The 230,686-nt window shown below is 32.6% G+C and carries 216 protein-coding genes, 11 tRNA genes, 2 other RNA genes, 13 pseudogenes, 2 CRISPR repeat arrays and 2 riboswitches (2 of these 246 running past the window's edge); of the genes and pseudogenes, 33 read left to right on the top strand and 209 right to left on the bottom strand.

Annotation, left to right across the window (positions count from 1 at the left end):
* From CPG45_RS13615 to CPG45_RS17705, 3 genes are all read right to left on the bottom strand, one after another.
* On the bottom strand, positions 1-2,379 hold the 5' portion of the coding sequence (locus CPG45_RS13615; protein ID WP_096232409.1) for a BglG family transcription antiterminator. The gene continues 12 nt to the left of window position 1, outside the view; only the first 2,379 of its 2,391 coding nucleotides appear in the window; it begins with the start codon at positions 2,377-2,379; its stop codon lies beyond the left edge, outside the window.
* Positions 2,380-2,881: 502 nt separating this feature from the next.
* Positions 2,882-3,382 (bottom strand): DUF1648 domain-containing protein, encoded by a 501-nt coding sequence (locus CPG45_RS13610; RefSeq protein ID WP_096232408.1) that lies wholly within the window; start codon positions 3,380-3,382, stop codon positions 2,882-2,884.
* A gap of 216 nt (positions 3,383-3,598) precedes the next feature.
* Positions 3,599-3,763 (bottom strand): helix-turn-helix transcriptional regulator, encoded by a 165-nt coding sequence (locus CPG45_RS17705; RefSeq protein ID WP_231968792.1) that lies wholly within the window; start codon positions 3,761-3,763, stop codon positions 3,599-3,601.
* Between the two features lie 602 nt (positions 3,764-4,365).
* Between CPG45_RS17705 and istA (CPG45_RS13600) the strand changes: the two genes are divergently transcribed.
* Both istA (CPG45_RS13600) and istB (CPG45_RS13595) read left to right on the top strand, forming a co-directional pair.
* The gene (istA, locus tag CPG45_RS13600) at positions 4,366-5,964 is read left to right on the top strand and encodes an IS21 family transposase (RefSeq protein ID WP_096230064.1); all 1,599 of its coding nucleotides are present in this window, start codon (positions 4,366-4,368) and stop codon (positions 5,962-5,964) included.
* Between the two features lies 1 nt (position 5,965).
* A complete protein-coding gene (gene istB, locus CPG45_RS13595; protein WP_096230063.1) occupies positions 5,966-6,736 on the top strand; it encodes an IS21-like element helper ATPase IstB in 771 nt (256 codons plus the stop codon).
* Positions 6,737-6,786: 50 nt separating this feature from the next.
* On the opposite strand, the gene CPG45_RS17980 is transcribed toward istB (CPG45_RS13595), so the two are convergent.
* The 28 genes and pseudogenes from CPG45_RS17980 to CPG45_RS13465 all read right to left on the bottom strand — a co-directional run bounded on the left by CPG45_RS17980 (position 6,787) and on the right by CPG45_RS13465 (position 29,785).
* A complete protein-coding gene (locus tag CPG45_RS17980) occupies positions 6,787-6,921 on the bottom strand; it encodes a hypothetical protein (RefSeq protein WP_255405069.1) in 135 nt (44 codons plus the stop codon).
* 340 nt (positions 6,922-7,261) lie between these two features.
* Positions 7,262-8,412, bottom strand: a pseudogene (locus CPG45_RS13590) (IS3 family transposase).
* A gap of 141 nt (positions 8,413-8,553) precedes the next feature.
* A complete protein-coding gene (locus CPG45_RS13585) occupies positions 8,554-9,156 on the bottom strand; it encodes an SdpI family protein (RefSeq protein WP_096232407.1) in 603 nt (200 codons plus the stop codon).
* A 26-nt stretch (positions 9,157-9,182) separates the two neighbouring features.
* Entirely contained in the window at positions 9,183-9,662 is a 480-nt protein-coding gene (locus CPG45_RS13580; RefSeq protein WP_096232406.1) for a hypothetical protein, read from the bottom strand.
* Between the two features lie 158 nt (positions 9,663-9,820).
* A complete protein-coding gene (locus tag CPG45_RS13575) occupies positions 9,821-10,027 on the bottom strand; it encodes a hypothetical protein (protein WP_045412721.1) in 207 nt (68 codons plus the stop codon).
* Between the two features lie 70 nt (positions 10,028-10,097).
* A complete protein-coding gene (locus CPG45_RS13570; RefSeq protein ID WP_157732420.1) occupies positions 10,098-10,940 on the bottom strand; it encodes a PqqD family protein in 843 nt (280 codons plus the stop codon).
* A 19-nt stretch (positions 10,941-10,959) separates the two neighbouring features.
* A complete protein-coding gene (locus CPG45_RS13565) occupies positions 10,960-11,190 on the bottom strand; it encodes a hypothetical protein (RefSeq protein ID WP_096232404.1) in 231 nt (76 codons plus the stop codon).
* A gap of 38 nt (positions 11,191-11,228) precedes the next feature.
* Entirely contained in the window at positions 11,229-11,951 is a 723-nt protein-coding gene (locus CPG45_RS13560) for a hypothetical protein (RefSeq protein ID WP_096232403.1), read from the bottom strand.
* Between the two features lie 257 nt (positions 11,952-12,208).
* Positions 12,209-12,415, bottom strand: a complete 207-nt coding sequence (locus tag CPG45_RS13555) for a hypothetical protein (protein ID WP_096232402.1) — start codon at positions 12,413-12,415, stop codon at positions 12,209-12,211.
* A gap of 174 nt (positions 12,416-12,589) precedes the next feature.
* Positions 12,590-13,375: pseudogene (locus tag CPG45_RS13550) on the bottom strand (helix-turn-helix domain-containing protein).
* A 377-nt stretch (positions 13,376-13,752) separates the two neighbouring features.
* Positions 13,753-14,655, bottom strand: a complete 903-nt coding sequence (locus tag CPG45_RS17975; RefSeq protein WP_255405179.1) for a putative ABC exporter domain-containing protein — start codon at positions 14,653-14,655, stop codon at positions 13,753-13,755.
* A gap of 44 nt (positions 14,656-14,699) precedes the next feature.
* Positions 14,700-15,350 carry a putative ABC exporter domain-containing protein gene (locus CPG45_RS17970; protein ID WP_255405068.1) on the bottom strand — a complete coding sequence of 217 codons (651 nt, stop codon included), beginning with the start codon at positions 15,348-15,350 and terminating at the stop codon, positions 14,700-14,702.
* A complete protein-coding gene (locus CPG45_RS13540; protein ID WP_096232401.1) occupies positions 15,347-16,060 on the bottom strand; it encodes an ABC transporter ATP-binding protein in 714 nt (237 codons plus the stop codon). The genes CPG45_RS17970 and CPG45_RS13540 overlap by 4 nt, the downstream gene beginning before the upstream one ends.
* 242 nt (positions 16,061-16,302) lie before the next feature.
* A pseudogene (locus CPG45_RS16930) lies at positions 16,303-16,541 on the bottom strand (DDE-type integrase/transposase/recombinase); the annotation flags it as partial.
* Entirely contained in the window at positions 16,538-16,885 is a 348-nt protein-coding gene (locus CPG45_RS13535; protein ID WP_502695822.1) for a phage lytic cycle repressor MrpR family protein, read from the bottom strand. The pseudogene CPG45_RS16930 and the gene CPG45_RS13535, both read right to left, overlap by 4 nt.
* Positions 16,886-17,510: 625 nt before the next feature.
* Positions 17,511-17,855, bottom strand: coding sequence for a hypothetical protein (locus CPG45_RS13525; RefSeq protein WP_231968790.1), 345 nt, complete (start codon positions 17,853-17,855; stop codon positions 17,511-17,513).
* 65 nt (positions 17,856-17,920) lie between these two features.
* Positions 17,921-18,823 carry a DMT family transporter gene (locus CPG45_RS13520; RefSeq protein WP_096232399.1) on the bottom strand — a complete coding sequence of 301 codons (903 nt, stop codon included), beginning with the start codon at positions 18,821-18,823 and terminating at the stop codon, positions 17,921-17,923.
* 54 nt (positions 18,824-18,877) lie between these two features.
* Positions 18,878-19,663 (bottom strand): lysine 5,6-aminomutase subunit beta, encoded by a 786-nt coding sequence (gene kamE, locus CPG45_RS13515; RefSeq protein WP_231968783.1) that lies wholly within the window; start codon positions 19,661-19,663, stop codon positions 18,878-18,880.
* A gap of 22 nt (positions 19,664-19,685) precedes the next feature.
* Entirely contained in the window at positions 19,686-21,239 is a 1,554-nt protein-coding gene (gene kamD, locus CPG45_RS13510) for a lysine 5,6-aminomutase subunit alpha (RefSeq protein ID WP_096232397.1), read from the bottom strand.
* The gene (kamC, locus tag CPG45_RS13505; RefSeq protein WP_096232396.1) at positions 21,236-22,696 is read right to left on the bottom strand and encodes a lysine 5,6-aminomutase reactivase ATPase KamC; all 1,461 of its coding nucleotides are present in this window, start codon (positions 22,694-22,696) and stop codon (positions 21,236-21,238) included. Before kamC ends, kamD begins: the two co-directional genes overlap by 4 nt.
* Entirely contained in the window at positions 22,693-23,745 is a 1,053-nt protein-coding gene (gene kamB, locus CPG45_RS13500; RefSeq protein WP_157732418.1) for a lysine 5,6-aminomutase reactivase subunit KamB, read from the bottom strand. The genes kamC and kamB overlap by 4 nt, the downstream gene beginning before the upstream one ends.
* Positions 23,746-23,759: 14 nt before the next feature.
* Positions 23,760-25,046, bottom strand: coding sequence for a lysine 2,3-aminomutase (kamA, locus tag CPG45_RS13495; RefSeq protein ID WP_096232394.1), 1,287 nt, complete (start codon positions 25,044-25,046; stop codon positions 23,760-23,762).
* A gap of 26 nt (positions 25,047-25,072) precedes the next feature.
* The gene (kdd, locus tag CPG45_RS13490; RefSeq protein WP_096232393.1) at positions 25,073-26,107 is read right to left on the bottom strand and encodes an L-erythro-3,5-diaminohexanoate dehydrogenase; all 1,035 of its coding nucleotides are present in this window, start codon (positions 26,105-26,107) and stop codon (positions 25,073-25,075) included.
* Between the two features lie 32 nt (positions 26,108-26,139).
* Positions 26,140-26,958 (bottom strand): 3-keto-5-aminohexanoate cleavage enzyme, encoded by an 819-nt coding sequence (gene kce, locus CPG45_RS13485; protein ID WP_096232392.1) that lies wholly within the window; start codon positions 26,956-26,958, stop codon positions 26,140-26,142.
* A 32-nt stretch (positions 26,959-26,990) separates the two neighbouring features.
* Positions 26,991-27,392, bottom strand: a complete 402-nt coding sequence (gene kal, locus CPG45_RS13480) for a 3-aminobutyryl-CoA ammonia lyase (RefSeq protein WP_172856579.1) — start codon at positions 27,390-27,392, stop codon at positions 26,991-26,993.
* Positions 27,393-27,419: 27 nt separating this feature from the next.
* The gene (locus tag CPG45_RS13475) at positions 27,420-28,145 is read right to left on the bottom strand and encodes an amino acid ABC transporter ATP-binding protein (RefSeq protein ID WP_172856656.1); all 726 of its coding nucleotides are present in this window, start codon (positions 28,143-28,145) and stop codon (positions 27,420-27,422) included.
* 27 nt (positions 28,146-28,172) lie between these two features.
* The gene (locus tag CPG45_RS13470; RefSeq protein ID WP_096232391.1) at positions 28,173-28,820 is read right to left on the bottom strand and encodes an amino acid ABC transporter permease; all 648 of its coding nucleotides are present in this window, start codon (positions 28,818-28,820) and stop codon (positions 28,173-28,175) included.
* 155 nt (positions 28,821-28,975) lie between these two features.
* Positions 28,976-29,785 carry an ABC transporter substrate-binding protein gene (locus CPG45_RS13465; protein ID WP_096232390.1) on the bottom strand — a complete coding sequence of 270 codons (810 nt, stop codon included), beginning with the start codon at positions 29,783-29,785 and terminating at the stop codon, positions 28,976-28,978.
* 817 nt (positions 29,786-30,602) lie between these two features.
* On the opposite strand from CPG45_RS13465, the gene CPG45_RS13460 reads away from it, so the two are divergent.
* Entirely contained in the window at positions 30,603-32,321 is a 1,719-nt protein-coding gene (locus tag CPG45_RS13460) for an IS1634 family transposase (protein ID WP_096230283.1), read from the top strand.
* 128 nt (positions 32,322-32,449) lie between these two features.
* On the opposite strand, the gene CPG45_RS13455 is transcribed toward CPG45_RS13460, so the two are convergent.
* From CPG45_RS13455 to eutH, 7 genes are all read right to left on the bottom strand, one after another.
* Positions 32,450-33,049: a DUF445 domain-containing protein gene (locus tag CPG45_RS13455; RefSeq protein WP_096232389.1), complete on the bottom strand. Its 600-nt coding sequence runs from the start codon at positions 33,047-33,049 to the stop codon at positions 32,450-32,452.
* A gap of 78 nt (positions 33,050-33,127) precedes the next feature.
* Positions 33,128-34,006, bottom strand: coding sequence for a putative sporulation protein YtxC (ytxC, locus tag CPG45_RS13450; protein WP_096232388.1), 879 nt, complete (start codon positions 34,004-34,006; stop codon positions 33,128-33,130).
* 55 nt (positions 34,007-34,061) lie between these two features.
* Positions 34,062-34,811, bottom strand: coding sequence for a DUF6873 family GME fold protein (locus CPG45_RS13445; protein WP_172856576.1), 750 nt, complete (start codon positions 34,809-34,811; stop codon positions 34,062-34,064).
* Between the two features lie 47 nt (positions 34,812-34,858).
* Positions 34,859-35,821 (bottom strand): GGDEF domain-containing response regulator, encoded by a 963-nt coding sequence (locus tag CPG45_RS13440; protein ID WP_502695790.1) that lies wholly within the window; start codon positions 35,819-35,821, stop codon positions 34,859-34,861.
* A 204-nt stretch (positions 35,822-36,025) separates the two neighbouring features.
* Complete coding sequence (locus CPG45_RS13435) at positions 36,026-37,366, bottom strand: GH1 family beta-glucosidase (RefSeq protein ID WP_096232385.1); 1,341 nt, start codon at positions 37,364-37,366, stop codon at positions 36,026-36,028.
* Between the two features lie 330 nt (positions 37,367-37,696).
* Positions 37,697-38,410 (bottom strand): HD-GYP domain-containing protein, encoded by a 714-nt coding sequence (locus CPG45_RS13430; protein ID WP_172856574.1) that lies wholly within the window; start codon positions 38,408-38,410, stop codon positions 37,697-37,699.
* 1,052 nt (positions 38,411-39,462) lie between these two features.
* The gene (gene eutH / locus CPG45_RS13425; protein ID WP_096232383.1) at positions 39,463-40,527 is read right to left on the bottom strand and encodes an ethanolamine utilization protein EutH; all 1,065 of its coding nucleotides are present in this window, start codon (positions 40,525-40,527) and stop codon (positions 39,463-39,465) included.
* A 154-nt stretch (positions 40,528-40,681) separates the two neighbouring features.
* Here eutH and CPG45_RS13420 point away from each other — a divergent pair, with 154 nt between their 5' ends.
* The gene (locus CPG45_RS13420; protein WP_096232382.1) at positions 40,682-40,897 is read left to right on the top strand and encodes a hypothetical protein; all 216 of its coding nucleotides are present in this window, start codon (positions 40,682-40,684) and stop codon (positions 40,895-40,897) included.
* A gap of 180 nt (positions 40,898-41,077) precedes the next feature.
* Here CPG45_RS13420 and yfcE read toward each other — a convergent pair whose 3' ends face one another.
* The 10 genes from yfcE to CPG45_RS13375 all read right to left on the bottom strand — a co-directional run bounded on the left by yfcE (position 41,078) and on the right by CPG45_RS13375 (position 52,266).
* Entirely contained in the window at positions 41,078-41,629 is a 552-nt protein-coding gene (gene yfcE, locus CPG45_RS13415; protein WP_096232381.1) for a phosphodiesterase, read from the bottom strand.
* Between the two features lie 392 nt (positions 41,630-42,021).
* Entirely contained in the window at positions 42,022-43,602 is a 1,581-nt protein-coding gene (locus CPG45_RS13410) for an oleate hydratase (RefSeq protein ID WP_096232380.1), read from the bottom strand.
* Positions 43,603-43,780: 178 nt separating this feature from the next.
* Positions 43,781-44,101 (bottom strand): TetR-like C-terminal domain-containing protein, encoded by a 321-nt coding sequence (locus CPG45_RS18555; RefSeq protein WP_231969132.1) that lies wholly within the window; start codon positions 44,099-44,101, stop codon positions 43,781-43,783.
* Positions 44,074-44,358, bottom strand: coding sequence for a TetR family transcriptional regulator (locus CPG45_RS18550; RefSeq protein ID WP_231968781.1), 285 nt, complete (start codon positions 44,356-44,358; stop codon positions 44,074-44,076). Before CPG45_RS18550 ends, CPG45_RS18555 begins: the two co-directional genes overlap by 28 nt.
* A 711-nt stretch (positions 44,359-45,069) precedes the next feature.
* Positions 45,070-46,407, bottom strand: coding sequence for an FAD-dependent oxidoreductase (locus tag CPG45_RS13400; protein WP_096233620.1), 1,338 nt, complete (start codon positions 46,405-46,407; stop codon positions 45,070-45,072).
* 5 nt (positions 46,408-46,412) lie between these two features.
* Positions 46,413-46,943, bottom strand: a complete 531-nt coding sequence (locus CPG45_RS13395; RefSeq protein WP_096232379.1) for a hypothetical protein — start codon at positions 46,941-46,943, stop codon at positions 46,413-46,415.
* A 5-nt stretch (positions 46,944-46,948) separates the two neighbouring features.
* Positions 46,949-49,090 carry a hydantoinase/oxoprolinase family protein gene (locus tag CPG45_RS13390; protein WP_096232378.1) on the bottom strand — a complete coding sequence of 714 codons (2,142 nt, stop codon included), beginning with the start codon at positions 49,088-49,090 and terminating at the stop codon, positions 46,949-46,951.
* Positions 49,091-49,147: 57 nt separating this feature from the next.
* Complete coding sequence (locus tag CPG45_RS13385; protein ID WP_096232377.1) at positions 49,148-50,431, bottom strand: C4-dicarboxylate ABC transporter; 1,284 nt, start codon at positions 50,429-50,431, stop codon at positions 49,148-49,150.
* A 12-nt stretch (positions 50,432-50,443) separates the two neighbouring features.
* Positions 50,444-51,121: a hypothetical protein gene (locus CPG45_RS13380; protein ID WP_096232376.1), complete on the bottom strand. Its 678-nt coding sequence runs from the start codon at positions 51,119-51,121 to the stop codon at positions 50,444-50,446.
* A gap of 2 nt (positions 51,122-51,123) precedes the next feature.
* Positions 51,124-52,266 carry an ROK family transcriptional regulator gene (locus CPG45_RS13375; protein WP_096232375.1) on the bottom strand — a complete coding sequence of 381 codons (1,143 nt, stop codon included), beginning with the start codon at positions 52,264-52,266 and terminating at the stop codon, positions 51,124-51,126.
* Between the two features lie 385 nt (positions 52,267-52,651).
* Between CPG45_RS13375 and CPG45_RS18310 the strand changes: the two genes are divergently transcribed.
* Positions 52,652-52,744, top strand: coding sequence for a transposase family protein (locus tag CPG45_RS18310; RefSeq protein ID WP_157732415.1), 93 nt, complete (start codon positions 52,652-52,654; stop codon positions 52,742-52,744).
* Positions 52,745-53,135: 391 nt separating this feature from the next.
* Here CPG45_RS18310 and CPG45_RS16920 read toward each other — a convergent pair whose 3' ends face one another.
* The 13 genes and pseudogenes from CPG45_RS16920 to CPG45_RS13310 all read right to left on the bottom strand — a co-directional run bounded on the left by CPG45_RS16920 (position 53,136) and on the right by CPG45_RS13310 (position 57,905).
* Positions 53,136-53,279 (bottom strand): hypothetical protein, encoded by a 144-nt coding sequence (locus CPG45_RS16920; RefSeq protein ID WP_157732414.1) that lies wholly within the window; start codon positions 53,277-53,279, stop codon positions 53,136-53,138.
* Positions 53,280-54,194: 915 nt separating this feature from the next.
* A pseudogene (locus tag CPG45_RS13365) lies at positions 54,195-54,668 on the bottom strand (iron-containing alcohol dehydrogenase); the annotation flags it as partial.
* Positions 54,669-54,711: 43 nt separating this feature from the next.
* Entirely contained in the window at positions 54,712-55,047 is a 336-nt protein-coding gene (locus CPG45_RS13360) for a thioredoxin family protein (protein WP_502695789.1), read from the bottom strand.
* A gap of 85 nt (positions 55,048-55,132) precedes the next feature.
* Positions 55,133-55,206: transfer RNA gene (locus CPG45_RS13355), tRNA-Cys, on the bottom strand.
* Between the two features lie 6 nt (positions 55,207-55,212).
* Positions 55,213-55,288: transfer RNA gene (locus tag CPG45_RS13350), tRNA-Gly, on the bottom strand.
* A gap of 11 nt (positions 55,289-55,299) precedes the next feature.
* Positions 55,300-55,375 (bottom strand) — tRNA-Phe (locus CPG45_RS13345).
* A 4-nt stretch (positions 55,376-55,379) separates the two neighbouring features.
* Positions 55,380-55,456 (bottom strand) — tRNA-Asp (locus CPG45_RS13340).
* A 4-nt stretch (positions 55,457-55,460) separates the two neighbouring features.
* A tRNA-Val gene (locus tag CPG45_RS13335) sits at positions 55,461-55,536 on the bottom strand.
* A gap of 252 nt (positions 55,537-55,788) precedes the next feature.
* Positions 55,789-55,989 (bottom strand): cold-shock protein, encoded by a 201-nt coding sequence (locus tag CPG45_RS13330; protein ID WP_096232373.1) that lies wholly within the window; start codon positions 55,987-55,989, stop codon positions 55,789-55,791.
* A gap of 78 nt (positions 55,990-56,067) precedes the next feature.
* Complete coding sequence (locus CPG45_RS13325) at positions 56,068-56,823, bottom strand: SIR2 family NAD-dependent protein deacylase (RefSeq protein ID WP_096232372.1); 756 nt, start codon at positions 56,821-56,823, stop codon at positions 56,068-56,070.
* Positions 56,824-56,871: 48 nt separating this feature from the next.
* Entirely contained in the window at positions 56,872-57,018 is a 147-nt protein-coding gene (locus CPG45_RS13320) for an alpha/beta-type small acid-soluble spore protein (RefSeq protein WP_096232371.1), read from the bottom strand.
* A gap of 380 nt (positions 57,019-57,398) precedes the next feature.
* Positions 57,399-57,578, bottom strand: coding sequence for a hypothetical protein (locus CPG45_RS13315; protein ID WP_096232370.1), 180 nt, complete (start codon positions 57,576-57,578; stop codon positions 57,399-57,401).
* Between the two features lie 105 nt (positions 57,579-57,683).
* A complete protein-coding gene (locus CPG45_RS13310; protein ID WP_096232369.1) occupies positions 57,684-57,905 on the bottom strand; it encodes a NifU family protein in 222 nt (73 codons plus the stop codon).
* Positions 57,906-58,076: 171 nt separating this feature from the next.
* Here CPG45_RS13310 and namA point away from each other — a divergent pair, with 171 nt between their 5' ends.
* Positions 58,077-59,099: an NADPH dehydrogenase NamA gene (gene namA, locus CPG45_RS13305; protein WP_096232368.1), complete on the top strand. Its 1,023-nt coding sequence runs from the start codon at positions 58,077-58,079 to the stop codon at positions 59,097-59,099.
* Here namA and CPG45_RS13300 read toward each other — a convergent pair.
* The 5 genes from CPG45_RS13300 to CPG45_RS13280 all read right to left on the bottom strand — a co-directional run bounded on the left by CPG45_RS13300 (position 59,096) and on the right by CPG45_RS13280 (position 63,286).
* Positions 59,096-59,899, bottom strand: coding sequence for a TPM domain-containing protein (locus CPG45_RS13300; RefSeq protein WP_096232367.1), 804 nt, complete (start codon positions 59,897-59,899; stop codon positions 59,096-59,098). The genes namA and CPG45_RS13300 overlap by 4 nt on opposite strands.
* Before the next feature lie 12 nt (positions 59,900-59,911).
* Entirely contained in the window at positions 59,912-60,487 is a 576-nt protein-coding gene (locus CPG45_RS13295; protein WP_502695788.1) for a LemA family protein, read from the bottom strand.
* A 72-nt stretch (positions 60,488-60,559) separates the two neighbouring features.
* Positions 60,560-61,039 carry a GAF domain-containing protein gene (locus CPG45_RS13290; protein ID WP_096232365.1) on the bottom strand — a complete coding sequence of 160 codons (480 nt, stop codon included), beginning with the start codon at positions 61,037-61,039 and terminating at the stop codon, positions 60,560-60,562.
* A gap of 80 nt (positions 61,040-61,119) precedes the next feature.
* Entirely contained in the window at positions 61,120-62,412 is a 1,293-nt protein-coding gene (locus CPG45_RS13285; protein WP_172856572.1) for a [Fe-Fe] hydrogenase large subunit C-terminal domain-containing protein, read from the bottom strand.
* Positions 62,413-62,509: 97 nt separating this feature from the next.
* On the bottom strand, positions 62,510-63,286 hold the full coding sequence (locus CPG45_RS13280) for a prolipoprotein diacylglyceryl transferase (RefSeq protein WP_096232363.1): 777 nt from the start codon (positions 63,284-63,286) through the stop codon (positions 62,510-62,512).
* Between the two features lie 213 nt (positions 63,287-63,499).
* On the opposite strand from CPG45_RS13280, the gene CPG45_RS13275 reads away from it, so the two are divergent.
* Positions 63,500-63,922 carry a hypothetical protein gene (locus CPG45_RS13275; protein ID WP_096232362.1) on the top strand — a complete coding sequence of 141 codons (423 nt, stop codon included), beginning with the start codon at positions 63,500-63,502 and terminating at the stop codon, positions 63,920-63,922.
* A gap of 70 nt (positions 63,923-63,992) precedes the next feature.
* Here the strand turns inward: CPG45_RS13275 and CPG45_RS13270 are convergent, their stop codons facing one another.
* Both CPG45_RS13270 and CPG45_RS13260 read right to left on the bottom strand, forming a co-directional pair.
* A complete protein-coding gene (locus CPG45_RS13270) occupies positions 63,993-65,063 on the bottom strand; it encodes a glycosyl hydrolase family 18 protein (RefSeq protein ID WP_096232361.1) in 1,071 nt (356 codons plus the stop codon).
* A 511-nt stretch (positions 65,064-65,574) separates the two neighbouring features.
* A tRNA-Ala gene (locus CPG45_RS13260) sits at positions 65,575-65,650 on the bottom strand.
* Positions 65,651-66,012: 362 nt separating this feature from the next.
* Here CPG45_RS13260 and CPG45_RS13255 point away from each other — a divergent pair.
* A pseudogene (locus CPG45_RS13255) lies at positions 66,013-67,724 on the top strand (IS1634 family transposase).
* Positions 67,725-68,232: 508 nt separating this feature from the next.
* On the opposite strand, the gene CPG45_RS13250 reads toward CPG45_RS13255, so the two are convergent.
* Positions 68,233-68,778: a restriction endonuclease gene (locus tag CPG45_RS13250; protein WP_197702819.1), complete on the bottom strand. Its 546-nt coding sequence runs from the start codon at positions 68,776-68,778 to the stop codon at positions 68,233-68,235.
* Between the two features lie 101 nt (positions 68,779-68,879).
* Between CPG45_RS13250 and CPG45_RS16915 the strand changes: the two genes are divergently transcribed.
* On the top strand, positions 68,880-69,068 hold the full coding sequence (locus CPG45_RS16915) for a hypothetical protein (protein ID WP_157732413.1): 189 nt from the start codon (positions 68,880-68,882) through the stop codon (positions 69,066-69,068).
* 6 nt (positions 69,069-69,074) lie between these two features.
* On the opposite strand, the gene CPG45_RS13245 is transcribed toward CPG45_RS16915, so the two are convergent.
* From CPG45_RS13245 to CPG45_RS18305, 13 genes are all read right to left on the bottom strand, one after another.
* Complete coding sequence (locus CPG45_RS13245; protein ID WP_157732412.1) at positions 69,075-69,929, bottom strand: polysaccharide deacetylase family protein; 855 nt, start codon at positions 69,927-69,929, stop codon at positions 69,075-69,077.
* Between the two features lie 43 nt (positions 69,930-69,972).
* Positions 69,973-71,223, bottom strand: a complete 1,251-nt coding sequence (locus tag CPG45_RS13240) for a glycosyltransferase (RefSeq protein WP_096232358.1) — start codon at positions 71,221-71,223, stop codon at positions 69,973-69,975.
* Positions 71,220-71,900 carry a hypothetical protein gene (locus tag CPG45_RS13235; protein ID WP_096232357.1) on the bottom strand — a complete coding sequence of 227 codons (681 nt, stop codon included), beginning with the start codon at positions 71,898-71,900 and terminating at the stop codon, positions 71,220-71,222. The genes CPG45_RS13240 and CPG45_RS13235 overlap by 4 nt, the downstream gene beginning before the upstream one ends.
* Positions 71,901-72,167: 267 nt before the next feature.
* A complete protein-coding gene (locus tag CPG45_RS13230) occupies positions 72,168-73,148 on the bottom strand; it encodes a TolB family protein (RefSeq protein ID WP_096232356.1) in 981 nt (326 codons plus the stop codon).
* Positions 73,149-73,194: 46 nt separating this feature from the next.
* Positions 73,195-73,281: riboswitch (cyclic di-GMP riboswitch) on the bottom strand.
* Positions 73,282-73,646: 365 nt separating this feature from the next.
* Positions 73,647-73,817 carry an ATP-binding protein gene (locus CPG45_RS13225; protein ID WP_255405178.1) on the bottom strand — a complete coding sequence of 57 codons (171 nt, stop codon included), beginning with the start codon at positions 73,815-73,817 and terminating at the stop codon, positions 73,647-73,649.
* 656 nt (positions 73,818-74,473) lie between these two features.
* Positions 74,474-74,791 (bottom strand): hypothetical protein, encoded by a 318-nt coding sequence (locus CPG45_RS13220; RefSeq protein ID WP_096232354.1) that lies wholly within the window; start codon positions 74,789-74,791, stop codon positions 74,474-74,476.
* Positions 74,792-74,793: 2 nt separating this feature from the next.
* On the bottom strand, positions 74,794-76,740 hold the full coding sequence (locus CPG45_RS13215; RefSeq protein ID WP_096232353.1) for a TIGR03986 family type III CRISPR-associated RAMP protein: 1,947 nt from the start codon (positions 76,738-76,740) through the stop codon (positions 74,794-74,796).
* Positions 76,737-77,297, bottom strand: coding sequence for a type III-D CRISPR-associated protein Csx19 (csx19, locus tag CPG45_RS13210; protein WP_096232352.1), 561 nt, complete (start codon positions 77,295-77,297; stop codon positions 76,737-76,739). The genes CPG45_RS13215 and csx19 overlap by 4 nt, the downstream gene beginning before the upstream one ends.
* Positions 77,294-78,670, bottom strand: coding sequence for an RAMP superfamily CRISPR-associated protein (locus CPG45_RS13205; RefSeq protein WP_096232351.1), 1,377 nt, complete (start codon positions 78,668-78,670; stop codon positions 77,294-77,296). Before CPG45_RS13205 ends, csx19 begins: the two co-directional genes overlap by 4 nt.
* Positions 78,663-80,825, bottom strand: a complete 2,163-nt coding sequence (locus CPG45_RS13200; protein ID WP_096232350.1) for an RAMP superfamily CRISPR-associated protein — start codon at positions 80,823-80,825, stop codon at positions 78,663-78,665. The genes CPG45_RS13205 and CPG45_RS13200 overlap by 8 nt, the downstream gene beginning before the upstream one ends.
* 15 nt (positions 80,826-80,840) lie before the next feature.
* Entirely contained in the window at positions 80,841-82,403 is a 1,563-nt protein-coding gene (locus CPG45_RS13195) for a Cas10/Cmr2 second palm domain-containing protein (protein ID WP_096232349.1), read from the bottom strand.
* A complete protein-coding gene (locus CPG45_RS13190; protein ID WP_096232348.1) occupies positions 82,400-83,641 on the bottom strand; it encodes a PDDEXK family nuclease in 1,242 nt (413 codons plus the stop codon). Before CPG45_RS13190 ends, CPG45_RS13195 begins: the two co-directional genes overlap by 4 nt.
* Before the next feature lie 159 nt (positions 83,642-83,800).
* Positions 83,801-84,363: a CRISPR direct-repeat array (repeat unit 30 nt; unit sequence GTTTCAATTCCTAATAGGTAGGCTAAATAT).
* Between the two features lie 520 nt (positions 84,364-84,883).
* Positions 84,884-85,078, bottom strand: a complete 195-nt coding sequence (locus CPG45_RS18305; RefSeq protein ID WP_350354086.1) for an Rpn/YhgA-type helix-turn-helix domain-containing protein — start codon at positions 85,076-85,078, stop codon at positions 84,884-84,886.
* 47 nt (positions 85,079-85,125) lie between these two features.
* Between CPG45_RS18305 and istA (CPG45_RS13185) the strand changes: the two are divergent.
* Positions 85,126-86,313, top strand: a pseudogene (istA, locus tag CPG45_RS13185) (IS21 family transposase).
* Positions 86,314-86,405: 92 nt separating this feature from the next.
* Positions 86,406-87,085 (top strand): annotated as a pseudogene (istB, locus tag CPG45_RS18300) (IS21-like element helper ATPase IstB).
* Between the two features lie 74 nt (positions 87,086-87,159).
* Here the strand turns inward: istB (CPG45_RS18300) and CPG45_RS13175 are convergent.
* The 9 genes and pseudogenes from CPG45_RS13175 to CPG45_RS13135 form a co-directional block, all read right to left on the bottom strand.
* On the bottom strand, positions 87,160-89,136 hold the full coding sequence (locus CPG45_RS13175; protein ID WP_096232347.1) for a glycosyltransferase: 1,977 nt from the start codon (positions 89,134-89,136) through the stop codon (positions 87,160-87,162).
* 188 nt (positions 89,137-89,324) lie between these two features.
* Positions 89,325-90,257 carry a hypothetical protein gene (locus CPG45_RS13170; protein WP_096232346.1) on the bottom strand — a complete coding sequence of 311 codons (933 nt, stop codon included), beginning with the start codon at positions 90,255-90,257 and terminating at the stop codon, positions 89,325-89,327.
* A complete protein-coding gene (locus tag CPG45_RS13165; RefSeq protein WP_197702818.1) occupies positions 90,250-90,618 on the bottom strand; it encodes a hypothetical protein in 369 nt (122 codons plus the stop codon). The genes CPG45_RS13170 and CPG45_RS13165 overlap by 8 nt, the downstream gene beginning before the upstream one ends.
* 40 nt (positions 90,619-90,658) lie before the next feature.
* Positions 90,659-91,513 (bottom strand): type III-B CRISPR module RAMP protein Cmr4, encoded by an 855-nt coding sequence (gene cmr4, locus CPG45_RS13160; RefSeq protein WP_096232345.1) that lies wholly within the window; start codon positions 91,511-91,513, stop codon positions 90,659-90,661.
* Positions 91,506-94,445, bottom strand: a complete 2,940-nt coding sequence (locus CPG45_RS13155) for a CRISPR-associated protein Csx11 (protein WP_096232344.1) — start codon at positions 94,443-94,445, stop codon at positions 91,506-91,508. The genes cmr4 and CPG45_RS13155 overlap by 8 nt, the downstream gene beginning before the upstream one ends.
* Positions 94,442-95,302 carry an RAMP superfamily CRISPR-associated protein gene (locus CPG45_RS13150; RefSeq protein WP_096232343.1) on the bottom strand — a complete coding sequence of 287 codons (861 nt, stop codon included), beginning with the start codon at positions 95,300-95,302 and terminating at the stop codon, positions 94,442-94,444. Before CPG45_RS13150 ends, CPG45_RS13155 begins: the two co-directional genes overlap by 4 nt.
* Positions 95,292-96,392, bottom strand: a complete 1,101-nt coding sequence (cmr1, locus tag CPG45_RS13145; protein WP_096232342.1) for a type III-B CRISPR module RAMP protein Cmr1 — start codon at positions 96,390-96,392, stop codon at positions 95,292-95,294. Before cmr1 ends, CPG45_RS13150 begins: the two co-directional genes overlap by 11 nt.
* A 304-nt stretch (positions 96,393-96,696) precedes the next feature.
* Positions 96,697-100,077: a CRISPR direct-repeat array (repeat unit 30 nt; unit sequence GTTTCAATTCCTGATAGGTAGGCTAAAAAC).
* Positions 100,078-100,371: 294 nt separating this feature from the next.
* Positions 100,372-100,641 carry a hypothetical protein gene (locus CPG45_RS17685; protein ID WP_231968773.1) on the bottom strand — a complete coding sequence of 90 codons (270 nt, stop codon included), beginning with the start codon at positions 100,639-100,641 and terminating at the stop codon, positions 100,372-100,374.
* 306 nt (positions 100,642-100,947) lie between these two features.
* Positions 100,948-102,253 (bottom strand): annotated as a pseudogene (locus CPG45_RS13135) (IS1380 family transposase).
* Between the two features lie 220 nt (positions 102,254-102,473).
* Here CPG45_RS13135 and CPG45_RS18295 point away from each other — a divergent pair.
* A pseudogene (locus CPG45_RS18295) lies at positions 102,474-102,674 on the top strand (ATP-binding protein); the annotation flags it as partial.
* Between the two features lie 1,375 nt (positions 102,675-104,049).
* On the opposite strand, the gene CPG45_RS13125 reads toward CPG45_RS18295, so the two are convergent.
* Both CPG45_RS13125 and CPG45_RS13120 read right to left on the bottom strand, forming a co-directional pair.
* Positions 104,050-105,825 (bottom strand): radical SAM protein, encoded by a 1,776-nt coding sequence (locus CPG45_RS13125; protein WP_096232340.1) that lies wholly within the window; start codon positions 105,823-105,825, stop codon positions 104,050-104,052.
* Positions 105,815-106,447 carry a class I SAM-dependent methyltransferase gene (locus CPG45_RS13120; protein WP_096232339.1) on the bottom strand — a complete coding sequence of 211 codons (633 nt, stop codon included), beginning with the start codon at positions 106,445-106,447 and terminating at the stop codon, positions 105,815-105,817. Before CPG45_RS13120 ends, CPG45_RS13125 begins: the two co-directional genes overlap by 11 nt.
* Positions 106,448-106,871: 424 nt before the next feature.
* Here CPG45_RS13120 and CPG45_RS13115 point away from each other — a divergent pair, with 424 nt between their 5' ends.
* Complete coding sequence (locus CPG45_RS13115) at positions 106,872-107,300, top strand: IS110 family transposase (protein WP_096232338.1); 429 nt, start codon at positions 106,872-106,874, stop codon at positions 107,298-107,300.
* A 311-nt stretch (positions 107,301-107,611) separates the two neighbouring features.
* Here CPG45_RS13115 and CPG45_RS13110 read toward each other — a convergent pair whose 3' ends face one another.
* From CPG45_RS13110 to CPG45_RS13045, 15 genes are all read right to left on the bottom strand, one after another.
* Positions 107,612-108,736 carry an ABC transporter substrate-binding protein gene (locus CPG45_RS13110; protein ID WP_096232337.1) on the bottom strand — a complete coding sequence of 375 codons (1,125 nt, stop codon included), beginning with the start codon at positions 108,734-108,736 and terminating at the stop codon, positions 107,612-107,614.
* A 121-nt stretch (positions 108,737-108,857) separates the two neighbouring features.
* Positions 108,858-109,640 carry an ABC transporter ATP-binding protein gene (locus tag CPG45_RS13105; RefSeq protein ID WP_096232336.1) on the bottom strand — a complete coding sequence of 261 codons (783 nt, stop codon included), beginning with the start codon at positions 109,638-109,640 and terminating at the stop codon, positions 108,858-108,860.
* Entirely contained in the window at positions 109,637-110,746 is a 1,110-nt protein-coding gene (locus CPG45_RS13100) for a FecCD family ABC transporter permease (protein WP_231968771.1), read from the bottom strand. Before CPG45_RS13100 ends, CPG45_RS13105 begins: the two co-directional genes overlap by 4 nt.
* A 112-nt stretch (positions 110,747-110,858) precedes the next feature.
* Positions 110,859-111,071 (bottom strand): GNAT family N-acetyltransferase, encoded by a 213-nt coding sequence (locus CPG45_RS13095; RefSeq protein WP_157732410.1) that lies wholly within the window; start codon positions 111,069-111,071, stop codon positions 110,859-110,861.
* A 35-nt stretch (positions 111,072-111,106) separates the two neighbouring features.
* Positions 111,107-111,229: a hypothetical protein gene (locus tag CPG45_RS17965; RefSeq protein ID WP_255405064.1), complete on the bottom strand. Its 123-nt coding sequence runs from the start codon at positions 111,227-111,229 to the stop codon at positions 111,107-111,109.
* Positions 111,230-111,282: 53 nt separating this feature from the next.
* Positions 111,283-111,948 carry an ATP-binding cassette domain-containing protein gene (locus CPG45_RS13090; protein ID WP_096232334.1) on the bottom strand — a complete coding sequence of 222 codons (666 nt, stop codon included), beginning with the start codon at positions 111,946-111,948 and terminating at the stop codon, positions 111,283-111,285.
* A gap of 40 nt (positions 111,949-111,988) precedes the next feature.
* Positions 111,989-112,717, bottom strand: a complete 729-nt coding sequence (locus CPG45_RS13085) for a Rossmann-like domain-containing protein (protein WP_096232333.1) — start codon at positions 112,715-112,717, stop codon at positions 111,989-111,991.
* Between the two features lie 53 nt (positions 112,718-112,770).
* Positions 112,771-113,382, bottom strand: a complete 612-nt coding sequence (gene modB, locus CPG45_RS13080) for a molybdate ABC transporter permease subunit (protein ID WP_231969129.1) — start codon at positions 113,380-113,382, stop codon at positions 112,771-112,773.
* Positions 113,383-113,686: 304 nt separating this feature from the next.
* The gene (locus CPG45_RS13075; protein ID WP_096232331.1) at positions 113,687-114,820 is read right to left on the bottom strand and encodes a homocitrate synthase family protein; all 1,134 of its coding nucleotides are present in this window, start codon (positions 114,818-114,820) and stop codon (positions 113,687-113,689) included.
* Positions 114,821-114,844: 24 nt separating this feature from the next.
* Positions 114,845-116,506, bottom strand: coding sequence for a nitrogenase component 1 (locus CPG45_RS13070; protein WP_231968769.1), 1,662 nt, complete (start codon positions 116,504-116,506; stop codon positions 114,845-114,847).
* 104 nt (positions 116,507-116,610) lie between these two features.
* Entirely contained in the window at positions 116,611-118,077 is a 1,467-nt protein-coding gene (locus tag CPG45_RS13065; RefSeq protein ID WP_096232329.1) for a nitrogenase component 1, read from the bottom strand.
* A 21-nt stretch (positions 118,078-118,098) separates the two neighbouring features.
* Positions 118,099-119,514, bottom strand: coding sequence for a nitrogenase component I subunit alpha (locus CPG45_RS13060; RefSeq protein WP_096232328.1), 1,416 nt, complete (start codon positions 119,512-119,514; stop codon positions 118,099-118,101).
* Positions 119,515-119,535: 21 nt separating this feature from the next.
* Entirely contained in the window at positions 119,536-120,378 is an 843-nt protein-coding gene (locus CPG45_RS13055; protein ID WP_096232327.1) for a radical SAM protein, read from the bottom strand.
* 74 nt (positions 120,379-120,452) lie between these two features.
* On the bottom strand, positions 120,453-120,824 hold the full coding sequence (locus CPG45_RS13050; RefSeq protein ID WP_096232326.1) for a P-II family nitrogen regulator: 372 nt from the start codon (positions 120,822-120,824) through the stop codon (positions 120,453-120,455).
* A gap of 24 nt (positions 120,825-120,848) precedes the next feature.
* Positions 120,849-121,166 (bottom strand): P-II family nitrogen regulator, encoded by a 318-nt coding sequence (locus CPG45_RS13045; RefSeq protein ID WP_096232325.1) that lies wholly within the window; start codon positions 121,164-121,166, stop codon positions 120,849-120,851.
* Positions 121,167-121,458: 292 nt separating this feature from the next.
* On the opposite strand from CPG45_RS13045, the gene CPG45_RS13040 reads away from it, so the two are divergent.
* On the top strand, positions 121,459-122,652 hold the full coding sequence (locus tag CPG45_RS13040; RefSeq protein ID WP_096230805.1) for an IS110 family RNA-guided transposase: 1,194 nt from the start codon (positions 121,459-121,461) through the stop codon (positions 122,650-122,652).
* A 131-nt stretch (positions 122,653-122,783) separates the two neighbouring features.
* On the opposite strand, the gene nifH is transcribed toward CPG45_RS13040, so the two are convergent.
* From nifH to CPG45_RS12855, 37 genes are all read right to left on the bottom strand, one after another.
* Complete coding sequence (gene nifH / locus CPG45_RS13035) at positions 122,784-123,611, bottom strand: nitrogenase iron protein (protein ID WP_096232324.1); 828 nt, start codon at positions 123,609-123,611, stop codon at positions 122,784-122,786.
* A gap of 189 nt (positions 123,612-123,800) precedes the next feature.
* A complete protein-coding gene (locus tag CPG45_RS13030) occupies positions 123,801-124,037 on the bottom strand; it encodes a hypothetical protein (RefSeq protein WP_096232323.1) in 237 nt (78 codons plus the stop codon).
* 31 nt (positions 124,038-124,068) lie between these two features.
* Positions 124,069-124,815, bottom strand: a complete 747-nt coding sequence (gene modA, locus CPG45_RS13025) for a molybdate ABC transporter substrate-binding protein (protein WP_096232322.1) — start codon at positions 124,813-124,815, stop codon at positions 124,069-124,071.
* Positions 124,816-126,411: 1,596 nt separating this feature from the next.
* Positions 126,412-126,488, bottom strand: a tRNA-Val gene (locus CPG45_RS13020).
* Positions 126,489-126,510: 22 nt separating this feature from the next.
* A tRNA-Val gene (locus tag CPG45_RS13015) sits at positions 126,511-126,587 on the bottom strand.
* Between the two features lie 65 nt (positions 126,588-126,652).
* Positions 126,653-127,609: a type I phosphomannose isomerase catalytic subunit gene (locus CPG45_RS13010; protein WP_096232321.1), complete on the bottom strand. Its 957-nt coding sequence runs from the start codon at positions 127,607-127,609 to the stop codon at positions 126,653-126,655.
* 20 nt (positions 127,610-127,629) lie between these two features.
* Positions 127,630-128,331 (bottom strand): purine-nucleoside phosphorylase, encoded by a 702-nt coding sequence (deoD, locus tag CPG45_RS13005; protein ID WP_096233612.1) that lies wholly within the window; start codon positions 128,329-128,331, stop codon positions 127,630-127,632.
* A 63-nt stretch (positions 128,332-128,394) separates the two neighbouring features.
* Positions 128,395-129,513 carry a tRNA 2-thiouridine(34) synthase MnmA gene (mnmA, locus tag CPG45_RS13000; RefSeq protein WP_096232320.1) on the bottom strand — a complete coding sequence of 373 codons (1,119 nt, stop codon included), beginning with the start codon at positions 129,511-129,513 and terminating at the stop codon, positions 128,395-128,397.
* A 72-nt stretch (positions 129,514-129,585) separates the two neighbouring features.
* The gene (locus CPG45_RS12995) at positions 129,586-130,098 is read right to left on the bottom strand and encodes a GNAT family N-acetyltransferase (RefSeq protein WP_096232319.1); all 513 of its coding nucleotides are present in this window, start codon (positions 130,096-130,098) and stop codon (positions 129,586-129,588) included.
* Between the two features lie 85 nt (positions 130,099-130,183).
* Positions 130,184-130,580, bottom strand: an RNA gene (rnpB, locus tag CPG45_RS12990) — RNase P RNA component class A.
* 67 nt (positions 130,581-130,647) lie between these two features.
* On the bottom strand, positions 130,648-131,763 hold the full coding sequence (locus CPG45_RS12985) for a Nif3-like dinuclear metal center hexameric protein (RefSeq protein ID WP_096232318.1): 1,116 nt from the start codon (positions 131,761-131,763) through the stop codon (positions 130,648-130,650).
* Positions 131,726-132,436, bottom strand: a complete 711-nt coding sequence (locus tag CPG45_RS12980; RefSeq protein WP_096232317.1) for a tRNA (adenine(22)-N(1))-methyltransferase — start codon at positions 132,434-132,436, stop codon at positions 131,726-131,728. Before CPG45_RS12980 ends, CPG45_RS12985 begins: the two co-directional genes overlap by 38 nt.
* Before the next feature lie 53 nt (positions 132,437-132,489).
* Positions 132,490-132,565 (bottom strand) — tRNA-Ile (locus CPG45_RS12975).
* Between the two features lie 5 nt (positions 132,566-132,570).
* Positions 132,571-132,645, bottom strand: a tRNA-Asn gene (locus CPG45_RS12970).
* A 69-nt stretch (positions 132,646-132,714) separates the two neighbouring features.
* The gene (gene rpoD, locus CPG45_RS12965) at positions 132,715-133,785 is read right to left on the bottom strand and encodes an RNA polymerase sigma factor RpoD (protein ID WP_096232316.1); all 1,071 of its coding nucleotides are present in this window, start codon (positions 133,783-133,785) and stop codon (positions 132,715-132,717) included.
* Positions 133,786-133,816: 31 nt separating this feature from the next.
* Positions 133,817-135,613: a DNA primase gene (gene dnaG, locus CPG45_RS12960; RefSeq protein WP_096232315.1), complete on the bottom strand. Its 1,797-nt coding sequence runs from the start codon at positions 135,611-135,613 to the stop codon at positions 133,817-133,819.
* Positions 135,614-135,742: 129 nt separating this feature from the next.
* A complete protein-coding gene (locus tag CPG45_RS12955) occupies positions 135,743-136,756 on the bottom strand; it encodes a deoxyguanosinetriphosphate triphosphohydrolase (protein WP_096232314.1) in 1,014 nt (337 codons plus the stop codon).
* 72 nt (positions 136,757-136,828) lie between these two features.
* Positions 136,829-137,068, bottom strand: coding sequence for a preprotein translocase subunit SecG (secG, locus tag CPG45_RS12950; protein ID WP_096232313.1), 240 nt, complete (start codon positions 137,066-137,068; stop codon positions 136,829-136,831).
* Between the two features lie 146 nt (positions 137,069-137,214).
* Positions 137,215-138,501, bottom strand: coding sequence for a phosphopyruvate hydratase (gene eno / locus CPG45_RS12945; protein WP_096232312.1), 1,287 nt, complete (start codon positions 138,499-138,501; stop codon positions 137,215-137,217).
* 21 nt (positions 138,502-138,522) lie between these two features.
* Positions 138,523-140,064 (bottom strand): 2,3-bisphosphoglycerate-independent phosphoglycerate mutase, encoded by a 1,542-nt coding sequence (gpmI, locus tag CPG45_RS12940; protein ID WP_096232311.1) that lies wholly within the window; start codon positions 140,062-140,064, stop codon positions 138,523-138,525.
* Between the two features lie 12 nt (positions 140,065-140,076).
* Entirely contained in the window at positions 140,077-140,823 is a 747-nt protein-coding gene (tpiA, locus tag CPG45_RS12935) for a triose-phosphate isomerase (RefSeq protein ID WP_096232310.1), read from the bottom strand.
* 13 nt (positions 140,824-140,836) lie between these two features.
* Positions 140,837-142,018 (bottom strand): phosphoglycerate kinase, encoded by a 1,182-nt coding sequence (locus CPG45_RS12930; protein WP_096232309.1) that lies wholly within the window; start codon positions 142,016-142,018, stop codon positions 140,837-140,839.
* 62 nt (positions 142,019-142,080) lie between these two features.
* Positions 142,081-143,088, bottom strand: a complete 1,008-nt coding sequence (gene gap / locus CPG45_RS12925; protein ID WP_096232308.1) for a type I glyceraldehyde-3-phosphate dehydrogenase — start codon at positions 143,086-143,088, stop codon at positions 142,081-142,083.
* A gap of 51 nt (positions 143,089-143,139) precedes the next feature.
* On the bottom strand, positions 143,140-144,162 hold the full coding sequence (locus tag CPG45_RS12920; protein ID WP_096232307.1) for a sugar-binding transcriptional regulator: 1,023 nt from the start codon (positions 144,160-144,162) through the stop codon (positions 143,140-143,142).
* A 167-nt stretch (positions 144,163-144,329) separates the two neighbouring features.
* The gene (gene rpoN / locus CPG45_RS12915) at positions 144,330-145,682 is read right to left on the bottom strand and encodes an RNA polymerase factor sigma-54 (RefSeq protein WP_096232306.1); all 1,353 of its coding nucleotides are present in this window, start codon (positions 145,680-145,682) and stop codon (positions 144,330-144,332) included.
* A gap of 97 nt (positions 145,683-145,779) precedes the next feature.
* Positions 145,780-147,156 carry a CehA/McbA family metallohydrolase gene (locus CPG45_RS12910; RefSeq protein ID WP_096232305.1) on the bottom strand — a complete coding sequence of 459 codons (1,377 nt, stop codon included), beginning with the start codon at positions 147,154-147,156 and terminating at the stop codon, positions 145,780-145,782.
* 106 nt (positions 147,157-147,262) lie between these two features.
* The gene (locus tag CPG45_RS12905; RefSeq protein WP_096233610.1) at positions 147,263-147,535 is read right to left on the bottom strand and encodes an acylphosphatase; all 273 of its coding nucleotides are present in this window, start codon (positions 147,533-147,535) and stop codon (positions 147,263-147,265) included.
* A gap of 83 nt (positions 147,536-147,618) precedes the next feature.
* Entirely contained in the window at positions 147,619-148,257 is a 639-nt protein-coding gene (locus tag CPG45_RS12900; RefSeq protein WP_096232304.1) for a V-type ATP synthase subunit D, read from the bottom strand.
* A 2-nt stretch (positions 148,258-148,259) separates the two neighbouring features.
* On the bottom strand, positions 148,260-149,657 hold the full coding sequence (locus CPG45_RS12895) for a V-type ATP synthase subunit B (protein WP_096232303.1): 1,398 nt from the start codon (positions 149,655-149,657) through the stop codon (positions 148,260-148,262).
* On the bottom strand, positions 149,650-151,419 hold the full coding sequence (locus CPG45_RS12890; protein ID WP_096232302.1) for a V-type ATP synthase subunit A: 1,770 nt from the start codon (positions 151,417-151,419) through the stop codon (positions 149,650-149,652). Before CPG45_RS12890 ends, CPG45_RS12895 begins: the two co-directional genes overlap by 8 nt.
* Positions 151,406-151,747 carry a V-type ATP synthase subunit F gene (locus CPG45_RS12885; protein WP_096232301.1) on the bottom strand — a complete coding sequence of 114 codons (342 nt, stop codon included), beginning with the start codon at positions 151,745-151,747 and terminating at the stop codon, positions 151,406-151,408. Before CPG45_RS12885 ends, CPG45_RS12890 begins: the two co-directional genes overlap by 14 nt.
* Positions 151,740-152,738, bottom strand: coding sequence for a V-type ATP synthase subunit C (locus tag CPG45_RS12880; RefSeq protein ID WP_096232300.1), 999 nt, complete (start codon positions 152,736-152,738; stop codon positions 151,740-151,742). The genes CPG45_RS12885 and CPG45_RS12880 overlap by 8 nt, the downstream gene beginning before the upstream one ends.
* Positions 152,739-152,750: 12 nt before the next feature.
* Positions 152,751-153,353, bottom strand: coding sequence for a V-type ATP synthase subunit E (locus CPG45_RS12875; RefSeq protein ID WP_096232299.1), 603 nt, complete (start codon positions 153,351-153,353; stop codon positions 152,751-152,753).
* 10 nt (positions 153,354-153,363) lie between these two features.
* Positions 153,364-153,843: a V-type ATP synthase subunit K gene (locus CPG45_RS12870; RefSeq protein ID WP_096232298.1), complete on the bottom strand. Its 480-nt coding sequence runs from the start codon at positions 153,841-153,843 to the stop codon at positions 153,364-153,366.
* Between the two features lie 2 nt (positions 153,844-153,845).
* Positions 153,846-155,753 (bottom strand): V-type ATP synthase subunit I, encoded by a 1,908-nt coding sequence (locus CPG45_RS12865; RefSeq protein ID WP_096232297.1) that lies wholly within the window; start codon positions 155,751-155,753, stop codon positions 153,846-153,848.
* A complete protein-coding gene (locus tag CPG45_RS12860; protein WP_157732408.1) occupies positions 155,740-156,066 on the bottom strand; it encodes a hypothetical protein in 327 nt (108 codons plus the stop codon). The genes CPG45_RS12865 and CPG45_RS12860 overlap by 14 nt, the downstream gene beginning before the upstream one ends.
* A 79-nt stretch (positions 156,067-156,145) precedes the next feature.
* On the bottom strand, positions 156,146-156,970 hold the full coding sequence (locus tag CPG45_RS12855) for a Cof-type HAD-IIB family hydrolase (protein WP_096232295.1): 825 nt from the start codon (positions 156,968-156,970) through the stop codon (positions 156,146-156,148).
* A 209-nt stretch (positions 156,971-157,179) separates the two neighbouring features.
* On the opposite strand from CPG45_RS12855, the gene perR reads away from it, so the two are divergent.
* Positions 157,180-157,596: a transcriptional regulator PerR gene (perR, locus tag CPG45_RS12850; RefSeq protein WP_096232294.1), complete on the top strand. Its 417-nt coding sequence runs from the start codon at positions 157,180-157,182 to the stop codon at positions 157,594-157,596.
* A gap of 27 nt (positions 157,597-157,623) precedes the next feature.
* Here the strand turns inward: perR and CPG45_RS12845 are convergent, their stop codons facing one another.
* From CPG45_RS12845 to CPG45_RS12790, 13 genes and pseudogenes are all read right to left on the bottom strand, one after another.
* Complete coding sequence (locus tag CPG45_RS12845) at positions 157,624-159,114, bottom strand: VanW family protein (protein ID WP_096232293.1); 1,491 nt, start codon at positions 159,112-159,114, stop codon at positions 157,624-157,626.
* 79 nt (positions 159,115-159,193) lie between these two features.
* Complete coding sequence (gene nth, locus CPG45_RS12840) at positions 159,194-159,841, bottom strand: endonuclease III (protein ID WP_096232292.1); 648 nt, start codon at positions 159,839-159,841, stop codon at positions 159,194-159,196.
* The gene (queG, locus tag CPG45_RS12835) at positions 159,822-160,964 is read right to left on the bottom strand and encodes a tRNA epoxyqueuosine(34) reductase QueG (RefSeq protein ID WP_096233608.1); all 1,143 of its coding nucleotides are present in this window, start codon (positions 160,962-160,964) and stop codon (positions 159,822-159,824) included. The genes nth and queG overlap by 20 nt, the downstream gene beginning before the upstream one ends.
* Before the next feature lie 18 nt (positions 160,965-160,982).
* Positions 160,983-163,343: a Lon protease family protein gene (locus tag CPG45_RS12830; protein WP_096232291.1), complete on the bottom strand. Its 2,361-nt coding sequence runs from the start codon at positions 163,341-163,343 to the stop codon at positions 160,983-160,985.
* A 265-nt stretch (positions 163,344-163,608) separates the two neighbouring features.
* Positions 163,609-163,671 carry a small, acid-soluble spore protein, alpha/beta type gene (locus tag CPG45_RS18545; protein ID WP_231969123.1) on the bottom strand — a complete coding sequence of 21 codons (63 nt, stop codon included), beginning with the start codon at positions 163,669-163,671 and terminating at the stop codon, positions 163,609-163,611.
* Between the two features lie 192 nt (positions 163,672-163,863).
* Positions 163,864-164,052 (bottom strand): ferredoxin, encoded by a 189-nt coding sequence (locus CPG45_RS12820; protein WP_096232290.1) that lies wholly within the window; start codon positions 164,050-164,052, stop codon positions 163,864-163,866.
* 62 nt (positions 164,053-164,114) lie between these two features.
* Complete coding sequence (locus CPG45_RS12815; protein WP_096232289.1) at positions 164,115-164,315, bottom strand: hypothetical protein; 201 nt, start codon at positions 164,313-164,315, stop codon at positions 164,115-164,117.
* 71 nt (positions 164,316-164,386) lie between these two features.
* Positions 164,387-165,046, bottom strand: a complete 660-nt coding sequence (locus CPG45_RS12810; protein ID WP_096232288.1) for a helix-turn-helix domain-containing protein — start codon at positions 165,044-165,046, stop codon at positions 164,387-164,389.
* Positions 165,047-165,100: 54 nt separating this feature from the next.
* Complete coding sequence (locus tag CPG45_RS12805; protein WP_096232287.1) at positions 165,101-166,441, bottom strand: radical SAM protein; 1,341 nt, start codon at positions 166,439-166,441, stop codon at positions 165,101-165,103.
* Positions 166,442-166,556: 115 nt separating this feature from the next.
* A pseudogene (locus CPG45_RS18285) lies at positions 166,557-167,371 on the bottom strand (nucleoside kinase); the annotation flags it as partial.
* Entirely contained in the window at positions 167,359-167,508 is a 150-nt protein-coding gene (locus CPG45_RS16900) for a hypothetical protein (protein ID WP_157732407.1), read from the bottom strand. The pseudogene CPG45_RS18285 and the gene CPG45_RS16900, both read right to left, overlap by 13 nt.
* Before the next feature lie 109 nt (positions 167,509-167,617).
* Positions 167,618-167,795, bottom strand: a non-coding RNA gene (gene ssrS, locus CPG45_RS12795) — 6S RNA.
* Between the two features lie 58 nt (positions 167,796-167,853).
* Positions 167,854-168,402 carry a rubrerythrin family protein gene (locus CPG45_RS12790; RefSeq protein ID WP_096232286.1) on the bottom strand — a complete coding sequence of 183 codons (549 nt, stop codon included), beginning with the start codon at positions 168,400-168,402 and terminating at the stop codon, positions 167,854-167,856.
* A gap of 165 nt (positions 168,403-168,567) precedes the next feature.
* Between CPG45_RS12790 and CPG45_RS12785 the strand changes: the two genes are divergently transcribed.
* Positions 168,568-168,864 (top strand): hypothetical protein, encoded by a 297-nt coding sequence (locus tag CPG45_RS12785; protein WP_096233607.1) that lies wholly within the window; start codon positions 168,568-168,570, stop codon positions 168,862-168,864.
* Here CPG45_RS12785 and CPG45_RS12780 read toward each other — a convergent pair whose 3' ends face one another.
* Positions 168,865-169,230: a 4Fe-4S binding protein gene (locus CPG45_RS12780; protein ID WP_096232285.1), complete on the bottom strand. Its 366-nt coding sequence runs from the start codon at positions 169,228-169,230 to the stop codon at positions 168,865-168,867.
* Positions 169,231-169,358: 128 nt separating this feature from the next.
* Between CPG45_RS12780 and CPG45_RS12775 the strand changes: the two genes are divergently transcribed.
* Complete coding sequence (locus CPG45_RS12775; RefSeq protein WP_096232284.1) at positions 169,359-170,252, top strand: radical SAM protein; 894 nt, start codon at positions 169,359-169,361, stop codon at positions 170,250-170,252.
* Here CPG45_RS12775 and CPG45_RS12770 read toward each other — a convergent pair.
* Both CPG45_RS12770 and CPG45_RS12765 read right to left on the bottom strand, forming a co-directional pair.
* Positions 170,235-171,095, bottom strand: coding sequence for an RluA family pseudouridine synthase (locus CPG45_RS12770; RefSeq protein ID WP_096232283.1), 861 nt, complete (start codon positions 171,093-171,095; stop codon positions 170,235-170,237). The two genes, CPG45_RS12775 and CPG45_RS12770, sit on opposite strands and share 18 nt — an antisense overlap.
* A gap of 39 nt (positions 171,096-171,134) precedes the next feature.
* Positions 171,135-171,341: a YgiT-type zinc finger protein gene (locus CPG45_RS12765; protein WP_096232282.1), complete on the bottom strand. Its 207-nt coding sequence runs from the start codon at positions 171,339-171,341 to the stop codon at positions 171,135-171,137.
* A 485-nt stretch (positions 171,342-171,826) separates the two neighbouring features.
* Here CPG45_RS12765 and CPG45_RS17960 point away from each other — a divergent pair, with 485 nt between their 5' ends.
* A complete protein-coding gene (locus CPG45_RS17960) occupies positions 171,827-171,958 on the top strand; it encodes a hypothetical protein (protein ID WP_255405188.1) in 132 nt (43 codons plus the stop codon).
* Between the two features lie 100 nt (positions 171,959-172,058).
* Here CPG45_RS17960 and CPG45_RS12760 read toward each other — a convergent pair whose 3' ends face one another.
* The 28 genes and pseudogenes from CPG45_RS12760 to CPG45_RS12640 all read right to left on the bottom strand — a co-directional run bounded on the left by CPG45_RS12760 (position 172,059) and on the right by CPG45_RS12640 (position 196,964).
* Positions 172,059-173,171, bottom strand: coding sequence for an aminopeptidase (locus CPG45_RS12760; RefSeq protein ID WP_096232281.1), 1,113 nt, complete (start codon positions 173,169-173,171; stop codon positions 172,059-172,061).
* Positions 173,172-173,237: 66 nt separating this feature from the next.
* On the bottom strand, positions 173,238-176,540 hold the full coding sequence (locus tag CPG45_RS12755) for a UvrD-helicase domain-containing protein (protein ID WP_096232280.1): 3,303 nt from the start codon (positions 176,538-176,540) through the stop codon (positions 173,238-173,240).
* Positions 176,533-179,712 (bottom strand): PD-(D/E)XK nuclease family protein, encoded by a 3,180-nt coding sequence (locus CPG45_RS12750; RefSeq protein WP_231968766.1) that lies wholly within the window; start codon positions 179,710-179,712, stop codon positions 176,533-176,535. Before CPG45_RS12750 ends, CPG45_RS12755 begins: the two co-directional genes overlap by 8 nt.
* Before the next feature lie 28 nt (positions 179,713-179,740).
* On the bottom strand, positions 179,741-181,333 hold the full coding sequence (cimA, locus tag CPG45_RS12745; protein ID WP_096232278.1) for a citramalate synthase: 1,593 nt from the start codon (positions 181,331-181,333) through the stop codon (positions 179,741-179,743).
* Between the two features lie 163 nt (positions 181,334-181,496).
* Positions 181,497-182,513: an alpha-hydroxy-acid oxidizing protein gene (locus CPG45_RS12740; RefSeq protein ID WP_096232277.1), complete on the bottom strand. Its 1,017-nt coding sequence runs from the start codon at positions 182,511-182,513 to the stop codon at positions 181,497-181,499.
* A gap of 178 nt (positions 182,514-182,691) precedes the next feature.
* On the bottom strand, positions 182,692-184,791 hold the full coding sequence (locus tag CPG45_RS12735; protein ID WP_096232276.1) for a sodium-translocating pyrophosphatase: 2,100 nt from the start codon (positions 184,789-184,791) through the stop codon (positions 182,692-182,694).
* Positions 184,792-185,107: 316 nt separating this feature from the next.
* Positions 185,108-185,181: transfer RNA gene (locus tag CPG45_RS12730), tRNA-Leu, on the bottom strand.
* Positions 185,182-185,686: 505 nt separating this feature from the next.
* Positions 185,687-186,322 (bottom strand): thiamine phosphate synthase, encoded by a 636-nt coding sequence (gene thiE, locus CPG45_RS12725; RefSeq protein WP_096232275.1) that lies wholly within the window; start codon positions 186,320-186,322, stop codon positions 185,687-185,689.
* 15 nt (positions 186,323-186,337) lie between these two features.
* Positions 186,338-187,450, bottom strand: coding sequence for a 2-iminoacetate synthase ThiH (gene thiH / locus CPG45_RS12720; protein ID WP_096232274.1), 1,113 nt, complete (start codon positions 187,448-187,450; stop codon positions 186,338-186,340).
* A gap of 15 nt (positions 187,451-187,465) precedes the next feature.
* Positions 187,466-188,236, bottom strand: a complete 771-nt coding sequence (locus CPG45_RS12715) for a thiazole synthase (RefSeq protein ID WP_096232273.1) — start codon at positions 188,234-188,236, stop codon at positions 187,466-187,468.
* A gap of 1 nt (position 188,237) precedes the next feature.
* Positions 188,238-188,438, bottom strand: coding sequence for a sulfur carrier protein ThiS (thiS, locus tag CPG45_RS12710; protein WP_096232272.1), 201 nt, complete (start codon positions 188,436-188,438; stop codon positions 188,238-188,240).
* A 43-nt stretch (positions 188,439-188,481) separates the two neighbouring features.
* Positions 188,482-188,584, bottom strand: a riboswitch (TPP riboswitch).
* 652 nt (positions 188,585-189,236) lie between these two features.
* Positions 189,237-189,728 carry a transposase gene (locus CPG45_RS12705; protein WP_255405177.1) on the bottom strand — a complete coding sequence of 164 codons (492 nt, stop codon included), beginning with the start codon at positions 189,726-189,728 and terminating at the stop codon, positions 189,237-189,239.
* Positions 189,724-190,305, bottom strand: a complete 582-nt coding sequence (locus CPG45_RS12700) for a hypothetical protein (RefSeq protein ID WP_096232270.1) — start codon at positions 190,303-190,305, stop codon at positions 189,724-189,726. Before CPG45_RS12700 ends, CPG45_RS12705 begins: the two co-directional genes overlap by 5 nt.
* Before the next feature lie 22 nt (positions 190,306-190,327).
* A pseudogene (locus CPG45_RS12695) lies at positions 190,328-190,552 on the bottom strand (transposase family protein); the annotation flags it as partial.
* Positions 190,553-190,835: 283 nt separating this feature from the next.
* Entirely contained in the window at positions 190,836-191,240 is a 405-nt protein-coding gene (gene gp17 / locus CPG45_RS12690; RefSeq protein WP_096232269.1) for a tail completion protein gp17, read from the bottom strand.
* Positions 191,241-191,345 (bottom strand): HK97-gp10 family putative phage morphogenesis protein, encoded by a 105-nt coding sequence (locus tag CPG45_RS18280; RefSeq protein WP_350354073.1) that lies wholly within the window; start codon positions 191,343-191,345, stop codon positions 191,241-191,243.
* Positions 191,312-191,575 (bottom strand): HK97 gp10 family phage protein, encoded by a 264-nt coding sequence (locus CPG45_RS16895; protein ID WP_157732404.1) that lies wholly within the window; start codon positions 191,573-191,575, stop codon positions 191,312-191,314. Before CPG45_RS16895 ends, CPG45_RS18280 begins: the two co-directional genes overlap by 34 nt.
* A 70-nt stretch (positions 191,576-191,645) precedes the next feature.
* Positions 191,646-191,963, bottom strand: a pseudogene (locus CPG45_RS18275) (phage head closure protein).
* 5 nt (positions 191,964-191,968) lie between these two features.
* The gene (locus tag CPG45_RS18270; RefSeq protein ID WP_350354072.1) at positions 191,969-192,373 is read right to left on the bottom strand and encodes a head-tail connector protein; all 405 of its coding nucleotides are present in this window, start codon (positions 192,371-192,373) and stop codon (positions 191,969-191,971) included.
* Positions 192,261-192,545 carry a head-tail connector protein gene (locus CPG45_RS12675; RefSeq protein WP_096232267.1) on the bottom strand — a complete coding sequence of 95 codons (285 nt, stop codon included), beginning with the start codon at positions 192,543-192,545 and terminating at the stop codon, positions 192,261-192,263. Before CPG45_RS12675 ends, CPG45_RS18270 begins: the two co-directional genes overlap by 113 nt.
* Positions 192,546-192,563: 18 nt before the next feature.
* Positions 192,564-192,779 (bottom strand): hypothetical protein, encoded by a 216-nt coding sequence (locus tag CPG45_RS12670; protein WP_096232266.1) that lies wholly within the window; start codon positions 192,777-192,779, stop codon positions 192,564-192,566.
* Between the two features lie 30 nt (positions 192,780-192,809).
* Entirely contained in the window at positions 192,810-193,025 is a 216-nt protein-coding gene (locus CPG45_RS12665; RefSeq protein ID WP_096232265.1) for a hypothetical protein, read from the bottom strand.
* 71 nt (positions 193,026-193,096) lie between these two features.
* Positions 193,097-193,513, bottom strand: a complete 417-nt coding sequence (locus CPG45_RS17955) for a phage major capsid protein (RefSeq protein ID WP_255405062.1) — start codon at positions 193,511-193,513, stop codon at positions 193,097-193,099.
* A 26-nt stretch (positions 193,514-193,539) separates the two neighbouring features.
* On the bottom strand, positions 193,540-194,382 hold the full coding sequence (locus CPG45_RS17950; protein WP_197702815.1) for a phage major capsid protein: 843 nt from the start codon (positions 194,380-194,382) through the stop codon (positions 193,540-193,542).
* Between the two features lie 17 nt (positions 194,383-194,399).
* The gene (locus tag CPG45_RS12655) at positions 194,400-194,879 is read right to left on the bottom strand and encodes an HK97 family phage prohead protease (protein ID WP_197702814.1); all 480 of its coding nucleotides are present in this window, start codon (positions 194,877-194,879) and stop codon (positions 194,400-194,402) included.
* A 302-nt stretch (positions 194,880-195,181) separates the two neighbouring features.
* Positions 195,182-196,303: a phage portal protein gene (locus tag CPG45_RS12650; protein ID WP_231968764.1), complete on the bottom strand. Its 1,122-nt coding sequence runs from the start codon at positions 196,301-196,303 to the stop codon at positions 195,182-195,184.
* Between the two features lie 81 nt (positions 196,304-196,384).
* Complete coding sequence (locus tag CPG45_RS12645; RefSeq protein WP_096232264.1) at positions 196,385-196,717, bottom strand: type II toxin-antitoxin system RelE/ParE family toxin; 333 nt, start codon at positions 196,715-196,717, stop codon at positions 196,385-196,387.
* The gene (locus tag CPG45_RS12640) at positions 196,710-196,964 is read right to left on the bottom strand and encodes a type II toxin-antitoxin system prevent-host-death family antitoxin (protein ID WP_094550259.1); all 255 of its coding nucleotides are present in this window, start codon (positions 196,962-196,964) and stop codon (positions 196,710-196,712) included. The genes CPG45_RS12645 and CPG45_RS12640 overlap by 8 nt, the downstream gene beginning before the upstream one ends.
* A gap of 206 nt (positions 196,965-197,170) precedes the next feature.
* Between CPG45_RS12640 and CPG45_RS12635 the strand changes: the two genes are divergently transcribed.
* Positions 197,171-197,584: a hypothetical protein gene (locus tag CPG45_RS12635; protein ID WP_094550260.1), complete on the top strand. Its 414-nt coding sequence runs from the start codon at positions 197,171-197,173 to the stop codon at positions 197,582-197,584.
* A gap of 5 nt (positions 197,585-197,589) precedes the next feature.
* Here CPG45_RS12635 and CPG45_RS12630 read toward each other — a convergent pair whose 3' ends face one another.
* From CPG45_RS12630 to CPG45_RS12620, 4 genes are all read right to left on the bottom strand, one after another.
* Positions 197,590-198,591 (bottom strand): terminase large subunit, encoded by a 1,002-nt coding sequence (locus CPG45_RS12630; RefSeq protein ID WP_231968762.1) that lies wholly within the window; start codon positions 198,589-198,591, stop codon positions 197,590-197,592.
* Entirely contained in the window at positions 198,567-198,932 is a 366-nt protein-coding gene (locus tag CPG45_RS18540; RefSeq protein WP_231968760.1) for a hypothetical protein, read from the bottom strand. The genes CPG45_RS12630 and CPG45_RS18540 overlap by 25 nt, the downstream gene beginning before the upstream one ends.
* Positions 198,933-199,122: 190 nt before the next feature.
* On the bottom strand, positions 199,123-199,602 hold the full coding sequence (locus tag CPG45_RS12625) for a phage terminase small subunit P27 family (protein ID WP_096232263.1): 480 nt from the start codon (positions 199,600-199,602) through the stop codon (positions 199,123-199,125).
* A gap of 92 nt (positions 199,603-199,694) precedes the next feature.
* On the bottom strand, positions 199,695-199,892 hold the full coding sequence (locus CPG45_RS12620) for a hypothetical protein (RefSeq protein ID WP_157732403.1): 198 nt from the start codon (positions 199,890-199,892) through the stop codon (positions 199,695-199,697).
* A 194-nt stretch (positions 199,893-200,086) separates the two neighbouring features.
* Between CPG45_RS12620 and istA (CPG45_RS12615) the strand changes: the two are divergent.
* Positions 200,087-201,273: pseudogene (gene istA, locus CPG45_RS12615) on the top strand (IS21 family transposase).
* Between the two features lie 8 nt (positions 201,274-201,281).
* The gene (gene istB / locus CPG45_RS12610; RefSeq protein WP_096232261.1) at positions 201,282-202,046 is read left to right on the top strand and encodes an IS21-like element helper ATPase IstB; all 765 of its coding nucleotides are present in this window, start codon (positions 201,282-201,284) and stop codon (positions 202,044-202,046) included.
* A gap of 54 nt (positions 202,047-202,100) precedes the next feature.
* Here istB (CPG45_RS12610) and CPG45_RS12605 read toward each other — a convergent pair whose 3' ends face one another.
* From CPG45_RS12605 to acgM, 4 genes are read right to left on the bottom strand one after another with little or no spacing between them, the layout of a single operon-like run.
* Positions 202,101-202,613 carry a Sir2 family NAD-dependent protein deacetylase gene (locus tag CPG45_RS12605; RefSeq protein WP_096232260.1) on the bottom strand — a complete coding sequence of 171 codons (513 nt, stop codon included), beginning with the start codon at positions 202,611-202,613 and terminating at the stop codon, positions 202,101-202,103.
* 15 nt (positions 202,614-202,628) lie between these two features.
* Positions 202,629-203,243, bottom strand: coding sequence for a nitroreductase family protein (locus CPG45_RS12600; RefSeq protein ID WP_096232259.1), 615 nt, complete (start codon positions 203,241-203,243; stop codon positions 202,629-202,631).
* A gap of 20 nt (positions 203,244-203,263) precedes the next feature.
* Positions 203,264-203,842, bottom strand: a complete 579-nt coding sequence (locus tag CPG45_RS12595; protein WP_096232258.1) for a nitroreductase family protein — start codon at positions 203,840-203,842, stop codon at positions 203,264-203,266.
* On the bottom strand, positions 203,842-204,879 hold the full coding sequence (gene acgM, locus CPG45_RS12590) for a radical SAM/SPASM domain protein, ACGX system (protein WP_197702813.1): 1,038 nt from the start codon (positions 204,877-204,879) through the stop codon (positions 203,842-203,844). Before acgM ends, CPG45_RS12595 begins: the two co-directional genes overlap by 1 nt.
* 39 nt (positions 204,880-204,918) lie before the next feature.
* Between acgM and CPG45_RS18535 the strand changes: the two genes are divergently transcribed.
* Both CPG45_RS18535 and CPG45_RS12580 read left to right on the top strand, forming a co-directional pair.
* Positions 204,919-205,245: a hypothetical protein gene (locus CPG45_RS18535; protein WP_231968759.1), complete on the top strand. Its 327-nt coding sequence runs from the start codon at positions 204,919-204,921 to the stop codon at positions 205,243-205,245.
* Positions 205,246-205,382: 137 nt separating this feature from the next.
* Positions 205,383-205,718 (top strand): winged helix-turn-helix transcriptional regulator, encoded by a 336-nt coding sequence (locus CPG45_RS12580; protein WP_096232256.1) that lies wholly within the window; start codon positions 205,383-205,385, stop codon positions 205,716-205,718.
* Positions 205,719-205,987: 269 nt separating this feature from the next.
* Here CPG45_RS12580 and rlmD read toward each other — a convergent pair whose 3' ends face one another.
* Positions 205,988-207,349: a 23S rRNA (uracil(1939)-C(5))-methyltransferase RlmD gene (gene rlmD / locus CPG45_RS12575; RefSeq protein ID WP_096232255.1), complete on the bottom strand. Its 1,362-nt coding sequence runs from the start codon at positions 207,347-207,349 to the stop codon at positions 205,988-205,990.
* 151 nt (positions 207,350-207,500) lie between these two features.
* Between rlmD and CPG45_RS12570 the strand changes: the two genes are divergently transcribed.
* The 4 genes from CPG45_RS12570 (at position 207,501) to CPG45_RS12555 (ending at position 209,546) form a co-directional block, all read left to right on the top strand.
* Positions 207,501-207,683, top strand: coding sequence for a spore coat associated protein CotJA (locus tag CPG45_RS12570; RefSeq protein ID WP_096232254.1), 183 nt, complete (start codon positions 207,501-207,503; stop codon positions 207,681-207,683).
* Positions 207,684-207,685: 2 nt separating this feature from the next.
* On the top strand, positions 207,686-207,946 hold the full coding sequence (locus CPG45_RS12565; protein ID WP_096232253.1) for a spore coat protein CotJB: 261 nt from the start codon (positions 207,686-207,688) through the stop codon (positions 207,944-207,946).
* A gap of 12 nt (positions 207,947-207,958) precedes the next feature.
* Positions 207,959-208,531: a manganese catalase family protein gene (locus tag CPG45_RS12560; RefSeq protein ID WP_096232252.1), complete on the top strand. Its 573-nt coding sequence runs from the start codon at positions 207,959-207,961 to the stop codon at positions 208,529-208,531.
* A gap of 70 nt (positions 208,532-208,601) precedes the next feature.
* The gene (locus tag CPG45_RS12555) at positions 208,602-209,546 is read left to right on the top strand and encodes a DUF362 domain-containing protein (protein WP_096232251.1); all 945 of its coding nucleotides are present in this window, start codon (positions 208,602-208,604) and stop codon (positions 209,544-209,546) included.
* A gap of 11 nt (positions 209,547-209,557) precedes the next feature.
* Here CPG45_RS12555 and CPG45_RS12550 read toward each other — a convergent pair whose 3' ends face one another.
* Complete coding sequence (locus tag CPG45_RS12550) at positions 209,558-210,019, bottom strand: YbaK/EbsC family protein (protein WP_096232250.1); 462 nt, start codon at positions 210,017-210,019, stop codon at positions 209,558-209,560.
* 180 nt (positions 210,020-210,199) lie between these two features.
* A complete protein-coding gene (locus CPG45_RS17945) occupies positions 210,200-210,322 on the bottom strand; it encodes a hypothetical protein (RefSeq protein WP_255405061.1) in 123 nt (40 codons plus the stop codon).
* 361 nt (positions 210,323-210,683) lie between these two features.
* Here CPG45_RS17945 and CPG45_RS12545 point away from each other — a divergent pair, with 361 nt between their 5' ends.
* Complete coding sequence (locus CPG45_RS12545) at positions 210,684-210,884, top strand: hypothetical protein (RefSeq protein ID WP_096232249.1); 201 nt, start codon at positions 210,684-210,686, stop codon at positions 210,882-210,884.
* 42 nt (positions 210,885-210,926) lie between these two features.
* Here the strand turns inward: CPG45_RS12545 and CPG45_RS12540 are convergent, their stop codons facing one another.
* Entirely contained in the window at positions 210,927-211,724 is a 798-nt protein-coding gene (locus CPG45_RS12540) for a sugar phosphate isomerase/epimerase family protein (protein ID WP_096232248.1), read from the bottom strand.
* A 391-nt stretch (positions 211,725-212,115) separates the two neighbouring features.
* Between CPG45_RS12540 and glgP the strand changes: the two genes are divergently transcribed.
* The gene (gene glgP / locus CPG45_RS12535) at positions 212,116-213,759 is read left to right on the top strand and encodes an alpha-glucan family phosphorylase (RefSeq protein ID WP_096232247.1); all 1,644 of its coding nucleotides are present in this window, start codon (positions 212,116-212,118) and stop codon (positions 213,757-213,759) included.
* 54 nt (positions 213,760-213,813) lie between these two features.
* On the opposite strand, the gene CPG45_RS12530 is transcribed toward glgP, so the two are convergent.
* A complete protein-coding gene (locus CPG45_RS12530) occupies positions 213,814-215,169 on the bottom strand; it encodes a glucose-6-phosphate isomerase (RefSeq protein WP_096232246.1) in 1,356 nt (451 codons plus the stop codon).
* Between the two features lie 65 nt (positions 215,170-215,234).
* Complete coding sequence (locus tag CPG45_RS12525; RefSeq protein WP_096232245.1) at positions 215,235-215,732, bottom strand: HD domain-containing protein; 498 nt, start codon at positions 215,730-215,732, stop codon at positions 215,235-215,237.
* Positions 215,733-215,844: 112 nt separating this feature from the next.
* Here CPG45_RS12525 and CPG45_RS12520 point away from each other — a divergent pair, with 112 nt between their 5' ends.
* The 3 genes from CPG45_RS12520 to CPG45_RS12510 all read left to right on the top strand — a co-directional run bounded on the left by CPG45_RS12520 (position 215,845) and on the right by CPG45_RS12510 (position 218,591).
* Positions 215,845-216,342: a nitroreductase family protein gene (locus tag CPG45_RS12520; RefSeq protein WP_096232244.1), complete on the top strand. Its 498-nt coding sequence runs from the start codon at positions 215,845-215,847 to the stop codon at positions 216,340-216,342.
* Positions 216,343-216,437: 95 nt separating this feature from the next.
* Complete coding sequence (gene pepT / locus CPG45_RS12515; protein ID WP_096232243.1) at positions 216,438-217,661, top strand: peptidase T; 1,224 nt, start codon at positions 216,438-216,440, stop codon at positions 217,659-217,661.
* A 156-nt stretch (positions 217,662-217,817) separates the two neighbouring features.
* Positions 217,818-218,591, top strand: a complete 774-nt coding sequence (locus tag CPG45_RS12510; RefSeq protein WP_096232242.1) for an alpha/beta hydrolase — start codon at positions 217,818-217,820, stop codon at positions 218,589-218,591.
* 236 nt (positions 218,592-218,827) lie between these two features.
* Here CPG45_RS12510 and CPG45_RS12505 read toward each other — a convergent pair whose 3' ends face one another.
* Both CPG45_RS12505 and CPG45_RS12500 read right to left on the bottom strand, forming a co-directional pair.
* Positions 218,828-219,517, bottom strand: coding sequence for a 4'-phosphopantetheinyl transferase family protein (locus CPG45_RS12505; protein ID WP_096232241.1), 690 nt, complete (start codon positions 219,515-219,517; stop codon positions 218,828-218,830).
* Positions 219,518-219,541: 24 nt separating this feature from the next.
* The gene (locus CPG45_RS12500; protein ID WP_096232240.1) at positions 219,542-221,884 is read right to left on the bottom strand and encodes an ATP-dependent DNA helicase; all 2,343 of its coding nucleotides are present in this window, start codon (positions 221,882-221,884) and stop codon (positions 219,542-219,544) included.
* A 173-nt stretch (positions 221,885-222,057) separates the two neighbouring features.
* Between CPG45_RS12500 and CPG45_RS12495 the strand changes: the two genes are divergently transcribed.
* Positions 222,058-223,029, top strand: coding sequence for a small ribosomal subunit Rsm22 family protein (locus CPG45_RS12495; RefSeq protein ID WP_096232239.1), 972 nt, complete (start codon positions 222,058-222,060; stop codon positions 223,027-223,029).
* 198 nt (positions 223,030-223,227) lie between these two features.
* On the opposite strand, the gene CPG45_RS12490 is transcribed toward CPG45_RS12495, so the two are convergent.
* The 4 genes from CPG45_RS12490 to CPG45_RS12475 all read right to left on the bottom strand — a co-directional run.
* Positions 223,228-224,670: a hypothetical protein gene (locus tag CPG45_RS12490; RefSeq protein WP_096232238.1), complete on the bottom strand. Its 1,443-nt coding sequence runs from the start codon at positions 224,668-224,670 to the stop codon at positions 223,228-223,230.
* A gap of 47 nt (positions 224,671-224,717) precedes the next feature.
* Positions 224,718-227,096 carry a glycoside hydrolase family 31 protein gene (locus CPG45_RS12485; protein WP_096232237.1) on the bottom strand — a complete coding sequence of 793 codons (2,379 nt, stop codon included), beginning with the start codon at positions 227,094-227,096 and terminating at the stop codon, positions 224,718-224,720.
* A gap of 390 nt (positions 227,097-227,486) precedes the next feature.
* Positions 227,487-228,395 (bottom strand): MerR family transcriptional regulator, encoded by a 909-nt coding sequence (locus CPG45_RS12480; RefSeq protein WP_157732402.1) that lies wholly within the window; start codon positions 228,393-228,395, stop codon positions 227,487-227,489.
* Between the two features lie 424 nt (positions 228,396-228,819).
* A protein-coding gene (locus tag CPG45_RS12475) for a homocysteine S-methyltransferase family protein (protein ID WP_096232235.1) crosses the window boundary here: on the bottom strand, positions 228,820-230,686 show its 3' portion. The gene runs 548 nt beyond the window's last position; the window shows 1,867 of its 2,415 coding nt (coding positions 549-2,415); its start codon lies off the right edge, out of view — the gene reads right to left on this strand; it ends in the stop codon at positions 228,820-228,822.

The following is a 230,686-nucleotide window of genomic DNA, read 5'->3' as shown; positions in this document are numbered from 1 at the left end:
AAATATTTGATAAATCTCTTCAGGTGTTTTCACTTTTTGTAGCCTTTCACATACTTCATCATCTGCTAATTTTGTCGCCACTTGTGAAAGTAAACGAATATGAGCACTATCCCTGTTCTCCTCTTTCACAGCAAACAAAATAATAAAGCGTACCGGTTTATTATCTAATGTTTCCCATTCAATGTCTGTTTTAGTTCTACCTATAGCTAATGATGTTTTACTAACAAATTTTGATTTTCCATGAGGAATTGCTATCCCATTGCCAATACCTGTAGAACCCAAACGTTCTCTGTAGTATACATCATCCAAGAAAGCTTCCTTGTCTGATAAAGCTCCTGCATTATATAGTAATGTCGTTAATTCCCGTAATACTTCGTCTTTTGTTTTTGCTTCCATATCAAGTTTGATTGTTTCAATTTTAATTACTTTTGCTAAATCAGTTGCCATAATCTTCATTTCTCCTTCATTCAATTCAAAATAACTCTTCACATCTTTTCTATTCACACATTTTTTTAAATAGTACATGGACCCTTCAAAGGTATGAAGATGATATATTTCTGATAATAAATGAGTTATTATATCAGTATTATCCATTGCTATATAAAATACGATTTGCTTCTTCAGTTTCCTGATATCATTCAATGCAATTGCTAAAATAGGTTGCTTGCTATAGAATCCCATTTCCACTTTTATGTCATCACCAAGTGAAATTTCGTGAAAATTGATATTGGTCTGGTATTTTTTATTTAATTGTTCAACAACCTCATCATACTGCTTATTGAAATAAATATTTTCCTCTGTTAGATATTGGTTAATATATAATGTACCTATTTGTTTTCTATCAGTTTTCACTGGTTTTTCTACTAAAAGTTTGTATATATTTTGAATATCCTGATCATTTAAAAACGTAGATACAAGGATATAAGGTTTTTCTCTAATATCTATTGGTACTGTTGATACAATAAAATCAATATCATCCATGTTACGTTCTTTTAACATGCTAACTGATAAAATATCTACAATTTCCCAATCCGGAAAAGCCCTCCGGATCCTTGTACTTAACAATTGTGATGTTCCATAACCACTTTGGCATACAACCAGGATACGTCTTTTAACAATTGATCGTTCTAATGCTAGTTGATAATATAATGCCAAATATCCTATCTCATCCATCGGAATCGTTTTTAGCTTTAAATCATATGTTGCCATTAATACAGCTGCTTTACATATATTCAAAATGTCCGGATATTCTTCTATAATGTCTCCTATTACTGGATTTGATATTTGAATATCGTAGTCGAGTCGGTTCAGCATAGGACGTATATGCATCAATAACCCTTCCATTACGATTTCATCATTTAAAATATTTATATTCATAATTTTTTCCATAAAAGATGTCACTTTTTTTGCAAAAATATTCGCCCTTTGATTTAATTCATTTAAAACCTCATTAGCATTCTCACTCATATTTTTCACTAATCCAGAAGAGATAAAATATTGATATAAATAGTAAATTTCTGATTCTCCTAATTGTGTCTGAAAATCTTTGTTAATTTGATTAACAATATTTTTCGCCTCTTCATAAGCTTTTTCATATTTCAAATTATCGGACCTTTTTGCAATATCTACCTCTATTTGCTTTCCTTCCAACCCCCTGGTCAATGAAATCAAAATATGAGTCAAAATGTTGATGTAATAAGGATCATTCAAGAGACAATTATATTTCTTTTCCAATTTAACAAGAAGTTCATTAACATAAATAATCTTATCTTTTTCAAAAATTTCTAATAATGCATTTAATGTAGATGCATCAATGCGCGTTGACAGCTCTTCAATAGTCCAATCTTTATCCACTTCCTTCGAGTATTCAATTAGGAGAGATTCAATAGCTCTTCGAATATCATTTTCTGTTCCTACTATCCTAGTCCCTTTTATGTTTTTCTCCAGTTTGAGGTTAAATTGTGATATCCATTTTTCAATATAACTCAAATCATTTACTATGCTCGTCTTACTAACGTAATACATATCGGAAAGTTTTTGTATAGAAGTACTCATATGTGAACTAATCAACAAGTTTTTAATAATTTCAATCCTGCGTTCTTTGATTGAAATATTTTCATGCTTTCTTTCTTGTCTCTCAAGATCGTTAAGTAAAAGCCATTTGGCATTTTTTGCATTTACAATCATAATGCCTGTACCTCGTTTACGGTCTAACATAATATTAAATTTATTCAGATATTTCTCTATCACCCTTAGATCCTTTTGAATGGTTTTATTGGAAGCATTTAATAAATCAGCAAAGCTTTTAATTGTTTTATAATTTGTTTCTTCCAATAATAATTTTATAAATTCTATCTGGCGTTTAGTAAGACTAATCAACGTTTACCTCCTTTCTTTTATTCTCCCTCTGCCCCACAAGTATAGGATATCATATTGTTCAAATATGTAAAATAACAAATAAGTTCCTTTAAAAAAGGAACTTATATAACAACTCTCTATTAAATGCAACTGCGTGTTTTTTTATTTATAAAAAATAAGCCACTGTGCAATTTACACAGTACTTTTTGTTTAATTATAGTTTATTATTTTGATTTTTATAAAACATTCAAAATGAAATTATGGCATCTTATTAAAAGAGAGGCAATTGTTTAATTTTATTTTCTTTTGTATTTTATCGTTTCTCACATCAATAATTAGTATTTCTGCATTTTTTGTAAACGGCAAATACTTTCAGATAAATTTCGGAAAATAATTTTCCTGAATTTTTTTCCATATGTCCATTAAAAAATGATTACCTATACTCAAGCCTATAACTTTTACCTGTTATTTTAAAAAGTCACATCTGTATGTTAAACTTCTGTATCCTTTTTATCTACAATTTTCACCTTAGTTCTATTGATTTTATAATAAAATATACTATTGTAACAAAAATTATTATCAATAAAATAGCAATAGACCCGATTCCAAGTTCTTTAAACTTCCCTAAAGCTATATATATATCTTTATATAAGATAAACGAAAGCAAAAAAATAACCTCTACCTTTAAACAAGTCATAAGCGTACGCGCATTTCTATATTGGCGCTCTGCATTTTCCTCAGTAATTTCAGGAATATAATTAAATATATGAGGAAATCTACTTATATATGAAAACATAAAATATAATAAAATGCTCACTATAGGTATTAAAAAAAGAGTTCCTTTGCTACCCCAAGAATATGGATTACCAGATAAACTATAATGTATTGGAACTTTATTTGGAAGATATGGCCAATACCTAATAAATAGTAATAATTCTAAAATGAGATTAATTATTACTATTATTTCGATAACTTTTTCAAATGTTGAAAATTTTAACTTTAAAACAGGCCTATTTTTATACATTTAATTTTCATTCCTTTCATAAATTTTTAGTTAATCTGAGCCGTTGTTAATGTTCTTTTCTCTATTCAATACCTTTTTATTATTCCTATCTATTTAATAAACTGTAATGCCCTTGTACATCTTCATTTTATAGCGCTGTTTTTCCAATGTCTACTATATCTTTGTATAGTTTTGACATAAAAAGCAAAAAACTATACAAAAGTATAATCTTAAAATTTAATCTATATCTATTAAATTTAATTTAACCGCTTTTGTAACTGCTTTCTGAATGCTTTTTACGCATAGCTTCTCAATTATTTTCCTCTTATGATATTTTACAGTAACTGGTTTAATTCCAATCTCTCTTGATATGGCCAATTCTTTATAACCCTTTGCAAGCATTAGCAATATCTCTATCTGATTATCAGTTAAATTTATATTGCAGTTATTTAGTTATTGCTCTTTTATATTGGTTTTATATTCATCGGCAATTTTATCTGCAAGCAATTCTAAAACTATAGTCATTTCATCTGCCATGACATATTCTATCGTCGATACATCAAAATATCCTATTATCTTTTCATCTACAATGATAGGCGCTCAATACAATACCATTTTTTCAAAATGTCACAGAAATGATGCTGAGGTTCTAAATAAACTAATCTTCTTAATTGCATCGCCATTGAAATAGCATTTGTTCCTACGGCTTCTTCTTTAAAAGACATACCTATTCTAAAACCTGATTTATCTATGCAACTGTGTGTTTTCTTATTCATCTTATATTTAAAAGATAACCATTGTCATCAGTTAATAAAAATATGTATTCTCCTTTAGTCTGATTTAAAAAATTATCAACACAATTGTGAAATACATTAATAAGTCCTATGTTTTTATTTAATCTAATTTGTGTCTATGTTACACTAAAAGTACCCCAGTATTTCAGTTGAAAAATCCCCCACTTTAAGATAAAATTTCTCTCATGTAATAAAATACATGAGGGAGTGATGGAGTTGATTTCTTTGAAAGACAAACAGGAAATAATATTATCATATATAAGAGATGGTAAATCTCAAAGACAGATATCTAGAGAAACTGGTATTGATAGAAAAGTTATTAGAAAATATATTAAAAAATATGAAGAAAAGAGAAGGGACTTGATAAATGAATGGAAAATAGATGTAAATACAGATATTCAAGAGATTATTGATGATATAGTTGAAAAACCTAAGTACAACATTGAAAACAGGCATAAGATAAAGTTAACTGAGGAAGTGATAAATCGCATAAAATTTTATCTTAGAGAAAATGAGCAAAAAAGGTATTTAGGACAGTCCAAACAACAAAAAAAGAAAATTGATATATATAATGCCTTAAGAGAAGAAGGCTATGACATAGGTTATACATCCGTTTGCCAAGCAATAAATAAGATATTAAATGAGCAAAAAGAAGCATATATAAAGGCGGAATATCAACTTGGAGATGTGTGTGAATTCGACTGGGGTGAAGTCAAATTATTTATAAAAAGCGAGTTAAAAACATTTCAGATGGCGGTATTTACAAGTGCCAAAGGCAATTACAGATTTGCAAAACTTTTTCCAAAACAAGATACTTCATGCTTTCAAGAAGCACATGTATCATTCTTTGAAGATATAAAAGGCGTTTATCATACTGTAGTATATGACAATGCAAAAGTTATGGTTAAAAAATTTGTAGGAAGGAGTGAAAAAGAACCAACAAAAGGACTTTTAAAACTATCAATATATTACTGCTTTAAATTTAGATTTTGCAATACATATCGAGGCAATGAAAAAGGACACGTTGAAAGAAGCGTAGAATTTATAAGAAGAAAGGCATTTTCTAATAAAGACTACTTTGACTCATTGGAAGAAGCTAATAACTATCTTTATGAAGTATGTAAAAAGCTGAATAATACAAAAAATCATTTAAAAGACAATAAGTCACCTGCAGAGATACTTGAAGAAGAGAGACCGTATTTGCTGCCGCAATTACCACCATTTGATGCAGCAAGATGTGAAGACTTGCGGGCAGATAAATATTCAACAATAGTTATAGACTCATGTCATTATTCTGTACCGGATGCTTATGTCGGTAAAATCATATTTACAAAAATATATTCGCATAAAATACTTTGCTATTATGACAATGTAAAAATTGCCGAACATGAGCGAATATACGGATTTAACGAATGGTCAATAAAAATAGAGCACTACTTGAATACACTAAAGAAAAAACCTGGGGCCCTGCCTTCAAGCACAGCGCTTAAACAGGCAGACCCAAGGTTGCAAAATATCTACCATACCTATTATACCACCAGGGAGAAAGAATTCATAGATCTCTTGCAATATGTAGGTATAGTAGGTATGCAAAAAATACTTGATGCTATTGAGAAATTGAGAAAAATAGATCCAATTGATATTACAACAGATAAAATAAAAATAATATGCGAAAGAAAGGTTGATGAATATATAGAAAAGACAAAAACAAATAATGAAATAGAAGATAAATCAAAAGAAATGCTGAAAGAATTCGGCAATTTAATACCTAAAGAGGCCGAAAATTTCAAAGAGGAGGCCGTCATTTAAAATGAATAAAAAAGAAATATCAAAAGAAATAGAACAATTTGCAACAAGCTTAAAACTACCAGGGATAAAGAAATATTTTAGAGAAGATACAAAAGATGCTGCAGCAAGAGATATAAGCTATGAAGAATACTTATACGGATTGCTCCAGAAAGAATATGATCTAAGACAGGAACATGCGAAAGAAAATCGTATAAGACTAGCTAATTTTCCATACAAAAAATATCTAGAAGACCTAAAAGTAGAGTATCTACCAGATGATGCGAATAGAAAATTAAAGATATTAAGTTCACTTGAATTTATTAAGAATGGACAAAATGTAATACTTGCAGGAAATCCAGGTACAGGCAAAACACATATAGCAATAGGACTAGGCATAAAAGCTTGTTTGGCAGGATATAGAGTACTATTCACAACAATTCCAACTTTAATAAATCAATTAAAAGAAAGTAGATCAGAAAGAACATTACACACTTTTGAAAACAAATTTGCGAAATACGATCTAGTAATAGCAGACGAACTTGGCTATATCTCTTTTGACAAAGAGGGATCTGAGCTTTTATTTACAAACTTATCATTAAGAGCAGGAAGAAAATCAACGATAATAACAACAAACTTATCATTTGAAAGGTGGGCTGAAATATTTCAAGATCCAGTGATGACAGCAGCGATGGTAGATAGACTAACACATAAAGCCTATTTAGTAAATATGAATGGAAATTCATATAGACTTAAAGAAACGGAGGAATGGATAAAGAGTCAGAATATTGCTTAATTTTTTACACACTAAGTGGAGGAAAATTCGATTGAAATTTGGCGCATCTTTCACTTGACAAATGCAATTTGTAAATCTTCTTCTTTTAAAGTTATAACAGGAGACAGTAATGAGCTAATAAGACCTATCTCCATACATCTTTTATATGAATAAAGTATCTCATTATATATTTGTAATTCTTCCACAAAAACTCACCTCATTAATTACTCACAGACACGTTCTATAATGCCCCCATCTGTCAAGACAATTTTTTTTAAAAATCTAAGTTAGATTTTTGCACCTCCTTTATTTTGATAATTTTATATAAAATGTAAGTTAGATACATGAACTGAAGTTATTTAAGTGTTTAGCCTCATTACAATGAGTGCATACCATTTTAGATATTTAGACAGCTATATTATCATCAACATTTTGGTGTTCCACAATGTTGCATACTACTGATGCATCAAGACATGGAATGAGAAGCTCACCCCAAGGACATGGTATAAGTGTGACAGATTTAACCTGTTCAGTAGATTAATAACTTTACACAGCTTGCACAAGAATGCTAGATTTGCCGTAATAATATTCAGCAAGCGTTCTATTCCCTAACGACTGGTGTGGTCTCTTGTTGTTGTAGTATTCAATATACTCTTGTGTTATTTTTCTTAATTGATGCCCAGTCTCGCAATCCTCCAGGTATAACTTCTCCCATTTGTAGCTTCTGAAAAACCGCTCTATACGGTGATTGTCCAATGCTCTTCCTTTACTATCCATAGATATTTTTATATTATTTTCTTTCAGCAAGTTTATATAGTCTTCACATGTAAACTGTGAACCTTGGTCACTGTTCATGATTTCTGGCACTCCATGCTGTTTTATGGCCTTTTTGAGTGTATCAATAACGAATGTATGTTCAAGTGTATTAGACAAAGTATATCCTAGAATATACCTGGAATACCAGTCTATAATGGCTACTAGATACATAAAGCCTCGCTTCATCCGGCAATATGTTATATCTATTGACCACACCTGATTAGGATGATCAATGTTTAACCCTTTTAATAAGTATGGATAGAGGTATTTGTTATGCAATCTCTTACTAAGATTTGGTCCAGGGTAGAATCCGTGTATGCCCATTTCCCGCATATAGCGGCGAGTCCTTTTACGGTTTAATGATTCCATAATCCCTCCTTAGTATAGTTGTCATTCTGCAATAGCCATATTCAGGATGGTCTGTATAGACTTCATCGATAATACACTTACTTAATCATGTATTCTTCATCGCTTATTTGCACAGGCTTGTAATAAAGGTTTGTGCGATTAATGCTTAGGAGCTTAGCCTGCCTGCTAATACTAAGCTTTTTATCAACCCTATCAATCATTTTCATGTGTTCCTCACGAGATTTAGAATTGGTAAGTTTTTTTGAGCCAGGCGTTCTCATAAGAGAGCTGCCCTATTTGTTTCAATAATTCTTCCTTCTCCTTTTCATATGATTTTTTGACCTTTTCTAAATCGTCGGTTTCTTTGCTAAATACCTTTGCTGCATTATTGACAAATTCTGTATTAAGCGGCTAATCATATTCGGATGTATTTCATATTCAGCAGCGATTTCATTAAACGTTTTTTCTTCTCGCAATACCTCTAATACAATTTTTGCTTTTTGTTCTGGTGTAAAATTTCTTCTCTTATTCATAACTATATTCTAACTTATTTTTGCCTTTTTGTCTGTCTAGTTTTCTGGTATCATTATATGGAAAAAGACTGTTCTATTCTACTTGCACATCCTAAGTATGTTATGGCTATTCATTGTAAAAAATGTCTTGATAAATTGGCATTATAGTTTTTTTGCCAGATAATAAGAATATAATATTGGAACAAAAATTACTAGAATCAATCCTATAATTATTGCAATTAAATACATAGTTTGTGATTTTGCAAAAATATTAGCTATAAAAATACTACCTCCTAGCATCCAGGAAACTGCACCTACCCTATGAGTTTTATTCCATACTTCATCACTTTTTAAAGTCCATTTTGTTTTTATACCTATAACCTCATTACGCTCTAACTTAGTAAACGTAAATGAAAACCCTAAAAATATCAATCCACATATTACTGAAACCACTTTTGGAAAATTCAAACTAAGATTTATATTTGTTGAATATAAAATCAAGACGCATGGGAAAATACTTATAACCATTACAAATAGCCAATCTATTTTATTTAATAATTTCTGATTCTGTTCACTAGAAATCTTTTTTGCCCTGTAATTAGTAAATAGCAATGTTATTAGATTAACTACGAAATAGTAAACAATAAATGATACTTTATTAATTCCAAATATTGAATCTTGGATATCTTGGTACAAGAAAAATATAACGATGAATGGTATAAAAAAGCATGCCCAATATAAAATCTTCTTATATCCTTTAAACATATTATCCCTCCTCGTATAATTAAATATTAAATTCTTTCAACGGTTAAACTTTGTTCAAAGTTCTCATAATAATACAAAGAACCTTTTTCATACGTTATATAAGAATATTCTGGTAGAATCACATTATATCTATTTTCATCTTTTTGTATGATTTTCATAAATCCAAACTGAAATTGGTTACTTGACAACACAAAATAGTTGTTAATGCCTCTTTGGTATATATGAGGTAATAAGAATATTAGTATATCATCAAAGTAATATTTCTCATTAATAATTATTTTTTTGTCTTCATTAAAAATAATCATCTTTTTACCTAACAAATTTTGTATTGTATACTCTAAGTTTTTAACAAAATAATTTTCATCCATACATACATTAAAAATGGTTTTATTATCAATATGTTGCAATTCTGTTTTATAACTATATCCACTGGAGTTCTTTGTAAGAATAATACTCTTTTCCCCAATAATACTTCCTCTTAATTTTAATTGATACAAATATTCCATTACAACCCCGTCCTTAGCGTATTCTTATAAAATTCTATAGTTAGTATTAATATCGATTTATGTCTATATTAATAGAGTATTTCTAAAAACAAAACAACGTAAATAGAAATAACAAGTTTAATAACTCGTTACTTCCATTTACAAATTCATATATATCTTTATGATGGCCAACAACCAGTACCTTTCCAAACGAAAGCTACTGCTGCAACAACTGCTGCTACTGCAACTGCGGCATAACTGTATACACCTCCAACATTCCACACTACTCCTGCTACTGCAACAGCAATTGCTAATCCTGGAGTGCATTCTGGAGTAATTGTACCATTGTTTTCTCCAATCTTTACTACTGGTTTTTCATATGTCATTTTTATCCCTCCTTCTTTTTAATTTTTATATTAAACTAAGATTTCACAAAACTTTAGTTTAATAACAACTTTAGGATACCTTTCTTCTAAATAAATACATAACAGTGTCACCATCAATCGTTTCATCAGTTAATAAAAATCTCTTATCTGGGTTCATATTATCTAAGTATTGATTGAATAGTTGATTATTATGTTCTAATAAAATCAGCCAATTGATTGCCTTGTTCCTTTTCTTTGAAAATCCTGCATTTTTATGCGTAATTCTATTTTCAATCCAACTTAAAAATAAGGACATTTTTTTGTTGTCAATTTCTTTTGCAAGTTCAATTTTAGTTACTGCAAGATAATCTAAAGTTAATGCAAAATCCTGATAATCAAAACTAACTATTCCCAAAAACACAATTTCCTCTTGTTTTCTTATGATAAAGCTATATGCAAAATTATTAACAATCGCCTGTTCTAAAAAACTCCTCTGAATAATATTCTTTCTATATCTATAAGGATTACAATACTCGTACTCACATTTACTACTTTGAACTAAAAATTCAGATACAGTCTCTAATAAAGTAAATTCGATAGTGTGTTCACCAAAGGATTTAAAATATTGATATTTATATGGATTTTTATTATCTACCCAACCAACAATTCCAAATCTCCATAACATAAATAAAACTTGCTCTACATCTTCTTGCACTACTTCCAATGATATAACCTTATAACGTTGATAGAATAAACTAATAATTTCTTTAATACATCTCTCACCATTAATAGAATCATAAATAAACTTTGCAGTTTTATTTAGCTCAATCTTCTCATTATTAAAAAGCAATTTGGGTATAATTATTTGAGAATCATTATCGGTATATTCTTTAATAATATTATTTTTATTAATTAAGGGAATATACTTGTCCACATTTATCTCCTCTTTCTTTTTAAATAATTTTAAAAACTAATGCATCATTAAATAAGAGATTTTCTAAATCACACTCTATTTCATCTCTACCAACACAGTTATCAAATGATACAAATTTATTATCAACATATATTTTCTCAAAATACTCTTTAGCAAATAAAGTTTTTATAACTGTATCTCTTCTTTCATTTGTATAATAATATCTTCTAACAATCAAGTTATCTTCTTGTTTTTCTAAATAAGTCATCATTTTAAATTTGAATACAATCTTACCAGCAAATATATCTTCTAAAACCTTTTAAGCTTTTGATAAGCTACCTTGCACTTTTGATCAAATGCTAATTCTCCATCTTCATCAATAAGTAGACATAGATTACATTTTTCTGTGTATCTGCATTCATTACAAAATCCTAATTTTATTGGTTTTATAGTATCATTTTCTTTTAAACTTGGATCAAATGTAGCTGTTTCTAAAATATTATGGGAATATAAATCATATTTTGTTGCATCTTTTATTCCCTTTAATGCAACACATTTACACAGCGTCGAATCTAGTAAAATAGAATAATAACCATGATAAGCTGCACAACTTGGCAATACCAAATCTAATGAAATGTCAAGTATTGAATTATAATAAATAGTTTCATATATGTTTAATCCTTTTAAATGCAAATTATACTTAGGATTTTTAGACATTGAATAATCCTTTAAAAGATCAAAAATTAAAGAATCATATTCATTTTCAGGCACTTTTATAGTCTGGTTATCTCTCGCATTACCAACTAAAGTAATATCTCCAATATTTACAGACAGAAAAGGACTCTTCGAAAAGAATTCATGCATATCCTTGATTTCATCTTTATTAATAGCAGTTAATGAAATTTGCAAGGCCAAAGGAATTGTCTTTTTTGTATTAACAGTTCTTTTTATAAGTTCATTTGCTGCAGACATAACCTTTTCAAATACTCCATCACCTCTTATCATATCATTACTGTAAGGTGTTATTCCCAAGCATTTTCCTTCAAATACCTTGCTGCTTTATATATTGCTTCCTTTTTTAATAAAGGTTCTCCTCCACAGAAACAAAGAGATTCTAACTCAAATTCGCTAAGCTGATTAGCGATACCTAATATTTCTCCTCTGATAGTTCCTCTTTTTCAAAACAATGTTCCCCACTTGAGTTAAAACAATGCAGACACCTAAAATTACATTTATATGTAACATCAATTGATGCTGATTTAATCCTATTGTCCTTCATTTTCTCACCTCTAATATATTTTCTCAATATGATTAGTGGCTCTCCACCGCAAATTTATAACTTCCTCATCTGTTAATTCATTATCCACTACTATATTTTCACCAATTGAACCCATATTTTCTTCTCGATAGAAACTCAAATTTGATTTGGCAAAAATAGGTTTTACATTTATTTCCTCAATAAAGTATGGATCTATCCTTTCTTTAATTAAAAACATTATTCTTCCCTCCAGTTAAGATAAGTCAATGTTCAATTTTGAATCTTACATTATTTTAAATTTTCACTAAATCTTTATTCCCATTTTACAACGATATATTTCCAATGTCTACTATATCTTTGTATAGTTTTGACATAAAAAGCAAAAAACTATACAAAAGTATAATCTTAAAATTTAATCTATATCTATTAAATTTAATTTAACCGCTTTTGTAACTGCTTTCTGAATGCTTTTTACGCATAGCTTCTCAATTATTTTCCTCTTATGATATTTTACAGTAACTGGTTTAATTCCAATCTCTCTTGATATGGTCAATTCTTTATAACCCTTTGCAAGCATTAGCAATATCTCTATCTGATTATCAGTTAAATTTATATTGCAGTTATTTAGTTATTGCTCTTTTATATTGGTTTTATATTCATCGGCAATTTTATCTGCAAGCAATTCTAAAACTATAGTCATTTCATTCACCATGCCATATTCTATCGTCGATACATCAAGATATCCTATTATCTTTTCATCTATAATGATAGGCGCTGCAATACAATACCACTTTTTCAAAATGTCACAGTAATGTTGCTGAGGTTCTAAATATACTAATCTTTTTAATTGCATCGCCATTGATATGGCATTTGTCCCTACGGCTTCTTCTTTAAAAGACATACCTATTCTAAAACCTGATTTATCTATGCAACTGTGTGTTTTCTTATTACATCTTATATTTAAAAGATAACCATCGTCATCAGTTAATAAAAATATGTATTCTCCTTTAGTCTGATTTAAAAAATTATCAACACAATTATGAAATACATTGATAAGTCCTATGTTTTTATTTAATCTGATTTGTAAATCTTCTTCTTTTAAAGTTATAACAGGACACGGTATTGAGCTTATAAGGCCTATCTCCATACATCTTTTATATGAAGAAAGCATTTCATTATACATTTGTAATTCTTCCACAAAAACTCACCTCATTAAATACTTAGACACGTCACAATACAATTTATTATTTCTACAAAATATTTCATATTCCTTCTATGTATTTGAAAAAATTAGTATTATTTACAAAGTCTTTTATTTGTAAAAAAATAAGCTACTGTACAATCTATACAGTGCTTTTTGTTTAGTTATAGTTTATTATTCTTGTTTCAAAAATTGTCGACCCGTTGCCCACAATCTTAATTCTGCTTGTACCGTTTCTGGCTTCTATCGTCTTTGTTCCTTTTTCACTTTGTTCAAGTTTTGCAAGCGTCACAAATTATTTCAGATCTTGGTCTCTGGAAATTGGATATACCAATTAAGATTATTTGTTAAAACTCTCATAATTATTATAGTCATCACTTTAGCTCCAAACGTTCAAACGCAAAATTAGCAAATAGCAGGAATACTCCCGACATCAAAAGCATTGCAATATCTGCTGATAAAACTCCTATCGTCATACTCTTAGTTACAATGCCTAATGGAACAGATATAGCACCTACAGGTACAAGAACAATAACAAAAGCAAATAATTTGAAAAGCGACAATACCGCTTTTAAATCAGCTTTTGAAGGTAAAAGCGTATTTAAAAACGAACTCGAAAAATTAGCTAAAGTTGTAAAACCTAATATAAAGAGTATTGCTGTTAAAGCATTTAATATACCACATTTTATAAGTATTGAAGCAGGTGCTATAAGAAGCAATGCTGTTATAAATGACTTTAATATTGGTACAGCATTTACAGCTATCAATTTCTCTATTCCCTCTCCCGGAATTATGTAAATGTACATTTTATTTAATTCTCCACTTATAGCAGATATAAAACTTGTCAGCCAGCCAATGTATGCATGAATAAAAGCTAATGCAAATATTATCGTAGGTTCATTTTTGGGAAGGAAATATCCAAAAGCAATTGATATAACTAAAATTGCAAGATTATAATAATTAAAGTAAATAGATCCCATTTCTCTCTTATTTTCAATCATCTTAAGCCATACATAAGCCCATGGGCCTTTTGGTGCAAAATTCACGTCAACTTTTTTCTTTTTCTTTACAAGCTGCTTTTCTGTATAATCCGCTTGATAATTTCCTCTTTTAGTCTTATTTTTGATCGATATAAACTTCTCTGTATAGAATATCACTTCTTCATAATAATCTGTTGCAAAAAACACCGAAATTAAAGTAATAACAGCTATTGCAACTATTTGTATAACTATAAATTCAATATTATATTGGGTAACTCCAGTAAAATAAGAGAGTATTAACTGCTTCGAAGGTCCTATAATCGGAACATAATTCCATGTATTTAAATTAAATAATTAAATAAACCAAATATCGATTTCTCTTTATACATAAAGTACATGCCAAATCCAGCAATTACAGCAACTAACCCATTTAAAAAATATTTTATCTTTTCCTTTGCATTAAACTTCATTGAAATTGAGTATGCCAAAAAGCCTATCGGTGTTAATGTAAGATAATATGTAAATATTCCTATATATCCAAAAATCAAATTATTTGAATGTTTATTGACTTCCATAGAAACACTTAAAAAGGGAATAAAAAGACTAAATAAAAGCGCATAGAATAAATTCTTAAAGCTTGCTCTTATTATATACCAAAAAAATATGCCCCTCTCTTTTATAGGTGATGACAAAAGTAATGCAATGTCACCTTCTCCCAAAATGATACCCGGTTGCTTTAATGAACTATATAATGTTAAAAGCACAGTCAAAAGCATAAAAGCGATTATACCACCATTAAGATACGAAAATTTTATTGAGTTTATTTCACTAAATGTTTTACCTCTGTTTGTAAAAACAGGTATCAGTATAAAGAAAAACCACACAAACTGCAGTAAATATATAAAAATTTTTGTAGGCTTTTTTATTATATCTTTTATAAAGTTTTTTAATTTTAACATATCAAGTACAAGCAATGCTTTTATATCACTCATTTTGTAACCTCCAAAAACACATCTTCAAGTGTACCGCCAGGGCCGGCTTTTTCCATCAATTCATCAAGAATACCTTCGTAGATAAGCTTTCCCGTTTTTAAAATAAGCACTCTATCGCCAAGATTTTGTACAGAATCTAACATATGTGTACTTAAAAGGACAGCCTTTCCTTCTTTTTTTAGTTCAACAATAGTATCCTTAAGTTCTCTTATAGCTTTAGGGTCAAGTCCTACAAAAGGTTCGTCAAACAACATGACTTCCGGCCTATGTAAAAGACCGCATATAACCATAACCTTTTGCCTCATCCCTTTTGATAAACTGCCGCCTAGTTCATCCTTTTTATCAAGAAGGTCATATGCCTCAAGATACTTCAATGCATCATTTTCCCAATTATCAATATTATATGCAAGCCCTATAAATTTAAGGTGTTCCCACACCGTAAGCAAAGGATATATGTCTGGCGTTTCAGGTATGTATGCAAGTTTTCTTTTAGCCTGCGGGTCTCTATTGTCATATCCACAAACATTTATATCTCCCTCGGTTTTTCTCAAAAGCCCCATTATAGTCTTTAATGTTGTACTTTTGCCGGCGCCATTTGGACCTATCAACCCTACAACTTCTCCGGGGTATATTTCAAAGGATATACCGTCTACAGCCTTAACTTTGCCATAATATTTTTTTACATTTTTAAGAGATAAAACACTTTTCATCATGAACCTCCATTATCATTTTCTCTTAATTTTTAATATTACTATAAATTTTTTTAAATTTCCACTATACTTTTGTATAGGGTTTATGTTAAATGCTGCTATGGCTGCACCTCTTGCGCCATCTTCTACCTTCTCATATAGTTCTATTATACATCATAAGCAAAATCCTTTTATAAATTATTTCTACAAAGAATTTTAAATACCTTTGCGAATGTCAATACAAAATTTTATTTTAACATTTATATATAATCTTCACTCGTAAATTGTAAACCTTGATCACTATTAATAATCTCTGGAATTCCATATTTATTAATAGCTCTTTTTGTTGTATCTAGAACAAAAGCTTTTCCAAGCGTATTTGATAATGAAAAATCAATAATATAGCATGAATACCAATCTATAATGGCTACCATATACGTAAATCATATCTCATCGGGCAGTATGTAATATCTATAGACCAGACTTGATTTGGATGCTCTATATATAATAGATAATAGTAATATAATTTGATTTTTTTGATATTATTTTAAATGGGGTAATAAGTGGAAGCATCTTTGATTCAGTACCAACCTGACTTTTACGTATATAAAATATCTCTTTTATGGCATTATAAATAGACGTAATGGTTTCTATTATTCTTTTATGATAACCAGAAACATAAATTGTATTATAATAAAAATTAATATCTTCTATTTTTAGGTTTACCAATTCATCTAAATTTCCCCCCATAATACCTTCCCACAATAATGAAGATACTACTTTATCTTGCTCATTATCATACTTATTTTTTATAATTTGTAATTCATGTTTATCTTTTAAATACATTCTATCTATCGCAAATTTATTAAGATATTTTTCCAATAAAGATATATCCGTAAATAACTTATAATATTTATATTTGTAGGGACATATCCTTCCATGATGCAAAAATTTGTATAATTTGACAAAACAGAAACTGTTCAAAAATCGCAAATACGGGTTTGAGATAACCGGAATACGATACATATAACTTTTCTCCTTATAGTTTTCCATGCGTAATTAATATTCCAAACTCCCTAACTTAAAAATTTGCCAAATGTCTTTCTATGGCAATGTGTAAAGCTTAAATTAATAAATATTAGTAACGGTACCACTATAACCCTTTTGAGTAACAGCGAGTATAAATTCAACAATTTGTTAAAAAACAGGTTTAGTAAATTATAGTGTAAAATTTAGTTTCAATAAGTACTGGATTATTGTTGAATTATCAATTATTCTTTTTATATGAGATATCTGCTCCACTCCTGTTGTTAATATTGTTATAGGGTAACAATATATTAATAACACAAAAATGGGCATTTGTCTCTACTTTTAGGCAAATTTATTATTTAAAAATCTATTATAGTAATTTATGTAAGTGTATTTTCTCATTTATAGTTAATTAATATTATTTGTTATTGAAATATTTTCTTTAAAAAAATGATACTATAGGAATTAATAATAATGTAGCAGAAACATTTGAAACTATTGCACCTAAACTTACATCCCATCCAACCCTATAAGCAAGAAAAAATACTAATTCTAATAAAATTATAGATAATCCTAGTGCACAACTTGTCCAATACAATCCTTTAAATGAGTTAATAAAACTAGCATTTTTATGATAATAAATAAATATTATTAAAGAGCCTATTAATGCAGTACTATATGTTAAAATTAGTGATGAAATTGGATTTGAATTATCTGGTATTAGTTTTTGAAAAACATGATAAAAGATGTTCGCAATAATAGTAAGTAGAATTGGTACATAATACAAAAGATATCAATCCTTATTATAGTATTTTATATAAAAATATTCTAATACTTGTCAAATATTATCACTTATGATATCGCTGCACTTTCTTTTTGTACATCGTTCTTTAACTGTGACAAAAACATTCCAAGAAACATAAGTAAACATCCTAATATATTTTTTATTGTCAAATTTTCATTTAAAATTAAGAATCCACCTATTGTTGCAAATACTGATTCCATGCTTAGAATAATCGCTGCATAAAATGGTTTTGCATTTTTTTGACCAACAATTTGTAGTGTGTATGCAATACCAACCGAACATATACCAGCATATAAAATAGGAATTATAGCCTGAAATATTACATAAATAATTATTTTTTCGGTAAATACTGAAACAAAAAAACTTAAAATTGAGCATGTCAAGTATTGATAAAAAGCCAATTTTATCGCATCTATTTTGTTAGAAAAATAATCAATTAAAAGAATATGTAATGCATAAAACAAAGCACCTCCAAATTCTAATAAATCATAAGTTGATATGTAAAATCGATCTGTTATACTAATGAAATACAAACCAACAATAGAAGAAATAGCCCCCAACCAGGCATTTATAGATAGCTTTTGATTCAAAAACACACTTAAGAATGGTACTATTATAACATATAAACCTGTTATAAATGCTGCCTTTCCAACTGAAGTCCCTATAATTCCTATCTGCTGAAATGAAGAAGCTAAAAAAAGAACTGTTCCGAGAAGTAAACCCACTACTAACATATTTTTCTTATTATTACCCTCTATTTTTAAACTCTGTTTTCTGTTATTTATAATGATTAACGGAATTAATGAAAAACCTCCAAGCATAAACCTTACAAAATTAAATGTAAATGGTCCTAAATATTGCATTCCAACTCTTTGTGCTACAAAAGCAAATCCCCAGATAGCTGCTGCTGCTAATAGCATAATGTTTGATTTTATAGTCTTTTCGGTCATTAATATCCCTCCCGTTTATTATAGTTTTAAAACACATGCAAAAATCTGAATAAGTTATAATATTTTTCTTTTACTCATTTCAATCACTGCAAAAGTAGCAACATCTTCTGCAAATGTTCCAGGTCCGAACCCCGCATCATAGCCAAGCTCCTTTGCAAGTTCATTGTTTATTCTTGGACCACCACAAATCAGTATTATTTTATCCCTAATTCCATCAGCCTCAAGTATTTCTACAAGATTTGTAAGATTTTTAATATGAATATTTTTCTGTGTTATTGTCTGTGAAACCAAAAGTACATCGGCTTTAAGCTCAATGGCCTTCCTAACAAACTCTTCATTTTCCACTTGACTGCCAAGGTTATATGCATCTATCATTTTATATCTTTCAAGCCCATAATGTCCAGCATATCCTTTCATATTCATTATTGCATCTATACCAACCGTATGAGCATCTGTACCCGTACTTGCACCTACTACTACAATTTTTCTTTTGATATTTTTTCTTATATACTCATCAACTTCATCCATTGTCATTACAACTTGATTTATAGGCTCTACATGTATGTTACTATAATCTACCGAATATTTTAGACTTCCATAAATAATATAAAAAGTAAAGTCCTTATCAAGCTTTTTATGAAATACTACGTCAGGATTATTAACTCCCATCATTTCTGAAAGTATCTTTGCGGCTGCCAAAGATTTTTCGTTATCCTCTAACGGAAGTGTAAAACTTATCTGAACTTTGCCATCATTCATTGTATCACCGAATGGTTTTACTTTTTTAATATCAAATGTTTTATCAAAATCTTTTTTCTCTATGGAATACAAACTACTCATTAGCATATCCCCTCTTTTATATTTAATAACTCTTAAGCATTAGATTTAAAAATGGGTTAAAGTACATTTCATCCTTTTCTATTACGCCTTCAAGCCCCTTACCTCCATCCCTTGACCTTTTAATCCCTGCAAAAGTTCCTTTTTCAATTGTTGTAAAAAGTCCGTCTCTTTCAATTTCTTTTAAAAGTTCATATGCTTTTTCAAGGACATGTGAAGCTCGTTTTTGAATTATTCCATTCTCTTTGAATTCTATTTCATCCCCAAGTGATTTCATTGAATTAAATATATAAGAAGCATTTTCTATTGAAAGAGCTCTATCTGACATAAAGGGTGTATGAATTGCCTCTGTCATCATACCTAAAAGATGAATTTTTTGACCCGTCATTATTGTTACCATATTAAACAATGCATCTTGAACATGTCCTTTGAAAATATTTCCTGTCATATACTTTGTAGGTGGCATGTATTTTAATGGTGCTTCAGGAAATATTTCCCTTGCCATCTGGGCCTGGGCAAGTTCATATACAAAAGAATTTTCCATATCAGGATCCATTTCAAAAGCATGCCCAAGCCCGATTTGTTCTTCTTTTAGCCCCGCTATAAGCGCAAATTGCTCATTAATAAATTGAGATGCTAAAACTGTATGTGCTTCTTCATAAGCATTAGCGGTTGTAAGGTAATTGTCTTCACCAGTATTTATAATAACGCCAGCAAATCCATTTATAACTCTTGAAAAATACTGATCCACCAATGTTCTCTTCATATTTATATCCCTGAATAATATACCATAGAGAGCATCATTTAGCATTACATCAACTCTCTCAAGAGCTCCAATTGTAGCAATTTCAGGCATACATAATCCAGAACAATAATTACAGAGCCTTATATACCTTTTAAGTTCAAGACTTACATTATCAAGAGCTTTCCTCATTAATCTAAAATTTTCCTGAGTTGCATAAGTACCTCCATAGCCCTCAGTTGTCACTCCATAAGGTACATAGTCAAGTAAGCTTTGTCCAGTAGATCTTATAACTGCAATAATATCCGCCCCTTGTTTCGCCGCTGCTACTGCCTGAGTTATGTCCTCATATATATTTCCCGTTGCAACAATTACATAAAGATAAGGCCCATTCTTATCTTTGTACATGGAAATTAATCTTTCCCTTTCTTCTTTATTTTTCTCTATTTTTTTTATGCTTTCTCTTGCTATATTAATAGAATTTTGCATGGTTTTATATTCATCCTTTGATTTAAATTCCGTAAGATCCATCATACCCTTTGAAACCTCGTTTGCTATTTCTTGAGGAGAAAGCCCCGTCATAAGCATTGCATTACTTAGGTAATAAGCTATACCTTTTGACAAATAATTGCCTTTATTAACATTGTCTACTATTATATTAGGAAGAGGTACTCCATTTTCATCAACGCCATCAATTCCCATTAATCTACATATAGCTCTTTCAACTGAGACAGTAGTATGCTTATCAATAAACTTTTGGACATCCATAGATATATTTTTTGCACAATCTCTTGCTTTCTTAACTATTTCAAAATCTAAATTGAGTTTATGTTTCATGTTTCAACCTCCTGATCATATAATGTTTTAGCAATATTTATAATTTCTTCATCAATACCAATTAACAAACATATGTTGATAGCATCTCTGGGAATCGGAGTATTTTTGTCTACTTTTTCCAGAGTATAATCCATATAATCATTTATTAATTTGAGATATTCTTCTTGTTTTGTGGCTTTTTTTAATAATTTAAAATCAATATGTTTAAGTCCTCTTACCTGGTAATGAAGTTTTGCAAAAGAACAAACATCATCGTAATGCGTGGACAATATAGATATTGAATCAAACTTATTCAAATAGCTTATTAACGCTTTTGTAATGTTGCTTCCCTCAATAGGATTAGTTCCTCTCGCAAATTCATCAAGAATTATAAGTCCATTTTCATTTTTAATTTTCTCTAATATTTTTTTTAGTTTAAATACTTCCCCACCAAAGGTACTAAGCCCATTTTCTAATGACTGATAATCTTCCCATAGAAAATATATAAAATCCAACGAGCCAAATTCAAAAGCTTCAGCAAATACATAAAAACCCATGGATGCCATAATATAATTAAGAGTTATCGTACTTAAAACTACAGTTTTACCTCCCATATTTGCTCCAGTTATTACACAGGTTCCCTTCGAAACTTCAATTGATATAGGAGAAAATTTGCCACCTCTTTTTTCTACATCTGCTTTCACCATGGGGTTAATTCCCATATTCATTTTTATCTTTATTTCACTTGATATCTTAGGACAGCACATATTATAATTTAATGCAAGTTTTGCTTTTGCAAAGACAACATCCATTTTTCCTATAGATAAAGTTTCCTCTATTAATTTATCTACATATTTTGAAATATATAATGATAGAGCCTTTCTTATCTCTAGTATTTCGGCTTTCTCTTCATTTATTATTTGTTGTCTTTTCTCAAATAACTTCTTTTGTTTTTCAATATCTTTTTCTTTAAAAATTATATTATCGAATTCCTTTTTTTTGCGACGTATTTCCTTAAGTTTTAATGAATATTCATCATATATATAAAAATAAGATTCTTTGGAACGCAGCGGATTTAGTAATTCATATATATTTGAAAAATCATATAAAATTATTCCTTGAATCTGAAGATTACTTTTTTCACAAAGTTCTTTAAGCTCTATGGAAAGTTTTACAAAACATTTTATCTCATATAATTCCACTTCATCAAGAATTTGTTTGTCTCTGCATCTTATGAAAGTATTTCTTATATCTCTAAATCTCCTAAACAAATTCTCAAAATCATTGATTAGTTTGCTATTATTGATTATTGAAAAACATCTTTGGATATTTTTATATTCTGACATAAGTTTTTGTTTTTCTTTTATGGGCTTCAAATTATAAATTATATCACGGCCATAAGGACATAATATAGAAAGCTTATCAATTACATAGTAATAACCTATTTTTTCCAGTATATTTTTATCTATATAATTCATTCCATCACATCCAAATCATAATCCATAACATTAAAAACAGGAATATCTATTTTTCTTTTTAGCTTTCTCCAAAGTTCGTTATAATCTAAAACGCAGCCTGAAGGCGATACTGGATTTACACTTACGCCTATGATATTTATATTGTTAACCACTCGTATCTTCCCTCCTTTGGCCATAAATGTTTCAAAGTTATTTTTATCGATAAACAGTTTAGTTCCATCTTCTACAACAAACGTTACAGATTTTAAGTTTAACTTAGCATTTAACATATCACGAATAAGATTATCTGTTAAAATTCCCTTTATAAAAACAAATTTTAAATAATCGTTAAAATTTAATATAATTTCCTTTGAAGCATTTATAGAAGTCTTTAAGTTACTCTTCTTAACTTCATTACCATATAGAAAAGCTATCTTACAATCCTTCATATTTTCTTTATAAAGCTGAACAATATCTTTTTCAGCCTTATCAATAGAAAGTAATTTTAATGTATTATATGTTTCTTCTGTCAACATATCTATATCTTCTGAAAAAGCTGCTCCTGTACACAATATAGAAGCTTCTGTAATTTTAGGATCAGCAAATGTTTTTCTTGATAAAGCTCCATCAATAATTATAAATTCACAGCCGTATTCGCTTAGTTTATTTATCACTTTAATAGTTTGACTTTTAGTAGATGTTCCTGCAATTTCAACAAATCCCGGATGTACACTTCGCCCAATTATTATATTTCCAAGGGGAGTATTTATATCCATTACATCAAGTATTTCAAAGGTTGCATCACTTTTTAAAAAACTAGATTTAGAAGTTGCAACTACTGTATTTTCATTAACATAAATTTTAGGCTTATTTGTATAAGTGACTACATCCCTTTCCTCTCCATCTCTTCCTATAGAAGTAATACCCAATTTTTTATTTTTAAATTTATTAATTAGAAAATTCAATGTAGTAGTTTTACCTGTATTTTTTTCAAGACCTATTATTGACAAGCTTTTATATTTGTACAAATTATTTATAAATTTTCTAAAATCCATTAATTTTTCCATCATAATTTCCATCATAATTATGCATTTTTTGATATAATTTCGTGTTGCTGTGCAAATTTTTTTATTCTCATTTTTCTTTCAGAGCCACCACATTCTATTGTAATATTTTCACCATTTAATAAACCTGAAACACCAATTCTATGAACCTTTTTCTTTCCCATGCACACCTCACAGTGACAATCGGGAACATAATTTTCAGGTTCCTGATAAGTAGTTATTATGCCTTCAAAATTTCTCAATATTATTTTATCATTACTCTGACTTATAACGTAATTAGGCATTATAGGTATTTTACCCCCTCCACCAGGGGCATCTACCACAAAAGTAGGAACGCAAAAACCTGACGTATGACCTCTAAGTCCTTCTATTATCTCAACACCCTTAGAAACTGATGTTCTAAAATGGCTAAGCCCTATAGATAGATCACATTGATAAATATAATAAGGTCTTACTCTGATTTTAACTAATTCATTTACAAGTTTTCTCATCACATGAACACAATCATTGACTCCCCTTAAAAGCACTGATTGATTTCCAAGAGGAATACCTGCATTTGCCAGCATTTCACAAGCTTTTTTAGATTCTTCAGTAATTTCATTTGGATGATTGAAATGCGTATTAAGCCATATTGGATGATATTTTTTAAGCATATTTACCAAGTCTTCTGTTATTCTTTGAGGCATAACTACAGGAACTCTTGAACCTATTCTTATTATTTCAACATGTGGTATCTCTCTTAATTTCCTTATTATATATTCAAGCTTATCATCACTTACTAATAGTGCATCTCCTCCTGACAAAAGCACATCTCTTATAGCTGGGTTTGAAGCAACATACTCTATGCACTTTTCAATTTGTTTCATGGGCAGAGAGTGATCTTTATGTCCCGCAAATCTTCTTCTTGTGCAGTGTCTACAATACATAGCACATTGATCCGTTATAAGCATCAATACTCTATCAGGATATCTATGAATAAGTCCAGCTACAGGTGAGTCCCCATCCTCATGCAGTGGATCTATAAGATCTGCACTCGAAATATAAGTCTCATCTATAGTTGGAATTGCCTGCTTTCTTATTGGATCAAATTTATCTTCGGGATCTATTAAGGATAAATAATAAGGTGTTATAGCCATTCTAAATTTTTCTAAGCACTCTTTTATGTCATTTTCCTCTTTTGGAGTAAGTTTAATATATTTTTTCAATGCATCTACTGTCTTTATTCTATTTGCAACTTGCCATTTCCAATCATTCCATTCGCTATCTTTAACGTCCTTAAAAAGTTCATATCTTCTACTTTTTACCATTATTATGTCTCCTTTCCTAAGAACAATTAAGCATATCTTTTTTCAAAAATTTCTCTAAGAATCTTTGATTCTCTTATTTCCTGAAGAGCTATTTCTGCATGACCTTTGGTATATCCATTCCCCATATAAAGCTTCACATCTTTTCCTACTCCTTCTGCACCAAGTGTAGCTTTTGTAAAACTTGTAGCCATAGAAAAGAAGTAAGCTATACCTTCATCCCTTAGAGGAAGTATTGTAGACATTTCTGTATTTTCTACATTTACACAATTAATAGATATATCAAATTCTTTTCCATTATTTGCCTCGAGTGCCTTACTTAAAACTTCCAAAGGCTTTACTGCATTTGCTAAAATAACTTCATTGCAAAATCCAGTCTTAATAAGAGATTCTTTATCTTTCTCTGAGGCCACCAAGCCAACTACTTTTCCTGTAGGTCCAACTCTTTTTTTTGCTTCATAGGCACAAAGCACTCCTGATTTACCAAAAGCTCCTAAGATAAGTACACTATCACCAGGTTTTACAAGTTTTGAAGTCTGAGCTGGAGCACCAGCTACATCAAGCACTGCCAAAGCAAGATTTTCACTCAAATCAGAAGGAAGTTTTACATATAATCCACTTTCAAAAAGAACAGCCTTTCCATCAATTTCAACTCTATCTATGTCCTTATATATTTTCTTTATTCTATATATTTTTAGAGGGGTAAGTGTTAAGGACACAAGAGTGGCAATTTTATCTCCAATATTAATATTAGTTTTTTTAAGAAGATTTTTCCCTATTTTTTCCACAGTACCTATAAGCATTCCTCCAGATCCAGTAACAGGATTATGCATTTTACCCCTCAGTTCTACTATATCCATTATATATTTTTTAATTTTTTCAACATCACCATTCTGAGCTTTTTCAATCTGAGTAAAACTTGCAGAGTCTATATTTAGAGCCTGAACATCTATAAGAATTTCATTATCAGATATATTTGTATCATTGGATATTTTAAAAGCTGTCTGAGGCAAAACACCTTCAGGTTCTATAACTCTATTAGCACCATATTTGTAACCTATCATTTATCTACCTCCCAAACTGATTAAGTTTTAGTTTATCTAATGTGAAGAATTTCTCTTGCTTCTTCTGGTGTAGCAACATCTCTTCCTATTTGCTTTGCCATAGCAACTACCTTTTCTACCAATTCCCCATTTGACTTTGCAAGAATTCCACGTTTAATATAAATATTGTCTTCAAATCCAACACGTACATTCCCACCAGCTGCTATAGCCATTGCGGCCATATTAAATTGCGATTGTCCAACTCCAGTTACAGTATAGGTCGAATCTTCTGGTATACTACCTATCATAAAATCCAAATCCCTTAAAGTTGCTCCAATACCTCCTTTTAACCCCATTACAAAATTAAAATGAAGAGGTGCTATTAAATAACCTTTTTTATAAACTCTTAAAGCAGTATCTATCATACCTTTATCAAAAACTTCAATTTCAGGTTTTATATTTAATTCCTTCATCTTTTTAGCAAAATATATTATAGTTTTTTCTGTATTGACGAATATATCATCATATCCAAAATTTAAAGTACCACAATCAAGGCTTGCCATTTCAGGTTTTAACTTAATAGGAGTTAATCTTTCCTCGTTACTCATTCCTACAGCGCCACCTGTAGTTGGTTGAATTATAACATTTGGACATCTCGCTTTGATTTCTTTAATGCACTGACTAAACACCTCATAATCCTGTGTTGGAGTGCCATCCTCTTTTCTTACATGAAGGTGTATTATACTAGCTCCAGCTTTATATGCTCTCTCAGCTTCGCTTGCAATTTCTTGAACAGAGTATGGAACATTAGGATTTTGCTCTTTCGTGACTTCCGCACCACATATAGCAGCAGTAATTATCAACTTTTCCATATAATGCCCCCTACCTTAGTCTTATTGTTATGTTATCCATTCCCATTACAATTTTTTCTTTGTTTATCCTTTGTGACAACACAGGTTCCTATAGCCTTGCAAACAACAATGGGCTCTTTTAAAAAATCCGCAGCAGATTCATTTATATCTTTTCTTTGAATAATAACTTTTCTTGCTTCAAAAACCATCTTTCTCGAAGTATTACCAATACTTACTATTTTACCTGTTGCTTCGATATAATCACCTGCAAAAACAGGTGCTAGGAATTCTACTTTTTCATATGCTTTGAGTAGTCCTTCATCTCCATCATGCCTTATTAATAATTCAGTAGCAACATCTCCAAATAAAGCAAGTATTTTAGCCCCATCAACAAGATTTCCTCCATAATGGGCATCCTGCGCACACATTCTCATCCTTATTGTTGCTTCTTCCAAGTTTAATTCCTCCCAATTCTCTTGGTACTATATAACCTTCTCAAGAAAAGTTTTCGTTCTTGATTCCTTAGGGTTTAGAAATATTTCTTCAGGACTACCTTCTTCTACTATTTTTCCACCATCCATAAATATAACTTTGTCGGCTACTTCTTTTGCAAATCCCATCTCATGGGTTACAACTATCATTGTCATACCTTCCTTTGCAAGATTCTTCATAACATTCAATACTTCTCCTACAAGTTCAGGATCAAGTGCAGAGGTCGGTTCGTCAAATAGCATTATGTCAGGTTCCATGCATAAAGCTCTTGCGATCGCTACTCTTTGCTTCTGACCGCCAGATAACTTTGATGGATATTCATTAAGTTTATTATTTAATCCCACTTTGTCTAAAAGATTTTTTGCTCTTTCCATTACTACCTCTCTTTTTTCTCTTTTTACTGTAATAGGAGCCTCCATTACATTTTGTAGCACCGTCATATGTGGAAATAGATTAAAGTTTTGAAAAACCATCCCCATTTTTTCGACTACTCTTCTAATATGATTTTTATTTTTCGTATCGAGAATTTCCCCTTCAATCACAACAGTACCACTATCAGGTACTTCTAAGTGGTTAAGGCATCTTAAAAATGTACTTTTCCCTGAACCAGAAGGACCAATAATAACTAATACTTCACCCTTTTTGACTTTGACATTTATGTTTTCAAAGACTTTAAGCTTCCCAAATGATTTAGTTAGCCCTTTCGTCTCTATCATTGTAATATTCATAATTAAATATACCTCCTAATAAATTGACAACTTCTTTTCAGTATAGGTAAATAAAGATGTAAAGAATGTCGTCATAAATAGATACAAACAAGCTGCAACAAAATAAGGACCTAAAGGATTACCTGATGCCGATACCAAAAGGCTCGCTTTTCTCATAAGTTCTTCCATTGTAATAGCAGAAACAAGAGAAGTATCCTTTATCATTGCAATAATCTCATTTCCAACAGGTGGAATTACTATTCTTGTAGCCTGTGGGAGTATAATTCTTTTCATTGTTTGAAAATAGGTAAAGCCAAGTGCTCTTGCAGCTTCTGTCTGACCTTTGTCTATAGCAAGAATACCACTTCTTATTATCTCAGCCATATATGCACCTGAATTAAGGCTAAGTCCTATAATAGCTGCTTGAAAAGAACTCAATCTTATACCAATTGCGGGTAATCCATAGTATAAAACAAATAGCTGTAGCAAGAGCGGAGTTCCTCTGAATATCCATGTATAAAAGTTTCCAATTGAGGAAATTATCCTGTTAGAAGATATTTTTACCATTGCAATTATAACACCTATAATCACTCCAAATGTTATGGAAATCAATGTAAGCTGTAATGTTATAGCACTTCCTAAAAGTAAAACTGGTATTATGCTTTTTAATGTGTCAATATCCATTCATCTTCTCCTTCCAGATAATACAATTAATGTGATAAATTAATATCACAAATGCTTAATTAAAAATTATCTGTCTTTTATCAATTAATAAAATAATATATATTAATCAGCCCACTTTTTAAAGTGGGCGAATTTTAACACTCTAATAAACATTTTTAGTTATTGTTACTATAAACATCATATCCAAACCATTTTTTTGAAATATCTGATAATGTTCCATCCTTTTTTAAATCATCCAAAGCTTTTTGATAAGCATCTCTTAATTCCTTGTCTTCTTTTCTAAAAGCAACTCCAATTGGTTCTTGATTTAACATCGACTTTATTCTTTTAATTTTGTCTTTTTTTGATGCAATGTAATAATCACCAACTTGAGGATCTGAAACAACCGCTTCAATTCTTCTGTTATTAAGATCTAAAAAAGCTTCCGTCATTCCATTATACTTTTTAACTTCTTTAATACCATTCATTTTGCTTAATACTTCTTCTGCGGTTGTACTTACCTGGCAGCCAATGATTTTACCCTTTAGATCATCTTGATTTTGTATGGTTGTATTATCAGCATTTACAAATATAGCATTTCCTCCATAAATGTATGGCTTTGTAAAAATCATGGTTTTCTTTCTATCATCTGTAATGCTCACACTAGAATGAATTAAATCGAATTTTTTAGACTGAAGTGCTACAAATATTCCATCCCATGATGTTGGCTTAAATTCTACTTTTACGCCTAGTTTCTTAGCAACTGCATTAGCAATATCGATATCGAAACCAACTAAATTATTGTCCTTATCTCTAAATTCCATTGGAGGATATGTATCGTCTACGCCTATAACTATCTTACCAGCCTTCTTTACCCTTTCTAATGAGTTATCACCGCTGCTTGCTGTTGTTTTGGATTTACTGCAGCCAGATATAACAGTCATGATTAAAGCTATGATAACAAAAATAGAAATTACCCTCTTCATTTAAGACACCTCTCTTATAACTTATTAACAATCTAAAAGTAAATAAACCAGTGTGAAGTTAATACCATCTAATGAATACTTTTCTCAACTTCGTTTTATCACCAATTTTTGTTATTTAGATCACCCCCCAACTTTAATTGGACTTTTCAAATTCCCCTTTATAAAAAAGAAGTACAATTTTTCTTCAAGCACTAATATCACTATTTTAAAAAAAAGCAAAGGCACTTTACAACGAATCGTCATAAAGCACCTTTGCTTTCTTGCTTTATTAATATAAAAAACTAAAACTTAATTGTATAAAAAAATTCACTATTAATGCCGGAACATCATTACATCCTTTTATAATTTTAATTTACCTAATTCTATTTTTATTATAATATTTTATCATAATAAAGTCAATAAAATTTTAAAGAGAGTTTGTGTCAAGTAGTTGTTGGCAAATTTTTTTCTTCAAATTTTATCCGCATAATGTTTAATGTATTGTGAATTTTCGTGCAATTGTTTTTACTCCATTCTTATCTTCATATTGCGCCTTTTATATGACTTTTAATTCACTTAAACATTTGTATCTGAGTATTTCTCTTATTGCTTTTCGACTGTTTGTCATTGCACAACCTTCAAACGGCATACCGCCTCTTTGTATGCGATATGTTTTTGCTTTTCCCTAGTTTTGCAGCAAATTCTTATATAACGTAACCCGAAACCATTAATTTTACTAATGATTTCGGGTAAATTTATTTTAAAATTTTGTCATTTTTATATGGATTTTTCTGGATTATTGTGTTATAATTAGTATTAAAGGGGGAGCGATGCTACTATGTATCTTAGAAAAGCTACAAATAAAAAAACTGGCCGTACATACTTATCTATTGTTCATAATTATTGGGATAAAAATACCAAAACCACAAGATCTGTAACCATTGAATCTCTTGGTTACCTTGATGAATTGGAAAAAAAGTATGAGAATCCTATTGAATTTTTTACTCACGAAGCGAAAAAGTTAGAGGAACAAAGATTATCTGAAAATGCTCATCTTACGTTTACTATTGCTAAAAATGAGTTGATACCTTCTAACTCTGTTAATCGTAAAAACTTTGGCTATGCAGCTTTTAGTAAAATTTATCATGAGCTTGAAATAGATAAATTTCTAAAAAACAGACAACGTCACTCAAAAGAAGAATATGATGCTAATGCTATCATGAAACTTCTTGTATTCTCACGCTTATTGTATCCTGCTTCAAAGAAAAAGACTTATGAGAATAAAGATATATTCTTTGAGAAATTTGATTTTTCTTTGGATGATGTTTATAGATGTCTTACTTTTTTCAACAAGCATAGTGAAGCTTTACAACTTTGGATTCATGAGCACATTAAATCTTTGTATGATCGTAATACAGATTTGGTTTACTATGATGTTACTAACTATTATTTTGAAATTGATGAGCAGGATGAATTGCGTAAAAAAGGAGTTTCTAAAGAACACAGACCGGATCCGATTGTACAGATGGGATTATTTATGGATACCAATGGTATCCCCATTACATATAAGCTTTTTCCTGGTAATGTGCCTGATAAAACTACTTTGATTCCAGCTTTAAGCAGGATCCAACGAGAATATTCTTTAGGTAGAATAATTATTGTAGCAGATAGAGGATTAACTACTGGTGATAATATCTGGTATATTCTATCAGCTAAGAACGGCTATGTATTAAGTTATTCTATTCGTAGTGCAGACAAAGATTTTCAGGATTATGTTCTTGATGAAAGCGGATATATTAATAAGGGTAATGGCTTTAAAATCAAATCAAGACTTTACCCTAGGGAAATTCAAGTAACTGCAACGAATGGCAAAAAAATAAAAAAGGTAGTAGATGAGAAACAAGTTATTTTCTATAGTCCTGAATATGCAGCTAAAGCCAAGATAGATCATGCAGCTTCAATAGCTAAAGCAATGGATATGATTAAAAATCCTGGGAAGTACAATAAATCTATATCATATGGTGCAGCTAAATATGTAAAGAATCTTGTTTTTGATGCTGATACAGGGGAAATATCCGAGAGTGTGCGTCAGCATTTGGCTTTTGACGAAGAAAAATTACGTGAAGAAGAAAAATTTGATGGCTATTATGCTATAGTGACCAGTGAATACAAAGAGACGCCTGAAAAAATAATTGACATGTATCGTGGGCTTTGGAAGATAGAAGAATCCTTCAAAGTAACGAAAAGTGATTTTGAAAGTAGACCTGTCTATTTGTCGCTAAAAGAGCATATTGATGCTCACTTTTTGATATGCTTTATAGCACTTGTAATTGTAAGGATATTAGAATATAGATTGAAAGGCAAATATTCGGTAACAGAAATACTTGAAAGTCTTGGTAAGGCATGCTGCAGTCATATCAAAGAGAATTATTATTTATTTGATTTTTGTAATAATGCTCTTGAAGATATTGGAAAAGAGTTAAACATTGATTTTAGAAAAAAAATTATGAGTCTTGGGGAAATAAAAAAATCTTTAGCACAGACAAAAAAGTTCTGATCTCACCATGAATCTTTGACAAAAGCAAAAAGCCCAAAACCCTTTATTTTAAAGAGGTTATGGGCATTTTTTGTCCTTTTTTACTGCAAAAGTCAGGTTATATAATTGATATCGAAATTTGTCAATATCTATAAAAGTCGTACAATAAAAGCTTGAAATATACCTATAATAAATCCTAATATTCCTCCTAAAATTACAATCATTTTTAGTTCTTTATTTGAAATGTCTATGACTATCTTTTCAAGCTTCTCAAGCTCAAATAACTTTATCTTCTCTTCAACTATACCGGCTATGTTAATTTTCTTCGATATGTCGCTTAACATAGATGTTGCAGATTGTTCCATAAATTTGTCTACTTCTTTATCAATAATGTCACCTACATAGTTTGTCAATATTCTTTTAAATGATTTAGGAATAAAAGTAGGAAGATTATTATCAACAATGCTACCAACTCTTAGCTTTATACTTGATATAATATATCTTCGGTTGTCATCGTTCATCAATTTATCCCATATATCGTTTATTGAAACCAATTCATTTTCAACGATTTTCCCAACTGATATAGCAATCTCATCTTTTCTCTTAGGAATTAACCCTTGTATCTCATAACCCAAAAAATTATATGGACGGATCGGCCTAAAAAGCATAATAACAGCAATATAATTTGTTATCCACCCTATAATACCGCCAACAAGTCCTAATAGCATCATTTGTGTAAAAAGAACCATTTAACCACCCCAATTAAAAAAATACATATATATAATACCAGATTTTTTATAATATTAAAACCCAGCGTTTGCTGGGCATTATTTTCGTATTTCGTGTGCAAGGCATAATTCACATCCATGGCATATAAAAACCCTTCCAGAAAAAACTTTTTTCATAGTCTCCAATATCTCCTTATTTTTTATATTATTTGCCGAATGAATGTATATCTTAGCTGGTGCCACTGTGATAAGAGTGCTAATTAGCATGTCATCATCGCTAAGTTCTCCACCACTAAACTCTATTGAAATGTCGCTTAAAAACTCTCCGGTTATAGGCTTATTATTACTATCATAAAACCCAAACTTTCCATCTTCATTAACTAAAATGTTTAAAATATTTATTTTCGAATCTTGAAGCTCTACAAAATATTTTAATAGCCCAATGAACTCATTATATTCTTTCTGCATCATATATTCGTCAACAGCACGATCAACAACTTCACTTAATTCACCGATAAAATCTCGAAGCCTAAAATTTACAAATCCTTCTATATCTATTCTTTCATTATCACTTAAAAAATCCTTTAATGCAGTATAAATCTGCTCTTTCTTAATCAGTTTAAATGTTTCCCTATTTACTTCATTATCTAAAATTCCATTAGCGATTTTGGCAATCTCTAATTTTTCCTCCTGATTAAAATAATAATAGTATTTACCAATTATCTTTTTGATTAATTTCTTATCTATTTGATTTACTATTATATCCGAAATAATCTCAGCAATATAATTTTTTATTTTGTTGATGTTTTTACAGGATGCTTTGTCTTCAACATTAAGATTAAAAAATGTAACATGTCCGCAATCATTTAAATTAACTGCAACATTAATTCCTTCAATATTTAATTCTCTTATTCCATGCTTTAAACTATCACTTCCGTTGGATAAGGCATTTGGGATTCCGATAGATAAGAGCTGCATTTTTTCTCACTCCCTTCGTTAGTAGTATGTGCTCAAATGTTTTTTCTTTGCATCATTAGTAGAGTGGAATAATGGAACCGATGTCTTTTATTTGGTTTGATGTTAAAAAAATTAATTCTTTGTTTTTATATTTTAAAAAGTCAATTATTTTCCTATGATTTCTGTGATATTTTATATCACCTGTAATACAAAAAACATCCTTAGATATTAGTCCTGAAGCACCACCAATAAAACCATAGTCAAAACCTTCAAGTCTTATATCACCTTGTTCAATTAAAAGGCAATCAAATCCATTTTTTGTAGCAATTTTGTATATTCCCATATCAGATGTTATAAAACTATACTCATCAATTATGGCGATGTTGCATTTTGTATAGCCTTGTCTAACATCTATAAATTTAACTCCTTTTTTCTCCAATATATTTCTTAATACAGGATCAGTATATCTTAAATTGTGAAAAGCGTAATTACCCAGTCTTGCTACATTATATGCTATATTTCCTGGATAGTTTCTACATAATATATTATGTCCAAAGACAACGTTTAAATTTAAACTTTTTAAATTGGATATAAAGTTAGAACTTAAACCAGGTGCGACGACTATATCACCATCACCAGCATTATGTAAAATAATATCAGGATGATATGAAATTGCTTCGTACAAAAAATTGTGTTTTTCAGTTAAAACTGTTTTAATGCCTAATCTATTTAGTATATTGCTCAACTTTTTTTCACGCCCATCAATTACAGCAACATTTATTTTACGATCTGGTAAATATGGATATTTTAAATACAATTTAATCATTTCCTTTCAAAATTTCACATAAAAAATTAGCATACATTCAGTATGCTTTAATCCTTTCTTCTATCCTTCAAATATTTACTTCCATTCATAGATTTTAATTTTCTCTTTATCTCAGCAGCAACTTCACTTATTTCAAGCTCATTCTCGAATTTTCTATGTTCATTTGTAATTACCGCAATAGATATAGATATTAATGGAAATCTTTGAACTTCTCCGCGTCTATTTAAAATCTCAATATATCCTCTTGCCATATCATCATCGTCATATAATCTTTTTATATCTTCATCAAACTTCTTTATTATATAATTACACATAACATCTATTTTATCAGGTGTTGTAACAATAATAAAATCGTCGCCGCCAATATGACCTAAGAAATCTTTAGTGTTGCCACATTTATCAAGCGCATCAGTTAAAATTCTTGATGTTTGTTTAATAACTTTGTCGCCACGTGAAAATCCATAATAGTCATTATATGATTTAAAATGGTCTAAATCAATATACAATACAGCATAAAGATTTCCTGACTTAATACGCCTTCTTATTTCGTATTTTATATCTATATTTCCCCTCAATCCTGTTAATGGATTTGCCATCCTATTGTGCTCTATTCGTTGAAATAAATTTTTTACTTGTATTAATAATTCTTTCTCATTGAAAGGCTTTGTTATGTATGCATCAGCTCCGAGTTCAAGTCCACGTAATTTCTCTTCAAAATCGTTTTTTGACGTTAATAGTATTACAGGTACCAATAAATTTTCTTCATCGTCTCTTAGAATCTTTAATAAATCAAAACCGCTTAAGCCCGGCATAACAACATCAAGTATAACCATGTCAGGATAATTGCTTTTATATATTTTAAGTGCTTCTTCTCCATTTTGTGCTTCATAGATATTATATCCCGCATCAATTAGTATATCTCTCAATACGGTTCTACTTAGTCTATTATCATCCACAATCAATATACTCTTTTTATTCACGATACATCCCCCAAAAATATATTCACCCATATAAATTATATTAATAATTGAAAATAAAAATACTACATTATGATAATATAAACCCAATAAATTACATTACATCACCAATAAATTATAATATTAGTAATATTAATAGTCAATAATTAAGTAAAAAAGGCAGAATTACTTGCTCTGCCATAGTAAATAACAGAATCTTTTTAGCATGATTTGGTTAAAACTCCCATTAAAAATCAATTATTCTATTCTTCTTGTCGCAATAACGTCTTTATACCAAATAGCACTATCTTTTAAAATTCTCTTCTGGGTTTTGTAATCGACATAGATAATTCCAAATCTTTTCGAATATCCATATGCCCATTCAAAATTATCCATCAAAGACCAGACAAAATAGCCTTTCAAGTTTCCACCATTTTTGATAAAACGGTACGCTTCATTAAGATGAAGTTTTAAATATTCTATTCTCTCATCATCATGTATATGCCCATCGTCGGAAATTATATCTTTTAAAGCTGCACCATTTTCTGTAATATATATTGGAAGCTCTTTCGTATATTCATTTTTAAGTCTTGTTAATAAATTGTATAGGGATTCAGGACTAATCTCCCATCCCATATCTGTTTTTTTGTTTGGACCATCTACATATTTTACATTAAACAATTCGCCGACACATTTCCTGACAATTGCTCTCGTATAATAATTAACACCAAGAAAGTCAACTTTTTGGGAAATGTCATTAAAATCTTCATTCCTGATAAAATCAAGACTTCCAAATATGCTACTAAAAAGTTTTACCATATCATCAGGATAGCTTCCTTTAAAAATTGGATCTAAAAACCATCTATTTGAATAACCGTCAATTATCGATGCAGCAATTTTATCATCTAAACTATCTGTTTCGGGATAAACCTCATTTAAATTTAGTGTAATGCCGATTTTAGAATCTTTCAGATTAAAATCTCTAAATATTCTAACTGCATTGCCATGCGATAATAAAAGATGATGTGCAGCAGTTAAAGCTTCCCCAAAGTTTTTATGACCAGGTGCATGATCGCCTGTACCATATCCGAGGATTGATGAACACCATGGTTCGTTTAAAGTTATCCACATTGGAACATATGTACCAAGTTCTTTAAATATTTTTTCTACATATTCTCCATACCAATGTACGACATCTCTATTAAGCCAGCCTCCTAAATCATCAGCCCACTGTGGTAAATCCCAGTGATATATCGTTGCGCATGGTATAATATTATTAATCAGCAGTTCATCTATAAGCCTTTTATAAAAGTCTAATCCCATTTGATTAAATTTACCTTTCTCAGGAAATATCCTCGGCCAAGCAATAGAAAATCTATATGCTTTAATGCCAATCTTTTTCATTAAAGCTATATCATCTTTATAGCGATGGTAATGATCACATGCAACATCTCCTGTATCTCCATTAAAAACTTTACCGTTCTTTCTGCAAAATGTATCCCATATTGACATACCTCTTCCATCTTCATTGTATGCTCCTTCTACCTGATATGAAGCCGTAGCAGTACCAAATAAAAAATCATTATCAAATTCAACCATTTTATTTCCTCCCAAAAATTTATCCCATATTGAAATCATACCATATATTTACTAAATAATAAAGTTTATAAAGTCAAATATACATCGCTTCAAAAATTTTCTTTATTAATCATTGTTCTTTATCGGATACCATTTTCATTCAATGATAATACATAATTTCTTAATTTTGCCTCATTTCTTTAGAAAAACCTTAGATACACATCTACATATTCAAAGAATTCTTTGTCTTTATCTGTCAAACTTATTGATGGCATTCCATTAACAATTATATAATTTATTTGATTTTAAAATTTAAAACACATATACTTATGTTAATAATTACGGCTATAATCAATAATCAATTCCAACATCTGATAATGCTGATATGAAGGCATCTACAACGCCAGCATCAAACTGTATATTTGTATTTTTTCTCAGTTCTTCTATAGCCTCAGATATCAAAAATGGATCCCTATAAGACCTTTTAGATGTCATTGCATCAAAAGCATCTGCTACAGCAATAATACGCGAACCTAATGGTATTTCTTCTCCTTTCAACCCGTCTGGGTATCCGCTGCCATCATATTTCTCATGGTGATGCCGTATAATATTTGATATATTATACATTGACCTAACTTTTTTTACAATTTCTGATCCCATAACAGGATGATCCATAATTTGTGCATATTCTTCTTCCGTAAGCCTTCCAGGCTTATTTAAAACCGAATCATTTATCCCTATTTTACCAATGTCATGAAGTCTTGCAGCTGTAATTATATCTTCAGCTTCTTCACTCTTTAATTTCATTTTTGAGACAATCAAACTGACTAATTTATGTACTCTCTCAGAATGTCCCTGAATATACACATCCTTTGCCTCTAATGCAGATATTAATGCGTCTTCCATATCTAAGTAATTTTGTTTAATTTCCTCAATTAATTTCTTTAATTTATCTGTTTGTATTTTTAGAAAACTAACTAAAATTGATACAAAAAAGTATATAGGTATGGACATGATAAAAGTAAATCCCAAAATATTGGATTTATCATTAAAATATATATTCAAAAGTTCTCCAGTACTTATTAAAGTAGGTATTATTAGGCTAAACTTCAAATCATATCTTAAAGCTGAAATTAAAATAGGGATGTAAAAAAAACTTGTATATGCATAAAAGTATATCGTGTTTATTTTTATTGTTAAATAAAATGTAAAGATTAGAATTATAAGCATGAACAAAAAAATTAGTGTATCAATAATTTTATTTTTTTTTTAATCCACTTTATCTCTTTAACTAATTGTTGCATAACACACCTTCCTCCCCATAATTTTCTGATTTTTTTTTTTTTTTTTTTTTTTTTTTTTTTTTTTTTTTTTTTTTTTTTTTTTTTTTTTTTTTTTTTTTTTTTGAATTATTTTTAAATTATTTTGTATTTATCAAATTTTCGCTCTTTTATAATTAATATTGTATAATTGCAATTTTTATTTGTCAATAATTGATCTTTTGTAAATTTTAATAATAATTTTGTAATGTTTTGATACAATATATACAAATATATACTAGAAATGAATTTTATGAGAATACTCGTTGCAGACGACGAACCTTATTTAACAGATATTTTATATAAATCTTTAAAACAGAAAAATACAGCATAGATATAGCTAAATATAGTTTAGAATGTATTGAATATTCCATAATTAATATTTATGATATCATAATCAAAGACATAATGTAACTTGAATATATCTTGAACTTAATGAGAAAATTATATTTCCCTTTAAACCTTTAAAATTGAAATTGACAATATTGAATGTACTGCTTTTGTTTATCGTAATAGCTGTATTCAGCACAATAATATATTTAAGCTTTAAAAAATGATAATTATTAATGATGATGCATTGATACTATGAGACGCCTGCAAAACCATGCTAAAGCACCACGAGATCATAAAAGAATTCTCAAGCCTCATAGACATAACCGATGGCATCCTTGAAGAAACCAAAAAAATAGAACATACAATGAACGATAAAGCATCGATAAACTAAATGAATTCGTATCCTTCTTTAAAAACACCCCCATATCATAGTTATATTCCACAATTATAAAAAACCATGAAATACTATCTGTCCCATAGCCGCAGCGCCAGCATAAGTCCAAATAGCCCTGCAACAAATTTGGATACCATAAACGGTACCAGCATACCTGGCGCTACTCCTGACACAAACCCCATCTGGCCCCCGAATACAAAAGCACCACTTATAGCAAAAGCCGAGCAGACTACTTTCCCTTTGGTATTCATGCTTTTAAAATTGCCAAATACCAGTAAATTAGTAGCAAGATTACCAAGTAAGCTGATAACAGAGACGCTATCTATGTCGCACCTATTTCCAATCTTTTTTAAAAAATTGCTAAAAAGCCTTTCCAGCATAGCCAGCATTGGGTATGCACCAGCCAGTATAAAGGCAATTTTTCCTACCACAGACATAACTTGTTGCAGCGGAATAATTTCAAAACCAAGGTTGATGCCAAAAACAGAGTAACTTCCTTGTGCCAGCAATCCTGCAGCACTTAACCCTATTATCACCTTTCCAAAGGCATCAAAGCAACCCAGTAAAATATCAGGTATCAGCGATAATCCTATTCCTATAAAAGCTGAAATAACCAATATAGGCAGCATATCCTTCAGCAATTTAAGAGGATTTAGGCCAAACCACAATCCGGCGGCAAAACAACCTATGGGTATCGCTATTACTCCTATCATCACGCCTTTAGAAAAATACTTTTGCTCATCTCTGGATATCATCCCCATAGCTATGGGGATGGAAAAACTTATGGCTGCGCCCAGATTAGAAGCCACTACAATACCAGAAAACAGCCCCATTTTTTCATCAAGTGCCAGATCCCGGGCTATCTGATATCCACCCATATCCACTGCTAAAAAACTAGCGGCAATCGTAGAAGGATCTACGCCAAAGACCTTAGATACATGAATTATCCCTATTGATAAGGCTCGAGATATGGCAGGTGATATAGAGTAAATACCTATCATGCCAAGACCTACCGCTCCCATTGCCCTGATCCCTTCTTCAAACTTTTTGCCCAATCCTAAAGGAGAACCTATGGCGTAATCAAATCCACCTATTGCAAAAAACACACCTATCAAATACAGCACTACACTTCTCATAGCGCTTTATCCTTTCATGCTTTTAGCCTTATTGTATCATTGGCGCATGTGTTTCTCAAGAGGCCTGTACCGAAATATATTTTAAAAGTGCAACTGTCACACCTCTAGGGAAGTTTTCATAACTTAATATAGAAAGATAATGGAGGTGAAAAAAGTGAGAGAAAAAGAGCTTGCTCAAAAAATTGATGAACTCATCGACTCCTTTGAAAGCGACAGCAGGGATATAAACGACGTTGAAAGCGAACTGCAAACATTGTTTAAAGATAATGACCCTGACTTTATTTTCAAACTCATATTCAAACTCTTGTTTAGAATAAAAGATGAAGTCAAAGACATCGAAAAGAAACTAGACAAGATTTTTAGGATTTGAGCCATAAAGCCCTGCTTATAGCAGGGCTTTTTTGAGTGCGCCGGGAGAGTTTCGAACCCTATGACCAACTGTTTCGTAGTCAGATATTCTATCCAACTGAGCTACTTGCGCCTTACATCCCTTTATAGTATCATATAACCTATCTAAATATTCAATACAGGTTTATAGATGTGAGTTTATTTAAAAGTCCAACGACATGATGTCCTTCCCTGATTCTAAGTCCACTATTTTAACAGCGCCATCTTCAATAAGCCCTATCGAATTGACTTTATCATCTCTTTTGCTGAGAGACGTAGATCCGGGATTGATCACCACGCAATCGCCAATTTTCTCTAAAACGGGAATATGGGTATGCCCTGTTATGAAAAAATCCAGTTTGTACTTACCAATTAATTCGTGCATATCCTCCTCGGAAATGGAATGGCCATGTTGAACCATAAACCTCTTTCTATGAATCACAGTAAACACATATGGTGTCTGTATAGGTATATTTAACACCATCTGATCTACAACTGCATCACAGTTCCCTTGAGCTACCAATAGAGGAACACTACAGGAATTTAACGCCCTGGAGAGCTTTTTAGGATCATATCCTGAAGGAAGTGGGTTGCGTGGTCCATGGTATAACACATCTCCCGCGTGAAAAATCAAATCCGTATCTTCCAAAAAATTCCACGCTTTTTCCCACGAAGCATAATCTCCATGGGTATCGCTTATAACGCCGATCTTCATATCAACACTCATCTCCCTTTCAAAAGATCGTTAACGCCTTTTATAATTTTATCATCTGATCAAAAAAAATAAAAGCCTCAAAGACTTAATATTACTGATATTTTATAAAAAAGGTTCAATTCTTACCAAGTAAGAAGTTTAATATTTGGCCTTATTATAGAAGCTTTAGGATATGTATTAGTTCCTGTATCATATATACTTGGACTTTTAAATCTTAAATATTTTATATTATTTTTAGCAGCCACTATATTTTACGGCATACTTTTATCGTTAGGGCTATACTTTTGGAAGAAATACGTTTAATAAATATCTTTATTTAAAACAACTTTTAAAGTTAAGTAGCTACCGTATCTATTAAAAATTTTTAATATCATACTTAAAAACATTCATAGCTATCTAAATAATGTTACAAATGACTTAAATAATGTTCTGACATCATATTGATATTGCTTTACAGGTTCAACTGATTTATTTACCCCAAAAAGTTTATATACTGCAATTCTTGCAGATCTGACTGAATATTCTTCTGTAAAAACTACATCATCAGTTATTTCGCAAAACTGACCAATAAACGCTAAGTTCGTCGAGCCTTTCGGTATGACTTGAGGCCTATTCCCTATCGACCTTGGCATAAATTGTGCCGTAATAAATGGCATCATACAGGGAATACAATTCGCAGATTTTATTATATCATCCATATCTTCCTCAAATTTGAGATGATGTAAAAGTTCAATTAATATTTCTTCTCCTGTACATTCAGACATCTTCTTTTTGACATAGTCACCTATATTATCAGGACGTAATCCATAACCCCAAAATACTTTAACATCATCAGGTTGGTTTCTAAAATGTGGTTGATATGCTAAAACAATTGACATCAGCCAGCTTGAATCTTTAAATGTTACAAGTGCGCCCGTACCCGCTTTATTGTGCGAGAACTTTTCCATTAAATCAAAGAATTTTGAATCATGGCATGTTACTGTAAATGACTCCCATTTTGAGCCATCTATATAATCGTCAAATAAAGAAGGATTCCCTAAACCAGGTTTCTTTTTAGATATTTTATCCCATAAATTCCAAGATGCACCTTTGCCGTTTATAGTTGGGGCTTTTGTCATTGAACCTAGACTATATCCTTCTGTCATTGAACCATTTGTAACAATTACAATATCACCTTCATTAAACTCAATTATTTTCTCAACGCCTTCCTCTTTATAGTGTACCTTAGTTACAGTAATTTCCTCCGAATCTTTAAAATCTAAATCTATTACAGTGCATTTCATTTTGAAATCAACATTGTAATTATTTAAATATTTTTCTATAGGAAGTATTATTGAATCGTATTGATTATAAGGAGTTCTTGTAACACCTTCCAGAGTATGAATTCTAGGAAATTCATGCATAAATCTTATCATATATCTTCTTAACTCTGATAAACTATGCCAAGGTTGAAATGCAAAAGTCGTAGCCCACATATACCAAAAATTTGTTTCAAAGAAATGAGGTCCAAACCAATCACTAATTTTTAACTTATTTAACTTTTTTTCTGGTGTTGCAATAAGTTTTACCAAAGCAATTCTGTCGTCATTGTCAAATCCCATTGACATTACATCGACAACTTCACCGTTTTTATTTACAAGTCTTGCATTAGAATGTGTAGGATGTGCAGTATCAAATTCAATTATTTCTTCTCTTACTGATTTATTTGGATTATCTATTGATGGTATCATCATTAACAGTTCCCAAGTATTCTCGTAGGTCTCGTCATTTAACATTCTTCCGCCTCTGATAACATATCCTTTTTCAGGATCGCCAGCACCATCATTACTTCCACCTAACACATTCAATTCTTCAAAAATATGAATGCTTTCTCCCGGAAATTCGCAATCCCTAATTAAATAACACGCTCCTGCAAGCGATGCTATTCCACCACCCACAAAATAAACCTGTTTGTTTCCATATTCTTTTCTCATTTCAATCAGCCCCCTAAATACTTAAATTTTTCTTAATAAATAAATATTAATACTACAGCGTTATTATTGAAATAATCAAAAAACATGAGCTGTAAAAATTTTTGTCATTTAATCTAATTTGTATAAATTTTTTTAAATCTGTTAAAGTATAAAAATAAACTGAAATAAATAGATGTTATCACTTACTATTACCTACATTTTCATATTTTCGTAATGCTCTTATAAAATTGCCTTCGATAAGTTCACTTAAATCATTAATAATAATTTCTGGATCTTCCTTCATACCATTTTTCATCCATTGAATAATTAATCCGATAAACGCAAGCGTGTAAAAATTAGCAATAAATCTTTTATATTCTTCTTTTATTTTCATATTATTTGAAAGTTCATATACAACACCTATAACGAGATCATATGTAATAGAATAAAGATAATAATCTAAATGTTCCCTACCTAATGAATTTAAAGTATTCATGCAAAAAGATTTATTATCCTCAATATATTTAAAGACCTGGTAAAATCCTTCTTTCCAGTTTTTATAGCTTTTGTATTGAACAATTTTTTCAACAGCTTCTTTTTCGTAAATCCAACCAAGTAAATCGTAAATATATCATGAAAGTGATAATAAAAAGTTTGCCTGTTGAGCCCACATCTATCCACAATATCCTGAATAGAAATTTTGTTTAATGATTTACTCCTCATTAATTCCTTTAGTGCATTTGCAAGAACTTTTTTTGTTATTTGCGAATTCGCCATACACTCACCTTCTATTTAATATGTTACTTTAGTTATTAAAGTATAACATAAAAGAGATATAATAAATATAAAAAGACTTAGGATTTTTAAATTTAGTATTAGCCTTAATAGAAGTAGAATCTAAAGAAATAGTTTTACCAGAAATAATACCTAAATCTTTGAGAATTTCAACTTGATTTTGCATAATAAGAGATAAATACTTATGGTCAAAATTCTTAAGGAAGCCTTCAAAAGTCCCATAAGAAGGCAGCTTTTTAGTAATATCAAATCCGCAGAGGTTACTATAGGACATCTTTTTAACATTTGATCCAAGTTCATGTTACTACTATATGTTAAATATATTCTCTTAATAAATGTATTACCTCCATAAAGTTGTACATAATATTATGCTTAAATGTAATTACATAAAAATGAATTTCTTTTTAAAACATGTCATTTTGTTATTCTACAATTTTCTCAGAAATCCATCTTTATCCTTAAAAAATCTATAAAAACAAAAAAAAAGCCTTATTCAAGGTTTTCAAAATACAACATTATAGTCTTTCCATTTTCTCTTTTAGTACTTAACAAATAGAATAATAACATATCTATTATTGTCATCAAGTAACATCTAATAAGTGTAACATCTCCCGTAATGATGAGATCATTACAAGAGTAATGCAATATACATTAAAGTCTCTTTATAAAATAATAAAAAATTTACATCCAACCTTATATGAAAGCTCCTTGTTTTATTAATATTTCCCTTAATACTTTTACATCTACTTCACTAGTTTTATTGTTATTTTTCGATGCAAGATATGCAGCAGTTCCAGCAGCTTGGCCAGTTGCCATAGCTATAGGTGAGACTCTTACCGCTGCATTTGCCTCATATGTAGATGATATGCACCTACCTGATACTAAAAGATTACTTATTCTTTTACTGTATAAACATCTATATGGTATATCATAATAGCTTCCTTCTTTGAGCTGCATATATATTGTTGCATCACTATCCGGTGAGTGTATATCTACAGGATACCCTCCTCTCGCTATACAATCTTCAAAACGCTTATTTGTAACAAGGTCCTCGGCTGTCAATACATATTCACCGATTATTTTCCTTGTTTCCCTAATTCCAATTTGTGGACCTGTTGACACGAGATAAGAATTTTCAAATCCGGGTATATATTTCTTCATAAAGTTATAAACTTCAAATGCTTGGTTTCGTCCAGTTATTTCTCCTTGTGTAAGGTCTATTATATCTGTGCCGTTCAGTTTTTGTACTCTTGTCATATTTACAATAACTTCACCAGGTGTATTTGTCTCGAAGAACAATACCATATCCCTTTCAAAACTTATTTCACCATTTTGACGAGCTTTTTTTAGTATGGAATAAAATCCGTTAACCATAAGCCTTTGTGCTTTTTTTACTTTATCTATGCCTATCATCGTAAATTCTTTTGGGTTATTTTCCATATATTTTTTTATTTCTTTAATTGTAACATTACCTATTCTTACATTCATTGTCATTGGTTGTGTTAAATTATCCTGCGGCCTTCCAAGAGCATATTCAATACCACACCTTGAGGCAAGGTCGGCGTCACCAGTAGAATCTATATATACTTTTGCTTTTATCTCTTGGATACCTGATTTATTGACAATTCTTATATTTTTTATATTTTCACCATCAAGTTCTACATTATATAAAAAGCTGTGAAATAAAATATCTGCACCGCTTTTTAACAGCATCTTCTGAAGCACATACTTCATCACTTCTGCATCAAATGGAGTAACTGTGCTTACAAATCCTGTCGTATCGGTTACATGTCCTGGGCTTCCACCATATTTAATGAGGTTATTAACAACTTCCTGCGGTATTCCCAATATGACTTGTTTATCTCCTGCATGAAATGTCATCATGGGTCCTACTCCCATATTTGTAAGCGATCCCCCAAGGAATCCGTACTGTTCAATAAGAATTGTCTTAGCACCATTTCTCGCTGCGGCTATTGCAGCAATTGTTCCTGATACTCCGCCTCCTATTACGGCAACATCATAAATCATTATATCACCTACCATATATCATAAAATTCTTTTACAAAAGCATGTGCAGCAATTTCATTTAGTGAGTTCAGCCCCTTTTTCAATATAAAGAAGCCAAACTTAATATTAACTTTATAAATGTCTGATGTAAACCCAATGTGGTAGTATTCAAGGCAATGATAATATTCATGGCATATAAAAAGATTTAAAAGTTTATTTTCGTCTTTCCATAGTGAATACTTATCAGGTATTGACGGTATGAATTTATTTTCTATATTTTTCATGTAGATAGTTATTTTCTTTTCATTGCTTGTTATCTGACTGAATATTATATATCCTGGTGTATAATGTATTTTATCAACCTCAATCTTTATTCCTTCATTTTTTGTAAGTTCTATAATCTCATGTTTTTTATATTTTTTTGCCTCGTCAATCCCACGATTCCATGCCATTTCTGCCATATTTCTTATATCCATTTCTTTTATTTTGTCATAATATATATCTCCTTTTAACTCCTGTTCTATTAATTCATATTTATTTAAAAATATGGAAGGTATCATATTTTTCACCTTTTACAGATAATAATTGCTATCTTTTCATTTTCATTTATTCCATCTACTTCAATTTTTGCCAATGATATTATCTGGTTTTTATCTATCAAACCAGATAAATCTATCATTCTATTGGGTAGTACTATGAAGCAGTCTGGTATTTCTGCTCCGCCATCGCCATAAAATATATTTTCCTCAAGGCCTTTATTTAACAGATCTTCAAAGTTTGATATATCGGCAATATATATAGATGCTTTATTTTTATTAAGCCTTATTATTCCTTCTATATCTATAACCCTTGTATATTCACTGATCTTTTTGAAAAGTCCAAGTAATCCTTTTTGTTTTTTTCTTCCTCTAAATACAAACATATCTCCTGTTTTAGCCGCGATTTCTACATTACTTTTATCAACAGACATAGATTCGGCAGCAATTTTTATTATTTCTTTTTCACTTAGTTTTTTGTTTAACATGTCTTTTGATCTTAATTCTGTTGCACCTGTTGCTATTGCCCGTAGTACATTTTTCTGTGAATCTACTTCTACAAATATCTCTACTGTACTTTCAAGAGCCCCTGCTTTTATGACTGCTTCTTTCGCTTCATTTCTTATTGATAATATGTCTTTTTCAGTTGGATCTTGCACTGTCCTTTCTACCACTTCTCTTACCATTGCGAGAGCTACACCTATTGTAGATATTACCTGTGCATTTTTGGCAATCTTGTATTTCATATTCATCATTTTTGCAAGGTGTGGCACTATTGCTGCGCTTCCTCCCCCGCCGCCTACTAAAACAGTCGAATTTTTATCAAGTTTATAGTCTTCAATAAGACTTTCTACAACTTTTAGGTCTTTCATACATGCTTTATCCATGATTTTTTCTGCTACTTCTTTTATAGTAATCCCAAGCTTATGTGATATTGGTTCAAATGCTTTTCTTGCGGCTTCTGTATTCCCGTACGCATAGTCTTCTGGTTTTACATATCCAAGTATATTTGCAGCACATGATACCGTTATGGCAAACATTTTTCCATTTTTGCTCTTAACAGCAATATAATCATCTGGATCTCCTTCTTTAGGCTTTACATATATTAGTTCTGGATCAATTATTTCGTCTGGATCTGTATAAACTGAATATGGAAGACCGGCAATGTGTGCACTTCTCGGTCCTACGTCTTCTATGTCTTTTTCTCCAAGCCTTACCATGCTACCACCAGCAATTCCGACTGTCCGTACATCAAGTGAATTGAGATATGTTTTATGTCCTCCTACTTCTGCATAGCTTACCATTACTTTTCCGTTTCTTATTACCGATATATCTGTAGATGTACCACCTACTTCAAGAAAGATTCCATCAGATATTTTTTCGTACATTAACGCTCCTGCAACGCCTGCGGCTGGCCCTGACAGCATAGTAAGTATTGGCCTTTTTCTTACTTCAGCAACATCCATTACACCACCATCGCATCTCATTATCATTAGTGGTGCCTTTATTCCCGATTTTTTTACGCTTTCTTCTGTCATATTTGCTGTGTCTATCATTTTAGGCAATATACATCCGTTTATTGCCGCTGTTCTTGTTCTTATTTTGAGTCCATATAGTTTTGTTATTTCATGTGTTGCTGTCGAAGGTAATCCTTTATTTTCTGATATCTCCATTATTTTGTTTTCATTTTCCGGGTTATCTACTGAAAATGCTTCTGCAGCTACAATTGCCCCAGCTTTTTCATTTTTTAATTCTGTTATAGCCTTTTCTATATTTGTATCAAGAGAATCATTTATCTCAATATATCTGCTAAATGTTTTTAAAATCTTACCAGGTGCAAGCTCTATGTCACCTATATTTGTATCGTTTTTTGATTTTATTCCTTCTAACCCTTTACCTACTGTAATTATTCCAACAGGGACGACATCACCTTCAAGAAGAGCATTTGTCGCCTGTGTTGTGCCATGTGCAATAAAAAGTACATCTTCCGGTTTTATATTATTATCCTGCATTAATTTCTTCAATACTTCTATTATACCTTTTGCAACGCCCTCTTTGGCAGTATGTGTTGTAGGAAGCTTAACAGTTCCAATAAGTTCATAAGTATCACTATTTATTGCGACTGCATCTGTGAATGTTCCTCCGACATCTATTCCAATCCTTACTTTCAAATTTATCTCCTCCTATTTAGATCTCGGGGTTAAGCAAAATGCCTAACCCCATATATTTTAGAAAAACATTATTGATGCTGTTATAATTCCTCCAATTGCTATTATCCATATATATGGCAATAGTTTTATCATTAATTTATTTACATCAACACCAACATAATTGCTTAGCCAAACATTTTGTGTATTTGTAGGATCTCCTATTACCTGAATCCTTTCAGTCGATAAAAGTGCACCCATAACAGTTGTTGGTGGTAATATCTTTAAGCTTATAATAAGACCTGCAATACCACTACCAAGTCCCCATAGATTAAGTGGTCCTCTATATAGTGCAAGTGGTGCTAGTATACTGAAGAATAAAATATATGTCAGTGGTGTTGTCGGAATTATACTTTTTAATACTGAAGATAGTACCTGTGATACCATAGGATGCATAACCGAATTTAAAAGCATTCCTATGCCAATCATCAATAATACCGCAGGTGCTGAATCTGCAATTCCATCATATGCGGTTTTTGTCAACATACTTAAAGCGGATTTAAATGATCTTTGTGTTGTTATAATGCTATAGATTATGCCTATTATAAATGAAGTAATTATAGGCCATTTGAATACAAGTACAAAGATTATAGGAACTATTGGTGTTAATAATGCTAAGAAATTTACTTTTTTGTCTGTATCAGCATTAGTTTGTGCCCATGCGAATTTTATTCCTGCACGCTTGAACTCTATCAAAGCAAAAGCAACTGCCATAACAGCGGTAAATATCATAAGAACAATTGCAAAGTTTTTAACATCTCCAAGCGAAACACCCGTTGCAGTTATATAAAATGACCAGTTCGCCATATTAAGCTCAAGGCCTATTGCCATACCAAATAAAAACATTGACACAGCAATAATCGGAGTTACTCCAACTGAAAGCATTATAGGTACAGCAATGCTGCCAACCATAATTACAGCACCTAATCCGCTTATAGTTGTAAAAAGCAGCGCTATCGCAGCAGTAATGCAAAGTGTCATTATCAGTGGGCGGTCACCGCCTAATTCCGCTGCAGTCTTTACAATAGATTTTGATATGCCTGTCTGATTCATTATCTGTCCTAACCATGCTCCAAACATAACAGCCACATATGCTGCTGAAAGTTTAATGGCACCACCATCTATAATATATGCAAGAATTCCTGTATCAAGCTTAGTCTTAGGATCAACAAGTGACAATGGAACACCAGCAATTAACGCAATACCAATCGCAAGTATAGGAAGTGCTACCAATGTGGGTAATTTTCTTGATACCATAAGTCCAGCTATTATCAAAAACAACAATAATATTAAAATCGCCTGCATAATTAATCCTCCTTATAATTTATTAATTTCATTTTTAAATGATTCAGTCATTCTAAGAACGCCTTCTGTATCATTCCTTGTAACAATTGCACCAATCATAATTCCTTTAATGCCAAGGTCATATAGATACTTCACTTCATCTGGTTCTATAATCCTTTGGGTCGGAACAACCACAGGTTTAGTAAGGTTTTCTACAAGTCTTCCATATCTCATTAAATCAGATAAGTGAATTTTCTCTCTTCTGTCATCTGGCAATACGTCTGCTTCAATAACGTCAATGTTTATCTTGTTTAATGCCTTTATGTGTGATATATCATATACTTCGTTAACAGCTACCATCTTTTCAAGATTTGAATCGAGCATGTAAAGCGGCATATGGTGTGCAAACATAGATAGAAAGCTAAACTTAAGTTCTTCTGCCAGTTTAATTTCTTTTCTGTCAGCACAAGTTTCAGCCCCGGGCACAAGCCCCACTGGTACCTTGAAACTATTTATTATTTCTCTAAACACCTCCCTTTGCTCATCTATGCTGCCAAAATCATTACCACTTGCCTGGTGATGTACATTTGCATGTACCTTTAAAGCATCAGCACCTCCTTTCATAGCCGCTTGAGCCAGTTCAATCGTATTTTTTGGCAAACTGACAATAAGCGTCATTTTATTGGTTTTTAGAATTTCAGCAAAACTCATTATTATACCTCCTGTTCATTTATTATTTTATTTAAAGTTAATTTTGCTGTGGCTTTTAAAATATCATCTTTTCCTACTGAACAACATTTAATAATAATATCATCAAAAGAATTTTGGATTCTACTACTAATATCGAATAATTTTATTATCTTTCCATCTAAAACAAATGTTTTAATGTTGAGCAAATTTTTCAGGTTTATTATTGTAATTTTAAGCGAATCAGAAATATCATTGATGATTCTGTCAATTGCATCACTTTTAAAAAATTTATATATGCTGTCGATATTCACAAAGGATGAGTTTGTTCCATCAATCACATTACTTTGATCCTTGCTCAATGTTATTGCTTTTTTTAAAATTGCTTTTATTGTAACGAGTGTATTAAGACAGCCTCTATGCCCTTCGGAGCATTCTGGTCCATATCTATCTATAATCATATGACCAATATTTATATTTTCACTTATTCTCCTACCATTTAATATTACTGATGATTGTATTTCGTTGTTGATATCGATATAAGCAAGATTATTATTTATTCCAAGAGATAAATATTCAGCCATTGATTTAAGATATATTTCGTTTTCTTCTATAACAGGTATACCCAGTTCATATGATAGAGCCTGCGATAAAGTCAAATAACCTGAAGAAATAGATGTTGATAAAACTCCCTTTAAATTAAATTCTTTCAAATCACTGTTAATACATATACCTATACCATATATTTTTCTTTTTTCTACCTTTAAATCCCTTTCAAGATCTTTAATCAATTCTTTTATTATTTTCTGCAAAAAAGGTAGATCAAAATAATCAAACTCAATTTCTTTTTCAATTCCTTTATTAAGGTTAAAATCGAATAATATGCAGATTAGTTTATCCCTTAATATCTTAAGTGTTGCAACATAACCATTTTTAGTATTTATCTCAAGCATTACGGGCCTTCTACCCCCGGTTGATGATCCCATTCCTGATTCTATCAAAATTTTCTCGTTTAGTAATTCCTCTACCAGGTCAGATACTGCTGTCATACTTAATCCCACACGCTGTGAAATCTCTGTCCTTGATAAAGGTCCATCATTCAATAATAATTTCAATATACATTTCTTATTTTTCTCTTTCAATTCTTTTAAATTACTTTTATGTCTCATTATTACCTCCAACTTTCTAAGATATTCGTAATAAGTTAGCAATATACTTTTTACTAAGTTCTTATTATCTTAATATTGTTAATTCGACATTAATTAAAAAAATCCTTCTTTAATATAAAAAAAATTTATTCATTAAAAAACAGGTCTTCATCTGATTAGTTATCAATAATAGAGAATCATATGTTTATGTTAATCTAAAACTGGTTCTTACCAAAAGTGAATTAAAATGTATTAAAAATATGATATGATAATACATTCAAAAACATTATAAAAGAAGTCATTAAATGAATGAATTTATTTAAGATGCTGGATGAAAATTTAGAATATAAAAGCCAAAAAATAATTGGTAATACCATATACATAAAACAGAATCAAATAAAAAGAATTGAAATGCCCTTTCTGTGGTCATACATCATCAAAAGTTCATTCCCATTATAAAAGAAGCTTTCAAGATCTTCCAATGCAAGGCAATAAATGACAATACAAGAAATATAAGTAAACTAATTGAGTACAAAAATTTAATAAAGCTGCTGTACAAGCCTATTGAGGAAGTAAAAATGATTTCTCAAGAACAATTGGATAGAGTATGCAATGAATATCCATTTTACGCAAGTATATATCATCTTATTAATGAATTCAGAACAATACTGCTAGAAAAAAATATTTTTTAATATTTGCATAAGCCTTTTGCTTTTTTATAAAATATTTATGGCGATGTGGCAATTGAACTTATACACCATCCATCATATAAAGACGTTCTTGTAACTGTTATAAATCTTTCAAATTTTCCCTCCAAATCAGGAAACTTATTAATGTCAGTTGATTCTTATACATAATAAACATGATAAACTCTAGATGTTTTTTCTACATCAGACGACTAACAAATGCGGTACATCTTGTACTATATTTAGCATTATTACTTTAAGTTCCTCTGGTTCGAGTAATTCTTTATATTTTAAAATCATACACCTATTTATTATTTCATTTTCAAGTGATATATCATTGTATGCCATATTATCAATGTCCTTTTCATTATCTTTAATATCGCTATTATACTTTGCTGCATCTAATATTAAATGCTCTTTCTTTTTGATGTCCTTATCTTTTTTATAATTTTTGCAGCTTCATAATTAATACATCTCTCAATAAACTTAATAAGGGCAAACTCAATACTTCTGCCTTCCATACCCTTAACCTCCCATTGCTTTACTTTTAATTAATTATAAGCATAATTATATATAATTTACTAATAATTCCTTAATTTTATATTATAATCTGGTAACAATGTAAATTGCTGCTTTATCTCTTTATGCCTTTATGTTTTTAATTTTAGGATATTTTGTTGTAAAATATAGGTATGTGAAATATAATTTTGCATAAAAATTATACTAAGATGCATTTGAAAACTGTTAAAATATTCAATAGTCCAAATTATATACTATTATTGGAAAACTGGAAATAAAATTTGCGTAACTATTTAACTGTCTATACCAAAATAAGAGATAAATTTTTTAAAAATAAAATGAAAGAGAGATGTTTAGTGTGAAGGAATTTCCATTATCTAGGGTATATCGTTTCATTGAGCCGGGACTAGTCGTATTAGTAGCCACTTCTAACGAAGGGAAATTTAATCTAATGACATTGAGTTATCATATGATGATTGACGACGGAAGCAGTCCTTTAATTGGCTGTTTTATTATTTTTAAGCAAAATTGTTACTTCATTTACAACATCAAACAAATTCTTTCTTCTTTTTATCTGTTTTCTTCTTCCAGATGTTTTCTTTCAGTTATATCATCAATAATTATCTGAGTGCCTAATACCTTATCTCCTTCTTCTAATGGTTTGTGATACGATTGCACCTAAAATTGCCTCATTTTCCTCAAGCTCTTCTTTTAATGCTCTACGCTCGGTCAGGTCAGTCACCAGAGAATGCTATAAAGCGATGGTTCAAGAGTAGTAGCAGTTTCAGTAACATGATTTAATGCATCTATTGTAACCGCTATTGTCTGCTTTTTGTCAAGCTTTGTCATAAGTAAAGGGTCATCTATGGCATATATAGAGTACAGGCAATCATAGACCACGACAGGCTTATAATTTTTTTCTGGTATTGTAGCTACCGCAAATCTGTTTACTTCAGTACCAGTACCGTAAGTAAGGTTTATAGCTATAATAGGAACACCTTTTTCGGGTATGAATTTCTGTTCATAAAGTTCTCTTGCATTTTTATCAGTGTACTCCAGCAGCACAGCTACACTTTTCGCAGTATCTATAGGGCTACCAACGCCAATTCCGATAACAACTTCTGCCCCGGTTTCACGGCCGATTTTGGCTGCTTCATCAATCATATCAACAGTAGGATTCGGCCCTACTATGTCATAAAGTGAATATTTGATATTGATAATTTAATATATTATATCATATATGACATCCATATTATGTCATTTAAAAAATCATATTGTAATATTTTTGGATTTTATCTTCTAACGTATCCATACTAATAAACCTAGCTTCTCTTATCACTTCTTTTCCCTCAATATAAACAAGTATAGATGGAACAGTAAAAATAGAAAATTCACCAGATGCTGCAGGTAATTCATCTATAGAAACATGAAAAGCCGATATATTAGGATAGGTCAAAAGCATCTCGTCAATCTTTGGCAGAAGTGTTGTACAAATACCACAGTTCACCGTTGAAAAGTACAATAGTACCATATTATTTCTTTTAATTAATCTTTTCATATCATCAATATTATTAAGCTTTTGCAAGTTTTTCCTCATCCTATCTTTCTCCTATAAAATTAAATATAAAATTCGCAATAAAAAAAATAAAGCCATTAAAGGCTTATTATCACTATATTAAATATGGAGGCGGCATCCAGATTCGAACTGGAGATAAAGGTTTTGCAGACCTCTGCCTTACCACTTGGCTATGCCGCCATAGTTTGGAGCGGACAACGAGACTCGAACTCGCGACCCTCACCTTGGCAAGGTGATGCTCTACCAACTGAGCTATGTCCGCATTATTTTCTCTGGTGCCTCGAAGTGGAATCGAACCACTGACACAGGGATTTTCAGTCCCTTGCTCTACCGACTGAGCTATCGAGGCTTATTGGCGACCCAAAAGGGGCTCGAACCCTCGACCTCCAGCGTGACAGGCTGGCGCTCTAACCAACTGAGCTATTGGGCCTCAATGGTGGTCGCAATAGGGCTCGAACCTATGACCCCCTGCTTGTAAGGCAGGTGCTCTCCCAGCTGAGCTATACGACCATTTCTCGTGACAACTAATAGTATACCTAAAAATAATTAATTCGTCAATATCTTTTTTTAATTTTTCCCATTAACGGGTTTATTTATAGCTATTATGAATTATCGTACTAATCTTTATACTTCCTTTTTACAAAAATCAAAAAAATACTTATACCTTTAAAAAAATTATAAATTAAGAAATATCTATACTTCCTATGTGAAATAAAAAATGCAAAACCCTAACATTTCTGTTAGGGTAAGTTCTCTTATTAATCAAACTTTTTTAACATTTGCAGCTTGAGGACCTTTTTCAGCTTCAACTATATCAAACTCAACTTCTTGACCTTCCTCTAATGTCTTAAAACCATCTTGTTCAATAGCTGAGTAGTGTACGAAGACATCAGAACCTCCTTCTCTTTCTATGAAGCCATATCCTTTCTCAGCATTGAACCATTTCACTTTACCTCTTACCATTATATCTTCCTCCAAACGTGATAAATAATTTACCTATTTATAATAGCACTCAATCATATATATTGTCAAATCTTAATTTTATTTTTCTTCTTTATTTAAATATGTGATAATATTACTTAATGCTTCACTAGCAGAACATCTTATAACTACATCCGCCCTATTATCTTCAGGTGTTCTAGTTTTATTAATTATTATGAGATGTTTTACAAGGCCGGGCAAAAAATTGACAGGTGATACCGTTAATGAAGATCCTATTACTATCATCAAATCACTGTTGCTTGCCTCATGCCATGCCTTTTCAAAGTCTTCCGGCATAGGATCGCCAAACATTACAACATCTGGCCTTAAAATGCCATTACATTTATCGCATATCGGTGGAATCTCCCTTTTTTCTATTTTGTCATTGAGCACGTCAATAGAAACTTTTGTACCGCAGTTCATGCAACTTCCCGTTCTAGTTTGGCCATGGACTTCAAATATCCTATGTGAGCCAGCTTTTTGATGTAAGTTATCAATATTTTGCGTTATTATACCCGATATTAAGCCTTCATCTTCCATTTGAGCCAGTATGTAATGTGCTTTATTAGGCCTTGCATCTTTCATTGAGAGCAGTATTTTAAAACCATTGTTATAAAATTTTATAGGGTCGTTATATAAAACTCGCGTCGACAAGGCTTCCATTGGATCCATCTTTTCCCATAGTCCTGTTCCAGGGCTTCTAAAATCCGGAATACCGCTTTCAGTTGATATACCTGCACCTGTCAAAACAATTGTTTTTTTAGATTTTTTAATTAGCTCTGCGGCTTTTTCATAAACATTTGTATCAACATTCACTATACTCACCTCTTCAATACAAGTATATCACTTTAAAAAGATTATGCATCATAAAGTTATATGTTTTTTTCTTTTTTTTACAATAGCTCCAATTTTACCGGTTTCTTGAGCAGTTAAATTTGACCACCCGACTCTAAGCACTTTTTCAAATAAACCGAGTTCTTTTGCCGCTTCGATTTTAAGTTTTTCATTCATGGTATCAACTCCCCTTAATCATTATTTAAAAAACTGAAATAGGTATCTTTTCACCTGTAGATGTTCAATAATATAGTTCATATCATTTGGATAATGTATCATCATTTTTAAAAATATAATAAAAATTTATTTTGTATTTAAAAAAATATCCTTTGTGCTATCAATGTCTATAATATTTTTAGATGGTTTACTAGCATCATTCCAGTTCATTATCACATTAATTATTTTCCCATCTTTGATGATTTTAATTCTTATGAATTATCCGTTACTATTGCGTTTTTGTACCTACGATAAAATAAGTATGTAATTTCATCTTGGTTTATTGCAGGATTTTTAACCAATATTAGATTTGATGCCTTATCACAAAAATTATTTTTAATTTATTCTATAACCTTATTCACATCATGATGTGTATCATAAACTTTCCAATTATAATACCATGTATCCATATTTTCACTTATTATAATCCCCGTACATGAGTCTACAGCAATATTTACATTATTTATCGAGTTCTCATGTGTTTCATTCCAGTTAAATGCGTATGCAAGTTCTTTTGTCAAATAATATGCATTAATTTTATCTTTTTTTCATATATAATATTCTATGTATTTTACGAACATCATCCATAAATAGCAAAAAAAATCCGGGTAAATCCGGATTTTATTTTAAAGAGCAACAACTTCCTTAACTTCTGGTACTTCTTCCTTTATTGCTCTTTCTATTCCTTCTTTTAATGTCATCATTGCAAATGGGCAACCGCCACAAGCGCCTGTCAATTTGACTTGCACAACTCCATCATCAGATACATCGATGAGTTCAACATCTCCTCCATCTGCTTGAAGCGACGGTCTTAAAAGACTTAAAACTTCTTCTACTTTTTCCTTCACAATATGCCCTCCTTTCATTATTCCCTAACTTATTATACCACGAAAAACAAAAAAATAGAAATTATTTAAATGGATATTAACATTATATTTCCTTTTTAATATAATTTCTTATAAGATAATTTTTATTTTTTAAACTAAAGTGGTATCATATATTTGAAAGGGGTTGTTATTATGTTATTTACACCATTAAAAATAAAAAATACTACAATCAAAAATCGCATTATGATGTCGCCTATGTGCCAATATTCGGCAGGACAAGATGGCATCGCTAATTCATGGCATTTTGTACATTATGTTACAAGAGCTGTCGGTGGTGTTGGTCTAATAATGCTTGAAGCAACCGCTGTTGAAAGCAGAGGTAGAATATCTGATGGTGATTTGGGTTTATGGAGTGATAATCAAGTCGAACCATTAAAAAAAATAGTAGATGAATGCAAAAAATATGGAGCGGTTGTAGGTGTTCAACTTGCACACGCTGGTAGAAAATGCCAAGTTTTAAGTGAAATGCCTGTAGCACCTTCGACGATGGAATGGAGTAATGAATACAAGATACCACATGAAATTACTAAGAGTGAAATAGATGAAATTATAAACAACTTTAAAAGTGCAGCTTTAAGGGCACTTAATGCCGGATTTGATATAATAGAAATACACGCAGCACATGGCTATTTAATACACGAATTTCTATCACCTTTGTCAAATAAAAGAAGCGATGAATACGGTGGTACAACTGAAAATAGAGTAAGATTTTTAAAACAAGTAATAAAATCTGTAAAGGAAGTATGGCCCGGGGATAAACCCCTCTTCGTAAGAGTATCTGCTGATGATTATACTGATGGTGGAATCGATATAGAAGAGATGGTTAAAATCCTATCATACTTAAAAGATAGCGGTGTTGATTTAATCGATGTTAGCAGTGGTGGCCTTTTAAATGCTAAAATTGATCTATATCCCGGATATCAAGTAAAGTATTCTGAAAGAATAAAAAAAGACCCTGGGTTTATGACGGCTACCGTCGGTCTTATAACCAGAGCTGAAATGGCTGAACAATTGCTTAAAGATGGTAAAGCAGATTTAATAGCACTCGGAAGAGAACTTCTCAGAAATCCATATTGGCCATTATATGCCGCTCATGACCTTAAAGAAGATATTGAATGGCCACAACAATATGAAAGGGGGAGGTTTAGAGTCTAGCGTCCAGCTCCACCTCCACCTGTAGAGCCACCTCCAAAACTACCTCCGCCACCGCCGGAACCTCCAAAACCACCGAAGCCGCCACCAACCCCCCCGCCACCAAATCCTCCGGGACCACCGCCCCACCACCAATAACGGCGGAAGGGTCCTCTTCTATGATTTCCAAAGATGCTAAATGCTATAATAAGCAAAACAATTGCGGTAATAATATTGCCAATGTTATCTTTTTTACTTCTTGATTTTACTACATAATCGTCGGTATTAAAATTATTTAAATCAATATTATACTCTTTGGCCACACTTGCAGCAATTGCCTTATATCCGTCAAGAATGCCTCCAGAATAATCTTTCTTTTCCCATTTAGACAATACATAATCATCAAGTATTCTACCGGCGACAGAATCAGGTATAGCTCCTTCAAGTCCATATCCAATCGATATAAAAACTTTACCACTTTTGCCCTCTAAAAGTCTTTTTTTATCCACCAGAAGTAGTACACCATTATTTTTATCTTTTTTACCTATTCCCCAATTTCTAAACAAATAAAGTGCGTAATCAGATATTGGATAATCTCCAATATCGTCAACAGTCACAACTATAAGCTGTGATCCGCTTGCATCTTCTATCGCTTTTCCAATACTTCTTATTATATTTGCATCATTTTGGTTTACTAATCCTGCATAATCATATACATAGTCATATTCTGATGGTTTCGGAGGTATATTTGGTGCCGAAAAAGCATCAGTAAAAATCAACAAAAATAGTGTTACTAATAAAAAGACCTTGCCAAATTTACGCACTAACTTACCTCCTTATTTTGAAAAATCCACCTTTGGTACTTCCTGTGCACCTGATTGTGCTTTAAAGTATTGCTTTTCTGTAAATCCAAACATCCTTGCAAAGATTATATTGGGAAATTGCCTTATACTGGTGTTATATTGTTGAACCGCATTATTATAATCCATCCTTGCAACAGAAATTCTATTTTCCGTTCCTGCAAGTTCATCACTTAATTGTCTAAAATTTTGATCAGCTTTCAATGTAGGGTAATTTTCTGATATGGCAAGCAACCTTCCAATGGCTGTTCCAAGCGCATCATTTGCATTTGCCTTTTCTTGCACCGTATTTGCCAAAAGCAATTTTTCTCTTGCTTTATTTACGCTTTCAAAAACTGTCTGCTCATGTTTTGCATAACCTTTAACTGTCTCAACAAGATTAGGAATTAAATCTGCTCTCCTTTGCAGCTGATTATCAACCTGACTCCATTTGCTATTTACATCTTCCTGTTGTCTTACAAGTGAATTATAACTTCCAAATATTGAACCAACAAGTATTATAACAACTGCTAATACGACTAATAATACAATCGTAGATTTTTTCACAATCATTCTCCTTTCAAAAAGCTTATATTTTAATTATATATTATATATATGTTTTTTTCTACAAAAAATAAGGAGGCATTATGCCTCATTTTTTTGATTTGCAATTTTTTTGCTTATAATATTTGCAACTTTTTCTAAAAATTTTCTATCCTCATCATCAAAAGCACTTTTTTTATCACTATCTATATCAATCTCACCTATGATATCATCGCCAACACGAATCGGCACGACTATTTCTGATTTTGTTTCAAGACTACATGCAAGATAATTTTCCTCTTTAGTGACATCATCAACTACTATAGTATTGTTTTCAGCCACTGCTCTACCGCAAATACCCTGTCCAACTTTTATATTAGTATGTTCAGTAGGCCTTCCTATATATGGACCAATGGCAAGTGAACCATCTTTCATAAAATAAAAACCTGTCCAATTATAATATGATATGTTTTGATCGAGTATTTTTGCTACCTCTTGATAGAAATAATTCATATCATCAATTTCTTTTCCAGCTTTTTCTATCTTAGTAAGCAGTTCATCAAATAGTCTATTTTTATTCAACTAACATCAATTCCTTTCATTTTAAATACTCTGATTTAAAACGTAAATACGTTATTTCACTATTTAATACCTATAAATATTTACATCCTAGACGATTCCAGATTGACTTTGTCCTTATTTTTTTCATAAATTAATACCGCTTTTTCGTTATTTACAGCTTCATTAACATTTGATTTGTTTGCAAATTTATCAACACATTTTGCACCTATTTGTGGATTTACAAGCTTACCAGGCCCGCCAACACAGCCACCTATACATGCCATACCCTCCACAAAATTATATTTTACTTCTTTCCTCTCAATTGAATCAAGTATCTCTTTACATTGCTTTATTCCATTTCCTTTCGTGCCGATAACATCAAGGTCCGGCCTTAAATTTTTTATACTTTTCATAATTGCTTCTGAAACACCACCTGTATGTGCATATATTCTTCCATCGTGTGATGCATCATCGACAGGCATATTTACTTTAATATCATTAAGTTTAATACCATAGCCTGTAAATATAGCGTCAAGCTCTTCAAACGTTAAAACAGTGTCAACAGCATCTTTTAATTCTGGAAGTTTAGCTTCAGATTTTTTTGCTATACATGGTCCTATAAAAACAACTTTTGCGTCTTTGTCTTCAGCCTTTATAAATCTTGCTGTTGCAACCATAGGTGACACCGAATCTGATACAAGCCCTGCTATTTTTGGTTTATATGTCTTTGTAAGCCTAATAAATGGCGGACAGCAGCACGAAGTAATCATAAATTTATCACCGCGGTCCATTCTCTTTATGTACTCTCTTGCCTCTTTAACAGTAATCATATCAGCACCCAAGGCAACTTCTATAACATCATAAAATCCCAATAGCAAAAGAGCTGATTTAACCTGCTCTTCAGATACATTTTCTCCAAACTGCCCAGAAAATGCTGGAGCCAAAATAGCATAAACTCTATTACCTTTTTTTATCATATTTATTGTCTGGGCAATTTCTGTTTTATCTGTTATCGCACCTTCTGGACAAGCAGCAATACATAAACCGCATACAAGGCAACTTTCAAAATCAACTGTTGCTTTGCCTTTATCTGTTAGGATGGCTTTAGTCTCACAAGCTTCGTTACATACACAATTCTCATTATTACCGCCACTACAAGCCATATCAATAACAGAAATAAATGGAAAATCAATCTTATCTGGAATCTTTCCCTTTTCATCAAAAGTCCCAAGTGCAGCCCTTACTCTCATCTTTGCCTCATCAGGGTCAATTCCGTTTTTTACAAGGTTATCAACTACATTAATATAGACTTCTTCAAGTTTGTCCATTTTTTTTGCATACTCAGCAACAAGCGCATATATTCTTCTACGAAGTTTTAATTTCTCTTCTTTCATAAAAGCTATGTACCTCCTATTTTTTAATAATTTTATCATACTTAATTATTATTTTCCAGTTATGTTGTATAATACTAAAAAACCTGCTTATCGCAGGTTAGAAATTCAATTTTTTATTTTCCGGGTCATTTATAACTCTTCTCATCATCCAGTATGCAAGTGCCAGTATAAATGGTGTTGCAATTTGTGTCAATGTAAAGAATCCAATGCCAAGATGTTTATTTAAATAAACCGGAATAAACAAGGGGTTATCTCTGACTGTCTCCTCTATTAAGCCTCTCATAAGCTGATAGTAGAATATAAATGACCAAAACTGATATCCTTCCGGCATATGCTTTCTTTCAATATAAAAATATCTTACAAGCAGTATAACTCCCATAGTTACACCAACTAGTTGTGCAGGCCATCTGCCAAATGAGAAATCTGTCTGTCTACCTAAAACTTCTTGATTAAATATATTGCCTATTCTAACAAGTATATTTCCGATAGCAAGTCCAATAACAGCATAATCTTCAAGAGGGTTAATCCTAACATGCTTTTTACGGCAATAATACAATCCTGCAAGAAAGCCTCCAAGAACGGCACCATGCCACGAAAGTCCGCCTTCATATATTTTTAAAATCTGAATGGGATCTTTGTAAAACCAATCGATATCATTTGCCAATACGAACATTAATCTTGCTCCGACTATACCTGAGATAACGACGATCATCAAAAGATTTAGCAAAAATTCTTCGTCATAATTCAACTTTTTTGATTTGGTATACAAGTAATATGCACCCGCAGCGATTGATAACGCCATAAATATACCATACCAGTGTACTGCAAGGGGACCTATTTTAAATGCATATGGATTTATTGATGGAATGTACATATTTTACCTCCAATTTTATTATTTATTTGCCGTAATTTGATTATATTATTCTTATTATATTTAGTCAACGTTATTATTTTAAGTTCATTTTGCTAATTAATTCTTATTAATTATTTTTTAAGAAATCGTGTGAATTTTTACAATAATGTAATATAATATATGTAAGAAATATTTTTTAGGTCAAAATATATTTATAAAGAAAGAAGGGGCGTTATGAATTCAATTTGCAACTACAGATGCATTAGAAATACATTAAGCGAATATTTATCAGATTCTGATATCAACAATATATGTAAGCCTATGTCTGAAGTAACGGGTATAAAATTTTATTTTAAAATCCTGAAGTATGAAAACGATTCTGAATGGTTTGTTCTAATAAATAGCGTTGATAATGAATCCAGATTATGGTTTACCATTTTTCAAGACCCTTATGAATCCACAAATAGAATTGTAATAAATGACTTAAGTCTTAAAATCGTCAATAATGATAAGGTGAAAAAAATTATTGATATATTATATGATTATTTTTATGAATTTGGACGCATATCAATCTATTCTAATAATAAAATACAATGTTTAGATAATATAAATTTTATGCCAGATTCTAATAATATATATTTAACATATAATATTTAACCCCCTATTAAAGGGGATTTTTAATTCATTAAAAGCTATATAACTTGGAAGATGTGAAAACTTATCCAATTTATTTACTTCCTATTTTATTAACTATCACGCTCCAGAATGATGGTGTTTCAAAGCCTATTCTCCAAATACAAATACCATGGATACCATATTTTTTTGCAACATCGATTTTCTCTCCCATTGTAGTAGAGTTTTCAAACCACACTTGTCTCTTTACACCATAAGTGCTGTCATAATACGTATAATATGGCTCATGGTACGTATTACTCCATTGGATATTAACACCCTTCATTTTTGCTTTTTGCAATATTGTTTTTGTAGGTGATGAAAAACCACCTGTCTTATTTGCTGGCCAATCATATCCATATGTTGCGACACCAAGACATATCTGTTTCGGCTTAAATCCTTCATTTAATGCATCTTTTACATTGTACTCAACCCATTGTGCCGGTGATACAGGCCCTGGGGGTGATGATTCGTTATGTCTATCATATGTCATAAGTGTAACATGATCTACAAGTGGAGCTAATTTATGATAATCGTATATTCCCGATATTTCCGGTGAAACTTGATAATGTGGTATTACAGAAATATCAAGTATTTTTCCTTCTTTTTTCATCATCATTCTGAAAGTACCAATAAAAGCTGTAAGATAATCTTTATCTTGAACATAATTTTTCGTACCATGTGGTATAAACTCAAAATCGATATTGTACCCATCAAAATTATGTTTCTTTAATAAGCTAATTAGCTCATTCATTGTCTCTGTCTTAATTTTAGAATCAGTTAGAACAGAATCTTTGCTATCTGCAACATTCACCAGTGGAACAACCTTTAACCCATTTTTCTTTGCAAAATCTAATGCTTTTGGATTTGTAGAATCTTTAACAGTACCGTCGCCTTGCACTGTAAGCCATAATGGTGATAATGTATCAATATTTTTAGCATATCTAACGAGTGAACTATACGAATTATCATATCCTGCTGTATCAACATAAAAGCCTACAACATTTAAGCTTTTCTTAGCCGCAAAAGGTTTTTTAGCTGCTTTTTTACATCCGGTTAATAAGAAAGATGCAATTACAAATATAAAGAGCAAAACTATTATTAATCTTTTTCTTGATTTGCTCATAGATATAACCTCCTTATAAATGTCCTGGTTATATCTTTTCTAAAAATAATTAGATTTATGTATTTATATAATAGTTTATTCAAACATCAATTTCTTTTTATATAAAAAAATCAGGATTTACACCTGATTATAAAATCACAAAATTTTACTACATTTTTTCGTTTCTTTTTTATTATTATTCCCAAACAAAAATATCATCAATGATAAGGGAATATTCGATAATATTATATTACTTTCAAAAATACCTCCAAAGATTTTAAATATTAATTTTATAACAATTGTAAATAAAATTACTAACATAAAATATTTGATATCAAAAGGCGATTTGAAATATGATTGTATCTTTGTTCTAATATGAAATACTTTTTCTAATAATAGATCCTCAATTAGAATTAGTGCTATAATTATACTTATGTCCAAAAAGAAACTATACATAAGGACCTTATCCCCTTTTTTTAAAATAATATAAGGCACCATTTTATGCGAACAAATATTCTCATATTTGAATACATGGTGGAGATAAGGGGATTCGAACCCCTGACCTCTTACATGCGAAGCAAGCGCTCTCCCAACTGAGCTATATCCCCATATTTTCATTATATCATATAATATTTAAAATTCCTACATGTTTTTTTATAGAACTTTTTGGTTTTTGAAATGCATAATTCAAAATAATATGTTACATTCACGCTTTTTCGCACCAGTACTGAATTTTCCTCAAATTTCTTTTTGGCACACTTTGGCACGTCAGGGCACCTTTTGGGCACTAAAATGGCATAGCGTATCCTCCTAGTTTTGCAGCAAATTTTTATGTAACGTAACCCGAAACCATTAATTTTACTGATGATTTCGGGTAAATTTATTTTAAAATTTTGTCATATTTTGGTTGCGGATTATTATGGATTATGGTATAATATAGTCATATTGAATTTTATTGGGGGAGTTTAAGATGTATTTAAAGAAAAGTAAGCATAGTTCTGGAAGAATTTATCTTTCTATTGCAGATGGTTATCGTGATAAAGAAAGAGGACATACTAGGACCGTTACAATTAAATCTCTTGGATATCTTGATGAACTTCAAAAACAATACGATGACCCCATTGCATTTTTTGAACAGCAGGTTAAAGAATTGAACAAACAAAAGGCTATGAAAAAGGCTCCAATTACGCTTAGTTTTTTCCCAGATGAAAAATTTTAGCTAATACGGATAACCGTAAAAACTTTGGCTATGCTGCTTTTAGTAAAGTTTATCATAAGATTGAAATAGATAAATTTTTAAGAAACAGACAACGTCACTCAAAAGAAGAATTTGATGCTAATGCCATTATGAAGCTTCTGGTATTCTCACGCTTGCTTTATCCTGCTTCAAAGAAAAAGACTTATGAAAATAAAGATATATTCTTTGAGAAATTTGATTTTTCTTTGGATGATGTTTATAGATGTCTTACTTTTTTCAACAAGCATAGTGATGCTTTACAACTTTGGATTCATGAGCGCGTTAAGTCCCTGTATGACCGTAATACAGATTTGGTTTACTATGATGTTACTAACTATTATTTTGAAATTGATGAGCAGGATGAATTGCGTAAAAAAGGAGTTTCTAAAGAACACAGACCGGATCCGATTGTGCAGATGGGATTATTTATGGATACCAATGGCATCCCCATTACATATAAACTTTTTCCAGGGAATGCTCCAGACAAAACTACACTTATGCCTATGCTAAGAAGGATACAACATGATTATTCTTTGGGAAGAATTATTGTTGTTGCTGATAAAGGTATTATTACTGGTGATAATATCTGGTATACTTTATCTGCTGGTAATGGATATGTATTCAGCTACTCTGTTCGCTGTGCAGATAAGGAATTTAAAAAATATGTTCTTGATGAAAATGGATATACTTACAAAGGAAACAACTTCAAAATAAAATCCAGACTTTATCCAAGAGAAATATTAGTAACTACCACTAAAGGGAGAAAGATGAAAAAGATAGTTGATGAGAAGCAGGTTGTTTTCTATAGTGAAGAATATGCTTTAAAGGCAAAATATGAGAGAGCTTCTGCAATAGAAAAAGCTAAAGATTTGATTAAAAATCCGGCAAAATACAATAAATCAACATCTTATGGTGCTGCTAAATATGTAAAAAATCTTATTTTTGATGAGGAAACTGGTGAAATATTGGAAAGTGCTCGTCAGCATCTAGCATTTGATGAGGAAAAACTAAAAGAAGAAGAGAAGTTTGATGGATATTATGCAATAGTTACCAGTGAATACAAGGAATCTGATGATAAAGTTATTGAAATGTATCGTGGTTTATGGAAAATAGAAGAAGCTTTCAAAGTAACTAAAAGCGATATTGAAAGCAGGCCGGTGTATTTATCGTTGAAGGAGCATATTGACGCTCATTTTCTGATATGCTTTATAGCACTTGTAATCGTAAGAATACTTGAATACAGGCTGAAGGGCAAATATTCCGCTTCAGCTATACTTGAAAGTCTAGCTAAAGCATCCTGCAGTTACATTCAGGAGAACTATTGTCTTTTTGATTTTAATAATGATGTTCTCGAAGATATAGGTAAAGAACTAGATATTGATTTTGGGCGGAAATATATGCGCTTAGGAGAAATTAAAAAAATTTTAGGGGAAGTAAAAAAATGACATTTTCCGCTACAACTTATTGACAAAAACAAAAAGCCCAGAAGCCTTTAATTTAAAGGACTTATGGGCATTTTTTATCCTTTTTTACTGCAAAAGTCAGGATATAATATTTAAAATTCCTACATGTTTTTTTATAGAACTTTTTGGTTTTTGAAATGCATAATTCAAAATAATATGTTACATTCACGCTTTTTCGCACCAGTACTGAATTTTCCTCAAATTTCTTTTTGGCACACTTTGGCACGTCAGGGCACCTTTTGGGCACTAAAATGGCATAGCGTATCCTTGACACCAAAAGGGTCGGAGGCAGTATAATAGGCAAAGCAGTAGTGTCAGAAGTAAATAGTTTTATCCAGAGGAAATTTTGCACAAAAATTTGAACTTAACCTAGCAAACGATGAAGCTGCGAATGAAATACAGAAACTGGCAGCATCGACTAAGGAAAATGAAGATAAATAAAAAAAGCCCCTCATAATTTAAACAAAACACTGGAGGGGCTTTTTTAAAATTATATCCCGGTCCTTCTTGCCGATTCTTGACTTACTATTTCCTTAAATCTCCTATAGCCATCAACCCAATCAAATATCACATCATCTGCAACTTTAGCAAAATGCTTCTTAGCACATTTTATCTTAGCATCTTCAACCCGTGTCAAGTCTTTCTTTTCTTTATCACATTTAGTTTCTACAATAAAATACAGTTTGGCGGATGACACATCTATTCTGTAAATAACCGCCCAATCAGGAGAGTAATTGCCATAATGAGTATCAATCGTAAGACCACCTTTTTTCAATTTTGTAAAGAGCAGTACATCAGGATCTGCATCTAAACTTCTGGCAAATTCATACTCGCCGTCACTGTCAACTTTAATATATTTATATAATGCCTTTTTATAGTCTTCATTAGTCTTATAAGCTCGTTTATTATCAAGCATATAGCGCTCAATCTCTTCAACAGCAAATATTGTATTTTCTTGAAATACATATCCGTCAATTACCTCATAATCAATATTTTTTACCTCATATTCTGTAAGCTTATCTAATATCAATTTCATAACCTCATCCAGTACAGCCTGTTTTTGCAGCAATTTCTTATTTTCTAAACCAGCAATAATTTTATAACTTAAATTGCAATATTAAATGCAAAATAGTATTTTTGAGAATATATTTTGGCAAATATCGTTTTACAGCATATGTATCTGGTACAGAGTATTGGCATGAGTCTATAACTATTGTTGAAAATTTGTCTGCACGAAGGTCTTCGCATCTTGCTGTATCAAAAAGGGATAATTGCAACATTAAATACGAACTTTATTCTTCAAGAATTTCTGCAGGTATCATGTAATCCCTTTTAATGCCTGTGAGCCCAAGCAGCTACCTGTGACCAGCTATTCGGGGTAACTAAGATGCGTCCTATAAAAAAACACGGATCTCCTGGATGATTTACTCTTGATTTCAATGTGAATATATTAAATATTCCATGTTTCATAAGAATGCGGTCGGTTGAAGGTGTCCCAAATCCATATGGATAGGCAAAATATTTTACCCTTATACCAAGTTGTTTTTCAATGCAAGCAATTCCTTTTTCTGTATCAGAAACAAAAAGCTTTTCTTTATCTTGGAGAAGAAAAACAGGTTTTTTCGTTCGAGGATCAAAATAATGAAGGTTGTAAGTATGCAGACCAATAGTGCAAATACCGCTATTTACCATTTCTTTAACTTGATCCCATGAACACATGTTAAAACCTTCCCATTCTTTTCCTGCCTGATCTGCTATAAAGAAGAGAAGAAACGGAATATGTTTTTCTTTGAGCAACGGAAATGCATGTTTGTATATGCTAAGATCGCCATCATCAAAGGTTATGAGCACAAGCTTACCAGAAATTGACTTATGCCCACGTAAGTAATCTTCAGCTTCCTGAGGAGTTACAAAGCGGACTCCCTGCTCGGTTAAGTATTTCAATTGGCGGGTAAATTCCCTGGTACTGATGGCATAACGGGAAAGTTCTGATTCAGAAGGATAGAATAATCTTCCCCAGCTTAAAATCCAATAAGGTAGCACCCTATGGTAGCAAAGAACCACCAATCCATCTCCCTTTAAATTTTCTGAAGTTGTTGGTGTTATTTTTCTTTGCGTAAAACTACAACCACTGATAAATATAGTTAAAAGCAATGAAATTATGATTAACCGGTATAAACGCTGCAAATTTGATGGCTCCTTTCTAATACGCTGAGTTATTTTTGATGTATTATCTTCCTAAAACCGTCCGTTTTGGGCTTTTCCACCTGCCAGCATGTTCAAGGCTTCCGAAAAGGCCCTTTGGGGCTGTCCAGACCATTGTAAGCGCACCAAAAGCGAAAAAAAAGATAGGATACCATGGAATCCAAAAAAATGTACGATAAAGCTTTGGATCATACCGATGATTGAAAAAGAGCGCTGCTGCCATTTGAAAAATACATGCGATGGAAATCAAAGCACCATACCATGCCGGAATTGGACTAAAACCAGTGGGTGATGATGTAAAAAAATATGTAATAAACCAATATGTTGTTCCTAACACAAAAACAAAGGCCCAAAAAGAACTGAGCACAAATTCTAAGTATGTGGGGTAAAGATATCGCCATTTTAAATCTTTAAAGATATCTTTGTGTGTGCGTAAAAGGTGCCATCCTCCCAGTGCCCAGCGGCATCTTTGCTTCCAATATTCCTTAAAGGTAGAGGGACATTGTATAAAAGCAACTGCCTGTGGCGCAAACCATACTTCATAAAAATGACGCTGGATCTGCCAAGTAATGTCAATGTCTTCAGTGGCAGTACGCGATGAAAAGCCGCCAATCTCTTTAAGGACTTCTGTCCTATAAGCAGTAGCACATCCAGATACAGTAAGGACACGTCCGATAACCCTCTGCGAACGCTTGATAAGTCCTATAATAGAAGCAAACTCTGCTGCCTGCAGCTTTTCTAAGATATTCATACGTCTAACAACCAATGGATTTCCTGTAACAGCTCCAAGCCTTGGTTGTGTGCAAAAAGGAGCTACAAGATATTTTAATGAATCAGGCGTCAGAATGGTGTCAGCATCGATTACTACAGTTATTGAGGTTGTTACACTTGTTGCAAGTGCATAATTCAGCGCTTGGGCCTTGCCACAGTTTTGAGTAAGGCTCAGTAAGTGAAAATTGGGATTAGAAGAAAGAAAATGCCTTATGACTGCTACTGTATCATCTGTAGAGGCATCATCGATAAAAACCACCTGATAATCGGGATAAGAAAGTAAGCTTAAACTGGTACATGTAGCAGCAATACTCTCACTCTCGTTGTGGCATGGTATAAGGATGGTAACAGGAGGCCAAATATTAGGCCAATTTTTTTTATCAAGGTTTCTTTCTCGTCGCCACCAAAAGTAGAATCCTAATATAGACCAAAGTATGCTTAAAGCAAAAGGATAAAGAAAAACATACCAGCCGAGAAACCACCAAATATTCTTGATTAGTTTCATTTGTTCTCCTCCTCAAAAAAAGATTGTCTTGACAGTTTGGTTATAAATTCACCGTATAACCCGCAGGCAATTACCTGTTCAAGCTTTTTGGGGCTAATTATCTCTCCTGCTGATAAAATGATTTTTCCATTTTCATCATGAAGATCCTCCTTTAAGGTTGTATCAATAAAAAACATCTCATTAGAGTAACGTTTATGATTTTCTTTATTCTCAGATGCAACAGCAGTTTCTTTATAACTTGCACTATCTGATATGATTTTTGAATAAAGTTTTGACATAGGCAATGAAGTTGAAACAGCGAAAGATGAGGTATCTAAAATATTTTCCTGCCACAAAAGCTTCTGTGTCTTAATGGCTGGGAATAAAAGTTGCCTATGGTTACGTTGGTAATAACGGTGATAGTGGTAGCGGGACCATAAAAGTGCACTACACCAAAGCAGTACAGCCCATAAGATTGCAATAAGAACTACTGTGACAGTTTGATAAACAGCACTGGGTACAAAAAGCTCTTTTAGCCATAGTCTTGCAAGTAGGTACCAGCCAATTGCACCTAAGGCCCATATAATAGCTAAAAACAATAGGGTCCATGCCCCTAAAGTTGCAGTAACTATTAATAACCGAGCCAATCTATTCTTAAGAGCATCGTAAGGAGTTGGTTTATTTTTATTAATATTCATAATACCACCTGCGAAAATTTTTTGTAAAATTTCTCCAAATATTCTAGTTTATCAAAGATACATTAATTACACAAGATAAAAAAGCATTCCAAAGTTTTGCATTTATTATTGCAATTTAGTGTACACACTTTTAAACTTTATTTTTTGCTTTTTTTTAACCCTTTTAAACTACCATTGCAAACATAATCCAGTACTTAATTCCCAGGTTCAGTATTGGGGCTTATGGGATTAAGTACTGGATATTTTAACAATTATGGTATTTTTTCATCAATTTTTTATGATAACAATCGGATTAAATACCGGTTTAGTATCGCTAATAATCTTGAAGACCTTGTTAGTAGTGATATCAGCAATATATCCTTCATACCTGTGTTCATCATTGCCGCGTTCTGAGTTGAATACCAACCATTTATTTGTTCCTAACACCCAATGTGGGTCTGCTTCGCTTACCCCTGAAGCATTAATAGGTAATAACTCTTTATAAGTTGAACCTGGAGGAATGCGGTAGATATCATCTTCATCATCATTGGATCTTCCTATGAAGTATAAACTTCCATCATCTCCAAAAGCGGGGTACCATCCAGTTGCTTCTATCTGCTCCCTACTGTTGTCCCAAACGACTATTTGGCTTTTGTCTCCTATACCTCTTGTATATGCTATCCTTCCATCTGGTGCAAAGTTTGGTGCCCATTCTTCAGTGTCAGGTGTATTTGTAATTTCCTGTATGATAGAACCATCAAGCGCACATACGACAATATCACCATTTCTTTTATATACAACCTTACTGTTATCCCAAGACAAACGAGGATCTTCTGAACGTGAAATTCCGTCTGACAACATGCGTATATTTGATAATTTATCTTTATTTACATCTGCTATATAAATCTGCCATGCTCCGGTTTTATTTGAAGCATATACCATTTTTTGGCCATCCTTTGAAATGTCAAAGTTACCGGCATTGCCGCTTACTAAGGTTACTACTTCTCCAGTATTAAAATCTTTTGATTTAATATCTCCTGGAAATCCAGAAAGATAAAATACTTTAGATATATTTTTATACACAAAATTATCGTTATTTCTGCTATTTCTAAAGGAATCAAGAGCTAAATTTGTAATCTTTGTATTATTTGCAAAATTTACTTTTACATTCTGGATATTTATATTACTTTTAGCCTCATATGAACGAAAACCAATTATGGAAGATATAAAAGTAAGAATCAAAACCATCACAACAACTCTTTTAATCATATTATCCCTCCTATATGAAGTCTCATAGGAACCCCATATAGGAGTTCCTGGCAATTTGGCAACCATAGCGATTAATCGCCTTAGGCCCATAATTTTGCGTCCTTAGATTTCTCTAAGTTTGCCTTTTTCAGGATTAAATATTCTCTTGTTATCTTTATTTTAATTTTTATTGATACATATGTCAATTTATAATTGATAATAACAGCTTTAAAGATTAAATTCCTTAACAAACATCTTTAAGCTTAAAATTTTAAATATAGGTAAAATATCTTATGCTCTCTTTTTTCAACTAAAGAAGCTTCTGCCACATTAGCAACTTTTTATAGTTTATTTCATTTACAATCGACAAGTAATAATAACCCCCCTTGTAAAAGACAAGTACTTTCCGACAAATTTAGGAAAATAATTTACCTGAATTTTTCCCAGTTATCCATTCAAGAACGACTGCCTGTGTTTAAGGTTGTAACTTTTACCTGTCATTTTAAAAAGCTCACACCTCTATGTTAATCTATCCAGTATTGCTGTTGTAAGAGCAAGATCACCTAATAGCTCGTTCCAGCCCTCCATTCCTTTATTCAACATGGTAACAATTGAAGTTTGCTCATGAAGTGCCGATATAAGCTGAAAGGACATATTTGTTCCTTCTCGTGTTATTAGAAGATATCCTATCCCATTTTATGGAAAGTTAATTATTATACGAAATTGAATGCTAAACAGTGGATTTTACTGAGAATTTACAACATTCAAATTCACATAACATTTTAGTTACATAATCGTCTTCAGCCAATCCACCATATCTTGCTTTTCCCTCTTGTATATTTTTCGGGTGGCAAGACATTAGGGCTCACAGTCCTCTACGGCTTTTCGTTTTATTTTCGGATTTACCTTGGCATAAACTTCAGTTGTCGTCACAGATGTATGCCCCCGGAAGTCCCCTATATAGATTGGATGCGAAATAACAATATAAAGGTATCCCGGTATGATTTTATTGTATTTATTTTATGAAGTAGATAACCGTGCCATAAGTCGATGTTATACATTTTTATAGAAAAAGCCTCATTAATCCTAAGCCCGAAACTATAAAGTCATTCTAGACAACACCGGGTAATTTTATTTTACCATTAACATCCTGTTGCCATCATTGTATTGCGTTTTTATTATTTTACGGTTGTTCATTTGAATTTATTATTCCGCTCAACTTGCTTCCCCAAATTAGGCAATTTGTCCAGCATCAATCATATACAATAATTATTACTGTATTCCTAAACTCATACAGCAAACAATATATAAAGATAAAAAATGGAAGAAATTATGCAAGCTTTCTTTTAAAATTGAACAACTACCACTTTAAAGCCCTCTGTTTCTATATCCTCAATTATTCTATTTAAAGTATTATTATCATCATATCCAGAATTATTACTCCAGTTCTTATCTGCAATTAAAACACATTGTTTGTCAAAATCAATACTTTTAATATGTTTAATAAACTCTTTAAAAGAACCTTTCTGATAATGCGGGCTTTCGTTAAAATTGATTATGCATTTATCACCCTTTTTCCAGCACGGACAAGGCTCATAAATTAATTGAAAAGGCTCCTGATATCCGTCATTTCTTTTAAAAATCAATGTGAAGCATAAATACATTTTTAATTCCTCTCCTTATATAGTTTATTTAAAGTAATATCATTATCTAATATATACGGTAAAGTTTTGTATATGATAGGCTTTGTACCACTTGCTTTAATCTTAGCATCTTTATGTCCATAACCAATCTGTTTGTTTCCTATAAACCATTGATGTGATGCTACACTATTCGATTTACCAGGTTTTGTTTTATCTTCGCCTATTGGATAATTTATATTTTGCGGAGCTTTCATAAAATCAGTAATTTTTAAAAATTCTTGTACGTTTTTCTTATTATAATCAAACGGTCTATTTTGTTTTAAATCTATTTCATATTTACTCAATTTATATGATATTGTATCGCCATCAAATAATATATCTCTTTTTATGATTTTATTTATTCTAATTTTTATTGTACCAAAACCAATTGGTTTCCCTCTGCCAATCTTATGACAATTCGTATTATTGTTATCACCAATATTTAGTGTCCATACAAGTTTATTTAGTTCATCTTCTGTTATAGCATCAAAATATACTCTAAAACTAAATACATTATTCTTCTTTAATGGTCTTACCTTACAATTTCTTTCATTTTGCTCATAGACAAATTTAGCTTTCTTAGAATGCCAGTAAAATTTTCTTCCTCTTATTTTAGGAACATATTTATCAAATTGTTCAATTTGTTCATCTTGTTCATTTCTATCTTTATAATTCCAGTTAAATGCATAATCATAATTCCACATGTCATATGTCTTTCCTTTATCATCATATGGTCGCTCAAGGTAAAATTCTGTTGCCGAAATTTTTGGAGATGCTAATTCAGGCAAAATACAAATTTCATCATAGTAATCTTCATTACGAGTTTTTTTGTTTTTTATTTTTGCATCTGTAAATCTTAAGCGTGATGCTAATGCATTATTTTCACTACCATTACCTGTAAAGCCAAAAAGTGCACAAGCTTCACATAAATTTTCTCTACTACTACAAGGTTGATAGCCTCCTTGACTCTTTAAGATATCACTTAATCTATTTGAAAAAACTTCTCTTCCAATACATGCAGGCGAAAGATATACGTAATTCTTACCATCCTTTTTATAAGTAGAATAATATACCGGCAGTACTCTCTTACCATTTTTAAAATCTTTTGATGTTAGCAAATCATTAAATTTTTCATATTTCCTATTATTTTTATTTAATTCCTTATATATATCTATCAATCCAGCTAATCTATTTATATCATCATCTGTTATTTCTATGTCTTTTATCATTTTACCCAATTTAAATATAGACTCATGATGCTTTTTTATAAAATCCTCTCCAAAGTGAATATAACCTTCTTCATAATCTTTAACGTTAATATTTGATATATTTGATACTGTAAATGGCATAAAATTTTTATTTTTATATCTTTTGCTTCGCTTAAAATAAATCTTATCCCCTTCGTTATATTTTGATAAAATATTTTTAAAATTTTGTGCATTATCAATTGAACAGTCTTTTACTTTTATCATTAATCTTTCCGCTTCATATAGTTTCCATTCCCCATTTTCTTTTTTTAATAAGCCTGATTTTGCCGGTATTGTTGTTCTTTTACTTAATATATCACTATCGTCTATTGTTGACATACATGAATCTGTCAAAGCTTCATATGCAGAACGTATAACACCCCTTATTTCACTTGCCGGTATAACAGGTTCTGAATATTCAGATGTACGTTTTTGATTACGTATATCATCATACGAGAAAAAGTCATAAGATTTATATTTTTCATTGTCTGTAAATGCATTTTCATTTGTTGTATTAGGTATAAAAATTGGTGTTAAATTTTCCAATTCACATTCAATGTAGCCTGTTAATAATTCTTTATTATTTATATAATCATCAAAACTCTTCCTATTACACTCATTTCCTAATGATATAAAATTATACGGATTCACAAACTTTATATTCGCATCTTCCTTCCAAGTCATATTATCTCACTCTCCAACTCTTTAAAATCTTTATCAAAAAATCCACATAACCTTGCATCATAAAATCTTAAAATCCCATCCTCATCAAAATCATAATAGTTATAAACCTTATATCTAATCGGCAATTGTTCCCAGGATATATCATATGGAAAATATATTTTTATACCTCTTTCCCTCTCTTTAAGAATTGTCCATTTTCCATCAGCTTTTTCAATCGTAGAACCAAAAACTATCGGATATTCCACAAATATTTTTTTATCTTTTAAAATCCTTTCATTATGATCTATATTATTGTCAATTTCAAAGTTATCTTCTTTAAATCTATAATAAAAATCGTCATTTATTTTCCAGATATGTAGTTCACCATTTTTATCAAAAACACGAATATCAATTATATGCTCCTCATCAAATTTATTATCACCATAAAAACAAATTGTATCTTTTGTAGCAATACCTAAAAGAACCTCATAATCTTTTTGTAATAAAATATTGCAGCATCTACTTTCACAAAATCTATGAATTAAAGATTTTATTTTATCAATATCAATGGAATTCACTTTGATACACCTCCTACTATGAAATCATATAAACTCTTTAGATATTTTCTTTCAGTATTCAGATCGACAATTTCATTATCAATGTATATTTTATCTCCATTCATAATGCCTCTACCAACTGAAGCTTCACCACCTACTGGGATAAAACCATTTTGTATATCCTTTATCACCAATATTAATAACCCTATTATCCATTCTTCTTCTGATTTAACTTTTATAGTTAGATATGTTTCTCCACCATAAATAGGCTCTTCATTAAAAAGTGCAGATTCCGCCGCACCACCAGTAAATCTGTCTATTTTTACTCTCGTTTGATACAATGTTCTACCATTATTAATTTTTGCTTCTTCAATTAATATTTTTGATGATTTTGCTTTTTTGCTTTCATTGTCTACATATCCAAAAATACAATTTATATTTGAATTAACTTTATCATTAATTTTATAATCATCCAGCTTTAACAATTTATCATAAAACAATTTAAGTATCTTATAGCATCCACTTCTTATAGCACCACCCCAGCTTGTACCAGGAATAACCGGTATACCATTGCTTGTTATATGCTTTTGATCAGAATTTTCAAGGTTATTATAACTTCTTATAATTATCGATGTTTCTATATTTAGCGGGACTTTTATTGTTTTTCTATTATTTATATGTGTTTCATGTTTAAGTTCATCCAACTTTTTATTACCAACAAAACAATCCCAGTCAAAATTAAACCATTTATTCAAATTTTCTTCTAAATGCTCTTTATCATTAAAATTGAGATCTAGAATTTTTATAGTGTTTTTATCAATTGTACATTTTCCTAAACCTCTATTAGTCTTTCCGCCTAATCTTATTTCTCCATTTATCATAGAATATAAAATTTTGTATAAAATACTTTCGACTTTATCATTTAAATATGATAATTTTCGTCTAAGCTGTATTTCCATTCTAAACAGAAAACAACTTCCACTTTCAATAACTTCATAATCGTATTTATTATTTTCTATTGACGTCTTTGTTTCATAATCAAGCTTTACACCATCACGTGTACTAATTCTATCATTTCTGTAGTTTATCATGCTTAAATCATAAAAATATATGGAGCTAATTGTTGATTCACCATCATCATTATTTTTGTCACTATTCCTTTTCCCAAATAAATACTTTACATATTCAGGTTCATCATCCTCTTTAGATCCATCTGATAAGAAATTACGCAATACACCTGCTATAGAGCTCCCCGGTACATAAGGTATATCTTCATTATCTTTTACTACATCTATATCTGTATTAGTATCATTACCAGAACCTATCATACAAGGTGTTTCTAACTTTAAAATTCCTGAAACAAATATTACCCTTTCTATTTTATTATCATGCATTCCTTGCACCTTCTTTTTCCTTTTTTAAATATCTTAGTACATTAAATAATTTTGTATAATAAAAAGCAAACAATTCATTTACTATGTTTGTATCTTCCATATAATTGATATTTAAACTTTTAAAAGTTTGATATGTTTCTAATCCTCGTAAAATGTTGATAAAGGTATTATCCTCTAAATATTTTTTTACCCCATTTATTTTTCTTTCTTTTTTAAATTCTTCCGATAATAATTTTTTAAAATGTTCTTCACTATTAGATTTTTTTAATAAAGTTTTTAGCCTACCAATAGTTGAATTTGTCATATTTTTCAGTCCATAATTTTGATTTTTTGCATCACTTATAGCTTTTTTGATTAATTCTTTTTTTAATTTTTCTCTTTCTATATAAATTATTAACGGTTTCACATATTGTGATGTTAAATTCATATCGACAAACTCATCATTTTCATTATCCTTTTTTTCTAGCGGTTTAAATCCATGAATATTTACGGCAATTCTTCCAAATCCTTCGTTTGTCCTCAAGCCATATGCTTTTGTTAAAAGTCCTGAAAAATCATTACTCTTATCTTTTATATCAAAGACAAAAACACTTCCAGAAGCTAATGCTTGAACTTGTTGCCTTGGCAATCCCCATTTCGAATTAAAGCCATATACTGTAACGTGCCTTATAAAATATTTATCATTACACACAAGAGAAGGATATTCTTCTTGTATTATTTTTATAAAATTCCTTGGATCTGAATCAATATTGCCATATTCATTACACAGTATCATTGGTGAAGTAAGTGTTATAATCAATTTTTCTTCATCATCTATATTAATTTCACTATTAAGCATTTCTATTTCTCCAAAAGATATTTTAGCCCTTGAATATTCCGCATTTTTAGATTTTCCTATAAAAATTATTGAATCCTCTGGTATAAGTTCTTTTATTAATCCAAGATCCGATTTGCTGCCAATTATGCCACCTTTAAATTTTTCTCCCGCACATAAAGATAGATAACTATAAAATTCACCAGATTTCTTAGTAGCATGTCCAACAGATTTATCTTCAGGTCTTTTATGATGATAATGCAGTACATATTTTGGATTTATAATATTAATATACTTACCTTGAATATTTATATAATTATTCGAGAATGAATTTGTTTGAATTCTTTCTTTTTTAATATACTCATAATCCTGATCATGAGCCAAATCAAAATAGTTTTCTTTGTCTTTTTGTTTGACAATACTTACTGGTACAGGTATATAGTCATTGTTTTCTTTATCTGTTGGATATGCATTTAAAAAGCTGACATCCTTTGATAAAAATATCCTTTTAAAAATAGGATCATTTTCCGCATCATTAATTTTAAATTTTTTAATATACTGTGTCGCAAAATACCCAAGAATGTTACCACCAGGTATATAACTATTAGTCACATTGCTATTACCACCAATATTCGAAACAATTGTATCAGATAACAATTCTATTATGTATGTTAATTTATATTTATTATTATCGCATATATCAGAATTAATATTTATTCTCTTATTAATTTCATTAATGTTGTTCTCTATTAATTCACACCTTACCTCGCCTAAGCCTCTCGTTCTTGATAGTCCAATATGTCGGATAATTTTACATGCATCTCTAAGCAATTCAACTTTTTTATCATAATCTATCATACTATTAATATTTATATTCAAATAAAATAAATTTCCCTTTTTAATTGTCCGTATGACTCTCAATGATTTATCTTTTGAAATTCCGTTCTTTCTGTCTATAGCAGTTTGTTGATGAATATTTGTAAAATATGACTTTATATATTGTTTGGGGAATAAATTTTTGTAGCTTTTGTTGTTATTACATATTTTTATAAAATTAGCAATAATATGATAATTTTCTATATAACCATTATCAATATACAGCTCACCAATAGAATTTGTTTCGGGATCGCCAAATAAGTCATTAATAATTTTCTGCGAATATTTCTCAGGATAAATATCTGAAATATCTTCAGCGGCCTCCCTTAAAATACCTTTAAATCTTTTAGCAGGCAAATACGGTATGCCATTGTCATCATAAATTACGTCGACATCTATTATCCCTGATAGCCCCTCGCCAGAAGAAATACATAAATCCGACTTTAATTCAACTTCTATATGCATTTTAACCCTTCCCTCTCAAATTTCAATGTAATAATCAAATGCTTCAATCACATCATAATATGGTGTCATATCATGTGTGTCAAACAAGCTCTTACAACTCACATCATCAATTTTACACACATCAAGTTTTTTACTTCTCGCTTCAATCATAAAATCAACTACCTCTTCGCGACCTTCTAAAAAAGCATCTCTTAGATTCATTAATTTTGATCTTGGCCAGTTTTTAAAACTTTCAAATATTTTTTCAAAATTTCCCCACGAATATTTTCCTTCATCTATAATACACCACGGCCTATAAAGTAAATTATATTGAGGCAATTTATTATTATCTCCGCTCAATGATGGCAATGATGGATCCTTTAAACCTAAATTATAATTTTTTGCCCTCATTTCATCTAATTCATTAGTCATTCCACTATTTACTATATGAAAGTCAATCCAATTACCAACCGCTTCGTTTTCTCCTTTAAGAAATTTCCCTTTCCTCTTGGCTGAACTACAGCAATTCTCTGCTATTCTGTATGCTCTATCAATTGGAAAATGACTCTTTACTATAGCTACACCTGCGCAAGCAGAAATAGGAATTTCATAATTTCTTATTTTTGCACTATTTTTTTTATTAATAGATTTTAATATATCAACTGCTAATCCTAAAGCTAATTTACCATTACATATAAAAGTAATATCATCACCTTCCATAATTACTGGTCTAATGGGTAATTTATTATTTTTCAACTCTAAAAATTTTAGTTTTTCAGTTTTAATATTGTTTATTAAATTTTTTACCATATCTTCAAAAAACAATTTATATACTCTGTCAATTTCACTTGATAATTCTCTCATGGCTTTCATGCCTTCAGTAAAATCATCAAATTTCGATAAAAATTCATCTATTTCATGTCCCATATTATTTCCATCAATATGTACAACTCCTATGTAATTCTCACCTTCTGATTGTCCTAGCTCATCTAATTCCATTGGAAACTCATATTTCTCTCCATTATAATTAAAATTGTTAAATTGATCATTATTTGTTAATATATCTCTCTTACATTTAGTTTCAGTTGATATGTATATCTCTCTATTGTCTTCTGTAAATGAATATATAGCTGGATACTCATTATTTGCAGAAGGTTTTGTTATTGGTAATCCAAGAAGTCTCGTCCCTCTGAAATTCATGTTTTTCTTTTGTTCTAATTTATTTAACAATTCATTCCTTTTTTCTTTAAAGTCATCCTTGTGTATATCAACTTCACAATAAGCCGTAACATATCCAATTGAAGTAGCCTTTTTTAATAAAATAGTTGAAAATTCCTCATTAACCTTTTTCATAATATTTTTATCTTTATATAGTAAAGCAGCATTTCCACCGCCTATATAAACAATCCTGACATCAATATCCATCATATTATCCTTATCGTCATCTGAATATTTGAAATTACAATTTTTTATTGCATCAATCAAAAATTCCTTAAACATTTTTCTTACTAATTCAGAGCCACCAACAATTTCTTTTAATTTATTTGAGCTAAATATATAGTTTTGTATCCCAGTCGAATCATACAAACAAAATATCATTCTACCACCCCATCTTGAAAAACACTTTTTAATTTATTCTCAAGCTTTTCAGTATCGATTAAATTGTCTATTGATAAATATTCTACATTTTTATTATTTATAGCATCAAATGATGAAAGATCTTTTTTAAGTTCTTCTAAATTGTTATTTTCTTTAGATTTATCACTGGATATTGGACTTACTACAATTACTTTTGCATGTTCACCTGCTAGTTGATTTGCTCTGTAAATTGCCTCAAATGCTTTTTCTTTAATTATTTTTATTTTCTGTGATATTGTGCACGAAAATAAGTATGTACAATATCCTTTTATGGCTATAACATCTACTTCACATTCTCTATTATTATATTTAACTTTAACTGACTTATATAAGTTATCTATCTTTACATCATCTTTAATATTTTTTAAATGCTGTAAAATATAGTCCTCCAGCCATTTACCATCTAAAAACTCCTTTAACGATATTAGTTGTTCATTATCAACGCTTTTAAGATCTTTATACGGAATAATATCTCCGAATATTTCTTTTAATTTATTAAAATCCCCATTATTATTTTTTATTTTATTAATTTCTTCATTTAGTTGATTATAAGCATTTTTGAAATCTTGATTATTTTTATTTAATAAATCTAAAGCTTTTTTTGAAAATGTATCTATGTCTATTTTTGGAAAGTATAACTTACCATCTAATATGTCTTCATTTGCTTCCATATTATGTAGCTTAAAAAGAGTGGAAGCCTTAACTTTAATATAATCTCTTAAGTCTCCATCAAATGGATATTTCTTTACCTCTGTATCATCATTTGCTATAACATTGATTTTATTTGTTTTTGGGTCTAAGTCAGAAAAAATACATTCGATGTTATTATTTTTGCAATAATTTTTTACTTCATTATAACTAATTACAGACATGACCTTAGTACCACCTGTATAATTTAGGTGAATAGATTGAATAGAATCTTTTTCGTTTAATGAAGACAATTTCTCGTTTATATTTTCCTTTATTGTTTTTGGATCACGTTCATACAACCCCAAATCAATTTGTTCAAATTTTAATTTATTACCGATTAATTTTTCAATATTCTTAAAATACTTATATGTATCTCTAGAATAAACACATAATGCTACATCAGGACATGGCAATTCTTTTTTATCTTCCCTGCTGTCATTTAATAAGTAATTTAACACTGCATAAATAGGCAAAGGATTCGAACCTATCAACGCTATAAAAACATTCATTTAGAACTACCTCCATTACTTATTAATTTACATTTTAATAAGTAATTCGACATATTATTCCAATTTCCTTCTTTTGCAAATATATTTTTTATTAACTCTTTTATTAGGTAGGCTAAAAATTCAGAGTTTTAGCAGTGCTGTATAACATCAAAATACAGCGTTTCAATTCCTAATAGGTAGGCTAAATATCTGGTTTGTCAAGCCATACATTCCCGCCAGTGTCGGTTTCAATTCCTAATAGGTAGGCTAAATATTTCTTTTTTGTTTTGTTCCTCATGCGCCTTCTTTTGGTTTCAATTCCTAATAGGTAGGCTAAATATTTTCACACACACGAGATGAATATGAAGCATATTATGAGTTTCAATTCCTAATAGGTAGGCTAAATATATGCAATAAAAGGCATTGAGCAAGTTTTGAAAGAGCTGTTTCAATTCCTAATAGGTAGGCTAAATATGCCTGAAGAGGGTTATCCAATACTTTCAGGAATACATTGTTTCAATTCCTAATAGGTAGGCTAAATATTATCTTTAATAACTTCATAATAAGCAAATTCAAATAGTTTCAATTCCTAATAGGTAGGCTAAATATGGCTATCAGTCCAATTTCGGCTTCATACCATTTACGTAGTTTCAATTCCTAATAGGTAGGCTAAATATGAAGATGCACTTGCTGAAATTTATACGAAATCGAGGGTTTCAATTCCTAATAGGTAGGCTAAATATCCGTCTAAATATACTCAAATAAAGCCATAAGTTTTATTCAAATTCTAAAATAACCGTCAACCTCATAGCTTGATAATTCTACAAACCGTAGTATTCTAAACAAATTTCTACAAAATAGAATATAACAATTTCGTCGATCTCCCATACTTTTTACACTATTTAAGGTAGACGACACCTTCTACATATTAGCTTCAACAAATTTTAAGTCTTGTAAACTTTCATAGCTCGTATATATCTATATTCTACATAATTCTACAAAATCCTTCTTTTATTTTACTTTATTATTCATTTTTTTCTTTTGTACCCACTGCAAATTCATATGAAGAAACCTGATAATGTACATGACTACCATAATATTTATCTTCATCAAGATAATCTTTTCATGCGACTTACAAATTTATAGGTTATAACCACATATATTGCAAAAAACGTGCTAAATACTTTAATAAATAATCTTGCCTAACAAAAAATGAGCATAACATCTAATTTATCACAGATTGTTATGCTCATTATTCATTTTTCAATGTATCAACTTTTTTATTTCCTCAGCAGACAACTTTGTTATTTTAGCAATTTTTTCAATGCTTATACCTTCGCTCAGCATTTCTTTTGCTATCGCTATTTTTTCTTGTTGTGCTCCCTCCTCTCTCCACCTCTCTCCTTGAAAATGATAAAATAAGAATGTACGAAAAGTGGAAAATAAAAATGTACAAATTTGTACAAAAATTTGTTATCCTTCTGTTCGTAGGAGGGATACCAGCAATGAAAAATCTATTAGGTCAAATTAGCATATTAAAGGCTATGGAGATAAAAACTAATTTTTCAGAGCTAGCAAGGGAATATGGAGTAGATAGAAGAACTGTTAAAAAGTATTATGAAGGATATGAAGGCAAACAAAAAACAAGAAACAAACAAAGTAAATTAGATAAATACTATGATGAAATAATAGCAAAACTTGAAATAAAGTGGGTTACGGTAAAGAGAGTATACGAATACTTTGTTTCTAAAAATTATGATATTGGAACATATTCTAATTTCAACAAATATGTAAAGCGAAAAGACTTGAAACCTGCTAAAAAAGTAAGTGGTCATCCACGGTTTGAAACTCATGCATGAAAGCAAGCCCAGGTAGATTGGAAAGAAGAGATAAAGTTAGTTTCTAAATATGGAGAAGAATTCATTTTTAATGTTTTTAACTATAAGCGTTGATATTCAAGATATTGCTATTTTGAATATAGGAAAGCAAAAACACAACAAGATGTAATTTAATGCTTGATAAACGCTTTTAAAGCTACAGGAGACCTTTTTGACAATATGAAAACAATAGTTGATATAACAAACGAGGGGAGGAAGATAAATAATAAAATAAAAGCATTTGCAAATGATTTTGACTTTAAGAAACGCTTATGTAAGCCAAGACACTCATATACCAAAGGAAAGGTGGAATCATCTAATAAATTTATTGACTGGCTACTGCCATACAATGGTGAATTTGAGAATGAAGAAGATTTAATAAAGATAATTGGTGAAATAAACAAAAAAGTTAATCAATCTACAAATCAGTCAACAGGGATACAACCGATAATATTATTCCAAAAAGAAAAGGAGTATCTATCTCCTATGCCAAGTAATGATATCATAGAAAGTTATATGAACTTCGAACAAAAAGCAACTGTCCATAAAGATTCTATGATATATTACAAAGGTAGTAGATACTCAGTCCCTCCAAAATATATAAATAAAACTGTAACTCTTAAAACAGTAGAAAATGAGTTACATGTATATTTTAACACAGACTTGATATCTGTCCATATATTAAGTGATAAAAAGATAAATTATCACGAATCTCATTATAGAGAACTAATAGAAAATCTTATCAAAAACAAAGAGGACATTGAACAAATATGCACAAATAATCTTAACGAATTGGATAAATTATTGCATAGGTAGGTGAGGGTGTGAGTAACTATACTAAGCTATTAAACAATTTAGGAGAACTTGGATTAAATAACATAAAAAATAATATAGATACATATTTAAACATGATTAAATCAGGAGAAAAAAGTGTTATAGATGCTCTATATGAACTAAGCAATTTAGAAATAAAATCAAAACAAGAAAAAGCAATACTTGCATGTGTCAAAGTAGCAAACTTCCCTTTTTTAAAAGAACTTGATGATTTTGATTTTGAATTTCAACCAAGCATAAACAAACAAGAAATTCTTGATTTAAAAAGTTTAAGATTTGTAGAAAATAACGAAAATATATTGTTTGTAGGGACTCCAGGAGTAGGCAAGACACATCTTGCCACCGCCATAGGGATAGAATGTGCAAAACACAGATATTCTACATATTTCGTTCATTTTCAAGAATTGATGACTCAATTAAAAAGGCTTTAGCAGAAAACCGTTTAGAAATCCGATTAAAGCATTTTTCAAAATATAAGGTGTTAATAATAGACGAAGCAGGGTATTTACCAATAGACACAGATGCTTCAAATATATTTTTTCAGCTAATATCTAAAAGATATGAAAAGCATAGTACAATTATTACAACTAATATGCCCTTTTTAAATTGGGCAGAAGTATTTGGATCAGCAACATTAGCCAATGCAATATTAGGTAGATTACTTCATCATTCGCATGTTATATCAATAAAGGGACCTTCATATAGATTAAAATCAAAAGTTGAATATTTTAACAGTTCTTCGAATGCATCTTAGTATATTTTTTGTACAAAATTATATTCCACTTTTTGTACAAGGATATATTGACTTTTACAATTTAAAAAACAAAATTAAGCATAGTACTTTAATAAATCTTTAACAGCCATAAAAATGCTGCTAAAAACTCCCAATCTCCTTTTATAGTTAAAATCAAATTTAGATTCATCCTCAAACATCATTTGTATGAGTTCATCATATTGATCATTGGAAAGGTCAAAAAAATTTACTCCCAAAATACTCCTATCTTTTGAAATCCAGCAAATTCTGGCTTTTATTTCTCCAACTCTGTCAACATAAACATTTATTACATCTCCTGTCTTCAATTGATCTGTATTTTTCCCTTGAAATTTTATTTTGGCTCCATTTTCAGATATATCCTCTACAGTACATGCAACTTCCTCTGAAGCTGATTTGCTTACTGCAATTTTTCCAAACAAACCCACATCAAATCTTTCACTATTCCTGAATTTTGGTCTTTCCAAACAGATGAAGATTGCCATAAGCAAACCTAACCCATTATATATTGCCCATGAGATATTAATAATGTAAGCATCTATCAAATGGATATTTCCAGTATAAAATTTATACGCTGTAATTACTAATGCATAAATCGTCGCCAAAAACAATATAATATGGGGCATCGCTAATTTCCATAAAAATTCCGGTTTACCCCTCGTTCTGCCCTTCGGGGTAACATTAAATTTAATTCCGTTTCCAAAAACAAGCTCTGATAAAGCAGAAAGTGCAATATAAGGCGACATTGCTATTTCATAAATATTGCTCCATGTGATATTTCTTCTTTTTCCGACTGCACTCCTGAAAAACAATACAGATGATAAAAAATACGGTACAAAAAACAACAGTAAATCAATTACCCTTGCATTTAAAAGTACAATCCCAAAAATTAAATATATTAAAGGTGCTAAAATATAAATCATTTTTTGCACACCAAAAAACCAATATATAACACCATCAAAGTATATAATCCGCTGTTTTAAGTTTAAACCTTTTACTGTAAGCGGGTTCCATTTCTTTGCTACCTGAATATTCCCACGGCACCATCTGTCTCTTTGTTTTATCAAATCAGAAAAAGTTTCAGCCGAAAGGCCTATAGCTAAAACTTCATTAATAAAAATAGTTTTAAATCCTTTTGCCTGTAAAAGCATTCCTGTTGCCATATCTTCTGTGATTGTACCCGTAGGTATTCCCCCTATTGCGTCTAAAGAACTTCTTCTAAATACAGCATTGGTTCCAACGTGCAAGACGGCGTTATGAACGGACCTGCCGCTTTCTATATCTCGCATGAAAAAGTCCTGCTCATTTGGAATACTGTTTTCAAAATATAAGTTGTATTGAAACGGATCGTAATTATAAAATATTTGCGGGGTCTGCACAAAAGCCACACTTTTATCGATGAATTGTCCCAATGTTCTTTTCAAAATATTCCTTTTGGGAATCATATCGGCATCTAACAGCAATATAAATTCACCTTTTGTTTGACTCAAAGCGTTATTAACATTTCCCGCTTTAGCATATTTATTGTCGTTTCTGCTGATATAATGAGCTTTATATTCATCACATAGCTCTTTAACTTCAGCCCTTCTTCCGTCATCACACACATATACGTTGAATAAATTATCCGGATAATCTATTTTTTTACATGCAGAAACTGTTTTTCTTAATATATCCAAAGATTCGTTGTATGTTACAATGAATATATCTACTGTTGGAAGTTTTTCAAATTTTTCAATTGGAATATATTCAACCTTCTTATTCGACCAAAACAGCCATTTATAAACACAAGATTGAAAAAAACCTATCCACTCTGCTGTCAACAAGATGGTTCCTAAAATTAAACTCAATATGTTTAATTTTGGTACTGTATAAAATGTTCTCCATAATAAATATATTAATGTGGAAGTAATCGAAAAAAAGATTAAAAATTTTAAAAAATTTCTGTGAGCCTTTGAAAATAAATAACTAATGATTATAATAACTGTCATAAGCAATGATATTACCAATTTGTATGCAACAATGTTATCAATCAATTAGAGCCCTCCATTTCTTCATTTAATTTACCATATAATTGAATAAATATTAGAATTCATACAACATGTAAAAATCCTTATTTCATAATTTTATCTTCCTTTATATTTACTTCCACATAAATCGTGAAAATCCTTCTTTTTTTGAAAATGCACTATCAGGATTATAAACACCCCGTTTATAATAATTCTTAATTATTTTTGTCATTTTGACATATTAATAGAGTACCATCCCAAGCCACTTCACAATCAATACTATTATCTAACAACAAAACGGTACCGGGTGAAAAATAATATTCCAATTTTGAGATCCTATCACCTGGTTCGTTTGAACCGTCAGAATTATTGTCCTTGGGATCAAAATATCCTCTTCCCGTTATTAATTCTATATCTCCTTTAAATTTAATATCTTCGCAGTATTTTAGCGGAGCTGTTAAAGGTTTGTCTTTTTCCATCTTAATAGTTATTGTATTTTCTATATTTTCACTTTCTTTAATTGATTCAAGCAAAACATGTCCAAAACCATATTTTGACTCGCCGCCAAGTATTAATTCTTCTATTACATTGAAATTGTTTATAAATATTCCCAAACTATTTTCTTCGTTTTTTATTTCTACTTTATAATTTTCTATCTCAGCATTTTCTCTTATCCATATATACCCTTTAATTTTTGTATCTTTTAGTCTCCCACTTTTATCCTTAAATTTATTGTTTATAAACTCAATTTCATGTAAACTTCCATCGCTCGCAGTTCCCGAAGAAGCATCTACTGCAGTCGATAACCTGCTGCTTATGAATTTTTGCTCAAAGTCATGCTGATTTTCATTCCCAAATTTCAATCCTTCATTAGTATAATGAGGCATATAAACATGTTCTCCATCAAATACATAGAAGTATAAAAACTTAAAATTTTCCATAACAATAGAACCAATCTTTCTGTAGTTATCCTCTGAAGGATTTTTACATAAATATTCTGTTATCCTCTTTGTGACAGCACCCCAAAAGTTTTTCCCCGGCACATAATACCTTGTAGGAGAAATTACAGATCCTTTAAAAGGCATATATCCTATATGCAAAGGACTTTTTAATCTAAATACAACTTCAAGCTTTATCCAATTAGCCATTTTTCTCACCTATTTTTGCATGATAAAGAGCATACGTTAACGTGCGTTCAAGAATCTTCTTTGCAAAAAGAAGTTTATCCAAATCCGCAGCAATATTTTTTAATTGCTCGCAAAATTTATTAAAATTATCTTTATTAAATGACTCACTATTATTTAAAAGATACTGCTTTATTTCATCTTTATTTAACAATTTAATAAGTTTTTGTTTAATTTCCTTATCCTTGTCCTCAAGCCACAAGAACATTGCATAGACGCCATCTTCCCGCAAAACTCCAATGGCTTTTCTTATATCGTTTTGTGGATCTTTCCCTTTAGGCATGCTCTGACCAATTTCTATACAAATATAATCAAGATTTAACATCTGTATTTTCCTCCTTCTTTTTTAAATCTAATTTATTAACTTAAACCAGCTCAATTCTGCCAAATCCTCTTGTCCCCATACCTCCTATGCCAAGAAGTTTAAAATATGGCAATACATCCGTCATTATGTTTTTACATCCATTTTTATGTTTATCAATTCCTACTTCAAAGCCTAAAATTGTGCCTCTTGGTATTGCTTCATAGGTGAAAAGTGCTCCATCATCGGCTGTACCTGTTTCAGGATTAATCCTTACAGATGTCCTGACTTCAAGATTATCATTTACTATATGTGAAAAAAGCTTATCCGAAACTATAACAATTCGTTTAACCCATTCATTTATATCTTTTGGCAAAACTATAACACTACCATTTGAAATGTTTCCTATTTCTAATAAAATCCACCCCAGGTTTAAAGGTTTATTAGAATCTATTCCTTTTATTGCATAAGCCTTATCTTCAACTACATCGGGAATTTTTATATTTTCACCATTTTCACTTGATATTTCTCCAAACCAATACTTAAGAAGATCTTTAGTCGTAATCCATATAGTACCCTGTATTGATGAAACGGGGAAAAATATTATTTCACCATCATAAAATCTGACCATCCCTTGTTTTTTATCATCTCCAAAATAATCTTTTGCTTTTTTTTCAGCACAATCTCTTTTATCTTTATCATCACTTTTGTTTTTGCAGTCATTGTCATTTTCTATTAAATAAATTGTATAAAATTCTCTTGTAACACCAGACATTGAAGTACCCGGAATTTTAGGTAGGTCTGTAGCAGGGTCCCTGACTATTGTGTTGTCAACCCTTCCAAGCTTGTATCCTCCTTCTCCGATATGAACAGGGTCAAGGGTTTTTGCATAATACTTTTTAATTTCTACATTACTCATTTCCATTATCCTCCTTTATTTTTATAACATGTTTAAATAAAGCTATTGTGTCAAGCATCATCCCATTACAGGCAGAATAAATCAGAAAATATTTTGTCTCTTCTCTTAATTTATCCCATTTCTCCCCAAAAGCATCTATCAAAGCTGCCTTCACAAATTCTAGAAATATGCTGTTTTTACTTGAATCATTTACCTCTCTCCACTCCCTTAATTTATTTATAAGCATCTCTTCGATAAAGTTTATTTGAGAATTTGAAATGTTATTTTTTAGTGTTTTCCACAACTCAATCATTATAGAAATTTGATAAAGATAATATGGTCTTGAAGAATATAGCATATATTCTTCATCTTTTCTTTTCACTGTCTGTCCTTCTTTATTCTTTTTGTAAGATATTTTATATCTATCAGAGGTCCCACCGAGAAAATCAAAATCAAAATATCCTGGATATAAAGCATATGTTTTCCCTTTTGAAAGCATTGACAAGTCATCAAGCGTATACCTTTCATCATCTTCTATTTGCTTCGTTGGATAAAAGCCATAGTATTTATCATTTCTTAATCCTGTAACATCCCACCATGGATTCATATATACTGCTTCATTAAATTCTTTTCCTTCAAGCATTCTACCTTCAGCTTCAAGGAGAACATACATGGGAAACTTTCTATCTGCCACAAGCAATTTAATGTTTAACGGCAGCTTACCAAGAACTTTTTCAAACCTATCATTAAATAGCTTTGTTATTATTTCAATTATTTTTATTGAATCCGCTGCAGGAACTATAATGCGCAAAGAAAGAGGCGACCTGTTTATTTCTATAAATGGGATATACTCCTCTTCTTTTATATTTTCACTTTTAGGTTTTATAGTTTCACCTTGATTTAGTTTTAACAAGTTATCTTGAGCTTTTTTTTCATCTGCCAAATAATAAAAACCTTGTCTTAACGCATCCTTCACTGCTAATTTGCCCTGTTTTTTATTAAATTTAAATTTTTCAAGAGATTCTATAGTATAAAATTCTCCATTTGAAACATGTAATACAAGAATGTTTTCAGGCTTTAAATCTTCAATTTTAATAATGTAAGGAGTATTTAATTTAAGTTTTTTCTGTGTATTCAATTGACTTATATCAACATCAAATTTAATTCTTTTCCACTTATTAAAATATAATTTGCTTTTAATTTCTTTTAAAGCAATCCTAAAAAATTCTTCGGTCTCTTTCCATATCCTATACAAGCGAGCTGGTGTAGCATTTTGTGTGAATAAAAAGGCAGCGAGGCTTTCTTTTGTTAATTCAAAAGGTTTTAACCGTTCTTTTATATTATCAATGTGAGAGTTAATCTTGCCCTTACCAATGTTTACATCCTGAAAAAAAGTATCCAATATTTTAGCGATATCTCCTTTTTTATTATTATCATCTTTATTAGAAATCACATATTCTATTAAATCATAAACTGATTTTTTATTAGGCTGAAGTGGAGATAAAAACTTAATATCATTAAGCAAGTTATCATCTAATATTTCTGTAGTATTTTTATTTTCTTTATTTTCTTTTCTTACCTTCATCCAATCCTCAAAGCTCTGGGAATACAAACTCCCTATCATAGAACCATTAAGCCATTTATCAAGATTGAAATTCAAAGACAGCAAGGCAATACGGTTATTCGTATCAGCGACTTCATCTACCCATATTGTATTTTTTCTGTTTAAAAGCCACTCATCTAATCTTCCCCTTCTTCTTTCGTCACATATATCGCATCTTTCTTTTTCCTTATCTTTTGATCTTATTTTGCAGAAGGGGCAAATATCCTGTCCAACGCGCACCTCATGAATAAACTCAGGATTTTTAAAACATTTTTTTACTTCCCCTTCAACATATAGAACTGGTGTAGATTTTGGTTTTTTTCTTACTTCAGAAGCAAAATTCAGTTCATTTGCAATAATTGTCAATCCTCTATAATCTTTGCTTAACGTAAATACAGGCCAAATTTCATTATCGCTTCCTTGGTTTATAATATTTAATGCCTTTTCTGACAATTCACCGGCTACTTCAATTAATTTATTTCCACTTAATTGAGGAAAAGTAAAGTACATACCATTCAAATCTTCATAAACTGCATTTCCAATGGGATATGTAAATTCACATAATTCCTTGAGTTTTCCCTTAATATTATCAATAATCTCTCTCCTCTTTAAAATATCTGCTATCTTTCTCCCACCATTTATAAAACCAATGCCGTTCCATGAAATGCCAAATACTCTCCATTTCAACTTAGTTTCACTTAGTACCAATGCTGCTAAAACAGATTTAAATAAAGATGCTGTAGAATAAGAATGATCCCATAAGGTTACATCATTAGCGGGAATCCTTGTCTCACCAAGACTATGAGAAAATACTTTCATTAAATTGTTAATAAGAGCCTTTCTAAAACAACCTATATCCATGATTCCGGATATATAGTATTTAAATAATCCTAGAAGATTTTGCTGCAAATCTTCAAATCTTTTCCCTAAGAAATCTAAATTTATTTTTTCTTTAGGATATCCGAAAGGAGAAACAATAAACGTATTTTCACGGGATTGTTTCCTCCGAACTATGCCTTTGTCATCAGCAGAATCAAGATTATCACATTCTTTTAAATATTTTACGAATTTATCTTTAGGATCACGATCATGATGTTCTGTAATCAGTTTGTATACACTTGAATTATCACTTCCTATACTAAATTCAAAATACTTAGATTTAATCTTTTCATTTAATTCTGAGTTTAAAAACCCATCAATATTAGGATGATAAAATTTTTGTGGGGTATTTTCAAGGGACTGTGTACCTATAAAATCAGGATGAAGCTTACCAATATCATGAAGCAAGGTTCCAATCTCACCAATTAAAATATTCTCCCTGTTTTTTTCTAATTTCTTTAATTCGCTCATTCTTTTTCACCCTTTTCTTCAAACAACTCATCTATTTTACTTTTTAAGTCATTTAAAGTATTAAAATTACATTTTTTAACCAAATCTAATTTTACATTAATTTCACTTTCATTAGCTTCTTCCTGTATTACACCGAATCCTGAGCTCTTTTTTGCGGAAAAACCATAAACATAAAACATCAGTTGTAAAGCATCCGCAAGAAACTTTAAGTCATTATTAACTTGTTCTTTATCAAAATCCTTTCCCTTAGGGTAAGGCATATAAAGGATATAAAAATCTCCTTTATTTTCAGGTTTCATAACTTCTAAAGGTATGGGTCCTCGTGCAGGAGTTCTTGTATCCCGCTTCAATGGAGTAATTACATCTTTTTCAGGATCAACCTTAAAGAAGGTCGTAAAAAAATTCAATCTGCCTTTTTGCATAATTTCTTTATTTTTTTCTTCATCTTTCTCTGAACCAAACAACCTTCTAATAATTTTCTTCTTTTTTTTCTCATCCCAATCTACTCTCTCGGCAGCAAATCTCAAATGTCCTTTCCATGTTGAAGGTCTTACAATAGGAAGTCCCGTAAATTTATCTCTTACAATCGGATTTTCAAAAATTTTTTTATCCAAGATATGAAATTCTCCATCATCCTTACTTGTATACGGTTTTTTAAGTATAAATGGAATCTTTATTAAAGCTGAGTAATTAGGTAAATTTGCTAAGTCATTTTGAACAGGATAGAAATTGTTAACTTCATTTTTATTTTCTCTGATTAATTTGTTTTTCATACTGTCTTTCTCTTTACCAATTTCCAATTTTAAATCCTCTATTCTTTTATTAATATTTTTCGAAAGATAATAATCATACACCATTAATTAACACCTCCAATAAATCTTCCAAAATCTCATTACCCTGTTTTGCTTCAACTATCTCAATTTTATCAATACCATCTTTTTTCTGTTGATTTTGTGGTTCAATATTAAATAAATAATCTTTTAAAAAATTTAAACTTCCAGAATCTTTTTTACTCATTATCTTCTTTAATAACTCATCAATTTCACCATTTTTATCATCTTCATTATTCCTAATATATCCAAAAATTCTTACCTGAACGGTTTTGTCATTTATTTTATATCCGTGAGATACAAAAATCTTAGAACCCTTACCCATTTCTCCAAATATTTCATGTCTTATATTTTTATATTGTTCAAGTCTTCTTAAAGCATCCCTAATATGATATGCAATAGGTATAAAACCGTAATTATTCCATAATTGAGACCAATCTCTATTATAACGAGTATTCAATCCGCAACTTGTATCATATGTCCAAAAAACGTTATTTTTAATAAGGTTCATTATATCATTAGTAAATGTAATACTGATTTTAAAAAAGAAAAAGTCTTTCAAATTAGGAGAATCAATACCTTCCTTTTCGCTTTTGCATTCGTTTTTATTAAGCTTTCCTTTAGGCAAGTTATTCTCTTCAATTTTTATTACCCCATTTCCTTGAGAAACATGTGCACCTAACGCACCATAATTTGCAATAATCTTTAAAGTTGAATTTAGCATAGCCCATTCATTACTACTTATTTTCTTCAAAGGAGTAAATTTAAGAAGAATTGTTCCATCAGACATAAACCCTGAAACCTTTCTTATTTTTCTACAATCCTTTCTTACACCAATCCCAACCTCTGGTATGGTTTGATTAAACTCTACCTCAAGTCTAAATTTTCTTGCCCAGCCAGTACATCCAAAAAGTTCACAAGCACCGCAGTGTTTTTCACCATTACATTTAGTATTAGTAGGGTCACATGCGCTTTCTCCTAAGCCTCGTATCAATGCCTCATACCACCATCTTAAACTCCCAATTATTCCCGTCTCTCTCATATCTGTATTTTTCCCTTCTTCATTGCCTGTCCACAAAGGTGTTAGAGGTTTGATTTTAATCAAAAGTTCTTTCATAAAAATTCCTCCAATCTTTTATACCAGTTAGGTCCTTGCAGATATAGATTAAACTCAAAAGTAGGCTGAAAACAGAATGGTATAAAGAAGGAAAATACCATAGAAAAAAGTTTCAATTCCTCATAGTTTCAATTCCTCATAGACTCTCCATGCCGCAAATGCGGCACCAGCAGAGGATGAAAATAGGCTATTTTTACATTAGGTATGGGCTTAGTTTTTTGTTGCCTTTTTGAGGATCGTTATTTTCAGAATAGGTAGGCTAAAAACCCAAACTGTTTGTTACAAACAGGGCACACCTTAGTCAGTTTCAATTCCTGATAGGTAGGCTAAAAACTCTTTATATAAAATTAATACAGCTACATTATTATCTAGTTTCAATTCCTGATAGGTAGGCTAAAAACGAGACAATAGAAACAATAAAAGCGTTAAAAACACTAAGCTTTCAATTCCTCATAGGTAGGCTAAAAACTTGTTGGTCTTTGATTTTGTATCCACTTGTATTTGAATTCTTTCAATTCCTGATAGGTAGGCTAAAAACTAAATTTCAAAATGTTAAGGTCTTTTTCGGTCTCGTCTGTTTCAATTCCTGATAGGTAGGCTAAAAACACGAGGTGATGACATGAAAGCGAGAGTTTTAAAGCAGTTTCAATTCCTGATAGGTAGGCTAAAAACCGTGTATATGAAAGATAAATCATCTTTAAATTTTTTAGTGTTTCAATTCCTGATAGTTAGGCTAAAAACCTTATATAGTTTGAGCAACCATTATTTGCTCTAATTCGTTTCAATTCCTGATAGGTAGGCTAAAAACAAGGTTAATTAATAACTTTCTACTAATTCATATTTTTGTTTCAATTCCTGATAGGTAGGCTAAAAACAAATACAATGAAGAAGGAAATCCGATATGCCACATTTGGTTTCAATTCCTGATAGGTAGGCTAAAAACAAAAGACAGGATATGACATTTCTCAATATCCTAATCGTTTCAATTCCTGATAGGTAGGCTAAAAACTAATTTTTGATACCTATGAGTTATGGCTCGTATAATAAGTTTCAATTCCTGATAGGTAGGCTAAAAACCAATCTTTCTTTTTTAGATGGCTTCCACACTAAAATGTTTCAATTCCTGATAGGTAGGCTAAAAACGATGAATTATCAAAGGAGGCACAAGAAAAGGCTTATCAGTTTCAATTCCTGATAGGTAGGCTAAAAACTGGTGCAAATCCATACCTACTCACAGATATAACAACGTTTCAATTCCTGATAGGTAGGCTAAAAACTGATTTAGATTTCTTAGATGAATATGCTCTTTCGCTGTTTCAATTCCTGATAGGTAGGCTAAAAACATTTCTCATACATCTCAAGATCTTTTTTGTGTATGTCGTTTCAATTCCTGATAGGTAGGCTAAAAACCTTTTATTTCACCTCCATCGCTTCAATTTTCTTGTGGTTTCAATTCCTGATAGGTAGGCTAAAAACTACCATCAATAACATTTAAAACAATTCCTGTTATAAGTTTCAATTCCTGATAGGTAGGCTAAAAACAAAATTCTTCGTCTAACTTACCTTCTATGAAAGCATTAGTTTCAATTCCTGATAGGTAGGCTAAAAACCATTGCCTGCGATGCGGAAGTACATGTCAGTAAAAAAAGTTTCAATTCCTGATAGGTAGGCTAAAAACCTTTATCCCACAAACACCAGCAATTATTATTAGTTAGTTTCAATTCCTGATAGGTAGGCTAAAAACATATTGGAAACTGGAGGACAAGAAAATTCAAGCCAGTTTCAATTCCTGATAGGTAGGCTAAAAACTATGATTTATTGAGGTGATTTAAATGGCAACTCAATAGTTTCAATTCCTGATAGGTAGGCTAAAAACAGAAAAAGCGTTATCTAATTTAATTCCAGTCAAAATAGTGTTTCAATTCCTGATAGGTAGGCTAAAAACCATGAAAGTAAAAGATATACTTGGTTTTAAAGATTGTTTCAATTCCTGATAGGTAGGCTAAAAACTTTTGATGATGAAACAGCCAAGAAATTAGGCATAGAGTTTCAATTCCTGATAGGTAGGCTAAAAACGACGTCAACGTCTCGGATATACTGTCCGACTTGATGTTTCAATTCCTGATAGGTAGGCTAAAAACAAGAAGCAAGGCAATTATATGTATTAGCCCAAAAGAAGTTTCAATTCCTGATAGGTAGGCTAAAAACAGTTTTAAATTTAGCAGAAATAATGACTTTTAAAAATCCGTTTCAATTCCTGATAGGTAGGCTAAAAACTACGACAAGGCGGAAGCAAAAAGAATTCAACGTTATATGTTTCAATTCCTGATAGGTAGGCTAAAAACCATTAAATTTCAAAAACAAAATACTTATTATCTTTTGTTTCAATTCCTGATAGGTAGGCTAAAAACATGGGTTGTAATCAAAGACAATGGCGATATATGGGGGTTTCAATTCCTGATAGGTAGGCTAAAAACCATAAACGGACATGCAGTAGAAAACACAACTGGAAAATGTTTCAATTCCTGATAGGTAGGCTAAAAACACAAAGCACTACGTCACAGAAGTGCTAGCGAACACAGGTTTCAATTCCTGATAGGTAGGCTAAAAACGTGTTTCTGTTTGTTGTGTGTTTTCTCCACTTGTATCGTTTCAATTCCTGATAGGTAGGCTAAAAACGTAAAATCACTATCAAACAGCAATGACAACAAAGAAAGTTTCAATTCCTGATAGGTAGGCTAAAAACCCATTTTGTGTGCAAAAAACCGGCTTATCTTTCCCAGTTTCAATTCCTGATAGGTAGGCTAAAAACCTGATTGGCTTAGAGATTTTGATTATCCCTGGGGCAAGTTTCAATTCCTGATAGGTAGGCTAAAAACTAAAATAATAAAAAGATACATGCTACTATGTAAACTATGTTTCAATTCCTGATAGGTAGGCTAAAAACAAGATGAAGAGGGGGAGAAATATAAAGAGTTATTTCTGTTTCAATTCCTGATAGGTAGGCTAAAAACGAGCTTTGACAGATGCAGAGATAGCGGCGGATTATAAGTTTCAATTCCTGATAGGTAGGCTAAAAACTTAAAGAATCCGTCCCCTTCCATTACATTAGAAGAATGTTTCAATTCCTGATAGGTAGGCTAAAAACGGATGTCTGTAAAGCATTAGGCATGAAATACGTTCCTCGTTTCAATTCCTGATAGGTAGGCTAAAAACGTAATGATTGGGAATATTTTGAAGATGGAACATTTGCGTTTCAATTCCTGATAGGTAGGCTAAAAACTTTATTGCCTTTATTTTGTCTTGATATGAAATATGTCTGTTTCAATTCCTGATAGGTAGGCTAAAAACAGAAAAACGGTATTCTCGCCTTCTGGCATTGATCTCTGTTTCAATTCCTGATAGGTAGGCTAAAAACAGGAGGCGTCGCCTATAAAAAAGGCGACGCTATTCCTTTGTTTCAATTCCTGATAGGTAGGCTAAAAACGACAGAGACAAGGTCTGAATCTCGTTTTGCAGGGGGGTTTCAATTCCTGATAGGTAGGCTAAAAACGCTTGACTGGACAAGGGAAAGGAAAATATGGAACTTGTTTCAATTCCTGATAGGTAGGCTAAAAACTAAGCCTGAATTAATAAAAATTATAGAAAAATATGAGTTTCAATTCCTGATAGGTAGGCTAAAAACTCATTTAAAAGGCTTTACAAAAGCATTTAACTTTATACAAACTTCTGTTGCTTGTCAATCCGTTTAACTTGATTATACCATAAAATATAGTAAAGTCGATAATTTTTTAAAAAATAAAATTATAAAAAATGTCGTCGCTCACCAACACTTTTTGCACTATTGGAGGTCGACGACAAAATTCATACATCTGGTGACAGTTCATTTACTTTTTCAAGTTCTTACCTTGGTACGACATAATCTCACATTAGGTTCCAAAAAAGAAAGCAAATAAACCATCTCTATGCTTCATTCTTTTTATTTTAAGAGTCTAGTTACTTCATCATATCTACCCAGATAATCATTTTCAATTACGTTACATCTTTCTTCATCAGATAAATTGCTGCTCATAAATCCTATAAGCACTTCCTGAGGCCTTTTTCTCCTCATTTCAATCTCAGTCAAAATCAAGTTAAAATAATTTTGAATTACAAAACGTCTTAATTTCATCGGGTTATTTATTCTTACAAATATCTCAGTATTTTTCCCCCCAATTGCTTTATAGCTGGCAAGTCCAAATAACTCCAACAATACACTGCCAAATATATCAAGTTTGGCCTCTTGCTATTGTTGATAACAGCTATATAAGTAGAATATATATCTAAATTATCTCGTGTCTTACATGAAGAAATTTATCTTGATAAATAATTTTTTAACATTATATAATTTAGCCTGATTTATTTAGAGTAATGTAAAAATATAATTTCATCTAAATATATCCCTTGACGGCTTAGATTTTTGATTAATGATAATTTTTTCTCCTAAAAAAGGTAGACTTATCTTGTTGTATTATTTACTCTAAAATTTTAACTTGTCAAAGTACGTTAATAGTTGCTATTCAAGCTTCGGTCTTAGTTTATGGATATTTACCATAGTTTCATAAAATTCCTTTTTATAGAGGTAACTGCTACAAAGTTTGAATGTTATATATCGGGTACCTCGTACTATCTTTGATGCGTTTTTATCAGCTTTAGCCTTATAATATCTATCTGAAGCTTACGCATTTTTGCTGGAAGCACTAGACGTCTAATCCAATTGAATAGATTATATGCTAGCATTGATATCTGCAAGCGGTTTGCATTTACTATCTTGCTATGGCTGCTCATGGAATCAAAGTCAAATCCATTTTTGCATTCTTTAATGAAGTTTTCCATGCATCCACGTTTACAGTAAAACTGAATTAGTTTTTCCGGCTCCAATACCATATTTGTTACAATAAATGTATACAGATATGCCATTTGTCCTGTTGGTTTTTCTGCCTTAGCAACAACCCTACGCGGATACTTCCAGCTTGCTACCTGATAATGAATGAAATTCTCCATAGCGTACAGCGTATTCAAACAGCCATTTATCGAATTCATCTGTCAAATAAGCAGCCTCATAATAAAGAGTTTCATTAGTTTTCAGCCTTATGGCATATGAGCGCCCATTATGTTCAAGCAGATCAAAAAGTTCTGGAACAGCAAAACCACTGCACCACGTAGATACACATCCGTGTCATAATACTGTTCCATATATTCTAAAAGCAGCGGCTTCACAAACAGTAGAACCTTTTGATGTATAGACATTACCATCTCGAAGCTCGGTTTTTAAAAGGTCTCCGGTAAGTCTATCATAGCAAAATAACGGAAGATAACCATGACTAGAATAATGGTAACTAAAGCCTTCACCTTCCTGATTTCCATATGTGCTAAAAAGTGTTGAATCAATATCAAGAAGTACCATATCAGCAATTTTTTTGGAATAGGCTTCCTCATGATTTTGTGTATTTGTTCAAACTGTTGAAGCGTATCTTTATCCATACGGTTAAAAAATCTTGACATTGTTGGTTGTGATGCAAGTGCATTCTTATCAAGAATAGCATTAAATACAGGATCAACAGTAAGTTCATCAGCATCATCTTGAAAATATCCAGCAATGGTCTGATATATTATATGCTGTAAGTTTTCAGCATCCTTATGGATACGAAAACTGGCAGAATCATTTGTTTTGAAATTATCTTTTATTACCTTTTCAAAACCAACTTTGTGTGCAAATTTTTAAGTAAGAATAAACCTGTATCGGAAGATAAGTTGCCACCATTAAAATTTATTTTTATTCTGCTACTGCATTCTAAGTGAGTATCAATTAAACTAGACATATAGGATTCTCCTTTGTTTTGTATTAGTATAGTAACTATATTTTAGCAAAGTGAAACCCTATTTTCTATAGTTTAAATTTCACTTTTTAAGTGAAATGCAATAACAGTAAAAGAAGCAGTAACTATGCGGTATGTAGTGCTTTTAAGTAAAAATTAAGAATAATTCAGGTTTAACATTCAACTTCGCATAATAATTAACTTTCTATAAGACGAACTTGGCTATATCTCTTTTGATAAAGAAGGGTCTGAGTTTTTATTTACAAACTTATCATTAAGAGCAGGGAGAAAATCAACAATAATAATGAAAAACATATCATTTGAAATGTGGGATGAAATATTCCAAGATCAAGTCATGACAGCAGCAATGGTAGATAGATTTACACAAAAAACTTATATTGTGAATATTAATTGTAATTCATAAAGGTTAAAAGAAACAGAAGAGTGGATAAAGAATCAAAGTATTGCATAATTTTTTATACCCAAAGCTGGGGAAAATTCAATTGAAATTTGGTTTATTTTTTTACTTGACAAATACATAATACTATAAAGAGCAATTCGTCAGTCTCATAAATTTTATAGCTTTGATGTCTTGGATCTTCTGGATCTTTGAGCTTTTCAATGAAATCCTAAAAAAAATGTTTCATTACTTTTAGTAATTCTCTAAAAGCCTTACTTTCTTTTGTTAATTCTCGTCTTCCTTTTATCGTCATTATTAATAGTCCCTTTACAATAAAATAATTTTAGCTTATATTACAATTTTATTAAAATAATTATATATGGGGCTTTTTTACTCGAAAAATTTTTACTCCTCATAGCTGAAAAAGAACCATTTTTATTTTACAGTTTACCTATATAAGCATTAAAAATGAATTATTGATAATACTAAAACTATACCAAAAGCCAACATTGTGTCAATTAGTAAATCATATATATTTTTCTTTGAAACCTCCAATAAAAATAAAACAATAATATTGGAATCAGTAAAAACTTTGCCCAGGTATAAGTTACTTAAAAGTAATACCACAAGAGACTTTAACTAATATATTTTAATGACATAGATTTTGCACGAATACACTGTAGGAATATTAAAACTGGAACATAAAATAACATTTCTAAATATATATTTAGCACTAATAAGAAGCAATCCTATTCTAACCAAAGAATTAATATTTCAATTAAATAATTTTAAATTACTAAACACAATAAGTATTACAGCTATTATGTTTGAAAATAAAAGAATAATAATGTTTTTACAAGATAAAGAATCCGATTTTTTATTATTTTTTTTATTATATAATAACATTTGTTTCTATCACTGCTCTTATAATTATAAATATTCTAGATATACATATAGTAATTATTTCCCATAAAGAAACTTTTCTTCTCAATTAAAAAATCATAAAAGCACGTTATAATAATAACAATTATAGTCATTCCTAAATTCAAATACAATAAATAATGTTGATTAAAAATTATTTTGAATATTTAATCCAAATATCCATATTGTCCACCAATTAAACAATAATTTAGTTACAAAAATACCAAACACTAAAAACACCTAATATACCGCATATCACAGAATAAATAAAGTCATAACTAACTATTTTGAACTATAGATTTTGAAACTTATATAACTTATATGAGATCTAATACATTAAAATAATTTATCATATCAAATAAGCTTTGTCTTAAATTTTTTGGAATATTAATTACTCAACCATCTCATACTGAAACATGTGATGGTTGAGTTTTAGCAAAATTTTAATATTTTCAAATCATTCTTTACGTATTTAGCTTTATGAATTCAGCTTCCATTTATTGCTTGGCTTGGCAAAAGAACGGTTTAAATTTGCTAAAGTAAAATCTATATTATAAAATTTTTGATAGAATTGTTCAACTTCTTTTATTACATTAAAATTAAATATATCAGGATGCAGAATATTGGCCATATACATAAGTCCCAATATCCATCTTGGACTTCCAAAATCCAATCCCGGTGCTATATGTGTATATATTCTTTTGTTTTTTACTGCTTCTACATTTATTCCATCTTTAATACACTCATCATAGAAATCTTCAACTGAATTAGATATAAATGCAGAAATGAAAATGATATCTGGATTTAATTTATTTAATTGTTCAACTGAGATTCTCATTCCAGGTCTTCCGCTGCAATCAAGTTCTTTATTTACACTAATACCTCCAGCTGCTTCTATCAATTGATTTTCCATTCTTCCACCTTTGATGCAAAAAAGCGGTTTACCCATAGCATAATATACTTTAGGCTTATTTTTTACATTAGCTAATCCACGTTGAATTATAGAAATTCTTTCTTCCATATAACTTGATAAATTTTCTGCTTCATTGTTATAGCCAGCTATTTTTCCAAAATTTCTTATAGTATCAATATAACTATTTAAATTTTGTATATCCATATGGAGATTTTTTAATTTCCCACTACAAAGCACATCTTCCCATACCTTCACTATTTTATCTTTATCACTAACACCAATAGTTATTAATATAGATTCCATTATTTCCAGCGCTCTGGTAAAGGGGTATCCTCCTTGAAAATCAGCTTCCTGATATCTTACATTTTTTAAAGAGCCTTTAAAGTTTAATTTAAATGAACACCTTGGACAAATTTCTTTTTCCACTAATTCTGAACTTATTAATTTTGCACCCATAGGGCCGTAAAAATCTCTTTTATAAATAAGTTTCCCACATTTAGGACAATATGTGTTTAAGAAATCAGTTCCTGGCGAATTAAAAAGATACACATAGTTAACATACTGCATTAATTGTTTTATAAGCTCTTCTGAAGCTTTAATAGAGGGTTCTAAAGAACAATCAGCTTCTTCCAGTGGAATAAAACGCATAATTTGTAAAGGTATATCTTTGGATATTTCGCTTATCTTTTTTGCAAGCTCTATTACTTGTTCCTTATTCTCGTTACTGTATACACAGGAAACCTCAATAAATACTCCATTATCATGCAATATTTTCATATTCCTTATAACAGGATTAACTGTACTTCCACCGCATTTACGGTAAATATCATCAGACATCCCTTTTACACCTATATTAATAAAATCTAAGTATTTAATAATTTTATTTAAAGCATCTTCAGTAAAATATGTGTTAGAAGAACAGCCTACAAGTAGTTTTCTTTTTTTTGCAGCTTCTGCGACCTTAATAAATGTGTAAAAAGAAGCAATCGGATCATTCATCAAAAAAGCAATACCAATACAATTATTTTTTATAGCTTCATTTACTATTTCCATCGGAGATAACTCCTTAAGGGCTTTGCTCTTATGATTCATTTCTTTTACAATTACTGTAGAAATACAACCCGGACAATGAAAATTACATCCTACAGTACTGATCTGTAAAAATTTTTGCCCTATATAAAAATGTAACATAGGCATGGTTTCTATTGATATTGGACAAGTAATAAGATACTTATTTGGGAATCTTTCTACAATAACTTGTCCATTATTTTCATATAAACCGCATGCTCCTGTACCATTTTCGGGAATTTCACAGCCTCTTTCGCAAATTTCACATTTCAATGTTGTTACCTCCTCGCATAATCAACCATAATCCTGATTCATCCATAATAACTTCATAATTCTTAATTCCTGCAAGCCTTAATTGATCATTAAGCATTCCTACTGGATCATTACCAAAACTCTGAATCATGCCTCCCTTCCACTCTTTATTCATTCTTTTCATATTTGCTATTATCTGTTCTTTTAATTTTGCTGTGCCAAAGCCACCGCCAATATATGCCATTCCTTCTGGTGTAAGTATCCTGTGAATTTCCTTAAAGGCTTTTTGAAGGTCCTGCCAAAAAAATATTGATCCTCTACTTATTACAAGATTAATTGTCTGGTCTTTAAAAGGTATATTATGAACATCTCCAAGTTGAGTTCTGACTTTAGCTTCCAAAGCATTCTTTATAATATTATCACCAGCAATTTTTAACATTTCCTCAGATTTATCAAATAAAATTACAGACAAGTCCGTAATTTTAGCTAATTCGATTCCAAGATATCCTCCTCCAGTTCCTATATCTAAACATGTACCTGTTGTTATACCTGTTTTGTATTTTATTTGCTTTGCAATAACAGGATAAACTGGAGCAAATACCTCGCGAGCAATTTCATCAAATTCCTCTATATTTATTTCCATTCTTAATCATCCCCTCGTATAATATATTTGATAAATTAAAGTTATTGTATTGCCAAAAAAGCATGTGCCTTGATAATTTAATATAGTTGTCATTAAATGGGCTGCATAAGAGCTAACATTTAAAACAGGGACTTGAATTTTTCGTGATGTTCAAAGAATAATTAATTATATTAGATTACGGGGAAATTCTGCATCCTGCTGTAATTTTGACTACTTAAAAAAGTCTGCATCCCTAAATCTCGTCTTAAACTTCTAACCCCGCAGGCTGTTCCCTCTGACAATCCATGCTGGAAGTAGCAGCTTCCAGGCAGCCCCATGGACCAGAGTGAGTTCTAATGCACAAGGGTGTCCTTAAACGAGTAATTCTGGGGGCACCCCGAAGGATCCATATCCTGTATCCTAAAATGAAAGAAGGTCAGTTACTATGAAGTTGTTTATAGGTGTAGACGTCAGCTCTGATGATTTAAAAACATGCATTATGGATAGTGAAGGTAATACTCTAAAGAAGTTTGCTGTTCAAACAATCCTTCTGGTGCAAGTTTTCCAGGATCAGGTTATCTTTTATGCTGATAAACATTCTTGCCAGGAAATCCGCATTGGAATGGAGTCTACTTCTGTCTACAGCTTTCACCCTGCTATGTTTTTAAACGAGGATGAGACACTAAGCAAGCGTCAGACAAAGGTTTATATTATTAACGCTACGCTTGTTAATAAGTTTAAGGAGTCTTACCCTTATCTTGACAAGACTGATGATGTCGATGCATGGGTTATTGCCGACCGTTTGCGCTTTGGACGTATTCCAACATGCTGTAGTAATGCAGGAACAGCTCCTTGCCTTTCAAAGGTTGACTAGAATGCGTTACCGCTTGGTACATAACATGACCCATGAGAAACAACATTTCTTGCAGAATCTATTTCTTAAGTGCCTTTAAGTCCGAGGTTGAAAGTTCTGCTTTCGGTAATGCCATGATGGAACTTTTCCTCGAAAAATATTCTATTGATGAGATTGGCTCCATGGATGTTACAGTGTTTCTTGTTTTTAAGTACTTGACATTTTAACGCAGGACTTTAAATTATTAAATACATAAGAATACGTTAAAATATATAGTTAAGATATTAATTATATAGTCCTTAACTTCAATACTTTCGTTATATTAATAAGTTCTATTTTGCATTAGCCATAATTTCTTCATACTGTTGATCGGTAATTTTTATATGCAAAAATTTATCATAGAATTCTTTAACTTCAGCCTTCATATCATACTTAAAATAGTCTGGATACAATAAATTTCCTAACCATTTTGCTCCTAATATTCTCATTATTGATGGCGGTCTGTCGAACCAATTAAATGGTTCGTAAGGTATTACATATACTTTTTTATCCTTTACTGCTCTTAAACTACTCCAATTAGGATCAGACATTATTACTTTGTAAGGATTATTTGCAGAAGTTGCAAATCCCTGATCAATACATACCAAAATAGTTTCAGGATTCCATTTAAGAAGCTGTTCCATTGATACTTCACTTCTTCCAAAACCAAATTTTATTGGCACTTGGGCAACATTTATTGCCCCTATAAGATCCAGTAATTGAGCATGCTGAGATCCTTTAGGATCTGTCTGTAAACCTTCCTCTCCTTCTGCATAATATACTTTGACTCTTTTATCTTCAGGTATTTTTTTAGCTATCTCTGTAATTTCTGTATAAGTTTTTTTACAATAATCCCCAAGTTCCTTAGCTTTACTGGTATCTCCTGTCAAATTCCCTATAAATTCATAGACCTTGTCCATTTTATCCAAATCATTTGTTACACATACTACAGGAATACCCATATCATTCTGTATTTTATCTGAATTTTCTATAAGAGAGCTGTCTATAGTATTCATATTAAGTATTACATCAGGTTTTATCTTCAATATTTCTTCCCTATTCATTTTATTGTTCTGACCGAAGTTTCCACTCAATACAGGAAGTTTCTTATAACTGTCTATGCAATACTTGCTTTCGGCTTCTGAAATCTTATTATTTAAACCTGCAATTTTTTCTGGTGATAGTGTATACATAAATTCGGTTCCTATAGGGCTGACTGAATAAACTTTTTTAATCTGGAAAGGCACTGTTACTTTTCTACCTGCCATATCTACTATAGTTCTTGTAGTTTGTTTTTCTTGTTCTTTGCTTTTTAAAGTTTTTTGATTTCCACATCCGGTAAACGCTTCAGTTAGAATTATACATATAATAATAACTGTTGATAAAATAAAGTTTTTTCTTTTTGCTATTTTATACATGTTTATTTCACTCCTCCTAAAATATTAATAATGTATCATTTTGTGATTATCTTGTGATTATAATGGAGGTATATTATTAATATTTTCTTTAAAGCATATACTTCGACTTTTTTCTAAAATATTAACTAAGCATAGGCACACAGGCTTTAATAACTTCTCCGCATACGTCCTTCAAGCAGGTAATTTTCACATTTACTCCATAAGCTGACCTCAAATTCTCTTCTGTCACCACATCATCTGCGTATCCCACGGTAAATACATTGTTTCGCTGCATCAGGGCTACTTTTGTACTGCATAAAAATGCATGATCTGGGAAGTGAGAAGTCATAATCACCCCCAATCCCTTTTGGGCAAGTCTCTTAATTTGTTCAAGTACTCGTATTTGGTTGCCAAAGTCTAAATTAGCGGTAGGCTCATCCATCACAAGAATATCCGGCTGCTGGGTTATAGCCCTGGCAATAAGCACCATTTGCCGTTCACCTCCGCTAATTTCAGTATAAATTCTGTCTTTTAGAAAAGAAACCCCCAAAGTTTCCAGGGCCTCCTCCGCAATGGCTACATCCTCTTTGGATGGCGAAGAAAAAACCCCTAAATGAGCTGTACGTCCCATAACTACTACATCAAGTACAGAAAATGGAAAAGGTGGTGTATGAGCTTGAGGTACATATCCGATGGTTTTTGCCAGTTTTTTTCTAGACCAATACTTTATATTTTCCCCGTTTAATACAATTTCTCCACCTTGTAGTTTCAAAAATCCCAGAATAGTTTTGAATAATGTTGTTTTTCCTACACCATTTGGTCCTAATAGACACAGAATTTCACCTGAACTTACCTGTATTGAAAAGTCTTTAACCACAATTTTTGTTCCATACCCACAAAATACATTTTTAATTTCTAATTTCATACCCAGCACCTCCTTCCTTTCGCCAATAGATAGAAAAAAAATGGGGCACCAATGAGAGAAGTCAATACTCCCAAAGGTATTTCAACGGTGCAAATATTTCGAGCTATATCATCTACCAAAAGTAGGAATGTACTGCCAATAAGTAGTGAAGCAGGTAGCAATGTTTTATAATTAGGTCCCACTATAAGTCTAGCAATATGTGGAACAACAAGACCAATCCACCCGACCATACCACTGACTGAAACCGATGCTGATGTCATTAATGTTGATGAAATGATAAAAATCAAACGAATTTTCTTTGTATCGATACCCATCGCTTGTGCTTCCTCATCACCAAAGGAAATAACATTCAATCTCCATCGAAGCAGAATGAGAGGGACTAACCCAATAACTATTGGTATGAGTAATACTACTATATCATTTTTACTTATGGAAGAAAAACCTCCCATAAGCCAAAAAGTAATAGCAGGCAACTTGCTCTCAGGGTCAGCTACATATTTAACCATAGAAGTAAAAGAAGAAAACATCGTAGATACAACCATACCTGTTAATACCAATACTAAAATTGCACTGTTATTGCGACTGATTATTGTTGCCATTGTATATGCAGTGGCAACAGCCCCCAAACCAAAAAGAAATGCGGAAATCTGGATACCAATTGGTCCAAGGGACATCAAAATTGCTATAGCTGCACCAAAACCGGCTCCAGCAGAGGCTCCAAGAATATCTGGGGATACCATAGGATTCTTAAAAAGTCCCTGATAGGTAGCCCCTGAAGCTGACAAAGCACCTCCTACAAGTATAGCTGCAAAGATTCTAGGAATACGCACATTGAACAAAACTATTTCCACTGTCTTAGACCATGTTACAGGGAAATCCAGAAGCTTAGACACTAACATGGTGATAAGCTGTGTCAGTGGAATGGTATATCGTCCAAGGGTTAGAGATACAAAGATTACAACGATGAGCAATATTACCAAAATACCCATAACCGAATTTTCTATTTTTTTGTTTATAATGTTATGGGTACTAGATAGTAAAATCCTTCGACAGGCTTTGAGAGTAATCTTATTCATATTTTTCATATCCCAACCAACCCTTTCCATAAAATTCTACCTTTCTTGTCATCTTTAAATTTTTATTAATTTTTAAAAAAATAATGTCATCATTCTATGTTTGATTTAACAAAACCTTGACAACTATAAAATTTGAGAGCTCTTACATTGTCTTTATCAACCACAGGAGTAATTCTTGAGTATCTTTCTCTCTTACAAAATTTAAAATGGTATTCATGAAAAATTTACCTTTTCCCTTTCTTCTTTCTTCTCTTTTTATTATAAAATCTTCCAATATAACAACCTTTGTCCCCATAACAGTATTGACAGTCATCAATAAATTAGCTATTCCAAGAAGCTTTTTATTTTCTTTCAAAAGAAATATATACCCGTTTTATAGATTATCAAGACTTATTTCCAGTTCATTCCTTTGCTTATCATAATCTGGTGAAAAATCTTTTTCAAGTTCAAAAAGTTCTTGTAATAAAAAGCATATTTCTTTATATCTTCTTTCCCTGCTTCTTTTACTTCCATTCTTGAACCTCCTAAATATAAATAAAAAGAATATATTTCAACCGTATTGCCCATCAAGCACTTTGATAAAACCGCATTATGGTTTCTCCTTTGTCTTCACCTTTTTCAGCTTTAAAAACTTTATCACCAAGCTCTGCTTCACATCGGCAGTGTGTAACCAATACAAAAGGTATATTCCACTGTCCATGAAGTTCTTTTATTTCTTTACGCAGCCTTTCCCTTAGCTTCCTGTCCATAGCTGAAAGGGGTTCATCCAGCAATAACAAATGAGGCTTTGTTATAAGTGTTCTTGCCATAGCTACCCGCTGTCTTTCTCCGCCTGAAAGCTGAACTGGATATCTTTCAGCCAGATGAGATATATCAAATTGTTTAAGTATTTCATTGAGCTGCTTTTCTTTTTCTTCTTTTAATAAATTTTTTACTCCATAAAGAATATTATCTTTTACTGTTAAATGGTTAAAAAGCGCATATTCCTGAAATATATATCCAATACCCCGTTTGTATGAAGGAAGGTTGATTCGCTTCGATGAAGAAAAAAGAATTTTTTCCCCTAATATTATCTCTCCCCAATCCGGCTTTTGAAAACCTGAAATACATTCTAAAACAGTTGTTTTACCAGATCCTGAAGGTCCAACAAGAACCAAAATTTCTTTATCAACCAATAAGTCAACTTTAAGAACAAAATCAGGAAGCTTTTTAACAAATTTTGCTTTAAGCATACATCAATCACCCTTTTGCCTGCATATTAAGAATTCTATATCAATAAGAACAAGGGCAAAATCTTTCCCATCCCATTAACTTAGCAGTCCCGGCAGCCGTTGTCCCAAAAAAGATCAAGGGTTTTTGATTCTTTAGAATATTCTCAACCGTTCCATTAACAATAACACTCCCTGTTACCAATGCTATATCGCACCATTCTATTGCGTCCTTATAATCTTTCTCTCCATCCAGTATCAAAACACCGCTTTTTTCTTTACCTATGTTGTCTTTATCCAGGTCAAGCACTTTAACGGAAAATTTGGAGGCACAGGCTTCTACTAACGCAGGTTGCAGCCCTACAAAGCATATACGCGGTTGTCCGTATTTTTCAATAATAAAAGTGACTATTTTTTGAGCACAATTTTCTAAATCATTGTTTTTGCAGTGTACTGTGTGATCAGCCAAACGCAGATGCCGCATAATTGCATTTAAAGACGAAATAAAAATAGCTCTTTCATAATTGTTTTTAAGTGGAAGTTCCAGTATCTCTCCAACAGAACCATGAAAATCATTTAATGAATCAGTAAATGCCTGTCCATAAGAACCTTTAAATTCTGCCTGCATAAGTCTTTCTTTACCCTTTAAAAGGGCATAATCTGTACGTTTTGTAGCGCCAATGGCATCTTTAGGAGATAGTATACAGGCTTTAACCTCTACATTTTCTTTTAATAGTCCATTTTCATCAACGATTTTTCTAAACTTAGACTTTAAATTATTATAAAAACTCATAACTGATACCCCTTATTTTATTGAATAATGTATAATTCACGATTTAGTACCTTTTATTGTCTTTCTTTTTTTGTATAATATAAAACTTTTTTTCTTGATAACCAGTTCAACCAAAAAATCAATCCAAAGGAAAATAAGATAATCACAACAACTAAGTAGACAGCAGTTTTGTAATCCCCACTTTCCACTGCAAAATAAATTGCCATAGGAATTGTTTGAGTCTTGCCTGGAATATTACCTGCAGTCATCAATGTTGCTCCAAACTCACCAATAGCTCTTGCAAAGAAAAGAACAATACCCGATAGAATACCAGGCCAAGCAAGAGACATCGTAACAGTGCAAAAAACCCTCAACTCGTTTGCACCTAAAATACGAGCAGCCCGCTCCTGCTTTATATCTACGCTTTCAAAAGCTGCTTTGGCACTTTGGTACATTAAAGGAAATACGACTATAGAAGAAGCAATTACAGCGACCCACCAGGTAAACAGTAATTGACTGTTAAATATTTTCCTAATGAGAAAACCTAAAGGTCCATATTTACCAAAAAGAATAAGTAGAATAAAACCCGTAACAGTTGGGGGTAAAACCATTGGGAGAAAAAAGATGGCTTCAATGATTTCTTTTCCGGGAAAGTTTTTTATAAAAAACAGGCGGGAAAAAAAGATACCAGCTATAAAGGATATAAGAGTAGCTATGATGGCTACTTTTATTGATAGAAACAGATGAGCATCCTTGCTATTGGCTAATGGTTCCCACTGCCAAGCCCATAGCCGACTTTCAGCGACAAGTTATCGCCCATGTCGAACAAACATTAGCAAAGGTTCTTGCCTATGTAGATAAGCACCTTTGCTAATTAAGAATAAATATTTTTCTATATTGTTAATAAATTAAGGCCTATAAATGTTTTAAACATTTATAGGCCTCGATGCCTGTTCTAAATTATATTATTAATCCTCTAATTTTATTGTACTATTGTATATTTAACATGTCAATACCCTTTTTATATTTTTTATCTTCATAAATATTCAAAAGCTCTTCCTCAGTAAGACTGCGTTTGTTTTTTACAACCCATGTACGTATATATCTTAAAAGAAAGGCGGCTTCTCTTTCTGTTAATTCTATCCCTAAACTATGGTATTTACTGACAATTGCATGTATATCAGAATGTTTACCAATAACCAATTTTGTTGATAAACCAATCTCTTCAGGTAAAAAAATTTCATCATAAACAAGATTATTCTCTAAACCTTTTTCGTAATTAAAAATTTCTCCTCCTACAATCGCTTTGCCAGACGGTATTTTTCTTTTTGACGCTAAAGCAACATAACGTGAAAGTCTATACAATAAATCTGTATTGATTTTTAAATCATGTCCGTATAAATATTTCATTGCCATTATAACCTCTTCAAAAGCAGCGTTGCCTGCCCGCTCTCCAAGACCATTTATAGTCGTACTAACAAATTTTGCTCCAGCTTTAAAAGCAGCAAGAGCATTAGCAGTAGCCATACCAAAATCGTTATGAACATGTATTTCAATGTCTATATCAACAGTTTCTCTAAGTCTTTTAACCTCTTCATAAGTTCTAAAAGGTTCTAATACTCCAACTGTGTCAGAATAACGAAATCGTGATGCCCCTTCCTCTTTTGCAATTTTGGCAAAAGTATATAAAAAAGCTCTGTCAGCTCGTGAAGCATCTTCGGCACCAACAGAAATTTCACAATTAAATTTTTGTGCATAATGAAGGACCCTTTTTAAATTATCTATAACCCATCTCCTGTCTTTTTTTAGTTTAGAACTTATGTGAATATCAGAAACAGGAGAGGAAATATGCAAATATTTTGCACCACAGTCAATAGATGCTTTTACATCACTTATTACGGCTCTATTCCATGTAAGAATTTTTGCCTTCAATCCGAGATTTAATATCTCATATATAGATTCTTTTTCTTCTCCCCCCATTGCAGGGATGCCGGCTTCAATATATCGAACTCCAATTCTGTCAAGCATTTTAGCAATAAAAACTTTTTCTGGCATCGAAAAAACAACTCCAGCGGTTTGTTCTCCATCTCTTAAAGTAGTATCAATTATAAAAAAATCTCTCATAAATCATTCCTCTCACCGCTGATATCATTTTGCTTCTGTTGCCAAGTCATGTAACACCTTTTCAATAGATCCCTCCGCCATAACAACCTTAATTCCTCTTTCTTCTAATTTTTCTTTTGCACAATGACCTGCTTTACCACAGTAAACTATAGAGCAGTCAAATAAAAGATCTGCTATTTGATCTAAATGATCTTTAGCTTCTCCGTCACAACATTCTCCTGAAATACCGCTGTTAGTTTTTCTCAGTTCCATTAAACTTACTCTATCGCCTAAAAGCTTATAAATTAAGAACTGGCTTGCTTTCCCAAAATGCTCATTAATCATAATTCCATCCTTTGAAGCAACAGCAATTTTTATGATCTTATTCTCCTTTCTTTTCCCAAAAACGAATTTCCATACAGGGTTGTAGATTGCTTTATAAACATCCTCGGCAAAATTGCAAAATCCTTTAAAACCAGCATAGGGACTCGTATTCTGCGGAAATACCAAAAAGGGGACTCCTAATTTATGTGACAAGTATTTTTCCTTTGTACCACCAACAAACAAATCTGGTTTATAAATTGTCAACATCTCTTCGATTTCCATATCATTTGCATCATCAATAATCAAAGTACCATCACTGACATTTTTAGCAGCTTCTTCGTAATCTTCCCGCCGTCCAAACTGTGAACCCGTAATAATTACTTCCATGCCTAAATCTTCAAAAGCTTTTACCATAGTACCCATTCTTGAACCGCCAAAATACATAGCAACCGACTTTTCTTCTATTCTTTTGTATAATTTACCTATCCTTCTCCGAACCTTTTCAATTTCTTCTTCTATTACAGCCTCCGCCCTTTCCTCTAAGCCAAAAAAAACAGCAATCTTACGCAGAGCTTCTGAAGTTTGTTTCATTCCAAAGAAGGAAACTTTCATTGATGGAATTCCATATTTTTTTTCCATTCTTTCAGCAAAATAAAACCCGGTTTTGCGGCAATGAAGAACATTTAACTTCGCATAATGAGAATAAGACATTTTATCAATTGAGGCATCACCTGTAAAAGTACATAAAACTCTTACTCCAATTTTTTCAAGTAACGTTTTAATTATCTGTAGATCCCCTTTTACATCGTATTCTCCAATAATATTAATATCATAGGAAGTCGGGCTTTCCAGTACCTTGGTCCCTACGAAACGTTCCATTAATATGTCATAGGCAATTCTATGCCCTTCCGATTGGCTGACCCCGCAAAAACCGGGACAATTAACCCATATCACAGGGCGTTTAACAACTAACTCAGCATTCTTACATACACTGTTAACATCATCGCCGATCAGGCTCACAGAACAGGTCGTGTATACAAATACAGCCTTCGCTTCTGGGAAAAGTCTTACTGCATTTAATATAGCCTCTATAAGCTTTTTTTCTCCTCCAAAGATAATATCTTTTTCCTGAAGGTCAGAAGAAAAAATACGATAGGTTTTACCTCTTATCACTTGCCCATAATAAGCACAACCTACAGGCCCATGGACAAGATGAATTGCATCCTTAATTTGCCCAAGCACCCACCGTGCTCCATAATAAGCGCAACTTCTCTCACTCATTATACCTGGAATAGTCGGCTTTTCACATTCTGGCAAAGACAAAGGAGACCATCCCTTTATACAAACATGTTTTCTCCTTTCATCGACAAGATAATCAGACATACTCAATTTCACCTCCAATCGATCAATAAAATATTAATAAAAAATTATTATAGAAAGGATTGTGGAATCAATGTATTCCACAACCACCCTTCAGTTAAACTTTTCTACAGCTGTTGAGTTCTATCATCAGGATATTCATAGTTGATGATAGAATTAACGATATTCTCCAACAAAAGTTCTCCTCCTCTGTAGCCAACAATAGGTCTCTTTTGATAGCCAAACCTATCATACACGGGAAAACCAAAACGAACCAAAGGAACTTGCATCTCTTTTGATATGTCCACTCCTCTTGAATTTCCAAGGATAATATCAATATCCTTTGTTCGTATATATTCCTCAAACTCAAAAAGATCGCTTCCGTTCATTATCTTAGGAGAACATTCATATTCTTTTGCAATTTCCTCAATTTCCTGTGTAAAAGTCGGACTCTTGGTACCACTCGACACAGCCACCGGTTCCATACCCAATTCACATACAAACCTCGTAACTCCTACCGTTACATCGGGATCGCCAAAGATTGCTACCTTTTTCATCATTGTGTGATGGAACGTGTCTGCCATCGAATCTAACAGCCATCCCCTTTCATCGAGAATACTTTCAGGTACGGCTTTTCCCGTAAGTTCACTTAACCTGTTTAAAAAAAGATCCGTATTGTGGACACCAATAGGTATGGGCCCTAAAAATGATGGTATGTCAAACTTGCTCTTTAAATACTCTGCTCCGCTTCCTCCTGAATCTCTGCACAGTGCAAAGGTAGCCAAAGAGTTAGCCATATCTTCTATTTCCTCTAATTTTGTACCTCCTCTAGGGTAATAAGGAATTGATTGAGGCGGACGTAAAGGTGCATCAAGAGTATCGGAAATGTCAAATAGTATTATGCCTTCCACGCCCATTTCTTTAAGAAGATGCTTGATTTCTCGTATATCACCCGGTGTTATTATCCCTGGAATTATATTTACTTTATTATTAATCCCGGTTTTCTCCGTAGCTACATACTGTAAATATGCCTGGGAAGCATTGTCATATCCTTTAACATGAGAACCTGCAAAACTGGGGGTATGAATCGGCACGATTTTTATTCCATATGCTTTTTCTTCTCCAACTTCACTAACCAGCCTTTTTTGTGCTGCCTTAATAAAATTTTCAATATCATCCCCCATTATTTCACTGGAACACGTAGTTATAACACCAATCATTTCAGGGTTGTACCTGAGAACAAGGTTTCTGATAGCCTCAATAAGGTTTTTTCTTCCCCCAAAAACTGCCGCATCTTCATGGAAAGAAGATGTTGCAATAACGGCAGGTTCTTTGTATACCCTGCAAAAAGTATAACGTACGTAAGTCGTACAACCTTGAGCACCCTGCACTAAGGGAATTGCTTTGTGAATCCCCAAGGTTGCAATCATAGCACCCAGAGGCATACATGTTCTGTTTGGGTTTATAACAACAGTCCTGTTCTCTGATGGTACCAGCTCTGGATCCCTTTCCTTGTATCCAGGAGTTGCCGGTATTTTCTCTATTTTTATCTGGTCATATGTTATACCTTCAATTGGTATTTTTTTAATTTCCATTGCCGCACTCTCCTTTTCTATTTATTTCTCTATAAATTTCCATACAGGAGCGTAAATCCCCTGATATATATCTCTTGCAAAATTTACCATTCCAGTGAACCCTGCATAAGGTCCCTTTTCATAAGAGTGAGAATTGACCGAAGGTATTCCCATTTTCCTTGCAATATACTTTTCTTTAAGACCTGTCATGAAAAGGTCCGGTTTATACTTTTCTAACATTTCTTCCAGTTCATATTCATTAGGTGCATCTATGACCAACATTCCTCCTGGATGCCTTGCATTGATCTTTTCATAGTCATCCTCATGAGCAAAGGTACAGGCACCTGCCACGACCTCCATACCCAACTCCATCAACAATTTTATCCAGTGCCATACCCTTGGACCTCCTACATATACAGCCACTCTCTTGCCGGTAAGCTTAGAACGATAAAAATCGATAGCATCTTTTATCTTTTCCGTTTCCTCTTTAATAACCTTTTCTGCCTTATCTTCTAGTCCAAAAAACGCTGCCGTTTCTCTCAATGCCTGAGATGTCTGCTCAATTCCAAAAAGGGAACACCTCAAGAAGGGAATTTCAAAACCGTCTTTTATCATATGTGCAATGTATTCTGCCGAACGCTGGCAGTGTACTACATTTAATTTTACATCCATCATCTTTATAAGATTTTCTATGCGCTCATTCCCTGTAAAAGTTGCCACAATGCGAATGCCTATTTTCTCAAACAGCGGTTTTATAACCTTCAAATCCCAGTCCATGTTATAGTCACCAATTAAGCAGATATCATAAGGTGTTTTCTCCTCTTCTTTCATTTTGAGTTCCGGACGGCGTTCCCTCAAAGCCTTAACCTGGCGATAAAACTGCATATTAAAATCATGATGTCCTTTTGATTGGCTTACACCAGAACAACCAGGTGATTCACCAGTAAAAGTAGGTAATCCTGTTTCCTTTTCTACCTGGCGAGCAACAGATTTTACGTCGTCACCTATAAGACCTGTAGTACATGTCGTAAATATTATTATCCCCTTGGCTTCAGGAAAAAGTTTAGCAGCTTCTAAACAAGCCTCTTTAAGTTTTTTCATCCCGCCAAAGACAACATCCTTCTCCTCCATATTGGTACATACGCAGTACCTTCTATTAAAAGCAGTATTGCTCAGCTTGTTGGGAGCAACCCATGCATAATAATCCGAGAGATGGCGCCTAGTACCCCACGTATAATAGGCACAACCTATAGGAGAATGAACTACAGCAATAATATCGGCAATAGGTCCCCCTATAACTCCTCTGGCACCGGCAAAAGCACATCCTCGTTCTGTCATATCACCTGGTATTGTATTTATATTACATGCTGGAACAACAGGATTTTCCGGATCATGTATATAAACGTGTTTTTCCCTTTCAGGTATACATTCATCACATTCAAGTCTCACAAACGGCATAATATATCTCCTCCTTTAAAATTATAATAAACATACTCTTTTTTGTTCTTCCCCTGGTACACCTACGGCATCAGCACGGCACTGCCGGCAATTGTGAAACTGCTTTACAAATTTCTCACAGTTCTTCTGAGCTTCTTCTAGTTCCTCCACTGTAGGTGCTGATAGGTCAGAAAACTTCCCCATGGGTATCAAAGGCATGACATTCATAATATATGCTCCACGCTTTTGAACTTCTTTGGCTATCTCAATCACATGATTCTTGTTTATAGAAGGTATCAAAACAGTATTGACTTTTACTGCTATTCCAGCTTCTGATGCTTCTTTAAGGCCAAGCAATTGATTATTTATCAATATTTCTGCAGCTTCTTCACCTTTATATAACTCATCTTTATAAATAACATATGAATATATTTCTTTTCCTATAGAAGGATCAACAGCATTAATAGTAATTGTTAAAGTAGAAACACCGCAGGATATTATATCTTCCAATCTATCTGATAAAAGCAAACCATTTGTTGACAAGCATTTTCTAAGATTGGGAAACTCTTTATTAACAAGATCTAGTGTTTCAAAGGTAGCTTCATTTGAAAGAGGGTCGCCTGGTCCAGCAACTGCTGCAACCTTTATGCGAGGTTCTTGTTCAATAGCTTCTTTAACCTTGACTAAGGCTTCCATAGGAGATATAATCTTAGTGGTAACACCCGGACGATTTTCATTGGCACAGTCATGACGCCTTACACAGTAATTACACTTTATATTACAACGGGGCGCAACAGGGAGGTGTATTCTACCATATTTAAAATGCGCTTCATCTCCAAAACATGGGTGTCCAAATACCTTGTTCTTGCAGTAAGTTTTTCCCATTATTCTCATTCCTTTCTGTAACCGTCTGGTAGGCAAGCAGCTTATGAAACATAAGCTGCTTGTTTATTTTATGTTTACATAATAGCCTTCTTGCCACTTTCCCTTGTTCTCACCCTTACAACATTCTCTATAGGACATACAAAAATTTTGCCATCTCCTGTCTGACCTGTCTGATTAACCTTTATTATAGTTTTTACAACTTCCTCCACATCATCGTCATTTACAACGAGGGATATCATCCTTTTGGGTACATATTTCATACCAGCGTTTTTCCCTTTTTCCAACAGTTCAGGATTAATACTAAAACTAACTTCCCCGGCTATACCCTTTTGTTTACCTCGCCCCAACACTGCAGCTGCTGTCATTCCCGGAAATCCTATATTGTCTAAAGCTTCTTTAGTTGCTGTAATTTTATTGGATCTGATGATTGCAATCACCTCTTTCATTTCGATACCTCCTAACTTAAAAATCTACAGTTCTTTTGAACCTGTTCTTACTGTGTAAGCTTCATCTACCGGATTTACAAAAATTTTTCCGTCACCATAATTACCTGTATAGGCCTTGTCGTTTATGATCTTTATGACCTCATCCACATTCTCGTCTTCCACAACCATCATGATCATTGTTTTGGGAAGTTCATCGTAATGTATAGTTCCTAACTTAATACCCTTTTGTTTTCCTCTTCCAAAAACACTCATCTTTGTCAGTGAAAAATATCCTGCTTCTGCCAGCCCATCTACAACATCTTCCGCCTTCTCAGGCCTAACTATTGCACGAACCATTTTCATGTATATCACTCCTTGTATAATATATTTAGGTTAATAAAGGCAACCTATAATCCTTTTTTAGCTGATAAATTATACTTAAAATTGTATAATTAAGTTATTAGATAGAGTATTGTCGTTCACTCCTTGAGATTGAAAGCTCGTACTTGAAAGACTGACACCTCTGTCTGATAAACTGATTACGAATAAGTTGGATGTTGACTAACTCGATTAGTACTTCGAATGTAGAACAAGGCAGTAACGTTTATCAGTTTAGAGGAACTATCTAAAATACATTGATTATGGGTGATTAAAAATGTTTTATTTAGGTATTGATATCGGGAAAAACAATCATGTAGCTTCTTTAATTGATGAAAAATGTAAAATCCTCTTTAAAGCTTTCTCTTTCCCAAACTCTTACGTTGGTGGTGATAGCTTACTTGATAAGCTTGCTTCCTTTAACATCTCTGTTAATAATGTTGAAATTGGTATGGAAGCTACGGGCCACTATTGGTTATCTATTTATTCTTTTCTTGTTGAAAAAGGTTTTGTTATTCATGTTATTAATCCTATTCAAACTGATGGTTGGCGTAAAGGAACTGAAATCAGAAAGCGCAAAACCGACATCATCGATTCTATACTAATTGCAGATCTTATTCGCTACGGTGATTTCTTAGAAACTTCTTTAGCCAACGAAGATACTATCTCTCTTCGCAATCTTTCTCGTTTTAGAAATTACCTCATCAATTCTATAGGTGACCTTAAGCGTAAGACCGTTTGTGTTTTAGATCAAGTTTTCCCCGAATATCAATCTATCTTTTCTAATATCTTTGGACAAACGTCTAAGGAAATCTTACTCCACTTTAATACGCCGGATGATTTTGAAAATATTTCTTCTGAACAATTGCAGCAGGTTTTGTCTGAAATTACTATGAAAAAATTTGCTATGGATAAAATCAATGAAATTTCTTCTGCTGCTAAAAAATCTTTTGGTATTAAGTTTTGTTTGGATAGTTTTTCTCTGCAATTAAGATTATTAATTGAGCAAATTAATTTTATCGAAAAACAGGTCACAGATGTTGAAGAGCAGATATCAGTTTTACTTGATAAAATCAATTCTCCTATTACTACAATACCTGGCATTGGCAATGTAACAGCTGCAACAATTTTAGGAGAAATAGGAGATATTTCAAGGTTTAAAAATCCATCAAAGCTTGTAGCTTATGCCGGTATTGATGCTTCTATATCACAATCAGGAGAATATAACAGTACAAATAACAAAATGAGTAAGCGAGGTTCTCCTTATCTTAGGAAAGCTCTTTTTAGTGCTGCATTAGTTGCTTCTAATTGTGACCCTGTTTTTAAGGCTTTTTACCAAAAGAAACGTTCAGAAGGCAAACATCACCTTACAGCTATTGGAGCTGTAGCACGCAAGCTTTGCTATACTATTTGTGCTATTTTAAAAAACAACTGTGCTTATGAAGTAAAACTTCCTAAAAATGATTGTTAGTAAATCATACTAATTACATATATTTACTTTTAACTTGGTATTACCAGGTTTATTTGTCATGCATTTTTATTCACCCTCTTGGCAAAATTTTTTTATTTTTTTCTATTGACTTTTTATAGTTGGTCTTTCGTTTAATCTAAGAGGCCATACTTGATAACCAGTTTTTCCAAATCATCCATAGATAAAGGTTTGGGTATTACAAACATATCATTTTCAATAATTTTTCGTGCAAGTTCTCTATATTCCTTTGCCTGATTACATTCGGGGTCAAATTCTACTACTGTTTTTTTGTTAAACTCTGCTTTCTGAACAATGTTGTCTCTTGGAACAAAATGAATCATCTGCGTTCCCAGGGCCGAGCAAAACTCTTCAATAAGCTCCCTCTCACCGTCAACATTACGGCTATTGCATATGATACCTCCCAATCTTACACCGCTTTGTTCAGCATACTTAATAAGACCTCGGCATATATTATTTGCCGCATATATTGCCATCATTTCACCTGATGCAACAATATAAACTTCCTGAGCCTTTCCTTCACGTATGGGCATCGCAAACCCTCCGCAGACAACGTCACCTAAAACATCAAAATGTATAAAGTCAAGGTCAGTTGAATAAGCACCCAATTCTTCCATTAAATTAATAGCAGTTATAACTCCTCGACCCGCACAACCTACACCAGGTTCAGGTCCACCAGATTCGACACATTTAATGTCTTTAAAACCTTTTTTAACAACCTTATCCAATGTTACTGCATCTTCACCCTCTTCCCTGAGAGTATCCATTATTGTTTCCTGAGGTTTACCGCCAAGAATTAAGCGAGTACAATCGGCTTTCGGATCACATCCATGAATAAAGACTTTCTTTCCGAAAAAATGTGCTGCTGCTGCTGCAGTATTCTGTTGTGTGGTTGATTTACCAATCCCGCCTTTTCCATAAAATGCCACTTTTCTTGTCATTCTTCAAAACCCCTTTCATATTTTTTATAATTTGTTATTTATCAATTCTTGGAATAAATCTTTTATATATATGCTTTCCTCACCCCCTTAAATAATTTTCATGTTTTTAAATTGTAAATAAATACATAAAAAATCATTAATCTTTAAATCAACAAATTTTATTTCCCTTTAGGAAAGAATAGAAATTTATTAATTTATCTCTTTCCGTAAATGCGATACAAAAAGGTTATTGCTAATTACTTGCTTAATTACTTGCTGCAGGTATTTGAATTTATATGCTTTTTTTAATTTCTGTAATAAGGCTGCCAATAGTACTAATAACATCATTTCAAGGACCAAACATGCCCAATTTGTAACCTCAGCCGGAACATCAGAAGGAATAACATTAACATTTTCTACCGGTATTCCCATAAAACAAAAATACATTTTTATTCACCTCCTCCCTGTATTTAAATTTTTAAAATAAATTCCCTCCCTTCCGAGAATAAATAAAATCAAGAAATTTTTCACTATCTTTACGATTTGGCGCTTCTTTTAAAAGAGCACACATTATCGCTTGCCCAAATTGCGGTAATTTAACAATAGTTATATCTCCTTTATCATACTTTTCTACTTGGTCGTTCCAAATAATTGTAGCATCCGCACTACCATCTGTTACTGCTTTCACAAGCCCTTCTATTGTTGTAGGAGCAGGTTTAACCAGATGAACCTTTTCAGATAATTTTGCTTTCTTTAGTATCTCGTCTCCCACACAACCACCAACTAAGTGAGATTGAGCCTGATCTGGAAGTGCCAATTTCACATCAGGCTTTTTCAAATCCTCAAGCGAAGTAATTGATTTTGGATTTTTCTTTGCTACCACCATCACCGGAATTTTGACTGTTAATTTCTGATAATGATCCGACACCACTTTTCCTTTTAAATCTTCCATATAATTAGGAGGAGCAATAAAGATATCTGCTTTGCTTCCATCCTCAATTTTTTTTGTTAAAGTTTTATAATCGGAAAACGTAAAATTTACTTCACATTTATACTTATTAGAAAATTCTTGCGCTACTTTTTGCAAAGGCTCCTTTAAACCCATGCCTGCATAGATAACAATAGCATCATTTTTTCCCTGCTCACTACAACCCGCCAAAATAACTGCAAAAATTAATATAAATATAACTATGAGATATAATTTATTTCTCCAATAAACCTGCATCTTACTCACTTCCTTCAAATTGGATTTATCTTTTCTTCTCCTTAAAATATACTTTCCTTGTCATTCTTCAAAACAAAATGCTACTTTCCTTGTCATTTTTCAAAACCCCTTTCACATTTTTTATAATTTGTTATTTATAAATTCTTGGAATAAATCTTCGATATGCTCATCTATGCTAATATGTAATATTTTAGCTACTTCTTCTTGGAATAAATCTTCGATATGCTTTCCTCACCTCTCCTAAATAATCAAGGCGCCTATCTTTTTACAGATAAGCGCCCTTGCTTATTTAGGAATAAGTAATTTATTTAATTTCGTCAATAAATAAAAGCCTATAAATATTTTAAAAACATTTATAGGCTTCGATGCCAACTTAAAGTTGAATAATTAACTTTTATTTTCTGAATTACATTGATAATTATACTATTATAAATTTTATATGTCAATACCTTTTTAAATATTTCTTTTTAGTAAGCTTAAAATTTGGATTCTTCATATTCTTCAAGATCTTTTTCAATACATTTCAATTCTTTATTGTTGGACTAAAAACGCTCGTACTGCATCGACGTATATAGCAGCATCAACAATTTCAATTCCTTATAGATGGGCTAAAAACATTATGCTAGGATGGATTTATCAGCAAAAATTTGCCGAGGCTCATTCTCCTGAGTCAAAGGGGACTGTAAAGAGAATGTCTAGAAAAATCAAAGATCAATAGATGTATAATCTCAACTGGGAGAAGATATCTTCAATAAATGAGCTAAATGAGATATATTGAAGGTGTGTAAGCATTTAAATTGCTTTGTAAATTCCTTAAATCCAAATGTGTACAAGGTTGTTCTACACTTACTGTTACGGATTTTTACAAATATCTATTCGAATGTATGCTGAATGCGCTGAGCCAATCTTTACAGAGGATGCAGTTGATTTAATATAAAAAACATAATTGGATACTTAAGAAAAATAAATTCACTTGCAGAAACGTCAATGATACTGACTTCCAAAGAAAATCAAAAAGCAATAAATGGGGAACTAATATCTATAGCTCAAAATGACATAAATATTACAGAGTAAATAACTCTGTATTTAACCAATGAGGCCAAACTCTGCCCAATAATTTGCCACTTTTGGAATGCAACAAGAAACCTGCAACCGAACTGAGGTATTTATACCTCAAGAAGCTAATTAATTCTAAATTAAGATTTTTAAATAACTAAGGTGATACATATGTTTAACTTCAATGCAAATAATATAGTCTTTATTAAAATACTAAAATATGATAAAGCAAATGTCTTTTTTATTAAATGAAAGACCTTGATGCAAAAAGATACTATAAAATTTAATTTCAATAGTAGCATAATATATTGCATCACCGGTAAAATTAATTCTTCTCAAAAATTATATTTAATTCTTGAGTTTTACGGGGAGACTAAAAATTGGATTAAGTAAACTGAATTTTTTGGATTTAGATATCTTGCTATTTAACAATTCACATGTGGGAAATAAAAAGAGAAGCTGTACAAAAAATAGAAAAAATTTTAGGCACCAAAATAAATACTCCGGCATCTATTAAAAACCGGAAAGTCTCGATTTTATTGGTGGGGTTAACAGGGTTCGAACCTGTGACCTCTACGATGTGAGCGTAGCGCTCTAACCAGCTGGGCTATAACCCCATTTTTTAATATGTATAAAATATGGTGGGGTTAACAGGGCTCGAACCTGTGACCTCTACGATGTCAACGTAGCACTCTAACCAGCTGAGCTATAACCCCACTCTTTTGTTATTTTAGTATATTACATTTTTCCCATTATGTCAATATCGCATGTTACATCACATCTACACATAGGACTTTATAACTTTGCATTTTCCAGTAAGATTATATTTATTTATTGATGCGGGAATTAATATTGACTCACCGCTTTTAAGATATATTTCATCATTTTCGCACATTAATTTACAATTACCATTAAGCACTGTCAATGTATTAAATGTCCCATTCGTATCTATACTTACAGATGTTTCCACATTAATAACATCTGTATTAAAGTACTTAGATTTTACTGCTTCTGCATATGTACCGCCTTGTATTTTATTATACTTCGGAATAACCTTATCGCTTTTTAAATTAAAGTCTATAACATCTAAAGCTTTATCTACGTGTAATGTCCTCTTTTTACCATTTGCATCGACTCTGTTATAGTCATAAACTCTATATGTCAGGTCAGAATTCTGTTGGATTTCACATATAAGTATGCCATCACCTATTGCATGTACCATTCCTGACTGAATATAGATAACATCACCGGGATTCACATCTATTTCGTTTAAGCAGTCCTCTAATTTTCCTTCATCAAGTAATTTTTTAAATTGTTCTTTAGTTGTGCCTTCTTTTAATCCACATACAAGTTTTGCACCTGGTTTCGCATCGACTATATACCACATTTCGGTTTTACCAAGGTCACCATTTTCATATTTATATGCATAATCATCATCAGGATGAACTTGAACAGATAATTTATCATGTGCATCAATAAGCTTTATCAATAGAGGGAATCTTTCATATTTTTTATTATCACCATATATCTCGTTACTATGCTGTCTTGCTAATACATCTAATTTCTTCCCATCGTAATTGCCACCGTCAACTTCACTTACAGCTGTTCGATTATCCGATATGCACCATAGTTCACCAATCTTTTTACCTTCTGGAATGTCAAAACCGTATTTTGTCTTTAAAGTATCACCACCCCATATTCTCTCCATGAATATAGGTTTGAATTTCAATGGTTGCATTTTATCACCCTCTACAAAAATTATTCTACAGTTTCCAGTGCAATCTCAATCATATCAGTAAATGTTTTTTGCCTTTCTTCAGCAGTTGTAGCATGTCCTGTTACAAGGCTGTCGCTGACAGTCAATATAGTTAGTGCATCAACATGATATTTTGCAGCAAGTGTATAAAGGCCTGTTGTTTCCATTTCAACAGCCAAAACGCCGAATTTTGCCCACAATTTCCAGCTATCAGGATCGTCATGGTAAAAAGTATCTGACGTAAGTATATTACCGACTTTTACATCAATACCTTTTTTCGTAGCAATATCATATGCTTTTTTCAAAAGTTTAAAACTAGCAGTCGGTGCATAATCCATACCATTAAATCTAATTTTATTAATAGCAGAATCAGTTGATGAACTCATAGCAAGTATTACATCTCTTACGTTTATATCTGGCTGCATTGAACCGCAAGTACCAATCCTAATTAGATTTTTTACATGATAACTTTCTATAAGTTCATTTACATATATAGATAATGAAGGTACACCCATTCCTGTCCCTTGTACAGATATCCTTTTGCCTTTATATGTTCCCGTAAATCCATACATGCCACGTACTTCATTGTAACATTTAGAATCCTCTAAAAAATTTTCGGCTATATACTTAGCTCTTAATGGATCACCTGGTAATAAAACCGTATTTGCAATATCTCCATCTTTTGCTCCTATGTGAATGCTCATATCTGCATCTCCTTTTATTTTAATTACCATTATTATATTACCAAAAATGCAGTGCCAATTCAATTAAATATAATTCTTAATCAAATTTTTTTCTTTAACTATACTATCTATCACTCCACCACCAAGACAATATTCTCCATCATAAAATACCACGAACTGTCCGGGTGTAACAGCCCTTTGTGGTTTATCAAATATTACAAAACAGCCTTTATCCTTCATGTATACCGTGACATCTTGATCTGGTTGCCTGTACCTAAATTTTGCCTTGCATTTAAATGAATCACTTATTTTCTCCTTGCTTATCCAATTAAGGTTTACTGCAAATAATGCATATGAATATAATGCGGGATTTTTATCACCTTGAGCTATATAAAGTATATTATTTTTTATATCCTTATCAACGACAAACCACGGCTCGCCTGTACCTATACCACCTATACCAAGACCTTTTCTCTGCCCTAAAGTGTAATACATAAGACCGTCATGTTTACCAAGAACTTTACCTGAAAGGCTTCTTATTTCACCAGGCTGTGCAGGCAAAAATCGACTTAAAAACTCTTTAAATTTCCTTTCACCGATAAAGCATATCCCTGTGCTGTCTTTTTTATTAGCCGTTTTAAGACCTGCTTTTCTTGCAATCTCTCTAACTTCTGATTTATTAAGATTCCCAACTGGAAAAATTGTTTTTGATAACTGTTCTTGGCCTAATTCACATAAAAAATATGTTTGGTCTTTATTTTTATCAACACCTTTTAGCATCTTATATTCTCCATCGCTGTATTCTACCCGTGCATAATGACCTGTTGCTATAAAATCCGCACCAATTTTCAGAGAAAAATCAAGAAATGCTTTAAATTTTATTTCCTTGTTGCACATCACATCGGGATTTGGGGTTCTGCCATTTTTGTATTCATTAAGAAAATATTTAAATACCCTGTTCCAATATTCTTCAGTGAAATTTATAGAATAATATGGAATGCCAATCTGATCACAAACTCTAACAACATCCTCATAATCTTCTGCTGCCGTGCAATAGCCAGAATCGTCTTTTTCATCCCAATTCTTCATAAAAATTCCTATTACATCATATCCTTGTTCTTTTAACAATAATGCAGATACAGAGGAGTCAACACCACCAGACATTCCTACAACGATTTTTGTATTTTTATTGTTTTCTACCATCTTTTGATTAACAACCTTTCTTTAAATTATATAGCTTATGTACTTATTATAATAAATTTATCTATTTTTGATTTAAAATTTTTCGGCAAGTTTTTTTATAGAATCACCTTCTAACCTGTATACTGTCCATTCATCCATTGGCACAGCTCCAAGGCTTTTATAAAAATTAATTGATGGCTCATTCCAATCAAGGCAAGCCCATTCAAATCTACTACAATCTCTATCAGTTGCTAACTTTGCTATATATGTAAGTATTATTTTGCCTATACCTTTATTTCTATATTCAGGTTTAACATATATATCTTCAAGATATATACCCGGTTTTCCAGTAAAAGTGGAAAAATTATAAAAGAAAATTGCATAACAAACAGGTTTGCAATCATATTCCCCAATCAAAACTTCAGCAACTTTTCTATCAAATAAGGATCTTTTTAAAATGTCTTCGGTCGCTACAACTTGATCGTTTAGCTTTTCATATGAGGCCAATTCTTTAATAAATTCTAATATAATTGAGACATCATTTTCTTGAGCATATCTTATTTTAAAATTATTTAGTTTTGTATCGATGTATTCTATTTCTTTCACTTTATTTCCCTCCTCTTAATTTAAAATATTACAAAAAACTCAATGCCATATGACATTGAGTTTTTTTGAGTTTTTATCATTATTGAATACGAGCAAGTCTATAAGCCGAGTTCTGTATTAAATGGTCATCTATCTACGATATCAGTTGCCTGATACCTCAAGCGGTTTTACCCAAGGGTTAAGCGGGCCACTTAAAATTCCCTCCTATTCTACCTTGCTCCAGGTGGGGTTTACAGAGCATTCCAGTCACCTGGATGCTGGTGAGCTCTTACCTCGCCTTTCCACCCTTACCCGGTACTCAGCATGTTACGCAATATTTTCATATTATGCGTATAATATTGATTAGCATACTGAGTGCCAGGCGGTATATCTCTGTTGCACTTTCCTTGGAGTCGCCTCCACCGGGTGTTACCCGGCACCTTGCCCTATGGAGCTCGGACTTTCCTCGTACATGTAATGTACGCGACCATCTGGCTTACTCGCATATTATTTTATTCAAGACAAATATTATACCATTATTATTTTGTATTGTCAAATGGAATTTTATTCTTATAAATATTTAAACGGATCTTTTTGTGTTTCACTTATAATAACATTTAAATCAATATTCATTTTTTGAGCTTCATCAATAATATACTCTGCTATAAAATTCACAGAAATCTTTTCAGTCCCAAAATGCCCAGCATCAATAATAGATAATCCGAGGTGTGTAGCATCAATCGCATCATGGTAGCCTATATCACCGGTAATTAGTACATCAGCTCCTTTAAATGATGATATAGATATAAGACTTCCTCCACTGCCACCACAAATAGCAACTTTATTCACTGTCTTAGCGAGGTCACCCACTATTCTTAAAGCAGGTAATTTAAATTTTGCTTTTACTTGCTCAGCAAGTTCCTTTAAAGTAGTACCCTTTATATATCCTATTCTTCCAAGACCATATTCGTCATACCCATTTTCAACAGGGTATATATCATATGCTACTTCTTCATAGGGATGTACTTTTAACATTGCATTTATCACTCTATTTACAAGCTTTCCTGGTGTTATTGTCTCTATTCTTATTTCTTGCGTATTCTCAATCTTTCCAATCTCGCCTATAAATGGATTTGTACCTTCTAATGGTTTAAAACTTCCCATGCCAGAAGTTTGAAAAGTGCAGTTACTATAATTACCGATAAAACCCGCACCTGCATTACACATTGCAGTCTTTACAATATCCTCATAACCTGACGGTACATAAACAACAATTTTTTTATATTCTTCTTTATAAGTAACCTGTAAGACCTCTTCATTGTATATTCCTAAAACGTTGCAAAGAATATCATTCATTCCGCCTTTAGCAATATCAAAGTTTGTATGAGCCGAATAAACAGGAATATCATTTTTCATAAGTAAACTTATAATTTTACCTGTCGGATTGTCATCTCTTATGTTTTTAACCGGTTTAAATATGATAGGATGATGTGTAACAATCATATCGACTTTTTTGGAAATAGCTTCTTTAATAACTTCATATGTCGCATCAAGGGCAACCATAACTGTCGATACATCTTTTTGTGGATTTCCGATCAAAAGTCCGACATTATCCCAGTCTTCTGCATATTTGTGTGGGGCAAGTTTATCAATCATTCCGGCAATTGTCTGGCATTTCAGACTCATTTAGCAACACCTCGTATTTTTTAATTTTATATAAAATATTTTCTATTAAAGAAATATTATTATGGCTTTTTGAGACTTCATCAATTATTCTTCTCATTTTTCCTATTTTATATTTTATATAATCTTTAACCAAAGGGTGACGCTTTTCAATAAGTTTTTTCCCAATCTCATAAAAAATATTGTCATTGATTATTTCATGTCCATGTTCAGCAACAATTATTTCATAATATTTTTCATTTTCTAATATAAGGTCTTCATCTATAATCCTATAGCCATTTTTATTTAGGTAATATCGTAAATAGTCTGATGCTTTCATTGGTTGCAAAATGAATCTCTTGATAGTTGATGCAATATTTTTATCTTTTTCTAGTATATCCGCTATCAATATTCCACCCATACCGGCTATTATTGCTATATCAACTTCATTTAGATTTAATACTTTGAGTCCACTACCAAGCCTTGTAATAATTTTTGTCGAAAGTTTGTTTTTTTTAATTTCATTTATAGCTTTATTAAGAGAGCCAGATTTTATATCTGTAGCTACTATATAATCTGAAATGCCATTTAATGAAAGATAAACCGGAATGTATCCATGGTCTGTTCCAATGTCCGCAACTTTCATACCCGGCGGTACCATATCCACAATAGCCTTCAGTCTGCTTGATAACCTCATTTCTATAAAATAAAAAGCATTTGTTCATCAAATGCCTGTCCTTTCATTTTATATGGTGGGCCTTCAGGGACTCGAACCCCGGACCAATCGGTTATGAGCCGACCGCTCTACCAACTGAGCTAAAGGCCCAAATATGGCTCCTCAGGTAGGGCTCGAACCTACAGCCTACCGGTTAACAGCCGGTTGCTCCACCATTGAGCTACTGAGGAATACAGTATTTATTATACTACTTTTTTAAGTATTGTCAAGAATTCTTGACTAAACTCCCTTTATGGAATTTAATCAAGAAAATCTTTTAATTTTTTACTGCGACTTGGATGTCTTAATTTCCTTAGGGCTTTTGCTTCAATCTGTCTTATTCTCTCCCTTGTAACATTGAACTCTTTGCCAACTTCTTCAAGGGTTCTTGCCCTTCCATCATCAAGGCCGAATCTCAATCTTAAGACTTTTTCTTCCCTCGGTGTTAATGTATCAAGTACATCAATCAGTTGTTCTTTTAGCATCGTGAAAGCAGCCGCTTCTGCAGGTGCCGGTGCTTCCTCATCAGGTATAAAATCGCCAAGATGACTATCTTCTTCTTCGCCAATTGGTGTCTCTAATGATACAGGTTCTTGAGCAATCTTCATTATCTCCCTGACTTTATCAACCGACATATCCATTTCCTTAGCTATCTCTTCAGGAGATGGATCACGACCGAGTTCCTGCAAAAGCTGTCTTGAGACCCTTATAAGTTTATTTATAGTTTCTACCATATGAACGGGAATTCTTATTGTCCTTGCCTGGTCTGCTATAGCCCTTGTAATAGCCTGCCTTATCCACCATGTGGCATATGTGCTAAACTTGAATCCCTTTCTATAATTAAACTTTTCAACAGCTTTTAAGAGGCCTAAATTTCCTTCCTGTATTAAATCGAGAAAAAGCATTCCTCTCCCAACGTATCTTTTTGCTATACTAACAACAAGCCTTAAATTCGCTTCGGAAAGTCTCTTTTTTGCTTCTTCATCGCCCTTCTCTATTCTTTTCGCAAGTTCTATCTCTTCATCGGGTGATAAAAGAGGAATTTTTCCTATTTCCTTAAGATACATCCTTACCGGATCATCTATGCTAATACCTTCAGGGATTGATATATCAAGATCGATGTCTTCTGGTATAATCTCTTCCTGTTGAGGTTCTTCACCTATTACCTCTATTCCCAATTTTTCAAAAGTATCATAAACTTTTTCAATTTGATCCGAATCAAGATCAATGTCTTCCAATGTATTCATTATTTCGTTATATGTCAGCATTCCATTTTTTTTGCCTTTATTAATAAGCTCCTTAATGGTATTCTTCGCCTTTTCCTCATTCATGGGTGTCCCCTCCCTTTGGGTAACCTTATTCTCAGCCATTTTTTAACATTAGCATCTCCTTTTCAAAATTCTGTAATTGTGTCAACAATTTTCTTTCCTGTTCAATATCTCCTGAAATATATGATTCATCTATTTCTTTTTTAATCCGTGATATTTTTCTATTTAAATTATCTTTAACTATTTCTTTAATACAATCATCTACTATTTTCTCATTAATTTCTTTTCCATTGTATAGTATATCAAATATATCATTAAATTCATTCTTAAGTTTTGCATTATCTAACATAAAACTAACATCATTCACATTTGTCTCTTTGCCATCTTCAAGCCTTTCTACTATAAATGTAATAACTGGTCTTAATAATTCATCATCAATATCATTAAAATCTATTTTTGATTTTATCCTATTATATAGTTTATTATCAATTAGTAATAATGCAATTAAATACTTTAGCGAAGGTATTTTTTTTACACTTCCGTATTTAATATTATGCCTATTATTGCCAACTGTATACCTAATTTTTTCATTATTTTGTTTAAAACCCTTGACAAATCGGTCTATTTCTGTTCTAATAGTACTTTCAGGTATTTGAGCGTCTTTCGCTACAATTGATACATATACATCCCTTTTTACCTTATCTTTAATCGACGAAAGATCTTGGCACACTTTCTTAATATATTTTATTCTTTCAGTTGGATTATTTAAATCTAAATTCTGCTTATATTTTTTAATTTTATATTCTATTAATGTTTCAGTATTCTCAAGAAGTCTTGTAAAAGCATCAAATCCCTCTTTTCTGACAAATTCATCTGGGTCTTTTCCATTTGGAACAGTTAAAATACTTACATTTAAGTTTAATTCGTCAAGTATATTAAGGCCTCTCAATGTCGCTTCAACACCAGCTTCATCAGCATCATATGATATAACAACATTATTTTTATATTTTTTAATTAATTTACCCTGCTCAATTGTCAATGCTGTACCAAGTGATGCAACAGCACTATCAATACCACTTTGGTGCAATGCTATAGTATCCATATATCCTTCTACAATGATAAATTTATCATCTTTTGTTTTCTTTGCATAATTTATCCCGTACAGAGTCTTTCCTTTTTTAAAAACGGGAGTTTCAGAAGTATTAAGGTATTTCGGCTTCCCATTGTCCATAACTCTCCCGCCGAAACCAATAACATTATTTTTTTCATCGATAATAGGAAACATCACTCTATTTCTAAATCTATCAAAATATTTCCCACTATCGTTTTTTAAAATTAAACCAGCATTATAAACCGTATCAATATTATATTTTTGTCCAACAAAATATTTGACCAAATCGTCTCCGTTGACCGGTGAATAACCAAGCCCAAACTTTTTTATTGTTTTATCGTCAATACCTCTGTCATACAAATACCTTAATGCTGCCTGTCCTATTTTCGAATAAAGACTTCTATGATAATATAATGCTGCTAACCTGTTAATGCTATATATTTCATCTCTTATCTTCTTCCTTTTATATTCCTCACCGGATAAGTTTTCCTCTTCAATCAATATACCTGCTTTGTCTGCCAGAAATTCTACGGCTTCTTTAAAACTTAAATTCTCAATATTCATTACAAAGGTAATGACATTTCCGCTTGCATGGCATCCAAAACAATGGTATAGCTGTTTTTCCTGGCTTACGTTAAATGATGGCGTTTTTTCATGATGGAATGGGCAAAGTCCTTTATAATCCTTACCAGATCTTTTTAATGATATATACTCCGACACAATTTCTAAAATATCATTCTCTTCTATAACTTTATTTATTACGTCTTTTGAATAGGACATATGCACCACCTTTTATATATTTCGACAAAAATCTCTAAAGTCCTTTTTTAGTTTTTTATTTTTTAAATATGTCATGAGAATATAATATTCGACATAAAAATTTAAATTCCTGCTATTTGTTTAATAATTTTAAAAAATATTTGATCCATCCCATGGAGATGGTAAAAAAATCTCTTTATATTTAATTATTGCATATTTATCTGTCATACCGGCAATATAATCTGCAACAGCTCTCTCTTTGCTATATTTATTCGATAGTTCGACAAATTCATTTGGCATCTCATTTATATTGTCATAAAAATAATTGAAGAGCTGTTCAACGACTTTTTTTGCTTTTGCCTCTTCGCTCTTTGCTTTTGAGCCTATATAAACCCTTTTAAACATAAAATCCCTAAGACTATATGTCGCCTTATAGATGTCACTGCTCATCATTATATCATCTTTGTCAAGGCTATTATTTATGATATCTCTTACCATAGTATTGATTCTTTTTCTGTGAGAATCCCCAAGTATTTTTATTAAGTCCTGTGGCAAATCATCATTTGTCAGTATTTTGCCCCTTATTGCATCATCTATATCATGGTTAACATATGCTATTTTATCAGACAATTGAACAATTTTTCCTTCAAGTGTACCGGGCTTCCCAGATGTAGAATGGTTTAATATGCCATCTCTGACTTCCCATGTTAAATTTAGCCCTTTGCCATTATTCTCTAAGATATCTACAACCCTTAAACTCTGAACATTGTGTCTAAATCCCCCTGTCAAAAGTTTATTTAGGACCTGTTCACCGGAATGCCCAAATGGAGTATGTCCTAAATCATGTCCTAATGCTATTGCTTCAGTTAAATCTTCATTTAATCTCAATGCTCTTGCAATAGTCTTTGATATTTGTGCAACCTCAAGAGTATGTGTTAATCTTGTTCTATAATGATCTCCCTCAGGTGAAATAAAAACTTGTGTTTTATGACTTAATCTTCTAAAGGCCTTACAATGAATAATTCTATCACGATCTCTCTGAAAATCAGTTCTTATATCACATTTTTCTTCATCAATAGTTCTTCCCTTTGATTCCCTGCTTTTTGCTGCAAACGGTGAAAGTATCTTATACTCAATATCCTCAGATATTTCTCTAATAATCACTTATCATCACCTTTTCTTAAAAAATAAAACCCTATTAAGGGTTTTATTTTAATTCTTAAGAAAATTTTTGTATTATTTTCCCATTAATAATGTCAATATTAATGACGTTATTATAAAAACTATTGCACTAATGGTTGTTAATCTTTCAAGAGTACCTTCCATCGTTCGTGCTTTATTTTTCCCAAAAAATGTTTCAGCACCACCTGCTATTGACCCTGAAAGACCTGCACTTTTGCCCTGCTGCAGCAATATAACAGCCATCATAAACAAACTTACAATAACATGAATTATAAGTACTATTATTTTCAGCATATGTTTAACCTCCGAAAATCATATTTGCAACACATATTCCTCTATAATATATTATATTATAAAATTTTATTAACATCAAGTAAAAAACTTTACGAGTTTACAAAAAAGAAACCCAATACAATTTATTGGGCTTCTACATGATTCCTTTATTTTACGTTATAAAATGCTGCCATTCCAGGATATTGAGCTATTCCACCGAGAATTTCCTCAATCCTCATTAATTGGTTGTATTTTACAACTCTATCTGTTCTCGATGGCGCACCTGTCTTTATTTGACCAGCATTAACTGCAACAACAAGATCTGCTATAGTGCAGTCTTCTGTTTCACCTGAACGATGTGATACAACAGCTGTATATCCTGCTCTCTTTGCCATTTCTATTGCATCAAGTGTTTCTGTAAGTGTTCCTATTTGGTTCAATTTTATGAGTATTGAGTTTGCAACACCCATTTTAATTCCTTTTGATAATCTTTCAGTGTTTGTTACGAATAAGTCATCGCCAACAAGCTGTACTTTTTTGCTGAGTCTTTCTGTTAGTAATTTCCATCCGTTCCAATCTTCTTCAGCTAAACCATCCTCAATGGAAACTATTGGATATTTGTTTACAAGTTGTTCCCAGAAGTCAACCATTTCCTCAGATGTCCTTACAACGCCTTCACCTTCAAAATGATATTTGCCATCTTCTTTATATAATTCTGATGAGGCAGGATCCATAGCTATAGAAACATCTTCACCTGGAACATAACCTGCCTTTTGTATAGCCTCAAGTATTACTTGTATAGCTTCTTCATTTGATGTTAGGTTTGGTGCAAAGCCACCTTCATCACCGACTGTTGTGCTTAATCCCTTTGATTTTAAAACAGCTCTTAAATTATGGAAAACTTCTGCACATGTCCTTAATGCTTCATGGAAGCTTTGTGCGCCAACAGGCATAATCATAAATTCTTGTATATCAACATTATTATCTGCATGTTTACCACCATTTAATATGTTCATCATAGGAACTGGGAGTACCTTAGCATTTACACCGCCAAGATATTGAAATAGTGGTAATCCGAGTTCTTCAGCAGCAGCTCTTGCGACAGCCAATGATACACCGAGAATAGCATTTGCCCCTAATTTTGATTTATTTGGCGTTCCATCTAAGTCTATCATTGTTTTATCAATAGATACCTGGTCAATTGCATCCATTCCAATAATTTCCGGTGCTATTTTTTCATTTACATTTTCAACTGCTTTTAATACACCTTTGCCAAGGTATCTCTCTTTATCACCGTCTCTTAATTCAACTGCTTCAAATTGGCCTGTTGAAGCACCTGATGGAACAGCTGCACGTCCTACAGCTCCACTATCTAATTCAACTTCAACCTCCACTGTTGGATTTCCTCTTGAATCAAGTATTTCTCTTGCATTAACATCAACTATTGTAGACATGTTATTTTCTCCTTTCATTAATTATTTTCCTATTATAAGGGATTTACCCGTCATTTCCTGTGGCTTTGGAAGTCCCATTATATCCAGCACAGTTGGTGCAATATCAGCGAGTATTCCATCGTTTCTCAATGTGATATCGCCCTCACCAATCACTATAAAAGGCACAGGATTTGTTGTATGCGCTGTTTGGGGAGTTTTTGTTACAGGATCTATCATTTGTTCAGAATTGCCGTGATCAGCTGTTATGAGTATTGTTCCACCAACATCCTGACAAGCTTTTACAATCCTTCCTAAGCATTCATCAATTGTTTCGATGGCCTTTACTGCCGCATTAAATACACCTGTATGTCCTACCATATCTGGATTTGCAAAATTAAGCAATATAAACCCATACTGACCAGACTCAATCTTTGGTATAACAGTGTCTGTTACTTCATATGCACTCATCTCTGGTTTTAAATCATATGTTCCAACCTTTGGAGACGGTATTAAAATCCTTTCTTCTCCTTTATTTGGTTCTTCTACACCGCCATTAAAGAAGAATGTTACGTGGGCATATTTTTCTGTTTCTGCTATTCTAAGCTGCTTTATGCCTCTATCACTTAAATATTCACCAAGTGTATTTTTAAGACTCTCTGGTTTATATGCTACATGAATATTTTCAAATGTAACATCATATTGTGTCATTGACACAAAATATACAGGTATATAACCCTTTTCTCTGTCAAAATTATTGAATACTTCATCGATAAACGCTTTTGTTATTTGTCTTGCTCTATCTGGCCTAAAATTAAAGAATATGATAGAATCATTTTTATCAACAGTTGCTGTCGGTTTTCCATTTTCAAGAATTACTGTCGGCTCTACAAACTCATCTGTTTCATCCTTGCTGTAAGCTATGTCAATCGCCTCTTCAGGTGAATTTGCAAATACACCTTTTCCAAGTGCTATTGCATCATAAGCTTTTTTTGTCCTTTCCCATCTCTTATCACGGTCCATCGCATAGTATCTTCCCGCAATTGTCGCAATCTTTCCAATGCCAAGCTCATTTGATTTATCTTCAAATGCCTTAATATATTCTTTTGCACATGCCGGTGGAACATCCCTACCGTCAAGAAAAGCATGAACATATACTTCTTTTAATCCTTGCTCTTTTGCCAATTTCATAAGTGCAAAAAGATGTGTTATATGGCTATGTACACCTCCATCAGAAAGAAGTCCAAATAGATGGAGTTTAGAGCCATTTTTCTTTACATTATCTATCGCATCAAGGAATTCTTGTTTCTTAAAGAAATTTCCTTCTTTAATTTCTTTACTTATTCTTGTCAATTCTTGATAAACAACTCTTCCAGCACCTATATTTAAATGACCCACTTCGGAATTTCCCATTTGGCCTTCTGGAAGTCCTACAGCAAGTCCACTTGGTATTAATTTAGTGTTTGGATAATTTTTAAAATAGAAATCAATATTAGGTGTTTTTGCTGCGTATATCGCATTTCCTTCTTTGTCGTCTGTAAGTCCAAATCCGTCTAATACAACAAGCATTACAAAATTTTTGGGCATGTAATCCTCTCCTTAATAATTTACAATTTTTGCGAAATCCTGTGCCTTTAGACTTGCTCCGCCGACCAATGCCCCATCTATATCACTTTCTGCCATTAATTCTTTAGCATTATCAGGTTTTACACTTCCACCATATTGTATTCTTACCTCATTAGCAGTATTTATATCATAAATATTTGCTATAGTATCCCTGATAACTTTTATAACGTCATTTGCATCTTTTGATGTAGCAGTCTTTCCTGTTCCTATTGCCCATATAGGTTCGTATGCTATGACAATATCTAATACGTCATTTTTATCAACACCATCTAAAGCTTTTTCTGTCTGATTCTTCACTATTTCAAATGCCTTTCCGGCTTCTCTTTGTTCAAGTGTCTCACCTACACATACTATAGGTTTAAGGTCATGTTTTATTGCAGATTTTACTTTTTTATTCACAGTTTCGTCAGTCTCTGCAAAATATTGCCTTCTTTCTGAATGACCAATAATCACATATTCAACACCTATTTCCTTAAGCATCACTGGTGAAACTTCACCAGTAAATGCGCCTTTTTCCTCCCAATGCATGTTTTGAGCCCCAAGTTTTATATTTGATCCATCTAGCGCCTTTTTCACATCAATCAAGTCAACAAATGGTGGTACTACAACTACATCTATATTTGAATTTTCAACAAGAGGCTTTAATTCACTTATAAGCTTTGTAGCTTCGGAAGGTGTCATATGCATCTTCCAATTACCGGCAATAATCGGTTTTCTCAATTAAAACACCTCTTTATTTATTATTTAATGCATCTATTCCTGGTAGAACTTTTCCTTCAAGGAATTCCAATGATGCGCCTCCGCCTGTAGAAATGTGTGATACTTTATCAGCATAGCCTAGTTGCTCTACAGCAGCTGCTGAGTCACCACCGCCTACTATTGTAGTACCTTTGCATTCACTCATAGCCTTTGCAATAGCTTCTGTACCTTTTGCAAATTCACTTATCTCGAATACGCCCATTGGTCCATTCCATACAACTGTCATGGCATCTTTTATAACCTTAGAAAATTCATTTACTGTTTTGGGACCTATATCAACTCCAATTTTATCATTGGGCATTTTATCAATATCTACTACTTCATATGGTACACCAGGTTTTAATTCTTCACAAACAACGGTATCTACAGGTAATAAAAGGTTGACGCCTTTTTGTTTTGCTCTTTCAATTAAGTCCTTCGCAAGTTCTAATTTATCTTCCTCTAATAAAGATTTACCTATTTCATGTCCTTTGGCTTTTATAAAGGTATATGCCATGCCGCCACCAATCAATAAGCTATCCACTTTGTCAAGAAGATTTGTTATAACGCCTATCTTATCAGAAACTTTTGCACCACCGAGTATTGCAACAAACGGTCTTTCCGGATTTTCAAGAGCACCACCCATAAAATTAAGTTCTTTCTCTATAAGGAAACCTGAAACAGCAGGTAGATAACTTGCTACACCTGTTGTTGATGCATGTGCTCTATGGGCTGTTCCAAATGCATCATTTACATAAATATCTGCTAAAGATGCTAATTCTTTTGAGAAAATAGGATCATTTTTTTCCTCTTCTGCGTGGAATCTAACATTTTCAAGCAATAATACTTCACCATCTTTAAGTGCATTTGCTTTTGCCTTTGCATCTTCACCAATTACATCATTTGACATAATAACAGGTTTATTTAATAATTCAGAAAGTCTTTTTGCGACAGGTTTTAAAGAATATTCGGGATTAACTTTTCCCTTTGGTCTTCCGAGATGTGAAACGAGAATTACCTTTGCGTTATTGTTTATCAAATACTCTATTGTCGGCAATGCCGCTTTTATTCTTGTATCATCTGTAATATTTTTATCTTTGTCCATGGGTACATTAAAATCAACTCTGACTAAAACCTTTTTCCCATTGACATCAATATCCCTTACAGTTTTTTTCATTTATAAACCTCCTATCAATGAGATATTGTGGGACAAAGAACATTCCCTGTCCCACGCTGTTTTTATAGTCTATCTGCTACATATTTAGCAAGGTCAACAACCCTGTTTGAATAACCCCATTCATTGTCATACCATGAAACTACTTTTACAAGATTGCCTTCCATAACCATTGTTGATAAACCATCAACTATTGATGAACGTGAATCACCTTTAAAGTCCATTGATACCAATGGTTCATCTGTGTATCCGAGGATTCCTTTGAGTTCATTTTCTGATGCTGCTTTTAATGCCGCATTTACTTCTTCAACAGTTACATTTTTCTCAAGTTCTGCAACAAGGTCAACAACAGATACATCTGGTGTTGGTACTCTCATAGCGAAACCATTTAATTTTCCTTTTAATTCTGGGAGAACCAATGCAACAGCCTTTGCTGCACCTGTTGTTGTAGGGATGATAGATAATGCTGCAGCTCTTGCTCTTCTCAAATCTTTGTGTGGAAGGTCAAGAATCCTTTGGTCATTTGTATATGAGTGTACAGTTGTCATTAAACCTCTTTTAATTGTGAATTTGTTATGTAGAACTTTTGCAAATGGTGCTAAGCAGTTAGTCGTACATGAAGCATTTGATATTACATTGTGTGCTTTAGGATCATATTTTTCTTCATTTACGCCCATAACTATTGTAATGTCTTCATTCTTTGCAGGTGCAGTAATTATTACTTTTTTTGCTCCAGCCTGAATATGTTTTACAGCATCGTCTTTATTTGTAAATCTTCCTGTTGATTCAATTACAACGTCAACGCCAAGGTCCTTCCATGGAAGCTTTGCTGGATCTGTTTCTTTTATGATTTGTATTTCTTTGCCATTTACAAGTAATGAATTTTCTTTTGCTTCAACTTCGCCTTCAAATCTGCCAAATGTTGAATCGTATTTTAATAGATGTGCTAATGTCTTAGCATCAGTCAAGTCATTGAATGCGACTATATCAAGGTCTACATTCTTCTTTAATGCTGCCCTAAAGAAATTTCTACCTATTCTACCAAAGCCATTAATACCTACTTTTACTGTCATAAAAAATTCCTCCTTAAATTTTAATTTTATATTAAACACCATAATGGTGTATTAACAACTTTTTAACATTTCAAATGCTGCTCCTTCATCTGTTATCAGAACATCTACTGTACCACTATTACAGGTCGACAAAATAGCCTCTGCTTTACTCTTCCCACCAGATACAGCAATAAGATTTTTAATTCTTTTTAAATCCTCTTTTGTTAGAAATATACTAGGTGTTTCATAAACCGTTTCACCATTTTTGTTTAAATAATATCCTAATGCTTCTGATGTTGCGCCAACTTTTTTAAGATAATCTTTAATAGCCTGAGACAAATTCCTTCTATCAGCCATAACATCAGCTCGTCCGATACCAAAAAGTACTACATCAGCTTTTTTAAGTATATCAACAACATCTTTAATATCTGGTTCATGTAGTAAAGTTTTGATAGCTTCTTTTCCAATGTTGTCTGGAACATGTAACATTTTATATGAACCGCCTAATTTCTTGGCAAGGACAGATGCAATAGTATTTGCTTGTTTTTCTACATCACGCCCTAAACCGCCTCTTGCCGGGACAACCATAATTTCAGATGTAGTGTAACTTTGAGGCATTTCATTTGCTACTTCCATAACGGTAGACCCCCCAGTTAATGCTATTATACTGTCATGCTTTATAATGCTTTTTAAATAATTAGCTGCTGATTTGCCCATATCTTTTCTTATTAGAGGGTCGCTATCAACATCACCAGGTATAACAATAACCTTTTTTAACTTCAAACACTTCGCAAGTGTTTTTTCCATATTATTTAGACCTTTGAGTTCATGTATAAACTCTTTTAGCTCATCTATAAGGTCTTCACCTTCTTTGGTTACGGTCATTCCAAGAGGGTTTATGTTAATTAAACCTTGGCTTTTTAAAAATGAAACCTCCGTTCTTATAACCCTTTCACCAAGATTTAGCTGATATGATAGTGCCCTTCTTCCTATCGGTTGACTGAAATAAATATTACGCATTATAGTATACCTTTTTTGTAATAGTTCTATTAATTCAGGCACTATTTTTTGTTGTAGCGAAATTATGTCATTCATATATCTTAACCCTTCTTCAGGACTTTAACCGACCCGTTGTATTAGATTTGTCCCGCTTCATGGAAATACTCTTTCCATCTATTATTTTATATTATCATTTTTGTTTTTTCAATAGCTTTATACAATAATAAAGGAGAACATTCTAAAATATTTTGCTCTCCTTATTATTAATACCGTTTTCTCTTTGCGGAAGAGGGTATATTAAGTTCTTCTCTATATTTTGTAACAGTTCTTCTTGATATTGAAATATTCTTTTTCAACATCAATTCGACAATTTTTTGATCGCTCAATGGTTTTTTTGAATCTTCATTATCTATAAATTGCTTTATTAATTCTTTTAACATTTCGGCTGAATATTTTTCGCCTTCATTATTTTTTATTCCATTCTGGAAAAAATGTTTAATTTCATAAACTCCAAGTGGTGTATCAACAAATTTTCCGTTTATTGCTCTGCTAACAGTAGACTCATGAACACCCACAATGTCCGCAATCTGCTTCAAATTCATAGGCTTAATATATTTTTGTCCTCTTTCAAAAAACTCTCTTTGTTCATTCACTATTGCCTTTAATACTTTGTATAGGGTATCACGCCTACTTTCAATGCTTTTTATGAGCCATAATGCTGATTGCATTTTTGAGCTTAGATATTTTTTGATATTATCATCATCAGTTTGTCTTAGTATATTTTCATATGTCTTATTTATTTTAAGTCCAGGATATAATGAATCATTAATTAAAACAATATATTCATCATTAATTTTCTTTATATAAGCATCAGGTAATACATATCTGACATCATTATATGAGGAAAAATTTGCACCAGGTTTTGGATTTAATTTTTTTATTTCATCAACAGCCTTTTGTATTTCTCTAATATCAGTATTAAGCTTTTTAGCAACATAGCTTAACCTGTTATCGCCTACCTCACTTAGATAATTATCTACAATTTCTTTTAATATTCCATTATATAAATTCTTCGATATAAGCTGAAGCTTAAGACATTCATTTAAATTCCTTGCTGCAATACCCGGCGGATCAAATGTTTGTACTATTGACAAGGCTTCTTGAATATCTCTATCATTATACTTATAAGTTTCCTTTATATTTTTCAAATTTTCATTAAGATAACCATTACTATCAAGATAATATATTATTGTTTTGCATATTTCTCTTATTTTCTTTGGCACTGGTGTTATATGCAATTGAAACATCAAATGGTCCATCAATGACGTTCTATCACTTATAATATTGTCAAAGCCTATTTCATCTTTTTCTTCATCTTCACCGCTGTAATCAGAACTCTCTAAAGTATTATATTTATATATATCCATATATGTTTCAAACATATTGTCTTTATCATTTTCAACTATTTCAAGCAAAGGATTATTTTCTGTTTCTGTAGTAATAAGGTCATTTAACTCATATGAGTTTAATTGAAGAATTTCGATAGCCTGCTTTAATTCCGGTGTCATTATTAATTTCTGTACTTGTTTCAAATTAAGTCCTAAATCTGCCTTCATATTTTACACCTTCGCATATTTTTAATATTTTCTATATACATTATATCATATATGTAACCGTTTGAAAATATGCCAAAAAAATATGCCGGCAAGGCAGTTATCTTCCCCATATTGGATTTGTAATTGCAACAAGCTCGTCATTTTCATTCCTGTTATTATCATATATCTCAATTCGGTACCATGAACCTTGCTGTAAATTTCCAGTATATTCATATGTCACTGAGCCTTTATCAGCTTTTATTTTCTTCTCAATCTCGCCATCTTTTACAATAACAATGTCATTTCCCTTTACAATATCTCTTGCAACAATGTTTAATTTCACGATACCACTTCCGATAGAATCGCCAATAGATACTTTTTCAGTTTCATTTTCGATTGTAAAATCAATATATGGGCCCATCGTCACAAAAGCTTTGCATTTTTTTATACCATCTATAATAGATTTATTTGATAGGTTATCGCAATATATATATGTCAACATTTTTCCAAGCTTTTTCAATATGCCATCAATTTGATGGAGGTCACTTCCACCAATACCGGCAATTTTATAACCTTTATTTAATAATTTATCCCATAGTTTTCTTGCCTTTTTGTTACCGTCACCATTTAAAGAAAGCCATGGTGCATTCCATATTTCTATCGCATCAACTTTGCTGTAATCTGTATCGTGGCTCCAACATAAATGTCCATCTAAGCTAGGTGCACACGGATGATTTATAGAAATAATTCCACCATCTTGGTGTACCAAATCAATAATTGTATCTACATTAAGGCCATTATATCCAACTCTCCAGTCTATCCAATTCTTTACGCCATATACATTAGCATGACCGTTATATGTTGATAATTCAATTCCTTTTAAAATAGCAAGTGTATCGGACGTTACAAATTTGCTCCACTGACTTACTGTATTGTGGTCTGTAATAGCTATATAATCAAGCTTTTCTTCTTCAGCCATACTTATCAATGAAGAAACAGATTCAATTCCATCACTTTCAATTGAATGTAAATGAAGTTCACCTTTATACCAGCCTGCATTAGGATTTATTATAGTTTCTCTACTTTTAATTTTTGTATAAATTTCTTCACCACTGCCTCTAAATAGCTTTATCACTATCTCATAAAGGCAGAAACCATATATATCAGCAGGTTCGACCTCAAGAATCCATTTACCAGGTACTATTGCCCCAGGAACAACTCCTGGCGTTGGATTATTTGATATATCCATAAGAATAGCATTTCTCTTCGATCTTTTTGCACCCCTCCCCCTAAAGCCACATGGGTCAAATACTGTTGTCGTTATAATATTTCCAGTTTCTTCATTATATCTTAATTCAATTGTTATTCTGTTAACATCCTCATATACTTCAAAAGAATATTCGTAATATTTTTTTCTATCTGTAGATGTTAAAATTCCTTCGAATCTATATACACGTGGGTTCAATTCGTCATTAAACGTTTCTTTTTGTTTCAATATAAAATAATCCCCTTTCTTTTTGTTAACAATAATATATCATCAAATTGTTAATAAATAATTAAGGGGATATTAAATATACGTAAAAATGTGAAATTATTATTTTTTACCTTATATCAAAATTACTATATTCGCCTTTATAGTCTTCCCATTTTTCTTCTACATTATCGACTTGAGCCCATCTCAAACCATTTTTTATGTAATATATCAATTCCTTTATGTTTTCTTCATCGCCTTCGGCAACTATCTCAACACTGCCGTCATATAAATTTTTTGCATAACCTGTTATATTAAGATTACATGCCATTCGATAGACAGAGTATCTTAAACCTACTCCTTGTACATAACCTGTTAATTTAAGATGGACCATCTTCTTCATTGTTGGTATACATCCCTTCCTAATACACATTTTCTTTTCTATTTTCACTATTCCATTGATATTTATTATGGCCAATACACACATCATATTGTATTCTGATTTGCCATCTCTTTTACTTTCATAAGTCTCGTTATATTTCCTCTTTCATTTTCGTCAAGTTTCATGCTTATAAATTTTATTGTTTCCTCAAGCTGTGGTATCATAATATATTCAAGTGCATTAACACGTCGTCTTGTCTTTTCTATCTCAATTGATAGAAGTTTCACGGTCTTTTCAACTTCTGCTAATTCCAAAAGTCTTGGAAGAAGGTTATTTAAAATAGATATTGCACTATCAAGCTCCGCTGATGTTGAAATAAAACTGTATGGTATTTCACCACCTTCTGAGACTTTTTGCTTTGATATCTCTATCTTAGGAATAACAACACTCATGATGCTTTTATACTTTATATCTATATCTACTTCCATCTTAGGAAACATAATACTTTCTTCTAAAGCCTCAGAAGACATAACCGCTCTTGCCATAAGGAAATTTTTTAGAGCATACACAAGGTCTTTTTCAATATCCTCTCTCATCTTTTTGTTCTGCTTTACAAGGTCAACATATTTTTGAATAAGGCCATCTTGCTTATCTTTTAAAAGTTTATGACCTCTTTCAGCAACGTTTAGCCGTCTTCTTAGCTTTGTAAGTTCCATACGATTAGGATTAACTGCCAGTCTCATGGCTATTTATCCCCCTTAGCAGTTTCATTTTTCTTAGGTAAGTACTTTTCTATATACTCATCTCTAACCCTTTTTAATTCGCTCTTTGGCAAAAGCGTCAAAAGCTGCCATCCAAGATTTAGTGTTTCTTCAATTGTCCTATTTTCATCTGACCCTTGTTTTATATATCTTTTTTCAAATTCATCTGAAAAGGATGCATAGAGCTTGTCTGTATCACTTAAAGCAGCTTCACCCAATACAACTGCTAATTCCTTTGATTCTTTGCCATGAGCATATGCTGCAAAAAGTTGATTCATTGTATCTGCATGGTCTTCTCTTGTCTTGCCCTTTCCTATACCTTTATCCTTTAACCTCGATAGTGATTGTAATACATCAATAGGTGGATTTATTCCACGTCTCATGATCTCTCTATTTAAGATAATTTGACCTTCTGTAATATACCCTGTTAAGTCTGGAATAGGATGTGTTTTATCATCTTCCGGCATAGTAAGAATAGGTATCTGGGTTATTGAACCATTCTTGTCCTTTACTCTACCCGCTCTTTCATATATTGTAGAAAGGTCCGTATACATGTATCCAGGGTATCCTCTTCTACCAGGCACTTCCCTCCTGGCTGCTGATATCTCCCTTAATGCCTCGCAATAATTGGTCATATCTGTTAATATTACAAGGACATGCATATCTTTTTCAAATGCAAGATATTCTGCAGCTGTAAGAGCCATACGAGGTGTTGCTATACGTTCAATCGCTGGGTCATTGGCAAGATTTATAAACAATACAGACCTATCAATGGCCCCCGTTCTCCTAAAATCATTGATAAAGAAATTCGCTTCTTCAAATGTTATTCCCATTGCACCAAAAACAACTGCAAATTTGCTCTCCGCACCAAGAACTTTTGATTGCCTTGCAATCTGTGCTGCAAGTTCGTTATGGGGTAAACCAGATGCAGAAAATATAGGAAGCTTTTGTCCTCTTACAAGTGTATTTAAGCCATCTATTGCAGATATACCTGTCTGTATAAATTCCGATGGGTAATCTCTTGCAACAGGGTTTAAAGGTTCTCCATTTATGTCAAGTTTTTTTTCAGGAATAATACGTGGTCCATTGTCTTTTGGCCTACCAAATCCATCAAATATTCTTCCAAGCATATCTATTGAGACGCCTAGCTCAATACTTCTTCCTAAAAATCTTACTTTTCCTTCATTGATGTTAATCCCTGTTGAACCTTCAAAAAGCTGTACTAGTGCCTTATCTTCATTTACTTCAAGTACTTGTCCACGCCTTATCTCTCCATTTTTTAACTCTATTTCTACAAGTTCATTATATTTGACACCTGATACATTATCAACTAGCATTAGAGGACCTGCGACTTCTCTTATTGTTCTATATTCTTTAAGCATTGACGTTTTCCTCCTTTATCAAAGAGGCCATCTGCTCTTTTATCTCATTTTCAATATTATCAAATTCACTAAGGTTATTTTCACTTATATACTTCATTCTTGAAATCTTTTCTCTAACTTTTACTTCTGTAACTGATCTAAATGATGCACCACTGTCTATAGCTTTTTTGGCTTCCTCATATAATAAAATAATTGCTCTAAGCATTCGATACTGCTTTTTTATAGATGTATATGTATCAATTTCATCAAATGCGTTTTGATGAAGAAAATCCTCTCTAATAGACTTTGTTATCTCAAGAGTTAATCTATCATACACTGAAAGTGCATCAATACCTACCAATCTTACGATTTCCTCAAGGTTCGCTTCATCCTGCAAAAGTCTTATAGCAGTACTCCTAAGGTCTCTCCAATCTGATGCTATATGCTCATTTGCCCATTCATTTGTTTTATCAAGATAAAGTGAATAACTTGTAAGCCAATTTATAGCTGGAAAATGCCTTGCAAATGCTAATGTCGCATCAAGTGCCCAGAAAACTTTAACAACTCTTAATGTAGCCTGTGTAACTGGTTCTGAAAGGTCTCCACCAGGTGGTGAAACTGCACCAACTGCCGTGACAGCCCCTTCTCTTTCCTGACTTCCTAAGCATCTTACATAACCAGCTCTTTCATAGAATTCTGCAAGGCGTGATGCAAGGTATGCAGGATAACCTTCTTCACCTGGCATTTCTTCCAATCTTCCTGACATTTCCCTTAAAGCTTCCGCCCATCTAGAAGTAGAATCAGCCATTAATGCCACACTATATCCCATATCCCTAAAATATTCAGCTATAGTAATACCTGTATATATAGATGCTTCACGTGCCGCAACAGGCATATTTGATGTATTTGCAATAAGAACCGTCCTCTTCATTAAAGGTTCACCTGTTTTTGGATCTTTTAACTCAGGAAATTCCATCAATACATCTGTCATCTCATTTCCTCTTTCACCACAACCTATATAGACTACAATTTCGGCATCAGCCCATTTAGCTAATTGATGTTGTACGACAGTCTTACCGCTTCCAAATGGACCTGGTATACATGCTGTACCGCCTTTTGTTACAGGAAAAAATGTATCTATTACCCTTTGTCCTGTTATCATTGGCTCTTCAGGTGATAATTTTTCTTTATATGGCCTTATTTTTCTAACAGGCCATTTTTGAAGCATACATAAATCTACAATCCCTTTCGCTGTTTTAACCTTTGCGACAACATCTTCAACTGTATATTCGCCATTTTGTATTTCTACTATTTCGCCTTCAATGCCACATGGAACCATTATTCTATGCTCAACAACCGTTGTCTCTTTTACTTTCCCGATTATATCACCAGAAACTACTTTGTCACCAACTTTTACTATCGGTTCAAATTTCCATTTTTTTTCATGATCGATAGGATTAACATGTACACCTCTTTTAATTGTTGCACCAACCATTTCTTGTATGGCATCTAGCGGCCTTTGAATACCATCAAAAATGGAGCCAATTAACCCCGGTCCAAGTTCAACACTAAGAGGAACACCTGTTGAATAGACAGGGTCGCCTGGGCCCAAACCAGATGTCTCTTCATAAACCTGAATAGATGCCCTGCTGCCCCTCATTTCAATAATCTCGCCGATTAATCCTTTATCACTGACTCTGACAACATCGAACATCTTTGCATCATCAAGTCCCTCTGCTATGACAAGAGGTCCAGATACCTTTATTACTTTACCCTCTTTCAATACTATCTCCCTCGCTTTCAAACAAAATATCTACACCGATCGCTTTTTCGACGGACTTCTCTAAATTTTTTATCGCTATTCCGAGGGTACCTTTGTTTCCCGGTATTAAAATAATTGACGGTAAAAGGTTACTATTATATTCTTCAATTGTTCCCATAATATTCTTGGCAAGCTGCTCTGTTATAAAAATTACCGCATAATTATCTTTTGCTAATTTTTTTATTGTGTTTTCAGCATCTAATTCGCTATTGACTGGAAAAGTATTTATGCCAAGTGCTTTAAATGCTATGGCGGTATCTCTATCACCTATTACACCCATCTTATACATACATATCACGTAACCTTTCTTCAATTAGCTCTTTAGGTACTTCGTTCAATTTTCCTACGAAAATTATTCTTAAATTTTTTGTTTCATTAATTAGAGAATACAGATACCCTATAATTGGCATTATGCCAAAGTTAGTCATCTTGCCACTTTTGACAAAATCTAGCATATAATTATCAAACTTTTTTTCGAAATATGACGGTGAATTTGTATTTAGCCAATTTTGCACAGCATCTTTAAATGAGCTGTATTTTGTAAATTCAATCTTTTCAAGGATGTCAATGGAATCCCTGTACCATTCGATAAAAGTATTTGCATCTATATATCCGTCATCAAGAAGATTTTTTGAAAAATCCCCTTCAGTGAGTCCGAGTTTATATGACCTTATGTATGTTCTAATATTGTTTAAATCAATTTCTGTCTTAACCATATCTATTATAAAATCATAGCCTAAATCTAATGAAATATCATATTTTTGTTTAAAATAAGCTTTATCAAGAATAATATCAATTTGCTGTGGATCCCTTGTTAAATTAAAATTTGCCTCTGCTGCATCAAGTCCATTAATTAAATACGTCGTTAAATTACTATATTCTCTTTTATCTATAGCTTTTTTCAATTGATTTACATCGATATTTCCAGAATAACTTAAAATACTTTTTAGATCTATATTATTCAGGTATTTTGCTTTAAGCAATGCTTTTGTATTTTGGTAATCGTACATTATTGTAAAAAACTCCTCAAAAATTTTGGTCTTCGTTGATTCTTCAATAATCTTAAACTTATCTTTTAAAAATCTCCCTAAATTCTCTTCAAAATTAAAAATATCCTCAACTGTAGTAAAATAATTTTTGTATTCTGTATCATTCAATATTTTAATAACCTCTTCGAGTCTATCTGCATTCAACAGTCTTTCGATAATTACACTATTTAAAAGGCGTGTTTCAAGCACTTTTATTCTGGAATTTGCATAGATATATTTAGCATCATTCATAAAATAGCCCCCTCAGCTTTTGAATAATATTTGGGCTACTTGTATCTCCAAATCTTCCCTTAAATTCTGAATTAGTGTATCAAATGAATTATCTATTTCTACATCATCGGATTTTATGATAAATCCGCCACTTATATCGGCAGTTTCATTAGACAATGTTACATTTGCATTTATACCCCTTGAATTTAAAAAGACATTTATGTCCTTTAGAAATTCTGGTGATATTATATTTTTATCATTGCTGTTTACAATTATTTGTTCATCGCCTTTATCAACCGCTTCAATGATTGAATTTCTCAAATACTGGATGTATTTAACTCTATCCATATTTTTTAAAAATAAAAGGGCATTATCAAAAGCATCATTTATAAATTTCTGCTTCGCGGTAAGTATTTCCTTTTTGAAATCCAACTCTGCCATGCTTATTTTTCTTCTCTTGTAATCTTCGGCTTTTTCATATGCCCTTTCATGTAAGTCTTTTTTTATTTCATCGGCTTTTCGATTTGCTGCATCAATAATTTCCTTTGCTTTATTTTTCGCTTCAGCTAAAATTTTTTGTTTTTCTTCCTCGGCGTCATTTATGATGTGGCTTAGAATGCTTTCTATTCCCGACATTATGACCACCTCATATTTTTATAAACGTGATTGTTAAAACAGAAATCAATAAAGACAAAACGGCATATGTTTCTACCATTGCGGCAAATGTAATGGCCTTTGCAACCTCTTCAGGCTTCTTAGCAACTATACTTACACCTGCAGCTGCAACTCTACCCTGATATATAGCAGAGACTAATCCTACAATCATAATAGGCAGTGATGCAGCAAATATCAATAACCCTTGTCCAAGTGTAAGTTGCGCTATATTCCCACTTAGAACACCCAACTTGGATATAATTATGAATCCTGTCAAAAATCCATATATTCCTTGTGTACCTGGTATAGCTTGCAAAATAAGTATCTGCCCAAATTTGCTTGGATCTTCTGTTATAACACCAGAAGCACTTTCACCCACAAGACCGACCCCTTTTGCAGATCCAATTCCAGGTAATATAACTGCCAATGCTGCACCAACTAATGCAAATATTTGTCCAATTTGTAAACTCATATTTATTCCTCCTTAACAAATTTAAAGTATTTTGTTTTTATTCTAAAAGGTGTGAATGCCTTACCTCCACCTTCGTAGAACTTTCCAAAAAATTCGATGTATTGCAATCTGCTGGAATGTACAAATGCTCCCAGTGCATTGATTGCAATATTAAATGAATGTCCTATAATCAATACAATAGGCGCGAAAATTATATATAGAAAAATATTTCCTTTAAAAAGTAGTGCAATTGTATTCATTACAGTTGCAACAACTGTTGTCGCAAGCCCAAGTGCAAGTATTCTTGAATACGAAAGAACATCACCGAGAAAGCTTGTAACACTATATAAGCTAATTAATCCTGAAAGAAATTTCATAATAATGTTCTTTTTGGCCCTTCCTTGTGTGAGTATTAACAAAATTGCACCTGTTAGTGCTACATATTTAGCTATAGAAGACAATTGAGGAATCAAAAACATCATAAGTCCTGTTAAAAATATATACCAAAAGCCTTGATCAAAAATAGCATCAAGTATCTTACCTTCTTTTATATTAATATATGCCTTCATAGCCATCGCAACATAAACTTGTATTACACCTAGAATAAATGAAAAAATCAATAGTTTCATTGGATCTTTTAAAGGGTCAAACCACAATGGCTTCAATTTTATGAGATTTCCAAACCAGCTGCCAAACATTGCACCCCATATTAATGTTGATATACCACCTAACATTAAAAGCTGAATAAGCTTTTTTGCCATGCCTTCAAATGGTATAAATTTAAGTGCCAAGAATGTGAGTAAAGCGAGAACAATTCCATAACCTGCATCACCAATCATCATACCATAAAACACAAAGAAAAATGGCGCCATGACAAAATCAGGATCAATTTCATTTGACTTTGGAAGACTATAGAATTCTGTAACGGCTTCAAATGGCCTTACAAATTTATTGTTCTCCAGTATTATCGGGAACTCCTCGCCATCCTCTGGTTTTCTAAAATCAATATAATATGTAGTATTTAATTTTTTTAAGGCTTTGTTAACATTATCAACCGCTTTTTCTGGTAACCATCCTTCTAGATAGAAAGTTTTTTTAGAATTGAGTATTTTGTCACCTGCAACAATCCTATCTCTTTTGGTTGTATAATAATCACACAAAGCTTTAAATGAATCTAAATATTTTCCATTTTCTAATATTTCATTCTTTGTGTTTAATATTTCAACTTCCATATTGGATATATCTCTTTCAAAATTGTCTATTGCAACTTTTGGCGTATCATTAATTGGCAGTTCATATTTTACAAAGCCATACTTTCTTATTACATCTTCTATTTCGTTGGCAAAAGATTTGTGATAAATCAAAAGCAAATATACATCTGGTTTTGTTTCATTTAATAATTCAATATAATGTTCCTTTATTTTTAAATTAATTTCATTTTCAAATTTTTCATAAACTCTTTTGGAAATTACTCCAAGATTAAAATTTATGTCTTTTATAGATTTTAATTCACCGATAGGTGTATCAAGATTAATCCATGGCTTTAAAATATCTATAGTCGATATAAGCCTTCCTCTATCATTTTTAATTTGATTGATTTCATCTTCTAATGCTACAACTTTTTTCATATGTTCTCTTAAGATTTGCTTATTTTCAAGTATTTTTGATATCTCTTCTGTACTCATTTTGGGTTTTTCAAAGCCGGATTTACGGCTTTTTATATACTTTTCGATAACAGCTATTGCTGATTTACAGTCGGATAAAAAATTATCGACTTCGTACAATTCGTCTGTTGCATACTCCTTCTTAAGTTTTTCTATTTCAATCTCTGCTAATTCTACCAATCCCATCTCCTGTAGCAGCTTTAAAAATCTTTTCTTATCCTTTTTAAACCCAACAAGGGTCATTTTATTCATTTTAGCTACCGACATATGTACCCACTATCCTCTCATAGATGAGATTTACAGCATCGTTCATGTTCTTTTCTACTATAATATTTAAACCAGCTATTATATCATCTTTTTCTTGTCTTTTCTTTTCTATAGCAGTATTTGCATCTCTATCAGCTTTATTTAAAAGTTCTTTCTGCTCGTTTTTTCCATATTCGTATGATTCTTTTATTATTGCATCGCTTTTTCTCTTCGCATCATCAATAATTGATTGGGCTTCCTTTTTAGCATACTCAATTATTTTATTTGATCTATCTTCCGATTCCAAAATTTTATCAATAATTTCTTTTGCCAATATATCACCACCCATGAAAATATTTCTAATGCTTATTATTATAATATGCAAATAATATATCGTCAATTTTAATAAATTTTTATAGTACAAACTTCTTAATAGCATATGCCACACCATCATCCATGTTTGTCTTTGTTATGTAGTCTGCATTGGATTTTAACAAATCAATTGCATTTTCTACGGCTACACCAAGTCCGGCATACTGTACCATTTCAAGGTCATTCTCACTATCACCTATTGCCATCATTTCATGCCTTTCTATATCAAGATATGCTCCAAGTATTTTAAGAGCGCTACCTTTGCTTACGTCCTTATTTATTATCTCAATATTATTGTAATAAGAGCTCGTTATTGCAAGTCTATCGCTCTTATCTTTGTCGATTATATTCCTAACTTCTTTTATTTTTTCCGCATCTTCATCAAATATAACAAACTTAACAATTTTATCTTCAAGTTTATCAACAATATCTACAGACGTAGGAATCTCTCTTATCTCGACTTTTAGCGTTTCATTATATAGTCTATTCCATTCACCATATTTTTGATATTTGTTTGTAGTTTCCGGTGAAAAAACTATTTTATCACTATAAAAATGGTAATATGTATCATATTTATTCCCTAATTCTATCAAATACTTTAGAGCATCTAAATCAAGAACACTTTCATATATTTCTTTATTGTTAGGATCTCTTATTATAGCACCATTACTTGCAATAATATATGGCTTAAAGCCAAGAAATTCTGAATATGCATATGCTGATGCGTATATTCTTCCTGTAGAAATAGCAATATAAATTCCATTATTATGGGCTTTCTTCAAAATTTTGATATTTTCTTCGGAGATTTTTTTATCGTGTGTGAGAAGTGTATCATCCATATCAATAGCAATTAATTTATATGACATTTTAATGTCCTCCATCCATCAATATATTATAAACCCAATTATAACTATATCACTACAATTTGTTAACTTCAAGTTGACAATAATCCACTTAATTAAACAATTTTATTAAAATATATTTGACAGAACAATATAAAAATAGTATAATTTAAATACGAATATTATGTGATAAATTTTATTAATTAATATTCCATACAGAAAGAAGGGATATAGTGGACGATATTTCATTAGTCTTAAAAGAGAAGGGATTAAAGGTTACACCACAAAGACTTGCAATAATAAATATGCTTAGAAATACGAAAGAACATCCGAGCGCTGAAACAATATATAAAAAATTGTCGTCCGATTTCCCTACAATGAGTCTCGCAACCGTGTACAAAACGCTTGAAATGCTTAAAAATATTGGCCTTGTGCAAGAACTTAATGTAGGTGAAGGTAGTTTTAGGTATGATGCAAACACAGACTCACATCCACATCTCATTTGTTATGGTTGTAATAGGGTAGATGACCTTGATGAATCGGTGCTTAAGGATGTTATAAAGGAAGTAAGCAAGCATACAGATTATCTTCTTACAGAACAGAAGCTTTATTTTTACGGGTATTGCCCAGATTGCAAGAAAAAAAAATAAATTAAAACGAGTGTTTCCACTCGTTTTTTAATTTGTAGGATTTATGTTTTGAGGCTTACCATTTAAATCCTCAGTAGAAGTATTTACTTTACTGTTATTTTGATTAGATTCTTTAACTGTATTACTTGTCCCGTCTGCCTTCTTAGTGCCACGCTTTATAACACCATCAACAGGTTTATATATATCTGTATATAAAAATTCTTTCTTTTGAAGCACGTTATTTTGATAAATCAATCTATAGGTATTAACTTTGTACCCCGTATGCTGTTCTACTTCGACTTTTTCCTGACCTTCTGGCAAAGTAGGGTCATTAACGTAATTTACCTTTGGTTCATACTTGTCAACAATCTCTGAATATATATCTATTCTTTTTGAAGGATCCTTTGTATATCCATATAGATTAACCACAAAATTATTGCCATTGATGTACGACTCAATATATAGAGGATACTGTGATGGATTCTTGAATTTTAAATCAAGTACATCACCGGATATAGTAGCATCCTGACCTGGTGATACATATCCTACCGGAAATGTATGATGGTATCTTTCATCTATTTTTAAATCAGCTCTTAATGCAGCATTATACAGTGTAGTTGCAACCTGGCATACTCCGCCACCTATATCTGGTACAAGCTTATTACCAACTATAACAGGTGCTTCTTTATACCCATTCTGGATAATCCTTGGCCCTAATGCTTTATTCAAGGAGAATTCATCACCAGGCATTAAAAGTTTTCCATTAAGGGCTTTTGCTGCAACAGCCAAGTTTTCTGATCTGTTAACATCGGATGTATTAAATTGAGTAGAATACGACACAATTTTGTTTTTAACCATACTAAGTTCTGATGCTTTTATATTTGCATCAACTTTTACTACCGTAATCGGAATTTCAATCTTGCTATTTCCTTCATTGTTAATAAAACTATTTATTGCATTTTTAACATCATCGACAGTCTTCCCAACATCAACTTTCTGCCCAGGTATATCATTTGTTATATTTATTTTACCATATGAAATACTTATTTTTGCATCTACAGGTTTTTTATCAATGTCTTTTGATATATTGGTTACAAATGAATTTAAGTTATTGTAATTTGCTTTCGGCTTATATTTTAAATATTCACCATGCTTTCTCACATTATATATGATTTTTAAGCGATCTAATGGGTTGCCTTTTTTACCTATTGCATATGCATCAGCAACCATTTTATTATAGTCATAATTTACTTTGATATCTTTATTTGTCAAAGCATATTGTTTATCATTATATTTCAATATTACCTCAAAATTATCGAAGGATTCTAGACTGTTCTGCAATTTTGAATATGCTTCTTCCTTTGTTAAACCACTTAAATTTATGTTATTTACATATACCCCTTTTGTTATAACATTTTGATTCAAAATAGTATAAAACATCGCAATGGAACCTGCGAAAACCACAAGAACCAACACTAATAAAATAATATAAAAATAGCTATTTTTGTTTCTATTTCTCTTAGTATCTTTTGTCTCCATATTGATCTCCCCATTAATAATAATTTTTGAAACTTTTACTTAAATTATATACCACATATTTTGCAAATTAATTACATACTTATAAATTTTTCATTAACTTTTTATTAAATAAACATAAATGATTTACAGGACAAATGTCGCATTTCGGCTTCCTTGCAATACATATATTTCTACCATGATATATTAAAAGATGGTGTGACTTTGACCACAAATTTTTAGGGATTATTTCCATCAATTGTTCTTCGGTTTTTAAAACATCTTTACTATCCGCAAGGCCTATTCTATTTGAAACCCTGAAAACATGTGTATCAATAGCTATTGCATCTTTTTTAAATGCATTGCTAATAACAACATTTGCAGTTTTTCTTCCAACCCCAGGCAATTCCATTAATTTTTCAAGTTCATCAGGAACATTGCCATCATATTTTTCACATAGAATCTTACAAGTTTTTATAATATTTTTAGATTTATTTCTATATAATCCGCAATCTTTTATTTCCTTTTCAAATTCAGATGGAACAATATTTTCTAAATCATATGGTGAATTATATTTTTTAAACAATCTTTCTGTCACCATATTTACTCTTTTATCAGTACACTGTGCAGATAAAATTGTTGCTATCAATAGTTCAAAAGCATTTTTGAAATGAAGGCTTGGTTTCGCATCTGGGTATGTCTTCTCAAGAATAATTATAACCCTTAATGCATTATCTTTTGTTATCCTCAAAAACCTCACCTCTTATATTTTTCAAAGCCTTTTTCATAAATTCTTTTGTTTCTATATCAGTTTCTTTTAAATAAGCATTTTCTATGCCACTTATAGACCTTTCACCATCCAAAATGCTTAAAGCATATGCACTATATCCTCTTAAATAAGCGCTATTTCCTTTTAATAAGGATTTTAATGACTTAATACTGTCTTTGTCTTTAGAATTTATTGAAGCAATTATTGCATTTCTTATTATTGTATTTTTACCTCTCCAAGAAGATGATGTAGGCCCAAATACCTCTTTAAATCTTTTATTGTCAAGGTCTAGAATCTCTGTGAGATTATGCCGAGGTTTAAGTTTTCCCGGAATAAATTCATTTCTCATAACCTTTTTCGCCCTTTTATTAAATGGACAAACTTCTTGGCAGACATCACAGCCGTAGATCCTTTTGCCTAATTTTTTTATTGTTTCATCATTTAAATACCCTTTATAAATTGTTGCATATGACAGACATTTATTTGCATCTATATTATAGTCGCTAACAAATGCTTTCCCAGGACATGCTTTTAAGCATAAGCTGCAATCACCACATTTTGAATCAATTGGTGTATCAGGTTCAAAATATACATTTAACAATAACTCTCCGAGAAATATGTACGAACCATACTCTTCGTTAATAATCATGTTGTTCTTCCCATAAAAGCCTATTCCAGCACTATATGCTATAGCCCTTTCAAGGAGTGGATTGTTATCGACAAGTGATACCATTTTTGCATTGTTACATTTTGATAATATAAAGCTTTTTAGCATATCGAGTTTTTCTTTCAAAACCATATGGTAATCTTTACCCCAAGATGTTCTTGATACAATCCCAAAACCTGATTTAAGGTCATCTCTTTTGAAATCAATATTGTACGATACAGCTATTGCAATAATGCTTTTAACATCTTCTAATAGCAAAGCAGGATTTATTCTCTTTTCTACATCTTTTTCTTCAATGGAACAACTTAAGCCAAGCTCACACCTATTTTTCAATAAAACTCGATATTTAAAAAGGCAATCCGGACTTGCAAAACCTAATACATCTATTCCCGATTTATATGCAAATTCTCTAATATCATTTTTTGTGACACATGTCACATCCATACATTCCCTCCATTATTCGCTTTTGTTTTGCTTATTTTTAGTCATAATTTCATAAAATGATTTTAACTTTGCTTTTACCTTTTCGTTTATAACACTCATTTCCACGCCTGTCAATATCTCCATTCCTTCATCAATAGTTTTTATGCTATAGATGTGAAATTTTTTCTCTTTACATGCATTAATAACTTCATCATCAAGTACAAGATTCTCTATATTTTGCTCCGGTATAATTACTCCTTGATCACCAGTTAAGCCTTTAACCTTACAGAGCTTATAAAAGCCTTCGATCTTATGTGTCACACCACCAACAGGTTGAATTATCCCAAATTGATTGACAGAGCCAGTAACAGCTATACCTTGTTTAATTGGTACACCTGACAAGCTCGATAGTATTCCATATAACTCTGTGCTTGATGCACTATCACCTTCTACGCCTTCGTACAATTGTTCAAAACATATACGTGCAGAAAGTGTAAGTGGGAAGTCATCCGCATATTTACTCCCTATATAGCCAGTTATGATCATAACACCTTTATCATGTATGTGACCACTCATCTTTGTCTCTCTTTCAATATTTACTACACCCTCTTCACCAGGATATGTTGTAACAGTTATCCTAGAAGGTTTTCCAAATTGATAATCACCAAGGTCAATAACAGAAAGACCATTTACAATACCTACTTTTTCACCTGTTACATCTATTAAAAATAGCCCTTCTTTAAAATAATCGATATATTTTTCTTCTATCATATTAACACGCTTTATTTTCTCTTTTATCGCCTTTTCTACATGTTCACCCTTTACTATTGGACTTTTATCTATCTCAGCCCAGATGTCTGATTCATATAGAATTTCGACAATATCATTGAACCGTGTTGTAAGTTTGTTTTGGTCCTCCGATATTCTTGTTGAATACTCTATAATTTTTGCAACGCCTGTATTGTGAAACGGTCTTAAGTTATCCGTCTCGCAGTGTTTTTTGACAAACGCCGCCATTTGTGCAATATTATCATCATTAAGATCCATAACATCATTAAAATCAACTTTTACTTTAAAAAGCTTTTTAAAGTCTTCGTCATAATTATACAAAAGATGATATAAATAGGGTGTACCTATCAATACGACTTTCACATTAAGCTCGATAGGCTCAGGCTTTAACGATGATATCGATAATAACCCATATGATGATGTCACATTTTCTATTGTTATTTTGTCTGTCTTCAAAGTTCTTTTTAATGCATCCCAAACGTATGGATATGTAAGAACATCCTTTGCTTGCAATATCAAATATCCGCCATTTGCTCTATGTAGTGCACCAGCTTTTATCTTAGTAAAGTCTGTTGTTGCGACACCAAAATCACTTTCATATTCTATGCTGCCAAGTATATTATTATAGTTAGGATTATACTCAACTATGACAGGTGCACCCTTCATACGACTGTTATCAACAAAGAGATTTACACTGTATTTTTTTAAAAAAGCTTTTCTATTCTTCTTTAATATAAATGGAAACTGGTTATCCTCGTCATCTTCATTTCTAAAGTTATCAAGGTTCTCTAATATATCCCTCTGTATACTGTCTAGATATTTTATTACACTATTATAATCACTGTATTTTGTTCTTAAATCATCAATAAGATGTCCAACAGCAAATAACCCTATATTGTTGTCAAGTTCATGTATTTCATCTCTGGCTTCTTTATCAACATTCTGTATATCTTTCCATATTTGAAGTACCTTAACCTCAAATTCCGACGCTTTTGATTCTATTTCCTTTTTCTTTTCCTCATCTAATTGTTCATACTCCTCATTATTTACCTGTTTACCATCAATAACTGGAATACTTACAATTCCGGTTTTTGTTTCCTTTAAGACAAATCCAAAATTTTTTGCAAGTGTATTTAGTTCTTCTACTAAGTTATTTTTCTTATCCTGATATTTCTTTATGATTTCACTTTTTTGCAAATCATATGATTTAGTGTTAAATGCCTTTGGCACTTCCCTTTGAAGCTGCTCAACAAATTCTTTCATATCCCTTTGTAATTGTCTTCCCACACCGGGTTTTAAATTTATTGCAATTGGCTGTGATGGTTTATCAAAATTAAAAACGTAAACCCAATCATCAGGTACTTTTTCTTCTGATGCAACTTTATTTATAGAGCTTGTGGCATAACTAGATTTACCTGTTCCTATAAGTCCAGTTATAAATATGTTGTATCCCTTTTGCTTAATTTTAAGGCCGAATTCCATCGAATCTTTAGCTCTTTCCTGTCCTATAAGACCGTCAAGAGATTTTATCGTTTCTGTAGTGACAAAATTAAACAAATTCGGATCTATATATTTTTTTAATTTATCTATAGATAATTCCTTCATATAAAGTCCTCCTTTTTAATAATATTACGCCAATAATATCATTTTTCCTTCTTTTATATATAAAAAAACAATATGCCAATATTTGTCAATTATTCATGTATTAGAAAACTTTACTAATTAAAAAGTTGATATATAAAAGTCAGAAGTATATTTTTTATTTCTTATTTACAAAAACCAAATCTAGCAAAATAAAAAAATAATAAATAAGTAGCTGAAGGAAATCCTTCAGCTTTTATCATTCAAATCTATTTTCCCGTCTTTTTCGTCACATACTTAACCATTTTTTAATCATATTTCCACCTGTTTTGCCAACTTCTCTTGTCGTCATATTCTAAAGACCGCGTTTTTCGATATTACCATCAAGGTGTAGTTCTTCTAAAACTTCTTTTAATGAATCAAGCTCATCCTCTGATTTAGAATGTAACTTTCTCCTTTTCGACATAGAAAAGCATATCCGCTATTATTTTAACCTATAGCAAAGGCATATATCTTGACAAAATAACCCAAATTTTCTTTAAAACTAAACTTCCTTAATTGCCTCCGTCGGGCAACCTTCTATTGAATCGCGGCTTGCCTCTTCTTCGCCTTCTGGAACTTCATCAACTATTGCATGAGATTTTCCCTCTTCATTCCAGTCAAAGACAGCAGGACATGTATCAATACAAAGACCGCATGCGATACATAAATCTTGGTCAACATAAACTTTCATTTTTTTACCTCCTCTAACTTTTTATATAAATAATATACCATATTTTTCTTAAAAACAAAAACTTATTTTATTATATAGTAACATGCTTCAAGTTCATCATCATTAGCATTTTCTATGTGGTGTTTTAGCTCAGCAATTGTTTCATTATCTACTTTTGCACTTTTATCACCGAGGATTCTTGACATAACCATTTGACTTGCCATTGATTCTTTGTATCTTTCAACAAAATCTACTATCTCACTTATTTCTTTATCTCTATCCATATAAAACACCTCCTGTCATTTATTTTCTTTAAAATAAATCTAATTATACAAAAAAAAGGGCCTCTCGGCCGTTAAATGTATAGCAGTGATTCTTTTAGGAAATTAGTTAAAAGAATTTTATCACCACTACTTAATTCTTTCACATATTGGTGGAAAACATTAATTTTGTCTAATATTTTTTGGCTTTCATTTTTTAAATGATAATTAATTAGTATACCAATGACAATTCCAACAAAAAATATCACTGAAGTTTCCGATCCAATCATTAATACTGAATTTTTTACATTATCAAGTGTCGCTACATCTAATGTTTTAATCTTCAATAATAATGTTGTCAATACATATGCACAAAATTTTAGTGGTTTTAAAGCGTCTTTATTTTCATTCAAAAAATTATCAATCACCTTTGATTCATCATTTTTTTTAATAGTGTTAATCAGCAGTTCTTTCATTGCATTCCATTCCTGTGTACAATTTTTATTTATAAGTTCATATGCACTATCATCTGGTGTATACACAAGAATTGACCTGCCAAGTACCTTATCATCATTTATATAATATTCTCTTTTAACATAGCCTAATTTTTCAAGGTCATTTAAAACATCATATGCAGTCCACTTGCTAATGCCCATCGTGTTCGCAACATCTACATAATGAACTGGCTTTTTATGTCTCTCATAAAGATTTATCAATGTTTTTATAAAGTCTATCTTTCTTTTTGTTAAAGGCACATAAACACCCCATTTCTTTCACCAAATACATAATAGGGCATTTTATATTATGAGTCAAGCCTCCCTTTGGGAAACATTCTTATTATTCCAAATATCATCAGCGACTTTACCCCATCTATCCGCAACAGCCTTTAGTTCATCTACCATGTTGTGTATATCTGATACATCATGGGCCTGTGTATTATGTGCCCCAGACTCTTCTACTATTTCGAGAAGCTTTTCGGGATTATCTATGAGAGGACATGGCCTTAACATATCTGTATTAAATGGCTGCCTTTTCTGGTATGACCTCATAATTGGTGACTTTAAAGCATCTTCCAAACTAACATCATTTATATTGACATTTGAGTAATGTATGAATGCACATGGTTCTACTTCACCAGCTGCATTTATATGCAAATACCTTCTGCCACCTGCTATGCATCCACCACTATACTCTCCATCATTCCAGAAATCTATTGCAAATAACTCTTTATTTGCCCTAATATAATTTACTCTTTCGTACATATATTTTCTTTGCTCAGGGGTCGCCATTAATTCAAGGTCAACATCTTTACCAACGGGAATGTATGTAAAATACCATCCAAAATAGCATCCCTTATCAATGAGCATGTCTATAAACTCATCACTGCCAACTTCTTCTGTATTTTGTTTTGTATATGTTGCTGAAAATCCAAATGGTACACCATTCTCTCTTAATAGATCCATGGCATGCATAACTTTGTCAAATGTTCCCTTCCCACGTCTTGCATCAGTCTTTTCCTTAAGGCCGTCAATACTTATAGCAAATGTAATATTTCCAACACGTTTTACATCCTCTACAAATTTTTCGTCGATCAACGTACCATTTGTAAATAAATGGAATACTTGATTGCTGTGTTTTTCTGCAAGTTTTACTATATCATCCCTTCTAACAGTTGGCTCACCACCGGATAAGACTATAAAGTAAATGCCAAGCTTCTCAGCCTCTGTAAATACTCTATCAAGAACTTCATTTGAAAGACTGTGTGGTTTATAATCACCAGCCCAACAACCGGTACATCTTAAATTACATGCTTCAGTTGGATCAATTAAAATCGCCCATGGGACGGAAACCCCCAGTTTTTGTGACATTTCTTTTTGTTTTGGTATGCCCTTAAAATTACAATTAATAAAGAAATTAAGCAAAAGTCTTTTTAAAATATTTTTATCTACATTCTTTAAACCTTTGATTGTGAATTTGTACCAGTTACTTTCTTTATCATTTAGAAATTTTTTTACACTTTCTATTTGTTCTTTATGTTCTGGCATCACCGTAAGCTTAGACATAAGATTTGCTATGGTTAAAAGATTCTTTTCTGGATTCTTGTCTATGTAGTCGACAATTGCTCCAATAATCGGATCGACAATATTCATAAAATATTTCCTCCTTTATTCCCAAAATATTAAAATTACCCAAAAAACCAAAACCCATCTCAAAAAAATATTACCACTTATTATATATTAAATCAACATCAAATTTAGAATTTTTTTATATATCAAGACAACTGCCACCTATAAATTCCTTGATTAAAGAATTTTGAGGTATTGCTGATTCATCATCAAGAGATATAAAATAGCTAAGAAATTCAAGCAGTTCCTTTGCTACAGAATATGCTTCATTATCTCTCTTGATTTCCTTTAAAAGTGATTCGGTATACTTTTTAATAACTGACAACTCATATGGCAGTGAAGAATTAAACATAATATCTGCTTCCTCTTGATATGGAAATATATATTTTTCTTCACCACGCCTCACAGAAGGCCACATTAAAATGGTTCTTGATGCGTCACTTGAGCGAAATTGATTATCTCTAACCAACCTTCTTAAAAGTGTCTAGTTTTAGTCGATATTCTATTATGTTCATCAAGATTTAACTGTGTCAAAGCACTTATATATATTTTATATTTATTATCCTTGGGTATCTCTTTCGTAAGCCTGTCATTTAAACTATGTATTCCTTCAACTAAGATTATTTGGTCTCCTTCTAGCCTTACTATTTTGCCATTTTTTTCTCTTTCACCTTTTTTAAAATTAAAAATAGGCAATTCTACTTCTTCGCCTTGAATGAGCTTTATTATTTGATTATTAAATAAATTTAAGCCAAGAGCATCTATTGATTCAAAATCATAATTACCGAATTCGTCCTTCGGTGTTTTATCCCTTGGTAAAAAATAGTTATCAAGAGATATAGGAAATGGTTTTAATCCATTGACTCTCAATTGTACGCTCAATCTATGTACAAAAGATGTCTTTCCTGATGAAGAAGGTCCTGCAATTAAAACTATCTTTATCATTTTTTGGTTGTCAGTTCCACTATTTCATTATCTAATTTTGCGGCAACTATTTTCGCTGGATACATGTCTTTAAAATCTAAAGATATCTCTTCAAGTGTTGTACTATCCGGATAATCATATGACATACCGTCTATTTTAATGATCATAAAATCACCTCTATTAAATTATATTACAGCAAAAAAATTTTAAGAAATCTATTTTAAATACAAAAAAAACCGGTTAGCGCCGGTTTTTTTTTCTTCTATTTTATTTTTCCTGTATCCCGCGAAGCCGTTCGGCTATGTTTTCAAACCCTCTCTCGCAGGTGGGTATCCTATCAGCTATTTCTGAAGTCCTATCAATGTAGGCTTTTCATCTGTAACTGAGTTTGGATTCCCGATGTCATTGTGTTGGTTGAAAACAAAATCACCGTAAACAAACTTCCCAGGACCTTCAAGATATTTATAGTATACATCCTAAAAATACTCATTGCAATAGTAGAAATCTGGAAATTAAAAGGTTACAAATCTTGTCGTATCAGCGCCACAAACCGGGCATTTATCAGGTATTGGTCCTACAGTAGTATAGCCACATACACTACATATATGTACTTCGTTAAAGCTTACATCCTTCCCTGAATCAACTGCTAATTTTGCTTCTTTATATAGGTCTGCATGAATTTTTTCTGCTTCTCTTGCCCATGTAAAAGTCTTTTTTGCACCTTCCTCTTGTTGAAATTCAGCAACTTTTATGTACGTAGCATACATTTCATTGACTTCAAAAAGTTCACCGCTTATGGCTTTATCAAGGTTTAGTGAAGTATTACCTATTCCGAATCCAGCCATAGATGGAACTAAAAAATCTCCTTCTAAGTCTTTATGTGCTTTAAAGTGATTACTAGCATGTACCTCCTCAGCATATGCAATGGCGTTAAATAATCTATAAACATTTTTAAAGCCTTCATCCATTGCTTTTTTACTCCATACCTTATATCTTTGATATGCCATACTTTCTCCGCCATATGCGGAACGTAAATTTGCTGCAGTCATATTGTTTTTCACTATAAACACCCTTTCTGAAAGAATTCGTCTATATTTTTTATCAAATTATCGTTTTTATTCAATTTATTTAGATTTTACAAATATATGTCTTATGATATTTTAAATTTACATATATGAACTATATATATTTTTCTGCATAATATGTATTGGAGGAGGATTGCTATGATCAGTTTCGATAAATTAGCAAATGCCATAAAAGGTATTTGGGGAAATAAAAATAAAGGATATGATAAGATAACCTTAAATCTTTACGGCCTCAATATAACAGTCGAAAGAAGGACAAATATAGAAGTACCACATGAGGTTACTGTAGTTATTCCAAGAGTTGAATGTAGAAAAAAGGTAAAAGATAATGGAGAAGAGATAGAGATAATAATGAACAGTATAACTATCGTCCACTCTCCACGCCATGAATTAGCAGGACCCCCGTCTCCTCCTCCAGTTATTCCTAAAAGGAAATAATTATCCATGTATGAGTTGCGGTAGACATTTCGCACAAACATGTTTTATTTCACCCTTGTATTTAAAGCTTATTATAGGTGCATCATCATCAGTATTGCCACAATATAAACATCTATCCTTATTTATATTATTTTTATGTTTTATAGCAGCTTCTTCGTTAAAAGGAACCGCTTCTCTCTCTTCTATCGATAAAGCATTTGTTGGGCATACATTAAGGCAAACACCAGCACCATCGCATAATTCTTCACTTATTACTTTTGCTTTACCATTTTCTATAGTTATGGCACTTTCGACACACGGTGTTACACATAGACCACATCCATTGCATTTTTCCTCATCTATTTTTATAATCTTCCTTTTAGCCATTATGTCACCTCCATTTTAATAGGATATCAATTTATATTATACATTAAAAAAGCTATCAAATTTGTGATGTATATCACTTATTTTATAATTTATAGTTTTATAGTAAAATAATTGATGAGGTGTTATAAATGGATTTACAAAAATGCAATATATGCCCTCGGAATTGCAATGTCGATCGCAATATTAAAAGAGGCTTTTGCCGTATGTCTAACAATATTAAAGTTGCTAAGGCATATCTGCATAAATGGGAAGAACCATGTATAAGCGGTGAAAGAGGTTCGGGAACTGTATTTTTTACAGGGTGTAATTTAAAGTGTGTCTTCTGTCAAAATTATAAGATTAGCCAAGAAAATTTTGGCATAACTGTATCTATCGAAAAGCTCGCAGATATCTTTTTAAATCTTGAAAAATTAGGTGCACATAATATTAATTTAGTATCACCTACAATATATATCCCCAAGATAAAAGAATCAATACTTATTGCAAAGGATAAGGGACTAAGTATACCTATAGTATATAATTCAAACGCATATGAAAATGTAGAATTATTAAGAATTTTAGATGGTCTTATTGATATTTATCTACCAGATCTAAAATATTACGATGATACAACAGCTATAAAATTTTCATATGCACCAGAATATTTTAAATATGCCAAAAAGGCCATATTAGAAATGTTTAGACAAGTTGGAGTTCCTATTTTTGATAAAAATGGAATAATGAAAAGAGGCTTGATAATAAGGCATCTCATATTGCCAGGGAAATTGCATGAAACAAAAAAAATCCTTAAATGGATTAAAGAAAACCTTCCAAAAGAAGTATATGTGAGTCTTATGGGACAATATATACCATATTATAAAGCAAAAAATTATCCTGAAATAAATAAAAAAATAGATAATAGAGATTATGAAGAAGCAATAAATTATTTTTTTGAAATAGGGCTAGAAAATGGATTTGTTCAAGACGACGAAAGTGCATCTGAAAACTACATCCCCAACTTTAATTTAGAAGGAATTAATTAATACATTTTTCATATCCTGAGGTACTTGTGTATATATAGATATATATTTATTTAAAAAGGGTTGTTTTAACGAAATTCTAAAAGAGTGTAATGCTTGCCTTCTTATTAAAAGCTTATTTGAGCCATACAGAGTATCTCCGATTATAGGATGTCCTATATGGCTTAAATGTACTCGTATTTGATGCGTTCTTCCAGTTTCTATTTTTACTCTAAGAAGTGATAAATTTTCACTGCTTTTTAAAACAGTATAATGTGTTATTGCTCTTTCACCATCTTGCCTAACCATTCTTTCTACAATGCTTCCTGGTTTTCTGCCTATAGGTAGATCTATCGTGCCTTTATCTTTTAGTTTGCCCTCTATAATGGCAAGATATAATTTATTCATCGGACATACATTTTGCAAATAATTTTGCATAAATGGATTTTTAGCAAAAACAATTAAACCTGATGTATCTTTATCAAGCCTATTAACAGGTCTTATAGAGCTTTTTATTTTTTTATCTTCATAATACCATGCAATTCCGTTTGCTAAAGTATTTTCACGGTACCCTGTTGTAGGATGTACTACCACGCCCGCCGGTTTATCAATTATCAAGATATCATCATCTTCATAGCATATTTTTAATTCCATCTTCTGTGGCTCTATTGACTCATTAGCATCATTTAAAATTAACTCTATTATGTCATTTTTTTTGATTATCCTGTTTATCATTGATAATTGATTATTTACAAGGATTTTACCATTATGTTTATAATTTTTTATAAGTGTTGAAGAAAAATCCCTGTTTAATAAAACTTGCTTTAGTGGTAAATTTTCATCTTTTTCTTCCGCAATTATAACCATTATTATACACCGTATTAATATTAAACTAAAAATGTCCAATTAAAACGTTTGATGTAATCTATATGATATACAATTATCTTCTTTTAATAATTTATCAAGCACTTCTGTGTCATAATACTTTGCACCACATTTTTGGCATACATATGTTGGAACATTTTTATATATTTTAACCCTTTTCCCCTTTATTAACTCGTAATCTGTAGGCTTTATCTCTATAATTCCCCCGCAGTAACATTTTTTTAGCATTTTCGTCCTCCTTAGTACAGTTAATAAAGTTTTTATATACTATTTATATCGAAACTTCGACAAAAAAAATTAATATACAACGACATCGTTTATCATATCATTATTCATATATATAAATAAAATATTTTATGTTTTAAATATAGAAAACCTTCACCACATAAGTATGGATTTTCTATTACTTTTCTGCAATGCTATTCTCATTCCCAACATTTTCCCTATAGTCTTTATCATTATCTCATATTAATACCAAAATTTCTTTTTTTGATTCCCAATACTTTCCTTGCAGTTTTCGATAAAGCTATCATTAGCTCTACCTTTTTTCCCTTTGTAGGTGATGGACAATCATCAAGTTATATAAAAGTCATAAATCCATCATTAAATTTTATTTTACTATACAGCAAAGAAAATGTTAATAGAGTAACAAAAAAATCTTTCAATCATATTATATTACTGTATCTATTCCCAATATAAAAGGGGGTTTTATAATGTCAGGGATGGATTGCAAAAAACCAAAATGTGGTTGTAACAACTGGGTATGGATCATAATAATTATTATAATAATATTGATTTTTATACCTGGTATATTTATTGTTGACAAACCAGAATCTACCGTATAGTAATAATTTTAAAAGCGCCGGCATAATGCCGGTGCTTTTTTTCATCTTAGAATATATAGAACCCCTCGATTTATTAAATAAAGAAATTTCATAAATCCTTTTATAATACACTCTTTATAAAATGGCCATCTTTGTAAAAAAGCTCGCCGTCGGCATAAATTTCTCCACCACGTCTCATATCGCAAAGCATATCCCAATGAATAGTAGAACGATTTTTACCGCCCGCTTCTGGCATTGAATCACCTACTGCCATATGTACTGTACCACCTATCTTTTCATCAAAAAGCATATTTCTCGTAAATTTCTGTATTCCATAGTTGGTACCAATTGCAACTTCGCCGAAATATTTTGCGCCATTATCAGTATTCATTAACGCATGAAGTAAATCTTCACCTTTTTTAGCTGTTGCTTTAACAACAAGGCCATTTTCAACTTCAAGATAAATTCCTTCAATGCTTTTCCCCATGTAGATACCTGGAAAGCTAAAAGTTATATGTCCGTTTATATTATTTTCTACCGGTGATGTGAACACCTCACCATCTGGAAAATTTTCTTTGCCACAGCAATTAATCCACTTTCTGCCCGCCACATTGACTTTTATATCCGTACCTTCTGATAAAATACGTATCTCACTTTTTTTGTTAAGATAATTTACCCAATTTTCTTGTTCATCATGGATTTTTTGCCATTGTGCAATAGGGTCTACACTATCCATGAAACCTGCGCCGTACACAAAATCCTCATATTCGCTTAAGCTCATTTCAGCTTCCTGTGCATCTGCCTGTGTTGGATACTGAGTTCCGCACCATCTTAAGGTACCATTTCCCATTCTTTCAGAGTAAATCTTTCTCCAAGATGTAGCACCTTTTGCTGAAAGCTGCAGTTTTTTAGGATCTACATTTGTATTCGCTTTTGTATTTTTATTTGCCCACGCTGTAAGCCAGACATCAGCTTTTTCTAATGCAATCTTCTGTATATATCTCTCTTTAATTAGTTGTTCATCACTTGAATTCTTTAAAATGATTTCTGAAACGTCTGGAATATCCACTAATGTCTCAACATGTGCTCCTGTTTTAATAGCTTCTCTTACAACTTCATTGATCCATGGTATTGCAATATCTCCTGCCTGCACAAGGACAAAATCATCTTTTTTTACACTTGTTGAATAATGTACAAGTAAATTTGCAAGCTTCTTTAATCTCGGGTCTGTCATATTTACACCCCCAAATTTTTATATAATTATATTATGCCATAATATGGTCAAAAAAGGCAATTATTTTTAGCAAATTCTTTTAAAATTGCATAAAATACAATTATCACTTTTAATGCAATTATAGTCTTCAAATTTTTTAATTCCTAATAAATATGGTGATGCTTTTATTATTTCTCTTAATGTTTCATATATTGAGGAATCATCAATATTTACCTCTGCATATTTTGCACAGTCTAATAAGTATAAATAGGCACATTTTAATATCGGTTTATACCCGTTAATTATATTTAATTTATTCAATGCATAAGAATATGCGCAAATCTGCTTTTTATAGTAATCTACTACTTTTTTCATATCTTCATCATTGTTTATTTTATTTGTTTTATAATCATAAATATACGCTTCAATGTTTTCATTGTTTTCATATATATCAATTCTATCTATTACACCATTCAAATTAAGGTTTTTATTAATTGGAACCCTAAAATGATACTCTCTTAAACATTTTAATAATTTTCCACGACTTTTTAGTTTCATATTTTTTTCTATTTTAAAATAATTGTCTATATATTTTCTTATACTTTCTTTTAGTTTATTTTCATTTTCGAATCGATTCAATTGGTCAGTAATTAAATTACTTTTCTGTAATTCATCTATTTCACGAATATTCTCTAATACTTTGTGAACAATCGTGCCACGATCAATGGCATTTATATACATACTATCAAATTCGCCAATATCCTTCATATCATCGCTATTTCCCTTATAATCGTCATTTAATGAAGCAATATATTTATAGTAATACAGTTTAGGGCATTTGCAAAAATCCATATATGTAGTTATGCTAATGTTTCCTTTGGGTTCTAGTGGTATATTTCTGATTAGGTCATTTTTTGCTGCTTTATCAATTCTCTCAATAATGGATAATGGCAAATCTTCATTAAGTTTTTTCTGTATTCCTTCATCGCTACTTATACTTTGCAGTAATCCATCACCATCTATAACATTTATATCCAATTTGTTTCTTTCCATAGCGAAAAATAGTTGCTTCATAAATGAATTAAGAATAGGCTCCCTATCTAAATCAATCCTTTTTCTTTCCTCTTTTAATTCGCCAACAAATGCGAGAAATCTTTTCGCCCTTGTTGCAGCAACGTAAAAAATCCTTCTGCTTTCTTGATTTTCTTTATTTAATAAGTTCTCATATGCTTCTTTGTACTGTGGATTCACGTCTTTATCCAATTCACCATTATCATTTAAGCCTATTGCATTTATGCATCCGTCGTCACTTAATAAAAATAATGGTTTTTGTCTTTTACTTATACTATCTATGGATTTATCCATATCAGGTATTATAACAGCTTCAAATTCAAGACCTTTTGAGGCGTGTATTGTAAGTATTTTTACCGCATCACTTTCTTCAGTATCTAAAAAGGCTTCAGAATCCATACTAGAAGTCTCTTCAAGTGAGTCTAAATATGATATGAGATCTCTTGCACTAAAAATATCTTTTTCAGTATAATCTTTGATAATTTTCTCAAGTTTCTCAATATTCCTCAATTTTTGAAAGCCATTTGGTAAAGATATTAATAGATTTTTATAATTCGTTATTGATATGATTTCTTTAAAAATATCGTATGCACCAATAGCACCATAGAGTCTTGATATATCTTTAAATATAGTATAAGCTCTTTTTATGATCCATCTTTTATCATTTTCGGTAACATCAATAAGTTCTTTAATAGCATCTAATATATTATCTCTTTGATTTTTATTATAGATTCTCATTAGATTATAAATGTTGTCATCCGAAAAACAAAAAATAGGTGACCTCAATACAGTTAACAAAGCTATTTTATCAGATATATCAAAGACAAGTTTATATAGTGAAATGATATCAATGATTTCAGGGTTATCCCAAAAACCTATTCCACCAATTATGCAATAGGGTATTTTATATTTCAATAGAGCATTCTCAATAGTATCAAGACCATTTCTGCTTCTTATGAGAATCGCTATATCTTTATATGAAAATCCTTCTTTGATAAGATTTAAAATTCTTCCTGCAATAATTTCCCCTTGGTAGTCCTTTTTTAATATTCCCTTTTCGATATCTTGCATTAATGCATCATATAACTCTTTATCTTTGCTTTCATCTGGCAAAAGCTTTTTAATTTTTAGAAATCGTTCGTTGCTTTTATCTTTTATATTTTCCTTTTTTAATGTAATAAGTTCAACCTTTGGGGAAATATCATTATCATCAATGTATTTAAGTTCCTCATATGGTTTTAATAAATTTTCAAATACTGAATTTACCGTGTTGATTATGTTTTTTGTACTTCTATAGCAGTTACATAGATTTAATATTTCCCCATTTTCCTTGATGATATCACAAAATTCTTCTAATATCCTATAATCTGTACCTCTAAATCCATATATTGATTGCTTATGGTCTCCAACTATAAAAAGTCTTCCCGGCGGAATTATACCGTTTTTTAAAGTAAGTCTTAATAGTATACGCTTTTGTATTTGATTAATATCTTGAAATTCATCTACAAGTATATATTTGTACCTATTAAAATAGGATTCTCTAATATCTTCATCTGAAAGCAGTTTCTCCGTATATATTTCAAGGTCATTAAAGTCAAGCAAATTTCTCTCATGCTTAAAAATACTATATTTTTTATCAATCACCTTTACCAGCTTTAATGCCATAGCCTCAAGGGCATTAGTTGCATCGTGATCTATATTATCAATATTACATTTAAGATCATTTAAGTCCATTCCAATTTCCTTTACGTGCTTTAGTAAATTTATAAGTCCCATTTCCAATATGCCATCTCTAATAAGTGAAGATGAATATTTACTCATTATGAGTGTTAGCAATTGGCTATATTTAGGATCATCAATTAATTCTTCTATTGCCATTTTTGTATATTTGCATATCGCCGTTTCAGACTCAGATTCATCTATAATTGTAAATAAAGGATCTAAACCTGATTTTGCAAAATTATCTCTCAACATTTTTTCACAAAACCCATGAATAGTGTCTATGTTAGCTAATGATATCATTTTTTCAAATTCAACCCATTTTTTTCTCTCAATGCTGTCAGCATTTTTGGCTTTTAAAGAAATCTCTTTTCTTATTCTTTCTTTCATCTCCGATGCGGCTTTTTTCGTAAAAGTTATAGCAACAATATTATCTATCTTTATATCGGAAACTTCATTTAAAAGTCTCAAATACCTCTTAGTTAAAACCCTTGTTTTCCCTGAGCCTGCACCAGCTTTTAATGCTATATTTTTATGTATATCAAGGGCTTCTGCCTGTTCAGTATTAACATCATATTCTCGACATATATTATCAATCACTATTATCACTTCTTTTCATTGCTGTAAAATTATATTTATCATATCTACAAATAGATTTAAATATGCAATTATAAGGAGAATCTTCATAAGGGCAATTATATGGAAGACAAAAGATGCCATTTCTTATTTTACCAATATCTCTAATTCCTATATTTTCTATCCATTTTATCAATATATCTAAATTGTTTTTTGCAACAAGGTCTTTTGGGCCACTATTCCCCTTAAAAAGTTTTTTCTTTGTATCGAATCTAACTATACCATTTCTTTTTAGTTTTTTAATGCTGTAATATAAAAGTCCAATGCATTCTGGATTTTTTATATTATATTCATTACTCAAAATCTCATCAACAGCCATTTTGTATGTAGGCAATTGAAAGTCCATTCCTTCCACACAATCTCTAACACCTTTTATTTCGTTTGTTTTATAATCATAAATAACATACCTTCCTGTATACTCACCATTAATATCACACTCAAGGTCTACTCTATCAATTTTACCGTATATCATATTTCCACCATAATGATCATTCATTTTAAACTGCTTTTCAAAAATCACCGGAATAAGTTCTAAACCTTCTTTTTTATAAAAATATTCTCTATTGCTTATATCATCCATTATAAATCCTGACAAATCTTCAAACAATTCTTCTTTCATGATATGAAATATTATTTCAGGAATACTACCGTCATTAAGTTCATTAACCTTAGTATCAATTATTTCTCTTAATCTTTCTTCGTTAAAGTCATATAAATCCCTGTTATCCTTGTAATACTCCATTAGAGCTTTGTGACAAAAAGACCCCAAATTTCTTTTGACAACTAAAGATTCATCATATATATCTATACACAATGCTGTCTCTAAGAAATATTTAAATGGGCATAATGTATATGTATTTAGGTGTGATGCACTAAAACACATGTCATCATCATGTGATAATATTTCTTTTGATAATAATCCCATGTGATTATTTAATTTTTGACTTTCTTTTCTCATATGTTCAATATTTGCAGAATAATTAATACAATATAAAATTTCTTTTAAATCATTATCTTTTTCTATTTCACCGCTGTATAGAATATTTTGTGTGCAAATTCTTTTATTCCATATTGAATCCAAAGCATATGATAATACTTCATTCATGCTAGCTGAATCATTACTAAAAATGAACCTATCTTTCATATAAACCATAGGTGTAATAATTTTCCCTTTATTAGTTTCGTTGATCAATGTTTCCAAATCTTCTACAAAAGGTGATTTTATCATATAACTGCCATCTTCATCACATGTGCGGTATGAGATATACAACTTTTTTGTAGCAGATGCAATACATATATTAAAACGTATTTTATCTCTTTCCATCTCCCATCTACGACTAAACATATTGATACCTTGTTTTTTAAGGTTATCCTCATCCTCCATATCAAATAAAGGATTCGCAGCTTTTACAACAGGAAATATACTTTCGTTTACGCCAAGGATAAATACAACATCATAAAATTGCCCTTTTGCAAGGTCTGGATCTAAAATTCTTACGCCATCGATGTTCGCTATATTTTGGCTTATCTCTATATCTGAAAACAAATTAAAAATATCAATTAGTAGACTTTTTATATTATCGTTAGATGGATCCCCATATTCCTTTTTTATATACAATTCTTTATTTAAGGTTTGTTTTATCGTCTCTAAAGCTTTTATATTTTTTATGAAACTATCGCCTGTAAGTATACCATTATCATATAATGCCTTTATATTTGATGCAATGTCTAAGTTATCAATTAAATCCAAAAACCCTTCCATTAATTCTTTTGTATCGTTATAATCCGTATTTTTAAAATTATAAATAATATCTATATATTTTCTAAGATTATCATAAGCAAAATTTAAATTTTCACTGTTTTCTATAATCTTTAGTAAACTATCTTCATAATTTTTATCATCAATATTTATAGCTGTTTCGCAAGCTTTGATAATTTCACACGTGCTATAGTTTGTGTCTTTTTGCATAACACATGGTACTAAAAATTTAGACGCTATAATGTTAATAAAACTATCATGGTCATTATTGATTTTATATGAAAGCAAACTGTAAACATCATTTGCAATTGGCATTGTAATAAGTTTTATACCACGGTTAATTTTTATCGGTATACCCATTTCATCAAAAATATCTATAAATTTTTCTTTATAATCATCAATATTCTTTACATATATCGCAATTTTGTCAGGATCAATTTTATTAAAAACTATCTCCTTCTTGATGATTCTCCCTGCTTCTCTAACCTCGTGTTCAATGGAAGGACTATTTAATATTTTTATTGAATCGGTATATTCATTTACAATTGTTTCACCAGAATAAAGATGTGTAGCAATATTCTTTAAATTTTTATTTGCATTAACAATGTAAAACTCTCTTTCATTTATGTTGAATCCCAATTCCAATAAATCTTTTAGTATTTCGTCTCTAATGAAATCTTCATTATAAGTATTTTTAAAAGGAATATTTGCATAAATATCTATATCACAAAAGGATTTTATTATACTTTCAATGAGATTTTTATTAACCGTGTCTATATTTATAAATCCATCAATAACTATTACCCCGACATTTTCAAAATAATTGTTTTTATTTACTAATTCTTGAGCTTTTATAGATATATCATCAATATCAATAAGTTCTCTTTTGCTTTTATAATTTTCATATTCTTCGTATATCGATGATAAAATACTACATTTTTTCTTCAGAATAGGTCCAAAACAATTTAACATATTTTTAATATCTTCTGGTGATATTAAATGTCTTTTTAAAACCTTTATAAATCCATTTACAGATTTTATAAACCCTATTTTATCTTTCACATCGTTATAGTATGATTTATCACATATTTTATTTACTATGCTTTTTAAAATCTCATTTATTTCATCGAAACTAATCATAGTAAATTTCTTTATCAAATCACTGCATATGATTTTTTCTAGGTCATCAAAGCCAAAAATATTTATATCGGAAATCCCTCCATTATATGACATGAATTTTTCTCTTACATCAAACATAACTTCACGGGAAGGAAGCAAATATATTGCTTTTTTCCCGTTTTTGAGTGCATCAATGCATTTCAAAATAAGAATATCTCTACTTCTACTATAAAATGGTGTGTAAAAAATTTCTTTCAAGATATCACCTCTAGAACTACCTAAATATTTATAATTTTACTTCATCGTTACTTTGAATGCAATTACATCTATTTAATTTATACTCTATTGAATCAACAAGTGCTATCCAACTTGCATCGATAATATCTGTTGAAACACCTATTGTACTCCATACTTCATTTCCATCAGATGATTCAATTATTACTCTAACTCTTGCGGCTGTTGCAGATTCAGAATCTAATACCCTTACTTTATAATCGGTTAGTTTCATCTCTTTTATCTCGGGATAAAATCTTTCAAGGGCTTTTCTTACAGCATTATCAAGTGCATTAACAGGTCCATCGCCTTCAGATGCTGTGATTTCCTCTTGTCCATCAACTTCTACTTTTATAAGTGCTGAAGAATTGACGCCATCAATTGATGGTTCATTGACTATAACTTTAAACTCTATCAATTTAAATGATGGCTTATATTTGCCAAGAACCTTTTTTATGAGGAGCTTTAATGAGCCTTCTGCACCTTCATATTTATATCCTTTAAATTCCATTTCCTTTAACTTTTCGAGTATAATTTTGGTTTCTTTAGATTCTCTACTTATAGTAGGGTCAACTTCATTTATGATTCCTATTATAGCACTTCTACCAGCTACTTCTGAAAGTAGAAGCAATCGTTCGTTGCCCACAACCTCTGGATCAACAAGTTCATAAGATTTTGTATTTTTACAAACCGCATCTGAGTGCATACCTGCTTTATGTGCAAATGCACTTCTACCAACATATGGTGCCCTTTCATTCGGTGCAGCATTGGCAATCTCACTTACATGCCTTGCGAGTGTTGTTATATTTTTCATATTTTCATCTGGAATACATCTAATCCCCTTTTTCAGTTGCAGATTTGGTATTATTGTGCATAAATTCGCATTGCCACACCTTTCACCATATCCATTAATGGTACCTTGAATTTGTTTTACACCAGCTTCTACTGCTATTATAGCATTTGCAACAGCCATACCATTGTCATTATGTGTGTGTATCCCAATATCGCATTTGAATTTTTCTACAACCTTTTTCGTTATATTAAAGGTATCAAATGGAAACATTCCACCTTTAGTATCACAGAGGCAAATACTATCAACCCCTGCATCATATGCAGCTTCAAGGGTCTTTAATGCATAATCAGGATTTTCCATGTATCCATCAAAAAAATGCTCGGCATCAAATACAACTTCTTTTCCATTTTCTTTAAAGAATTTAATAGTTTCATAAATCATTTTGAGATTTTCATCAAGGGTGGTCTTTAATATTTCTTTGACGTGAAAATCCCAAGACTTACCGAAAATAGCAACGGCATCTGTGCCTGCATAAAGCAAAGAATTTACATTAATGTCATTTTCTACTGGAATATTTGCTCTTCTCGTACTTCCAAATGCTATAACTTTAGCATTCTTTAACTTTTTGTTTTTAATGCATTCAAAAAACTCCATATCTTTCGGATTTGAACCAGGATTGCCTGCTTCAATATAGCTTATTCCGAAATCATCCAGTAGCTCAACTATTTTTATTTTATCTGCTACCGTAAAAGATATACCTTGTGCTTGCGCACCATCTCTTAATGTTGAATCATAGATAACAATGTTTTTCACTACAATGTCCCCCTTAACATTTTTTTATTTATATATAAACATATTTTATCAAATTGAATCAGCAAAGTGAATAATTATTTTATATTTTTTTGAAAATTTACATCATATTTATAAAAAAATGGCACTACATGTGCCATTTTTTTATAAATTAATTCTGTCAAACTTAGCTGGCTCTATAAACCTCAGGAGTATTTTTTAAGTTTTTGCACCCCGTTAAAATCATAGCTTGATATAATTCATCGGCAACTTTTTTAAGGTAAAATTCTATTGCTTCTTTTCCACCACCGTGCGCAGCAATCAACAAGGGTCTTCCAATCAATACTGCTTTTGCACCTAAGGAAATCATCTTTAAGACATCGATCCCTGATCTTATCCCACCATCGACTAATACCTCTATTTTGTCACCTACTGCTTTTACTATTTCAGGGAGAACATCTGCTGTTCCATCTGTAAAGTCTAAAACACGACCACCGTGATTTGATACCACTATAGCCTTTGCACCCGCTTCTGCCGCAATTTCCGCTTCTTCCGGTGTCATTATACCTTTTAATATAAGTGGTAACTCAATATTATTAACTATTTTTTTTATTTCCTTTTTAGATTTTGGACCTACAAATTGTCCACTTCTTATCATCATTATAAGACCCGCACCGTCTACATCAATACCAAATGCTATAGCACCGGATTCTTTTGCCATCCTCGCTTTTTCTATAATTTCAGCAACAGTCCTGGGTTTGCTAAATGGTATTCCAAAAACTTTCGTATTTTTTATAGCATCTATACCTGCAGGATACATATCAGGATCATTAGCATCACCTGACATATATATTGTACCTACGCTTTTGCAGGCTTCTGCCGCCATCATCGCATACTCTCTCTCCGTAATATAACCACCTGCATTTCCTTTAAGACCTGTCATAGGTGCAGCAAATATAGGCATATTTACTTTGTGACCTAAAAATATTGTATCTATATCAGGTTTTAGAACATCATGCAAAGTCTTAAGTTTTACTTTCCATTTATCAAGTGCTTCAATATTTGCAATAAAACCATTTCCTGTACCGGTACCTCCCATTCCTGGAACTTCACCAGCACATGCAATACCATCGCATCTTTTACAAGCTCTACAGTATCCTTTCATATTTTGTCTTGCCTTTTCTCTTATCTCATTCCAATTCATCGACTAAGACCTCCATAATGAATGATTATCTGATTCCATTATACTACTTTTTTTATATGTTTTTAAATTTAATGGTAAATATTGATTATTCCAAATATGACTACCAAAAAATTTAGAAATAAATATGCCAGACCTTTTAGCATATTGAGCTAAAGAGTCTGGCCATTATTTATGTTAATTACATAAGAGAAATGTGCAATATTAATGTTGCAAATACTATTGATACCATAGAGAGAAGCTTAATAAGGATATTTAATGATGGGCCAGATGTATCTTTAAATGGATCGCCAACCGTATCACCGACAACCGCTGCTTTGTGGCTTTCAGAGCCTTTACCGCCGTAATTACCAGCTTCAATATATTTCTTGGCGTTATCCCATGCGCCACCTGAATTTGCCATCATTACAGCAAGGGTAAATCCTGTTACGGTTGCACCTGCAAGCATGCCAGCTACACCATTCACTCCTAAAAATATACCAACCAAAATAGGAGCTACTATAGCTATAAGAGCTGGTGCTACCATTTCCTTTTGTGCTGCTCTCGTGCAAATATCAACACATGCTGCATAATCTGGTTTTGCGGTACCCTCCATGAGGCCTTTTATTTCTCTAAATTGTCTTCTTACTTCAAAAACTATCTTCTGTGCCGCTCTACCAACAGCCTTCATTGTCATTGAAGAAAAGAGGAATGGAAGCATACCTCCAATAAATAAGCCTATTAATACTGGTGGATTAACTAATGTTAGATTAAATGAGAAATTTAATCCTTCCTTTTTGGCAATCAGCTCAACTTCATCTCTATACGCAGCAATTAATGCAAGTGCTGTTAATGCAGCAGATCCGATTGCAAATCCCTTGCCTGTTGCAGCTGTGGTATTTCCGAGAGAATCAAGTGCATCTGTGCGCTTTCTTACCTCTGGATCTAATTCAGTCATTTCAGCAATACCACCAGCATTATCTGCGACAGGGCCATATGCATCAGTAGCTAACGTGATTCCTAATGTACTAAGCATTCCAACTGCAGAAATACCAACACCGTATAAACCCAAATTAAAACTTGATGCACCACCAGCAAGGTAATAACTCGCAGCTATTGCTATTCCAACTATTATAACAGGAACCACTGTCGAAAACATTCCCAATGATAAACCACCTATTATAACTGTAGCAGGGCCAGTAAGAGCTGTTTCAGATAGTTCTTTTGTCGGTTTATATGTATCTGATGTAAAATACTCTGTAAAAAATCCTATTAATATACCTGCTATCAGTCCGCTTAATATAGCAAAGTAAACTCCAATGTGTTTGCTTCCCAATACGTTCTCAACCAAGAAATATGAGATAATTGCAATTAATATTGCACTTAGATACGTTCCATTTCGCAATGCAGAAAGAAGAACTTTTTGATCAACTTTCTCACCCGAGCGAACAAAAAAGGTACCTATAATCGAAGATAAAATACCTACCGCCGCCATTGTCATTGGTATAGTAACACCACTTAAGCCTAATCCCGCGGCAACAGCCAAAGCACTTGTAGATACTATTGACCCTACATATGATTCATATAAGTCTGCACCCATTCCAGCAACATCACCAACGTTATCACCGACATTATCTGCTATAACTGCAGGATTTCTCGGGTCATCTTCAGGAATGCCTGCTTCAACCTTACCTACTAAATCTGCACCTACGTCGGCAGCCTTTGTGTAAATTCCGCCACCAACACGGGCAAATAGCGCCATAGAACTTGCGCCCATTCCAAATGTCAGCATTGAGCTTGTAATATTTTGTATTTGTGCAGCTTGGTCTAAATTCCTAAAAAACCATTTCAAAATAAAAAACCATGCACTTAAATCAAAAAGTCCTAAACCAACTACTACGAAACCCATTACAGCACCGCTAGAAAACGCAACCCTTAAGCCACTGTTCAAACTGCTTTTTGCTGCATTTGTAGTTCTTGCATTAGCATATGTAGCAATTTTCATTCCAAAAAATCCGGATAAACCTGAGAAGAAACCACCAGTTAAAAATGCAAATGGAACGAAAGGATTTAAATAATTCAAGAAAGAAAGTGTTAAGAGAATTATAAACATAACAATAAAAAATAGTGCGACACCCGTATATTGCCTCTTTAGGTAAGCATTAGCACCTTCTCGTATAGCCGCGGCAACTTTTCTCATTTGTTCCGTACCTTCGTCTCTTTTGAGAACAGAATAAGCAAGGTAAGCAGCATACAATAGTGCAATTATTGAACCTAATGGAGCTAATAGTATTAGATTCATTATAAAAACCCCCTTATATTTGAAAAATTATATCAACTCTAATTATAGATGTTTTACTAAAAAAAAACAATAGATGAAAAAATTTTCATAAATAATGCAACATATTGATTTCCACTAGAGTTTATATATCTTTTATTTTATATAGTATAAAAAAGTACATTTAACAAGTTTTGTTTTAAACGTACTTTTTTGCATTTACATTAGCTAAAAACTCTATTGAATTTTCTCTCATCTTACTGATATTCCTTTCTTCAAATTTCGATCAGTAACCCTGTTTTAAAGGATATAAATATTGGAATATGTATTCATTGTTTTTTGGTGCGGATGAAGGAATTTGACCCCCCCACTAGATCCTAAGTCTAGCGTGTTTGCCAGTTCCACCACATCCGCATATTAAAATGGTGCGCCATCAGGGACTCGAACCCATGACCCGCTGATTAAGAGTTGGCAGAAGTACTTTTTAAGCATTTTTATCTATTATGTTAGCAAAATGTTAGCAAACAAAATTCCTGTTAAGCCTTAAATAAAAATATTTTGAGGTTTTAGAGCAGAATACATCTACACCCTCTTTCATAAAAAAAAGCACTTCCTAAATTATATACAGAAGTGCTTTTTTTCTTACGTACTATTTTTTAACAGGCCTGTATCATACTGCTTTATACAAATATTTGTCAAGGTCATTTTATATCATTAAATCATCGAAAAAATATTAGGAAATATTGCATAAGCTATAAAAAATGAAATAACTAAAATTAAAAAATAATAAAATATGTATTTCCGTTCTCTTTTCCTGTATATTTCTTGTATTTTCTCGTGAAAAATTAAACTAAATAGCAAGTCAGCGATAAAATATACAATTACTACAATAATAAAAGCTATTAAATATTTAAATATATTAAACACCACCCAGTATAGCTCTTAAATTATTAATTTTCCCCTTTATGTCATCAGCACCAACTATTTCAGTTACTAAAGCTATACACTTTGCCCCGTGTTTTTTTACTTCGTAGATATTATGTTCTTTTATTCCACCTATTGCAACAAATGGTATATCAATATTTTTAACAACAAAATCAAGGTACTCAAGCCCAACCGCATTACATACATCTTTCTTAGTCTTTGTAGGAAATATAGGGCCAACACCTATGTAATCAGCTCCATTTTTTACTGCACTTACGGCCTGTTCCGGTGAATGTGTTGAAAGCCCTATAATCATGTCATTCCCAACAAGTTCCCTTACTTTACTGATAGGCATATCTTCCTGTCCAATATGAACACCATCTGCCTTAACAGCTAATGCCAAGTCTACATCATCATCTATTATAAAAATTACACCTGCATCCAAAGTCATTTTGCGAAGCTCTACGCATTCATTATACTTATAAAGCTTTTTCTTTTCTTTTTCTCTGTATTGAATTATTTTGATACCAGCATCTATCATTTCTTTGACTACTTGAATATTGCTTCTTCCCTTGGAATATTCTTCAGCAGTTATGCAGTAAATATCTGTATCAAGGATATTTTGCTTCATAATTACACCCCAAATCTATAAAACACCTTCCCAATCTTTGAAAATTGGTTGATAGCCTTTACTGCGAATTACTTTAATTATTTCCTCTAAATTTCTTTTATCTGATACCTCAAATTGACCCGCATCTTTATATTCTTCATTCTCAAGATATCCACCAACTTTAGTTGATGACTCCGCTGAAAATTTCGTTATGCCAAGTGGCAGTAGATTATCTCTTAAACTTGGACTTTCTCGTGTAGATAAAGTTATACCAACCCTTGGCATAAAAAGCCTCAATGCTAAGATAATTTGAACAAGGTTTTTATCCGATATAACCGACTTTGGTTGAAATGCACCTACATGCGGCCTTATTCTCGGCACAGATACACTTACGTCAACATCATTATAGGTATCTTGCAAATATTTTGCATGTAGTGCCGTATAAAATGCATCTTTTCTCCAATCGTTTAAGCCCAGAAGTGCTCCAATATTAACACTTCTCATTCCTGCATCACATGCTCTGTCTGGTGCTTCAAGGCGGTACCTGTAATTTTTCTTCGGACCCGATAAATGAATATCATCATATATTTTCTCGTCATATGTTTCCTGGTATATTGTAAGCGAATCAACACCTGCGTAAATCAATTCTTTATATTCATCTCTTTCCAGAGGATAAATTTCTATACAGATGGACGAAAAATATTCCTTCAGAATATTAGTACAATCCTTTATGTATGATACAGGGCTTTTTATCCTCGATTCGCCTGTTAATATTAATATATGTCTGAAACCTTTACTGCTTATTAATTCGGCTTCTCTCTTTACATCAGCAAGAGGCATAACGCTTCTTTTTATCCTGTTGTCTACATTGTACCCACAATAAGCACATCTATTGACGCAGAAATTTGCAAGATACATTGGAATATAAAGAAGAATTACTTTACCAAAATTTTGTGCTGTTAATCTATGAGCCTTTTGTGCCATAGGCTCAAGATATTTTTCAGCATTTGGTGATAAAAGTGTAAGAAAGTCCTGTATATCAAGTTTATCTTTATATAACACTCTTTCTACATCATAATCTGAAACACTATTTAAAACAACCTCAAAATCAAAGTTTCTATATTTTAAAAATTCATTGTAAAAGCTCATATACATTACCTTCTTTTATAAATTTAAAAATCCTGTAAGCGGCGATGATGCCTCAGCATACTTCTTTACAGTACCTGCACCTGAAACAAATGCCATTCTCCCCGCTTTTACAGCATTGCTAAAAGCTTCAGCCATAAGTGCAGGGTCGCCGGCTGTCGCAATCGCTGTATTTACAAGAACGGCAGCTGCTCCCATTTCCATTGCTTCACATGCTTCATGTGGCTTACCTATTCCTGCATCAACAATAATCGGAAGGTCTATTTCATCTATTAATATCTGGATAAGTTCTTTTGTTTTAAGTCCCCTGTTTGTGCCGATCGGCGCACCAAGCGGCATTACTGCAGCAGCGCCTGCATTTTTTAACTTTCTGGCAACAATAAGGTCAGGGCTTACATAAGGCAATACTGTAAACCCTTCATTTGCAAGGACTTCTGTAGCTTTAATAGTTTCTATGTTATCAGGTAACAGGTATTTATTGTCAGAAATAATCTCAATTTTAATCCAATTGCCTGCTCCTATAGCCCTTGCAAGCCTTGCAATCCTTACTGCTTCTTCCGCATTTCTAGCACCAGATGTATTAGGCATCAAAATACAATCATCAGGTATATAATTTATCATATCTTCCTGTGTCTTACCAAAATCTACTCTTCTTACAGCAACTGTAACAACTTGTGCACCTGACCTTTTAATCACCTCCGGTATAAGCCTGTCGTCAGGAAATTTACCTGTCCCTATAAACAATCTGTTTGTTATTTGTTTGCCGCCAATTATTAATTTATCAGGCATATCAACCACCTCCTACAAATCTTATAACTTCAAGGTTGTCATTTTCTTTTAATATTATTTTGGGCCATTCTTCCCTTTTGACTATATTGTAATTATATTCAACAACCACTGTTTCAGGATTTATACCCTTTTGCTGTAATAATTCTAATAAACTTATGTTACTGTCTAGTACAACTTTATCTCCATTTAGGTTTAAAACCATATAATTCCCCCTTAAAAAATAAAAGTTCACGTAAGTGAACCTTTTATAAAAAATTCAGGCTCCCTACGATAGTACTAACTATATCAGGTTCAATGGGTTAAGAGCATGGGCTCTTTCTCAGCCTTTCGGCACCCCAGCCTCGTTATTCATTTAATTTAAATAAATTATATCACAAAATATTATCAAAATAAATAGCAAATATGTTGAATTTAATTTATTTCTGATTCCATTCTCCAGCCTTGGCTTCATGCTGTTCTACAAGTTCAGGATAATATTTTCCCTCTGAGAGTACCTTATCCCACAGCTTTGACGGAAACATCTTTTTTTACTGAATATAACATTTTTTCTTCATTGTCTTTTTTTAAATTAAAATTAATAATATCTTGTATATGAATGCAAACATTATGATAGCATTATTCCTTAAGGTGAATTTCAGCCTAGCCCACATCAGTACCGCCTACACTAAAGTCATAGTAGATTGCTATTAGTGGCAGTTTCCTTTTTGAGTCTCCACATTGCCAGCGCAAAGCTGCCACAGCACATCACTGTAAATAGCACAATAACAGGCAGGATGTCTCCAATCAAAATCGTCGCTCCAAATATCAAGCTGCACAGAGCGTTAATAACATGTATAAATGGATTAAGCATCACGGCTACCGCCAATCACCCTGGCAAGCTTTCAAAAGGGAAAAAAGCTGAGTTCAAAAAAAGATAGGCAGCACAATCGCAGTCATAGTTGTTTCATAGATAACTTCATTTGGCATGTTAATGGTAAAATAAAAGTGGTTCTTTCCAAAATTAGTTAATCTTGTGCATATGTTCAGACCAAAGCACTTTAGCTCTTAGTGTATCAAAGCTACACCTTCTATACATAATTCTTTTAATTACTTTAAGCTTATTGACACTGCCTTCCGCAAGACCATTATTAAAATCATATATTATTGCATTTCTAACAGCATCTATATCTTTTACCAGCCCTTTCACAAAACTTTCTATTTCGTGAATTTTTAACGAATCGGCTTTATCTATCCATTCTTCTAATTTACTAATATTTTTCTCTAATAGTATTTCCCTAAATTCATTTACAAGATGATATATACTTGTATAAAATGGATATTCATTAAACACTCTATCTAATTGCTCTTGAGTAATCATTTTTACTTCCTCGATAGGTTTGTACAGCAACTTTATTAAATTTTTGCGCTCTATTTGTTCGCTAATTTTGTCTCCATTATCATTAGATTTATCTTTATCATATTCCTTTTTGTAACGATGTTTCCATTCGCTAATATAGTGACGTATGCTGGAAATAGAACCATTGTAACCTTTTTTTACGAATTATCTCATCAATATTTGCTGATGTATATCCTTGCTCAATATAACAATTTATCTCATCTATAAATAGACTTAATTTACCTGGTTTTTTGACTCCGTATGATGCATGCACTGCAGAGTAGTTAGGATCAAGATATTTGTTTACTGTACGTTTGTCAATTCCTATTTCTCTTGCTATTGCTGCTTTTGAATAACCATGTTTGAACATTTCTTGTACTTTGTTAATTTTTTCTTGTTTCCTTGCAACAGTTTCTTCGTGCTTTTTCATCATTTTTGTTTGAAACAGTTTTTCTCTTTCTTTATCTGTCATATTTATTAGCTTATCAAATGTGCGTGAATCTAAGTTTAATTTTTTGCATATGTATGATTTTTTATAACCTTTTATTAGAAGAAGATTTATTCTTTCATATTTTTCTTTTAAGGTAAGCTTTTTATTAATAATTGCAGAATTTTTCATTGTATCTGTTTTATCAGCATTTTTCATTGGAATAAAAGGTAAAGGCACGGAAACTTTTTGATTTAAAGTTTTCATAATATAGTCTTTACAATACTGGACAATCCGGATTGGTACAAAACATTTTTCTATTATTAAGAATAACTATAACTTTCTTGCCTTGTATCGGAAGATCCTGAAAGCTTCTTTTATAATGTGAATGAACTTTTGTAGATGTTTGACAACAGAAAGGACATTTTAATTCTTTTCTATTTGATTCCACTTTGATATATATAGTATCATCAATTATTTCATGGCTTTTATATTCTAAATTTTTATCCAGCATCTTAATAAATTCATCCATTTGAGAGTCCTCTTTTCTAATTTTCTTACCATTCTATTATATCATGTATTTATTAGATTTCAACTAATTTTGGAAAGAACCCAAATTTGTACATTTTTATTTTCCACTTTTCGCAATTCTTATTTTATCATTTTCAAGATCTAAAGACCAGTTCTTTATCTCCGTCATTGTATTTGTCCCTATAACAAACTTCCCGCTCTTTCCTGATATGGCTATTGTCTTTTCTCTCCCTTCTTAAAACCTAATCTCCTCAATTTTGAGGGGATTAAATCGGCTCAATATATTGGAACTCGAAGTCAAAATTCGCGTAATATATTTTTGTATCTGGGTCAAAGCCTTCCATCTCGCCTTGGAGAAGCATTGCGTTAACCTCTACACCTCCGTCACCACCCATAAGCCCAGAAAAATTTTGCAAGGCTAACCGTACCTGCTCACTCACAGCCTTTAATTGGGCGTAATTTTGCGCCCAGCAGGAAATCTGATACACAGGCGTGGTAAAGCCGGTATCTCTCTGCAGGCAGTGCTGCCGGCTGCCTGATACTTTCTGGTAAGTGATTGCTGAAAGTTTGCAATTCTGGCGCATAACAAGGGGATATATCCTATCCTCGACAAGGTTTTTAAGATCAGGATAATTTTTTAGATGCACATACAAACCTTCCTCAAGCTTCATTTACTGAATCCTCCCTAATGCCCTGGATACTTCCTTTATCACCGCTTCAGAAATCCTCTCTTTGTTCTCATCTACAGCAGGGCGCATAAAAGGGCGTGCAGGCATCCGTTTAGTTCCAAGTTCCACGAAGGTTCCATAATACTCCTTTTTCCCTGGCTGTATTTTACATCTGCTTTTATTTCAGTCTTTTTCCCGTTTTGTAAGTGCAGGCTCTCTTTAAGGCGGCCTGTCCTAACCGGGCACCGTCTTTTCGCTTCAAGAATGGCTAACCTTCCGCCTGCATCCGCCGCCTGCTCTAGAACTTCCTCCGCAGCCTTGCCCATGTCCTTTAACATCTGTATAACCTCCTCGGCACCTTCAAAACTGGCGGTATTTTCTTTGCCTTTGCCGAATAGGCCCTCGCCATCACACCACCTCCCTACACATCAGCTGCAGTTCCTTTTTCTTTTCCTGAAAGTGTATCACCGCTAGAATTTCAAAGGTACGTTCTCCATATGTCACTCGCATTTTCGATTCTACTCCGGTACGATAACGTATGATGATTTTTATCGAAATTTCTGCATTAACCTATTGTGCGGCAAAATATTCTCGGCCGGAGATAGGGTAAATGGCTGCCCATACAGTGGCAACATCCACCCATTCCGGGTCCTCCGCACCAAAACTGTCCCTTGAAGGGTTTAATTTTTGCAGTGTAATCCTGTGCCGTAATTCACCAATCCTCATCCAGATCACCACCTTGGTACCCAAAAGGGTCGAAGCAGTGAGGATACCGCAAGCGGAAGCTCCTTTATTTCGCCGCCTCCGACCGTACCACCGCCTATGTTGACCGCTTCCCTGTGCTCATAAAAATGGCCGATTAAAAGCAGCATGGCCTGTTTTATGCTTTTGGGCACCTCGCTGTAGCCCGCCTTAAATCGTATTTTAACTGCGTCCGACCGTAGCGCACAGTCCAGCGGCCAGCCTGTGGCAGGTATAGGGCATAAAACAGCGGGCTCCAGGCTTTTAAGTCCTCTGTCAGCGTTATCTCCTCCACATAAGTGTTGAAGTACTTGAAGAAAACCAATTCGACAAGCGGCGGCATAGGCAGCTTGATGATGCCAAAGCTTGAAAAAAGGGCCCGGAAATATATTCAAAGGTCTGCAGTGCAAGGCTTCTGCCGGTAAAGCTCTCACAAAATTCCCGGGCGGTGGAAATGAGGGCGGATATGAGTGCATCCTCCTCTGTCCCATCCACCCTCAAGTGCAACTTAGCTTCCTCTAAGGATACAGGCTCAAGCTCAGGCCCTTCTATCAATATTAAATTCATTTGCCTTCACCGCCTGTATTAAACTAAAACCGAGTCGCTGACCTCCTGCACATACCTTTCTCCGGTCAGAAGGGCAATAACGCCACCGACTTCCGGATCATCGGTAACCTCCACCGATTTCAGGCGCACATAGCTGTAACCTGATTTTGCAAGAGCCTGGGCATCCACCTCGATTTTGTATACCTTATTAACCGCTGCAGCAGTTGTAAAACCAGAAGCTTCTGCCTGTCTCACTTCGCTGAAGGTATCTCCAAAAATACATTCCTAATATGTAAAGGGAATTGCTCCTGTGTTGGTGGGGGGTGTATCGTCACAAGCCTCCACAGTAATGGTAGAGGTTCCAACCACGCCTGCGCCGCACTGAATCAGAAAGCTGACATACTCCCAATTTCTGAGGTTTATAACGTCGGTAAAAACCGTACCGGCAAAAGCATCTGCCGCAGGGGACAGTGCATTGACTACATGATATGGTTTATACATTGAAATCTCCTCCTTTGCTTATGAGAAATCCGCTTATCAATGTGACAAGCGGATTTCTCTACTCACTACTATTATTTTCTGCTGGCAAGCGCCACAAAGGGCGATACTGACGCGCTGTCCTTATATGGCTGCAAGGGCTTGTTCCAGATGGACTGCCCGTCTACCCTGTAAATAAACCTGTAAACGTTCTTGTCATACAGGAACCTTACATGGATGGAGGAAGCCGCATTGATACCGCCCTTGTCGATTAAAAGGTACTGGGACATTTCCGCCAGGATGATGTCTCCCACCTCACCTTCTGCCGAGCACTGTTCAAGAGGCACTACCGGTCTTCCGAAAAGTGTCGCATAAGGTGCTTCCGAAAGTCCACCTGCCGGGATATATACCGGCACATTACCGATTTTCATGGTAAATAAGAGCGGCTCAATCTCCTGATTGATATACCACACAGCATTTGTCCTACTTCTACCCCAGAGTCTTGTCCACATTGAATAGGTTTTCTACTTTTAAGAGCTCAGTCTGCCCGCTTTCCTTCAGTACCTTCAACCAAGACATCGCTATTCAGAATGCCAAGGGGCTGCCCGGTACCGGTACCTGTCAGGATGGCATCATCTATCTTAAAGCCGAATTCCTCGGCAAAGCCCTGACGGAGTACACTCTCCAAGGCTGCCGCATCCTGCAGGAGCTCGTCGGTTGCGTAGCAAAGGCCGGTCAATTTCTTCAGGAACAAATCTATCACTCTGAATTTTGGCTTTGACACGATAAGCTGGTCGGCTTCATTCTCCCAGTAGGTCTGAATGCCGCCCCAGCGTGCGCCGTTGGCGCGGCTTGTCTTGTCTACGCCATTGATTTTCAGCCCGTTAGCATTGGTGGAAAGCGGAATCTTGCTGACTCTTGAAGCAAGAACCCCCGTCTCATAGGTACGCTTTAAAAGCTCAGTGACAAAGTCTTGCTGCACCAGAAAACCGTTGTCAGAGGGCACACTCTCGGAAAGACCGCTGGCGGCTCTTGTGGTAAGCCTTGGGTCAATGCGACCATCTGGTGCTGCCGCCCTGTACGCAGCCAACATCTGCTCGCCGAAGCTGGCAAAGCGATGCTCTCCTAAAGCTACCGCCGCCTTGGGATTGGGCCTTGCAGGCTCCATGTCCCTTTCCTCCGGCTGCTCCTCTTCCTCCATCAGCGCCCTGGTGTGCGCAATTGTGTCGTCCCACCTTTTCATTTCCTCCTCAAGCTGCCTTACCTGCTTTTCCTCTTCCTCAGTCAGAAAGCGACCTTCAGCCTGAGCCTTTTCAAAGATGGCAAGGGCCTTAAGCCTTGCATCCTTTTTACGTGCTTCCATTTCTTTAATTTTGTTCATGTTTAGAATACCTCCTATCAAAGTAATTCTATTTTCCGTTTTCTCAGTTCCAACCGCTGCCTTGCGCGAGACTCTGCTGCCTCGAACAATTCCTTTAAATGCCTCTCATAGCTTAAAAGGGCGCCTCTCACGCCGACATCGGTCTGGGGGTATACAGGAAAGGTTACCGGAGAAACGTCAAAAAGCTTTACCTTGTGAAGCTCCCTGATATCACCGCCGTCCTCGGTGCCCCAACGGTCCTCAATAACTAAAAAACCGAAGGACATTTGCGAAATGTCTCCTCGGTCTATGCTGACTAAAAGGTCTCGGGCCCGCTGCGTTTCCGAAGGTGTTATCCTTACCATCAGCCCCTTTTGCGTTTCCTTGAGTTCAAGGGTGCCTGAACGGTTCCTGCCCAGCACATAGTTTGGATCATGATTAAACAGCGCCCGGATGTCATCCACCTGAATGGTCTCCTTGAAGGCACCCGGCATTACCTTTTCCCGGAAGGGAAACACGCCGCCAAGCTCCTCCTACCACTGGTTGAAAGCAGCGGCATGGCCCTCAATGATGGGCTTTGTCGCTTCTTCATCACCCTCGCTAAGTACCCTGAGCTCCGTCATGGATACCGTTCTTCTCTCCAGCTGCGCTGGTTTGCGCCTGCTTGCTTTTCTGTTTGTCTATTTAAGTTTTCACCTCCCTCTTTTTTACTACCTACCAGAGAGACTGGCAGCATATTGCCGTTCACAAGGTAAAGGTCGCCGCCTGCTTCCTCAGGTATAGGGTTCATATCCTCCAACTCGCGGATGTCGTTGGCGCTTTACCAGCCGTTCTGGCGGCCAATGGCATAGCCTTCCATCCTTGTTTTGAAGTCGCCTCTTAAAAGTCCGTCAACGTTGAATCTGGGAAAATACAGCTTCCTTTCCTCGGGCAGCAGCAGGCTTTTTATAATAGCCTGTTCCCAGCGCACCAGCCATGGCCTGATGGTATGCACCACAAAGTCGATGCTCTGATGCTCGATATTTGAGAAGGTGGCCCTCTCCAAGTCTCCTACAAGGTGGGGTGGTACCCTAAAAAGCCTGCAAATTTCGTTAAGCTGGAATTTGCGGGTTTCAAGAAACTGTGCATCCTCCGGCAGTATGCCGATTTCATGGTATTTCATGCCCTCCTCAAGAACTGCTATCTTGTGGGAGTTCTGAAGCCCTTTATATACCTCCTCCCAAGATTTTCTCAGCTTCTCCGGGTCCTTTACCACCCCTGGATGCTCAAGGATTCCTCCCGGGCGCGCCCTGTTGCCGAAAAACCTCGCGCCGAATTCTTCGGTCGCCAGCGCAAGCCCGATGGCTTCTCTCGCCATGGCAATTGGAGATAAACCTTTCACCCCGTCAAAGCCTAAACCCGGAATATGGAATATTTGTTCAGGCTTGTACTCAGTGGTTTTCATACCTTCTGTATACCTGTAAACCAGCTGCTTGGTTTTCTCATCCCGGATGATCTCCATGCCTGCGGGCGAAAACGGCCATAGTTCCATCACCTGTCCGCCCTTACCCCGTTCTATCTGCGCATAAGCGTTTCCCCACAATAAAAGCTGGGTCATTAGCACCTCCCGGAAAGTAAAGCTGGTCATCTCCGGATTGGGCATATCTTGAAGTATTGAATATAAAGGATGGGTAGTAACCTTTTCCTTGCCCCGGTCATGCCTTCTATACAAGGGCAGGGGCAGGCTGGCCACCGTTTCGGCAATCACTCGGACACAGGCATAAACGCCAGTTACGCGCATTGCGGTTTCCTCATTTACCCTGACACCTGCAATAGAAACCATACCTGTACCGATATCCTCTCCCAGAAGGAATGCCTTAAGCTTGTTACTTATGGGACTGTCCCGCCTGTCGTTAGGACCTGCTCTTGGTTGAAAAAATCTTGATAATATCGATAGTTTCATTCTCGTTCCTCCTGAAAAAAAGGCATAAAAAAAGCACCGTCTAAGCGATGCTCTTACCAATCAAAATTTTATATTTGATAATCAGTTGTCTTCTTCCTCTGCAACATCCCCAAAGAGGATTCGCATAAAATCTCGTCTGCCATATAGCACTCTGTCCACATATACAGTATCATTTTCATAACGGTAAAAAGCTGTATATTGCCCACATACAAGGTAACGATAGCTTGTTTCAATTTTAATAACAGAGGACAAGGGCGCTTCAATCAACGGGAATTCTATAAGATCTCTGAATCGTTTGGTGATTTTGGCCAGCACATTTGTTGCTGCTGTAGGATTACCTAATTCCTCGGAAATATATTCTTTTATCTCCAGCATATCCTTTTGCGCTTTGGGCGAAATTTTAAGATTAACCATTCGTTACCCCCAGGGATGCTTCTAGTTCATCAATGGTTAGCCATCCATTTTCTTGCCCTGCCTTTTCACCTTTAGCAAGTTCAGTAAGCAATTTTAATTTTGCCTGCATTTTTTCATATTCCTGCATATCCATAACAACATAGCGGCCACGGCCATTTTTTGTTAAAAAGACCGGTGAACCCTCCTCTATGCTGCGCAACACTTCATTGTAATTCCTTAAATCGGAAATCGGCTTAATGTTAGGCATAATAAATCTCCCTTTCCTTTTGCTGTTATTATTATAGCAATATTCTTCGTAAAATACAACAGCAACGATGAAGGGACTTAGAATATTTATACCTGAAGCCTCAAATCTTCAATAAAAAATAAATTAAAGTTTTTCTATAGTGTTGACATTTATTTTTACATATGTCATAATACATATGTAAAAATCTTTTTTAGGAGGGATAACCTATGAAAGCATCATTTAGGGATTTTATTGCCCAAAACCCAAACTGTAAAAAATATGACGGCAATCCGGAAGCAATCCATATTTTTGAAAACATCCTGTCAAAGGACGATAACATTATCGCAATGATAGACGCAACCGAAGCAGACAAACCAGCTTTATCTGCCTGCATTCAAGAAGTAGAAAATTATTATAAAAATCTCCCATCACCTACTTTTGATTTAACTGATAATTTCACAAAACAGGCACTGGGACGGATGGTAAAAACTATCTTAGAACCTTTTGGCTATCAGCCCGATACGCAAAAAGACATGCCAAAATCCTGCTCTGCTGAATTTGTAACATCAGCCACTGTTTACAAATATGTTGGAAATGCTACCATGAGGGTTGTTCGAAAAATAGAGGAAATTAACAAATAAAAATTCTATAGCACAAGAATCCCTCTGTTGTCATACACAGACCCTCTTTTCTGATGCCTAACTGCTCTATCGAGAGCCATTATAAGCGCAACAGCACCGTCAACACGCTCAGTGCTTTTTTCTTTGTCCGGCTTGATATTGCCTGCCGGGTCGGTTTTAACATAGACATTGTCCATCATCCTGCGCAGCACCGGGTGTCCGCCATGAGCGATTTTTCCTTCCAATACCAGCTTCATAAGTTCCTTGGTGGGCGGTGACATATCCTTATACCCTTGCCCGAAGGGCACTACCGTAAAGCCCATGTCCTCAAGGTTTTGCACCATCTGGACCGCCCCCCAGCGGTCAAAGGCAATTTCTTTGATGTTATATTTGGTGCCCAGTTCTTCAATAAAGGCTTCGATAAAGCCATAGTGCACTACGTTACCCTCAGTGGTTTTAAGATATCCCTGTCTTTCCCACACATCATAGGGCACATAGTCACGCCGCACCCGAATCTGAAGGTTCTCCTCCGGAATCCAGAAAAAGGGTAGCACCTGATACTTGTCCTCCTCCGCCTCCGGTGGAAATACCAGCACGAAGGCAGTTATGTCTGTCGTAGAGGATAAGTCTAAGCCCCCATAGCAAATTTGCCCTCGGAGTTCCTCCGCATTAACGGGAAAAGTGCAAGCATCCCATTTGTCCATCTGCATCCATCTGACCGACTGCTTCACCCATTGGTTCAAACGAAGCTGCCGGAACAGATTTTCATCCGCTGGATTATCTTTGGCGCTGTTAAAGGCATCCCTCATCTTATCTATATCCACCGTCACACCCAAGGATGGGTTAGCTTTGTACCAGTTTCTTTCATCTGTCCAGTCGTCATTATCATCAATGCCGTAGATGACAGGATAAAAAGTAGGGTCGATTTTCCGCCCCTTTAAAATATCATCCGCCTTTTGGTGGATCTCCCAGCAGATGCTGTTGCGGTCAGTCCCTGCAGTCGTTATGAGGAAAAACAATGGCTGCATCCGGTCATCACCGGAACTTTTGTCATAACATCGTACAGTTCCCTTGTTGGCTGGGCATGCAGTTCATCAAACACTACACCATGCACATTCAGTCCATGCTTGGTATAGGCTTCAGCCGAGAGTACCTGATAAAAGCTGTTGAGCGGTGTATATACTAGCCGTTTCTGAAAGAGTACCGATCTGATTCTCTTTTTCAGGGCCGGACACTGCTCCACCATATCCACCGCAACATCAAAAACAATGGAGGCCTGCTGCCCTGTCAGAAGCACAATCGTAAACTTCCGCACCCCATTCACCATCAGCGCAGGTGAGGTAGAAAGCCACCGCTGCAGCCAGCTCACTTTTACCTTACTTTTTCGGTATTTCCACATACGCGGTGTTATATTGCCTATACCCGTTTTCCTTGACCGTTCCAAAAATATCCCGGATGATTTTGTCCTGCCAGGGGAGGAGTTCAAAGGGCACCCCATACCAGATACCCTTGGTGTGCTTCAAAGTCCACCGCGTGCTGCGCTTTCCTATCGTCATACATTACCCGTTATGCCTCCTCATAAGCAGCTTTTCCATGGGGTCGGCGCTGTCTTTTACGGCATTATCAACAGCAATTCTGGAGCGGCTGGAAGGCGTAAGTCCAAATTCGGAACAGAAATCCCTCATTATCTTAAGGTAGGTCTGGGCAATGGATACCTGCGGCACCTGCTGGATATATCCCGACGGTGTCTTAAAAATGGTACCGTGCTTGGAGAGAAATTCCTCCGCCTCCTTCCAGCGTGCATAGGCCTGGCAATAGCCTGCAAAGGCTGCGGCATCCACCTGTGTCAGCACCCCCAGTTTCTCAAGCTGCTTGGACATTCTGCGCCACTCCTTCTTTGCCTCCGGCTCAAGCCAGGAAGGGCACTTCGGAGCCTTTTTCTCTGGTTTTGGCTCATTCATGTTAAGTGAACGCTTACCTGGATTTCCCTCGAGTACCTTAAAGGCTGTTGGCTTTGGTTTTCTTCCTCTGGTCGCCATCGTCTTTCACCTCCCTCTTCATAAAAACGACATGAAAAAAGGAAGCTTTTACTTGGGCTTCCCTCGATTTTTTTCTCTTTAATATTTACGTGTTATTTTACCCACTCGTAACCGGCCTTCTCTAAAACCGCTGCATCGGCCAGCGTCACCACCCAGAAATTTTCATCGTCACCTAGCATCACCGCCATTGACTTAATACATCTGTTCGCAAAGCTGAAGGCCAATTCCCTGCTTTCAAACTTGTATGCTGCCTTTATTATCCTCTGAATTTTCTCGTTTGTATTCACCATCTGAACCTCTCCTTTCTGTGTTTTTCGTCCTTGCATGTACATCAATCACTCTGAATGCACAAAAAGTCAAGGAAATCCTTGTTTATTACTCAGCTGAAAATGATAAAATAAGAATGTACGAAAAGTGGAAAATAAAAATGTACAAATTTGTACATAAATTTGGTATCCTTCTGTTCGTAGGAGGGATACCAGCAATGAAAAATCTATTAGGTCAAATTAGCATATTAAAGGCTATGGAGATAAAACCTAATTTTTCAAAGCTAGCAAGAGAATATGGAATAGATAGAAGAACTGTTAAGAAGTATTATGAAGGATATGAAGGCAAACCAAAAACAAGAAACAAACAAACAAATTAGACAAATACTATGATGAAATAAAAGCAAAACTTGAAATAAAGGGGGTTACGGTAAAGGGAGTATACGAATACTTTGTTTCTAAAAATTATGATATTGGAACATATTCTAATTTCAACAAATATGTAAAGCGAAAAGGCTTGAAACCTGCTAAAAAAGTAAGTGGTCATCCACGATTTGAAACTCCTGCGGGAAAGCAAGCACAGGTAGATTGGAAAGAAGAGATAAAATTAGTTTCTAAATATGGAGAAGAATTCATTTTTAATGTTCTTAACTATAAGCTTGGATATTCAAGATATTGCTATTTTGAATATAGGAAAGCAAAAACACAACAAGATGTAATTGAATGCTTGATAAACGCTTTTAAAGCTACAGGAGGCGTTCCAGATGAAATACTTTTTGACAATATGAAAACAATAGTTGATATAACAAACGAGGGGAGGAAGATAAATAATAAAATAAAAGCATTTGCAAATGATTTTGACTTTAAGATACGCTTATGTAAGCCAAGACACTCATATACCAAAGGAAAGGTGGAATCATCTAATAAATTTATTGACTGGCTACTGCCATACAATGGTGAATTTGAGAATGAAGAAGATTTAATAAAGATAATTGGTGAAATAAACAAAAAAGTTAATCAATCTACAAATCAGTCAACAGGGATACAACCGATAATATTATTCCAAAAAGAAAAGGAGTATCTATCTCCTCTGCCAAGTAATGATATCATAGAAAGTTATATGAACTTCGAACAAAAAGCAACTGTCAATAAAGATTCTATGATATATTACAAAGGTAGTAGATACTCAATAAATAAAACTGTAACTCTTAAAACAGTAGAAAATGAGTTACATGTATATTTTAACACAGACTTGATATCTGTCCATATATTAAGTGATAAAAAGATAAATTATCACGAATCTCATTATAAAGAATTAATGGAAAATCTTATCAAAAACAAAGAGGACATTGAACAAATATGCACAAATAATCTTAACGAATTGGATAAATTATTGCATAGGTAGGTGAAAATGTGAGTAACTATACTAAGCTATTAAACAATTTAGGAGAACTTGGATTAAATAACATAAAAAATAATATAGATACATATTTAAACATGATTAAATCAGGAGAAAAAAGTGTTATAGATGCTCTATATGAACTAAGCAATTTAGAAATAAAATCAAAACAAGAAAAAGCAATACTTGCATGTGTCAAAGTAGCAAACTTCCCTTTTTTAAAAGAACTTGATGATTTTGATTTTGAATTTCAACCAAGCATAAACAAACAAGAAATTCTTGATTTAAAAAGTTTAAGATTTGTAGAAAATAACGAAAATATATTGTTTGTAGGGACCCCAGGAATAGGCAAGACACATCTTGCCACCGCCATAGGGATAGAATGTGCAAAACACAGATATTCTACATATTTCGTTCATTTTCAAGAATTGATGACTCAATTAAAAAAGGCTTTAGCAGAAAACCGTTTAGAAATCCGATTAAAGCATTTTTCAAAATATAAGGTGTTAATAATAGACGAAGTAGGGTATTTACCAATAGACACAGATGCTTCAAATATATTTTTCCAGCTAATATCTAAAAGGTATGAAAAGCATAGTACAATTATTACAACAAATATGCCATTTTCTAATTGGGCAGAAGTATTTGGATCAGCAACGTTAGCCAATGCAATATTAGGTAGATTACTTCATCATTCGCATGTTATATCAATAAAGGGACCTTCATATAGATTAAAATCAAAAGTTGAATATTTTATCAGTTCTTCGAATGCATCTTAGTATATTTTTTGTACAAAATTATATTCCACTTTTTGTACAAGGATATATTGACTTTTACACAAGGTAAGACGGAATTTTACAATCCTTTGTTTGTGCCAGCATTGCTTTTATTAAGTCTTCATTGTAATATAGCTTGTTGTGGCAGCCTTTGGCGCATTGTAAATAGGCGTAGTTGCCCTGCACCTCAAAGATTTTATCTTTTGGAAAACCATCTTTCTCAAATTGGCTTTCCACGTTGGTCGTAATGACAAAATATTCCTTTTTCTGAACCAGCCGGAGCAAATCCATGTAAAGCTTTGTAGCAGTCTGGGAATAGCGGTTCACATCAATATGCCTTGCCCAATGCGCCCACAATTCCTCCTGTGTCTGAAACGGGTAAAAGGTGGACGAGTACATATCTTCGATACCGTATTTCTCAATGAAATCGGAAAAATTGTCCGTGAACCGTTTGCCTGAGTAGGTCAGCCCAGCCGCGGCGGACAGCCCGGCCCCTGCACCGATCAGAATAGAGTCCGCATTTTCAATCGCTTTTTTTGCGGCAATCAACCGTTCCTCATAATTCTCCATGATTAGCGCCTCCTTTCACACTTCATGGCGTTTTCTGTCATTTATATCATTATAGAAACAGGTCTTTTCAATCGGAAACCGTTTCCCAGACATATTCGGATTGGGCTTGAAATCCTCCGCTGGGTATCCGACGTAAAGCATACATACCGGCTGCCAGCTTTCAGGAAGATTAAGCAGTTCTTTGGCTTTGTTCTCGTCAAAGTAGCTGATCCAAACTGTTCCAAGGCCAATGCTGGCGGCTTCCAGCATCATGTGGGTAGCGACAATCGTCGCATCGGTTGCCCCGCTGCTCTTGCTGCTCTGCGGGTGTTGCCAACAGGCAGTCTTATCATAGCAAACGAACAGCACCAGCGGAGCACCATAATAATACACGTTTTTGCCGTGTTCTTTATCATCACATTCCTCTGCCAAGTCTGCATATTTCTTATCATACTCAAAGGTACAGAATGATTTGACCTTTGCCAGATTTTCAGGTGTATTCAGCACCAAAATCCGCTGCGGCTGATAATTGACCGCAGTAGGAGCCCACCGCCCGGCCTCCAATATCTTTTCAATTTTATCCTGCTCCACAGGCATCTGTGCAAACTTACGCACCGTAACCCGCATTTTGGATATATCCATAAAGTCCATTACCGTTCTCCAGCCTTTCTCTATTCAATGATTCGGCTTCTTCCGTCTTTTCTCGGTTTGGCAGCGGGATATGCCCCGTCGCAATAACCGAGCACGACAAAGCATCTCGCAATGTAGTTTTCAGGAATTTGCCAATCCTTTAATAGCTTTTTTCCCAATTCATTTTCAAAGGTTTCTTCGGCTCTTGCAATGATGCAGGAGGAAATCCCCAGTTCAGTAGCCTCTAATACCATGTTCTCTGCACAGCAGAACGCATCGGGGATGCTGTATAAAAAGTTTTTCTGGGCAAATACCACGCAGACTGTAGGCGCGCCATAAAAACCATTTTTAATAGTGGGGTCATCAATAATACTCGGCTGCTCTTTAGAGACATAGGAGCCGACCAGCTTGCTCTTATCAAAATGGGCGATATTCAGCTTTCCGATAGTTTCTGTCAACTCTTTGCTATGAACACCGCAGATGAAGGTTCGCTGCCCTCCACCCGCATTCGGTGCATAGAGACCTGCTTCGATGATTTTTTCCAGGTCCTCTTTCGGTATCTGCCTATCTTGATATTTACGAATAGACCTTCTTTTCTTAATTAAATCCAGCAATTCCATTATCTAACCTCCTTCCAGCATTGCGGGTCAGCCTCGTAAAAATCTCCGGTTGTACCGTAAGTAACGGCGGGGCATCCCCGGCACCAAGCCAGCAATTCGCATTTGGAACATTTTTTGAATTTTGTATAGTCCCGGTAGGCTTCCATGCGGTCGCATACCCACACATCGGCAATCCGATCTTCAAACACATTGCCTACCTTGCTTTCAAAGCGACGGCAGGCGTACAGATCGCCGGTGGGCAGGATGGTCAAATGGCAGTTGCCGCAGTTGCAGCCGCCGTAGATCATACCCTCCTGTGCATCCTCCGGGATTTTGAAAATGCCTTTTTCGTATTCATAGAGCGTCCAAAGGTGGTCTTTCCGATTAAAGTAGGTTTGGCAGCCTTCGGCTTCATATTTCTGGAATTTCTGATAGCAGGTGTCCAGCAATTCCCGGTATTCCTGCGGGGCCATGCCGGTGTCCTTTTCCTCGCTGGTCGGGCAGTACCGCGCAAAAGCGAACACATCCACCTTATGCGCAATAACGGTGTCAATAATATCCGGAATTTCCTTGATGTTTTTTCCAGATACCGTAGTCATGATGACTGAGCGGATACCAGCCTTTTTAATGCAGTCGATTTTTTCAAGGGTGCAATCAAAGGAGCCGGGCTTACGGAACCAGTCATGGGTTTCCCGCATCCCATCAAGGGAGAGCTGGTATTTCTGACATCCGTATTCTTTCAACCTTTTGCATACCTCGTCATTCAGATGGAACGGGTTGCCGAGGATAGTAAAAGGGATGTGCCTTTTTTTCAGCAGGCCAAGCAGCCGCCAGAAATCAGGATGCAGGATTGGATCGCCGCCGGTGATATAGAAATAGGGAAGCCGATCGTACATTTCGCACATATCACAGCAGTTGCCCACTACGTCCACCATCTGCTCCCAGTTCATGGAGTCCAGATGTTTGCCATGATCTTCCGAAAAGATATAACAATGTTTACACCGCTGATCGCACTCGTCAGTGATGTGCCACTGAAAAGCAAAATATTGTTTCATCATTGATTACCTCTCTTTATATGAAAACTGGCAGTTGCCAGAATGATTTTAAAAGTCCCCGGCAAGACCAGTTATGCCGGGGATGTGTTGGCGTGGTGGCTGGATTATTTGTTGTCGCCAGCGCCGCAGGCAGAACCGCAAGCGGTAGGTTTTTCTTCCGGCTTGTCAGCAGCGCCGCAGGCAGCAGGAGCATCGGTAGCACCACAAGCAGCGGGAGCTTCAGCAGGCTTATCGGATGCTCCGCAAGCAGAACCACAAGTAGAAGCCGCCTCTTTTTTGTTCCATCCAAACAGATTAGAAAGTGCCATAGTGTATTACCTCCATTTTTGGATTTTACGAACCCTTTACTTGTTCGCAATTATATTTTAACTTCTGCTTTGTCTAAAAAAAAGTACGCACAAATCTGTTACTTAGTCACCTTTTTATAACCCACTTGTCTTAATCGTTATCTTATATTATAATTTGAATGTAACATTCAAATCTGGACTTATAAAGGAGATGATACGATGCTGACAAAAGAAGAATTGCCTGAATGTCCTGTATCGACCACGGTTCAGTTGATAGGCAGTAAGTGGAAACTGCTGATCTTGCGAAATTTGCTTCAGCGCCCTTGGCGCTTTAACGAACTGCGAAAAACCATTCCTGGTATCAGTCAAAAGGTACTAACGGATAGCTTGAGGTCTATGGAAGCAGATGGAATTATTATTCGCACTGTGTACCCGGAAGTGCCGCCCCATGTAGAATACGCCTTAAGTGAATTGGGCGAAAGCATGCGTCCAATTATCAAAGCAATGGAAACATGGGGAGTAGAGTATCAGAAAATTGTAAAAAGCCAAAATTGAACGTTGGCTTTAATATAAAGTGGAACTAAAATTATGCAAGTTCCCATAGACATGTTCCCACGAACACATCAAACCATTTCAAACTCCGTCTTTTCCGTCAACACAACCCCGCCCGCCAAAAGCCGCACCGAAAGTCTGTGGATGTGTTTCCTCATACAGTCGAACAAACAAAAATACAGGGCTTTCCAGTATCTCTACCACCAAAAAACACATTTTCGGCAGATGGCAAAACACCAGAAAACCCTGTATTTAAGCCGTTTTTCAGTCTCTCATCCGTTTTTTACATTTGTCATCAATACCACGCACTCAACGTGATAAGTATGGGGAAACATGTCCATGCACTTGACCTTTTCTACTTTGTACTGCCTCTGTGTTAGCATTTTTAAATCTCTTACAAGTGATACAGGGTTACATGAGACATACACGATTGTCTCTGGATCAAAATTTACGACATCCATAATAGCCTTTGGATTTACACCAGGTCTTGGTGGATCTAATATTACGACATCAGGGCTCTCGCTAATTTCCTTTAATTTTTGTGCTACATCGCCAGGTATGAATACACAATTATTAATTCTATTCAGATTGGCATTTTCTCTTGCGGCATCTACTGCTTCTTTTATGAGTTCTATGCCTATTACTTTTTTGGCAAGTGGTGCCATGACGATCCCAATAGTACCTGTTCCACAGTAGAGGTCAAATACAACTTTTTGTGATAGGTCACCGGCAAATTCTCTTGCTATGCTATATAGTTTTTCGGCACCTTTGGAATTTGTCTGAAAAAATGAGAAGGCGCTTATCTTAAATTTTAATCCAAGTATCTCTTCTATAAAATAGTCTCTTCCATATAATACTATAAGTTTCTCACATATTACAGCATCAGACAAACTGTCATTTATAGTATGTAATATACCGACAAGTTTGCCTTCAAAATCGGCCCTTTTAAGTATCTCTACTAATTCTAAAAAGTCATGGTAAATTTGAGATGTTGTAACAATGTTCACTAAAAGCTCGCCTGACTTAGCAGCTTTTCTGACAACCATGTGTCTTAGATAGCCTTCATGTGTTTTACCATTGTAGACTGGAAGATTATACTTTTCCGCATAGTTGAGCACTAAATCGATGCATTTTGCAAAATCATTGTCGACTATTCTGCAGTCCTTTGTCGTTACTATATCATAAAATCTGCCTTTTTTGTGTAACCCCAATTTTAAATTACCATTATTATCTTTTCCAAATGTATACTCCATCTTATTTCTGTATGCAAATACATTTGGACTTCCTTCTACACCAAGAAATTCATAACCATCAATGCCTGCTTCATCTAGGAGTTTTTTTACAATACCTTCTTTTATTTTTAGTTGAACATTATAATTCACATTTAAATATGTACAGCCACCACATTCACCAAAATGTTGGCAGACATCATCATGTTCTAAAGGTGATTTTTCTATAATATCAATTAAATTAGCCTCGGCTATATCATTTTTTATCCGCTTTATTTTTACTTTGGCTTTTTGTCCTGCCACCACGCCTTTAACTTTTATCATTTTATTATCAACATATGATAATCCGTATCCATCAAAATCCATATCCTGTATAGTTGTAATTATTTCATCGTTTTTCTTCATAATGCTTCAATCTCCTTAGTTTCAATTATATATTATTATATATCATTTTTATCAAAAACGTCAAAATGGCATTAGCATCACATTCTATTATCACTTTTATATATTATTTGAATATTATATAATGAAATATTTAATTATGGAGGTTTTGTATATGTATGAGTATAATAATCCGTATATAGAATCATATGATATGAGCCAGAAAGGTTTAGCTGAAGCATATATACCAATACAAAAATATGTATCTGCATACCCTCCAGAGCAAGGGCTAATGAGAGGCACTATTTTCCCAGAGCTTGATAAACCATATGTAGAAGAGAAAATGAGGAGGTATTGATTATGGATGGTAATCAAGTAGCATTGTTAAAGAAAATCATGGAGATCGATTTTACATGTATAGATTTGAATCTTTATCTTGATACGCATCCTGAGGATCAAAAAGCTTTAAGAGATTATAACTATTACAGTGAACAATTGAGGACATTAAAAGTACAATATGAACAGCTTTATGGTCCATTTATGTCCTTCGGAAATACACCAGATCAATGCAACAGGTGGAGATGGGTAGATGAACCATGGCCTTGGGAAATTCAGTATTAGGGGAGTGATATTATGTGGATTTATGAGAAAAAATTAGAATATCCAGTAAATGTATGTAAACCAGATATAAAAATGGCTAAGTTTTTAATAGCACAATATGGTGGACCTGACGGTGAGCTTGCTGCAGCACTACGCTATCAGACACAGAGATATACAATGCCAACAGGTCAAGCAAAGGGTACATTAACAGACATTGGCACTGAAGAATTCGCTCACCTAGAAATAATTGCCACTATGGTATTTAAATTATTGAAAGGTGTGCCGGTTGAGGAACTTAGAAAAGAAGGTCTTGGTGAGCATTATACAGAACATGATAGAGCATTATTCTATACTGATACAACAGGAATGATTTGGACTGCAGCATATATCCAGGTAAAGGGCGATGTTGTTGCAGACCTTCATGAAGATATGGCAGCCGAAGAAAAGGCAAGAGCAACATATGAACACCTCATTAATCTCACAGATGACCCATGTGTAAAAGATACATTGAGATTTCTAAGAGAAAGGGAAGTCGTACACTTCCAGAGATTCGGTGAAACACTTGATAGAGTAAGAGAATATTTAAAAAGCAAAAAATTTTATTAAAGTTATTGGCCGGATGAAATCCGGCTTTTATTTTTTAAAAAATGTGTAAAACTATGTAAGAGGTGATTTTATGAGATACAGAAAAATAACTGAACCTGTTGTTGCAATAACGTCTGGGCCCGACGAGGTAACTAACCTACATAATGCATTAAATTTATTACCGTTGCAAAATTTAATAGAAGCAGGAAATACGGTTGTTATTACACCCAATTTCGTTAAGAGTAAACCACCACAAAGTGCGACAATCGTTGGACCTTATACTTTAAGAGCATTGATTAGGTATATAAAATCCAAAAATCCTGGAAGGATAGTTATCGCAGCAGGTTCAGGCGGTAACCCTACTCCAAAGGTTATGACAGACAATAGCTATGACAAAATTATATCTGAAGAAGGCGTTGAATTCATCGATCTAAATTATGGCCCATATGTAGATCTTCTGTTAAATGATTGCCTTGTCAAATCGACAAAGGTAAATGAACTTTATGAGCAGATGGATGTCTTAATCTCTTTCACTCAGATGAAAATGCATGAAGAAGCAACCGTTTCACTGGGTATCAAGAATATTGCATTAGGATGGCCGCCGGCAGAAATACATGGTTTCCCAAAGAAAAACCTTGGGATACATAATGACCTACACAATTTTATAAGAGCAATGGCAGAAAAAATATCAATTGACTTAACTATATTAAGTTCACAAGAGGCTATGATTGGTACAGGTCCTGCTGAAGGTAAACCAATTAATGCTAATATGATTATTGCCGGAACTGATCCTGTCGCAACAGACACCGTAGGTGCAAGGATGTTCGGCTTTTTGCCACAAGGTGTAAACTATCTTTTTCAGTGTGCTCAAAAAGGTGTAGGAACTGGTGAGCTAAAATATGTTACACTTAAAGGTATACCATTGGCACAGGCGGAAATGGCTTTTTCTACATCGGCATACGGATATGGTATTGCACTCGATTCAAGCGGAATCAAACAGATGGTACCCGAATTAACCACTACTTCAAGATACTGAAAAGATGTATGTCAATTTTTTTGACATACATCAACCCATTCACCTTTAACTATTTTATCCATATCATCGACATTTACAGCTACGGCAGCATTTACATCACCAGCTGCCGGGTATACGAGTTCATAATTTTTTAATGATATATCATAATAAATATCGATATCCGTCTTTAATCCATATGGGCAAACACCACCAACAGGATGTCCTGTTATTTCAAGAACTTCTTCAGGTGTCGCCATCTTTGCCTTACAATGAAAAGTATCTTTGAATTTTCGATTATCTATTTTCTTATCGCCCGCCGATATAACCATGACATACCTGTCTTTTAATTTAAAAAGCATCGATTTTGCAATTTCTCCGGGTGTCACGCCAATCTCATTTGCAGCTTTTTCAACAGTACTTGTATCTCCAAGTACTTTTACATCAGCATCTATATTATTTTCTTCAAAAAATCTTTTAACTGCCTCTACGGACATTTTATCACTCTCCCATATTGTTATATTACACCTTTTTTAATAATTTAGCTTATTAAATTAAATAATACTTTAAAAGGCAAAGCCATGTCAATAATATAAATAGGGTCTAATAATTAGCCCCTGCATCAGATATTAAACCCATATATTACGTATATCAAGTATAATTCATTAAATATTTTTTTATTCTTCATCTGTCGTCAAAACATCAACCAATTTATCACTTTTATCAGATAGACTCATAAGTACATTGTTAGACCAAATAGTTGGTTCTGAATACAGATTTGCTACATTTGGAATCCACATTGCATCATATTTAGTAGAATTTACGTCTGTTTTTGTCAGATTTTCTTCTGCCGCTAAAGTACCGCTTTCAGTAAAGTTAATCTTTACACCGGATTTTTTTCAATATATTCAAACAAGCCACTGCTTTTTAAGTCATGTAGCTCAAAACCACCAATAATTTTAAAAGTATTTGGATCACTTACATTATTACAGATAAATTAATATTTTCCAATGGACTTTACAATAATTAACCTAGATTTTACCACACCTTAACAATGACATATATTTACACTATATGTCAAGAACAATGTGCACAATGCAACAAATTTCGCATATGTTTAATACTATAATATTAATTATTAATTATCCAGGGGGGATTTTGATGGGAGAACTGATTAGATATGTTTTGTATGCTGCCTTGACAATCCTTTATGGATTTGTTTGGTGGAAGTTGTTTGATAAAGCAGGATTCGGCGGCATATATGGGCTTACAATGTATATTCCATTTATAAATGTTTTAATGCTATTAGTTCTTGCATTTGCTGACTGGCCAGCACTTCACAATAACAATGTAAGGGTCTAATTTAAAGGCCCTTACAGTTTCCATAAATAGTAATATTTAAAATTATCTATCAAATATCTCTTTTAAAAATATTATTCCTTCCATCATTTCGCTGTATTCTTTGTAATTGTTTCTATAGACTTCCATTATTACAGGACCGCGGTAGTTAATCCTCTCAAGTTCTTTATACAATCTTCTAAAGTCGAAATTGCCTCTTCCCGGAAGAAATAAATTTCCATCGTTATCGTAGTCGCACAGATGTACATTAGCTATATATTCACCCATGGCTTTTAAATATTCAAATGGGTCTTGCTTGCTCTTCATGGCCTGCTTTATATCTAATGTAAAATATATGTTTTTGCTGTTTGTCACTTCCTTTAAGGATAAAGCGAATTTAGGATATGAAAACCAGCACCAATATACATTTTCCCACGCAAATTTTATTCCGTATTCTCCAGCAGTTTCGGCAATATAATCCGCATTTTTAGCAATCTTTTCAAAATCGATATTTGGTTTTGTCTCTTTTCTGACCGCTGGTCCGTGAAATACATACACTTTTGCGCCAAGTATATTAGCAGCTTTTAATACTTTCAATAACATTTTTAAGGCATCTTTTCTTTGCCTTTCTGTCGCAGAAAAAAGCTGTGGTTCAAACTGTGTACCTATTGCATGTATTGAATTAACTTTAATATCGTATTTATCAAGGACATCTTTCATTTCTTTGCAAAATTCTTCATCATATTCACTGTATGATTCTAAAAAAACCTCTACGGTTTTAATACCCATATTCCCTATTAGAGGAACAGTCTCTTCTGTAAGGTACTCTGGATAAAAACTCGCTGTTGATATGCCGACATTCATGTGACCCCTCCGTTCCATGAAAAAACATGTAATGAGAATCCCTTTAATTTTATTATACATTAATTATATTAAATTTTAACACAACTTTTTATAATAATTTATATTATATAATAATTTTTGTCTTATAGAAAATCTAATCTGACAAATTAAAATAGGCGAAAAAGTTCCAGATCTAAAATTGACTACATATTATAATAACTTCAATATCCTTTATCAACTTAGTTCATTAAATATCGACTGAAGTAGAAGGGAAATTCTACTGATAATCTATTTTCTCTAATAATCGTTATACTTTAATATTATAATTGTGCAACTACGTGCAAACACTTGCACATATACTTTTTTAATATTATAATATAATTATAGAAAATGAATCTTAAGGAGGAGAATTATGGAGAATAAGAAATTACCACGTGTTGCATATTTTTGTATGGAATATGGACTTAATTCAGATTTTAAGCTATATGCCGGCGGGCTTGGCATATTAGCAGGTGATCATTTAAAAGCAGCAAAAGAGTTAAATCTTCCACTTGTAGGTATAGGCATACTTTGGAAACAAGGCTATACAGAACAGCATATAGGTAAAGATGGTTATCCATATGATGCATACCACAACTATAAATATGACTTTCTTAAAGACACAGGCGTAAAAGTAAAAGTAAAAATAAGAAATCAGGATGTTTATTGCAAAGTGTGGCTTGTTGATTGTTTTGATAATGCACCACTATACCTGCTTGACACAGATATACCTGAAAATGGTGATAGATGGATTACAGGTCAGCTTTATGGATGGTTTGGAGAGGAAAGGGTTGCACAAGAAATCGTACTAGGAATTGGTGGCGTAAGAGCTTTAAGAGCACTTGGTATAGATGTCGATGTATATCATTTTAATGAAGGGCATGCAGCATTAGCAGCATTGGAACTCATTCGTGAGAAAATGGAAAATGAGGATATGTCTTTTAAAGAGGCATGGGATAAAACACGCGAAGAAGTTGTATTTACTACCCATACACCTGTTATTGAAGGAAATGAATCTCATAGTCTTGAACTACTAATGTACATGGGTGCGAATAATGGCCTTACAATTGAGCAAATGGCACAAATTGGCGGTGTTCCATTTAACATGACAGTTGCAGGATTACACCTTTCCCGTATTGCCAATGGTGTTGCTAAATTGCATGGTAAAACAGCAAGAAAGATGTGGAAGGATGTAGATGACGCTGCGCCAATAATATCTATTACAAATGGCATTGACAGAAATACCTGGGTCGATAAAAGAATAACCGATGCTTATAACAATGGTGAAGGATTGCTCAGAACACACAATATCCTTAAAAATGAACTGATTGATTTCGTATATGACCGCACAGGTGTTAAACTTGACGCAGATAAACTGCTTATAGGCTTTTCAAGAAGGGCTGCACCATATAAGAGAAGTGATTTAATTTTCACAAATGATGAGGTTATAGGAGAATATTTGAGGTCAGGAAAGATTCAGATCGTATTCTCCGGAAAGGGTCACCCACTTGATGATGTAGGTAAAAGGATTGTCGCTAAATTGATCGAAATGACAAAGAAATATCCAAACAGCGTTGTCTTTCTTGAAGATTATGACATGACAATAGGAAAGATGTTAACGCGCGGTTCCGATGTATGGCTAAATAACCCAAGAAGGCCTAAGGAAGCAAGTGGTACATCTGGTATGAAGGCTGCTATGAATGGTGTCCTCAATCTAAGCATTCTCGACGGTTGGTGGCCTGAAGCATGCATTGATGGCGTAAATGGATGGCAGTTTGGAGACGGTTTTGAATCGGATGATGTAGAGGAACTCGATAAACATGATCTAGAAGCATTATACGATGTTCTCTTAAATAAGGTTGTACCAACATACTACAATGACAAAGCAAAATGGGAAAATATGATGAAGGAAAGCATCAAAACAACATATGATGCATTTTCAGCAAATAGAATGATAAAAGAATATTATGATTTGATGTACACAAAAAAGAAAGTTAATAAAAAGTTAATAAAATAAAATTTAAAAGGATATACCGAATTTGGTATATCCTTTTTTGTTATTAATTTATATTTACTTTTGAAGTCTTTTTTCAAGTGCGTCTTTTTCTTTTTCATAGCCAGGCTTTCCTAATAGTGCAAACATATTTTTCTTGTATGCTTCAACACCTGGTTGATCAAACGGATTTACGCCGTTTAAATAACCACTTATTCCACATGCCATCTCAAAGAAGTAAACAAGATAGCCAAAATTATATGCGGATATCTCCGGTAAATTTACTATAAGATTTGGAACACCACCATCATTATGTGCAATAACGGTTCCCTGAAAAGCCTTTTTATTTACAAAATCTATCGTCTGTCCTGCAAGGAAGTTAAGTCCATCTACATTGTCTTTATCTTCGTTTATTGTTATTTCTTTTAAAGGTTTCTCAACATTCAAGACGGTCTCAAACATGATTCTACTACCATCTTGGATGAACTGACCCATTGAATGAAGGTCTGTAGTAAAATCTACTGATGCAGGATATATCCCCTTATGGTCTTTGCCTTCACTCTCACCATATAATTGTTTCCACCATTCAGAGAAATAATGAAGCCTTGGTTCATAATTAACTAAAATTTCAATTGATTTTCCCTTTCTGTATAAAGCGTTTCTTAATATTGCATACTGCATACTTAAATTTTCTTTCATATCTGATTTTTTGTAAACTAATGATGCATCATATGCACCCTGCATCATATCATCGATATTTATTCCTGCAGCTGCTATTGGAAGAAGTCCTACAGCCGTAAGAACTGAATATCTTCCACCTACATCGTCAGGAATCACGAATGTCTCATAGCCCTCTTCGTCTGCAAGTTTTTTGAGCGCTCCCTTTGCTTTATCCGTTGTCACATATATTCTTGATTTTGCCTCATCTTTACCATATTTTTTCTCAAGCAAATCTCTAAATATGCGAAATGCTATACCTGGTTCAGTTGTAGTACCGGATTTTGAAATAACATTTATTGACACATCTTTCCCCTCAAGAACTTCAAGCAAATCCTGAAGATATGTTGAGCTTATGCTGTTTCCGGCAAAATATATTTCTGGAGCTTTCCTAACCGCCTGTGGTAAGACATTGTAAAATGAATGTGTCAACATCTCTATAGCAGCTCTTGCACCGAGGTATGAGCCGCCTATTCCGATTACAACAAGTGCATCCGAATCAGATTTTATCTTTTCTGCAGCCTTTTTTATTCGAGAAAATTCATCTTTGTCGTAATCGCGGGGTAAGTCAACCCAACCAAGGAAATCGCTTCCCTGAGCGGTCTTATTAAGCACCATATCAAGTGATAGTTGTGCTTGTTTTTCAAGATATGATATTTCATGCTCATTTACATAATTTAATGCATTGGAATAATCGAAATTTAATACATTTGCCATATGTAAACCTCCAATCTTATTTTTACATTTCATATTTTATACCATATGGACCATATAATCAAGTTTTAACTAAAGAATATGTCAGTTGCTATTCTTTTACCTGTTTTTGTCTTAAAGTTCTTTTCTATGATATTCTTCACATTTTCTAAATTTTTATATAGCTCATCTTCTTCTATATTTACAAGAAAGTCTGATTCCCATATTATTTGAAAATCAAGCCCATTATTTTTTGATGCCGTGTGATGCCCTCCTATAATGTAGCAAACCCTTTCAATTGTATCATCATCTTCATTGTTATTTTTCATTATCTCTCTTGCAACAGCCGGTCCTTCTATCTCCTGAAATTTCCCTGATGAAGAATTGTATTTCTTTTCAGCATTTTTTATCCCTATATCGTGCAAGATTGCTGTTATTGTCACTATCTTCTTTAATTTATCATCAGATATATTTTCTCCATCCATTATTCTATCGGCAAAATTCAATACCTTTAATGCATGGTTTATGCGCTTTAAATCTTTTCCAAAGTACTCCTTCATATCCATGATATATTTTAATTTTGACATTATAATCAACTCCTTTCAAGTTATTTATATTTTCACATAATTATGTCATCAACGTCAATATTTTTTGAAATTATTTTTTATGGGTTATAATATAGATTGGAGGTGTTTATAAATGGAAGCATTGGATGTTTTAAAACAAAGGAGAAGTGTGAGGGTTTTTGAAGATAAACCAATACCCAAAAACATACTTGAAGATATAATTGACTGCGGAAGGCTTGCACCAACAGCAAATAATATGCAGCCATGGCATTTTGTCGTTGTAACCGATAAAGAAAGGCTAAAATATATCTCGGAAAAGGCTACATATGGCAAATTTATTAAGGATGCGGCAACATGTGTTATTGTGTACTGTGAAAGTGACAATGTTCATCATCTTGAAGACGGTGCAGCTGCGACGGAGAATATTATACTTGCAGCAAAGGCTTATGGCATTAGCTCATGTTGGGTAGCAGGATATGATAGGACATACGAAAAAGACATAAATGAGTTTTTACAAGTTCCATCTAACTTAAGGATGATATCTATAGTTCCACTTGGCTACAGCACGCAGAAACCTGCAGCAAGAAGTAAAAAGCCATTGACAGATGTTATTCATTGGGAAAAATTTTAATTTACGCCCGGCATATTGCCGGGTCTTTTACCTTTTAAAATAAATCTATAAATGATAAAATAAAATTAGAAAATGCTACAGAAAGAAGGGTTAAATTGCAAAGCGTTGTAGATAGGTTTTTAAAGTATGTAAAATATGAAACAACTTCAAATGAAAATTCAGCAACATGTCCCAGTACAGAAGGGCAGATGGTCTTTGCTAAAGAATTAGCTAATGAATTAAAAAACATAGGACTTTCTGATGTATTTGTTGATGAAAATGGATATGTAATGGGAACAATTCCTTCAAATGTAGAAAAAGATCTTCCTGTAATAGGTTTTATATCACATATGGATACAAGTCCAGATATGTCAGGGAGAGATGTAAATCCGCAAATAATCGAAAATTATGATGGTAATGACATAGTATTAAATAAAGAAAAAAACATTGTATTATCACCTAAGGATTTTCCAGAACTTAGAGAATACATAGGGAAAACATTGATAACAACTGATGGGACAACATTGCTCGGTGCTGATGATAAATCAGGTATAGCTGAGATAGTAACAGCTTGTGAATATCTAATGGAACATCCAGAAATAAAGCATGGCACTATAAAAATATGTTTTACACCTGATGAAGAAATTGGCCGTGGTGCAGATAAATTTGATGTTAAAAAATTTGGCGCAGACTTTGCTTACACTATTGATGGTGGTAAAATAGGCGAAATTGAGTATGAAAATTTCAATGCAGCTTATGCAAAAATAACAATACATGGGCGTAATGTACATCCGGGAACAGCTAAAGGTAAAATGAAAAATTCTGTTTTAATCGGTGTAGAACTTTCTTCAATGCTTCCACTTGAAGAAACGCCAGAACAAACAGAAGGATATGAGGGATTTTATCATATCAACAATTTTGATGGTGATGTAGAAGAAACACATTTATATTACATTATAAGAGATTTCGACAAAGTTAACTTTGAAAATCGTAAAAATTATATGAAAAATATAGTTGAAAGCCTTAATAGAAAATATGGCAGTGGTACAGTTGAACTTGATCTAAAAGACCAATATTACAACATGCGTGAAATCATCGAGAAAAATATGAACATAGTTGACATTGCATTAAAAGCAATAGAAGAGGCATGTATAAAGCCCGATGTATCACCTATAAGGGGTGGAACAGATGGCGCAAGGCTATCATATATGGGGCTTCCTACACCAAATATTTTTACCGGCGGTCACAATTATCACGGAAAATATGAATATATACCGACATTTGCTATGGAAAAAGCCGTTGAGGTTATATTAAATATTGTAAAACTTGTTCAAGCATAGCCAAATTAAATTATTTTGAATGGTTTAATTTTTATGGGAAATAGGTGCTTATAAGTTAAACCCAATTTATATCTGCGTAGTAAATCTGTAACCTATTGGATATTTTTTGACACCATTGTGATATAATCTAATTAAATAAAATTAAGGGGTGATACAATGCAAAAAGCTGTAGAACTTACATATGGCGGCAAAACTTTAAGAGGTATGATGCACATACCAAATAATGCAAATGGGAAAGTTCCAATGGTAGCAATTTTTCATGGATTTACAGGCAATAAAGTAGAATCACATTTTATTTTTGTTAAATTATCAAGAAAGCTTGAAGAAGCTGATATAGGAAGTGTACGCTTTGACTTCTTTGGTTCTGGTGAAAGTGATGGAGATTTCAGTGAAATGACATTTAGCGGTGAATTAGAAGATGCAAGACATATAGTAGAATTTGTTAAAAGTGAACCATCGACAGACTTAAATAATATAGGAATACTTGGTTTAAGTATGGGTGGTGCAATTGCGGGAATAATTGCAAATGAGTTTAAAGATATTGTTAAATCACTAGTACTTTGGGCACCTGCTTTTAACATGAGAGATATTGTTTTGCTGCAAGCACAAGGTGAAGCTGGTGAAATATTGAAAAAGCAAGGTTTTGTTGATATTGGCGGACATGCAATAAGCAAGGATTTTGTTGATGATATTGCAAGTATTGATATTTATAAAAGGTCCAAAGGATATGATAAAGATGTACTTATCGTACATGGGACAAATGATGAATCTGTGCCATATCATGTATCAGATAAGATACTTGAGACAATATATACAAATAATGCAAAGAGGATAACAATAAAAGAGTCCGACCATACATTTACAAGACTTGACTGGGAGAAAATAGCTATTGACGAATCTGTTAACTTTTTAAAAGAAAAATTAAAATAATATAATATAATATAACCGCTCTGTTGGGAGCAGGGCGGTTATTTTTTCCTCTTTAAGATGAGTAACATTCCAAACATTATCATTTAAGATAATGCTTGATATGTATTCACCTCCATATAATGAAGTGGAAACTGCACCCTGCTATTCAGGTTATTTCATATAATATTGTATCTATGACTTTATAATAAACAATGTACTACACTACTTAGATAAATTTTTATCTGTAGTACAGTTGATTATAGATCCTTAATTTCTAATAAGTCATTATAACCTTTAATAATAATATTATCTGGAAAATCATTGTTTAAAGAGCAGACTGCCAATTTATAGCCAGCATCAATATTATATTCTCTAAAAAAGCAATTCTTTAATTCATTATCTGTCTTAATATTTATGTTATAATCATTTATAATTATTGAGAAAGATTTAAGTGATGTATAAAGTCCTTTGCCTTCCAACTTAACATAACTTTCCTTCAATGTCCATAATTTAAAAAAGTATTCTAACCTTTTTTGAACATCAACATCCATTATAAAATTATACTCATCATCAGTAAAAAAACGTTTTGCAATATTTAAATTAATCGGCTTTATCTTTTCAATGTCAATACCTATAGAAAATTCATTTACTGCAACAACAACCCAGTCATATGAATGTGAAATGCTGAAATAAATGTTCTCCATATTTTTCAATAAAGGCTTACCATATTCATTTTTATAAAAACTTAATTCATCGTTTTTAAGCCCGATTTTTTTACAAATTACTACGCGCAATAATATATCGGCAATTAATGACCTTTCAGCATCATCATATTTTCTAAACCTTCTAATGCGTTCTTTCTTTTCTTCTGATACAAATCCTAATAGCCTGTCAAAATCTTCTTTGCTTATGTAATTTTTAAGTTGTACACCATATATTTCAATCATATTATTGAACTCCTACAAAACTTATTATTTCATGCTCCAGAATTTATCAAGATGTTTCCCTATATTATCAATGTTTACCCTCATATTTGGAAACCATTCTTTTGGAAATAGCTTAACATAGTTTCTATGTGAATATCTCTCATCGATGAGCAAAATCACACCCTTATCGGTTTCAGTTCTTATAACACGCCCAGCTGCCTGCATAACCTTATTCATGCCTGGATACATGTATGCAAATTCATATCCGAGCCCGTATTTTCTATCGAAATAATCTCTTATAAGATTTCTTTCGAGGCATATTTGTGGTAATCCCACACCTACAATTATAGCACCAATCAATCTATTATGCTTAAGGTCTATACCTTCTGAAAAAACACCACCGAGAACGCAAAACCCGATTAACCCATCGTTATTTTCTTGAAAAAGATTTAAAAAATCATATCTTTCCTCATCAGACATACCAGATTCCTGAATATAGATACTTTTCTCAGGATATTTTTGCCTAAAGATTTTATATACTTTATTCATATATTCATAAGAGGGAAAGAATACCATATAATTTCCTATTCTTCCATTAACAGTTAAATCAATATAATCAACTATAGTCTGGTATGTTTTTTCTCTATCCTTATACTTTGTAGAAACATTATCTGCAATTAATATCTCTCTATTATTTACATCAAATGGTGAATAAAGATACATCATGTAGTCATCGTCATTTCCGCCTAAAATACTGCGATAATATTTAAGCGGCAACATTGTTGCAGAAAAAAAGATAGACGATTTACATTTCTTCATTATATCAAAAAGCAATTTTGATGGGTCAAGGCAAAATAATTTTATCTTAACATCATAACCTATCATTTCAACATATGTTGTGTATGTATCATCATAAAGGTCAGAAATCTTTAAGTATTTAAGCACGTCAAAATACAAATCTAATATATTTTCATATTCATCGATTTTGACCTTCTTCAATAAATATTCTTCAAGCAAATTGACTAATTGCCTCAAATATCCAAATAACTCGCTTTCCCCGTCTTTTATAATGTAATAATTATTATCGCCGCATAATTTTTTCAACTTTAAAAATATCTTATTTATGTTATTTAAAACTTTCTTTATTTTAGGACCTTTATCTTTAATTAATTTTTTTGCATCTAAAAACTGCTTCTTATTAATTTCAGCTGAAAACATCTCTCTTGACCTGTCGACAAGGTTATGTGCTTCATCAATAAGCAAAGTAAAATCGTTATTTTCCTGAAAAAATCTTTTTAAGCTTACGTTTGGATCAAAAACATGGTTGTAGTCACATATAACAGCATCCGCCCACAGCGATAAATCAAGGGAAAATTCAAATGGACATACACGATGTTTCTTTGCGTATTTCTCTATTATCTCTTTTGAATAATTATGTTCATGTTTTAATATATCCATAATTGCATCATTAACACGGTCAAAATGTCCTTCTGCATATTCACATGTTTCGGGACTGCAATTAGGCTTTTCAATAAAGCATATCTTTTCCTTAGCAGTCAATACCAATGTCTTAAATTTCAGCCCATTATCTTTCATGCGATTAAATGCATCTTCTGCCACTGTTCTCGTAATAGTCTTTGCCGTCAGATAAAATATCTTAGATGTAAGTTCTTCGCCCATAGCTTTTACTGCTGGAAAAATAGTAGATATAGTTTTCCCAATACCCGTTGGTGCTTGTACAAAAAGTTTCTTTCCCCTTTCAACAGTCCTATATACAGCAACAGCTAATTCCCTCTGCCCTTTTCGGTAGTCTTTATATGGAAAATCCATTTTTTTTATTGAATCATTTCTTTCTATTATCCAATCATATGATAATTTCGCCCAATCATAGTATTTCCGGACAAGGTCATCAAAAAATTTTTTCAATTCTTCTATTGAAAAAGTATTTTTCAGATATCTGATTTCATCTGTATCAATATTGTAATACGTCAGTTGAACATTTATATTAACTAAATCATTTTGCATCCCATAAATATATGCATAACATTTAGCTTGTGCTAAGTGCAGAGGATTGTAATTTACATCAATATCATCTAATGATGCCGTCGTCGTTTTAATCTCGTCAACTGTAATCATATCATTATCGTTATATATACCATCTGCACGTCCTTCGATTGTAAGGATGAATTCCGAATACTCTACATTATGCTTCAATGTAACTTCTTTTTGATAATTTTCTGCTTGAGATCTTTGTATTTTTCTATGTATCTTAGAACCTTCCAATGCTCTATTATTACTTCTTCCGACAAATTCGTTGTTTAAATCACCACATCGCATTATAAATTCCACCAAATCTCTAACAGAAATCTTTATATTTTGCTTATTCATCTAGTCTTTCCTCTCCAAAATAAGGATCTACAATAATTTAATAATTTTATCTAAAAGTTCATTTGATCTTGTAATTGCTTTAAGTTTAATTATAATATAAATGTATATGTCCTTCAATTAATGTATATGCTATTTAGTATGTAACTAATGGAATTAGAAAGGAAACTAATTTTATGGAATTGCCGAAAGAATTACAAAAAGCAATAGAAAATGAAGCTATGACGTTAACTACAAAAAAACTTGCCGTACTCGTTTCAGATATTTCAAGTCGTTACCGCGAAGGTAAATCATCTACAGATAATAAGTTTTTGCACTCCCGTGATGAAATAATAGCATATATCGTATATAGGATGCCTGCGACATTTGGTACCGTTTATTCTGCCTTATTTCAAGTAAAAGAAATATATAAGGAATTTAAACCTAAATCACTTTTAGACGTAGGTGCTGGCCCTGGAACAGCTATGTGGGCAGCAACTGCCATTTGGCCGGATATAGAAAAAATAACACTATTTGAAAAAGACGAAGAAATGATAAAGATAGGAAAAGTCCTTGCTTCTAATTCAAATCTCGCATCTATCAAAGAGGCAAACTGGTTAAAAGTTGATGTAATAAAGCCATTTGAAATACCTACTTACGATATTATTATAGCATCATATTCCATTGGAGAACTACCAGAAGATAGCCAACAAAAATTAATCAAAAAACTATGGGAAAGTACAGGGGATATATTAATCATCATTGAACCAGGTACGCCTATTGGCTTTTTGCGTATTAAAAAGGCTCGTGAATTATTATCATCATTAGGTGCCCATACAATAGCACCATGTCCCCACGATGATATATGTCCTATGAAAGATGATGACTGGTGCCATTTTTCTTCTCGTATCACACGCTCAAGTATGCATAGGCGGGTTAAAAATGGTGAACTTTCATACGAAGACGAAAAATTTTCTTATTTGTGTATGTCCCATAAATACATACAAGGTATTCAGGGAAGGATAATTAGACATCCACAAATTAGAAAGGGGCACGTATCTCTTGAAATATGCAGTAAAGATGGGCTCAAACAAGTAGTGGTAACAAAAAAGGATCGCGAGCAATATAAAAAAGCTCGCGATTATAAATGGGGTTCAATTTATAGTTAATTTTCTACTTTTCGGCATTTTTCAATGCCTTTACAACCTAAGCAACACTTTCACCTTAACGCTTTGCCATTATAAATTCCTTTGAATCAGGTTGCCTTAAACATTAAGAACCGGCAATCGTTGTTGCACCATATTGTGTCCCGCCTATCCATTCTGCAGTCATCTGTTCTAGATTTGCCATATATGGAAATTATACCTTTACTTTAAATATTGGTATATAAAAAAATTTTCATCGTCATAAATTATCTTAAACTTTGGATCCGCTAGCAAAAAAGTATTTAGATAAAAATCTTTATCAATTATAATATATTTAACATTGTATTTATCTAAAAATGCTTTATAATTTGATTCTCGCCTTTCCACTTTGACCAATTCTTCGAATATATCTGTTTTATTGTACATAGGCACAAATATATCTGTTCGTCCATCAACTAATGGATGTAAATTTTCAAATATCAAATAACCACCAATATTGTATTCATTAAAATAATTTTTTATGTTATTCTGTCTCATGAAATTAACTGCTTTTGTTGGATATATGTCTGGCGGAATAATTTGGTGAAGATTTTTAACTCTATAAATATCGAATATAATTAGAGCAACAAAAGATATTATTAATATAGGCATTAAGATAATTATTAAATTAAACCGTTTTAAATTAAATTTATTTAAAATATCAAATTTTATATGAACCTTTTTCTTTATTCCATTATAAATATTTGTAGAACCATCCAATATATATGGTGATAATAGTGGGAATATGAATATATATAAAAATACAAGCTGTCTTACAGCTGTTAAAGTTAAGACAGAAATAAGCAATGCAAGTATTGAATCCTCAATCTTCCACTTTTTTGTATTATTTATTATAGATATTATGATAATAATATATAATGCAAGTGCAAATTTATATTCTATTAATGGTGTTTTAATCCATTCTGTTATGTATTTATAAAATTGTGTACATTTCTCCATTTGTATAGGATATGTAAGCATTGTTATGCCATATGGATTAATTATCATTGAAGCAATTGCAGTAGGAATCAATAATGTTTTTTTCCTCCACGCTAACATTGCTATAATAATTATGTACATTGGTGAAAATCCACCATGTAAGTTAACACCCAACACTACTATTGGTATTGTATACCACCATTTTTCTTTTTCTAATAAAATCAATGTTAATACAAACAAATTATATGATAATGTTTGTGGTCTTGGCACCATGAAAGAATTCAAACCAATAACTGCAATTATCGCTGCTACTAAAGAAATGATATTGTTATTAGTTCTAACTTTTGTATAAATGTATATTAGAGAAATTAAAAAAGAAAATGTGATACCTGTAAATACAATGGTCCCTTTTAAGCCGAAAAATGAGAAAACGCTGTAAATAATGACATCATAAAGCCATTCGTGATTTACCCATTTTAAATGATTTTTTATTCCATACCATGAAAATATATCGGTTTTCGGTATGCTATGATTTGTTACAATATATCGTCCTGTTGCAATATGCCAGTATGCGTCAGGATCGCTTAAAGAATGTATCGTGGTTATAAAGCCTACTAAAGCTATACATGATAGAACAATGATATATATTCCTTTTTCCCATCTTGCAATCTGCTTAGCTTCAACCATATGTCCATCATCTCCTTTCAAACAAGGGACAGGTCCCTTGTTTGATTCTATTTAATTGTTAATATTTGCTCTTCATTTGTATCATTTATTTTAATACAAAATACCCCATTATCAAAATTTGTTTCACATTTATCGTTGTGTTCAACCTTCATAGGCTTTTCTTCAAATCCATGGAATCTTAAAAGATATGATGTCCTACCAGTCGTATATCTTTTTGCCAAAGGTCTTATTGTAAAATTGATGCCATTATCTGTACGTTTTTGTTCGAAACAAGTTATTCTATATTCTCCCTCTAAGTACTTTTTGCTTATACCGTCATCCTCATAAAGACAATATTCAGAATCTTCACCTAAGTAAATGTCTAAGGTAAGAGTATCAACTATTTTCTCTCCTACGTAATTCATAGCGGGTATAGAGGGAATAATCGCTCCAGACTTCACATATATTGGCAATGTATCTAATGGCGCATCAGCAATTATATATGAATTCCCCTTATATTTTTCATCTGTCCAATAGTTGAACCATGTGCCTGCAGGAATATAAACACTTCTCTTATATGTTGACGGTCTATAAATTGGTGCAACCATTATGCAGTCACCAAATAAAAACTGATTACACAAATTATGTACATTCTCATCTTCAGGATATTTCATTACAAGTGGCTTCATTATAGGCAACCCCGTTTTAGAAGCTTTATAAAATTCGTTATAAATATACGGCAATAATTTGTACCTTAAACTAATATATTTCCTACAAATATCCTCAACTTCTTTACCAAAAGCCCATGGCTCATGTGGCTTTGTGTCTATTTCAGTATGTGCCCTAAAGAATGGCGTAAATGTCCCTAACTGCATCCAGCGAGCAAATAATTCTGGTGATGCATTGCCTTGGAATCCTCCAACATCACCACCTACAAAAGGTACACCTGACATACCAATATTCATAAGCATAGGCATTGATGAATCCAATTGCTCCCACCAGCTGTGGTTATCACCCGTCCATACGGCAGAATATCTTTGTATACCTGCATAAGCAGACCTAGTTAATATAAAGGGTCTTTCATCAGGCTTTATCATTTTAAAACCTTCGAATGTAGCCCTGCACATATTTAAGCCGTAACAGTTATGATATTTTCTAAAAGTAGCTGGATGACCATCATTTTCCATTATTACATCATTCGGTACAGTACATTCTGTCCTTTTGTTAGAATTTATAGAAAAATCACTTGGTTCGTTCATATCATTCCATATCCCTGAAACACCCTTACCCAATAACTCGGTGTGCTTTTCAGCCCACCATTTGCGTGTCATTTCCCTTGAAAAGTCAGGAAAAGCGGCTTCTCCAGGCCATACTTTACCTATATATACTTCACCTGTTAGCTTTTTACAAAAAACACCTTTCTCTATGCCATCTCTATAAACTACATATTCTGCATCCTTCTTAACACCTGGATCAACTATTGTAACTACCTTGAATCCCTTGTCTTTTAAATCTTTAAGCATTCTTTCAGGATCAGGGAAGCGGTTAGGGTCCCAAGTGAAAACCCTAAAACCATCCATGTAGTCAATATCTAAATAAATAACATCACAAGGGATTTCTTTCTCTCTGAAAGTATCCGCTAATTCTCTAACAACTTCTTCTGGATAGTAACTCCACCTACATTGTTGGTAACCCAATGCCCATTTTGGTGGTAAATACATTTTCCCTGTAAGGTCTGTATATGTACTTATAACCCTTTTTATGTCAGGACCATATATGAAATAATAATCCATCTCACAATCATTTACCTCAAATGTATAGTATTCGGAGCTTTCTTCACCTAAATTAAAAACTATTTTACAGGTGTTGTCTACGAATATGCCCGAAGCATATTGCCCATTAAAATTTATAAGAAAAGGGATACTTTTATAAAGAGGGTCTTTTGTTGGTGTATGTAATGGATCATCGGTATTCCACATAACATATTTGTAACCTTTTTTATCCAAAAATCCTGTCTTTTCACCAAGGCCATAAAAATGGCTATTAGGAGCGATTCTCTTTTTGCATTTTAAAGAATCCTTCGTCCAAGAGAAGCCATATTCCATATCTTCTGACAAGATATTTTCATCAAAATCATGTATTACGATTCTTCCATCATTTTTATAAATATTAACCCTTATTTCACTTGTAGACACAGTGAAATATTCGCTATTTACCTCAACGCTAAAATCTTCTGTTGACATCTCATTAACAACGGCAAAAGAGGGGATATCTAAGAATTTACTTTCCATATTAAAAGTTATTCTTATGCAATTTGAAGAAAGAATCTTAATTCTCATAATACCTTTGTATGTGCTAAATAATAGGCTGTTACCATCTCTTTTAAAATCATAAACTTCACCAATATACCATATTCTTTTCGTATCCTTTGTTTCCCAAAAACTCATAATATTCTCCTTTCATGCAATTAGTTCGTTATTTCACTGATTATATTACCCTTGTACCTGTTAATTATTTCCACAGATATGGTAAATGAATCAATTTTATATTCTTATATTCATTATAACTTCTCCACTTTTATTCCTCAAGATATTTAAGAACACTGATTTGTAAAGTCAATAAATCAAAATCCACTTCGGGATAAAATTTCATAAATTTTTTTGTTTTGCATCTTATAGAAAGTAATATATTTAAAATATCTAATCTTTTCTATACTTAAAAAAGTAAACTAAGACTTTTTCTCTTATTAAGTATTTGCCTCTTTTTTTAATATAGCCTAGACATTTTTAGATCAAAAAATAAGCCGGAATTTTTCCGACTTATATCATAAAATTTGTCTATTCAGCTTTAATTATATTTCCTTTTTCATCAATTTTGACATTTAATAATTTATTATACTTAACCCAATTATCTTTATACTTACGGTAATCTTCGCTAAGCACGCTCAAGTACTTATCCATATTTATATCTTTCATCGTAATCATCAAATTCTCCAGCATCTTTATAATTTCTGGTGAAGATTCATTTATATCGTTTATGTTCTTTAAAAAATGTTCTTTTGAATCATCCATTTCCGAGTCAGTGATAGATATCCACTTCTTTGATATCTTTTTTGCTTTATCTTTATATTTTTCAAATTCTTCTGCATTTATCTTTTTATATATTTCATTCATTTCATCTGTATATTCTATATTTTCAATATTATCAAGGCGATTAACTAATTCAAGCCATGCTTCTTCCTTTTCTGGTGTATCTATTGGTTCATTTAGAAATGGACTATAAAGTGCAATCAAAATCTCGCCAAAATTACCAGGGAATATTCTTAACAATTGCCTTTTTATAAAACCTTCTTTAGCTTTATCATCCATATCAAGAGACTCTTTAAGAGATATCAAATTTTTTGTGATCTCTGACATATCATCAGTAATATTTAATGTATCGAGGCATAGTTTAATCAAACATTTACACTTTTCAATCCTCTTTGATTCATCTTCAAGATTCATTAGATGTTGTTTAAGCTTATCTTTCATTAGCTCTGGATTTAATATGACTTTTTTTATCTCCTTTACTGGCATATCTAATTGTCTTAAAGTTGCAATCTGTATCAATTTGTCAACATCACTTTGAGAATACTCACGATAGTTATTATCTGGATTAATATCGGGTTTTATCAATCCCTCATCTTCGTAATAATTTATTGCCTTTTTTGTGAGCTTTGTGATCTCCATTACTTCACTTATTTTCATCATAATCCCTCCTTGATTTTATAATAAGCCAATACCTGAGGTCACAGTCAAGGGATTCTAAAATTTTTTGCTAAAAAATTAGTAGTATTTATTATTTATTCAATATTATCTATATACTATTTTAATCTTTGGATCTCTTAAAAGGTAAGTGTTTAGATAAAAAAATCTTGATCTGCAATAATATATTGTTTTTATCTAAAATTGCTCTATAGCAAATTTCTCTCTTTTCAATTTTAAAATACCAAAGTTTATACAAACATTTGCTTTTATCTCATTTAACTATCATCCCCCTTGATAGTTTTTGTATTTCTTTAATTTATTCAGCCAGAGGATAATGATACTATATAATACAAAAATTCCTATATTTTCATCAAATTAGGTACGATGATGTTTAGTAATTTCCTGCCACAATGACTCCGTAAATTTAGCCGCAATTTTTACAGCTTAAATTATCTCTCAAAAAAAAACTATCTGCAATTCTTACAGCATCTTGTGCACTTTTGCCGTAATAATCAGCACCTATCTTTAATGCATATTCTTCTGTCAGGACAGCACCGCCTACCATGACCTTTACGTCCGCATTCTGTTTAAGCAGCTTAATAATCTTTTCCATGTTAAAAAGCGTTGTCGTCATTAATGCGCTTAATCCCACAAGCGATACATTTGAACGCTTTACCTCTTCAAGAATTACTTCACCTTTCACATCTTTACCGAGGTCAATAACATCATACCCATAATTTTCCAAAAGAACCTTGACTATGTTTTTCCCTATATCGTGTACATCACCTTCTACAGTTGCAAGAATTATCTTACCTTTAGATACTGTACCTTTTGGCAGCCTCTCTTTTATTATCTTAAAAGCTCCCTGGACAACTTCTGCAGAGCTCAAAAGCTGCGGCAAAAAATAAATACCCTTGTCATACTTGTCGCCTACATCTTTTAATGCAGGTATGATAATATTATCTACTATTTTAAGCGGTTCCGCACCTTCGGCCAAAATATTCTCAACAATATTTTCAATTTTAGCCTTTTTACCTTCTAAAATATGATTGTATAAAAGTTTGTCATACTCTTCATTTTTTATATCTTTTTTAGAAGATGAATTTTTCACAGGTGTATTACTGCCATATATTTTTAAATAATTTATGCAACCCTTATCTTTGTTCATTAATACCATAGATGCCCTTAATGTATTCATCATTACATCATCGCATGGATTTATAATGGCAGTATCAAGCCCGTAGGATGCCGCCATTGCTAAAAATGCCGAATTAATTAATTTCCTTTCAGGAAGCCCAAAAGATACATTGCTTAAGCCAATTACGGTATTTACACCCAATTCACTTTTAACAAGCTTTATAGCTTCTAAAGTTTCTTTAGCCGCTTCTTGCTCTGAAGATACTGTCAAAACTATACAGTCTATTAAAATGTCATCTTTAGGTATACCATATTCTTTGGCAGTTTCAACAATTTTCTTAGCATTCTTTAATCTCTCTTCTTTATTTTTTGGAAGTCCGTTATCTCCTACAGTAAGCCCTACAACACATGCGCCATATTTTTTGACAATCGGCAATACTTCTCTTAAACTTTTTTCTTTTGCACTTACAGAATTAATTATAGGTCTGCCCCTTAAAATCCTCATTGCCTTTTCTATTGCTTTAATATTTGTACTATCTATCTGCAATGGAATATCTACTGCATTCTGAATCTCTGATACAGCCTTTACCATTATGTTTTCCTCATCTATACCTGGAACACCTACATTTACATCAAGTATGTCAGCATTCGATTTTTGCTGCCTTACCGCCTCATCAACCGCAAGGCTTATATCTCCTTCCTTTAATGCTGTGCTCAAACTTTTCTTCCCTGTCGGATTGATACGCTCACCTATAACCCTTAAAGGGTTATCCCCACCTATAAAAATTGTCTTTGCATTTGATGATACGGCTGTAAATTTATTAACGCGTACATATGGTTTAAAACCTTGGACAACACTTTTTACCAATCGAATATACTCAGGTGTTGTACCACAACATCCTCCGACTATCGATGCACCTTTTTTAATAAGTTCAGGGAAATAACTTGCAAAGTCATCAGGCATCAGATCATATACAGTCTTGCCATCTTTAATTGCTGGCATGCCTGCATTAGGCTGTGCAATAATAGGGATACGTGATACTGTAGACATTTTTTCAACTATATTAACCATCTTATCAGGACCTGTTGAGCAATTTACGCCAATTGCATCAAGCCCTAACCCTTGCAAGCTTACAACAACAGTTACTGGGTCT

The sequence above is a fragment of the Thermoanaerobacterium sp. RBIITD genome (assembly GCF_900205865.1).
Classification (GTDB): Bacteria; Bacillota; Thermoanaerobacteria; order Thermoanaerobacterales; family Thermoanaerobacteraceae; genus Thermoanaerobacterium.
The sequence above is the reverse complement of the archived record's forward strand: the minus strand, read 5'-3'. Positions and strand labels throughout refer to the sequence as shown.

Bases quoted from the DNA above. Each gene is read 5' to 3' on its own strand.
- CPG45_RS13330 (WP_096232373.1), bottom strand. From the start codon at position 55,989: ATGGTAAGAGGTAAAGTGAAATGGTTCAATGCTGAGAAAGGATATGGC.
- CPG45_RS12885 (WP_096232301.1), bottom strand. From the start codon at position 151,747: ATGTATAAGATGGGTGTAATAGGTGATAGAGATACCGCCATAGCATTT.
- CPG45_RS12900 (WP_096232304.1), bottom strand. From the start codon at position 148,257: ATGAGACTGGCAGTTAATCCTAATCGTATGGAACTTACAAAGCTAAGA.
- CPG45_RS13280 (WP_096232363.1), bottom strand. From the start codon at position 63,286: ATGTACATTCCATCAATAAATCCATATGCATTTAAAATAGGTCCCCTT.
- CPG45_RS12580 (WP_096232256.1), top strand. From the start codon at position 205,383: ATGCTGACAAAAGAAGAATTGCCTGAATGTCCTGTATCGACCACGGTT.
- CPG45_RS12715 (WP_096232273.1), bottom strand. From the start codon at position 188,236: ATGCCTGATAAATTAATAATTGGCGGCAAACAAATAACAAACAGATTG.
- CPG45_RS12600 (WP_096232259.1), bottom strand. From the start codon at position 203,243: ATGGACTTTATGGATATATCCAAAATGCGGGTTACGGTGCGTAAGTTT.
- dnaG (WP_096232315.1), bottom strand. From the start codon at position 135,613: ATGTCCTATTCAAAAGACGTAATAAATAAAGTTATAGAAGAGAATGAT.
- thiS (WP_096232272.1), bottom strand. From the start codon at position 188,438: ATGGTTTTAAACCTAAATGGAGATAAAGTTGTACTAGACAGTAACATA.
- CPG45_RS12770 (WP_096232283.1), bottom strand. From the start codon at position 171,095: ATGGTTATAATTGCGGAAGAAAAAGATGAAAATTTACCACTAAAGCAA.
- CPG45_RS13010 (WP_096232321.1), bottom strand. From the start codon at position 127,609: ATGCAACCATTGAAATTCAAACCTATATTCATGGAGAGAATATGGGGT.
- CPG45_RS13105 (WP_096232336.1), bottom strand. From the start codon at position 109,640: ATGAAATTAGAAATTAAAAATGTATTTTGTGGGTATGGAACAAAAATT.
- CPG45_RS17945 (WP_255405061.1), bottom strand. From the start codon at position 210,322: ATGTGGATTCCAAATGTAGCAAATCTGTATTCAGAACCAACTATTTGG.
- CPG45_RS12895 (WP_096232303.1), bottom strand. From the start codon at position 149,657: ATGCTTAAAGAATATAGAACAATAAGAGAAGTCGCAGGTCCTCTAATG.
- CPG45_RS12495 (WP_096232239.1), top strand. From the start codon at position 222,058: ATGGAATTGCCGAAAGAATTACAAAAAGCAATAGAAAATGAAGCTATG.
- CPG45_RS13540 (WP_096232401.1), bottom strand. From the start codon at position 16,060: ATGAAAAGTGTTTTATCTCTTAAAAATGTAAAAAAATATTATGGCAAA.
- CPG45_RS12595 (WP_096232258.1), bottom strand. From the start codon at position 203,842: ATGGAATTGCTGGATTTAATTAAGAAAAGAAGGTCTATTCGTAAATAT.
- CPG45_RS12485 (WP_096232237.1), bottom strand. From the start codon at position 227,096: ATGAGTTTTTGGGAAACAAAGGATACGAAAAGAATATGGTATATTGGT.
- deoD (WP_096233612.1), bottom strand. From the start codon at position 128,331: ATGAGCATTCACATAGGAGCAAAAGATGGAGATATTGCAAATACGGTT.
- kamC (WP_096232396.1), bottom strand. From the start codon at position 22,696: ATGAATTATATAGATAAAAATATACTGGAAAAAATAGGTTATTACTAT.
- CPG45_RS13085 (WP_096232333.1), bottom strand. From the start codon at position 112,717: ATGAGTTTTTATAATAATTTAAAGTCTAAGTTTAGAAAAATCGTTGAT.
- gp17 (WP_096232269.1), bottom strand. From the start codon at position 191,240: ATGAAGCTTGAGGAAGGTTTGTATGTGCATCTAAAAAATTATCCTGAT.
- thiE (WP_096232275.1), bottom strand. From the start codon at position 186,322: ATGAAGCAAAATATCCTTGATACAGATATTTACTGCATAACTGCTGAA.
- CPG45_RS12740 (WP_096232277.1), bottom strand. From the start codon at position 182,513: ATGAATTGGAATGAGATAAGAGAAAAGGCAAGACAAAATATGAAAGGA.
- kdd (WP_096232393.1), bottom strand. From the start codon at position 26,107: ATGATAGGTTACAAATATGGTGCTAATAGAGTTATAGAACCTGAAGGT.
- CPG45_RS18550 (WP_231968781.1), bottom strand. From the start codon at position 44,358: ATGGCGAATTCGCAAATAACAAAAAAAGTTCTTGCAAATGCACTAAAG.
- CPG45_RS13220 (WP_096232354.1), bottom strand. From the start codon at position 74,791: ATGTATTTATGCTTCACATTGATTTTTAAAAGAAATGACGGATATCAG.
- CPG45_RS12635 (WP_094550260.1), top strand. From the start codon at position 197,171: ATGAAAGCATCATTTAGGGATTTTATTGCCCAAAACCCAAACTGTAAA.
- CPG45_RS13155 (WP_096232344.1), bottom strand. From the start codon at position 94,445: ATGAGCGAATTAAAGAAATTAGAAAAAAACAGGGAGAATATTTTAATT.
- CPG45_RS13465 (WP_096232390.1), bottom strand. From the start codon at position 29,785: ATGAAGAGGGTAATTTCTATTTTTGTTATCATAGCTTTAATCATGACT.
- CPG45_RS13585 (WP_096232407.1), bottom strand. From the start codon at position 9,156: ATGTTTAAAGGATATAAGAAGATTTTATATTGGGCATGCTTTTTTATA.
- CPG45_RS13535 (WP_502695822.1), bottom strand. From the start codon at position 16,885: ATGTATTTAAAAGATAAACATGAATTACAAATTATAAAAAATAAGTAT.
- CPG45_RS13575 (WP_045412721.1), bottom strand. From the start codon at position 10,027: ATGACATATGAAAAACCAGTAGTAAAGATTGGAGAAAACAATGGTACA.
- CPG45_RS13440 (WP_502695790.1), bottom strand. From the start codon at position 35,821: ATGGGTGAATATATTTTTGGGGGATGTATCGTGAATAAAAAGAGTATA.
- CPG45_RS13275 (WP_096232362.1), top strand. From the start codon at position 63,500: ATGAATTCAATTTGCAACTACAGATGCATTAGAAATACATTAAGCGAA.
- CPG45_RS12865 (WP_096232297.1), bottom strand. From the start codon at position 155,753: ATGTCGGTAGCTAAAATGAATAAAATGACCCTTGTTGGGTTTAAAAAG.
- CPG45_RS12510 (WP_096232242.1), top strand. From the start codon at position 217,818: ATGCAAAAAGCTGTAGAACTTACATATGGCGGCAAAACTTTAAGAGGT.
- CPG45_RS13050 (WP_096232326.1), bottom strand. From the start codon at position 120,824: ATGAAAGAGGTGATTGCAATCATCAGATCCAATAAAATTACAGCAACT.
- cmr1 (WP_096232342.1), bottom strand. From the start codon at position 96,392: ATGAAAGAACTTTTGATTAAAATCAAACCTCTAACACCTTTGTGGACA.
- CPG45_RS12805 (WP_096232287.1), bottom strand. From the start codon at position 166,441: ATGAATATTGTCGATCCGATTATTGGAGCAATTGTCGACTACATAGAC.
- CPG45_RS13150 (WP_096232343.1), bottom strand. From the start codon at position 95,302: ATGGTGTATGATTATTATCTTTCGAAAAATATTAATAAAAGAATAGAG.
- CPG45_RS13285 (WP_172856572.1), bottom strand. From the start codon at position 62,412: ATGAAAGAAGAGAAATTAAAACTTCGTAGAAGAATATATGCGCTTGTT.
- ytxC (WP_096232388.1), bottom strand. From the start codon at position 34,006: ATGCAGCTCTTATCTATCGGAATCCCAAATGCCTTATCCAACGGAAGT.
- CPG45_RS12525 (WP_096232245.1), bottom strand. From the start codon at position 215,732: ATGTCAAAATTAAAATATATCATGGATATGAAGGAGTACTTTGGAAAA.
- CPG45_RS13460 (WP_096230283.1), top strand. From the start codon at position 30,603: ATGTATCTTAGAAAAGCTACAAATAAAAAAACTGGCCGTACATACTTA.
- CPG45_RS12490 (WP_096232238.1), bottom strand. From the start codon at position 224,670: ATGGTTGAAGCTAAGCAGATTGCAAGATGGGAAAAAGGAATATATATC.
- CPG45_RS13200 (WP_096232350.1), bottom strand. From the start codon at position 80,825: ATGCATATAGAAGTTGAATTAAAGTCGGATTTATGTATTTCTTCTGGC.
- CPG45_RS12780 (WP_096232285.1), bottom strand. From the start codon at position 169,230: ATGGCTAAAAGGAAGATTATAAAAATAGATGAGGAAAAATGCAATGGA.
- eno (WP_096232312.1), bottom strand. From the start codon at position 138,501: ATGTCTACAATAGTTGATGTTAATGCAAGAGAAATACTTGATTCAAGA.
- CPG45_RS13565 (WP_096232404.1), bottom strand. From the start codon at position 11,190: ATGATGACTTATTTAGAAAAACAAGAAGATAACTTGATTGTTAGAAGA.
- CPG45_RS12760 (WP_096232281.1), bottom strand. From the start codon at position 173,171: ATGACAGACCCGAGATTAAAGAAGCTTGCAAATTTACTTGTACATTAT.
- CPG45_RS17705 (WP_231968792.1), bottom strand. From the start codon at position 3,763: ATGCTTGCAAAGGGTTATAAAGAATTGGCCATATCAAGAGAGATTGGA.
- CPG45_RS12700 (WP_096232270.1), bottom strand. From the start codon at position 190,305: ATGAAAACTTTAAATCAAAAAGTTTCCGTGCCTTTACCTTTTATTCCA.
- CPG45_RS12540 (WP_096232248.1), bottom strand. From the start codon at position 211,724: ATGAATGTCGGCATATCAACAGCGAGTTTTTATCCAGAGTACCTTACA.
- CPG45_RS17955 (WP_255405062.1), bottom strand. From the start codon at position 193,513: ATGTGGACAAGACTCTGGGGTAGAAGTAGGACAAATGCTGTGTGGTAT.
- acgM (WP_197702813.1), bottom strand. From the start codon at position 204,879: ATGATGAAACAATATTTTGCTTTTCAGTGGCACATCACTGACGAGTGC.
- CPG45_RS13360 (WP_502695789.1), bottom strand. From the start codon at position 55,047: ATGAGGAAAAACTTGCAAAAGCTTAATAATATTGATGATATGAAAAGA.
- istA (WP_096230064.1), top strand. From the start codon at position 4,366: ATGGAGTTGATTTCTTTGAAAGACAAACAGGAAATAATATTATCATAT.
- CPG45_RS12645 (WP_096232264.1), bottom strand. From the start codon at position 196,717: ATGGTTAATCTTAAAATTTCGCCCAAAGCGCAAAAGGATATGCTGGAG.
- CPG45_RS12905 (WP_096233610.1), bottom strand. From the start codon at position 147,535: ATGAAGAAGATGGTCCATCTTAAATTAACAGGTTATGTACAAGGAGTA.
- CPG45_RS12545 (WP_096232249.1), top strand. From the start codon at position 210,684: ATGGGAGAACTGATTAGATATGTTTTGTATGCTGCCTTGACAATCCTT.
- gap (WP_096232308.1), bottom strand. From the start codon at position 143,088: ATGACAGTAAAAGTAGGTATTAATGGCTTTGGTAGAATAGGTAGAAAT.
- CPG45_RS13205 (WP_096232351.1), bottom strand. From the start codon at position 78,670: ATGCATGATAATAAAATAGAAAGGGTAATATTTGTTTCAGGAATTTTA.
- CPG45_RS12560 (WP_096232252.1), top strand. From the start codon at position 207,959: ATGTGGATTTATGAGAAAAAATTAGAATATCCAGTAAATGTATGTAAA.
- CPG45_RS12980 (WP_096232317.1), bottom strand. From the start codon at position 132,436: ATGAGGTTATCAAGCAGACTGAAGGCTATTGTGGATATGGTACCGCCG.
- CPG45_RS13040 (WP_096230805.1), top strand. From the start codon at position 121,459: ATGTTTTATTTAGGTATTGATATCGGGAAAAACAATCATGTAGCTTCT.
- rpoN (WP_096232306.1), bottom strand. From the start codon at position 145,682: ATGAAGGCAGATTTAGGACTTAATTTGAAACAAGTACAGAAATTAATA.
- CPG45_RS18280 (WP_350354073.1), bottom strand. From the start codon at position 191,345: ATGCCTGCACGCCCTTTTATGCGCCCTGCTGTAGATGAGAACAAAGAG.
- CPG45_RS13030 (WP_096232323.1), bottom strand. From the start codon at position 124,037: ATGTATTTTTGTTTTATGGGAATACCGGTAGAAAATGTTAATGTTATT.
- CPG45_RS12565 (WP_096232253.1), top strand. From the start codon at position 207,686: ATGGATGGTAATCAAGTAGCATTGTTAAAGAAAATCATGGAGATCGAT.
- CPG45_RS12630 (WP_231968762.1), bottom strand. From the start codon at position 198,591: ATGCAGCCATTGTTTTTCCTCATAACGACTGCAGGGACTGACCGCAAC.
- CPG45_RS13115 (WP_096232338.1), top strand. From the start codon at position 106,872: ATGAAGTTGTTTATAGGTGTAGACGTCAGCTCTGATGATTTAAAAACA.
- gpmI (WP_096232311.1), bottom strand. From the start codon at position 140,064: ATGCCCAAAAATTTTGTAATGCTTGTTGTATTAGACGGATTTGGACTT.
- CPG45_RS13055 (WP_096232327.1), bottom strand. From the start codon at position 120,378: ATGGGAAAAACTTACTGCAAGAACAAGGTATTTGGACACCCATGTTTT.
- nifH (WP_096232324.1), bottom strand. From the start codon at position 123,611: ATGACAAGAAAAGTGGCATTTTATGGAAAAGGCGGGATTGGTAAATCA.
- CPG45_RS13075 (WP_096232331.1), bottom strand. From the start codon at position 114,820: ATGAGAGATTTTTTTATAATTGATACTACTTTAAGAGATGGAGAACAA.
- istB (WP_096230063.1), top strand. From the start codon at position 5,966: ATGAATAAAAAAGAAATATCAAAAGAAATAGAACAATTTGCAACAAGC.
- CPG45_RS12735 (WP_096232276.1), bottom strand. From the start codon at position 184,791: ATGAATCTAATACTATTAGCTCCATTAGGTTCAATAATTGCACTATTG.
- CPG45_RS12775 (WP_096232284.1), top strand. From the start codon at position 169,359: ATGGATTTACAAAAATGCAATATATGCCCTCGGAATTGCAATGTCGAT.
- CPG45_RS12815 (WP_096232289.1), bottom strand. From the start codon at position 164,315: ATGGATAGAGATAAAGAAATAAGTGAGATAGTAGATTTTGTTGAAAGA.
- CPG45_RS12550 (WP_096232250.1), bottom strand. From the start codon at position 210,019: ATGTCCGTAGAGGCAGTTAAAAGATTTTTTGAAGAAAATAATATAGAT.
- kamD (WP_096232397.1), bottom strand. From the start codon at position 21,239: ATGAAACATAAACTCAATTTAGATTTTGAAATAGTTAAGAAAGCAAGA.
- CPG45_RS13120 (WP_096232339.1), bottom strand. From the start codon at position 106,447: ATGGAAATAAATATAGAGGAATTTGATGAAATTGCTCGCGAGGTATTT.
- CPG45_RS12605 (WP_096232260.1), bottom strand. From the start codon at position 202,613: ATGGAGAATTATGAGGAACGGTTGATTGCCGCAAAAAAAGCGATTGAA.
- CPG45_RS13610 (WP_096232408.1), bottom strand. From the start codon at position 3,382: ATGTATAAAAATAGGCCTGTTTTAAAGTTAAAATTTTCAACATTTGAA.
- mnmA (WP_096232320.1), bottom strand. From the start codon at position 129,513: ATGGTAGAAAACAATAAAAATACAAAAATCGTTGTAGGAATGTCTGGT.
- CPG45_RS12830 (WP_096232291.1), bottom strand. From the start codon at position 163,343: ATGAAGGAATTATCTATAGATAAATTAAAAAAATATATAGATCCGAAT.
- kamB (WP_157732418.1), bottom strand. From the start codon at position 23,745: ATGATGGAAAAATTAATGGATTTTAGAAAATTTATAAATAATTTGTAC.
- CPG45_RS16900 (WP_157732407.1), bottom strand. From the start codon at position 167,508: ATGATCATTAAAATAGACGGTATGTCATATGATTATCCGGATAGTACA.
- CPG45_RS13100 (WP_231968771.1), bottom strand. From the start codon at position 110,746: ATGGAAAGGGTTGGTTGGGATATGAAAAATATGAATAAGATTACTCTC.
- CPG45_RS13270 (WP_096232361.1), bottom strand. From the start codon at position 65,063: ATGAGCAAATCAAGAAAAAGATTAATAATAGTTTTGCTCTTTATATTT.
- CPG45_RS16895 (WP_157732404.1), bottom strand. From the start codon at position 191,575: ATGTTAAAGGACATGGGCAAGGCTGCGGAGGAAGTTCTAGAGCAGGCG.
- CPG45_RS17970 (WP_255405068.1), bottom strand. From the start codon at position 15,350: ATGAGTGATATAAAAGCATTGCTTGTACTTGATATGTTAAAATTAAAA.
- CPG45_RS13295 (WP_502695788.1), bottom strand. From the start codon at position 60,487: ATGATTGTGAAAAAATCTACGATTGTATTATTAGTCGTATTAGCAGTT.
- CPG45_RS12985 (WP_096232318.1), bottom strand. From the start codon at position 131,763: ATGAGTCTGAAATGCCAGACAATTGCCGGAATGATTGATAAACTTGCC.
- CPG45_RS13445 (WP_172856576.1), bottom strand. From the start codon at position 34,811: ATGATTAAATTGTATTTAAAATATCCATATTTACCAGATCGTAAAATA.
- CPG45_RS17950 (WP_197702815.1), bottom strand. From the start codon at position 194,382: ATGAACAAAATTAAAGAAATGGAAGCACGTAAAAAGGATGCAAGGCTT.
- cmr4 (WP_096232345.1), bottom strand. From the start codon at position 91,513: ATGAGTAATGTAGAAATTAAAAAGTATTATGCAAAAACCCTTGACCCT.
- CPG45_RS13240 (WP_096232358.1), bottom strand. From the start codon at position 71,223: ATGAAACTAATCAAGAATATTTGGTGGTTTCTCGGCTGGTATGTTTTT.
- CPG45_RS12820 (WP_096232290.1), bottom strand. From the start codon at position 164,052: ATGAAAGTTTATGTTGACCAAGATTTATGTATCGCATGCGGTCTTTGT.
- kamA (WP_096232394.1), bottom strand. From the start codon at position 25,046: ATGGTAAAAAGTAGAAGATATGAACTTTTTAAGGACGTTAAAGATAGC.
- CPG45_RS13060 (WP_096232328.1), bottom strand. From the start codon at position 119,514: ATGCCGTTTGTGAGACTTGAATGTGATGAATGTATACCTGAAAGGGAA.
- CPG45_RS13395 (WP_096232379.1), bottom strand. From the start codon at position 46,943: ATGATACCTTCCATATTTTTAAATAAATATGAATTAATAGAACAGGAG.
- CPG45_RS12920 (WP_096232307.1), bottom strand. From the start codon at position 144,162: ATGAATGACATAATTTCGCTACAACAAAAAATAGTGCCTGAATTAATA.
- rpoD (WP_096232316.1), bottom strand. From the start codon at position 133,785: ATGAATGAGGAAAAGGCGAAGAATACCATTAAGGAGCTTATTAATAAA.
- modA (WP_096232322.1), bottom strand. From the start codon at position 124,815: ATGCAGGTTTATTGGAGAAATAAATTATATCTCATAGTTATATTTATA.
- CPG45_RS13170 (WP_096232346.1), bottom strand. From the start codon at position 90,257: ATGGCTAATTGGATAAAGCTTGAAGTTGTATTTAGATTAAAAAGTCCT.
- CPG45_RS13410 (WP_096232380.1), bottom strand. From the start codon at position 43,602: ATGAGAAAAGAATATGGAAACAAACAGGTTTATTTTGTGGGTGGTGGA.
- CPG45_RS13520 (WP_096232399.1), bottom strand. From the start codon at position 18,823: ATGACCGAAAAGACTATAAAATCAAACATTATGCTATTAGCAGCAGCA.
- CPG45_RS12625 (WP_096232263.1), bottom strand. From the start codon at position 199,602: ATGGCGACCAGAGGAAGAAAACCAAAGCCAACAGCCTTTAAGGTACTC.
- CPG45_RS16920 (WP_157732414.1), bottom strand. From the start codon at position 53,279: ATGGCATACAATGATATATCACTTGAAAATGAAATAATAAATAGGTGT.
- CPG45_RS12765 (WP_096232282.1), bottom strand. From the start codon at position 171,341: ATGCTAAAAAAATGTTACTGCGGGGGAATTATAGAGATAAAGCCTACA.
- kamE (WP_231968783.1), bottom strand. From the start codon at position 19,663: ATGAGTAGTTTGTATTCCATAGAGAAAAAAGATTTTGATAAAACATTT.
- CPG45_RS13475 (WP_172856656.1), bottom strand. From the start codon at position 28,145: ATGATAGAGACGAAAGGGCTAACTAAATCATTTGGGAAGCTTAAAGTC.
- namA (WP_096232368.1), top strand. From the start codon at position 58,077: ATGTTATTTACACCATTAAAAATAAAAAATACTACAATCAAAAATCGC.
- CPG45_RS13230 (WP_096232356.1), bottom strand. From the start codon at position 73,148: ATGATTAAAAGAGTTGTTGTGATGGTTTTGATTCTTACTTTTATATCT.
- CPG45_RS13555 (WP_096232402.1), bottom strand. From the start codon at position 12,415: ATGTTTTTAATTAAAGAAAGGATAGATCCATACTTTATTGAGGAAATA.
- CPG45_RS13385 (WP_096232377.1), bottom strand. From the start codon at position 50,431: ATGCAGGCGATTTTAATATTATTGTTGTTTTTGATAATAGCTGGACTT.
- CPG45_RS13090 (WP_096232334.1), bottom strand. From the start codon at position 111,948: ATGCTTAAAGCAAAATTTGTTAAAAAGCTTCCTGATTTTGTTCTTAAA.
- CPG45_RS12880 (WP_096232300.1), bottom strand. From the start codon at position 152,738: ATGAATGATGCTAAATATATCTATGCAAATTCCAGAATAAAAGTGCTT.
- eutH (WP_096232383.1), bottom strand. From the start codon at position 40,527: ATGAGAAGTGTAGTGCTGTATTTGATAGGTGTGTTTTTTGCAATAGGT.
- CPG45_RS13190 (WP_096232348.1), bottom strand. From the start codon at position 83,641: ATGAATGTTTTTATAGCGTTGATAGGTTCGAATCCTTTGCCTATTTAT.
- CPG45_RS13435 (WP_096232385.1), bottom strand. From the start codon at position 37,366: ATGGTTGAATTTGATAATGATTTTTTATTTGGTACTGCTACGGCTTCA.
- yfcE (WP_096232381.1), bottom strand. From the start codon at position 41,629: ATGAAGATCGGCGTTATAAGCGATACCCATGGAGATTATGCTTCGTGG.
- CPG45_RS13580 (WP_096232406.1), bottom strand. From the start codon at position 9,662: ATGGAATATTTGTATCAATTAAAATTAAGAGGAAGTATTATTGGGGAA.
- thiH (WP_096232274.1), bottom strand. From the start codon at position 187,450: ATGAGCTTTTACAATGAATTTTTAAAATATAGAAACTTTGATTTTGAG.
- CPG45_RS12855 (WP_096232295.1), bottom strand. From the start codon at position 156,970: ATGTCATATAAATTAATTGCTATTGATATGGATGATACACTTCTCACA.
- CPG45_RS13320 (WP_096232371.1), bottom strand. From the start codon at position 57,018: ATGAATGAAAAACTTAAAATCGAAGCGGCAAAAGAACTCGGTTTATTT.
- CPG45_RS12675 (WP_096232267.1), bottom strand. From the start codon at position 192,545: ATGAATTTAATATTGATAGAAGGGCCTGAGCTTGAGCCTGTATCCTTA.
- CPG45_RS17965 (WP_255405064.1), bottom strand. From the start codon at position 111,229: ATGGAAGTAAAAGAAGCAGGGAAAGAAGATATAAAGAAATATGCTTTT.
- rlmD (WP_096232255.1), bottom strand. From the start codon at position 207,349: ATGAAGAAAAACGATGAAATAATTACAACTATACAGGATATGGATTTT.
- CPG45_RS12650 (WP_231968764.1), bottom strand. From the start codon at position 196,303: ATGAAACTATCGATATTATCAAGATTTTTTCAACCAAGAGCAGGTCCT.
- CPG45_RS13165 (WP_197702818.1), bottom strand. From the start codon at position 90,618: ATGTTAAATCTTGATTATATTTGTATAGAAATTGGTCAGAGCATGCCT.
- CPG45_RS12620 (WP_157732403.1), bottom strand. From the start codon at position 199,892: ATGGTGAATACAAACGAGAAAATTCAGAGGATAATAAAGGCAGCATAC.
- CPG45_RS12870 (WP_096232298.1), bottom strand. From the start codon at position 153,843: ATGAGTTTACAAATTGGACAAATATTTGCATTAGTTGGTGCAGCATTG.
- CPG45_RS12530 (WP_096232246.1), bottom strand. From the start codon at position 215,169: ATGGCAAATGTATTAAATTTCGATTATTCCAATGCATTAAATTATGTA.
- CPG45_RS13045 (WP_096232325.1), bottom strand. From the start codon at position 121,166: ATGAAAATGGTTCGTGCAATAGTTAGGCCTGAGAAGGCGGAAGATGTT.
- CPG45_RS12500 (WP_096232240.1), bottom strand. From the start codon at position 221,884: ATGAATAAGCAAAATATAAAGATTTCTGTTAGAGATTTGGTGGAATTT.
- CPG45_RS13380 (WP_096232376.1), bottom strand. From the start codon at position 51,121: ATGAGTTTTGCTGAAATTCTAAAAACCAATAAAATGACGCTTATTGTC.
- CPG45_RS12555 (WP_096232251.1), top strand. From the start codon at position 208,602: ATGAGATACAGAAAAATAACTGAACCTGTTGTTGCAATAACGTCTGGG.
- CPG45_RS12875 (WP_096232299.1), bottom strand. From the start codon at position 153,353: ATGTCGGGAATAGAAAGCATTCTAAGCCACATCATAAATGACGCCGAG.
- CPG45_RS13375 (WP_096232375.1), bottom strand. From the start codon at position 52,266: ATGAGACATAAAAGTAATTTAAAAGAATTGAAAGAGAAAAATAAGAAA.
- CPG45_RS12570 (WP_096232254.1), top strand. From the start codon at position 207,501: ATGTATGAGTATAATAATCCGTATATAGAATCATATGATATGAGCCAG.
- CPG45_RS12480 (WP_157732402.1), bottom strand. From the start codon at position 228,395: ATGAAAATAAGTGAAGTAATGGAGATCACAAAGCTCACAAAAAAGGCA.
- kce (WP_096232392.1), bottom strand. From the start codon at position 26,958: ATGGAAAAGTTGATAATTACTGCTGCTATATGTGGTGCGGAAGTCACG.
- CPG45_RS12930 (WP_096232309.1), bottom strand. From the start codon at position 142,018: ATGAAAAAAACTGTAAGGGATATTGATGTCAATGGGAAAAAGGTTTTA.
- CPG45_RS12505 (WP_096232241.1), bottom strand. From the start codon at position 219,517: ATGATTGAAATATATGGTGTACAACTTAAAAATTACATAAGCAAAGAA.
- CPG45_RS13235 (WP_096232357.1), bottom strand. From the start codon at position 71,900: ATGAATATTAATAAAAATAAACCAACTCCTTACGATGCTCTTAAGAAT.
- CPG45_RS13110 (WP_096232337.1), bottom strand. From the start codon at position 108,736: ATGTATAAAATAGCAAAAAGAAAAAACTTTATTTTATCAACAGTTATT.
- CPG45_RS12640 (WP_094550259.1), bottom strand. From the start codon at position 196,964: ATGCCTAACATTAAGCCGATTTCCGATTTAAGGAATTACAATGAAGTG.
- CPG45_RS12845 (WP_096232293.1), bottom strand. From the start codon at position 159,114: ATGGAGACAAAAGATACTAAGAGAAATAGAAACAAAAATAGCTATTTT.
- CPG45_RS12665 (WP_096232265.1), bottom strand. From the start codon at position 193,025: ATGTATAAACCATATCATGTAGTCAATGCACTGTCCCCTGCGGCAGAT.
- CPG45_RS13250 (WP_197702819.1), bottom strand. From the start codon at position 68,778: ATGAAATTGATATTAGATAAGCTTACAGAATATGAGGTAAAAAATATT.
- CPG45_RS17960 (WP_255405188.1), top strand. From the start codon at position 171,827: ATGTCAGGGATGGATTGCAAAAAACCAAAATGTGGTTGTAACAACTGG.
- CPG45_RS13215 (WP_096232353.1), bottom strand. From the start codon at position 76,740: ATGACTTGGAAGGAAGATGCGAATATAAAGTTTGTGAATCCGTATAAT.
- glgP (WP_096232247.1), top strand. From the start codon at position 212,116: ATGGAGAATAAGAAATTACCACGTGTTGCATATTTTTGTATGGAATAT.
- secG (WP_096232313.1), bottom strand. From the start codon at position 137,068: ATGCTGAAAATAATAGTACTTATAATTCATGTTATTGTAAGTTTGTTT.
- CPG45_RS13455 (WP_096232389.1), bottom strand. From the start codon at position 33,049: ATGGTTCTTTTTACACAAATGATGCTATTAGGACTTGTTGGCGGTATT.
- CPG45_RS12520 (WP_096232244.1), top strand. From the start codon at position 215,845: ATGGAAGCATTGGATGTTTTAAAACAAAGGAGAAGTGTGAGGGTTTTT.
- CPG45_RS13070 (WP_231968769.1), bottom strand. From the start codon at position 116,506: ATGTCTGATTATCTTGTCGATGAAAGGAGAAAACATGTTTGTATAAAG.
- CPG45_RS13065 (WP_096232329.1), bottom strand. From the start codon at position 118,077: ATGGAAATTAAAAAAATACCAATTGAAGGTATAACATATGACCAGATA.
- CPG45_RS18535 (WP_231968759.1), top strand. From the start codon at position 204,919: ATGATTTTAAAAGTCCCCGGCAAGACCAGTTATGCCGGGGATGTGTTG.
- CPG45_RS13195 (WP_096232349.1), bottom strand. From the start codon at position 82,403: ATGATATTTTGTTTGTATGATTCGACTGGGATACAAAACTATATATTT.
- CPG45_RS13470 (WP_096232391.1), bottom strand. From the start codon at position 28,820: ATGGATATTGACACATTAAAAAGCATAATACCAGTTTTACTTTTAGGA.